This window comes from Methylobacterium currus (assembly GCF_003058325.1).
Lineage (GTDB): Bacteria > Pseudomonadota > Alphaproteobacteria > Rhizobiales > Beijerinckiaceae > Methylobacterium > Methylobacterium currus.
Genome location: NZ_CP028843.1, coordinates 4,528,700 through 4,697,500, shown reverse-complemented (window position 1 = coordinate 4,697,500; position 168,801 = coordinate 4,528,700). Strand labels below are relative to the sequence as shown.

Genomic DNA, 168,801 nt, shown 5'->3' with positions numbered 1-168,801 from the left:
GCCGAACTGGATCGCCTTGTTGCAGGCATCCGAGAATACCCCGTCGATTTCCTCGAACGTGACCGCCGCCAGGATGTTGAGGTGGCCGAGCAGGAAGTCGCGGGCGCAGACTTTCGGGACGCCGCGGCGCACGGTCTCGTCCATCGCCTCGCGCATCACCGCGAGCAGCGTGGCGCAGACGGTTTCGGACAGGCCGGGCTCGAGGAGCGCCATCTGCTCCACGGTGACGCGGTGCGAGCGCAGGATCGGCGCCCAGATCGCCTTGGCGACGCGCTCGCCGAGGGCATAGGCCTCTTCGGGCCCCTGCATCAGCGCGCTGACGATCGATTGCTTCGCGGCGATGCCGCCGAAATGGTCGCGGCGCCCTGCCTCCGTCGTCTCGTCGTTGAAGATCGGCGAGTGACAGGGATGGGTGACGAAGTAGGTCAGGTCCGGCCGCTCCGGCAGATGGCCGGCGAAGGGGGCCGCCGCGTCGAGGATCACCACCATCGTGCCCGCCTTCAGCTTCGGCGACAGGCCGTGCGAGACCCGGCCGATCAGGGTGTCGGGGACCGCCAGGATCACCACCTCGGCCTCGTCGAGGGCGGCATCCGCCTCGACGCAGTCGAGGCCGAGCTCGCTCTTGAGCCGCTGGCGCCCGGCCTCGCCGACCTCGACGGGGGCGATCCGGAATTCCGATGTCACCAGGTTGCGGGCGAGCCGCACGCCCATCTTCCCCCCGGCCCCGAACAAGGCGATTCTCTCGGTCATGGCGTAGTCTCCCCGCGAGCCGCCGCCAGCCTCCTGGGTAGCCTCTCGGGGCCCCTTGCCGGGCGGCGGCGGACCTGACAGTGGCGGCGGACCGCGCCCGCGGCAATCGATTTGTCGTCCACCGCCGCGGGCGGCGTGAAGAGGACATCAAGGATTGGGGGCGTAGCGCCCGAGGCGATCGGCGAGGAGGATCGACGAATGACGAGGCGCGCCCTGTTCCGCGCATTTCTGGCTTGCTCATGCTGGGCCGCCCTGCCGTCGCTCGGGCCTTCGGCCGCGCAAGCCCCGGCGGCAGGCGCCCCGATCGTGTGGCGGATGCCGACCGAGTACCCCGCCAGCACCATGCCCGGCGAGGGGCTCGCCACCTTCGCGCGCCTCGTGGCCGAGCGCAGCGGCGGGCGGCTCACGGTCCAGCCGAGCTTCGATGCCGCCGCGGGCCTGCGCTCCGGGGCGATGGTCGGCGCGGTCGCGGCCGGCACGGTCGAGGCGGCGGATGCCTTCACGGGGCCGCTGGCGGCGGTCGATCCGGTCTTCGGCCTCTCCTCCCTGCCCTTCCTGGCGACCTCGATCGAGGAGGCAAAGGCCCTCGCGGCCATCGCCCGGCCGGCCTATGCGCGGGCGCTGGCCGCGAAGGGCCAGCGGCTGCTCTACGTCACGCCCTGGGCGCCGTCGGGGATCTGGTCGCGCCACGCCCTCGCGGGTGCCTCCGACCTGAAGGGCCTCAAGATCCGCACCTACGACGCCACCTCGACGGCGGTGCTCGCTGCCGCCGGCGCACAGGCCGTCAACCTGTCCCAGGCCGACGCGATCCCGCAGGTGAAGGCCGGCTCCGTCGACGCGATGCTCTCCTCCGGCGATGGCGGCGTCGGGCGCCGCCTGTGGGAGCAGCTGCCGCATTTCACGGCGGTGCAATACGCGATGCCGATCTCGATCGCCGTGGTCTCAGGCTCCGCCTACGAGGCCTTGCCGGAGGTGGCGCGCCAGGCCGTCGACGCGGCCGCCGCCGAGACCGAGGCGCGGCAATGGGCAGCGATCCGCACCCGCCTCGACGAGAATTTTTCCAGGATGCGCCAGAACGGCGTCGCCATCGCCGACCCGCCCGCTGCGTCGATCACCGAGGCTCTGACCAAGGCTGGCGAGGCGGCCGTGGCGGCCTGGGAGACGGAGACCGGGCCGGAGGGCGCGCGGATCCTGGCGGCGTATCGCGGGCGCTGACGCGCCCTCACCCGGCGGCGTGAGCGGGCTCGCGCCGCGCCGCCTTCGCGGCTTCCATCCGGAATCCGGCCTCGTCCGGCGCGAGAGTCGGGGCCTGCCGGCCGATGCGCAAGGCCTCGTCGAGAATCGCCACCGCCTCGGCCCAGGCGCCGGGCCAGAACAGGGCGGCGGCCTCGGCCGCATCGGCGGCTTTGCGGGGATCGATCTCGGCGGCGAAGAGGGCGGCGCGGGCAGCGGCCGCCGCACGGGCGCCGCGCACCCAGGTGCCCTGGCGGCCGTCGGCCTCGGCGAGCGAGCCGGCCGACCAGGCGGCGTGGCGGGCCAGCGTCACCGCCGCTCCCAGATCCGGCACGGCCCGGCAGGCCTGGGCGTGCCGGGCCAGCCCGGCCCGTTCGAGCACCGGCGGCAGCAGGCGGCGCACGCCCTCGCGCACGAGATGGGCCGTGCGCTCCGCCTCCACCGCCTCCGCATCGGCGGAGCCCGCGAGACGCAGCACGAAGGCCATCAGGCGCGGGCGCTCGGCATCCGGCATGGCGTCGTTGAGGCCGAGCGCGTAGGTGGCGAGCGGGCCCGAGAAGCAGGGCGGGCAATCCGCCGAGGAGCGGATCGCCCGATAGGGCAGGCCCGCCGCCACCAGAGCCGCCTCGTTGATGCAGGTGCCGCCATCCGGGCCCGGGAAGGTGTGCGAGCCGGGCAGCAGCCGCCAGTTCAGGATGGGGTCGAAGAGGCCGGACATGGAATCTCCCGCCGGGGTTTCGCGAGCCGTCGCCGCCGAAACTGGCAGGGTTTCGGGCCGTCGGCGAGTCCCCTCTTCACCCCTGGTCGCGGGCCGGCGACGGGGCTCGCGGCGCAGGATCGCGGGCTGCGGCATCGCGCCCCCGCTCTGGCCGGGTTGCGAGTTAGGAACATATAGTGAACATTAACCCTGAGGAGCGTTGCCGCTGCGGCGAGCAACGGGGATGGGGAGAGGACCGGCATGACGCGCTACAGATTCCATTGCACCAACGGATCCGAGTGCATCCTCGATGCCGAGGGCACCCTCGTCCGCAACTCCGACGCCCTCGGCCGCCGCGCCCGCGCGGTCGCGGAAGCGGCGATGCGAAGCCTCGGCGCCGGCGACTGGACGGAATGGCGGGTGAGCGTGCACGACCTGACCGGGCGCCGCGTCTGGATCGAGCCGTTCGTGACGCAGGATCTCCCGACGCGAGAGGCGGCCTTGGCGGCGTGAGGCCGCATTCGGCCGCTCGCCCGTTCAGTCGCTCGCCAGGAAGGTGTCGTAGACGGCGCGGATCCGCGGCAAGTCCTCCGGCGCCGCCCAGGCCTCGACGATGCGGCGATAGGCCGGGCCCGGCCGCTCGGCGGCCAGCACCGCGTCGATGCGCGCCACCACCTCGCGCCCCCACGGCGTGCCGGCGCACATCACCCGGGCGAAGACCGGCTCCGGGCTCTCCGCGAAGGACAGGCCCACGAAGGCGTTCGAATCGCCGAACTGGCGGGCGTTGTAGTACTTCGCGATGCTGGAATACTCGATGAGATAATCGAGGCGGTCGTTCAGCAGCATGCGGAGCGCCTCGGCGAACTCGGAATGGGTCTGGCCCGGCGGGTATTGCCGGAACAGCGCGTCGACCGCGGGCGCCATGGCACGGTTGCGCAGCATGCTGGTGCGCAGGTCGCGGTGCTCCGTGAGCAGGGTGCGCAGGGACAGGGGCTCGAGCCCTTCGAAGCGCGCCCGCTTCGAGGCGTGCACGATGACGCGCAGGGGATGGAACATCGCGACAGGCCGTGAGAACACCGCGAAGGCCTCGCGTTCGGGGGTCTTCACGCCGCCGACGAAGCACCATGGCTCGCCGTTCCGGACCGAAGTCAGGATCCGGGGAAACGGGACCGTCAGGGTGGAATGGGTGTAGTCGGTCAGACGGGCGCTCAGCAGCCGGCGGACCTGGTCGAAGATGCCGAGATTGCTGTCCGGGCCTTCGGTCATCATGAAGGGCGCGGCGTCGTAGACCGGCCAGGTGATCTGCCTGGTGAACTCTGCGTCCCCGGCCCGGCCCGAGCCCGAGGATGCCAGGGCGAGTGCGACCGCCAGGCCGATCCGGCCGAGTCCCTTGACCATGAGCTTGTCCGCGAGGTCCTTCGACGAGTCTGCAGGATATGCCGTGGTTTCATTCAAGATCAGGTTAACCCACGTAGGGGTCATCGACGAGGGAACATCCTGGAGAAGTCCTCGGGTGAGGGCCATGACTCTGCGCGGCTTCGGGAGATTCCGGCCATCCGCCTATCCGGACTGCCCCGCCGGGGGCACGATCCACGGTACCCGGCGCCAGCGCGTCTCGCGCAAGGTGCGATCGGCATAGGTGCCGGCCACCGCCGCCCGGCCGCCCTGCGTCGCGAGGTCGAGGACGAGGGCGCTGTGGATGAAGGCGAGGTGGCTGAAGGCCTGCGGGAAGTTGCCCAGGAAGGTGCGGTCCTCCGCCACCTCCTCGGCATAGAGGCCGAGGTCGTTCTGCAGCGCCCGCAAGGCGTCGAAGCGGGTGCGCGCCTCCTCGGTCCGGCCGAGCCAGGCCAGCGCATCGACGAGCCAGAAGGCACAGATCAGGAAGGTGCCCTCGTGACCCGGCAGCCCGTCGTCGTTGCGGTAGCGGTAGACGAGCGGGCCGTGGCCGAGGCGCTCGATCACCACCTCGACCGTGCGGGAAAACACCGCCTCGTCGACCGGGAAGCCGACCATCGGGGCGATGAGCAGCGCGGCATCGGGATCGTCGCCGCCGAGATATTGCGGGTAATAGCCGTCGCGGTGAACCCCCTCGCCGTTCACCCGGGCCACGATGGCGTCCCGTGCCGCGCACCAGTGCGGCCGCTCCCCGAACAGCCGGATCGCGCGGTCGACCGCGACCCAGTTCATGATCGCGGCGTGCAGGTAATGCTCTTCGGGCTTGCGCGGCTCCCACAGGCCGGCATCGGTCTCGTGCCAGTGGGCGGCGGCGAAATCCGCCAGCCGGATCGCCTGGCGCTCCATCGTCCCGGGGATCGTGCCGCCGAGGCTCCGATAGAGGTGGAGCAGGTCGAGCACCTGCCCGTAGGCGTCGCTCTGGTGCTGCTCGGCCGCCTCGTTGCCGTAACGGACCGGGGCGCTGCCGCGCCAGCCCTCGAAATGGGCGGCCTCGTGCTCGGTCAGGTCGGTCTCGCCCGCGATGGCGTAGAGCGGGCGCAATCCGCCCTCGTCGCGCTCGGCGAGGCTGCCGACGAAGCGGAAGAACGCCTCCGCCTCCGCCACCATGCCGAATTTCTTGAGCACGTAGAAGGACAGGCAGGCGTCGCGGATCCAGCAGAACCGGTAATCCCAGTTGCGGATGCCGCCGATCTCCTCCGGCAGCGAGGTGGTGGCCGCTGCCACGATGGCGCCCGAGGGCGCGTAGGTCAGCGCCTTCAGCGTCAACGCGCTCCGCAGGAGCTGGTCGGCGAGCGGCCCGTCATAGGCGGCCCCCGCCGACCAGCCGGTCCAGGCCCGGCGCGCCGTCTCCATCAGCGCGCGGGGACGGAGGGCGCCGCGGTCCCCGGCGCCGGCGGGATAGAGCGCGAAGGCCTGCTCGCCCCCATGCGTGATGGTGAACCGCGCCACGGCTTCGGCGCCTTCGATCGCGAGGGGCAGATCGGCGATCAGGTCCGGCAGCCCCTCGGCGCCGGCGCCACCCGGGACCGGGACGAGCGCCGGAAAGGTCTCGGAGAAGCCCGCCAGCGGCCGGTAGACCGCCCGCATCGGCACCGCGCCGGACACGCCCGAAACCAGGCGCAGCAGGCAGGGCAGCACCCGGCCGGCTTCGGGCGCGAGCATGACATCGTGCACCGTCGCCGCCCCGGTGGCGCAGGTGAAGGTGGTCTCCAGGATGTTGGTGCCCGGCAGGTAGAGCCGGGCGCTCTCGAACGGCCCCTCGGGCGCGAGCGCGAAGAAGCCGCCGCGCCGGCGGTCGAGCAGGCGGGAGAAGACCGGAGGCGCGTCGAACCGCGGGAGGCAGGCCCAGTCGATCGAGCCGTCGCGGGCGACCAGGGCGCAGCCGTGGCAATTGCTGATGAGCCCGTAGGCCTCGATGGGCTGGTAGGGCCGCGCGTCCGGATCGTGCATCGAGGGGTCTCGGGCGAGAGGGGCGGGCCGGAGGCGGTGGGAGAGGGCGAGCCCCCCTCCCCTCGCGCCGCATGACCCAGAGGCACCGGGACGAATGGCCGGGCTTCGCCCATGTTCCCTCGGGAAGGTGGAAATTTTCTGCGGATGAAAGAGTGGGTAAGAACGTCGTCTCAGTGTCGTCGCGATGGGTTGCTTGACGGTGACGTCCACCCTCGGCGTCAGTCCGGGGCCGCGCGGCGGAGCCCGGAATCCAGACGCTCAGATCATCCAGAACGAGCGGAGGCTCTCCGCTCTCCGCTGAACTCTCGGCAACCCCGGATTTATACCATCGCGCTTTCGCATCGACACGTCGATGCGAAAGCGTCCGGCGCATCAGCGCCGGCGCCCGTTCGGGCTTAGCCAGCGCCTTCGAACGAGCCCGTTCGAAGGCGCTGCGGTATTAGAGCTTCCCCATGCGGTCCCACCATGAGGCAGAGAGCGAGACGACGGTCCACGCGATCGACCGCATCGATCGTCTCGAGCGGCCGTCAGCCCCCCATGACGAACCGCCCCAGCTCCTCCCGCGCCAGCACCCGGGCCAGCGAATCCTCCGCCGGGCCGTCGACCGCCATCAGGAGGCCGCCGCAGATCGTGCCGCGGCCCGAGACCGCGTAGCGCAGGGTGCAGGCGGGGTCGAGGAGGCCGGGGCGGCCGACGACGAAGCCCTGCATCGTGCCGGGCCGGTCGCTGCGGCCGATCACCGTCTCCAGCCCGGCCACCCGGCCGGCGATCGCGAAGGGTACCAGGCCGAGGCGCCGGCCGCCCTGGCGGGCCTGCACCCGGCGGGCCCCCTCGACGGCGACCAGGGTCTCGGGGGCGAGATGGGCGAGGCCCCAGAAGGTCAGGGGGCCACCCTCCGCCGGGGTGAAGCGGTCGATCACCGCGAGGCCCGACAGGTCGTGCGGCAGCACGAAGAACCGCAGGTGGCGGCATCCCGGCCCGTGCACCGTGGTCTCGATTGCGTGGGCCATGGCGCCGGGCAAGGCGAGGCTGCCGCGGTGGAGGCCGCCCCCGGCCACGGGCTCGTATCCCTCGATCACCGCGACGTTGTGGGCGCGGGCCGAGAGCAGGTAGTGGCGCGCCGCTCCGGTCTCGACCTGCTCCGAGCCGCCGGCCTCGACGATCCAGCGGGTCGCCCCTGCGGCGTAGACGTAGGAGGTGCAGTCGGCGTGGCCCTGCGGCGAGGTCTCCGCGAAGGTGCAGGCGAAATGGGCCCAGCCGCGCCCGGCGGTCTCGTGTCGGGCCGACAGGCCGCCGGGTCCCAGGGTCGAGGACGCCGATGCGGCCAGGGCGGGTCGCTGCGCCACCAGCCCGGCGCCGCCGCGCAGCCGGGCGATCCAGCCCGCATCGTCGGTGCCGGGCAGCACCTCGCCGAAGGGCGGCAGCCGCCCCCCGGGATCGAGGAGGTTGGCCAGCTCCGACAGGGCCGCCTCCGTCCGGGCGGCGACGAGGGGGCCGGGCGCGGCCTCACCGAGGGCGTCCCGCAGCGCTCGCCCCAGGGTGACGAGGTCGAGGCGGCGGTGGAGCGAGGATTCCGCGAAGCGCCCATCCTCAGGCAGAAGGGCCGGCACGCCGTCGCGCAGGCTGTCGCGGGCGAGCCCGTTCCAATGGGCCGAGAGCGGCAGGCGCGGCAGGGCGCGGGCCAGCGTCAGGAGCGCGGCGGCGGCCTGGAGCTGGTGCAGGCTCTGCCCGAAGGTGTTCTGCCCGACGATCTCCGCCAGGGCGAAGCCGTGCCGCACCGCCTCCCCGGTCAGGACCGGCGCCGCCGCCCCGGCCCCCGGAAGGGCAAGGAGCCCGATCCAGACCTCGGCCCGGGCCGGCAGCGCCCCCGGATGCAGGCTCAGGGGATCGGCCGGCTGGCCCCAGGGATTGGCCCGCGACCAGGCCTGCGCGAGGGCGAGCGCCCGGGCCGGCGCCGTCTCGGCCAGCGCCAGGAGCCAGGTCAGGGACTGGTAGGCGAGGCGCCACGAAATCGCGCGGGAGGGCGCGGCGCGAAACGGGTCCTCGCGGAAGCTCGGCGCCTCCGGCAGGGCCCAGTCCGGGCAGCCGGCGAGGCGCAGGGCCAGGCCGCCGTCGGGCCGCAGCGCCACCGGGCGCTCGGCCTCGCCCCGCAAGGACCGGGCGCGGGCGAGCGGCAGGGCGGCGGCGCCGGCTTCGCCGGGACCCAAGATCCAGGCCGCCTCGGCGCCGGGATCCTGCCCGAGCCGGGCCGAGAGGCGGGCGAGGAAGCCCGGCGCGTCGAGCAGGTCGTCGCCGCACAGGCTCTCCAGCCGGAAGCGGTCCTCGAGCGCCACTTCCGGGGGGCCGACGAGCTCCACGGTGGCGAGGGACTCGCCCTCCTCCTCCCAGGTGCAGAAGCCGAGATCGAGGGAGGTCGCGCCCGGCGGCGGCTGCAGGTCGAGGGTGAAGCGGCGCGCCTGCGGCCTGGCCGGCAGGTTGATCGCGGCGCCCAGGCTCCGATTCGCCCCTGAACCCGGCTCCCCTGAACCCGGCTCCCCACGACCCCGCTCCCCTCGACCCGGCTCCCCTTGGCCCAGCTCCCCTCGGCCCAGCTCACCCTGGCCCGGCTTCGCTCCCAGTCCCGGGACCGCGACGGTGCCCGGATAGGGCGGCGGGATCTCCGCCCCGTCGCGGTCGCGATAGACCAGGCTCACCCGCGCGGCGTGCTCGTCGGGCCGCGCGGCGTGGATCTGCCCGCGCACCACGAGGCCGAGGCCCGGGACGAGGCCGTGGCGCAGGGGCTCCGGCGAAGGGCCGAGGCGGCGGCGGCGGAACGCGCCGGCTGCCAGCGGCGTGCCGGGGCGCAGGCGCGGCTCGGCGATCGTGAAACTGTCGGTGTTGCGCCAGGAGCGGAACGTGAGCGCGAGACCGCGCGCCTGCGGCGGCACCCCGAAGGCCAGCCGCACCGGGGCCGACCGGACGAGCTCGCTGCCGGCGGGCTGGCAGGCCGGCCCGGCGATCCAGGCGCTGTGCGGATCGAGCAGGGTGCGGGCGAGGCCCGGCACGTGGTCGAGGTCGAGGCTCGACCCGTCGGCGGCCAGGAAGTCGAACCCCGCGAGGGCGAAGTCGAGGGCCTGCCCCCCCTCCTCCTCGGCCGTCCAGGCGAGGCGGGCCTCCAGGCAGCACCAAACCTCCGCCGGCAGGTGGCGGAAGGTCAGCTGCACCCGGGACCAGCGGTTGTTGGCGGTGATCGTGTGCTCGCCTTCGCGCGCGCCCGGTCCCGCCCCGCCCGCGTAGCGGGCCTGGACCGGGAGGAAGGCCGGCGCGGAGGGCAGCAGGGCCGGGAGCATGACGCGAAGGGGAGAGCCTGGGCGGGGTACCCCGCGCCAGTGCCGGGGAGTGGCCGTCCCTGTCAAGGCGCTGAGGGGCCCGCGCCATTCCCGTCCCGGAAGCTTCGGCCCGGACGGCCCTGCATCGGGCCGGCACCGGGCGAGCCCCGCCAGCGTCGCCAGCCTCGTGCAAGGTAGCGCTTCTAAATCCTCGGTTACGCGGCAGGACCCGAAGGGCGGGTCGTTTCGGCACAGGTAGGGAGCGGCGGGCATGGGGGCATTCGCGTGACGGGACTCTTCCTGTTCGATCTCGCCTCGATGCACGCCAGCTACCTGTCGGTGCGCCAGTCGACGATCGCCGGCAACGTGGCCAACGCCAACACCCAGGGCTACCAGGCCCGGGACACCGTGCCCTTCGCCCAGGTGCTGGCCCGCACCGGCTCCGACATGGCGATGACGTCGCGGGCCCATCTCCAGGCCCCCGGCCTCGGCGTACCGGTGCGGACCGACAAGACCGGCTGGGACGTGCTCGAGACCTCGAGCAGCGTCAGCCTGGAGCAGGAGATGCTGAAGGCGAGCGAGGTGTCGCGCCAGCACAACCTCGATGTCGGGGTGGTGCGCAGCTTCCACCGCATGCTGATGTCGGCCGTGAGGAGCTGATCGTGATCGATCCCCTGCAGACCGCCACGCGGCTGGCGAGCGCGGGCCTCGAGGCCCAGTCGCTGCGCATCCGGGTGGTGTCGGAGAACCTGGCCAACGTCCAGTCGACGGGCGACGCGCCGGGAGCCGACCCGTATGCGCGCAAGACCGTGACCTTCAAGGCCGAGCTCGACCGGGCGGTCGGCGCCGCCTCGGTGCGGGTGCGCGACATCGATGTCGACAAGACCCCGTTCCGGGTCGAGCACGACCCGAGCAACCCGGCGGCGGACCAGAACGGCAACGTCAAGCTGCCGAACGTGAACGCCCTGATCGAGATGGCCGACATGCGCGAGGCCAACCGTTCCTACGAAGCCAATCTGCAGGTGATCAAGCAGGCCCGCGCGATGGTGGCCAGCGTGATCGACCTCCTGAGGACATGAGCTAGCGATGATCGAGGCCCTCACTCTCTCGGCCTTCGACCTGGCCGCCGCATCCGGCCGCCCCGAGGCCGCGGCCGCCGTCCAGCGGGCGATGCTGCCCCCGGTGACCGGTGCCGGCCTGCCGGGCGCGGACGCCGCCGCTCCCGCCGATTTCGGGCAGATCATGGCGAGCTTCGCCTCGGGCGTGCGCAACGACCTGCGCGCCGGCGAGGCCGCCTCGATCGCCGGCATCCAGGGCAAGGCCTCGACGCAGCGGGTGGTCGAGGCGGTGATGTCCGCCGAGCAGAGCCTGCAGACCGCGGTGGCCATCCGCGACAAGGTCGTGGCCGCCTATCTCGAACTGAGCCGCATGGCGATCTGAGGATTCAACGCAGATGAGAGCGCTCGCCGTCGCCGCCACGGGCATGTCCGCCCAGCAGCTCAACCTCGAAGTCATCGCCAACAACATCGCCAACCTGAACACCACCGGCTTCAAGGGGGCGCGGGCCGAGTTCACCGACCTGCTCTACCAGGCCGAGCGGCAGCAGGGCGTGCCCAACCAGTCCGGCCAGGAGGCGATCCCCGAGGGCGCGATGCTGGGCCTCGGCGTGCGCGCCGCGGCGATCCGCAACCTGCATCGCCAGGGCCAGCTCACCAACACGGCCAACCAGCTCGACCTGGCCATCAACGGCCGCGGCTACTTCCAGATCACGAGCCCGAGCGGCGAGATCAACTACACCCGCGCCGGCGCCTTCAACAAGAACGCCACCGGCCAGCTCGTTACGCTCGAGGGCTACACGGTCGACCCGGCGATCCTGATCCCGAACAACGCCACCGAGATCACCATCAACCAGTCGGGCCAGGTCTACGCCAAGATCGACGGCCAGGTGGCGCAGCAGAATATCGGCCAGATCACGATCGCCAACTTCGCCAACGAGTCGGGCCTCGAGCCCCTCGGCAACGGCCTCTACCGCGAGACCCCGGCCTCGGGCGCCGCGGTGATCGGCAATCCGGGCGATGCCAGCTACGGCAAGATCCAGCAGGGCTACCTCGAAGGATCGAACGTCGATCCGGTCAAGGAGATCACCAGCCTGATCACCGCCCAGCGCTCGTTCGAGATGAATTCCAAGGTGATCCAGGCCGTCGACGAGATGGCGGGCACGATCTCCAAGGGAATTCGCTAAGTCGCGTCCGCTGAGTCGAATCCGCTAGCCCGGATCCGCTGATCCGGTCCGCGGCGGGCCCGCGATCCGGCCCGCCGCTCTCGGCGAGACTGCCACGCCGCCGCAAGGCGGCGCCACTCCTCCCGGCACGTACAACCCCCATGCCCTCCTCTTCCCGGCGCTTCCTCCTTCTCCTGGCGCTCCTCGGCCTTCCGGCCGCGCTCGGCCTCGTCCCGTCGGCTCCCGCGCGCGCGGCCGACGAGATGATGCTGCCGGTGCCGACCGTGACGATCTATCCGGGCGACACGATCAAGGAATCGATGCTGCGGCTCCAGGCCTACCCGACGACCTACCGGGCCCGGGCCGCGGTCATCGACGCGCCGCTCGCCATCGTCGGGCGGGTCGCCCGCCGGACGCTGCTGCCGGGCGAGCCGGTGCCGGTCAACGCGGTCGACGATCCGCGCCTCGTGAGCCGCGGCACGCCGACCCAGATGATCTTCGAGGAGAACGGCCTCGTCATCACGGCGGTCGGGGCGCCGCTGCAGAATGGCGGCCTCGGCGAGACCATCCGGGTGCGCAACACCGACACCAACCGCATCGTGCTGGGCACCGTGATGGCCGATGGCCGCATCAAGATCGGCGGCTTCTGATGATGCGCGCCGCCTTCCGCATCGCGCTCGCCCTGGTCGTCGCCTTGGTCGTCGCCTCGGCACCGGCCGTCCCGGCGCGCGCCGCCGCGCCGGTGATCGCCAGCGGCGGCTATACCCGGATCAAGGACATCGCGAGCCTCAAGGGCGTGCGCGACAACCAGATCGTCGGCTATGGCCTCGTCACCGGCCTCCAGGGCACCGGCGACACCCTGCGCAACGCCCAGTTCACCGAGCAGGCGCTGCAATCGATGCTCGACCGGATGGGCATCAACGTGCGCGACGCGCGCCTGCGCACCCGCAACGTCGCCGCCGTGATGGTGACCGCCGACCTGCCGCCTTACGTAGGCGCCGGTTCGCGCATCGACGTGACGGTCACCTCGCTGGGCGACGCGACCTCCCTGCGCGGCGGCACCCTCCTGATGACGCCCCTGTCGGGCGGCGACGGCAACGTCTACGCCGCCGCGCAGGGGCCGCTGGCGGTCTCGGGCTTCTCCGCCCAGGGCCAGGCCGAGCAGCTGACGCAGGGCGTGCCGACCGCCGGCCGCATCCCCAACGGCGCGCTGATCGAGCGCGAGGTGCCGGGCGCGTTCCGCGACCTGCCCGAGCTGATCTTCGAGCTGAAGAATCCCGACTTCAAGACCGCCACGATGATCGCCGACGCGATCAATGCCTACGCGGTCGGCCGCTTCCGCCACCGCATCGCCAGCCCGCGCGACCAGCGCTCGGTGGTGCTCCAGCGCCCCCGCGACATGATCCTGCCCCGCCTCGTCGCCGAGATCGGCGACCTGACGATCCAGCCCGACGTGCCGGCCCGGGTCGTGGTCGACCAGCGCACCGGCACGGTGGTGATCGGCCGCAACGTGCAGATCTCCACGGTGGCGGTCACCCACGGCAACCTCACGGTGCGGGTCACCGAGACGCCGGAAGTGTCGCAGCCCGCGCCGTTCTCCAACGGCCAGACCACGGTGGTGCCGCGCACCGAGGTGGCGGCCCGCGAGGAGCAGGGCAAGCTCGCGGTGCTCGGCGGCTCCGACCTGCAGACCCTGGTGCGCGGGCTCAACCAGGTAGGCCTGAAGCCCACCGACATCATCGCGATCCTCCAGGCGGTGAAGACCGCCGGTGCCCTCCAGGCGGAGCTCGTCGTCCAATGAGCCGGATCCTCGTGACAGCCCTCCTGCTGGCGCTCGCCGGCCCGGCGCTGGCCGCCGGCGACGGCCATGGCGGGGCGGCGAGCGATCCGGCCAAGGACGCGGCTTTGCGCGCCATCGCCGCCCGGGACGCCCCGAAGGAGCCGACCGCCCAGGATTTCGTCGCCAAGGACGTGAAGGACCCGGGCAGGACCGGCTACTGCGCCACCATCGCGGATGCGGCGGCCGATGCCCGCTTCGCCTGGCAGAAGGAGCAGCTCGCCGCGCTCGAGAAGCAGGTCGAGGAGCGCATCCGCCGCCTCGAGGAGAAGCGCGCCGAGTACGAGGCGGTGGTCCAGCGCCGCAAGGAGTTCCTGGCCAAGGCCGACGAGAGCGTGGTGGCGGTCTACGCCAAGATGAAGGCCGACGCCGCGGCGCTCCAGCTCGCCAACATGCCCGAGGACAACGCCGCGGCGATCCTGGTGAAGCTCAATGCCCGGGCGGCGAGCGCGGTGCTCGCCGAGATGGAAGCCTCCCGCGCCGCGGCCCTGGCCCGCCGCATGGCCGAGGCCGGCCGCCGCAAGGACAACGAGAGATCGTGATGACCCGCCCGAACCAGGCCACCCGCCTCCTCACCCATCGCCTGCTGTCCTTGGCCGCCGCGGGTCTCGCCACGTCGAGCCTTTTCCTGGCCGGCTGCCAGAGCAAGCTCGACGAGTTCGGCCGCCCGCCGGTCCTGACGCCGATCGGCACCGGCCTCGCCGCCCCGCGCGAGGCCCTGCCCTCGACCTTCGGCTCGCTCCAGAGCCGGCACGGCTACCACTCGACCTGGTCGCCGGCGAGCGCCGACCTGTTCCAGGATCCCCGCGCCCGCAACATCGGCGACGTGCTGACGGTCAGCATCCTGATCAACGACAAGGCCCAGTTCGACAATGCCAGCGACCGTTCGCGCAGCCAGAAGTCGAGCCTCGGCTTCGATTTCGGCTACGGCGTCTCGGGGCTGAAGGATTCGGCCACCGCCGATACCGGCATCCGCTCCGGCACCGAGACCAAGGGCCAGGGCACGATCGACCGCAAGGAGACCTTGAGCCTGTCGGTCGCCGCGGTGATCACCGAGGTCCTGCCGAACGGCAACCTTCTGATCAGCGGCTCGCAGGAGATCCGGGTCAACAACGAGGTCCGGGTGCTCAACGTCGCCGGCATCGTCCGGCCGCGCGACATCTCGCGCAAGAACACCATCGACTACGACAAGATCGCCGAGGCCCGGGTCTCCTATGGTGGCCGCGGCCGCCTGACCGACGTGCAGGGACCGACCCTCGGCCAGCAGATCTTCGAGACCGTCGCGCCGTTCTGACGGCCTTAGAACTTGAGGACCCGCGATGGCGGACAAGAAGGACGAGACGAAGAAGGGCGGGGCCAAGGCCTGGATCGGCGCGCTCGCCCTCTGCACCCTGGTGGCGGTCGGCACCGGCGCCGGGCTCGGCCTGTACCTGATGACGAGCGTCGAGAAGGCGGTCGACCAGAAGACCCGCGAGGCGCAGGAGCACGAGAAGGCCGCCAAGGTGCTGAACTACTCGGGCGAGCTGTCCCTGCGCAGCGTCGGCTCGGTGGTGACGAACCTCGCCGAGCCGGCCGATTCCTGGATCCGGCTCGAATCCTCGGTGGTGTTCAAGACCGGCAGCCTGCCGACCCCGGACATCACCGTGGCGGAGATCAAGGCCGACATCGTCGCCTATCTGCGCACGCTCTCGACGGCGCAGATCGAGGGGGCGAGCGGCCTGCAGCACCTGCGCGAGGACCTCAACGAGCGCGTGTCCTTGCGCACCAAAGGGGCGATCCGCGAGCTGATCGTCGAGGCCCTGGTGGTGCAATGACGGGTCCCGTGAGCCGGCGCACCGTTCTCGCCCTCGGGACGCTCGCGCTCCTGCTCCTGCCCGCCGGCGCTGCCCTGGCGCAGGGTGCGGCGGGCGGCAGCGGCGTCACCGGCATCCCGGGCCTCGACGCGCTCCTGCCCCCCGGCAACGGCGCCGCGAGCGGGCGCATCCTCCAGCTCGTCGCCCTGCTCACGGTGCTGTCGCTCGCGCCGGGGCTGCTCGTGATGGTGACGAGCTTCACGCGCTTTGCCGTCGCCTTCTCGTTCCTGCGCTCGGGGCTCGGCCTCCAGAGCACGCCCGCCAACCTCTTCCTCGTCAGCCTGTCGCTGTTCATGACCTTCTACGTCATGGCGCCGACCTTCGACCGGGCCTGGAACGAGGGCGTGCGGCCGCTTCAGGAGAACCGGATCAGCGAGGAGGAGGCCTTCGCCCGCATCACCGATCCGTTCCGCGAGTTCATGTCGGCCCAGGTGCGGCCGAAGGATCTCCAGACCTTCCAGGACCTCGCCACCCGCACCTTCCCGAAGGCGCAGGAGGGCGAGAAGATCGACCTGCGCATCCTGATCCCGGCCTTCATGATCTCCGAGCTGCGCCGCGGCTTCGAGATCGGCTTCCTCATCGCCCTGCCCTTCCTCGTCATCGACATGATCGTCTCCACGATCGTGATGTCGATGGGCATGATGATGCTGCCGCCGACGGTCATCTCGCTGCCGTTCAAGGTGCTGTTCTTCATCCTGATCGACGGATGGAACCTGCTGGTGAGCGGGCTGGTGCGGTCGTTCTTTTAGCGGTGGTTCGACCGCCGGACCGGTCATTGACAACCGTCCGCCACCGTCCGTCCCGGGGCCCGCCGCAGGCGAGAGCCCGGGATGATTGATGGAAGGTGTGGATTGCTGGAGAGATCTTTCGAACGAGTCTGTCATACCATCGCGCTTTCGCATCGACACGTCGATGCGAAAGCGGCCGGCGCATCAGCGCCGGCGCCCATTCGGGCTTGGCCAGCGCCTTCGAACGAGTCCTTTCGAAGGCGCTGCGGTATCGGACCTGCCCCTTCATCGCGGCGCGCCTCACGCCGCCCGCGCCTCGAAATCGATCCTGGGATCGATCCAGCTATAGGTCAGGTCGGAGATCAGGTTCACCACCAACCCTAAGAGCGAGAAGATGTAGAGGTTGGCGAACACCACCGGGTAGTCGCGGTTCACGATCGATTCGAACGACAGGAGGCCCAGCCCGTCGAGGCTGAAGATGGTCTCGATCAGGAGCGAGCCGGCGAAGAACGCCGAGATGAACGCGCCCGGGAAGCCCGCCACCACGATCAGCATCGCGTTGCGAAAAACGTGGCCGTAGAGCACCTGGCGCTCGGACAGGCCCTTCATCCGCGCGGTCAGCACGTATTGCTTGCGGATCTCGTCGAGGAACGAGTTCTTGGTCAGCAGCGTCGAGGTGGCGAAGGCGCCGATCGCCATGGCGATGATCGGCAGGGTGATGTGCCAGAGGTAGTCCGTCACCTTCTGCCAGAGCGGGAATTGCGACCAGCCCTCGCTGGTCAGGCCGCGCAGGGGAAAGATCTGCAGGAACGAGCCGCCGGCAAACAGCACGATCAAGAGGATCGCGAACAGGAAGCCGGGGATCGCGTAGCCGACGATGACGACGCCCGAGGTCCAGACGTCGAAGGGCGAGCCGTCGCGGACCGCCTTGCGGATGCCCAGCGGGATCGAGATCGCATAGGAGATCAGCGTCATCCAGAGCCCGAGGCTGATCGAGACCGGCAGCTTCTCGCGGATCAGCTGGAGCACCGAGACATCGCGAAAATAGCTCTTGCCGAAATCGAAACGGGCATAGTCCCACAGCATCTTCAGGAAGCGCTCGGGCGCCGGCTTGTCGAAGCCGAATTGCTGCTCCAGGCGCTTGATGAAGGCCGGATCGAGGCCTTGCGCGCCGCGGTAGCGGGAATTCGACTCCCCGCCTCCGCCGGTCGACGGGCCGCCGCGCCCGGCGAGGTCGCCGCCGCCGCCGGTGACCCGGGACATGGCGGTGTTCTGGCCCTGGAGCTGGGCCAGCACCCGCTCCACCGGCCCGCCGGGGGCGAATTGCACGATCGCGAAGGAGATCAGCAGGATCCCGAGGATCGTCGGGATCATCAGGAGCAGGCGGCGCAGGATATAGGCGGCCATGATGTCAGGTCCGTCCGATCTTTCGGGCCTTGTCGGCGTCGTGCCACCACAAGGCGGGCACGCCGAGGCCATATCGGGGCAAGTCGCGCGGCCGGCCGTACAGGTCCCAGAGCGCGAGGCGGTGAGTGGCGCCGTACCACATCGGCACCCAGTAGCGGCCGGCGCGCAGCACCCGGTCGAGTGCCCGGCAGGCGGTGGTGAGCGCCGGCCGGGAGGCGGCGTCGGCGATTCGGTCGAGCAGCGCGTCGGCGGCGGGGTTCTCGATGCCGGCGAGGTTCTGCGAGCCCGGAATCCTGGCGCTGCGGCTGCCATAGACCTCGCGCAGGGCCGCCCCCGGTGTGACCGAGCCGCCGAACCGGGCCGAGACCACGTCGAAGTCGAAATCCTTCAGCCGTGCCTGGTACTGCGCCGCGTCGACGAGGCGAGAGCTGGCGCGGATGCCGAGCAGGCTCAGGTTCTTGATGTAGGATTGCAGCAGCGGCTGGAAGACCGGGGAGGAATCCAGGAACTCGAAGGCGAGCGGCTGGCCGTCCGGCAGCGTCATGACGGTGCCGTCGCGGGTGCAGCCGGCCTGGCGCAGGAGCGTGTCCGCCCGGCGCAGCAGGGCCCGGTCCTGGCCCGATCCGTCCGAGCGCGGCGGCGACCACGGCTCGGTAAAGACCTCGTCGGGCACCTGGCCGCGGAACGGCTCGAGGAGCGCCAGTTCCTCAGGCGACGGCTTTCCGTCCGCCTTCAGGTCGGAATTCTCGAAGAACGAGGCGGTGCGCTTGTAGGCGCCGTACATCAGGTTCTGGTTCGACCACTCGAAGTCGAAGGCGAGCCCGATCGCCTCGCGGATGCGCGGATCGCGGAAGACCGGCCGGCGGGTATTGAGGAACCAGCCCTGCGTGCCCGAGGGCGTGGCGTCCGGCACCGTCTCGCGCCTGACCCGGCCTTCCTGGGCGGCCGGGAAGTCGTAGCCCGTGGCCCAAACCCGGGAGGTGAATTCCTCCCGCCATGTGAAGGTGCCGGCCTTGAACGCCTCGAAGGCGACGTCGCGGTCGCGAAAATACTCGTAGCGAATGTCCGAAAAGTTGTACTGGCCGATCGTCACCGGCAGGTCGGCACCCCAGTAATCCGCGACGCGCTCGAAGGCGATGAAGCGGCCGATCTCGAACCGCGCCACCCGGTAGGGTCCGGAGCCGAGCGGCGGCTCCAGGGTCGAAGCCTCGAAGTCGCGGCCGCGGTAATAGGTTTCCGAGAAGACCGGCAGGCCGGCGACGATCAGCGGCAGGTCGCGGCTGCGGCCGGAGGCGAAGCGCACCACCACCGCGTCGTCGCCCTCCGCACTCGCACTCGTCACGTCGCGCAGGACGGCGGCGATCTGCGGGTGGCCCTTCTCCTTCAGCGTCGTGATCGAGAAGGCGACGTCGCGGGCGGTGAGCCGCGAGCCGTCATGGAAGCGGGCCTGCGGGCGCAAGGCGAAGCGGTAGGACAGGCCGTCGTCGCCGACCGTCACGCTGCGGGCGACGAGGCCGTAGACCGCGTCCGGCTCGTCGAGGGCCCGGACCATCAGGCTGTCGAACGTCAGGTCCATGCCGGCGGCGCCGTCGCCCTTCAGCACGTAGATGTTGAGGGTGTTGAAGGTCTCGAAGGCCTGGTTGCCGCTCGTCGTCGAGAGCTGCGCCGAGAAGGTGCCGCCCTTCGGCGCCAGCGGGTCGACGTAGTCGAAGCGCGCGAAATTCGCCGGGTATTTCAGGTCGCCGAAGCTCGACAGGCCGTGGCGCTCGGCGCCTTGCGCGAAGGCCGGGGTGCGGGCGGCCAGCAAGGCCGCCCCGCTTCCGACCAGGAAGCTGCGCCGGCGCATCACCGCGCCGCCCCGGTCTTGGCGGCCAAGTCTTGATCGTACCACCACGTCGTCGGGAAGCCCGAGGCGCCGTATTTCGGCAGGGTCGCCGGATGGGCGAAGCGGTTCCAGCGCAGGGTCCGGGACACGTTCGAGGACCATTGCGGCACCACGTAGTCGTGGGCGAGAAGCACCCGGTCGAGTGCCCGGGTCGCCGCCACCAGCTCCTCGCGGTCGCCCGCATAGATCACCTTGTCGATCAGCGCGTCGATCCCCGGATCCTTGATGCCCGCGAGGTTGCGCGAGCCCGGCCGGTCGGCGGCGGCCGAGCCCCAGCAGTCGCGCTGCTCGTTGCCCGGCGAGAGCGATTGGGCCCAGTTGCTGAGCGCCAGCGCGTCGAAATCGAAGCTGCGGGCGAGGTTCTGGTACTGGGCCGGATCGACCACGCGCAACGTCACCTTGAGGCCGATGCGCTCCAGGGCGGCGCGATAGGGCAGCACGATCCGCTCGGCCGAGTTGTCGTAGCCGAGGAACTCCACCGTGAAGGGCTGGCCGGTCGCCTTCTCGACCATCTGGTTGCCGCGGATCTCGTAGCCCGCTTCCTGGAACAGCCGCACCGCCTCGCGCAGGTTCGCGCGCACCGCCTCGGGGGTGCCGTTGACCGGGTTCTTGTAGGGCGTGGTGAAGACGGAAGCCGGCACCTTGTCCTTGAGGCTCTCCAGGATGGACCGTTCCCGCCCCTCCGGCAGACCCGACGAGGCTAGCTCGGTGCCGAAGAAGTACGAATCGACCCGCTTGTAGAGCCCGTAGAACAGGGTGCGGTTCATCTCCTCGAAGTCGAAGGCGAGGTTGAAGGCCCGGCGCACCCGCGCGTCGGCGAATTTTTTCCGGCGCAGGTTGAGGGTGAAGGCCTGCATGATGCCCATGCCGGCCTGAGGGAACTCCTCCTTGACGATCCGCCCCTCGCGCACGGCCGGGAAGCCGTCATAGGCGGTGGCCCAGTTGCGGGCGATGTTCTCAGTGCGCCAGTCGAACTGGTCAGCCTTGAACGCCTCGATCATCACCGTCGCATCGCGAAAATACTCGGCGCGCTGGGTGTCGAAATTGTTCGCGCCGCGGTTCACGGCCAGGTCGCGGCCCCAATAATCCGGCACCCGCTCATAGGTGGCGGTGCGGCCGGCCTCGAACCGGGCGAGGCGGTAGGGCCCGGAGCCGAGCGGGATCTCCAGCGTCGTCTCGGTCGGGTTGCGGGTCTTGCCCGATGCATCCTTGCCCTCCCACCAGTGCTTGGGGAGAACCGGGAGCTGGCCGACGATCTGGGGCAATTCGCGGTTGCCCGTTTCCGAGAAGGTGAAGCGCACCTCGCGCGCGTCCACGACCTCGGCCTTCGTCACGTTGTGGTAGTAGGCGGCGTATTGCGGGCTGTTCTCCTTCAGCACCGTGAAGGAGAACACGACGTCGTCCGGCGTCACCGGTTTCCCGTCGTGCCAGCGCGCCTCCGGCCTCAGGCGGTAGACGACGCTGCCGAGATCCTCGGCCGGCCGCACGCCGTCGGCCAGCAGGCCGTAATAGGTCGAGGGCTCGTCCTGGGCCTGGGCCAGCAGGGTGTCGTAGATCAGCGGGATCTGGCTCTCGAGGTCGCCCTTCACCCCGGCGACGATGAGGTTGAAATTGTCGAACGAGCCTTGCGAGCCGAACCGCACCAGGCCGCCCTTCGGGGCGTTGGGGTCGGCATAATCGAAATGCGTGAAGCCCGCCGGGTATTTCGGCTCGCCGAGGAGCGACAGGCCGTGGCGCCAGCCCTCATCGGGGGAGGCGGCACCGCCTGAGGGAGCGCCCTGCGCGCGGATTGCGGCCGGCATGGCGGCGAGGCTCAAGGCGGCAAGGGCGGCGCGGCGAGTGAGAGGGCGTGCGATCACGCGGGGCGATCCTCCGGCTGGGACAGGTCTCCCCCCGTTCTAGGTCGCGGGGGGCACCTGCGCCAACCCGGGCGCGTCGGCGCAGGGGTCTCTCACGCAGAAAGGCCGGGCTCTCGCCCGGCCTCGCGGTGACGCGGTCCTGACAAGCCCGTCAGGGCTTCGGGAACTCGACCGGCTTCTCGGACAGGGTCTTCAGGTAGGCCAGGATGTCGGCCCGCTCGGCGCCCGAGGGCACGCCCGCGAAGGCCATGATGGTGCCCTGGACGTACTGCTTCGGGGCGGTGAGGAAGTGGTCCAGGTCCTCGTAGGTCCAGTTGCCACCCTTGGCCTTCATGGCCGCGGAGTAGCTGAAGCCCTCGTGGCTGCCCTTCGGGCGCTCCACGATGCCGTAGAGGTCGGGACCGACCTTGTTCGGGCCGCCCTTCTCGAAGCTGTGGCAGGCCATGCACTTCTTGGCCGCGGCCTGGCCCTTGGTGGCGTCGGCGCTGGCGAGGCGCACGGGCAGCGGCTCCTCCTTGGCGGCGGCCGGCGCGGCCGCGCCGGCATTCTCCTCGGCGGCCGGCAGCGCGTAGCCGCGATCACCCGCCGGCTTCGGCTTGTAGATCAGCTCGGCCAGGAACCCCGTCCCCATCGCGAGGAGCAGGGCGCCGAGCACTGCGCCGGCGATCTTGTTAAGCTCGAAGGAATCCATGTCTCGGCAGCTCCGATGCTCCGGTGAGCAGGGGCGATGCGAGGCGCGGCCCGGCGCCACGCCGCAGTGAAGGTCCGCCGGTGCTTAGCCGTTCTGCGACGCGGTTGACAATGGCTCTAAACATCGTCGGTTCGTCGCAGAGCGCGGGCGTGTGGACGGCGCCACGGTCTGGCGTGGGCGCCCTGTCATGACAAGCCCGGCCGGCGCTGCTAAGAGCCGCGGCTTGCCGGGCATCCCGTCATCTCGACGACCCGACTCCCGCACAGACCCGAACCCGCATGTCCGACCCCCTCGTCCTGATCCCCGCCCGCCTCGCCGCCACCCGCCTGCCCGAGAAGCCCCTGGCCGACATCGCCGGCACGCCGATGATCGTGCATGTCTGGCGCCGGGCGGTGGAGGCCGGCATCGGCCCGGTGGTGGTCTGCACCGACACGGCCGAGATCGTGCAGGCGGTCGAGGCGGCGGGCGGCCTCGCGGTGATGACCCGCCCCGACCACCCGTCCGGCTCCGACCGCCTGGCCGAGGCCCTGGAGGTGATCGACCCGGAGGGGCGCCACGACGTGGTGGTGAACGTGCAGGGCGACCTGCCGACCATCGATCCGGCGGCCATCGCCGCCTCGGTCGCGCCGCTCGCCGACCGTGCGGTCGACATCGCGACGCTCTGCGCCGTCATCACCCGGCCGGAGGAGCGGACGGAGCCCAGCGTGGTCAAGCTTGTCGGCTCCGAGATCGCGCCGAGGCGGCTGCGGGCGCTCTACTTCACCCGCGCCACCGCGCCGTACGGCGACGGCCCCTTGTTCCACCATATCGGCCTCTACGCCTATCGCCGCCGGGCGCTCGCCCGCTTCGTGTCCCTGCCCCCGAGCCCGCTGGAGCAGCGCGAGAAGCTGGAGCAGCTGCGCGCTCTGGAAGCCGGGATGCGGATCGACGCGGTGGTGGTCGACGACGTGCCGCTCGGCGTCGACACGCCGCACGACCTCGAGCGCGCCCGCGCCATCCTGGCCGCCCGGCGCCTCAACTGATTCCCCCGAAAGCCGTGACGATGAACCGAACGATCTCCTACCAGGGCGAGCCCGGCGCCAACTCGCACATCATCATCCAGGAGGCCTATCCGGACTGGACGCCGCTGCCCTGCGCCACCTTCGAGGACGCGCTGACGGCGGTGCAGGACGGCTCGGCATCGCTCGGCATGATCCCGATCGAGAACTCGATCGCCGGCCGCGTCGCCGACATCCACCACATGCTGCCGGCCTCCGGCCTGCACATCGTCGGCGAGCAGTTCCTGCCGATCCACTTCCAGCTCATGGCCCTGCCGGGCGTGCGGCTCGAGGAGATCCGCACCGTGCACAGCCACGTCCACGCGCTGGGCCAGTGCCGCAAGATCATCCGGCGCCTCGGCCTCAAGGCGGTCGTCGCGCCCGACACCGCCGGCGCCGCCCGCCAGGTCGCCGAAGCCGGCGACCGCTCGCGTGCCTCGCTGTCGCCGCGGCTCGCGGGCGAGATCTACGGCCTCTCCATCCTGGAGGAGGACGTCGAGGACGAGGCCCACAACACCACCCGCTTCGTCGTGCTCTCCCGCGAGCCGGTCCTGCCGCCTTCGGGCAACGGCCCGACGGTGACGAGCTTCATCTTCCGGGTGCGCAACATCCCGGCCGCGCTCTACAAGGCGCTCGGCGGCTTCGCCACGAACGGCGTCAACATGACCAAGCTCGAGAGCTACATGGTCGAGGGCCAGTTCACCGCGACCCAGTTCTACGCCGAGGTCGACGGCCACCCGGAGGAGCCGGGCTTGCGCCGGGCGCTCGACGAGCTGGCCTATTTCTCGAGCGCGTTCCGGATCATCGGCACCTATCCGGCGCATCCGTTCCGGGAGAGCGCGCGGCCGCCGGCGGAGTGACGGGCGCAAGGCAGGCCGTCAGCTCCGCCCCGTCCCGTCGGCATCCCCTCCGGTCCATCCCGGGCTCGCCGCAGGCGGGGAGACCCGGGATCCGAGGCGCAGGACGTACCGGCGAGGCGGAGGGCGGCAGGCCTCTCGGGCAGATCTTTCGCCCGGGCCGACCCTGTGCTCAGTCCACGCCGCGATCGAGCCGCCGCACCGCCTCGTAGAGCGCATCGAAGTGCTGGATCACCACGTCCGGCTCCAGCTCCTCCACCGGCACGTCGGTATAGCCGAACGGCACTGCCACCACCGGGATGCCGGCAGCCTTGGCGGTGGCGACGTCTGTGCGGGAATCGCCCACCATCACGGCCCGGGCCGGATCGCCGCCGGCCTGTGCGATCGTCTCGGTGAGATGGCGCGGATCGGGCTTGAAGTACGGGAAGGTGTCCCGGCCACAGATCGCCGCGAAACGGGCCTTCACGCCGAGCAGCTCGAGGAGCCGCACCGAGTGGTCCTCCGGCTTGTTGGTGCAGACCGCGAGGCGGTAGCCGGCCTCCTCCAGCCGGTCGAGGGAATCCACCACCCCGGGAAAGAGGTGCGACACGTTGCAGAGGTTCTCGCCGTAATGAGCGAGGAAGACCCGGAACAGCGCGTCGAGCCGGTCCGGCATCAGCTCGCGCCCGCCGGCCGCGAAGCCGCGCTGGATCAGCGCCCGTGCGCCCGCCCCGATCAGCTCCCGGGCCTGCGAGACCGCCACCGGGGGGAGCTCCTCCCGCTCCAGGATCACGTTGAGCGTGCCGATCAGGTCGCCCGCGGTCTCCGCGAGGGTGCCGTCGAGATCGAACACGACGATCGGCGGCAGGGCGTCGGGGCTGGAGGTCGGCATGGGCTCTCGCGGGTTGGGGCTGATCGCCGCCTCCCATACAGGCGAGCGTGGCGGCGCGGAACCCGCGCCGGAACCGAGATGCGCTCACGGTGGGACAAGCCCGGGACAAGCGGGTCGAGCTATAACAGCGCGAGAGAGACGATCCGGCCGCCACAGAGGCGCCGTCGTCGCGACGAGGTCGAGGAGCGGCGCGCCATGCGCGGGAGAGCGGGTTATCGGGTCCGAGTGGCCGGGATCGCGGCGGGCCTGCTGGTCGCGGGCGCGGCGCAGGCCGCGTCCTACGAGTTCGTGCCGGCGCCCCAGGCCGACCTCAACCGGGTCTACCGGGTCGACAAGGCGACCGGCGAGGTCATCTCCTGCCAGTACGGGTTGCAGGAGAACACCATCGGCACCACCCTGTGCTTCGGCCCCGGCGAGGGCGCCGGGCCGCAGGCCCCCTCCGAGTACAGCCTGGTGGCGTCGCGCCACCTGCGCGAGGCCGGCGTCTTCCGGGTCAACCAGCGCACCGGCGCGATGAGCATCTGCTACGTGCTCGACGATGCCGTGGTCTGCACGCCCCAAGGCAATGCCGGCAGCACGGCGCCGGCGCCGGCGGGCAAGCCCTGAGGCCGGCGCGCCGCCAAGCGGCAGGCGCTGCGCCCGGCGGACCGGTGGTGCGGCACCGTTCGGGCGAGGCCGGATGGCCGCTTCCGCCTCCCCCGGCCGCGTGCTAGGGGCCTCTCGATCGGTGGGGCCGGCCGTCAGGACGCCCCGCCTGCCCTCCCCGCCCCTCGGGCGACGGGAGGGCGGACGAGAGAGACGAACCGAGGCGCCATGCCGATGTCCCAGATCCGTCAATCCCACGGAGGCCGGTGGTGAGCCCCGCCGCGCTCAAGCGCGCCGCCGCTGCCCGCGCGGTCGAGCTGGTCGAGGACGGCATGCGCCTCGGCCTCGGCACCGGCTCGACGGCGACGCTCTTCGTCGAGCTTCTCGGCGAGAAGGTGCGGGCCGGGCTCTCGGTCGTCGGCGTGCCGACCTCCGAGGCGACCCGCAGCGCCGCCCAGGCCGCGGGCATCCCGCTCACCACCCTCGACGACACCCCCGAGCTCGACCTGACGATCGACGGCGCCGACGAGATCGACCCGCAGCTTCGCCTCATCAAGGGCGGCGGCGGCGCGCTCCTTCGCGAGAAGATCGTGGCGGCGGCGAGCCGGCGCATGGTGGTGATCGTCGACGGCGCCAAGCGCGTCGAGACCCTGGGCCGCTTTCCCCTGCCGATCGAGGTGGTGCCCTTCGGCCTCGGCGCCACCACCCGGGCGGTCGCGGCGGCGATCGGCGCCGCCGGCTGCGACGGCCCCCTCACCCTGCGCAGAGGCGCCGACGGCGCGCCCTTCCTGACCGATGGCGGCCACCTGATCCTCGATGCCGGCCTGGCCCGCATCCCCGATCCGGAGGCGCTGGCCCGCGCCCTCGTGGCGGTGCCGGGCGTGGTCGAGCACGGCCTGTTCATCGGGCTCGCCACCGGCGCGATCGTCGCGGAGGCGGCCGACGGCCAGCCCCGCATCGTCACCCTCGGGGCGGCCTGACGCGCCGTCCGCTTCATCCTCGTCACGGCCGCCCGTCCGGCGGGCGCCGTCTTCCGGAGCAAACCGATGTCCCCGCGCCGTTCCCGAGTTCGCCTGGCGGGCCTCCTCGCCGCGACCCTGTCCAGCCCGATCCTCGTCAGCCCCGCTCTCGCCCAGACGAAGCCCGCCGCTCCCGCCTCGCCGCAGCAGGCCGCGATCACCCCGAGCCACCTCGCGCTGGCCAAGGAGGTGATGCTCTCCTCCGGCATCGCCCGCTCCTTCGACTCGATCCTCCCGGCCTTCGGCGAGCAGATCAAGCAGGCGGCGGTCACCCGGCCCGAGCTGACCAAGGACCTCAACGAGGTCATCGAGAAGATGCAGCCCGAGCTGGAGCTGCAGAAGCAGCGGATCATCGACATCGCCTCGCGCATCTACGCCAACAAGCTCACCGAGGCCGAGCTGCGCGAGATCGCGACCTTCTTCCGCTCGCCCGCGGGCAAGCGCTACGTCGAGACCCAGCCCCAGGTGCTCGACGACATGGTGCAGGCGATGCAGACCTGGACCCAGGAGGTCTCGGAATACATGATGGTCCGGGTGCGGGCCGAGATGGGCAAGCGCGGCCACCAGCTTCAGTGACCGCCCGCACGGCCGGCGAGCGGGCCGGGACGCTCGACCGTCTCGGCGCGATCGTCATCGCCGCCCTGCCGGCCTGCATGGCGGTGGCGAACCGCTCGAGCCCGGTGGTGGTCGGCCTCGCCGGGCTCCTGCTGCTCGCTGGCAGCGTGGCGGCCCGGCGCCCGCTGCGGCCGCTCCTTCTCGCGCCGCTCGCGACGCCTCTGGGCGTGGCTGCCCTCGCCGTCCTGGCCTGGTGCGCGTCGAGCCTCGCCTGGAGCCCCCTGCCGGGCCTGTCGCTGCGCACCCTCTCCGAGTTCCTGCCGGCGCTCGCCGGCGCCTACCTGGTGGCGCGCCTCGCGCCGCCGCATCTCGCCGCCCTCGCCGGGCCGGCTGCCTGGATCCTGATTGCGACCTGCCTGTACGTGGTGGCGGACCTCGCCTCCGGCCTGACGATCCGCGAGGCCCTGGGCCAGCGCGTCGCCGCCTTCGCGTTCAACCGGCCGCTCCTGACCGCGATGCTGCTGGTCTTCCCCCTCGCGGCCTGTCTCGCGGCGACCGGCCGGCGCGGCCTGGCGGCGATCGTCTCGGCCGTCGTCGCGGTGGCGGCCTGGCGCTCGGTCAGCGGCGCGACGGTGCTGGGGCTCGCCGCCGGCGCCCTCACCTTCTGCGTGGTGCGCTGGCTGCCGGCCCGGGCCGGGATCGGCCTCACCGGGGCGGCCCTCCTCGGGGCGCTGGTCCTCGCGCCGGTCGAGGGCGATCTCCTGGCCCGGACCATGCCCGAAGCCGTGCACCAGCGGCTCGCCGCCAGCAGCACCCGGGCCCGGGTCGCCATCGCCCGCAGCTTCGGCGCGGCGGTCGCCGCCGATCCCTGGCGTGGGGCCGGCTACGGCACCTCGGGGCGCTTCCAGGACACGCCGGCGGCCGGGCGGATCGAGCCCGAGCTGCGCGTCATGCTGGCGGTCGGGCATCCGCATAACAGCTTCCTGCAGGTCTGGGCCGAGCTCGGTCTCGTCGGCGCGACGCTCTCGGGCCTCGTCCTGATCCTGACCCTGCGGGCCGTGGCGGCTTGGGGACCGCTCGCCCGCAGCGCCGCCCTGGCGCTCCTGGCGGCGGCCGGCATCGTCGCCTTCGTGGAGCACGGCGCCTGGCAGGCCTGGTGGACCGCCGGCGTCGGCGCGGCCATCGCCTGGCTGCGCGCCCTGACTTATCAGTTAGAAGCCCTAACAACAGAGCGGTGATCGCCATGACCGACACGCAGCACGAGCCTTTCGACGTCGATCTCTTCGTGATCGGCGGCGGCTCCGGCGGGGTGCGGGCGGCGCGCATCGCCGCCGGCTACGGCGCGCGGGTGCAGCTCGCCGAGGAGTACCGGGTCGGCGGCACCTGCGTGATCCGCGGCTGCGTGCCCAAGAAGCTGATGGTCTATGCCGGCCGCTTCGCGGACGAGTTCGAGGACGCCGCCGGCTTCGGCTGGGAGGTCGGCACCCCGCGCTTCGACTGGGCGACCCTGAAGGCCCGGCGCGACGCCGAGGTGACGCGGCTCGAGGGCATCTACGCCACCAACCTGATGCGGGCCGGCGTCGAGGTGGTGGCCGACCGGGCGGTGATCGAGGATCCGCACACGATACGCCTGGTCCGCTCGGGGACGCGGGTGCGCGCCCGCCACATCCTGATCGCGGTCGGCGCCCATCCGGTCAAGGAGCCGTTGATCCCTGGCGCCGAGCTCGCCATCACGTCGAACGAGGTGTTCGAGCTGGAGACCCAGCCGGAGCGCATCCTCGTCGTCGGCGGCGGCTACATCGCGGTCGAGTTCGCGGGCGTGTTCGCGTCCCTCGGCACCCGCACCACCCTGCTCCACCGGGGCGACCGGCTCCTGCGCGGCTTCGACGGCGAGATCCGCCAGGCCCTCGGCGAGGCCTATGCGAAGCGGATGGACCTGCGCCTGAACACCACCGTCCACCGCCTCGACCGGCGCGACGGCGCGATCTGCGCCACGCTGCACGACGGCAGCGAGCTTCTGGTCGACCAGGTGCTGGTGGCGACCGGACGGCGCCCCAACGTCGCCGGCCTCGGGCTTGAGACAGCCGGCATCACCCTCGACGCGGCCGGGGCGATTCCCGTCGACCGTTTCTCGCAGACCGCCGCGCCGTCGATCTACGCCGTCGGGGATGTCACCAACCGCGCGGCGCTCACGCCGATCGCGATCCGCGAGGGCCACGCCTTCGCCGACACGGTGTTCGGGGGCAAGCCGTGGGCGGTCGACCACGGCCTGATCCCGACCGCGGTGTTCTCGACGCCGGAAATCGGCGTCGTCGGCCACGGCGAGGAGGTGGCGCGCCGCCTCTGCGGCGAGATCGACGTCTACGAGGCCCGCTTCCGGCCGATGAAGGCGACCCTGTCGGGCCGCGACGAGCGGATCCTGATGAAGATCATCGTCGAGCGGGCGAGCGACCGGGTGGTCGGCGTCCACGTGCTCGGCCACGATGCCGGCGAGATCATCCAGGCGGTCGGCATCGCGGTGACGATGGGAGCGACGAAGGCCGATTTCGACCGCACCATCGCGGTCCACCCCACCGCCGGCGAGGAGCTGGTGACGATGCGCACGCCCTCGGTGGTCAAGCAGCCGGTGGCGGTGGGGTGAGGCGGCCCCGTGTCGTAGTTGCCCTGCACTTTGCAAGGGAAGGATACATATCCGACCTGCCGCGCTGAAGCGGCAGATGGCTGTTGCAGGTCAGGTCACCTTCACCTCTGCACCCGGCCGGCACGGACCATGAAACATTGAAAACGACTTTTGTCACGACATCCGGTGGGTGCGTCCGGCGCTCTTCGTGTCACCGTAATTACAAGGCCAATTTTGATTTCGCTCAAGCCTCTGAAACTTCTGGATTCCCCGCGCGATGCTCATGGCTGGAAAAGTTGCGCGGTTTTTGTTCCATTTTCGTTCTGTCGCATGGAGCATTGCCAGCGGCTAATCGCCTATAGTCGAAATAATATAATAGATAAATAGATTCGTAATTATAGATATACAACAACAAAATCAGCTGATATTGTCTTATAAAATATATTATATGGGTTTTGCGCGCAACTTATTAAAAAATTATTAAATAAAAGCCTCAATATACGATTTTTTTGCTAGTTAAACAAATTTTTAATCTTAATCGCTCAAAATATATTTGAGTAACTTGTGGTCATTATGATGCCATATCCAGAAATTGTCGGCGCGGATCGAGTGGCGCGTCCGTTCAGAATTCTCGCTGTCGCCCTCTCGATCACGGCGCTCCTAGCCGTGATGAGGATAGGGCTCTTTGCCATTAGTCCAGATGTCCTGAGCGACTCCAAGAATGTTTTATCAAATATCAAAATATTATCGTGGTCGATTCTTTTCCTTTCTTTGCATATTATTACCTAAATATTAGAAAATAAATTTCTGCGAACTTATTAGTTTTAGTGCTTGCTTTCTTCATATTGGCAGGTGTTGCTGCATTTGAGCTCCAATATGTCATTCCGTATGCCGGCGGCAATTCCGCCTGATCGATCTTGATCTCGCTGCCTGGGATGCCGCCCTGGGCTTTAATTGGCTCATCTATTTCGAATGGGTGCATCTGAACCGAGCATCAACTGGATTCTGGTGACGGCATATCGGTCGATCTGGTGGCAGCCATTCGCTCTGCTCATCGTGTTCATCGTCCAGAAGAGGGTGCGAGACTACGCTTCGCTGCAAATCGCGCTTCCTCTGTCGATACAGATCACCTGGATCGTCGCCCTGTTCCTGCCGGCACTCGGTGCCTACCAGTTCTACGGAATGACACCGGCCGGGCACGCGGGCATCGCGATCGAGTTCACGGACGCCGCGACGGCACCGCTGCTGTGGTTGCGGCAGCCGGAGCTGCCTCCGGTGATGCCAGCCTTCTCTGATCTGCGCGTCATCTCCTTCCCATCTTGGCATGCTGCGGCGGCCGTGATCTTCATGTTGGCCGCGTGGCCGGTGCCGCGCGTCCGCTGGCTCGCTCTTGCTCTCAATGGTCTGATGCTGGCCGCGACACCGGTCCATGGAAGCCACTATGCTTCGGACATGATCGTGGGTGCGGCGATCGGCGGGGCGGCCTTCGCCATGGGGACATGGGCCCTCAGTGGGAAGCCGCTGGGTTCCGGCGAGGAGCGGGCGCGCTCCAACGACCGGCCGCGTTGGAGCGTAGCGGGTCCGGCGCGAGAGTGACCTTTTGGATCGGCGGCCGAACCATCGATCAATACGGCGCTCCGAAGCACATCGTCAGCGCCCGCGGATCCCCCGTCACCCGCACCGGATTCGAGATCGTGCGGGCCTGGCCCGGATCGCGATCGAGGGCGGTCATGCGGATCAGGCTCGCCCGGGAAAGGTCGTGCTCGGTGAAGGCCGTGTCGCCCGGACCGCGGGATTGCGCCAGGCAGGCGGTGAAGGCGAGCGACCCGTAGGCGGCGAGCGGGTACGGGTGCCAGCCATCGGCATCGAGTGGGCTCGGGCGCTCGAGGATCCAGGCGGCGCTCGCCCCCGAGACGTGCCGGCCGCCCGGCGCCGTGAGGTCGAAGGCCTGGAGCATCGTGCCGGCGGTCTCGTTCTTCAGGTTGAAGCGCACAGTCACGGGGTCGAGGACCGTCAGGATCGCGCTCACGCAGTCGCCCGGCGCGACCATGAGGCCGAGTGGCTGGGGCGCGTTGTCCTCGCCCCGGGCCCACCATTGCACCCAGGTCTCGTAGCGGGCCTCGGCCCCGTCCCAGACCTGCAGGGTGCCGATCTGCGGCAGGCTGGCGTTGCGGTAGAGGCCCTGCCCGTCGAGGCCGATCCAGGCCGAGGCGCGGGCAGCACGCCCCGGCTCCCCCGTCACCGCCGGCACCTGCCAGCGCGCCATGACGCCGGCGAGGCTGCGCCCGTGGAGCGCCGTGAGTGAGGCCCCCGACCAGTTCACGCTGCGGCGCGCCGGCACGGAGGCGTGGGGGCGCGCGATCAGGAGTTGCGGCGCCGCGACCGGCCGCGGCACTTCCACGAAGCGCAAGGGCCGGTCCGGCGGCGGTGCCAGGAAGGCCCGGCGGAAGGCGCGTGCCGCCGGACCGTCCGCGGGCCGCGGCACCGGCAGGCCGAAGCCGGCGAGGAGACCCGCATCGGCCTGCCCCAGGTCCAGATCGGCCGGCGGCAGGGGAAGCGGCCGGAGGGCGAGGTGCGGGGCGGGATCGCCGGCACCGTCGTCGGAGTCCAGGGGCGTCTCGGATGTCCGGGGCCTCTCGGATGTCTGGGGCATCGCCGCCGCCCTCCCGTCACACCGTGCCCGAGGGCAGGACCAGATCCGGGACGCATTCCCGGGCGGCCGCGATCACGGCGTCGCCGAAGCGCGGCAGGGCGTAGTCCCCGCGGCTCAGGCCGTCGCCGTCATGGGCCGACAGCGTCGCGAACACCGCGTCGGCGAGCCGGCGGCCGGCGATCGAATCGCTCGGATAGTGCAGCCCGGCGATCTCGCGGTTGCGGGCGACGCGCCGGGCGAGGGCCTTCAGGGTCTCGTTGACCGGGCGGCGCTCGGCATGGGGCAGGCCGGCGACGCGAAGTACGCCGGCGACGCACCGCGCCATCAGGCGCGCCTGGGTGGCGTGGCCGCTCGGGAAGGACGAATGCCCCGGCACCGGCACCGGCGGCAGCAGGGCCGGGCAGAGGAAGGAGGGCCGCGGCCGGTCGAAGGCCTCCTTGACGCGCAGGGCCGCGAAGGAGCCGACGAGGCTGGCGATGTGCAGCACCCGGTAGGTGCGGGGGTGCGAGGCCGGATTCATCGACAGGGCCTCCATGAAGGCGGTGATGAACTCGACATCCTGGGCCAGGATCTCGCCCAGTGCCGAGGCGCGCTCGTCCCGCGCCAGCACCAGGAGCGTGTCGAGCTCGATCGCCTGACCGCTCTGGCCGTCCGTCTGGTCGCGCAGGTCGAGGAGGATCTGCGCCATCGCGTCGTGGAGGGCGTCGGTGTCCCAGCCCGTCGCGGCGAAGTCCCGCAGCACCCGGTAGGCGTACCAGCGCCCGGCCCAGGCGCGGTCCTCGAAGGCGAGCGACCGGCCGGTCGGGGCGTCCAGGCTGCGGAAGGCGATCCGCCTGCGGGCGGCGCCCGGCGGGGTCTCGTCACGGATGAAGACCGGCCGGCGCAAGCTCCCGATCTCGGCCCCCTCCTGCGTCGCCTCGAGGGAGAACGGGAAGTCCGGCCGGTCCGGCACGAACCAGCCGCCGGCATCGCCATTGATGCCGGCATTGCCGGTATTGCCCGTATTGCCGGTGTTCCCGGTATTGCCTGTGTTGCCCGTCATCGCTCCCCTCCCCGACCCGACTCCCCCCGTTCGATTGGCTCGGCGATGATGCCCGATTGCGGCCCCTTGCCGGCCGGTGCCGCGAGGGGCGCTGAGCCTCCGTTCAGTCCGGCAGCCCCGCCGCCCGCAGGTGCCCGATCCAGCGCGACCGGACCGGATCGGCGAAGGGGCAGCGCGGCGCATAAGCGCCGAGCCGGAAGCTCGGCTGGAGACGCATCATCTCCGCCGCCGCTTCGGACGCCTCGGCCAGGCGGCCGGCCGCCGCCAGGCTCGCCGCGAGGGTGCGCAGGGTGAAGCGGATCGCGCGGTTGCGCGCCACCGCGCTCAGGCTCCAGGCCAGAGCCGCATCGTAGTCGCCCGCGACGTAGTGGGCCTGGGCGAGCAGGCCCTCGTGCCAGAACGTGTACGGGTCGCTCGGCGCCAGCCGCTGGCCGATCTCCCCGTGCTCCACCGCCCGCCTGCCATGGCCGGCAAAGCCGTGGGCGGCGCTGCTCATCGTCCAGGCGATGGCGAGGCTCGGCCCCGCCTCGATCGCCCGGTCGAGGAAGAGCCGCGCCGTGCGGGCGTCGCGCAGGAGATAGGCCTGGACGTGGCCGTAGATCGCCAGCGCCAGGGGGTCGTTGCCGTCCCGCTCGATCGCCGCGCGGGCGCGGTCCGCCGCCGCCCGGGCGTCGCCGTCCGGATCGGGCGACCCCATCTCGCCGACCCGGAAGACGTGCCACCAGGCCGCGTAGGCGAAGGGCGGCGCGTAGGACGGGTCGAGGGCGATCGCCTGCTGCAGGAGGCCGCCGGCCCGGGCGAAGCTCTCGGCATCCATCCGGTGCAGCAGGTCCAGGGCCTGGAGCAGCAGGTCGTAGCTGGTCAGGCTCGCCGGATGCTTGCGCAGGGCCCGCTGCAATTCGCGCTCGCGCACATGCGGCGCGAGGTTGCGGATCAGCTTCACCGCGATGGCGTCCTGCAGGGCGAAGACCTGGCCGACGAGGCCCTCGTAATGGTCGGCGCTGACCACCGCCCCGGTGCCGCACTCGATCAGCACGGTGCAGACCCGCAAGCTGTCGCCGTGATGCTGGATCGTCCCGTCCATGACGTAGCGCACGCCGAGGCGACGGCCGAACGCCGCCGGGTCGGCGCGCCCGCGGCGATAGGCCAGGGTCGAGCCGCGGGAGATCACGAACAGGTCGCGCAGGGACGACAGTGCCCGGACGATCCAGTCGGTGAAGCCGTCGGCGAGGGCGAGCCGGTCCGGCGCGCAGGCCCGGAACGGCAGCACCGCGATCGAGGCCCGCGCCTCGATGCCCGGCAGGCATTCGCCGGCCCGAGGGCCCGGGCCCGTCCCGCAGCGCAGGGCGAAGGCCCGGACCGGCCGGGCGTGGTTGCGCAGGGGCAGCGGCCCGAGATCGGTCGCCAGCGCCCGCGCCGCCGCGCTCGCCCGGGCGAACACCGCCTCCGAGACGATCACGTCGCCGGCCTCGGCATAGGCCTGCAGCCGGGACGCCACGTTGACGCCGTCGCCGAAGACGTCGCCGTCCTCGACGATGATCTCCGCGAGGTTGACGCCCATCCGGAAGGTCAGGCGCGCCTCCGCGGGATCGCGCTCCGTCGCCTCGGTGATGCGACGCTGCAGGGCGAGGGCGCAATCCGCCGCCGGACCGGCCTCCGGGAAGGTGGCGATGAAGCCGTCGCCGGTATTCTTGACGATCCGGCCGCCGCACTCCGTGATCAACGGGTCGATGATCCCGGCGCGCAGGGTCTTCAGGCGGCGGTGGGTCTCCTCCTCGGCCATCTCGCTGAGCCGGGTGTAGCCGACCACGTCGGCGACCAGGATGGCGGCGAGGTGGCGCTCCATGGTTCGGACCTCGGGAGGGGGGATCGGGGCGCCTGCCGGCTCCGCCAGTCGCATGCTCCGCCTCATCGCCATCCGCCTCGCACGATCGATGAGCGAACAATCCGCAGCAGCGCGGTGGAGCTTATGCTTTGACAAGCATCAATCATGGCGGCACCGATCCGGGCGGAATACTGTCATGCACTGATGGAGAGGTCCAGTGCCGAGAGCCTATGCCGAATGCCGGTTCGGGCGAGCCGGAACGCGGGGCGGGGTGCCGGAGCGGCATCCCCGCCCGTTGCGAGGATCACCCCTGCGCAAGACCCCTCGCGCGGCGGGGCAAACCCCCCTATAAGCCCGGCTTCCGCGACCGACCTGACCGGTTATCGAAGAGGTGCGCGAGGAGAGGACGATGAGCGAGCGTTGGACCCCCACGAGCTGGCGGCGGCTGCCGATTCAGCAGGTCCCGGATTATCCGGATTCCGCTTCCCTCGAGGCAGTGGAGCGGCAGCTCGCGAGCTTTCCTCCGCTGGTTTTTGCAGGCGAGGCGCGCAAGCTGAAGCAGGGCCTCGCCAAGGTCGCGGCGGGCGAGGCCTTCCTGCTCCAGGGCGGCGACTGCGCCGAGAGCTTCGACGAGCATTCCGCCGACAACATCCGCGATTTCTTCCGCGTCTTCCTCCAGATGGCGCTGGTGCTGACCTTCGCGGGCGGTTCGCCGGTGGTGAAGGTCGGCCGCATCGCCGGGCAGTTCGCCAAGCCGCGCTCCTCGCCAACCGAGACCGTCGACGGCGTCACGCTGCCGAGCTACCGCGGCGACATCGTCAACGGGATCGGCTTCTCGGAGGCCGAGCGCGTGCCCGATCCGCGCCGGCAGGCCGAGGCCTACCGCCAGTCGGCCGCGACGCTCAACCTGCTGCGCGCCTTCGCGACCGGCGGCTACGCCAATCTCGAGAACGCGCATCGCTGGATGCTCGGCTTCGTCAAGGACTCGCCCCAGTCCTCGGCCTATGCCGACCTGGCGCAGCGCATGACCGAGACCCTCGACTTCATGCGGGCGATCGGCATCAACCCGGAGACGCACCAGGAGGTGCGCCAGACCGATTTCTATACCAGCCACGAGGCGCTGCTGCTCGGCTACGAGGAGGCCCTGACCCGGGTCGATTCGACCAGCGGCGACTGGTACGCCACGTCGGGCCACATGCTGTGGATCGGCGACCGCACCCGCCAGGCCGACCACGCCCATATCGAGTTCGCCCGAGGCATCAAGAACCCGATCGGCCTCAAATGCGGCCCGTCGCTGAAGGCCGACGACCTGATCCGGCTCGTGGATCTGCTCAACCCGGCGAATGAAGCCGGCCGCCTGACCCTGATCTGCCGCTTCGGCGCCGACAAGGTCGGCGACCACCTCCCCGGCCTGATCCGGGCGGTGGAGCGCGAGGGCCGCAAGGTCGTGTGGTCCTGCGACCCGATGCACGGCAACACCGTGACGGCGAGCGGCTACAAGACCCGGCCGTTCGAGCGGGTGATGAAGGAGATCCAGGGCTTCTTCGACATCCACCAGGCGGAAGGGACGCATGCCGGCGGCATCCACCTCGAGATGACGGGCAAGAACGTCACCGAGTGCACCGGCGGCGCCCGGGCGCTAACGGCCGAGGACCTGCACGACCGCTACCACACCTATTGCGACCCGCGCCTCAACGCCGAGCAGGCGCTCGAGGTGGCCTTCCTGACCGCCGACCTCGTCAAGCGCGAGCGCCGGCAGCACGAGCACCCGCGGATCGAAGCGGCCGAGTAGGTTTTTTCGCAATCTCGGCATGAGACGAGGCCCGGGAGGGGTGCGGCGCTCGCGCGGCACCCCTCCCGGGCCTTCTCGCGTCGGATGCACGCAGTACGGGGAGCGAGCGTCGGCTCGCTCTCCCTTTTCCGGGCCCGGCAAGGGACACGAAGTTTACGAAGACGGCCCCGGCTCCAGCCCTGCCGGCCTGTCCTGCGACCGGAACGGATGGACCAGCTGGTCGCCGAACCCGCGCGGAAAGGCCGGGTCGCCATTGCCGAAATCCTGCGGCAGCACCCCTTTCGGCATGTAGAAGGTGCCGAAGACGAGGTCGATCAGCGGGAAGCAGCCCGCGAAGTTGCTGTTGCCGCCCTCGTCCGGCCCGGTGTGGTGCCAGCGGTGGAAGACGGGGCTCACCAGCAGGTAGCGGAAGGGGCCGAAGGTCCAGTCGAGGTTGGCGTGCGCGAGCGCCGAGACGCCGACATTGAACGGGACGAGGGCGATCAGCACGTCCGGCGAGATGCCGAGCAGGAGCGGGACGACGTCCGAGAGGGCGCCGTGGAAGACCGCGTCGACCGGGTGGAAGCGGGCGGCCGAGGTCCACTCGATCTCCTCGGAGGAGTGATGGATGGCGTGGAAGCGCCACAGCCGCATCGTGTGGAACAGCCGATGCGTCGCGTACATCACGAGATCGGAGAGGATCAGGTAGAGCGGCGCCTGCGCCCAGAAGGGCAGGCCCGCGAGCGGGCCGATCCCCTCCCCGAACAGGCTCGGAAGCCCGAGCGTCGCCGGGACCCCGTTCAGCAGGAACAGCCCGATGACCAGGAGCCAGATCCGGGCGTAGCCGGAGACGACCGGGATCACGAACCAGTAGCACACGTCGGTGACGACGTCCGGCTTGCGCCACCAGGGCCGGCCGGGATTGCACGGCCGGGCGATCCAGCTGACGACCGTGAACAGGAGGCCCAGGATCGTCAGCAGCAGCCAGATGCTGACCGTGCTCTGGCCGAGAGCCTGGATCACGCTCCAGAGCGAGGGCGGCGTCGGAACGGTCGGCATCGTCACGATCCTTGCTTGGTGGCCGTGAACCGGCGGATCTGCGCCAGGCCCGCCTCGACCTGGAGGTCGAGCAGCGCGCGCCCGCGCTCCGCCGTGGCGCGGCGGGGATCGCCGCTGCTGCCGTCGCTGGTCAGCCCGAGCCGGGCAAGGAGGGGCGGCGTCGGCCGGGCGAAGTCGACGCGCTCGGGCGCCGCCGCCATGAGCGAGGCGTGGTCGGCGAGCCCGGCATGCCCCCCGATCGTCGCCGGCGTCTCGCCCTGCGCCTCCAGCCAGAGCGCTTGCGCCCGGTTGCCCGCGACGTAGTAGTCGTCGACGCTCAGCACCCGCACCCCCTGGGCGGCCCAGTCGCGGTCGAGCCGCGCCGCGACCTGCTGCTGGGGCGCCAAGGCCCCGCCGTGATCGGCGATGAACAGGATGGTGCGGAAGCCATGCGCCTTCAGGCTGCGGGCGATGCCTTCCAGCGTGCCCGCATAGGCCTCCTCGGAAACGCCGAGCGTGCCCGGGAAGACGAGGTTGCCGGTCGGCGGGTCGAAATTCCCCTGCGGGACGTAGGAGACGACCGGGGCGATGAGGGTGTGGCCCAAAGCCTCGGCGATGCGCTGCGCCGTCCAGGCGACGAGGCTGTCGTGCTTGCCGATGGCGAGATAGGGGCCGTTCTGCTCCAGGCCGCCGCTCGGGACGAGGGCGGTCGTGTAGCCTTGATCGAGGGCCTGCCGCACCTCGACCCAGGTCATGTCGGCCATCGCGATCCGCCGGACCAGCGGCGCCGGCCACGAATGCTGCAGCGTCAGGATCCCGAAGCCCAGGAGCGTACCGGCGGTCAGGACGGCGCGGCGCGAGCAGCGAAACGGCGTGAGGATCGGCATAGGGTTGTCGGGATCGGGATGTGCGGCGCCATCGTTCCGCGGCCACGGGTCGGGGCGGTGATAACCCGGAAGGCTTAACGAAACGGCTGCCTGCGCATCGGGCCCGGGCCCATCGGAGCCCCGGCCGGCATCACGCGCTCGCCGGCCCGAGATGGCCGATCGAGATTGCCGACTAAGAGGCTTGCGCCCGGGCCGGACCGTCGCTATACCGCCGCCATCCCGCCGGGCCAGCTCCCATCGTCTAGCGGTCCAGGACGTCGCCCTCTCACGGCGAAAACAGGGGTTCGAGTCCCCTTGGGAGCGCCACCGGCCGGATCTTCCGCATCACGCCGCTTCGCCGAGTCGCCGGGCTTTCCGCTCGTGCGGCGCTGCCGTCGTCGCGTGCCGTGCGATCGCCCTCCACCAAAGCGGTAGCGCGTGCACGCGCCCCTCGACCAAGGGATGCGCGCGTCGTCGTCGTCGCGGCTGTCCTGCCGTGGATCGGCCTGCTAAGCATCCGTTATCCCAACATTCGATGTTCGGCGAGAGATGAGATGCGATGGGTCGTCATGCGCCTGCTGGGTTCAGTAGTCTTGTGTATGATGATTGCGGCATCGGGACGCCTCTTGTTTGAGCATCTGTCTCCGCGTGTGCTGGCGTTGATGCCGATCGACGGCGCAACGGAAGTCTATCCCGATCTTCCGATGGCGATCGGCTTCTCTCGCGCGATGGTGCCGGAGACGATCGGGCCGGCGACGATCGCCTTGCGTGAGGAGAGCGGCGCGCCGGTGCCGGTCGCGATCAGCTACGATGCGGCCCAGCGCTCCGCCCGGCTGGTCCCGCAGGCGCCGTTGCGGCCGGGCGCGGCCTACCGGATCGTGGTCGGGGCCGGGATCCGGCCGGAGAGCACACTCGGGCTGTCCTTGGCCGAGCCGGCGGAGGGGCGTTTCACCGTGGCGGCGGCGCCCGAACTCGCCGCGATGCAAGGGTCGCCGGTCCTGGTCGCGGTCGGGCCGAAGAATCCCTTCGGGCCCTACTACGCCGAGATCCTGCGGGCCGAGGGGCTGAACCTGTTCTCGGTGGTCGCGACGCGGGACCTCACGCCGGAGCGCCTCGCCCGCACCGCCCTGGTGCTGATGACCGAGTCGCCGGACGACGCCTTGGCCGCGCGACTCTCCGACTGGGTGCAGGATGGCGGCAACCTGATCGCGATCCGGCCGGAGGGTGCGTGGCTGCCGCTGTTCGGCCTCGCCCCGGGCGGAGAGGCCCTGGCCGAGCGCTACATCCAGGTCGACGCGCAGGCGCCGGCCGCCCGCGGCATCGCCCGGCAGGCGATGCAGTTCCACGGGCCCGCGACCCGCTACGCGCCGGGGGACGCCACGATCCTCGCCCGCCTCTCGACCGGGAGCGAGGCCCTGCCCTGGCCGGCAGTCGCGCTGCACCGGGCCGGCCAGGGCCAGGCGGCCGCCTTCGCCTTCGACCTCGCCACCTCGGTGGTGCGCCTGCGCCAGGGCAATCCGGCCTTCGCCGGGCAGGAGCGGGACGGGCTGCCGCCCCGGCGGCCGAACGACCTGTTCTTCCCCGACTACCTCGACCTCTCGCGGGTGGCGATCCCGCAGGCCGACGAGCAGCAGCGGCTGCTCGCCAACCTGATCGTGACGATGAGCGCCGAGCGCCTGCCGCTGCCACGGGTCTGGTACCTGCCCGACGAGCGCCGCGCCGCCCTCATCATGGCCGGCGACGACCACGCCACCCGGCGCGGCACCCTGGATGCCTACAAGCGCCTCGTCGCCGAGAGCCCGCTCGATTGCCGGCCGGAGGCCTGGGACTGCGCGCGGGCGACCTCCTACGTCACGCCGGCGACGCGTCTCGCGCCGGACCAGGCGCAGGCCTATGCGGCGCTCGGCTTCGAGACGGGGATCCATGCCGATACCGGCTGCCGCGACGTCGATGCCGCCACCCTGGGACTGGCCCTGAGCCGGCAGGTCGGCGGCATCGGGCAGAAGCTCGGCCTCCCGGCGCAGGAGACCCACCGCCTGCACTGCGTCACCTGGAACGGCTGGGCCGACACCGCCAAGATCGAGCGTGCGGCGGGGATCCGCCTCGACCTCGGCTACTATTACTGGCCCGGCTCGTGGATCCGCCGCCGGCCGGGCTTCATGAACGGCTCCGGCTTCCCGATGCGCTTCGCCGACCTCGACGGGCGGGTCCTCGACATCTACCAGGCCGCAAGCCACCTGGTGAACGAGAACGGCGTCGACCAGCGCACCGGCATCACCACCCTGCTCGACCGGGCGCTCGGCCCCGAGCAGTTCTTCGGCGCCTTCGGCACCCATTACGACTACACCGACGGCTATTTCGACCATCTGGTCGCCGCTGCCCGCGAGCGCGGCGTCGCGATGATCTCGGCCGCCCAGATGCTGCGCTGGCTCGACCGCCGGGAGGCCACCCGGTTCGAAGCCCTGGCCTGGAACGGGCACGACCTGACCTTCCGGGTCGATCTCGCGGATGGGCCGGAGCGGGTGACCGGGATGCTGCCGGTCTCGGCCCTGTCCCACCGCCTCGCGGCGATCACCCGCGGCGGCCAGCGCGTGCATTTCCGGACCGAGACCATCAAGGGGATCGACTACGCCCTGTTCGACCTGGAAGCGGGGGGCTACGCCGTGCTCTACGACGAGAAGACCTCGTCGATGCCGCTCCCGGCCCGGCTGCGGTGAGGCAACGGGGATCGGGCAGGCGCGCCGGCCTGCGTCATTTGGGGGCGTCGCACCTTTCGCGGTCCCGGGCGTTGGCCGGGATCACGCCCCGCATCCTGCGGCGCGCCCCATGCCCCCCGAGGTCCGACCCCGATGGCTGCCGACCCCAACGCCCTCTCCGACCGCGCCCTATCGATCTTCGCCTTCGCGGCCTACCACCACCTGATCAGCGGCCAGCCGATCGCGTCCGTGGTGCGCCGGGACGGCAGCGGCCATCACGCGGATCCCGAGGGCGCGGCCGAGGTCGAGACGCGCGGCCTCGCCACCTTGAGCGACGACGAGATCACCTTCACCGAACCGGGCGTCGCCTTCGTCGAGAAGACGGTCGCGGCGATCCGCCAGGCCAGCGGACGCTGACACCCGGCGGACGCTGATTCGGGGCGCTTGACGGTCCAACCGCCGGGATCGAATCCTGCCATCGCGGTGACGGGCATTCGGGTCCGAGCCGCCATCGGAGACGATTCCCTAGGACGCGCCCGCCCTCGCCCGCCTGATCGACCACACGCTCCTGCGGGCCGACGCGACCTCGGCCGAGGTGCGGCGCCTGTGCGAGGAGGCGCTGGCGCACCGCTTCAAGGCGGTCTGCGTCAACCCGGTCCATGTCGGGCGCGTCGCCCGGATCCTGGCCGGCAGCGACGTCGCGCCCTGCGCCGTCGTCGGCTTCCCCCTCGGGGCGGTGCCGCCGGAGGACAAGGCGGCGGAGGCCGCGGGCGCCGTGCGACGCGGCGCGGCCGAGATCGACATGGTGATCGCGCTCGGCGCCCTGAAGGAGGGAGACCACGCCGCCGTCCGGGCCGACATCGCGGCGGTCCGGGCCGCCTGCCGGGAGCAGGTGCTGAAGGTCATCATCGAGACCTGCCTGCTCGACGACGCGCAGAAGCGCCTCGCCTGCACCCTGGCGGTCGAGGCCGGCGCCGATTTCGTCAAGACCTCGACCGGCTTCTCGACAGGCGGCGCCACCGTGGCGGATGTCGTGCTGATGCGCGCCTCGGTGGGCGATGCCGTCGGCGTCAAGGCCTCCGGCGGCGTGCGCAGTGTGGCGGCCGCCCGCGCCCTGATCGCCGCCGGGGCGACGCGGCTCGGCACGAGTTCGGGCGTGGCGTTGGTGACGGCGGGGGGCGCGGGCGGGACGTATCAAGCGCCCTCGGGCCGGTAGCGCTCAGGCCGGCCGCCATCCTCGTCGGTGAAGCCATAAGCCCGCGCGAGGTCGCCGACATGCAGCACCTGCCCGGCGAAGGCCCCGACCTCGGGATCGCCCGCCAGCGCCGCCAGCGCCCGCCCGGCGTAGAGCGGGCTCTCCCCCGCCTCCCCGTCCATCCCGGCCTCCACCACCCGCTCGGTCCGCACCAGGCCCGGCGCCAGGGCCAGGGCCGTGACGCCGTAGGGCTTCAGTTCCTCCGCCATCGCGAGGGCGAGGCGGTTGGTGGCCGCCTTGGCGAGGTCGTAGAACAGGTCGCCGAGATAGGCCTCCGTCCCGAACGAGACCAGCGCCAGGAGGCCGCCCTTGGCCGAGACCATGGCGGGCGCCACCGCCCGGGCGAGGATCAGGCCGGCGAGCGGCCCGGTCTCGAGGCTGTGGCGCAAGGGCGCGAGGCCGCGGCGCCAGAAGGCGGTGCCCCAGCTGGCGCCGTCGGGATAGCGCACGCCGTCATAGCCCTCGTTGCCGCCCCAGACGCTCGACACCGCGACGTCGATGCGGCCGAAGCGGCGCAGCACCCAGCGCACCATCGCGTCCACCTCCGGCTCGCGGGTGTGGTCGCAGAGGTAATGGTGGCCGCGCCCGCCCGCGAGGTCGACCTCCCGGGCGGTGTCCTCCAGCGCTTCCGTGCGCTGGTCGGTGCGCGGACCGGTCTCGCTGGAGCGGGCGGTGACCACCACCGTGGCGCCGGCCTCGGCCAACGCCCGGGCGATCCCGCGCCCGACCCCGCGCGAGGCGCCGGCGACGAGGCAGATCTTGCCCGAGAGGTCCGGGACGCCGGCGGGCCTCACCGGGCGCCGCGGGACAGGAAGCGCTGGAACGCGGCTTGCGCCTCGGGGGAGCGGAGCGCTGCGTCGAAGGCCGCGGCCTCCGCATCCATGGCGGCCCGCACGGCCTCGTGGTCGCCGCGGATCAGCCGGCGGGCGGCGGCGAGCGCCTGGCGGGGCTTCGCGGCGAGCTTGGCGCCTTGCGCCAGCGCGTGTTCGAGGAGCCCGTCGGCCGGCACGACTGCGTTGGCGAGGCCGAGCCGCACCGCCTCGTCGGCCCCGAAGGCCTCGCCGAGGAGCAGGAGCTCCGTCGCCTTCGGCAGGCCGACCCGGCGCGGCAGGAGGTAGCTGGAGGCGGCCTCCGGCACGAGGCCGAGATCGACGAACGGCATCCGGAAGGTCGCGGCGGGCGCCACGTAGACGAGGTCGCAATGGAGCGTGAGCGTGGTGCCGACCCCGACCGCGAGCCCGTCCACCGCCGCCACCATCGGGGTGCGGGTTACGGCGAGCTGGCGGATGAAGCGCAAGGAGGGCGCCTCGCCGAAGGATGTGTCGGCCCGGGCGACGAAGTCGGCGATGTCGTTGCCGGCGGTGAATACGCCATCAGTCCCGGCGAAGACCACCGCGCCGACGCCCGATCCGTCGCGGTCGGCCCCTTCCAGCGCCTCCCGCATGGCGTCGTACATGGCGCCGGTGAGAGCGTTCTTCTTCTCGGGCCGGACGAGCTGGATGAGGCGGACGCCGCCGGGTTCGTCGGTGATGCGGACGTGGTCGGTCATGGAAGGTTCACCAGTAGACTATTCGGGTGGACAAAGGTCTTCCCAATCAACGGAATGACATCCTCGGCATCATCCCGGGCTCCCGCCTTGGGCGAGACCCGGGATGACCCTGTCGGTGTCAGGAGCGGCTGCGCACCGCCTGGAGGCAGGCGACCTCCGGACCGCCCCTCACCCCGCGAGCGCCAGCGCCCCGTCCTGCAGGAAGCCCCCGCCCCCCGTCACCGTCTCCTCCAGCCCCCGCGCGGCGGTAGCGAGGTTCTCGGCGAAGAAGCGCGCCAAGGCGATGCGGGCCGGGTGGGCCGGGTCGCCGTCGCCGGCCTTCACGGCCGCGTTCGCCGCCAGGGCCGCCTGCGCCAGGCAGATGCCGCCCTGGGCGAGGCCGAACAGGCGCAGGTAGGGGGTGGCGCCGGCGAGTGCCTCCTCGGGCCGGTTCGAGCCCAGCGCCTTGAGGAGGTGGCCCGTCGCCCGGTCGAGGGCTTCGATCGTCTCGCGCAGGCGCGGGGCGGTGTGGCCGAAGGCCGGGCTCCCCTCCTTCAGCACCCGCTCGGCGACGAGGCGCATCGCGCCGATCTGGCCGCGCACCACCGCGCCGTCGTCCAGCGGCAGCTTGCGGGTGACGAGGTCGATCGCCTGGATGCCGTTGGTACCCTCGTAGATCGCCGCGATGCGGGCGTCGCGCAGGTGCTGGGCGGCGCCGGTCTCCTCGACGAATCCCATGCCGCCATGGACCTGGATGCCGAGCGAGGCGACCTCGATGCCGATATCGGTCGAGAAGGCCTTGGCGACCGGGGTCAGCAGCGAGGCCCGGGCCTGCGCCGCCTTGCGCGCCGCCTCGTCCGGCGCCCGGTGGGCGCGGTCGATCGCCTCGGCGGTCAGGTAGCAGATGCCCCGGGAGGCCGCCGTGAGCGCCTTCATGGTCAGGAGCATCCGCTGCACGTCGGGATGCTCGATGATCGCGCTGGCGCCCTCGCTCGCGGCGCTCGCCCGGCCCTGGCGGCGGTCGCGGGCATACAGGAGCGCCTGCTGGTAGGCGCGCTCGGCGATGGCGACGCCCTGGAGGCCGACGCCGAGGCGGGCGTTGTTCATCATCGTGAACATGCAGGCGAGGCCCCGGTTCGGCTCGCCGACGAGCCAGCCGGTGGCGCCGTCATACACCATGGTGCAGGTCGGCGAGCCGTGGATGCCGAGCTTGTGCTCGATGCCGGCGCATGTGAGCGCGTTGCGCGACCCGTCCGGCAGCACCTTCGGCACCAGGAACAGCGAGATGCCGCGGGTGCCGGCGGGCGCGTCGGGGAGCCGCGCCAGAACGAGGTGAATGATGTTGTCGGTGAGGTCGTGCTCGCCCCAGGTGATGTAGATCTTCTCGCCCGAGATCCGGTAGCGACCGTCGCCGGCCGGCTCCGCCCGGGTGCGCATCACCGAGAGGTCCGAGCCGGCCTGCGGCTCGGTGAGGTTCATGGTGGCGGTCCACTCGCCCGAGACCAGCTTCTCGAGGTAGCGGGCGCGCAGGTCCTCGCTGCCGTGCCGGCTCAGCGCCTCGACCCCGCCGGCGGTCAGCAGCGGCCCGAGGCCGAAGGCCATCGCGGCGGAGTTCCACATCTCGATGCAGGCGGCGTTGAGCAGCACCGGCAGGCCCTGGCCGCCATACTCGACCGGGCCCGGCAGGGCATTCCAGCCGCCCTCGGTCCAGGCACGGTAGGCCTCGCGGTAGCCCGGCGGCATGGTCACGACGCCGTCCTTGAGCGGGGTGCCGTGGCGGTCGCCCACCGTGTTGAGCGGCGCCACCACGTCGTTGGCGAAGCGCCCGGCCTCCTCCAGGATCGTGTCGACGAGGTCGTCCGAGAGGTCGCCGTGCAACCCCTCCGCGATGGCGCGATCGAGCCCGGCGACGTGCCGGAGGGTGAAGGCCATCTCGGCCACGGGCGCGCGATAGGTCATCGAGGGCTCCTCCCGACGGAAAGCGAGGCGGCTTCGCCGGGCGAGCCCGCCGCGCGGACCCCCGGCAACCACCCTTTGGATTTGACGTACGGATGCCGCCGACCTACGGCCGGCGGCATGGTGACGGATAGTTTAGACGTGAACGATGATCGCGGGTCAATGCCGACCCGCCGCCTCGCCGCCGATGACGCGGGCATCGAGGAGGCCGGCGCCCTTCTGCGCGCCGGCAAGCTGGTGGCGATCCCCACCGAGACCGTCTACGGCCTCGGCGCCGATGCCGGCGATCCGGCGGCGGTGGCGGGAATCTACGCCGCCAAGGAGCGGCCCCGTTTCAACCCGCTGATCGCCCACCTGCCCGACCTCGCGGCGGCCCGGCGCGAGGGCGATTTCGGCCCGGAGGCCCTGCGTCTGGCGCAGGCCTTCTGGCCCGGCCCCCTCACCCTGGTGGTGCCTCTGGCCGGCACGGCCCGCGTCTGCGACCTCGCCCGGGCCGGGCTGCCGAGCGTCGCGCTCCGGGTGCCGGGCAGTGCCCTCGCCCGGAAGGTGCTGGCGGCGGCAGGCTGCCCTGTGGCGGCGCCCTCGGCCAACCGCTCGGGGCGGGTCAGCCCGACGGAGGTGGATCACGTGCTGGGCGACCTCGACGGCCGGATCGCAGGCGTGCTCGATGGCGGGCCCTGCCCGATCGGGGTCGAGTCGACCATCGTCGCCTGCCTCGACGGCCCGCCGGTGCTGCTGCGTCCGGGCGGCGTGCCGCGCGACGCCATCGAGGCGATCCTGGGGCGGGAACTGGCCATGCCGAGCGCGCCGGACGGGGCGGCCCCGGTCTCTCCGGGGCTCCTCGCCTCGCATTATGCGCCCCGCGCCGCCGTCCGCCTCGATGCGGCGCGGATCCGGCCGGGCGAGGCCGCCCTGCTGTTCGGCCCCGTCCCGCCGGACGGGCTCGACGACGCGGCGCTCTCGCTCAATCTCAGCCCGGCCGGCGACCTCGCGGAGGCGGCCGCCCACCTCTTCGCGCATCTGCGCCGCCTCGACGCCGCCGGCCCGGCGACGATCGCGGTGACGCCGATACCGGAGCACGGGCTCGGCGAGGCGATCCGCGACCGGCTCGCGCGGGCTGCCGCGCCGCGGTGATCCGGCGGCCGAGATTGGCGATCGGCTGACGACTTTTTTTCGGATCTCGTGGAACCGACCCTGTGGGATCCGCGTTTCTCGAGCCTAGAAGGTCACCTAAGCCCCCATCGACCTTCCGCCTCAAAGGCCCAGCTGCGCTGGGCCTTTTTCTTGATCAGGGCCCGGACACCGTCCGGGCTTTTTCTTTGGCGAAAGGCCTCAGCCGGCGAGCTTCGCCGCGATGCCGGCGACGTGGCGACCCTGGAAGCGGGCGCCCTCCAGCTCGACCGCGCTCGGCTGGCGGCTGCCGTCGCCGCCCGCGATGGTGGAGGCGCCGTAGGGCGAATTGCCCATCACCTCGGCGGTGCCGAGCTGGCCCTGGAAGCTGTAGGGCAGGCCGACCACCACCATGCCCTGATGCAAGAGCACGGTGTGGAAGCTCAGGATCGTCGATTCCTGGCCGCCATGCTGGGAGGCCGTCGAGGTGAACACCGCCCCGACCTTGCCGACGAGGGCGCCCTTCGCCCACAGGCCGCCGGTCTGGTCGATGAAGTTCTTCATCTGCGAGGCCATGTTGCCGTAGCGGGTCGGCGTGCCGAAGATGATCGCGTCGTAGGAGGGCAGCTCGTCCACGGTGGCGATCGGCGCCGCCTGGTCGAGCTTGTAATGCGATTGGCGGGCGACCTCCTCCGGCACCAGCTCGGGCACCCGCTTCACCACGACCTCGGCGCCGGCCTCGCGCACGCCCTCGGCCACCGCGTAGGCCATCTGCTCGATATGGCCGTAGGTCGAGTAGTAGAGGACCAGAACCTTCGCCATCGCGTGATCTCCTGTCGGTGCGCGGTGCGGACCATCGCGGATCGCGGACCCGCGGAAAATGGCCTATGGTGCAAGCCCGCGCTTGCACGCATGCAAGGTCAGGAGCCTGACGACGTGACCGCCACCCTCGCGTGGGACGATTTCCGGCTGGTCAAGGCCATCTCCGACCAGCGCGGCCTGACCCAGGCCGCCGAGCGGCTCGGCATCAACCATTCCACCGCCTTCCGGCGTCTCGGCCAGATCGAGGCGGCCCTGCGCACGCCCCTGTTCGAGCGCCACCGCACCGGCTACGTGCCGACGCCGGCCGCCGAGGAGATGGCCCGCATTGCCGCCCGGATGGAGGAGGAGGTGCTGGCCTTCACCCGCCGGATCGAGGGCCAGGGCCTGAGCCCCGCCGGCGAGCTGCGCATCACCACCGCGGCCTCGCTCCTCAACGGCCTCCTGACCCCGATCCTCGCGGCGTTCTGCGCCCGCTGCCCGGAGGTGCGCCTCGACGTGGTGGTGTCGGAGCAGGCGCTCAACCTCGCCAAGCGCGACGCCGACGTGGCGCTGCGCGCGACTAACGACCCGCCCGACACCCTGGTGGGCCGGCGCCTCGCCACCATCGCCTGGGCGCTCTACGGCCGGGCCGACCTCGACCGGGGCAGCCCCCTCGCCGCACAACGCTGGGTCTCGCCGGCGCCCCGGCTCGGGGCGGCCTCCGCCGCGCGCTACGTGCAGGAGCGCACGAATCCCGAGCGCATCGTGCTGCGCCTCGACACCGTGCAGGGCCTGGCGGACGCGGTGGAATCCGGGATCGGCATCGGGCCCCTGCCCTGCGTCATCGGCGACCGCCGGCTGGGCCTCGTGCGGCTCTCCGACCCGGAGCCCGACCTCGCCGCCGGGCTCTGGCTCCTCACCCATCCGGACCTGCGCCGGGCCGCCCGGGTGCGGGCCTTCCTCGATTTCGTCGGCGATGCCATCGCCCGCGAACGCGACCTGATCGAGGGACGGGTTCCGCGTCAGCGGACCGAGACGATCTCCACCTCGTGACCGGCCACCTCGACGGTCTCGCCGGCCTGCTTGCCGGTGAGCGCCCGGGCGAGCGGCGCCACGTAGGCGATGGAGCCCTTGGCCGGGTCGGCCTCGTCCTCGCCGACGATGCGGAAGGTCTGCTCAGGCCCGTCCTCGCGCGCGATGGTGACGGTCGAGCCGAAATGCACGGTGTCGCCCCCAGGCTGTTCGACCACCTGGGCCGAGTTGCGCCGGGCGGTCCAGTAGCGCAGGTCGCGGTTCACCCGCGCCATGTTCGCCTTGTCGTCGGGCGACAGGCCGGCATGCTCGGCATGCAGCCGGTCCAGCTCCGCGTCGATCAGGGCGAGGCCCTCCGGCGTGACGAAGTTCGGGTGCGGGGAGACGGGACGGTCGGGAAGATCCTCGAAGGCCTCCCCGCCCTCCTTCTCGCGAACGAAGGCGATGCTCATGAAACAGGCAATGCGCGGGCCCACGCCAAGGTTCCGCGCTTTGCCCGCGCCGGCTGCGTCCAGGGATGCGCCTGAACATCGGCGGGGATGCGGTGAGACGCATTTAGCCCGGGCTATGACCTGTGCCGTGGCCTTCCGGCCGATGTCGCCTTAAGGGAGCGGCGCCGCGCCGCACCGGGCCCCTCCCGCGACGCGGCCACGACCACTTTCGGAACATCGTCATGGAACGTGCGCAAGCCGCCGCCCTCGCCAGCGCCGGGGTCGGCCTCCTGGTGCTCGCCCTCAAGTTCGGCGCCTGGTGGATCACCGGGAGCCTCGCGCTCTATTCGGACGCCCTCGAGAGCATCATCAACGTCGTGGCGGCGATGACCGCCTTCGTGGCCCTGCGCGTCGCCGCGCAGCCGGCCGACCAGAACCACCCTTACGGCCATCACAAGGCCGAGTACTTCTCGGCGGTGATCGAGGGCGCGCTGATCATCGTCGCCGCCGTGATGATCCTGCGGGACGCCTACGACGCGCTCCAGGCCCCCAAGGCCCTCGACGCGCCGCTTCTTGGCGTGGCGGTGAACGGCCTGGCGACGGTGATCAACCTGGTCTGGGGCATGATGCTGGTCAGGCGCGGTCGCGACTGGCGCTCCCCGGCCCTGGTGGCGGACGGCAAGCACGTGCTGGCCGACGTGTTCACCTCCGGCGGCGTGCTGATCGGCCTGGGGCTCGCCACCGCGACCGGCTGGATGATCCTCGATCCGGTCATCGCCGTGGTGGTGGCGCTCAACATCCTGTGGTCGGGCGGCGCCATGGTGCGCGACTCGGTCAGCGGCCTGATGGACCAAGCGGCGCCGACCGAGATGGTGACGCAGATCCGCCGGCTGATCTCCGAGCACGGCGAAGGCGCGCTGGAGGCCCACGACGTGCGCACCCGCCACGCCGGCCAGGTCACCTTCATCGACTTCCACCTCGTGGTGCCGGGGGAGATGACGGTGGCGGAGTCGCACGCGATCTGCGACCGGCTCGAGGCGGCGATCGAAGGCGCGGTGGAGGGCGCCGTGGTGACGATCCACGTCGAGCCTGCCGAGGAGGCCAAGCAGCGCGGCTTACCGGTTATCTGAGGACCGGCCCTTGCGGCAGGCGGCTCACAGCGGCGACAACGCCCACGCAACGGAGGACGAACGCGCGTGACGGCTGCCGACGACGATTACGTGTATGACGAGGCGACGGGCGAGTGGCGCCCCGCCGGCGAGATGAAGGCCGCCGCGACCCGGGAGGTGCGCGACGCCTCCGGCAACCTCCTGAGCGACGGCGATTCCGTCACCCTGATCAAGGACCTGAAGGTCAAGGGCGCCAACCAGACCCTCAAGCAGGGCACGGTGATCCGCTCGATCCGCCTCACCGACAACGACGACGAGGTCGATTGCCGCCACGACACGATCAAGGGCTTGGTGCTGCGCACGGAATTCGTGCGCAAGCGGTGAGTTGGGCCACCCTCCCCGTCATCCGGGGCCGCGCCGCGGAACCCGGGATGACGGAAGAGAGGTGCAGACGGGACGTGCTTACCGCTCGCTCAGCACCGGCACCATCCGCCGCATCGCTTCGGTGAGGTCTGCCGCGGAACGGGCGAAGCACAGCCGCAAGAATCCCTCGCCTCCGGGCCCGAAGGCCGAGCCGGGGGCGAGGCCGATAGCGGCCTCGTCGACGAGGCGCTTGGCGAGGCGGACGTCGTCCGGCTCGCCCGGCACCCTCGGGAAGGCGTAGAAGGCGCCGGGCGGCGCGGGCAGCTCGACGCCCGGCACGGCACCCAGGGCACCGCAGACGATCTCGCGGCCGGCCCGGGCCTGCGCCACCTGCTCGGCCACCAGCGCCTCGCCCTCCCGGATCGCCGTGACGGCGGCGTGCTGGAGGAAGGTGGCGACGCCGGACGTGCCGTAGAGGACGAGCCCGTCGACGATCCGCCCGATCGATTCGGGCCCCTCCAACCAGCCGACCCGCCAGCCGGTCATCGCCCAGTTCTTGGAGAAGGTCTGGACGAACAGCACCCGGTCGCGGTCCTCGGGCTGCCAGACGTCGCGGATCGACGGCGCCCGGCCTAAACCCTCGTGCGCCGGATCGAAGCAGAACCGGCCGTAGATCTCGTCGGCGACGATCCAGAGCCGATGCTGCCGGGCGATCGCCAGAACCGCCTCGAGGTCTCCCTTCGTCGCGACCCAGCCGGTCGGGTTCGCCGGGGTGTTCAGCACGATGGCGCGGGTGCGCGGGGTGATCGCCGCCGCGATCCGGGCGATGTCGAGGCTCCAGCCGGCCGCCGCATCGAACTGCATCGGCACGGGGACGGGCCGCGCACCCTGCATCGCGACCGCGCCGAAGAAGTTCGACCAGGTCGGGGTCGGCAGCACGACCTCGTCGCCGGGCTCGGCGGCGATGCGGATCGCGGTGTGGAAGGCGTGCATGCCCCCCACCGTCACGAAGAACCGCCCCGGCCCGACGGGATCGCCGTAGAGCCGCGTGACGTACTCCGCCAGGGCCTCGCGCAGGGGCGGGATGCCGAGCATCCGGGTGTAGAAGGTCGCGCCATCGCGAAGAGCCCGCTGCGCCGCCTCGCCGATGAAGGCCGGCGTCGGCCGGTCGCCCTCCCCGACCCAGAGCGGGATCAGGCCCGGCCGCTCGACGCCGTAGGCCACGAGCTCGCCGATGCCGCTCGGCAGCACCCCGGCCGCTTCGCGGCTCACCGGCGGCATCGTATCGGGCAGGGGCGGGACGGTCATGCGGAGGCCTCAACCGGAGGGATTCGAGGCGCAACGCTTCGCAAGAGGCGCGCCCCGGCGCAAGCCGGAGCGATCGAGAACCGGCGCGGCCATTCCGGGCCGTGCCGGCCATGGGGCCGTCAGCCCTGCCGCACCAGGATCAGCGTGGCGAGCGGCGGCAGCGACAGGGTCAGCGAGTGGTCCTGGCCGTGAGACGCCTCCGCCACCGCGTCGACCCCGCCGTAATTGCCGACATTGCTGCCGCCATAGCCCTCGGCGTCCGAGTTGAACGCCTCGCGGTAATGCCCGGCCATCGGCACGCCGATGCGGTAGCCGTGGCGCACCACGGGGGTGAAGTTCGAGACCACGATCGCGACCTCGCTCGGTTCGCGGCCCTTGCGGGCCCAGGCGATGACGTTGTTCTCGGCATCGTCCGACACCAGCCACTGGAAGCCCGCGGCCTCGGTGTCGCGGGCGTAGAGCGCCGGGGTCGCGGCGTAGAGGTGGTTCAGGTCGCGCACCAGCGCCTTGAGGCCGGCATGGAACGGATCCTCCAGCAGGTGCCAGTCGAGGCTCTGGTTGTGGTTCCACTCCTTCTCCTGGCCGAACTCGCCGCCCATGAACAGCAGCTTCTTGCCGGGATGGCCCCACATGAAGCCGAAATAGGCGCGCAGATTCGCGAATTTCTGCCAGCGGTCGCCCGGCATCTTGCCCAGGAGCGAGCCCTTCCCGTGCACCACCTCGTCGTGGGACAAAGGCAGGATGAAGTTCTCGGAGAAGGCGTAGAGCAGCCCGAAGGTCAGGTCGTGGTGGTGGTAGCGGCGATGCACCGGCTCCTTCGAGATGAAACGCAGGGTGTCGTGCATCCACCCCATGTTCCACTTGAAGCCGAAGCCGAGGCCGCCGGTATAGGTCGGGTGCGAGACGCCCGGCCAGGAGGTCGATTCCTCCGCCACCGTCATCGTGCCGGGGGCGTGGCTGTAGGTCGCCTCGTTGGTCTTGCGCAGGAAGTCGATCGCGTCGAGGTTCTCGTTGCCGCCGTACTGGTTCGGGATCCACTCGCCGGCCCGGCGCGAATAGTCGAGGTAGAGCATCGACGCCACCGCATCGACCCTGAGGCCGTCGAGGTGGTAATGCTCGAGCCAGAACCGGGCGTTCGAGGCGAGGAATGCCGAGACCTCGGTGCGCCCGAAATTGTAGATGTAGGTGCCCCAGTCCTGGTGGAAGCCCTGGCGCGGGTCGGCGTGCTCGTAGAGGTGGGTGCCGTCGAACTGGCCTAAGCCGTGGGCGTCGAGGGGGAAGTGGCCCGGCACCCAGTCGAGCAGGATGCCGATGCCGGCCTCGTGCGCCGCGTTGACGAATTCCGAGAAATCCTCGGGCGAGCCGAAGCGGCTGGTCGGCGCGTAGAGCGAGACCGGCTGGTAGCCCCAGGACCCGTCGAACGGGTGCTCGGTGATCGGCAGGAGCTCGATATGGGTGAAGCCCATCTCCTTGGCATACGGAATCAGGCGCCCGGCGAGCTCGCGATAGGTGAGGTAGCGGTTGCCCTCCTCCGGTACCCGCGCCCACGAGCCGAGATGGACCTCGTAGATCGAGATCGGGCCGTGGCGGTGGTCGAGGGCGTTGCGGCTCTGCATCCAGGCCTGGTCGCGCCAGACCGGCGCCGGCAGGCCTTCGAGGCGCGAGGCGGTCTCGGGCGGCTGCTGCGCCGCGAAGGCGACCGGATCGGCCTTGAGCGGCAGGAGCGCGCCGTCGGGGCCGCGGATCTCGAACTTGTAGTGGCCGCCCTTCTTCAATTCGGGGATGAACAGCTCCCAGACGCCGCCATCCTGCCACAGCCGCATCGGGTGGCGCCGGCCGTCCCAGTCGTTGAAGTCGCCGACCACCGAGACCCGGCGGGCATTCGGGGCCCAGACCGCGAAGCGGAAGCCCGGCGTGCCGCCGATCTCGATGGCCTGCGCGCCGAGCACCCGGTGCACCGCGTCGTTGCCGACGTCGCGCAAGAGGCCGATCTCCCCCTGCGTCAGGGTGGCGCCGTACTCGTAGGGATCGCGGCGGGTGCGCTCGGTGTTGTCCCAGCCCTCGACCGCGATGCGGTAATCGGGCCGCTGCCCGTGCGGGAAGCTCGCGACGAAGAAGCCGGCCGGGTGGCGCCGCTCCATCGGCACGCGGTTCTCGCCGATCACCACCGTGGCGGCGCGGGCCTCCGGCAGCACCGCGCGCACCTCCCACTGGCCGTCCCCCGTCTCGTGGGGACCCAGCACCCCGAAGGGATCGCCGTGCTCGGCGCGCATGATCGCCTCGACGGCGTCGGGATGGACCGCGTAGGCCCGGCCCGGCACCGGCGGCCGTGCCGGGCGGCCCGGCACCGGCCCGGAGACCCGGGGCGACGCCGCTGCCTGCATCGCGGCGACGCGCAGCGAAACCTGCTTGACGACACCCTTGCGGCTTGACCCGCCGGAGGATTTCTTGCCCGTCTTACCGTCCAACTCCTTGCCGGCTTTCGCCGTCACGGTCACCGGCGCCACCAGGGTGGCCTTCACCTTCGCGGCCTTGCCGGGCTTCTCGGTCTTCACGGTCTCGGTCACGCGCGTCTCGAGGCTGCGGTCGGTCTGGCGCCGGCGAGCGGCCGGCTTCCGGGCGCTGGTCTCGTCGTCCATGGGTCACGCCCCTTTCTGGTCGGCCAGGATGGCCAGCACGCCGCGGGCCGGAATCTCGATCCAGTCCGGGCGGTTGTTGGCCTCGTAATCGATCTCGTAGAGTGCCTTCTGCAGCAGGCAGAGCCGCAGCAGGCGGTCGTGGGTGGCCTCGTCGGTGACGGCGGCGCGGCTGCCCTGCACCGTTGCGGCATAGGCCTCCAGGAAGGCCCCGCTCACCATCTGGCGCCAGGCGGCGACGGCGGTCTTCGCCCGCTCGCCGGCCTCGGCGAAGCGCGAGGAGACCTCGCGGGTCACGGTCTCGCCGCCATAGGCGAACGAGCGCAGGATGCCGGCGACGTCGCGCAGGGGCGTCGACTTCGCCCGGCGCTCGTCCACCGGCCGCGACGGCTCGCCCTCGAAATCGACGATGATGAGGTCGTCCTGCGAGGCGAGCACCTGGCCGAGATGATAGTCGCCGTGGATGCGGGTGCGGTGGGCGCCTTGCGGAGCGCCCCGGCTCAGGGAGGCGATCAGCGCCTCGATCTCCGCCTTGGCGGCGACGATCGCGGCGGCCGCCTCCTGGGCGCTCTCGGGAGCCGTGAAGCCGAGCGAGGCGCAGGCCCGCAGGGCCTTCTCGGCCTGGCGCCGCGTGTCGGCGGCGAGCGCCGACAGATCCTCGCCCGTGAACGGCTCGGCCGCGAAGGCTGGGTCGTCGGTCTCGGTGGCGAGCGCCTTGTGCATCTCGGCGGTGCGCTGGCCGAGCAGCCCGGCCCAGCGCAGATGCGTGGCGAAGGTCTCTTCCGGGGAGTGCGCCTCGCTCTCGGGCACCAGCACGATCGTGTCGAGGTCGCGCCGCAGGTATTCGAGCATCAGGGTCCAGGCATCGCCCTGGTTGCGCACGAAGGCCTGGAGCAGGCCGAGCGCCGTCGCGGTGCCGTCCGGCCCGACATGCTCGACCACGCCCAGCAGCGCCGGCGTGTTCTTGAACCCGGCTTCCTCGGTGAGGAAGCGGCCGACCTCGACCTCCGGATGGCTGCCTGGCTGGAGCCGGCGCAGCAGCTTGAGCATCAGCCGCGAGCCGAAAGCGATCGAGGTGTTGCTCTGCTCCGCCGAGAGCCGGCGGATGTCGGCCGGGTCAAGGTCCAGCTCGGGGTCGAACAGCGAGGTCGCCTGGAAGCGGATGCTGCCCTTCTCGGACGCGATCTCGCGATTGTTGCGGATCGCGTCGACCATCGCGAGGGCGAAGTCGACCGAGGAGGCGGCGCCGTAGAGGAGGCCCATCCGCGGCCCGCGGCGCACCCGGGCGACCGCGTGGTCCATCAGCGACTCGTCCTCGCGGCCCTCGTCGACCGCGAGCGGCACGAAGTAGTCCTGGGTCTCACCGCTGGCCAGCGAGACCGCGATGCGCGGCAGGAGGAAGCCGCCGGTGCCGCTCAAGCTCGGCAGGATCGCGCTGTCGACCACCTCGACCCCGCGGATGCGGGTGCCCTTGGCGCCGAACCAGCGCCGCGAGCCGATGAAGCGCGGCGCCACGGTGCGCTCGAAGGCCTGGCGCTCCCGGCCCCGCATCAGGGTCTCGACGCCGCCGGTCAGCACCAGCGTGAACAGCTCCGGCGCTTCCGGGCTCGGGCCCATCGTGCCGGCATTCGCGGTCGAGAGCGAGAACCAGTAGAAGCCGTAGGCCGGCATGGTCAAAAGGTACGGCAGGTCGCCGATCGGCGGGAACGAGGTGCCGCCGGTCAGCTCGACCGGCACCGCCGTGCGCAGGTCCGACAGGTCGAGCTGCACCGCCTGCGGCGCCCGCGACAGGTTGGCGACGCAGAGCACCCGCTCGTTGTCGTGCTCGCGGATCCAGGCGAGCACCTTGCGGTTGTCCGGATAGAGGAAGCGCAGGCCCCCGCGCCCGAGCGAGACGTGGTTGTTGCGGATCGCGATCATCCGCCGGGTCCAGTTGAGCAGGCTGGTCTGGGCGCGGGTCTGCGCCTCGACGTTGACCGCGTCGAAGCCGTAGATCGGGTCCTGGATCGTCGGCAGGAACAGGCGGGCCGGGTCGGAGCGCGAGAAGCCGCCGTTGCGGTCCGGCGACCATTGCATCGGCGTGCGCACGCCGTCGCGGTCGCCGAGATAGATGTTGTCGCCCATGCCGATCTCGTCGCCATAGTACAGCACCGGGGTGCCGGGCATCGAGAGGACCAGGAACTTCATCAGCTCGATCTTGCGCCGGTCGTTCTCGAGCAGGGGCGCGAGGCGGCGGCGGATGCCGAGATTGATGCGGGCGCGCCGGTCGGCGGCGTAGAAGCTCCAGAGGTAGTCGCGCTCCTTGTCGGTCACCATCTCGAGCGTCAGCTCGTCATGGTTGCGCAGGAAGATCGCCCATTGGCAGCCCTCCGGGATCTCCGGCGTCTGCCGCATGATGTCGGTGATCGGGTGCCGGTCCTCCTGCGCGATCGCCATGTACATCCGCGGCATCAGCGGGAAGTGGAACGCCATGTGGCATTCGTCGCCCTCGCCGAAATACTGCGCGGTCTCCTCCGGCCACTGGTTGGCCTCGGCGAGCAGCATCCGGTCGGGATAGGACTCGTCGAGGGCGGCGCGGATCTTCTTGATGACCGTGTGGGTCTCAGGGAGATTCTCGCAGTTCGTGCCGTCGCGCTCGATCAGGTAGGGGATCGCGTCGAGGCGCAACCCGTCCACCCCCATGTCGAGCCAGTACCGCATCACCTCGATCACCGCCTCGAGAACCTTCGGGTTGTCGAAGTTCAGGTCGGGCTGGTGCGAGTAGAAGCGATGCCAGTAATACGCCTTGGCGACCGGATCCCAGGTCCAGTTCGAGGCCTCGGTGTCGAGAAAGATGATGCGGGTGTCGGTGTACTTCTCGTCGGTGTCCGACCAGACGTAGAAGTCGCGCCACTCCGAATCCTTCGGGGCGTTGCGGGCCTGCTGGAACCAGGGATGCTGGTCCGAGGTGTGGTTGATGACGAGCTCGGTGATGACCCGCAGGCCGCGGGCATGGGCCTCGTCCACGAAGGTGCGGAACTGGTCCATCGTGCCGTAGGACGGGTTGATGTCGCGGTAATCGGCGATGTCGTAGCCGTCGTCGCGCAAAGGCGAGGGATAGAACGGCATCAGCCAGATCGCCGTGACGCCGAGGTCGCGGATATAGTCCAGCTTCGCGGTCAGGCCGTCGAAGTCGCCGATGCCGTCGTTGTTCGCGTCGAAGAAGGACTTGACGTGCACCTGGTAGATGATGGCGTCACGGTACCATTGCGGATCGCTGCGATCGATCATCGCGTCAGAGCCTCATTCGATCGGGTCGTGGCGCCGGGTTGGCGGGTGTCGCGGGACTTGGGCTCAAGTGGCTTGGGCTCAACGCGGGGCGCCGGGGAGAGTTCGGGGGCCGAGATGTCCGGTGCGGGGGACCGCACCGGACGGACGAAACTAGGCGCCCCCGTGCTGCCACGCGCCGCCGGTCGCCGCAAGGCGGTCGGGACGGCGAAGGCGCCAGATCACCACCGACCGCTCGGCCGGGTCGAGGGCGATGCGGTGGGTCTTGCCGCGCAGCTCGAACGTGAAGCCCTGCAACAGGTCCTCGACCTCGACCGCGCCGTCGTCGGGCAGCCCGAACTGCCAGAGCGGCACCTCGTAGGTGCATTCCTGGCGGCTGCGCGGATCGAGATTGACCATGCAGAACACCGCGTTGTCGCCCGACGGCGTCATCCGCAGGTAGGCCAGGATCTGGTCGTTCCAGGCCGGGGTGAAGACGACGTTGCGGAAATCCCAGAGGGCCGGGTTCTCGCGGCGGATGCGGTTCAGCGCGATGATGTGGTCGCGGATGTTGCCGGGCCGGTAATAATCCCAGGCCTTCAGCTCGTACTTCTCGGAGTCGAGATATTCTTCCTTGCCGGGCACCGGGGCGGCGTCGCACAGCTCGAAGCCGTTATAGATGCCGTAGACGCTGGACAGGGTGGCGGCGAGCGTGCCGCGGATGATGAAGCCCGGCCGGCCGCTGGTCTGGAGGAAGACCGGGTTGATGTCCGGCGTGTTGGCGAAGAAGTTCGGGCGGTAATACTCGCCCATCTCACCCGCGAGTTCCGTCGCGTAGGCCGCCAGCTCCTCCTTGGTGTTGCGCCAGGTGAAGTAGGTGTAGCTCTGCTGAAAGCCGGCTTTGGCGAGCTTCTTCATCATCTTCGGCCGGGTGAAGGCCTCGGCGAGGAAGAGCACGTCCGGATAGCGGTCGTTGACGTCGCGGATCATCCAGTCCCAGAACGGGATCGGCTTGGTGTGCGGGTTGTCGACCCGGAAGATCTTCACGCCCAGCTCGACCCAGCCGACGATGATGTCGCGCAGCTCGATCCACAGCGATGGGAAGGCGCCCTCGCGGTAGAAGTCGACGTTGACGATGTCCTCGTATTTCTTCGGCGGGTTCTCGGCGAACTTGATCGTTCCGTCTGGGCGCCAGTCGAACCATTCTGGATGCTGCTTGATCCAGGGATGGTCCGGCGAGCACTGGATGGCGAAGTCCAGCGCCACCTCCATGCCGTGGGCGTGGCTCGCGGCGACGAGGCGACGGAAGTCGTCGAGGGTGCCGAGGTCGGGGTGCACCGCCTCGTGGCCGCCCTCCTCGGCGCCGACGGCGTAGACCGAGCCGACATCGCCCTCACCGGCCTTCAGCGAGTTGTTCTTGCCCTTGCGGTTGGTGCGGCCGATCGGGTGGATCGGCGTGAAGTAGAGCACGTCGAAGCCGAGTTCCCGGATCTCGGGCAGCCGGGCGATGACGTCGTCGAAGGTGCCGTGGCGGTTCGGATCGCCCGATTGCGAGCGCGGAAAGATCTCGTACCAGGCCGAGAACCGGGCCGCGAGCCGGTCGGCGAAAACCTCCAGCACCACCGGATAGCGCGAGAGGTTCACCCTCTCCGAGTTGCGGTGGATCAGCGCCGTCTGCTCCAGCAGGCGGTGGAGCTGCGCCGCCGATCCGGGCTCGTCGGCCTCGAGCGCCGCCACGAGCGCGTTCAGCGCGGCGGCGTCGCTGCCCTCGGCGAGGGCGGCGGCGCGCCTGACGAGGCCGACGCCTTCCTGCGTCTCGAGCCGCACGTCGATGCCGGCGTTGCGCTTCTTCTCCAGGCCGCGCAGCCAGGACGAGAAGTCGTCGCGCCACGCCTCGACCGTATACTCGTAGCGGGCGTTGCGGGTGAGCGGGAAATGGCCGTGCCAGCGGTCGTTGTCGACGAACAGCATCGGGTCGCGGCGCCACTCGGACTCGCCGGCCAGCCGCGACAGGACCGCGGCGTTGATGACGTCGTGCCCGTCGGTGAAGATGTCGGCCTCGACATGGACCTGGTCGCCGACGACCCGCTTGATCGCCGAGCGGCCGCCATCGATCTCCGGGCTCACCGCCTCGATGATCACCCGCCCCTCCCCGCTCGGGGTGGTGCGGCGCGGCCGCCGCATGGCGCCGATGCGGCGGGCGGCGAGGATGCGCACCGCGCGGGGCTCCAGGCCGATCGACTGGTCGGCGCGGAAGACCAGCGGCGCGGCCTCGGGCGTCAGGTCCTGGAACGGGCCGAATTCCCCGCCGGAGCCGGCGATCAAGGGTGCGGGGTCGACCGCGACGGGGCGGTCGGTCGGGTTGTGCAGCACGATCACGGCGTTCTCGGCCGAGCCGGGATGGCCGGTATCGATCCGGATCAACGCCACGTAGGACGCGTCGGGGGCCGAGAGGCGCCATTGCGCGCCCTCGACATTCGCCGCCGGCAGGTCGGCGCGCAGGCGGTTGATCGCCGCGACGAAGCCCGAGATGTCGATGCCGGTCTGGTGCTCGCGGCTCTCCGGAGTCGTCTCGACGACGTGGAGCGGCTTCGCGTAGCCCCACTCGTAGCCGATCGGCATCAGCACGCCGGCCGAGAAGAAGGCGGCGAGCGCGTAGCGGCTCTTGAGGTCCGCCGCCACCGCCTCGCGCCCGCCCTCCAGCGAGGCCGCCAGCCGCGGCATGTCGTGGTTCTCCGGGAAGGCGATCGAGGGCGCCAGGATGCGCAGGCGCTCGTACTGCTCCAGGGCCCAGGGCGCCTTCAGGTCCCACCAGGCGAAGGAGTTGAACAGGTAGTCGAACCCGGCCTCCGCCGTGGCCCGCGCCTCCTCGAAGGTGCACCCTAAGGTCTCGGCGGCGAAGAGCGCCGCGTGGTCGCGGCCCTTGGCGGCGGCGATCAGGCTGCGCCACACGTCCGGAGGGACCTTGTAGGCGGCATCGCAGCGGAAGCCCGCGACGCCCAAGGACTGAAGCCGGGCGATGTAGCCGTTCCACAATTCCGTCAGCGCCGTGCGCGGGCCGGCGGCGACGTAGTCGAACTCGGCGAGGTCGCCCCAGACCGTGATCTTCGTCGGATCGTCGGGATCGACCGCGTGCGGGCTCACCGGCGCGCCGGAGGCGTCGCGCACGAACAGGTCCGGGCGTTCGTGGGCGAGCTTCCCGTCATTGGCGGCGTGGTTCACCACCAGGTCGGTCATGATCTTCAGGCCGTGCCCGGCGGCGGCCTCGCAGAAGCGGCGGATCTGCTCGTCGTCCGGGGTGCCGTCGAGGTCGCGCAGGCGCTCGTCGAGCCGGTCCGGGTCGGCGACGGCGTAGAGCGAGCGCGAGCCGCCGGTCTGGTGGAAGGGATTGAGGTAGACCCAGTCGAAGCCGAGTTCCGCGATGCGGGGCAGTTCGGCGGTCCAGGCCGAGACCCGGCCGACCAGGAGGGGGAACAGGTTGTAGATTCGCGGTCCGGCCGCCAGCGGCGCCAGGGTCGCCGGCAGCGGCGTCACCTCGCGGGTGCGCTTCGCCGGCTTGGTGCTGGTGCGGGGTACGTTCATCGGCCCGATCCTGCCTGCTCGTTCTCGATCGTGTCACGGGGGCGTGTCGTGGGTGCGGGGCCCGAGGGCCCCGCACCGGGGTCTCAACTGGCGGAGAGACGCAGAACCGCCAGGGGGAGGCGCGCGAAGAGTCGCTCGACGCTCAGGCGCCCGCCCTCGGCGCGGACCTCGTCGCCCGTCACCAGGTCGCGCCAGACGCTGCCCTCCGGCACCGGCAGGCTCGTTCCGGCGAAGGCGCCCGCGAGGTTGAGGGCGTCCTCGGCGGCGACCCGGCGGGGCACCGCCACCAGGAGGTCGCCGGCTTCGGAGCCCACGGTCGCGTCCTGGCGCAGGAAGGCGACGACGCGCTCCGCCCCCTGCCCCTCCGCCGCGACCGGGGCGTAGTCGGCCTCGGCGTAGAAGCCGGGATGAGCGGCGCGGTCGGCCAGCAGACGGGCCAGGACCGCCTGCTTGATCCGCCCGTCCGGCCAGGCGGCAAGCAGGGCTTCGAGCGCCACGTCCTGCCCGAGCGCCGCCTCGCGCTCGGCATAGTCGACCGGGCGGCGGTTGTCGGGATCGACGAACGAGAAGTCCCAGAACTCCGTGCCCTGGTAGATGTCGGGCAGGCCCGGCAGGGTGCATTTGAGTGCCGACCGGGCGAGGCCCGTCACCATGCCGACCCGCGCCAGCCTTTCGGCGAAGGGCCGGAAGTCCTTGAGGAAGTCCGATCCTGGCGCCACCAGGGCGTCGAACAGCCTGGAGACCGCGCCCTCATAGGCCTCGTCGACATTGACCCAGCTCGACCGCCGCTTGCCCTCGCGCATCGCCTTCTCGGCATAGGCGCCGAGCCGCTTGCGGAAATCCTCGACGTCCTTCGGATTCGGAGAGTCCGTCAGCAGCTCCAGCGGCCAGGCGCCGAGGATGGCCTGCAGGAACATCCACTGGTCGTTGGCGTCGGGCGCCGCCTCGCCCTCGACCTCGGAGAGGTGGGGCGCCACCAGCCGGCCCCACACGTCCCAGGCTTGCGCCCATTCCTGCGGGATCTCGGAGAGCGCCAGCAGCCGGGTGCGGGCATCCTCGCCGCGCTTGGTGTCGTGGGTGGCCGTGGTGATCATCGCGTTCGGCCAGTCCCGGGCACGGGCGGCCTGGAGCGCGTGGAAATGCTCCGCCGTCAGCCCGTACTCGCCCGGATCGCCCCCGACCTCGTTGAGCGCCAGAAGCTCGACGAAGCGGTAGAACAGCGTGTCCTCCAGGCTCTTGGCCATCACCGGGCCGGTGAGCTGCTGGAACCGGCGGCGGAAGCGGCGCACCACCTCGGGGTCGGGACGGCCCGGCCCCTCGGTGTCGAGGCGCCCCAGCAACACCCGCTCGGCAAAGTCGTGCACCGAGCGGTCGGGCAGGCTGGAGCGGCGCTTGGCCTTGCGGACCGTGTCGCCGATCAGCTTCAGGTCTTCCGGCTCGATCTCGTTCTCGTCCAGATCCTGGGACAGGTAGCTGCGATAGACCGGGAAGCGGGCGATGATCTCCGACAGGGCCTGACGCAGGGCGTTGACCGAGAAGTCCCGGGTGCGCCGGTCGGCGTCGGCCACCTGCTTCAGGTCCGAGGTCAGGACTTCCAGCTCGCTGGCGAAGCTGGTCTCCAGGATCTCGCCCTTCACGTTGCGCAGGAGCCACGGATAGGGCTCGTCCATGCCGGTCGCCCCGGCATAGAGCCCTGCCACCGCCTCGCGCTTCCCCTGGTCGACGAACAGCCCGTCGATCTGGTTGAGCACGTCGTAGCCGGTGGTACCGGCGATCGGCCAGGGCCGCAGCTTCTCGCCGGGCTCCAGGATTTTTTCCACCACGATGTAGAAGCCGGGGCCGAGAGCCACCTGGAGCGCGCGGGCGTAGCCGGCCGGATCGGCGAGGCCGTCGATGTGGTCGATGCGCAATCCGTCGATCCGTCCCTCGCGGATCTGGCGAAAGAGCATCGCGTGGGCGCCCTCGAACACCCGCCTGTCCTCGACCTTGAGGCCGGCGAGCGAGTTCACGTCGAAGAAGCGGCGGTAGTTGATGTCGCTCGCCGCGACCCGCCAATGGGCCAACCGGTAGGCCTGCGCCTCCAGGATGCGGTGCAGCGCCCCGAAGCTGTCGGGATGGCCCTTGAAGCCGTTGACGAGGGTCACCGCCCGGTCGACCGCCGCCTTCAGGTCGGACGAGGCCGCGACGGCATGGGCGAGGCGCCGCTTCAGGCCCTCCGCCTCCTCCGGGAAGGCGGCCTGGCGCTCGGGGCTGGTCTCGTCGCCCATCCGGCGCAGGCGCTCGGAGATCGACAGGACCTCGGCCGAGTACTCGTCGCCGACCACCGGCAGGGCGGCGAGCGCCCGGTCGAGGATGATCGGGTAGCTCAGCGGGTTGACGGGGAAGCGGTGCTCGAAGTGCCAGACGCTGAAGCCGCCCTCCTCCGGGTCGAAGGCGAGCTTGAGGTCGCCCTTCTCCAGGGCTTCGCCGTAGCGGTCGCCGAGGAACGGCACGACGAGCTTGTTGCGGGCGCCGAGCCGGCCCCAGTCGATGTCGAAGGCGTCGGCCGCCGAGGACAGGGCACCCCATTCGAGCACCGAGAGCCACCACGGGTTGTCGGCACCGCCGACGCCCATGTGGTTGGGCACGATGTCGAGCAGGAACTTGAGGCCGTGCGCCTTCAGGGTGTCGCTGAAGCGGACGAACGCCTCCTCGCCGCCGAGCTCCGGGTTGATCTCGCGGTGGTCGACGATGTCGTAGCCGTGCATCGAGCCCGGCCGCGCCTTGTGGATCGGCGAGGCGTAGACGTGGCTGATGCCGAGCTTGGCCAGATAGGGGACGATCTTCGCCGCGTGGTCGAAGGTGAAGTCCTTGTGGAATTGCAGCCGGTAGGTCGCCCGCGGCGGCGGCGAGGCGAGGCGCGCGGCCCCCGAGCGCGGCCCGCGCTCCTCGGCGGCGAGCGACGAGGCGAGCTTGGCCAGCGGCCCGCCCGGGGCCGCGATCGCGTCGAGGTCGCGGTCGAGCTTGCGGCGCCAGTTCGGGTAGCCCTCGGTGACGCCCGGCATGTTGGCCTGGCTCACCTCGCCGAGGATGTCCTCGTACTGCACCGCCGTCAGCACCGACGGCGCCCGGGCGAGGAAGCGCACCGCCGCTTCGAAGGGCGGCTCGGCCGGCACCTCGCTCGTCGGGATCAGGCCCTCCTGGTTGAGCGCCTCGGCGAGGCGCCGGCGCTCGTGCACCCGCTCCTCGCGCTCGGCCCCGGCCCGCTCGGCGTCGTAGAGGCCGAGCGACTGGCGCAGCTCGGTGTCGACGCCGCGCCACCAGCCGACGAAGGTCGGGAGGTCGTGGGTGGTGATGGCGCAGAGCGCGTCGCGCGGGTACTCGGCCGGGCGCTTGAACGCGCCGCCCTCGCCCCGCTCGAAGGACAGGATGCGGTAGCTCAGGATCCCGGCCTGCATCAGCGCGTCGGAGAAGCCGGCCGGCGCGGTGCCGAGGTCCTCGGCGATGACGAGGCACTTCGCCCGGTGGCTCTCGAGGCGCAGGACCGCCAGCATCGCCTCGAACGGCATCGCCACGTAGGCGCCGCCCTTCGCCCCTCCTCCGACCGGGATCAGGAACAGCCGGGCGAGCTGGAAGGCGTGGTCGATGCGGATCGCGCCGGCATGGCGCATGTTGGCCTGGACGAGGGCCCGGAAGGCCGCGAGGCCGTCGCGCTCCAGCTCCAGGGGATCGAAGGGCGGCAGGCCCCAATCCTGGCCGTTCGGGGCCAGGATGTCCGGCGGCGCGCCGATCGACAGCCCGGCGGCGAAGCGCTCCGGATGCGACCAGATCTCCGAGCCGCCCCGATCCGCCCCGACCGCGAGGTCGCGGTAGAGCCCGAGCCGCATGCCCGAGGCGAGGCCCTGCGCTGCCGCACGGGCGAGCTGCCGGTCGGCGAGGAATTGCAGCCAGGCGTGATAGGCGACCCGCTCCTGGTGCTCGTCCGCGAAGGCCATGACCTCCGGGGTGCCGTTGCGGCGGTAGGCCTCCGGCCAGTCGCCGAGCCAGTGGGCGCCTTCCTTGGAAAAATGCTCCGCCAGGGCCTCGAAGGTGGCGTGGGCCTCCAGGGTCTCACCACCCGCGGCCCGGAAGGTGAGGAACTCGGTGTCCCGCCCGGCCCGGGCCGGCGAGTCCTGCCACAGGGCTTCGAGCACCGGGCTCAACACCTGCCAGACGCCCGCATGGTCGACGAGCGAGGCGTCGCGCAGGCGCGCGATCTCGGGCGCGGCGTCTTTCAGGAGGCGCTCGGCCCGGCTGCCGGCGAGGCCCGGCAGGGAGGCCGGGTCGATATAGAGGGTTTCGAGGAACAGCCGCGAGGACGGCGAGTAGGGCGAGACCTTCTGCCGGTCGGTCGAGAAGAGGGCGTGGACCGGGCTCAACCCCAGGAAGGCCGCGCCCCGCGCCCCGGCATCCGCCGCGGCCCGGCCGGCATCGGCGTAGGTGCCGATGCCGAGATTGTCCTGCGAGCGCAGGCCGTAGAGCTGGGCCGCCAAGCCCCAGTCCCGGGCGCCCTCGTCGCCGAGCGCCCGCGGGCGCCAGCAGCGCTGCGGGGCGGCGATCACCGTCGCCTCGGCGCGCTGGTCGCCCAAGCTCACGGTGAGGCGATGGTAGCCGGGGGTGAGCGGCGGCAGCTCGATCGCGTCGGTCTCCGCCGTCAGGGCCACGCGCCCGTCGCGGGCCGTGCCGCGCTCGTCGGTGACACGCCAGCTCACCGTGCCGGACGCTCCTCCCGGCCGGACCGGCACCCGTGCGCCGCGCCGCGCCTCGACCGGCACCAGGGGGGGCACCAGGCCGTGGCGCAAGGAGCGGATGCGGTCCAGGCTCGCCTGCGCCTCCGCGTCGGTCCCGGCCGGGAGGCCGAGGGCGGCGAGCAGCCCCTGGCGCACCGCGAGCGGGGTCTCGACGCGCCGGCCGAAGGCGTCGGTGTAGTCGGCGGCGATGCCCGCCTCATCGGCGAGCCGCGCGACGACATCCTCGGTCACGGCCATCTCAACGCACCTCTTTCACGAACACGCCCGACCAGGCGGGCAGGACCAGGGCGCCGTCCTCGTCCTGCGAGACGGACGGCGAGCGCCAGATGACGCGGCCGGGCAGCGGCCCCGGCTCGTACGGCTCACCGCCGAACACCCCGACGAAGCGCAGCGTCCCGCCGGCGAAGGACCAGGTTACGTCGATCACGTCGGGCCGGGGCAGCGCGAAAGCACCGCCCTGCCAGGCGGTCTTGGTCAGCGGCACCACCTCGCGCTGGCGCAGGGCCAGGAGCGCCGTCGTATCGGACAGGATCTCGCGATGCGGTGAGCGGTCGCGCTCCGCCCAGTCGAGCTTCGAGCGCCGGAACGTCGCTTCCGCCGTCGGATCGGGGATCGTCTTCGCCTTCTCCTCGTCGGCGAAGGCCGCGAAGCTCTTGAACTCGCGCCGGCGGCCGTCCCGCACCGCCTTGTTCAGCTCCTCGTCGGGGGCGAAGTCGACGAAGAACAGGAACGGCGTCGAGGCCGACCATTCCTCGCCCATCCACAGCATCGGGATCTGCGGGCTCAAGAGCAGACCGGCCCGGGCGAGCGCCAGCCTGTCGGCATCGGCAAGGTGGCTCAGGCGCTCGCCGAGCGCCCGGTTGCCGACCTGGTCGTGGTTCTGCAGGAAGGTGACGAAGGCGGACGGCGGCAGGTGCCCCGAAGGCTCGCCGCGGGGGTGATTATCGAGCGTCCTGAACGGCTCGCCCTGGTAGGCGAAGCCCTCCGCGAGGCTGCGGGCGAGATGGGCGGCCGGCTTGTCGGAAAAACTCTCGTAGTAGCCGGAATCCTCGCCCGTCAGCAGGATGTGCCAGCCGTGATGGGTGTCGTCGGCCCACTGCGCGCTGTGGAAGCGCGGCTGGCCCGTTCCGTCCCGCTCCAGCCACGAGGCCTGGTTGGCCTCGTTCTCCAGCATCAGGTGGATCGGCCGCTCGGGAACGGCGCTGCGGATCCGCTCGGCCAGCTCGCCGAGGAAGTGTTTTTCGGAATCGTCCAGGATCGCGTGGACGGCGTCGAAGCGCAGGCCGTCGATGTGGAACTCCTCGATCCAGTACAGCGAATTATGGACGAAGTAGTCCCGCACCACCTCGCCGCTGGTCTTGCCGTCGAAGTTGATGCCCGCGCCCCATGGCGTCTGATGGCGCTCGGTGAAGAACGACTTGGCGTAGGCGTGGAGATAGTTACCGGCGGGGCCGAAATGGTTGTAAACGACGTCGAGGAAGACCATCAGGCCAAGGGAATGGGCCCGGTCGACGAGGCGGCGCAGGTCGTCGGGCGTGCCGTAAGCGGAATCCGGCGCGTAGGGCAGCACGCCGTCATAGCCCCAGTTGCGGCTGCCCTTGAAGTCGGCGAGCGGGAGCAGTTCGAGCGCCGTGACGCCGAGGTCGCGCAAGGAGTCGAGCTTGTCGGTCAGCGCCGCGTAGGTCCCCTCCGGCGTCGCGGTGCCGACATGGCACTCGTAGATCACCGTCTCCTCGAACGGGCGCCCGGCCCAGGCGCCGTCGGTCCACGCGAAGGAAGCGGGGTCGACCACCTCGCTCAAGGACGAGACGTCCTCCGGCTGGAAGCGCGAGGCCGGATCGGGCACCACGAGGTCGCCGTCGATCCGGTAGCCGTAGCGGGCGCCGGCGCGCACGCCCGGCACCGTCAGGCGGCGCCAGCCTTCGCCCTGGTCGTCGAGCGGATGCTCCTCCCCGTCGAGCACCAGGGCGACGTTCGTCGCGGTCGGTGCCCAGAGGGCGAAGCGCACGCCCTCCGGTCCGATCTGCGCACCGAATGGCATGCTGTGGGCGCGCCGCATCGGGCCACCATCCTTTGAAAGCAAGAGTGTGCGAACGGCGTGGGGCGCCGCTCAGGAAATTCGGTGGATTCGGGCCGGTTCCGCGAGCCAGTTCCGCGCTGCGAAAGCCGCGCTGCGAAGCGGGAGCTAAGGCGGCCCTCGCCCGCGGCAATGGCCGGATCCGGCGGTCGCTGGGGATGGCCGCGCGCGGGGTCTTCAGAACGCCCAGGCGAGGGTCGCGGCGAAGGCCGCCGCGACGGCTGCGCCGGTCGCCGTCATCGTGACGCGCCCGAACCCGAGGGCGGCTGCGGCGACGCCCTCCTCGGCGAAGCCGAAGGCCTGGCCGGCCGCCTGCTCGGCGCGGGCGAGGGAGAGATGGCGGGCGTGGCGGGTGACGGCTTTCATCGTCGGAACGCTCCTGCGGCACGGTCCTCCCGTCCGGCGTCGGGAGCGGCCATCCGGACAACGGGCGGTCACAGTCGAGGTTCCGGGGGGTAGCGCGCGCGTCACCAGGCTTTAAGGGAATTTGTTTACGTCTCGGTGACTCTGGTACGGGTTCTGCTGCGCGGCGATTCCGCGCCGCCCGCCCATGCCCGTTCGCCACACCCCGAAGCCGCGCAAAGGCTCTTTTTGTTCCGCGTTTGTTCCGGTATAGGGAAAGGATGACCTCGAATGCTGCCAGAGCCCTTCCCCCACCGCGAGGCCGTCGCGTGAGCGAGGCCGCACGAGACCTGTTCGGTCCGGGGGGCAAGACCCCCGGGACCCCGTCGCCCGGCGCCAAGCCGCCGGCCAAGCCGTCGGCCGAGCCGAAGCGGCTGAAGCCCGTCGCCGTGCCCGCGTCCGCGGAAGCGGCGGAGGCCGGCTACGACGCCTCGGCGATCGAGGTGCTGGAGGGGCTGGAGCCGGTGCGGCGCCGGCCCGGCATGTATATCGGCGGCACCGACGAGAAGGCGTTGCACCACCTCTTCGCCGAGGTGATCGACAATTCCATGGACGAGGCGGTGGCGGGACATGCCAGCTTCATCGAGGTGGAGCTGGAGGAGGGCGGCTGCCTCGCGGTGACCGACAATGGTCGCGGCATCCCGATCGACCCGCACCCGAAATTCCCCGGCAAGTCGGCGCTCGAGGTCATCATGACCACGCTGCATGCCGGCGGCAAGTTCGACTCGAAGGTCTACGAGACCTCCGGCGGCCTGCACGGCGTCGGCATCTCGGTGGTGAACGCCCTCTCGGACGTGCTCGAGGTCGAGGTCGCCCGCAACCAGACCCTCTACCGGCAGACCTTCTCCCGCGGCCACGCGCAGGGGCCGATCGAGACGGTCGGGCGGGTGCAGAACCGGCGCGGCACCAAGGTGCGCTTCCATCCGGACGCGGAGATCTTCGGCGAGCACAAGTTCGATCCGCGCCGCCTGTTCAAGATGGCGCGCTCGAAGGCCTACCTGTTCGGCGGCGTCGAGATCCGCTGGCGCTGCGCCCCTGCCCTGCTGGACGGCATCGACAACGTGCCGGCCGAGGCCGTGCACCGCTTCCCGGCCGGCCTGAAGGACTATCTCGCCCGCGAGATCGACGGCAAGGAGCTGGTCGCCGACAACGTCTTCGCCGGCAAGGTCACCAAGCCCGGCAGCCACGGCTCCCTCGAATGGGCGGTGGCGTGGCTGTCCAACGACGACGGCTTCTCGTCGTCCTACTGCAACACGATCCCGACGCCGGAGGGCGGCACCCACGAGAGCGGGATGCGGGTGGCCCTGCTGCGGGGGTTGCGCGACCACGCCGAGCGGGTCGGCCAGGTCAAGCGGATGGCCTCGGTCACCGCCGAGGACGTGATGGCGACCTGCGCGGCGATGCTGTCGGTCTTCATCCGCGAGCCCGAGTTCCAGGGCCAGACCAAGGACAAGCTCGCGACGCTGGAGGCCTCCCGCATCGTCGAGGCGGCAATCCGCGACGCCTTCGACCACTGGCTCGCCGCCTCGCCGACCCAGGCCAACAAGCTCCTCGACTGGGTGATCGACCGGGCCGAGGAGCGCCTGCGCCGGCGCCAGGAGAAGGAGGTCGCCCGCAAGACCGCGACCCGCAAGCTGCGCCTGCCGGGCAAGCTCGCCGATTGCTCGAAGGCCGGGGCCGCGGGCTCCGAGATCTTCATCGTCGAGGGCGATTCGGCCGGCGGCTCGGCCAAACAGGCGAGAGACCGCGCCACCCAGGCGATCCTGCCCCTGCGCGGCAAGATCCTCAACGTCGCCTCGGCGAGCCGGGACAAGCTCGGGGCGAACCAGCTCCTCTCCGACCTGATCCAGGCGCTAGGCTGCGGCATCGGCAACCAGTACCGGCACGACGACCTTCGCTACGAGAAGGTCATCATCATGACGGACGCCGACGTCGACGGCGCCCATATCGCCTCGCTCCTGATCACCTTCTTCTACCGGCAGATGCCGAAGCTGATCGAGGGCGGCCACCTCTACCTGGCGGTGCCGCCCCTCTACCGGCTGACGCAAGGCGCCAAGAGCGCCTATGCGCGCGACGATCGCCACAAGGAGCAGCTGCTCAAGACCACCTTCAAGTCGGGCAAGGTCGAGATCGGGCGCTTCAAGGGCCTCGGCGAGATGATGCCCGGCCAGCTCAAGGAGACGACGATGGACCCCAAGAAGCGCACGCTCCTGCGGGTCGAGGTGGTGGAGGAGGCACGCGATGCCACCGGCGACACGGTCGAGCGGCTGATGGGCAACAAGCCCGAGGCCCGCTTCGCCTTCATCTCCGAGCGCGCGGTCTTCGCCGACGAGATCGAGCTCGACATCTGATACCGCAGCGCCTTCGAACGGACCCGTTCGAAGGCGCTGGCTAAGCCCGAACGGGCGTCGGCGCCGATGCGCCGGACGCCTTGGCATCGACGTGTCGATGCCAAGGCGCGAGGGTATGAGATCCGCCGGGGACGGCGCGGCCGTTCCCGCAGCGAGCACGACGTGACGAAAGCCCGTCCGCACCAGCGGCCGGGCTTTCGTCGTTGCAGGTCGGCGCGTCCGAGACGGAGCTTCCCGCGATAGGGAGCGCTTCTGGAACGCGAAAAGCCCGGCCGTGAGGCCGGGCTCCGCTCCGTCGGGCGACGGAGTGCGACGACTAGAAGCCGTTGAACTTGTAGTTCAGGCCGGCGCGGACGACCGCGAACTCGGTGTCGCGACGGGTCTGGCCCGGGTTGACGACGACCACGCCCGGCGACGAGGTGGTGATCACCGTGCCGGCGTTGTTCACCGCGAAGGCGCCGTTGTTGCGGTTGCCCTGATCCAGGTTCACGTACAGGCCTTCGACCTTCAGGGTCACGGCCGACGAGCGGAAGAAGTTCAGGAACGAGTCGGTGGGCAGAGCGTACTCGACGCCGCCGCCGACGACCCAGCCGGTCTGGAACTCGTCGCGCGAGCTGTTCGGCAGGCCGAAGTCGCGACCGCCGCCCGAGCCGTAGGCGAAGCCGCCGGTGGCGTAGACGAGGGTGCGGTCCCAGGCGTAGCCGAGACGGCCGCGCACGGTGCCGAAGTAGTCGAGGCCCGACAGGCCGTTCGGGTTGAACACCTGCTGCGCGGCGAGCGGCGAGGTCGAGACGAAGCGGTTCCGGTCACGACCGAAATCGACGTACTGGGCGTCGGCCTCGATGCCGACGACCACGCCCGAGCCCGGGGTGAACTGGTAGTTGTAGCCGATCTGGCCACCGCCGACGAAGCCGTCGGTGCTGTTGCGGCCGCCGAAGGCGATGACCGCGGTGCCCGGGACGCCGCCCGGACCAGCGCCGATCAGGCCGGTGCGGTTGTCGATCCCGACGACGGGACCAGCGCGGCGGTCGTCAGTGCCGAAGCCGTAACCGGCGTTGAAACCGGCGTAGAAGCCCGTCCAAGTGAAGACCGGCACCGGCGTGAAGACCGGCGGGGGAGCCGCGCGGCGCGGCAGGTCGGCAGCCGAGGCAGCCGCGGACAGGCCGACGAGGGCCACGGAGGCGAGGAGGATCTTCTTCATTCTCTGACTGGTCCTGATTGGCGAGAGCCGGCGCGCTTCTATCCCCGGTCGGTCACCCGGTCTGTCGCATTCCTGCAACGAGGCCAGGGTTTACCCGGCCACCCGTCAACGAAACGTGAATCGGCGGCGACTGCTGATCCAAAAAATCGAATGAGCGCGGTCACTTAGCGTTAACCATGAGGCACCATCGTATGATCGAGCACTTCCGCTGAGGAACCGACATGGACGCTTCCGGGCACCAGAGCGCGCCGCCTTCCCTGCTCCGGCGCACCTGGAGGATCGCCTTGCTCGCCGTCGCCGCCTCGCTGGCGGCCACTCACTTCCTGGCGGCGCGCATGGCCCCCGGACCCGGCCGGGAGGCGGTCGCGACCCTGCGCGGCGTCGTCGAGCCCGAGACCACCGGATCGATCGCCGGGCCTGCGGCGCGGACGCGGCTCGATCCTTGCGGTGTGCCGTCGCGCCCGTGACGGCGGGCGGCGCGCAGGGCCGGCGGCGCGCTTCTGTTCACCGAACAAATCCCGGTCAGCACTTGACAAAAGGGCTCGCATCGGGCGTGTCCTGCGGGCGGTCGCGTGCCCGACGCGACGGAGCAATGGCGTGAACGTCCCGCCCCGGCGCAGCCGGCGCGAACAGGCTGCGAAACGACTTTGCCTCCCGGCCGTTGCCGCGACGGTGTCTTACGCGCCGGCCTGATCCGCCCGCGCGCAACGGTTCTCTTCAGAATGTCATTCGCCGAACTGGGTTTAAGCGAGAAGGTCCAGCAGGCCGTCGAGGCCGCGGGCTACACCACGCCGACCCCGATCCAAGCCCAAGCCATTCCGCATGTCCTCGCGCGGCGCGACGTCCTGGGCGTCGCCCAGACCGGCACCGGCAAGACGGCGGCGTTCACGCTGCCGATGCTCACCCTGCTGGAGCAGGGGCGGGCCCGGGCCCGGATGCCGCGCACGCTCATCCTTGAGCCGACGCGCGAGCTCGCCGCGCAGGTCGTGGAGAATTTCGAGCGCTACGGCACGAACCACAAGCTCAACGTCGCGCTGCTGATCGGCGGCGTCTCGTTCGCCGACCAGGACCTGAAGATCACCCGCGGCGTCGACGTGCTGATCGCGACGCCCGGGCGGCTGCTCGACCATTTCGAGCGCGGCAAGCTGCTGCTCACCGGTGTCGAGCTGCTCGTCATCGACGAGGCCGACCGGATGCTCGACATGGGGTTCATCCCCGACATCGAGCGGATCGTGAAGATGGTGCCGTTCACGCGCCAGACCCTGTTCTTCTCCGCGACGATGCCGCCGGAGATCCAGCGCCTCGCCGACGACTTCCTGCACAATCCGGTCCGCATCGAGGTGGCGCGCCCCGCCTCCACCGCCGCCACCATCACCCAGCGGCTTGTCGCGACGGGCGCCGAGGGGCACCAGAAGCGCAAGACGCTGCGCAAGCTGATCCGCACGGCGGAAGATCTGAACAACGGCATCGTCTTCTGCAACCGCAAGCGCGACGTCGCGCAGCTGCAGAAGTCGCTGGCGAACCACGGCTTCAACGTCGCGGCCCTGCACGGCGACATGGACCAGCGGGCCCGCATGGCGGCGCTCGACGCGTTCCGCTCCGGCGAGGTGCCGCTGCTCGTCGCCAGTGACGTGGCGGCCCGCGGCCTCGACATCCCGGCGGTGAGCCACGTTTTCAATTTCGACGTGCCGCATCACGCCGAGGACTACGTCCACCGGATCGGCCGCACCGGCCGGGCGGGCCGCCCCGGCGCCGCCTTCACCCTGGTCGGCCGCGGCGACGAGAAGTCGCTCGCGGCGATCGAGGCGCTGATCGGCCAGCCGATCGCCTGGGCAGAGGGTGACCTCGCCAGCCTGCCCGAGGACGAGGCCTCCGAGCCGGGCGAGCGGCGTGGCCGGGGCGGCCGCAGCCGCCGCGACGAGGGCCGCAGCGAGGGCCGTCGCGACGAAGCCCGCCGGGGCGACGAGGGACGCCGGGACGAGACCCGCCGGCGGCGCGCCCGCGGCAACCGTCCTGAGGAGGTGGAGGCGCCGGCGCCGGCTCCGGCCCCGCGCCGCAACGGCGAGGCACCGCGGCCGGCGGCCGAGCGGCGGGTTCCGAACGAGCGCCGCGTTCCGGAGGACCGCCATCGCGCCGACGAGCGCTCCGCCGGCCGGCGCAACGACCGCGGCCGTCACCGGGACGACGACGCGATGCCGGAGGCCGAGATCGGCATGGGCGCTCACATCCCGGCCTTCCTGCTCCGGCCAGTTGTCCTGAAGAAGCGGACAGAGGGCGAGTAGACCGCAGTTTTCTCGCGTGCCGGGCGTAAATTCCTTCGCGCTTTAACTGCTTCTCCACGGACCGGCTGTACAGGTCGGGAAGAGGCGCACCGGCACGAAGCCGACGCCCAGCGCGGAGACGTTCGATGCCTGACCTGAGCAGCGCCGAGCTTGATCGGAGCTTCTTGTTCGGTCAGCGTGCCTTGGAGCTGATGAAGGCGTATCGGTCCTCGGCGACGCCGCGCAGCTACACGGTCTGGTACACGTATGTGGCCGGCCTGAACGGGCAGCTTATCGAGGCCGTCAAGCGGATCACCGCCGAGCACGGCATCCTGGCCGACGCCCATGTCGACCAGCTCTTCGAGACCTACCTCGACGGCCGCAAGCTCTCGACCGAGACCGAACGGGCCAGCACCGGGGTGCTGGCCGAGATCGAGCAGATCATGGAGATGCTGGACGCGGCGCTCGGCTCGACGGCGCGTTACGGCGCCTCGCTGCAAGCCTTCAGCCAGGACCTTGCCGCGCCGGCGGTGAACCGCGCCCGGGTGCGGGAGATCGTCTCGTCGCTCGTCGTCACCACCCGGGACGTGGCCGCCAATAACCGCACCCTCGAGGCGCGGATGCGCGAGAGCCGCAACGAGATCGAGACCCTGCGTGAGACCCTGGAGGCGGTGCGCGTCGAATCGCTGACCGATCCCCTCACCGGCATCGGCAACCGCAAGCATTTCGAGGAGATGCTGCACAAGGCCGTCGACCATGCCGCGGTCCAGGGCCAGCCGGTCTGCCTCGTCGTGCTCGACATCGACCACTTCAAGCGCTTCAACGACCTCTACGGCCATCTCACCGGCGACCAGGTGCTGCGGCTGGTGGCGATGACCATGCGCGAATCCGCGGAGCCCCGTACCACCATCGCGCGGTTCGGCGGCGAGGAATTCGGCATCATCCTGCCGGGCAGCGACCGGGACGAGGCGCGGGAGGTGGCCGAGAAGGTCCGCACCAGCGTGATGGGCCGCGAGCTGGTCAAGCGCTCCACCGGCGAGAGCCTCGGGCGGATCACCATCTCGGTCGGCGTCGCGGCCTACCGGCGCGGCGACACGGCGGTGTCACTGCTCGAGCGCGCCGACCATTGCATGTTCACCGCCAAGCGGGCGGGCCGCAACCAGGTGATCGACGACGCCGCGCCGGCCGAGACCATGGACGACGTCGCCTGATCGCCGGCTCGGCCCTCCCCCCGCGAGCGGCGCCCGGAAGCGCCGTCGGGGATCGGATGACGCGGGTCAGGCGTGGGCGGCGGTCAGTGCCTTCGGGTCGGCGGGCGTGATCGCGACCGACTCGCCGCAGCCGCAGGCCGAGGTCTGATTGGGATTGTTGAACACGAACTGCGACGCCAGCTTCGTGGTCTGGAAATCCATCTCGGTGCCGAGCAGGAACAGCACCGCCTTCGGGTCGATGAAGACGCGCACGCCCTTGTCCTCGACGACGTCCTCGCCGGCTTTTCGCTCCTCGGCATATTCCATCGTGTAGCTCATCCCGGCGCAGCCGCCGTTCTTGACGCCGACGCGCAGGCCCGCGATGGGGCGCTCGGCGTCGGCCATGATGCCCTTGATCCGCTCGGCGGCGGCTTCGGTCAGCGACATCACCTTGAAGCTCGGTGCCATTGTGAAAACTCTCTCCGACGGCCGGGTTCAAGGCCCGGGCGGTTGAGGCGTGACGTTACAGCCACAAGATAAGCATCCCGGTCGCCGGGGTCCACCGCGCGGTGTGCTAGGATGGGACGTGACGGAGGCGGCGATGGCGGACGCGGCGCCGGCGGCGGATGACGCCGGAAGAATTCTTTGTCTGGCAGGGGCAGGACGAGCCGTTCGAACTCGTCGGCGGCGTTCCCGTGCCGAAGCGCCGGATGATGACTGGGGCCAGCATCCAGCACGGCCGTGTGACAGTGAACGTCATCATCAGCCTAGGCAACCAGCTCCGCGGCTCACGCTGCCGGCCGACGACCGATGACGTCTCGCTGCGGACCAGCATCACCACGATCCGGCGGCCCGACGTCACGGTCGCGTGCGGCGAGATGGTCTACGACACGCACGAGGCCCGCGAGACGCGTCTCGTCGTCGAGATCGCCTCCCCTTCGACCACCACCGTCGATCGGACCGTGAAGCTTGAGGAGCACAAGCGCCATCCGACGCTTCGTTGCATCCTGGTCCGCGAAACCGTCGCACCGGTCGCCCTGCTCTACCACCGCGAGGCCGAAGGCTGGCGACCGGAGCTGTTCGAGGGACTGGAGGCAGTGATCGACCTGCCGGAGATCGGCGCGAGCCTCGCCCTCGCCGACATCTACGACGATCTCACCTTCGCAGCCCGCATCACAGACGCGATGCGCTGACCGCCCTCACCACATGTCGAGCGCGATGCGGGCCTCGTCGGACATCCGGCTCTGGTCCCACGGCGGGTCGAACACCATGGTGACGCTGCACCCGGCGACGCCCGGCACCGCCGAGACGGCGTTCTCGACCCAGCCCGGCATCTCGCCGGCCACCGGGCAGCCCGGCGCCGTCAGGGTCATGTCGATGGCGACGTTGCGGTCGTCGGCAATGTCGACACGGTAGATCAGGCCAAGCTCGTAGATGTCGGCCGGGATCTCCGGGTCGTAGACGGATTTGAGCGCCGCCACGATGCCGTCGGTCAGCCGGTCCATCTCCTCCGGCGGGATCGCCGGGGCATTCACTTGGGCGTTCAGCTGCGGCGTATTCGCGCCGCCCGCGGCTGGGGTGTCGGTCATGGGGTCCTCACGCGAACATCCGCTCGGCCCGGGTCAGGGCCGAGACGAGAGCGTCGATCTCCGCCGTCGTATTATACAGGCCGAACGAGGCGCGACAGGTCGACGTGGTGCCGAAGCGCTTCAAGAGCGGCATGGCGCAATGGGTGCCGGCCCGCACCGCGACGCCCTGGCGGTCGATGACGGTCGCGACGTCGTGGGCATGCGCGCCCTTCATCTCGAAGGAGATCACCGCGCCCTTGGCCTTCGCGGTGCCGATGATCCTGAGGCTGTTCATGCCCCGCAGCCGCTCCTGTGCGTAGGCGAGGAGATGCGCCTCGTGGGCGGCGATGCGCTCGCGGCCGAGCGACATCATGAATTCGAGGGCGGCGCCGAGCCCGATCGCCTCGATGATCGCCGGGGTGCCGGCCTCGAAGCGGTGCGGGGGCGCGTTGTAGGTGATGCGCTCCTCCTCGACGATCTCGATCATCTCGCCGCCGCCCTGGTAGGGCGGCAGGCGCTCCAGCCACTCCTTCTTGCCGTAGAGCACGCCGATGCCGGTCGGGCCGTAGACCTTATGGCCGGTGAAGACGAAGAAGTCGCAATCGAGGGCCTGGACGTCGATCGCCTGGTGCACCGCGCTCTGGGCCCCGTCGAGCAGCACCGGCACGCCGTGGGCGTGGGCGATGCGGACGATCTCCTCGGCCGGCGTGATGGTGCCGAGAACGTTCGACATGTGGCTGATCGCCACCATCTTGGTCTTCGGCGTGAAGAGCTTCTCGTACTCCTCGACCAGGAAATTGCCCTCGTCGTCGACGGGGGCGAATTTCAGCACGGCGCCGCGGCGCTCGCGCAGGAAGTGCCAGGGCACGATGTTGGAATGGTGCTCCATGATCGACAGGATGATCTCGTCACCCTCGCCGATCAGCCCGGCCCAGCCCATGCAGGTCGCCACGAGATTGTAGGCCTCGGTGGCGTTGCGGGTGAAGATGATCTCGTCGGTGGAACGGGCGTTGAGGAACTGCCGCGTCGTCTCGCGGGCGCCCTCGAACCCCTCCGTGGCGGCGTTCGCCATGAAGTGCAGGCCGCGATGCACGTTGGCGTAGGCCGTCTCCATCGCCCCCGACATGGCGTCGATCACCGCCCGCGGCTTCTGCGCCGAGGCGGCATTGTCGAGGTAGACGAGCGGTTTGCCGTAGACCTGCTGCGACAGGATCGGGAATTGCGCCCGGATCGCCTCGACGTCGTAGGGGGTCTGGAGAACGGGTGCGTTCATGTCGGGCTCTCGTGCAGGGGCGTGAGAGGGGCCGGCTCCGGAGAGCCGGCCCGGTCGTGCTTAGCCGCGGCGGGACAGCCAGGCCTCGATCTCGGCGATCATCGCCTCGCGGGCTCCCTCGTGGGTGACCGCCTCGATCGCCTCGCCGAGGAAGGCCTGGACCAGCAGGCTCTCCGCCTGGGCGCGCGGCAGGCCGCGGGCCATCAGGTAGAACAAGAGGTCGTCGTCCGGCGCGCCGCAGGTGGCGCCGTGGCCGCAGGCCACGTCGTCGGCGAAGATCTCCAGCTCCGGCTTGTTCATCATCTGCCCCTCGTCGCTGAGGAGGAGGCAGTCGGACTTCATCTTGCCGTCGGTCTTCTGGGCGACCTGGCGGACGATGATCTTGCCCTGGAACACGCCGGTGGCGTCGCCGTCGATCACCGTCTTGAACTGCTCGCGGCTGATACCGCCGAGGGCGGCGTGGTCGGCGAGCAGCGTCGAGTCGGCCAGCTGGCCGTCGCGGATCATCGCGGCGCCGTTGACGGTGGCGGTCGCGTCGTCCCCTGCAAAGTGCAGGTAGAGCTGGTGGCGCGACAGCACCGCCCCGGTCACTACGTTGACGGTCTCGATATGCGAGCCGGCACCGAGGCGGGCCGAGACGGTCGAGAGCGCGATGGCGGCGTTGCCCTCGAGGTTGAGGCGGCTGTGCAGCACGCGGGCGCGGTCGCCGACCACGACATCGAGGACGTCGTTGGGCTGGTAGGCGATCCTGTCCGGGCCCTCGTGGCTCTCGAGCAGCGTGACCTCGGATTCCGCGCCGGCGACGACCAGCACGCGGGTCGCGGTCGAGAACGGCGACGTCCCGGTGCCGATGAAGCGCAGGTGCAGGGCCCGCTCGATCCTGGCGCCGTCGGCGACCCGGATCACCGCCCCGTCCGCCATGAAGGCGGCGTTGAGCTGGTAGATCGGGTTCTCGCGGGTCTGCTCGACCGGGGCGAGATGGTCGAGGAGCGGGTGCCCCTCGGCCATGGCCTTCGCGAAGGGCACCACCTCCAGGCCTTCGGGAAGGCCGGCGAGGTCGGAGAGCGCCGCGACCAGATGGCCGTTGACGAAGGTGAGGCGCGCGGCCTCGATCCCGGCGAAGCCCCGCGCCGTCTTGACGGCGTTGCGGGCGGTCTCGGCATCCGGCGCATCGGCCGGCGGCGCCGCCTCGCGGACGGCGGCGCGCAGGTCGGTGTACTTGAACGCCTCGACGCGGCGATGCGGCAGGCCCGCCGCCTCGAAATAGCGAAACGCTTCCTCGCGGGCGATGGCCGCCCCCGGGAGCTTGAGCCGCTGGACCTCGAACAGCTTCGAGAGGCCCGTCTCGGCGGCGGTGCGGAGGGTGGTGACGTCGGCCATGGTCACGCGGCCTCGTTCGACCGGTACTCGGCGTAGCCCGAGGCCTCGAGCTCGAGGGCGAGCTCCTTGCCGCCGGACTTCACCACCCGGCCCTGCGCCATCACGTGCACGGTGTCGGGCACGATGTGGTTGAGCAGGCGCTGGTAGTGGGTGATGACCAGGAAGCTGCGGTCCTTGGCGCGGAGCGCGTTCACGCCCTCCGAGACGATCCGCAGGGCGTCGATGTCGAGGCCGGAATCGGTCTCGTCGAGGACGCAGAAGCGCGGCGACAGGAGCGCCATCTGCAGGATCTCCATGCGCTTCTTCTCGCCGCCGGAGAACCCGACATTGAGCGCGCGCTTGAGCATCTCGCGGTTGATCTCGAGCTTGTCGGCCGCCGCGAAGACCTGGCGCATGAAGTCGGGCGTGGTCAGCTCCTCCTCGCCGCGGGTCTTGCGCTGGGCGTTCATCGCCGCCTTGAGGAAGGTCATCGTGCCGACGCCCGGGATCTCCAGCGGGTACTGGAAGGCCAGGAAGATGCCGGCGGCGGCGCGGGCATCCGCCTCCATCTCCAGGATGTTCTCGCCGTCGAGCAGGATCTCGCCGTCGAGGACCTCGTAATCCTCCTTGCCGGCGATGACGTAGGACAGGGTCGACTTGCCGGAGCCGTTCGGCCCCATGATGGCGGCGACCTCGCCGTCATTGACGGTCAGGCTGAGGCCGTTGAGGATGCGCTTGTCCTCGATGTTGACGACCAGGTTCTTGATCTCGAGCATTTTCGTCAAATTCCCTTAAAGCCAGTGCCGGTGCATCGCCTGCAGGAAAACCCGGCTCCCGGCTGGAAAGCCCGACAGGTCGCCGATGACCGCATCAATGCCGCAATGGGGACAGAGGGCCGTGGCTTCTCCGGCGATCCAATCCGTGATTTCGTTCGGTGCGAATACGTTGAGCCAGGAGAAGCATCCGCATTGAACGCTGCTCCTGACCTCGTCGGCATGCCGGGCGCTGTGCCGGTGCGCAGCGCGCAGCATGCCGTCGTCGAAGGTGTCGTTCAGATCAGCCCACCGAGCCTTCCAGGCTGATCGAGATCAGCTTCTGGGCCTCGACGGCGAACTCCATCGGCAGCTGCTGCAGCACGTCGCGGACGAAGCCATTGACGATCAGCGCGGTCGCCTCCTCCTCGGAGAGGCCGCGCTGCTGACAGTAGAACTTCTGGTCCTCGGAGATCTTCGAGGTGGTGGCCTCGTGTTCGAACACCGCCGAGGCGTTCTTCGACTCGATGTAGGGCACGGTATGCGCGCCGCACTGGTCACCGATCAGCAGCGAGTCGCAATTGGTGAAGTTGCGCGCGCCCTTCGCCTTCTTGTGCGCCGAGACGAGACCCCGGTAGGTGTTTTGCGAGCGGCCGGCCGAGATGCCCTTCGAGATGATCCGGCTCGTCGTGTTCTTGCCGAGATGGATCATCTTGGTGCCGGAATCGACCTGCTGCATGCCGTTCGACACCGCGATCGAGTAGAACTCGCCACGGGAATTGTCGCCGCGCAGGATGCAGGACGGGTACTTCCAGGTGATCGCCGAGCCGGTCTCGACCTGCGTCCACGAGATCTTCGAGTTCGCGCCGCGGCAATCGCCGCGCTTGGTCACGAAGTTGTAGATGCCGCCGCGGCCCTCGGAATCGCCCGGGTACCAGTTCTGCACCGTCGAGTACTTGATCTCGGCGTCGTCGAGGGCGACGAGCTCGACCACCGCGGCGTGGAGCTGGTTGTCGTCGCGCCGCGGGGCGGTGCAGCCCTCGAGATACGAGACGTAGGAGCCCTTGTCGGCGATGATCAGCGTGCGCTCGAACTGGCCGGTGTCACGCTCGTTGATGCGGAAATAGGTCGACAGCTCCATCGGGCAGCGCACGCCCGGCGGAATGTAGACGAACGAGCCGTCGGAGAAGACCGCCGAGTTCAGCGTCGCGAAGAAGTTGTCGGTCACCGGCACGACCGAGCCGAGGTACTTCTTCACCAGATCGGGATACTCGCGCACGGCCTCCGAGATCGGCATGAAGATGACGCCGGCCTTGGCCAGCTCGGCCTTGAAGGTGGTGGCGACCGAGACCGAATCGAACACCGCATCGACCGCGACGCGGCGCTCGGGGGCGATGCCCTCCAGCAGCTCGACCTCGCGCAGCGGGATGCCGAGTTTCTCGTAGGTCTTCAGGATTTCGGGATCGATCTCGTCGAGCGACTGCGCCGCCTTGCGCTTCGGCGCGGCGTAATAGTACAGCTCGTCATACTTGATCTTGTCGTACTCGACCCGCGCCCAGTTCGGCTCCTTCATGGTGAGCCAGCGGCGATAGGCGTCGAGGCGCCATTCGAGCATCCATCCCGGCTCGTCCTTCTTGGCCGAGATGAAACGGATCACGTCCTCGGAGAGGCCCTTCTCGGACTTCTCCATCTCGATCGTGGTCTCGAACCCGTACTTGTACTGATCGACATCGATGGCGCGGACGCGATCGACCGTCTCCTGCACTGCAGGCATACCCGTCTCCTACCGCTGACGGCTTCAAGGGCCGCGAGGTGATGACACGGCCGGAATGGGCAGCACGCTCATGCGGCCCGTTCCCGGCGCTTATATAGGGACGAAACCAGCCGATCGAAGGCCGCGAGGAACCTTTCCCCGTCCTCTTGCCGGCTGTTCCACCCCAAACTGACGCGCAACGCTCCCGCGGACAGGGCCGGATCGACCCCCATCGCCGCGAGCACGCCGGAGCGCGACACCTTGCCCGAGGCGCAGGCCGCCCCGGACGAGACTGCCACCCCGTCGAGGTCGAGGGCGATCAGGGCCGTCTCGGCCTTGAGCCCCGGCACCGCGAAGCACGAGGTGTTGGATAGGCGCTCGGCTCCCGTTCCGAACACGACCGCGTCCGGCGCGCGCGCCCGCATGCCGGCCTCGATCGCGTCGCGCAAAGCCGCGAGGCGGACGGCCTCCGCCGGCATGGCCGCCAGCGCCAGCTCCGCCGCGACACCGAATCCGATGATGCCCGGAACGTTCTCGGTCCCGGCCCGCAGGCGGGCCTCCTGCCCGCCGCCGCGGAGGAAGCCCGGTTCCAGGGTCGCGCCCTCCCCGAGCACGATCGCGCCGACGCCCTTCGGCGCGCCGAGCTTGTGCCCCGACAGGGTCAGGGCATCGGCGCTGAATATATTGCGTGCAACCGATATCCGTCCAGCGGCCTGGACCGCGTCGCTGTGGAGCAGGGCGCCGTGCTGGCATGCCAGCGCCGCAACCCTCGCCAGGGGCTGGACCGTTCCGGTCTCGTTGTTGGCGGTCTGGACCGAGACCAGGGCGGTGACGCCCTCTGCGGCGAGCGCCGAGAGCCGCGCCTCCAGCGCACCGAGGTGCACCGTGCCGTCGGCGTCAACCGGCACGATCTCGGTCCGGTCGTCCGGGAAGCGATGCCCCTGGAGACAGCAGGGATGCTCGGTCGCGCCGATGAGCAGCCGGGTCGGCGCCGGCAGGCCGCGCCGGCGCAGGGAGCCCGACAGGACCGCGTTGGCCGCCTCGGTGCCGCCGCTGGTGAACACCACCTGCGATGGCGCCGCCCCGACGAGGGCCGCGACCCTGGCCCGTGCCGCCTCGATGGCCGAGCGGGCGGCTCTCCCCTCGCGGTGGACCGAGGACGGGTTGCCGGGCAGCTCCATGAGCGCGCGCGCGACCGCCTCCGCCACCTCGGGCCGCAGGGCTGAGGTGGCGTTATGGTCGAGATAGGCGCGCGAGCGCTCCATGCGCTGAATTCCTTTGCCTTTCCCCCGGGGGGCCGTGCTAAGGCCCGCTCCGGACACGCGTAATCAGATGGTGCGTGCTCACCGGCGCGAAGCGCGAGACTGCGGCACCTGCTTTTTAGAATGATTCTAGTCATCTAGAACCGTTCTAAGGGTGCTTTTATGGGAGACGGACCCCGAGTCAAGCTGCGGGACCGGGCTCGCCATCCGGTTCCGCGCGGCGCTCACGCACCCTTGAAGCTCGAGAAGAGGTCGTTCATGCCCGAGGTCATCTTCGCCGGTCCCGCCGGTCGGCTGGAGGGGCGCTACCAGGCGCCGAAGCAGAAGGGTGCCCCGATCGCCATCGTGCTGCATCCGCACCCGCAATTCGGCGGCACGATGAACAACCAGATCGTCTACAACCTGTTCTACACGTTCGCGAATCGCGGCTTCGCGGCCCTGCGCTTCAATTTCCGCGGCGTCGGGCGCAGCCAGGGCGCGTTCGACCACGGCGTCGGCGAGCTGTCGGATGCGGCGGCGGCCCTCGACTGGGTGCAGGCGGTCAACCCGGAGGCCCGGGCCTGCTGGATCGCCGGCGTGTCGTTCGGCTCCTGGATCGGCATGCAGCTCCTGATGCGCCGCCCGGAGATCGAGGGCTTCATCTCGATCGCCGCGATGGCCAACCGCTTCGACTTCAGCTTCCTGGCCCCCTGCCCGTCCTCGGGCCTGTTCGTGCACGGCTCCGAGGACCGGGTGGCGCCGGCCCGCGAGGTGATGCCGGTGATCGAGAAGGTGAAGACCCAGAAGGGCGTCATCATCGAGCACCAGATCGTCGAGGGCGCCAACCACTTCTTCGACGGCAAGGTCGACGAGCTGACCCAGACGGTGGACACCTACCTCGACAAGCGCCTCGGCAAGCGGGACGAGGCGGCGTAACGGCGGTCGCCTTCGGAGTGAGTATCCAGTCCCACCCCCAGCATCATCCTGAGGTCGCGGGTGGGATGAAGCGCCCGACGCGGTCGGGCGATCCCGTCAATCCGGCACCGTGATCCCGGTGAGATCCGCCTTCGGCTCCGGGTAGCGCGGGTCCATCGCCTCCAGCGTGCCGGCGATCAGCCGGGCAACCGCGAGGTTGCGGAACCACTTGCGGTTCGCCGGCACCACGTGCCAGGGCGCGAGCCGCGTGCCGCAGAGCGTCAGCGCGTCCTGGAACGCCGCCTGGTAGGCGTCCCAGGCCTGCCTCTCGACGATGTCGGCGGGGTCGAACTTCCAGGTCTTGGTCGGATCGGCGAGCCGGCTCTCCAGCCGCTCCTTCTGCTCCGCCTTCGAGATGTGCAGGAAGATCTTGAGCACCGTGGTGCCCGAGAGGGTGAGCAGGCGCTCGAAATCGTTGATGAGGTCGTAGCGCGGCCGCCACATCGTCTCGGGCACCAGCTCCTTCACCCGGACGATCAGCACGTCCTCGTAATGGCTGCGGTTGAACACCCCGATCATGCCGCGGGTCGGCACCTCGCGGTGGTAGCGCCACAGGAAATCGTGGTCGAGCTCCTCCGGGCTCGGGGTCTTGAACGACGAGACCCGGCACCCTTGCGGGTTCACGCCCTCGAAGACGTGGCGGATCGTGCCGTCCTTGCCACCGGTATCGATCGCCTGCAGCACGACCAGCAGGCTGCGCTTGCGCTCGGCGTAGAGCCGCTCCTGGAGCGCCTGGATGCGGGCGCGCACCGTCAGCAGCTCCGCCTCGGCGGCCGCCTTGCCGTCGGAGGAGCCCGGCGCGTCGGGGTCGATCTCGGCGAGCCGGCACGGCGCCTCGGGCCGGCACTGCACCACCCCTGGCGGCGGCACCGGAATGGTCGCGCCGTGCTCGGCGAGGAAGCCCAGGCTCGCCGCCGCCAGCGATCCGGCCTCGCTCGCCCAGGCGGCGGAGGACGGGCGCGGATGGCCGGGCAGCGAAACCGGCTTGTCTTTCGGGTTCTTCTTCGACATCGGGAGGCTGACGGCTCCGGCGGGGACAGCGGCGTGCGACGAATCGTAGACGGAATAACGGCGGCCAAGCGGGGCCGTTCCGAGAGGACGGCCGAGAGGACCCGCCGGTGAGCCGCGCGCCGCTCTACTTCGTGCGCCACGGCGAGACCGATTGGAACGCCGAAGGCCGCCTCCAGGGCCAGCGCGACACGCCGCTCAACCGCAAGGGCGTGGGCCAGGCCGCGGAGGCCGGCGAACGCTTGGCGCGCCTGCTCGGCGACGGCGTCGGCGCCCTTCCCTTCATCGCGAGCCCGATGGAGCGCACACGCCACACGATGGAGGGCCTGCGGGCGGCGCTCGGCCTCGATCCCTCCGGCTACACGATCGATCCCCGCCTGCGCGAGATCGGCTTCGGCGCCTGGGAGGGTCTGACCTGGAAGGACGTCCGCCGCACCGATCCCGCCCGGTCCCAGGCCCGCGACCGCGACCGCTGGGGCTTCTGCCCGCCGGGCGAGGGGGCGGAGAGCTACGCCATGGTGGCCGAGCGGGTGCGCCCGCTCCTCGACGCCCTCGACCGGCCGACGATCATCGTGGCGCATGGCGGCGTCGCCCGGGCCGTCATGGTGACGCTGGGAACGGCCTCGGCGGAGGAAGCGCCCCATCTCGAGATCCTCCAGGGCCGGATCCTGGTCTTCGAAGGCGGCGGACGGCGCTGGGCCTGACGCCGCGTTTTATACCTGGCCATTTATACCTGGCCATGCCTTGAACCGGCCCCGGTTCTCGTCCACCTCCCGCCTGCCCGAGATCGGGATGAACGCTGCACGAGAGCCCGGAATCGGGCCCATGCCTCGAGGTCAACGGCCCGCCCGGGCCAGCGGAGTCGCTTGATGAACCACACCGCCGGGACCGTCCGCACGCCCAGCCCCGGGACGGGCCAGCCGGCCGTCCCGCCCGCCGGCGCGGCGGTGCTCCGCGGCCCCGCGCGGCCGGACCTCATCCGCGACGAGGTGCTGGCCGAGATTTTTCGCGATACGGCTCAGGCGAGGCCCGATCATCCCGCGCTCATCGATGCGGCGAGCGGCCTCGATTCGGCGTCGCGCACCCGCCTGTCCTATGCCGAGGTCGACCGGCGCTCCGACGCGATCGCGGCGGGCCTCGCGGCCCGCGGGATCAGGCCCGGCGACGTGGTCGGCCTGTGGATGGCCCGCGCGCCGGACCTCCTGGTGGCGCAGATCGGCATCACCAAGGCCGGCGCGGCCTGGCTGCCCTTCGACGCCGAGGCGCCCTCCGACCGCGTCGCGGTCTGCCTGAACGACGCCGACGCGAAGGCGCTGGTGGTCTCCGCGGCGCTGAAGGACAAGGCGCCGGCCGATGCCTGCCCGGCCCTCACCCCGGACGAGGTCGCAGCAGCGGCGAGCGGCCCGGCGCCGGACCTGCGCGCCGCCGGCCTCACCCCCGAGCACCCGGCCTACCTGATCTACACCTCGGGCTCGACCGGCGTGCCGAAGGGCATCGTCATCAGCCACCGCAACATCTGCCACTTCCTGCGCTCGGCCAACGCCCTCTACGGCGTCACCGGCGACGACGTGGTGTTCCAGGGCGCCTCGGTCGCCTTCGATCTCTCGATGGAGGAGATCTGGGTTCCGTATCTGGCCGGCGCGACCCTGTTCGTGGCGAGCCCGGCCCAGATGGGCGACGCCGAGGCCCTGCCCGACATCCTGATCGAGGCCGGCATCACCGTCCTCGACACGGTGCCGACGTTGCTCGGGCTGATGACCAAGGACGTGCCGCGCCTGCGGCTGATCCTGCTCGGCGGCGAGGCCCTGCCCGAGCCGCTGATCGCCCGCTGGGCGACCCCCTCGCGAAAGCTGTTCAACACTTACGGGCCGACCGAGGCGACGGTGGTGGCGACCGCCGCCGAGATGAAGCCGGGCGACCCCGTCACCATCGGCACGCCGATCGCCAACTACACCGCCTACATCGCCGACGAGGCGCTGAACCTCGTCGGGCCCGGCGTGCAGGGCGAGCTGCTGATCGGCGGCCCCGGCATCGCCAAGGGCTACCTCGCCCGGCCGGAGCTGACGGCCGAGAAGTTCGTCGCCAACCCGTATGGCGGCGACGGCGCGGATCCGGTGCTCTACCGCTCCGGCGACGCGGTCTCGCTGGATCATGCCGGCCGCATCGCCTTCCACGGCCGCATCGACGACCAGGTGAAGGTCCGCGGCTTCCGGGTCGAGCTCGGCGAGATCGAGGCCCGCATCCGGGCGCAAGCCGGCATCGCCTCGGCGGCGGTGGTCCTGCGCCAGGACGACGGGGTGGATCGGCTGGTCGCCTTCGTGGTTCCGGAGCGCGGTGCCGAGTTCGACCGGGGCCGGCTGCGGTCGGCTTTGGCCGAGACGATGCCGCCCTACATGATCCCGGCGCATTTCGAGGTGGTGGAGAGCCTCCCCGTCCTCGCCGCCTCCGGCAAGGTCGACCGCAAGGCCCTGCGCGCGCGCCCGCTCGCGGTCGTCGAGCCCTCGGGCGAGCAGGAGGAGCCCCGCGACGAGACGGAAGCCGCTTTGCTCGCGGCGGCCCACAAGGTGTTCGGCAACCAGCCGATCCCGTTCGACGCCGATTTCTTCGGCGATCTCGGCGGCCACTCGTTGCTGGCCGCCCGCTTCGTCTCGGCGGTGCGCGAGGTGCCGGCGCTCGCCGCCATCACGCTCCAGGACGTCTATAACGGCCGGACCCTGCGGGCGATGGCCGAGACCCTGATCGCGCGCACCGGCGGGGCGGGGGCCGCGGCCGTGACCCACGACCTGTCCTTCGTGCCGCCGCCGCTCATGCGCCGCTTCCTGTGCGGCCTCGCGCAGGCGATCGTGCTGCCCTTCGTGATCGCGCTCGCCACCGCGCAGTGGCTCGGCATCTTCGTCACCTACCTGCTCATCACCGGCGGCGGGCTCGGCTTCTTCGCCGAGATGGCGGTGCTGCTGCTGGTCTATATCGGCCTCAACGCCGCGACCGCGCTCATCGCCATCGCGGTGAAGTGGCTGGTGCTCGGACGCACCAGGCCCGGCCGCTACCCCCTGTGGGGCACCTACTATTTCCGCTGGTGGCTGACCCAGCGCCTGACGCCCCTGGTCCACGTCAAGTGGCTCCAGGGCTCGCCGATGATCCGCATCTACCTGCGGCTGCTCGGCGCCAAGGTCGGCGAGGACGCGCTCATCTCCGACATCGAGATCGGTGCGCCGGACCTCGTGAGCATCGGCCGCGGCGCCTCGCTCGGCGGCCGGCTGACGCTGGCCAATGCCGAGGTGGTCGGCAACGAACTGATCATCGGCCGGGTCTCGATCGGCGACGACGTCGCCATCGGCACCTCCTGCGTCGTCGGCTACGACACCCGGATCGAGGACCACGCGGAACTCTCCGACCTGACGACCGTGCCCTCCGGCACCGTGGTCGGCCGCGCCGAGGCCTGGGACGGCTCGCCCGGCCGCAAGGTCGGCATGGCCGACCTCTCGGAGCATCACCCGTCGCCGGAGGTCTCGCGCGAGCGCCGGGCCGTGTTCTTCGTGATCTACGCCCTGCTGCTGGCGGCGATCCCGGCGGTCGGCCTGCTGCCGATCTTCCCGGCCTTCTACATCTTCGACCAGATCAGCGACTCGCTCGCGACGATGACCGACGTGGATTACCACGTCTACCTGCCGCTCCTGACCTGGCCGACCGCGATGCTGATGACCGCCGGCACGGTCGGGCTGATCGCCGGCATCCGCTGGGCGGTGCTGCCGCGCCTGCGCGAGGGCAGCTACTCGATCCATAGCGGCACCTACTTGCGCAAATGGGCGGTGGCGCTCGCCGCCGAGGTGACGCTGGAGACCCTCTCCTCCCTCTTCGCCACGGTCTACATGCGGGCCTGGTACCGGCTGATGGGCGCCGGGATGGGCCAGGGCGCCGAGATCTCGACCAACCTCGCCGGCCGCTACGACCTCGCGGAAGTGGGCCCGCGCAACTTCATCGCCGACGAGGTCGTCTACGGCGAGGAGGAGGTGCGCCGCGGCATGATGGAACTGGCGCCGGTGCGCACCGGCGCCCGGGTCTTCGTCGGCAACGACGCGGTGGTTCCGCCCGGCGCCGTCATCCCCGACGACGTGCTGATCGGCATCAAGTCGAAGCCGCCGGCCAACGACCGCATGGCGCCCGGCGAGACCTGGTTCGGCTCCCCGCCGATCAAGCTGCCGGTCCGCCAGAAGGTCGATCTCGGCCAGGCCCAGACCTTCGAGCCCGGCCTCTGGCCGCGGCTGCGGCGCGGCATCTTCGAGGCGTTCACCTCCTCATTCTCGCCGATGCTGTTCATCACCTTCGCCATCCTGGCGATCGACTTCGTGTTCTACCCGGCGATCCTGGCCGGCGACTGGGCGGGCCTCGCCATCAGCTTCGTCGCCACCAGCGTGGTGATCGCGGTGCTGCAGACGCTCGTGGTCATCGCCGTCAAGTGGCTGCTGATGGGCCGCTACGAGCCCGGCATGCACCCGATGTGGTCGTGGTGGGCGATGCGCACCGAGGCGGTGGCGGTGATGTACTGGGGCCTCGCCGGCAAGGTGCTGCTCGAGCACCTGATGGGCACGCCGTTCCTGCCCTGGGTGCTGCGGCTGTTCGGCACCCGCACCGGCGAGGGCGTCTGCCTGCTCGCCACCGACATCACCGAGTTCGACTGCGTCACCATCGGCGACTTCGCCTCGGTCAACCGGATGTCGGCGCTGCAGACCCACCTCTACGAGGACCGGGTGATGAAGGTCGGCCGGGTCGAGGTCGGCCGCGGCGTCAGCGTCGGCGCCTTCGCGACGGTGCTCTACGACACCAAGGTCGGCGACTACGCCCAGCTGCGTCCGCTCACCATCGTGATGAAGGGCGAGACGATCCCCGCCAATTCCCGCTGGGAGGGCGCGCCGGCGGTGCCGGTGGTGCACCAGGCGGTGGCGGCGGAGTAGCGGCGCGCTCCGGCGGGGCGATGCCCCGCGGCCCGTGGAACCCCTCATGTCATCGCGCCCTCGCATCGACGTGTCGATGCGAGGGCGTCGGGCGCATCGGCGTCCGTTCGGGCTCAGCCAGCGCCTTCGAACGAGTCCGTTCGAAGGCGCTGCGGGATCAGACGTCGGAGCTCAGTCCCAGGGCCGCCAGCCCCTCGTCGAGCAGGTCGCCGACATTCGGGATCCCGAGCAGGTAGTCGGCGGTGCGGGTGCCGGCGGCCTCGCGCTCGCGGGCGAGGCGGACCGCATCGGGAAATTCCTCCGGCTCCATGTCGCCGCGGCCGACGAACAGGATCGCCACCAGCTCGGCCCGCTCGTCGTCGTTGAGGCCGGCGATCATCTCGCGCAGCTCCTCCTCGGTCGCGTCGTCGGTGCCGTCGACCAGCACGTCGCGGGCGCCGTCGTCGATCGGGTTCGAGCCGGAATCGGGATCGCTCAAGCCCTCCTTCACGTCGAGGGCCCGGGCCCGCAGGATGAACTCACTGACCTTCTCAACGGCGATGTCCATCGGTCGAACCTCCAGCTCAGCACACGCGACGTTTGGTGCTGCCTCAACCCGCGAAGCGTGGCGCGGTTCGCCTCTGGACGGCGAGGCCGTTCGGCATCAAGTGAGCGGTGCGTCCACCCCCGAGGTCCCGATGCTCATCAACGCCGCCTTCGCGGCCCTGCGGCAGGTCTTCTCCCGTCCGCTGCGTGCGATCCTGTGGAAGTCGCTCGGCCTCACGGTCGGGCTCCTGGCCCTGGTGTGGTTCGCCCTCACCAAGGGGATCGCGGCCCTGCTCGTCGCCCACCCGATCTCGACCGACTACGCGATGGTCAACGCCGTGGCGTCGTTCCTCGCCGGGGCCGGGCTGTTCGTCGGCCTCGCCTATATCCTGCCGCCGGTCTCGATCCTGGTGGCGGGCTACTTCCTCGATGATGCCGCTGCAATCGTCGAGCGCACCGACTTTCCGGACGAGGTCCCGGGCCAGGCGATGCCGCTCGGCCGAGCGATGCTCTACACAATCCGCTTCGCGGCGCTCGCGCTCGCCGTCAACCTCGCGGCCCTGGCGCTGCTGCTGGTGCCGGGCATCAACGTCGCGGCGTTCTTCCTCGCCAACACCTACCTCCTTGGCCGCGAGTATTTCGAGCTCGCCGCCGCCCGGTTCAGGCCCCTTTCCGAGGCCGGTGCCATGCGGCGCACCCACACCGCGACCGTGATGCTCGCCGGCGCCCTGCTCGCCGGACTGATGCTGGTGCCGATCGTCAACCTCATCACGCCGCTCTTCGGCATCGCCCTGATGGTCCACGTCCACAAGGGCCTGAGCCGCGACCGGCTGCTGAAGGCCCCGTCCACCCGTCCGCCGGTGGCGATGGACCGCGACCGGCTCGGCGCGGGTCCGCGCTGACCGGGTTGCGGATCGCCCGCGGCCGGCGCACCCTCGGGCCATGACGCACGAGGTCCTGAAGACGCACGAGGTCCTGAACCAGAGCCCGCCCTTCGGCGACGCGAACCTGTTCGCCGCCGATGCCCCGCTGCGGGGGGCGCTCGCGGCCTTCGGCGGGCCCGCCGACCTCGACGGGCTCGACGGTTTCGGCGCGCGGTGGGGCTCGGCGGAGCGGATCGATCTCGGCCGCCTCGCCAACGCGCATTCCCCCGTCTTGCGCACCCACGACGCGCGGGGATACCGGGCCGACCGGGTCGAGTTCCACCCGGCCTATCACGCCCTGATGGCGGCGAGCGTCGCGGACGGCCTGCACGCCTCGTTCTGGGACGGGGCGGATCCGGGCAAGCCGCAGGCACGCGGGCATCTCGCCCGGGCGGCGCGCCAATTCATGGTCGCCGGCGTCGAGAGCGGGCATCTCTGCCCGATGACCATGACGAGCGCGGCCGTCGCGGCGCTGTCCGCCGCCCCCGACCACCTCGCCGCCTGGCTGCCGCGGATCGCGAGCCGGACCTATGATCCGAGCTTCAGGCCCTGGTTCGAGAAAGCCGGCGTCACCCTCGGCATGGGGATGACCGAGAAGCAGGGCGGCACGGATGTCCGCGCCAACACCACGCGGGCGGAGCCCACCGGCGGCGACACCTACGCGCTCACCGGCCACAAGTGGTTCTTCTCCGCCCCGATGTCCGACGGATTCCTGGTGCTGGCTCAGGCACCCGGCGGTCTGACCTGCCTCCTGGTACCGCGCCACCGGCCCGACGGCAGCATGAACGCCCTCCACCTGCAACGCCTGAAGGACAAGCTCGGCAACCGTTCGAACGCCTCCGCCGAGGTCGAGTTCGAGGGGGCGCTCGGCTGGCGCATCGGCGAGGAGGGCCGCGGCGTCCCGACCATCCTGGCGATGGTGCAACTGACCCGGCTCGATTGCGCGGTCGCGTCGGCGGGTCTCGCGCGCATGGCCCTGGTGCTGGCGCTCCACCACGCCCGCCACCGCCGGGTGTTCGAGACGCCCCTCGTCGACCAGCCGGCGATGCGCCGGGTGCTGGCCGACCTCGCCCTCGAGAGCGAGGCGCAGACCGCGCTCGTGTGCCGCCTCGCCGCCGCCTTCGACCGGGGCGAGGCGGCGCGCACCCGTCTCCTCACCCCGGCGGTGAAGTACGCGGTGTGCAAGGCCGCGCCCGGCTTCGTCTACGAGGCGATGGAGTGCTTGGGCGGCAACGGCTATGTCGAGGAGAGCCCCCTGCCCCGGCTCTACCGCGAGGCACCGGTCAACGCGATCTGGGAAGGCTCCGGCACCGTCATGGCCCTCGACGTGCTGCGCGCCGCCGCGCGCGCCCCGGAGGAGGTCGTCGGCCTCGTGGCCGACCTCGCCGAGGAGGCGGAAGGTCTGCCGGGCGTGCGCGCGGCCGCCGCCGACATCGTCGCGGCCCTCCAGGCTCCCGACGCCGAGGCCCGCACCCGCTTCGCCACCGGCCGCCTCGCGACCCTCGCCGCTGCTGCATCGCTGGCCGCCTGCGCGCCGCCGGCCGTCGCCGAGGCCTATGCGGCGACCCGGCTCGCGCGGGAGCGGGCGATGTACGGGGCGAACGGGGTCGGCGCGGTGGCGGAGATGCTGCTGGAGCGGGCGCTGCCTTGAGGCGTCCGGATGTGATCGCCGGTCCTGACGCCGAGGGTGTCGGTTCTGTGGGGGCCATCGAACAGGCCCCGAGACCTCGCCCGAACACGAGGGCCCCATGATCCGCCCCGGCAGCAGGGTGAACAGTCCGGTGATCACCAGCGCCCCGAGATGGAGCCCGGTCATCGTCCAGCGATGGGCCGCGACGGCACCCCGACGCGCGGAGATCACCGTGCGGACCAGGGCGGCGCGCGTGAACACCGACAGGAGGTGGATCCAGCTGAACGGCCCGACCTGGCGCAGGCCGCAGGTGCCGAACGCGCTCGGCGCCAGCCTGCCTCCGTTGAGAGCAAATCTAAGCAGGATCATTCGCCTCCGAATGAGGCAGCCTAAAATTTAGGCATTTTCGCTGGCCGGAAGCTGGGCGTCCGAGCGCGCATGAATTGGCAGGGCTCTTGCAGCCCATCCCCCCGTCACTCACCAACGGGGATGTTTCACGATGCCGCTGCCCACCCGCCTGCCCCTGCGCCCGCTCGGGCGGACCCTGTCCGGGCTCGCCCTCGCCCTCGCGCTGGTGGGGCCTGCGAGCGCGCAGGGCGTGCTGCGCATCGGCATGACCGCCTCCGACATCCCGCTTACCACCGGCCAGGCGGACAATGGCGGCGAGGGCATGCGCTTCACCGGCTACACGGTGTACGACGCCCTCATCAACTGGGACCTCAGCCGCGCCGACAAGGCTTCCGACCTGACGCCCGGCCTCGCCACCGCCTGGAAGGTGGATCCGGCCGACAAGACCCGCTGGATCTTCTCGCTCCGGCCCGGCGTCACCTTCCACGACGGCTCCGCCTTCGACGCCGACGCGGTGGTGTGGAACCTCGACAAGCTCCTGAAGTCGGACAGCCCGCAATTCGATCCGCGCCAGTCGGCGCAGGGACGTACACGCATCCCGGCCGTCGCCTCCTACAAGGCGATCGATCCGCTGACGCTGGAGATCGTCACCAAGACCCCGGACGCGACCTTCCCCTACCAGATCGCCTGGATCCTGATGTCGTCGCCCGCCAACTGGGAGAAGCAGGGCAAGAGCTGGGACGCGGTCGCCAAGGCGCCCTCCGGCACCGGTCCGTGGAAGGTGACGGGCTTCGTGCCGCGCGAGCGCCTGGAGCTGGTGCCGAACAAGGCGTACTGGGACAAGGCACGGGTACCGAAGCTCGATCGCATGGTGCTGGTGCCCCTGCCCGAGGCCAATGCCCGGGTGGCCGCCCTGCGGTCGGGCCAGGTCGACTGGATCGAGGCGCCGGCGCCGGACGCGGTCGCCTCGCTGAAATCGGCGGGCTTCGCGCTGGTCACCAATCTCTACCCGCATAACTGGACCTGGCACCTGTCGCGGGCCGAGGGCTCGCCGTGGAACGACGTGCGAGTGCGCAAGGCTGCCAACCTCGCCATCGACCGCGAGGGCCTGAAGGAGTTCTTGGGCGGCCTCGCCACCCCGGCCGAGGGCTTCCTGACCCCTGGCCATCCGTGGTTCGGCAAGCCCACCTTCAAGGTCGGTTATGACCCGGAAGCGGCCAGGAAGCTCTTGAAGGAGGCGGGCTACGGCCCGAACAAACCGCTCACCACCAAGGTGCTGATCTCGGCGTCGGGCTCGGGCCAGATGCAGCCCCTGCCGATGAACGAGTTCCTCCAGCAGAACCTCGCCGAGGTCGGCATCAAGGTCGACTACGAGGTCGTCGAGTGGAACACGCTGATCAACATCTGGCGCGCGGGTTCCAAGTCCGACAGCGCCCGCGGCGGCACCGCGATGAACTACTCCTACCTGATCCAGGACCCGTTCACCGCCTTCATCCGCCACGCCCAGTGCAACCTGGCGCCGCCGAACGGCACCAACTGGGGCTATTACTGCGACCCGGCGATGGACAAGCTGTTCGACGAGGTCCGCGCGACCTTCGAGCCGAAGGATCAGGTCGCGGTCCTGCAGAAGATTCACGAGAAGTTCGTGGACGACGCGCTGTTCCTGATGGTCACCCACGACGTCAACCCGCGGGCGATGAGCAAGAAGGTGCAGGGCTTCGTCCAGGCCCAGAGCTGGTTCCAGGATTTCTCGCCGATCACGATGGCCAAGTGATCACCTCCTGATGATCGCCTCCTGGTGATCGCCTCCGGGTGATCGCCAGGGCGAAGTGATCGCCTGACCCGACCCCCCCCGCCCGGTCTCGAGCCGGGCGGGGCCACGACACCGCGAACGGCGCCGCCCCATGATCCTCTTCATCCTCAAGCGCATCGGCTACGCCGCCCCGGTCGCCCTGGGCGTCAGCCTGGTGTGCTTCCTCCTCGTCCACCTCGCCCCCGGCGATCCCCTGAGCGCGATCCTGCCGGTCGATGCCACCGCCGAGATGCAGGCGCAGATGCGCGCGGCCTACGGCTTCGACAAGCCGCTGCCGGTGCAGTACGGCCTCTGGCTCTGGAAGGTGCTGCAGGGCGACCTCGGCACCTCGATCGCCACCGGCCGCCCGGTCCTGGCGGAGGTCGGCCGCGCCGTCGGCAACAGCCTGATCCTCGCCTCCGTGGCGACGCTGATCGGCTTCACCTTCGGCACCTTCTTCGGCTTCGTCGCCGGCTATGCCCGCGATTCCTGGCTCGACCGGGTGGCCTCGTCGATCGCGGTGTTCGGGGTCAGCGTGCCGCATTACTGGCTCGGCATCGTGATGGTGATCGTGTTCTCGGCCACCCTCGGCTGGCTGCCGCCGACCGGTGCGGGGCCGCAGGGCTCGGGCAACTGGTTCCCGGACCTCGAGCATCTGCGCTACATCCTGCTTCCGGCCATCACCATGTCGGTGATCCCGATGGGGGTGATCTCCCGCACCGTCCGGGCGCTCGTCGGCGACATCCTGCATCAGGACTTCGTCCAGGCGCTGCGCGCCAAGGGCCTGTCGGAATTCGGCGTCTTCCGCCACGTGGTCAAGAACGCGGCGCCCACCGCCATCGCCATCATGGGGCTGCAGCTCGGCTACCTGCTCGGCGGCTCGATCCTGATCGAGACCGTGTTCGCCTGGCCCGGCACCGGCTTCCTCCTCAACGCCGCGATCTTCCAGCGCGACCTGCCGCTGCTCCAGGGCACGATCCTGGTCCTGGCGATGTTCTTCGTCACCCTCAACCTCCTGGTCGACGTGGTGCAGACCGCCCTCGACCCCCGCATCGAGAGGGCCTGACCCGATGTCGATCCAGACGTCCCTCACGGGCGATCCCGTCGCTTCGGTCGCCGCCCCGGAGATCCCGGCGGTCGCGTCGCGCGGCTACTGGGGCAGCGTGCTGCGGCGGCTTTCCCGCGATCCCGTCGCCATGGCGGCGGCCTGCGTCATCCTCGCCATCGTGCTCGCGGCGATCTTCGCGCCGCTGATCGCCCCGATGGACCCGTTCAAGGGCTCGATGGTCCGGCGCCTGCGCCATGTGGGCGACGCGACCTACTGGCTCGGCTCGGACGAGCTCGGCCGCGATATGCTCACGCGCCTCCTCTATGCCGGCCGCCTGTCGCTGTTCATGGGCGTCTTGCCGGTCGTCATCGCGTTCTTCGTCGGCTCGGGGCTAGGGATCCTCGCGGGCTATGCCGGCGGCTGGGTCAACACGCTGATCATGCGCGTGGTCGACGTGTTCTTCGCCTTCCCGTCGGTGCTGCTCGCCATCGCGCTCTCGGGCGCCCTCGGGGCCGGCATCCTGAATTCCATCGTGTCGCTGACGGTCGTGTTCGTGCCCCAGATCACCCGCGTCGCCGAGAGCGTGACGGTGCAGATCCGCAACCGCGACTATGTCGAGGCCGCCCGGGTCTCCGGCGCCAACCCGTTCACGGTGGTGCGGGTGCAGGTGCTCGGCAACGTGCTGGGTCCCGTCTTCGTCTATGCCACCAGCCTGATCTCGGTCTCGATGATCCTGGCCTCGGGGCTCTCCTTCCTCGGCCTCGGCGTGAAGCCGCCGGAGCCGGAATGGGGCCTGATGCTCAACACCCTGCGCACCGCGATCTACGTCAACCCGGTCGTGGCGGCCTTGCCCGGCATGATGATCTTCCTGACCTCGATCTCCTTCAACCTGTTGTCGGACGGCCTGCGCTCGGCCATGGAGGTGCGCCAGTGACCGATCTCGATCCCCGCGACCGCGGCGGCCCCGCGCAGCCGCTGCTGACCGTCGACGGCCTGGTGAAGCACTTTCCCGGCAAGGGCGGCCTCTTCGGCAAGGGGCCGGCGGTGCGCGCCGTCGACGGCGTCGATTTTTCCGTCATGAAGGGCGAGACCCTCGGCGTCGTCGGCGAGTCGGGCTGCGGCAAGTCGACGACGGCGCGCCTGCTGATGCAGATCAGCAAACAAGACAAGGGCGACATCGTCTTCGACGGCGAGCTGCTCGGCTCTCGCGCCCTCGACCTGAAGGCCTATCGCCGCCAGGTGCAGATGGTCTTCCAGGATTCCTATGCCTCGCTCAACCCGCGGCTCACGGTCGAGGAATCGGTCGCCTTCGGCCCGCGGGCGCACGGGCTCTCGGCGGCCGCGGCCCTGTCGCGCGCCCACGACCTCCTGCGCCGGGTCGGCCTGGAGCCGCGGCGCTTCGGCGGGCGCTATCCGCACGAGGTGTCGGGCGGCCAGCGCCAGCGGGTCAACATCGCCCGGGCGCTGGCCCTCGAGCCGCGGCTCCTGATCCTCGACGAGGCGGTCTCGGCCCTCGACAAGTCGGTGGAGGCGCAGGTGCTGAACCTCCTCACCGACCTCAAGCGCGAGTTCGGCCTGACCTACATCTTCATCTCGCACGACCTCAACGTCGTGCGCTTCATGTCCGACCGGGTGATGGTGATGTATCTCGGCCGCGTCGCCGAGATCGGCCCGGCCGATGCGATCCTGAAGGCGCCGCGCCACCCCTACACGGCGGCGCTCCTCGCCTCCCAGCCCTCGACCGACCCGGAGGCCCGTCTGGAGGAAGCGCCGCTCTCCGGCGATCCGCCCAACCCCATCAACCCGCCCCCGGGCTGCCGCTTCCACACCCGCTGCCAGTTTGCGGCGGAGGTCTGCCGCACCCGCGAGCCCGGCCTCGATCCGGTCGCGCCGGCCCATCTCGCCGCCTGCCACATGGCGGTGGCGGGCTCCGGCCACCCGAAGGCTCCCGCCATTCCGCTGGCGGCGTGAGGCAGAGATGAACGCACCCCTGCGCCAACCCGACACCGTGACCTCCGACGCCCTGATCGAGGTCCGCGACCTGACGGTCGATTTCCTGGGCGGCCGAAAAGCCGTCCGGGCCGTCGGCGGAGTCGACTTCACCATCCGCGCCGGCGAGGCCCTGGCGCTGCTCGGCGAATCCGGCTCCGGCAAGTCCGTGACCCTGCGGGCCCTGATGCGGCTCCTGCCGGAAACCCGCACCCGCATCGGCGGGCATCTCAGGGTCGACGGTCACGACGTGCTCAAGCTGAGGCCCAAGGCGCTCTCGGCCTATCGCGGCGGCACCGTCGCGATGATCTTCCAGGATCCGGGCCTCGCCCTCGATCCGGTCTACCGCATCGGCGACCAGATCGCGGAAGCCGTGATGCGGCACGAGGGCGTGTCGCGCGCCGCCGGCCGGGCCCGCGCCCTGGAGCTGTTCGAGCGCGTCCACATCCCCTCGCCGGCGCGCCGGCTCGACGCCTACCCGCACGAATTGTCAGGCGGCATGCGCCAGCGGGCGATGATCGCCCTGGCGCTGGCCTGCCGGCCGAAGGTGCTGCTCGCCGACGAGCCGACCACGGCGCTGGACGCCACGGTGCAGATCCAGATCCTGCTCCTGTTGCGCGAGTTGCAGCGCGACCTCGGCCTCGCGGTGATCTTCGTCACCCACGATGTCGGCGTGGCGGTGCAGGTCGCCGACCGGGTCGCGGTGATGTATGGCGGCCACCTCGTCGAGGTGGGCTCGAGCGGCGCGGTGATCGGCACGCCGGCCCATCCCTATACGCAGGGCCTGCTCGCCTCCCGGATCACCCCCGATTCGCCGCGCGGCCTGCGGCTGCCCACCATCCCGGGCTCGCCCCCCGACCTCGCCGACCCGCCGCCGGGCTGCCCCTTCGAGCCCCGCTGCGGCCTCGTGGTCCCGGCCTGCCGGGACGGCCTGCCGGCGCGGGTGCCGGTGGGGCCGGGCCATGCGGCGCGCTGCGTGCGCCTCGGGGAGGCGGCGCCGTAGACCCGACACCCGGTAGGCCCGGCGCCAAGAAGATCTGAGGCCAAGCAGGCCCGACGCCACGTCATGCCGCGTTGCACCCGCTCCGGCCGGCGGTTAACTCCAGCCCGTATTCGGTGACGGAACGGGAGACCAGGACGCGGTGAGCAAGGCGCCGATGACGAAACGCGGGCCCGCCAAGGCGGCGACCGCTCCTTTCGCCGAGATCGTGATGGTGTGCGCCAAGTGCGCCAAGCGGCAGGGGGTGGGCGCCAAGGCGGTCCGGGGCGGGTTGAAGCGCGCCCTCAAGGCGGATCGCCGCGGCCGCAAGGTGCGGGTGGTCGAGACCGGCTGCCTCGGCCTGTGCCCCAAGCGCAGCCTGACGCTCGCCACTGCCGGCTCCCTCGGCGAGGGCCGCCTCCTGGTGCTCGATCCGTCCCTCGATCCCGCGGCAATGCTGGACGCCCTTCTGCCGGCTCAGAATCCGGGCGACGCACCGTGACGACGGCCGGAACCGGCGCAGCGCGGGCCGGCACGCGCCCGAGCCTCGGCCGCCGCCTGCTGCGGCGGGTGCCGCTCCTCGGCGCCGCGATCGGCGTGGTGCTGGCGCTCTGGCTCGTCGCTGCCAACGACGTCGGCGCCGTGGCGGACGCCTTCGGGCGGGTCGGCCTCCTCGGCATCGTCGCGGTGGTGCTGGTGCGCGTCGCGATCATCGGGCTGTGCGGGATTGCCTGGGCCCGGACCGTGACGGGCCTCGCTGCGGTCGCCGCCGGGCCGTTCGTCCTGCTGCGCTTCGTGCGCGAGGGCGTCAACGTGCTCCTGCCCGTCGCCTCGGTCGGCGGCGAGGTCCTGGGCGCGCGCCTCCTCACCTTCTGGGGCGTCACCGGGGCGGCGAGCGCCGCCGGCATCCTGGTCGACATGTTCTTCCAGGTGGTCACCCAGGCCCTGTTCGCGCTGACCGGGGTCGTCCTCCTGTCGCAGCTCGAGGGCGAGCAGGCCGCGACTCTGACGGCGTGGTGCGCCAAGGGACTGGTCCTGAGCGGAATCGTGCTCGCCGCCTTCTTCGCGGTGCAGCGCTACGGCGGCGCCGCCTACATCGAGCGCCAGGTAACGGTGCTCGCCCGCCGCTTCGCCGCGGAGGGCGGGACGGTGCCGGCCGGCGGCGGCGTGCAGGCGGCCCTCGACGCGGTCTGGGATCTCCGGCGCTGGCTGCCCCTCGCCCAAGGCTTCCTGCTCCACCTCGCGGCCTGGTTCCTCGGCGCCCTGGAGATCTGGATCGCGCTTCGCTGCATCGGCATCGAGGGCGTCACCTTCGCCGAGGCGGTGGTGCTCGAGTCGCTCAGCCAGGCGATCAAGTCCGCCGCCTTCCCGGTCCCGAGCGGGCTCGGCGTGCAGGAGGGCGGCTTCGTGCTCCTCGGCAGCCTGTTCGGCATCGATCCGCACACCGCGCTCGCCCTCTCGCTGGTCAAGCGGGTGCCGGACGTGGTGCTGGGCGTGCCGGCGCTGATGGCCTGGCAGACGATCGAGGCCCGCCGCGGGCTGATGGTGAAGGCGCCGCCGGCGATCTAGCCCGGCCGGCCCGCGGCGACTGCCCGAACCAGCAACTCCGGCGTATCGGGCGCGTTCATGGCGCGGGCGGCGCTCTCGGCGGTGTGGCCGCTCGCGTCCTGGCGGGCCGGGTCGGCGCCGCGGGCGAGCAGCGTCTCCACCATCTCGACGCGGTTGAACATCGCGGCCGTCATCAGGGCGGTGCGCCCGTCCGGTCCAGCCCCGTCGATGGCGGCCCCGCCGTCGAGGAGGGCCAGCACCACCGGCATCGCACCCTTGAACGCCGCGGCCGCGAGGGGGGTCTGGCCGCGGTCGTTGGCGATCTCCGGGTCGGCCTCGTGCGCCATCAGCACGCCGACGGTCTCGGCGTGGCCGTGATAGGCCGCCAGCATCAGGAGCGTGTCGCCCTTGTCGTTGCGCAGGTTGGGCGGCAGGCCCATGCCCAACAGCTCGCCCAGCTCCGCGTGGTGGCCGAGGCGGGCATACTGAAAAACCTTTCCGGCGAAGGCGATCGTGTCCTCGTCCAGAATCGGCCGCGCCGGGGCGCCGGGCTCCTCGTTCTGCATCGCGCTCGCGTCCGTGTCTCGTCGAGGGCGGATATCGTGCGGGGGGGGCCGGGTGCCAAGGGGGAGCGGCCAAAGGGGAGCAGCCGAGGGGAGCCGCCAGAGGACAGCCGCCAAGGCGCGAGCGCGCATGGCGACCACCCGTGTTAGGACGGAATTCACTACGCGCCCGAGAAGCGTCGGTTGCGGCCAGGCAATAACAGAGATCTTCACCAAAGCCCGCGCACTTGGGATGCCACAAAGAGTTAGAGCGCGAGACGAACGTCGTGGCTACCCTCTACGATTGTATTGCCGGATATCACGACCTCAAGTTGGTTATGCTCGCAGCGGTTGTGTGCAACCTTGCGGCGGCGACAAGCCTGACGCTCCTCGACCATGCCCGCGTCAATGCCGGCCGGGAGCGCCGGCTGTGGCTCGCCACCGCCGCCCTGGCGGGCGGGACCGGGATCTGGGCGACGCATTTCATCGCCATGCTGGCCTTCTCGCCCGGCATTCCCTCCGCCTACGATCTCGGCCTGACCGGGCTGTCCCTGCTGATCGCGATCGGCATGGCGGCGGCCGGCTTCTGGATCGCCCTGTGGCCGGGCCTGCCCGCCGCGGCCTGGATCGGCGGCGCGCAGATCGGCCTCGGCGTCGGCGCGATGCACTTCACCGGCATGGCGGCCTTCGAGGTGGCGGGCCGGGTCACCTGGGACAAGGGCCTCGTCCTCGCGGCCCTCGCGGCGGGCGCCGGGCTCGGGAGCCTGGCGCTCGCCACGACCCTGCGGGCCAGCTCGGTCCGGGCGAAGCTGGCCGGCGCCGGCCTGATGGTGGCGGGCATCTGCGGCCTGCACTTCACCGCGATGAGCGCCGCCATGATCGCGCCGGACCCGTCGGTCGCCCTGTCGGGCACGGCGGTGCCGGCGGAGATCCTCGCGGTGGCGGTGGCGCTCGCCAGCATCACGATCCTGCTCCTGGCCTTCGCGGGCCTGTGGCTGCACCTGCGCGACGAGCGCCGCTCGGCACTCGAGGGCGACCGGATGCGGGGGCTCGCCAACGCCGCCGTCGAGGGGCTGGTGGTCTGCGACGGCGACCGGATCGTCACCGTGAACGACAGCTTCGCCGACCTCGTCGGCCTGAGGCCCGAGGCGCTGACCGGGGTGGCCCTCTCGGGCCTCCTCGCCGAGCCGGCCTCCACCGGTGCCGCGGAGACGCCCGAGGCGCAGCTGCGCCGGCATGACGGCAGCCAGGTGCCGGTCGAGGTGATCCGCCGGGTGATCGACTTCGCCGGCCGCCCGCACGCCGCCCTGGCGGTGCGCGACCTGCGGGCGCGCAAGCGCGCCGAGGCGCGGATCGCCTATCTGGCCCACCACGATGCCCTCACGGGTGCGCCGAACCGCACCCGCTTCAACGCCCGGCTCGCGCAGGAACTCGCGCTCGCCCAGGCCGCCGACCGGCCGCTGGCGGTGCTCTGCGCCGATCTCGACCGCTTCAAGGAGGTCAACGACCTGTTCGGCCACGCCGCCGGCGACGGCTTGCTGCGCGCCGTCTGCGCGACGATCACCGCCGTGCTCGGTCCCGGCCAGATGCTGGCACGGCTCGGCGGCGACGAATTCGCCGTGCTGGCGCCGAACCTCGACGCGGCCGGTGCCGAGGCGCTCGGCGAGGCGATCCTGGCGGCGCTCCGGCAGGCCGAGACCGGGCCGGCCGGCGCGATCGCGGCGGCGAGCCTCGGCATCGCGCTCTTCCCGCATGACGGCGTCGAGGCCGAGACCCTGATGATCCAGGCCGACACCGCCCTCTACCGCGCCAAGCAGGAGGGCCGCGGCCGCCTGCGCTTCTACGAGGCGCGGATGGGGGTGCAGGTCCGCGAGCGGCGCTCCCTCGAGCACGACCTGCGCCACGCCGTCGAGCGCGGCGAGCTGAGGGTCGTCTACCAGCCCCAGACCCGCATCGACACCGGCGAGGCGGTGGGCTTCGAGGCGTTGCTGCGCTGGCACCATCCGGAGCGCGGCACCGTCCCGCCCGACCTGTTCATCCCGATCGCCGAGGAGACCGGCAGCATCTTACAGATCGGCGAGTGGGTGCTGCGCGAGACCTGCCGCGAGGCCGCCTCCTGGCAGAGACCCCTGCGCATCGCCGTCAACGTCTCGGCGGTCCAGCTCCACGCCCCGGGCTTCTCGGAGCTGGTGCACGAGGTGCTGTTCACCACCGGCCTCGCGCCCGCCCGCCTGGAGCTCGAGATCACCGAGACGGCGCTGATCCGCGACCTGCCGCGGGCGCTCGCCACGCTGCGCCGGATCAAGGCGCTCGGGGTGCGGATCGCGATGGACGATTTCGGCACCGGCTATTCGTCGCTGTCGAACCTGCGCGCCTTCCCGTTCGACAAGATCAAGATCGATTCCTCCTTCACCCGCTCGGTCGATACCAGCGAGCAGGCTGCCACGATCGTGCGCACGGTGCTCGGCCTCGGGCGCGGCCTCGGGCTGCCGGTCCTGGCCGAGGGCGTCGAGACCTCGGCCGAGCTGGCTTTCCTCGGTGCGGAGGCCTGTCAGGAGGCGCAAGGCTACCTGTTCGGCCGCCCGGCCCCGATCGCGACCTTCCGCCACCTGACTGAGGGCCGGCCGCCGGCCGACGAGGACGCCGCGTGAGGGAGAGGGGGGTGAATCCGGCCGTGCGGGCTGGCCGGCGGCGGTGGGAGGCGGCATAAGCCAGGGTCAGGGGCCGGCCGGCAACGGTCCGGCCGACCTTGCGCCTCCACCGAGACGAGACCCCATGACCGTCAAGGCCGTCCCCACGCAGCCCTTTCCCGACCAGAAGCCCGGCACCTCGGGCCTGCGCAAGAAGGTGCCGGTCTTCCGCCAGCCTGGTTACGTGGAGAACTTCATCCAGGCGATCGTCGACTGCCTGCCCGACCGGGCCGGCACGACCCTGGTGGTCGGCGGCGACGGGCGCTTCCTCAACCGCGAGGTGGTGCAGACGACCCTGAAGATCGCGGCGGCCAACGGCTTTTCGCGCATCCTGGTCGGCCGCGGCGGCCTGCTCTCGACCCCGGCCGCCTCCTGCGTGATCCGGAAATACGGCGCGATCGGCGGCGTGGTGCTCTCGGCGAGCCACAACCCGGGCGGGCCCGAGGGTGATTTCGGCATCAAGTTCAACGCCCGCAACGGCGGTCCCGCGCCAGAGCCGGTGACCGAGGCGATCTTCGCCCGCACCAAGGCGATCACCGAGTACCGCATCGTCGAGGCGGCCGATCTCGACCTCGACACGCTCGGCGACGTGGCTCTCGGCGACGCGACCGTCACGGTGATCGACCCGGTGGCGGATTACGCGGCGCTGATGGAGACGCTGATCGATTTCCCCGCCATCGCGGCATTGTTCCGCTCCGGCTTCCGGATGCGGTTCGACGCGATGAGCGCGGTGACGGGCCCCTACGCGAAAGAAATCCTGGAGCGGCGCCTCGGCGCCCCGGCGGGCACGGTGGTGAATGCCGAGCCGCTGCCCGATTTCGGCGGCCACCACCCCGACCCGAACCCGGTCCACGCCCACGAGCTGATGGCGCTGATGACCGGCCCGGACGCGCCAGATTTCGGCGCCGCCTCCGACGGCGACGGCGACCGCAACATGATCGTCGCTCCCGGCCTCTTCGTCACGCCGAGCGACAGCCTGGCGATCCTGGCCGCCCACGCCCACCTGGCGCCGGGCTATCGTGGCGGGCTGGCGGGCATCGCCCGCTCGATGCCGACGAGCCGCGCCGCCGACCGGGTCGCGGCCGCCCTCGGCATCCCGGCCTTCGAGACCCCGACCGGCTGGAAGTTCTTCGGCAACCTGCTCGATGCCGGGCGGATCACGCTGTGCGGCGAGGAGAGCGCGGGCACCGGCTCGAACCACGTGCGCGAGAAGGACGGCTTGTGGGCGGTGCTGCTCTGGCTCAACCTGCTCGCCGCGACGGGCAAGCGCGCCGACCAGGTGGTGCGCGACCACTGGGCGACCTACGGCCGCGACTACTACGCCCGCCACGACTACGAGGAGGTGGAGAGCGCCGCCGCCGAGGGGCTGATGAGCGCGCTCCGTGACAAGCTCGCCGGGCTGCCGGGGCAGCGCATCGGCGAGCTGACCGTCGCGGCGGCGGACGACTTCGCCTATACCGACCCGGTCGACGGCTCGGTGACCGCGCGCCAGGGCGTGCGGATCCTCTTCCGCGAGGATGCCCGGGTGGTCTTCCGCCTGTCGGGCACCGGGACGGTCGGGGCGACCTTGCGGGTCTATCTCGAGCGCTTCTCGCAGGACCGGCTCGATGCGCCGACCGCCGAGATGCTGGCCCCGGTCGTGGCCGCCGCCGAGGCGATCGCGGGAATCGCGCAGCAGACCGGGCGCACGGAGCCGTCGGTCGTGACGTAGGGGGTTTCGAGCCCCGCGGGCGTGATCCGCGGGGCTGCCACCGTCACTCCGGCAGGCGCGGCAGCTTCGTGCCGTCCTTCGGCAGCGCGTAGCGGGCGACGTTCAGCTCCATCGCCAGGAAGGTGTAGTACCCGCTGACCGCCGTGAGATCGACGATTCCCGGCTTGCCGAACAGCTTTTCCGCCCGCGCGAAGGTCGCGTCCGAGACGCGCTTGTTCTGCAACAGCTCGCTGGTGAAGTCGTAGGCTGTCTCCTGATCGTCCGGCAGGCCGGTCGGACGGCGGCCGTCGCGGATCGCCGCGATCGTCTCGGGCGCGATGCCGACCTTCTGGGCGATCGGCGCGTGGACGTACCACTCGTAATCCTGCGTCCAGTGGCGGGCATTGACCAGGATCACCAGCTCCGACAGCGTGGTGCCGATCTTCGGCTTGTAGCGCAGGTAGTCGCCCATCGAGCGCGCCAGCGACATCACCTCGGGCGAGTGCATCAGCGGCTCGAACGGCCCGAAGACCGGCACCTTGCGGGCGGCCTCGAACGCCTCCGCCGCCTGCTTCTGCTCAGGGCTGTACTGGGCCGGCGGGATCGTCGGCAGGCGGTCCTCGGCAGACGCCGCGCGCGGCAGAAGAGCTGCGCCAGGCAGAAGGGCGACGAGAAGGGCGGGCAGCAGGCGCGGCAAGTGATATCGGCGGGGCATGGGGCTTTCCTTCGGGATGGGCGATCGCTCGCCCGTCAGTCCTTACCCCAAAGGCGATGCGCGTGACGGCCGCGCTCCCGCAATCCCGCCTCAATCCCACGGTTAACAGACCCTTGTCCGAGCACGAGGGGAATGCGGGGTGGCACACACCCGGCACGACCCCGGAAACAAGGGAATGCGGGACGATGACTGCACTGCCGTCGAAGACGGGTTCGCGGTCCGTGACGGGCGCGGCACTCCTCGTTGCGCTCGCCGCCACAATGCTGACGGGAGCGGCGCTGACCGGCCCCGCGCAGGCGCAGGGCTACCGGGTCGTCATCGAGGACGACGTGATCCTGCCGCCGCGGGCGGTGCTCGTCCGCCTCGGCCGGGCCGGCTTCACCGGCATGAGCCACCCGCGCTTCGACGGCGAGACCTACCAGGTCGAGGCCGACAGCCCGTGGGGCAACCGGGTGCAGCTCGTCGTCGATGCCCGCACCGGCCGCATCCTCGACCGCGAGCGCCTGGAGGCGCCGCTGATTCCTCCCGGCACCATCCCGGGCGGCCGCCGCCCCGGCTACGGTTGGACCGAGACCGAGGCGCGCCGACCCTGGCCGCGCGAGGAAGCCTTTCGCGAGCGCACGCCCCGTGATGGCGGCTGGCGCGACGGCGAAACCTACGCTCCCGTCCCGCTCTCGCGCGGCGAGCCGCTGCCGCCGGTGGCCGGGCGCCCGGAGGAGCGCCGCGTCGCCGCCCGCCCGGCGCAGCCCGCCCCCCAGCCGGGAGTCCCCCCCTACGAGGCGCCCGTCCGGACCGCGCCGGCGCCGCGCGCCGCCGGGCCGAATCCCCTCGGGATGAATCCCGATAGCGCGGCGGCCCGCACCGGTGGCGCCGCACGCCGCGAGACCGCGCCAGAGGGCGCGAAACCCGAGGCGCCGCGCCGGACGGCGGCCCGCACCAAGCCGGCCGAGACCGAGACGCCCGCCGCCCTCGTCCCGCCCCTGGCACCCAAGGCCGAGCCCGTGAAGGCGGCTCCGCCCGCCAGGACCGCGGCCGAGGCCGCGCCGCCCAAGGCGCCGGAGGCCAAGGACGGCGGCTGGAAGACCCCGCCCGACGGCAACCGCCCGGTGCGGGTGATCGGCGGCATCACGCAGGTCCCGGCCAAGGACGAGCCGGCGAAGGAGTGAGGCGGCGGGGCAGCCCCCTCGCACGACCGGCGATGCGGTCCGGCCGAGCGTCGCCGGATTGCATGGATTCTCCTCGCAGGCCGGAAACGACGGTGACCTCCTCGGGGCACGGCGACGACCGGACGCGCCCTGCATCCGGAGCCACGTTGTCCATCGATGCTCCCTCTCCTCGTCCCTTCGGGCCTGCTGCGATCCGGGCCAGGGAGCGCCGCCCGCTCGTCGCACGCGGGGACGAGACACCCACGCCGGATCACGACCGAAACCGCTAGCCAGGCCGTCCGCGCGATCCTGCGTGAGGAGGCGTCCCGGGGTTGCTGTCTGCCCGGTGATACTCTTTGCCCCTTGTCCGTGACCCCGGCCCTCATGGTGGCGGCTGCCTCGTGACCGAACCGGCATTCGACGCCGCGTCGCGGTTCACGGCGGTGGTGGCCGATGCCGCGTCTCCCTGATGGCGTGCCGATGCCAGCGAGGCGGCGGCTCGTCTCCCGGCCCCTCCATCCCGCACCGGCGCCGGATTCGACTTCGCAGGCCGTGCGCGCTTTGCGGCCCGAATGAATATCGTCGGTCTATCTTTTATAATACATTCAATTTTTAATTAATTTTATGAAAAATCATTCGCACCAGCCAAGACGAAAAAAATTCTAAGTTGACTCTTGATTTACTTTACGTAATATCCACCGCCGTACATCGGACATTCTTCAAACGGGAGTCGCGCCATGACGCAATCATCCGCCACTCGCATAAAAATAGTTTCATCTTGTTGTTATTTAATTGTTTCAACATTAGGTCCGTCGATCTGGCTGAATGCCGCAAATGCTGAAGAAATCTGGCCAAAGTGGTCTAAAGGTCAATTAAAACCCTCAGTCGATCCGCCAGGTCGAGCCACGTTCAAAAAAGGCGAAATTTTCGATTTGCCATGGCATGGCCATTTTTTTACGAGGCGATCCGATTTGGAGGTCTTTATTCACTGCCCCACCCGAAGGCATTTCTTGTCACCGTGTGAGAGTGAAGAATTTTTGGATCTTATAAGATCTGACAAAGTAAAAATTATACAAAAAGGCATAAAATTATTAGCTCTTGAGGATATAACGGGGAAATCGGGGAGAGTTCATCATGAGGATCTTGGAGATGGCTACGTAGATTTCGCTGCGGGCCTCTAGAGAATTTACGCCATAAGAACCTCTGGCAACTTGGAGCTATAAGTATGACAATCATTTCTCAAAAAATGGACCTCAACGTAGATATTTATAATCCAGATGGAACTATTGCAACATTAATGGATGGAACGCCAGCTATTAGCATTGAAGGACCTCCCGGGATAAGGTGGCCTTGGAGTACTTGCATTGCCCTGGGGAATGGCTATTTCCTGACAGCGTCCCATAATTTCAATCACTGGGAGAGGAGCGAGCGCGCAAAACAGGAGAAAGATGAAAGCAAGCTGCCATCCTATGATCGCCACTTCGTCACGAAAGAGGTATATATTGGCAGCGCGAAGGCAAAAGACACTTGGAAGGATATTAGAAATTGGAATCCCTACGAAGCATTCAAATCGACGTATTTGCCGGATGGCCAATCTCAGAAATATCCTATTAATGATCTCGCTGTTTTTAAAATCGACTACAAGATCTCGAATGCAAATTAATCGAATTTCGCAGTTTTTGCTAATATCGATAGCATCAATAAGCAACTAAAGAATAAGTCTGTCACGCAATACGGTCAAACAAGTACCTCGTCTGGAACCTTCGAAGAGACGAGTGTCGACGGTCAGTTTCGCGCGTCAGTGGCTACTAATGGCGGTGATAGCGGCGGGCCGGCAGCCTGCCAGATTGGTAAGCAAGAATTTGTTACAGGAATTACTTCGCTAGGGTCGAGCACAAGTACGTGCTTCAGCTATCTCAAGCCAGTAGAATTTTATAACTTGATGAGTTTCGCGACGCGCGGCGACGATAACGTATTTAAGAGCCTCCCTCCTGATCTCATCTATGATTCCTCGAAGGGAAAGCAGAAATATTTTCGCGGCACAAAAAGAAATGCAGAATTCCTCATCAACGACAGCGACAGCACCATCCTGCTGGGTCAGGGCAGCGATCTGGTCAATACCGGGTCAGGAACCAACAACTTGATCATTGCGCAGGACGCGATCGGGTTCTCCGGCACGGGATTCACTTATGTCGTGAGCCCGGGTTACGACACGATCGTCGGAGGGTCGAGCAATGACCGCCTCGTCATACTAGCTGATCGATTGTGGTCGCAAGGCGATAAGGCGCCAGAATTAGAGTCTTTGAGTGAAAAATCAGATTTTATGACTCTAAAAGGTGCGATGGGCACAGGAGCTATGACAGACGTACGTTGGTACGGGGACCCGCCTTATGTCATGTTGAACGATTATCGCGATGGCTATATTATGTATCATATGGATTATTCAGCCGGACGCAACGATCTTTTGATAGAAATTGAGGCTCGTGATCACACCAGTCATTATTCACATGATGTGACCATGTTGTGGGAAAGAATAATACGTATCGTAAATTATCATGCGGGAGATTTTGGGCTAGAATTTGTCGATGTGCCAAATGATGGCACCGGACCTAGCGAAATATACAAAGATAAATCTGCTCGTGTCTCACCGAAGGCAGAGAGTAACGTCATCAACGACGATACTACAGACGAGTGGAATGGTACTTCTTCTGAGTTATTTGACTCTCCCCACGACAAATACGCCATCTCCGGTGCGGAAATCGCGCAGAGACTGGCGAACCTGCGCGCCATCTACAAGGACGACCCGACACTCGATCTGAGCAGCCAGCACGAGAACGAGCTCACCGCCGCAGTCGACGAGACCGGCTCCGCCGACGAGAACGAGCACAAGGCGTTCGGCGTCCTCGCCAACGACAGGGATCCCGACCCGGGCGACACCCTCTCCCTCACCTCGGTCAGGCTGCGCTCGGCGACCTGGAGCAGCAACGCGCCGGCGCTCTCCGACATCGAGAAGGCGTCCTCGATCCAGAACCAGCAGGTCTCGTTCGATCCGACGACGCAGTTCGATTACCTCGATCCGGGCGAGAGTTGCACGGTCGTTCTCGATTACGTCATCGAGGATCCGGCTCACGCCTGGGCGACCGGCCACCTCACCCTGGTCGTCAACGGGGAGGCGGAGGCGCCCATCCGGGGAACCGAGGGGGATGACACGCTGACGGGCAACGACGGCAGCGACGACATCAGCGGTCTCGCCGGCAACGACCGGCTCGACGGCGGACGCGGGAACGACACCCTCGACGGCGGCCTCGGCGTGGACACCATGACGGGCGGCATCGGGAACGACGTCTACATCGTCGACGACGTCTCCGACGTGGTCGTGGAGGATGACAGCCTCGGCACGGACGAGGTCCGCACCGGGCTCGCGGCCTACACGCTCGGGGATAATGTCGAGAATCTCACCTATACCGGCGCGTCCGACTTCTCCGGGACCGGGAACGACCTCGACAACGTCCTCACCGGCGGCAGCGGCAACGACACGCTGCGCGGCGGGGATGGCCGGGACTGGCTCATCGGCGGCGCGGGCGCCGACCTCCTCGACGGGGGCTACGGTTTCAACACCGCCGACTACCTGTCGTCGACCCGGGGGATCGCGCTCGATCTCGCGAACCCGGCCGACAGCACGGGCGACGCGGCCGGCGACGTGCTGGTCTCGATCGACCGGTTTAATCTCACGAACTACGACGACAGGTTCGTCGGAACCGCGGGGAGCGACATCGTCTACGGCTATGCCGGGAACGACACGCTGCTGGGCGGGGACGGTGACGACCGGCTCGTCGGCGGCGTCGGTGCGGACGTGCTCGACGGAGGTTCCGGCGTCGACATCGCCGATTTCGGCGGCGCGACCGCCTCCGTGGTGATCGACCTCCTGCATCCGGACGACAGCGCCGGCGAGGCGGCCGGTGACGCGTTCATCAGCATCGAGACATACGTCTTGAGCCAGCATGACGACCGCTTCGTCGGCTCGTCGGCCAACGAGACCATCGACGGGCAGGCCGGCGACGACACCCTCTTCGGCGGGGACGGCGACGACTGGCTCATCGGTGGCGACGGCCCCGACAGCCTCGACGGCGGAGCCGGATACGACACCGCGAGCTACGATTCCTCGCCCGTGCCCGTGATGATCGACCGGCTGAATCCCGAAAACAACACATGGGAGGCCGAGGGCGATACCTTTGCGAACATCGAGGCCTTCCAGCTCACCTCCTTCGACGACGTGTTCCGGGGCGGCAGCGACGCGGAGGCCGTCTCCGGCGGCAGCGGCAACGACACCCTCGGCGGAGGGGGCGGGGACGACCGCCTCGACGGAGGGTGGGATGACGACGTCCTCACCGGAGGCGCGGGCAGCGATACCTTCGCCTTCGCCGGGCGGCGCTTCGGGCACGACGTCGTGACGGACTTCACGGCCGGCGACGTGATCGAGGTCTCGACATCCGCCTTCGCCAGCTTCGCCGACGTCCAGGCGCAGATGAGCCAGACGGGTTCCGACACGCTCATCCAGCTCGACAGCATCAACGCGGTCACGCTGGCGGGCGTGACCGCCTCCAACCTGACGAGCGCGGATTTCCGCTTCGTCTGACGACGGTCGAGGCCGTCGAACCCGCAGGTCCCGGGCAAGAACGAGCCGGCGACGGATCAGGGCGCCCCGGGCTCTCCCGCCCGGTGCTCATTCCGCCAGCCCGGTGACCTTGCGCAGGAAGAGGCGGTCTTTCCGGCGGATGAACCCTTCGGCCTGGGCGAAGCGAAAGGTCTCCCGGCCGAGCGGATCGTCGCGCAGGCGCGCCCGATAACGCTCGTAGGCGGCCAGGTCGGGAAGGCTGTAGGGCCGTAGGCCGTGGTGGCCGAGCCCTCATGCGGCGCGAAACAGCCGATCAGGTCGGCGCCGCAGCGGGGGATTGCGGTGTTCCAGCAGCGCGCATAATGCTCGAAAGCGTCGACGCGCGTCGGTTCGATCCGGTCGTGGATGAAGCAGGTGATCATCGGGTCTCGTCTCCATAGACGCCCCGATGATGACGGCAGGCCCGCAGCAATGCTTCGGCGGTCTCCGTCGCGTCGCCTCGTGCGGGCCGACGATCGCGGTTTCTAGATCGAAAGACGCGCTCGACAAGCGCTGCCAATCTCGGTTCTATCCGGCACCCCGATCCGCGGCCGCCGAGGCCGGGACGGCAAGAAACGTCCCCGGAGGAATCCAGATGCGCTCATCCCTGACCGCGCTCGCGGCGGCCCTCGCCTGTGCGACCGCCTTCGCGGCCCCGGCCCTGGCGGCCGACCCGATCAAAATCGGGGTGACCGGCCCCTATACGGGCGGCTCGTCCTCGATGGGCGTGTCGATGCGCGACGGCGTGCGGCTCGCCGCCGAGGAGATCAACAAGAACGGTGGCGTGCTCGGGCGCCAGCTCCAGCTCGTCGAACGCGACGACGAGGCCAAGAACGAGGTCGGCGCCCAGGTCGCCCAGGAGCTGATCAACAAGGAGAAGGTGGTCGCCACCCTTGGCTTCATCAACACCGGCGTGGCTCTGGCCGCCCAGCGCTTCTACCAGGAAGCCGAGATCCCGGTGATCAACAACGTCGCCACAGGCACGATCATCACCAACCAGTTCAACCCGCCCGACTACGACAACAACTACGTCTTCCGCACCTCGGCCTACGACGTGCTGCAGGCCGGCATGATGGCCGACGAGGCGATCGCGCAGGGCTTCAAGAAGATCGCGATCCTGGCCGATTCGACCAATTACGGCCAGCTCGGCCGCGAGGATCTGGAGAAGTACCTCAAGGCCAAGGGCGTGAAGCCGGTCGCGGTCGAGAAGTTCAACATCAAGGACGTCGACATGACGCCCCAGCTGCTGAAGTCGCAAGCGGCGGGTGCGGACGTGATCCTGGCTTACGGCATCGGCCCGGAGCTGGCCCAGATCACCAACGGCATGGCCAAGCTCGGCTGGAAGGTGCCGATGATCACCTCGTGGCCGGCCTCGATGCAGAGCTTCATCGATATCGCCGGGGCCAACGGCAACGGCGTGATCATGCCGCAGACCTTCATCGAGGATAAGACGCTCCCGAAGCGCAAGTCGTTCCTCGACGGCTACTACGCGACCTTCAAGGTCAACAAGATCCCGACCCCGGTGGCGGGCGCGCAAGGATACGACTCGGTCTACCTGCTGGCCGCCGCGATCAAGCAGGCCGGCTCCACCGACGGGGCCAAGGTGCGCGCGGCGCTCGAGGACCTGAACACCAAGGTCGAGGGCGTGGTCACCACCTACGACAAGCCGTTCACGCCCAAGGACCACAACGCCATCACCCGCAACATGGTGGTGTTCGGCAAGGTCCAGGACGGCAAGATCGTCTACGCCAAGGACGAGGACGCCAAGAATGCCGGCGTCGTCCGCGTCAAGGAAAAGGCCTCGAACTGAGCGCCCGAGACCTGAGCGCCTGAGAACGGGGCCCCGCCACCGCGCGGGGCCCGCCCGACGAGACGAGCCTTCCCCGAGCCTCACCCATGCAGATCTTCCTTCAGCTCGTGGCGAGCGGCGTCGCCGTCGGCATGATCTACGCCGCGATCGCGTTCGGCTACCAGCTCACCTTCGCGACCTCGAAGACCCTGAATTTCGGCCAGGGCGAGGCCCTGATGCTGGGCGCCCTGTTCGGCCTGACGCTGGTGCCGTTCACCGGCTACTGGCTGATGCTGCCGCTCGTCCTGGTCTTCGGCTTCGCGCTCGGCGCCGTCGTCGAGCGGCTCGGCGTGCGCCCGGCGGTCAAGATCAAGTCCGAGTACGGGTGGATCATGGCGACCATCGCGCTCGGCATCATCTTCAAGAACGTCGCCGAGAACGTCTGGGGCCGCGACGACCTCAAGTTCCCCTCGCCTCTCCCTGAGACCGCCCTGACCTTCGGCGGCGTCCGGGTGCTGCCGATGGAGCTGATGATCGTCGCCGGCGCGCTGCTGATGATGCTCGCGGTCGAGGTGTTCAACCGCCGCTCGATCTGGGGCAAGGCGGTGGTGGCGACCTCGAACGACATCGACGCCGCCGGCCTGATGGGCATCAACACCCGCAAGGTCATCACCCTGTCCTACTCGATCAGCGCCATGACGGCGGCCTTCGCGGGCGTGCTCGTCGCCCCCGTGACCCTCACGGGCGCCACGATGGGCTCGGTGCTGGCGCTCAAGGCCTTCGCGGTCGCGATCATCGGCGGCCTCGAATCGGGCCTCGGCGTGATCGTCGGCGGGCTGATCCTCGGCGTCGCCGAGACCCTGACCGGCTTCTACATCTCGACCGGCTACAAGGACGTGCCCGGCCTGATCCTGCTGCTCGCCGTGCTGGCGGTGCGCCCGGTCGGCCTGTTCGGCAAGGCCGTGATCAAGAAAGTCTGATTGTTTTCCCGCCGCGCCGCTCCCGGCTCGCGGGAGGGGCCTCAGTCGCTCCCGTCTCGTTCAGGGTTTTTCACGATCATGGCGCAGTCCGCCCCCGCGCCGGCGCTGGCCCGGCAAACCGCCCCGCCCGTTCCGCAAGCCGGGCTCGGCCGCTTCGTCGGCCTCCTCGGCGCCGTGTGCCTCGTCGTCTTCCTGGCGGCCTTCCCGCACGTCGTCACCAGCCAGTACTACATCCACCTGCTGATCGTGATCGCCATCTACGCGATCCTGATCCTCGGGCTCGACATCGTGGTCGGCTATACCGGCCAGGTCTCGCTGGGCCATGCCGGCCTGTTCGGCGTCGGCGCCTACGCGGCGGCCGTCCTGTTCCTCAAGTTCAAGCTCGGGCTCTGGGTGGGCCTGCTCGCCGGCATCGGCGTCACCGCGGCCTTCGGGTTGCTGCTGGCGATCCCGGCTCTGCGGGTGAGCGGTCCCTACCTCGCCATGGTGACGCTGGCCTTCGGCACCATCATCCAGATCTTCATCAACGAGATGACGGATCTGACCAATGGTCCCCTCGGCATCACCCTGCCGCCGGCCCGCGTCCTCGACTTCTCGCTGATCGGCATGCAGGCCCCCTGGGGCGCGGCCGGGAGGAAGCTCGAATTCTACTACCTCGTCTGCGCCTGCCTGCTGCTCACCATCCTGGTGGTCAACCGGGTGGTGCGCTCGCCCTTCGGCCGCGCCTTCGAGGCCCTGCGCGACTCGCCGATCGCCTGCGACTGCATGGGCGTCAGCGTCTACCGCTACAAGGTCTACGCCTTCGTGATCTCGGCGGCGCTCGCAGGGCTGGCCGGCGCGCTCTTCGCCTGGTCGGAACGCTACGTCGCGCCGAACTCCTACGGCTTCGAATTGACGGTGCTCTTCCTGCTCGCCGTCACCATGGGCGGGCGCAAGTCGCGGTCCGGGCCGCTGATCGGCGCCGCCATCATCGTGATGATGCCGAACATCCTGGCCGATATCGGCCTCGTCCGGATCATGGCCGGCCTCATCGCGGCGGTCGCGGTGGTCGTGGTCGGCCTCGCCTTCCTGCGCAAGCAGGACAACCGCATGACGCTGCTCATCCCCGGCGCGCTCTGCCTCGCCTTCTTCCCGGCGACCCTGGCGATGGAATCGGTGACGGATTTCCGCCTCACCGTCTTCGGCCTGATGATCCTGTTCGTGGTCTATTACCTGCCCGAGGGCATCGTCGGCTTCCTGCGGGAGAAACTGCCCTTCCTGCGCCCGGCCCATACCGGGGCGACCCAGGCGCTCGCCGCCTCCGGCGAGGCGCTGATCCGCCAGGGCGGCCGCTCCGGTGCCGACCCGCTGCTCAAGGTCGAGCGGGCGGTGATGCAGTTCGGCGGCCTCAAGGCCCTCAACGAGGTCGACCTCGCGGTACGGCCGGGCACGATCCACGGGCTGATCGGCCCGAACGGCTCGGGCAAGAGCACGATGATGAACGTGCTCACCGGCATCTACCGGCCGACCTCCGGCGGGGTCTCGCTCGCCACCGGCACCGACGCGGCGAAGCGCCTCGACGGCCGCACCCCCTCCGAGATCGCCCTGTCCGGCGTCGCCCGCACCTTCCAGAACGTCCAGCTCTTCCGCGAGATGACGGCCTTGGAGAACGTGCTGGTCGGCCTGCATCACAGCTTCCACGGCACGCTGTTCGACGCGATCCTGGGCACGCCGCGGCGCCGGCGCGAGGAGCGGGAGGCGCGGGCCCGCGCCATGGCGATCCTCGACTTCGTGGGCCTCGGCGCCCTCGCCCAGGTCGAGGCGCGCAACCTGCCCTACGGCAAGCAGCGCCTCCTCGAGATCGGCCGGGCGCTGGCGCTCGATCCGGTCCTGCTCCTCCTCGACGAGCCGGCGGCCGGCCTCACCGCCCCCGACATCGCCGAGCTGACCCTCATCATCCGCAAGATCCGCGACGCCGGCATCACGGTGATCCTGATCGAGCACCACATGGACGTGGTGATGGGCCTGTGCGACCGCGTCAGCGTGCTCGATTTCGGCCACAAGATCGCGGAGGGCGGCGCCCGCGAGGTCCAGTCCGACCCCAAGGTCATCGAAGCCTATCTCGGCAGCCCGGTTGCCGACGCCGCGGAGTAGAGAGATGCTCGACGTCAGCGGCCTGTCGGCCGGCTACGGCCAGATCGAGGTCCTGCACGGCCTCACCTTCACGGTGCCCAAGGGCCAGGTCGTCACCCTGATCGGCTCCAACGGCGCCGGCAAGACCACGACCATGCGGGCGCTCTCCGGCATGATCCGGCCGCGCGCCGGCTCGATCAAGCTCAACGGGCGCGAGATCGGCGGCCTCGACAGCCACGATGTCGCCCGCACCGGGCTTGCCCACTCGCCCGAGGGGCGGCGGGTCTTCCCGACCCTCTCGGTCGAGGACAACCTGACGCTCGGCGCCTTCCCGCGCCTCACCGGCTCGCGGCCGAAGGGCGACGTCAATGCCGACCGGGAGCGGGCCTACACCCTCTTCCCGCGGCTCAAGGAGCGCCGGACCCAGCTCGCCGGCACGCTGTCGGGCGGCGAGCAGCAGATGCTCGCCATGGGCCGGGCCCTGATGCTGCGCCCGGAGATCCTGCTCCTCGACGAGCCGTCGATGGGGCTCGCCCCGAAGCTGGTCGAGGAGGTGTTTCGCATCATCCGCCGGCTGAAGGAGGAGCAGGTGACGATGCTCCTCGTCGAGCAGTTCGCCATGGCGGCCCTCGGGGTGGCGGACCACGCCTACGTGCTGGAGAACGGCCGCATCCGCTTCCAGGGCCCGGCGGCGCAACTGCGCAACGACTCGCAGGTGCGGGCGGCGTATCTGGGTGGGGGGCATTAGCCCCCTTCCTCTACGCGTCCCAGCTCGGCCGTCACCCCGTGGATTGCCCATCTCAGCGCCTCCACAAAGGCGTGGAAGTTTCGGCAATTGTTGCGCTCCAGATCAAGATGCGCGCCGAGCAGATGAGCGGTGCGGATCTGGCCGATCGGCTGCCCGACGATTTTTCTGAACTCTGCCTTAGCACCGGTTAGGGTGCATAGGTCGCGGAACTTCGCCTGCGCGGTGATGCGCTGCGCTGCGGCGGGCGTGATGACGCCGGCAGCGACGAGCGCTGCGGGATCGCCCAGGTACCAGGATTCGAGTTCCGGGACGATCACCCGGACCTTCGTGCGTCCGAGGGCGTGCGGGGGCACAAGCGCCAGCAGACGAGTCCGCAGGGCTTGACGCTCGGACGCGTCGAGATCCCGTGAGACGATGAAGTACGGTAAGACCGGGCTGCGCCATCCGTTGATCTTTCGGGCAATGGATCGCTCCAGATCCGATTTGCCTTCGTGCTCCAAGATCCTGACGAGATCACTTGCGCCGAGCTTGCCGCAGATCGCCTCGATGACGATGCGGATCGACGGCTCCTCGACCAGAACCACGACGGGTGCCGTCAAGGATCGATGCCCTCAATCACGCGCTGGCGCCACAGCGCCCCGGGCCGGTCGCCCTGCTCCACCAAGCTGCGCAGGTTCTCGTCATCCGCCGCACGCCGGACGCTCGTATAGCCATCCTTTTTCGAGAGCAGGAAGATGCTCTCCAGCGGAACCATATTCAAGAAGTCGGGGGAATGCGTTGAGACGAAGACTTGCCCCCCACGCGTCGCGTATTCCTCGAACTCTTCGCTCAGTTCGGATAGAAGCGTCGGATATAGCTGATTCTCGGGCTCCTCGACACAGAGCAGAGGATGCGGTTTAGGGTCGTGAAGCAGCATCAAATACGCGAACATCTTGATCGTTCCGTCGGACACAACCCGAGCCGAGAATGGATCCTTGAATGCGCCGTCGCTGAAGCGCAGCACAACCCGTCCGTCGAGAGTCTGCTCGGCTTGAACCTTCTTGATGCCAGGAACGCGTTGGGCCATTTTTTCTAGAACGCCATCAAATATCTTTGGATGCCGCTCGTAGAGATACTGCGTGACCAGAGATAGATTCTCGCCCTGTGTCGAGAGATGCTCGGCGTATCCCGCCTCGGGACTGGCACTGGCGGCATGGATACGGAAATCCGAGACGTGCCAACTCTCGATCAGACTCCGGAACGCGCTGGCGGCCTCGAAGCGCTGGAATTGGCCAAGGCCTTTGATCGCCAGGATGTCGGGCTCGTCGAGCTTCTGATGATCGCGGTGGACCGAGGCCTCGTCCCGGGTCAGTTCGGCCTCGTTAGTGATGGCATCGCCTTCGCCAAAACTGAATCTTAGGAAATCGTACGGTTTTCCACCGCCGTAGCGCGTGTATCGCAAGCTCTCTCGCGCCACGATCGGCCTGCCATCGCGCTCGCCGACTTCGAGCGCGTAGGTCACGACGCGCGAACCGATTGCCAAAGGCATTCGGATCTTCAGTTCGATGCCAATGGTGGCTGCTGGATCGGCCACCGCACCACGCGAGATCAGGTCGCGAAAGCCGCCACGCCGGGCCACGGCAGCCCGCACGTTGTCCTTGAGACAATCGCGCAGAAAACCGAAGACATCGAAGAGCGACGATTTTCCAACACCATTCGCACCGACGAAAACCGTGTAAGCAGCAATGTTTTTAAGTTCTACGTTATTGAACACCTTGAAATTGGTGAGCTTCATGCTCTCGATACGCATCGTGTCCGGCTCGGCTCTGGGTCTCTGCACCGCCTCCGTAAACTGCACGAAGCGCCGGCCAGGTTCATGGATCCGTAGCGATTTCGGACGGAGGAGACGGCGTACCGTCGAAAGCGCTACGACCGTGACGCTAGCCGATCACGCATCCTCGCGGAAGGCGCAGCGTTGCAGGAGCGGCCACGCGACCGCTCCCGCCTCGTCTTCGTCTCGGGTCAGCGGGCCTTCAGGAACTCCCCCACCTCCAAGAGCACGAACTCGTTGTCGTCCACATTGTGCGGGTCGCGGCTCGCCGAGAACGGCAGGTTGTTGTCGTTGCCGACGATGATGTGGGTGTCGTCCACCTTGTCGACGTTCTCGATGGTGAAGAACGGGAAGGCGAGCGCGCCGTCGGTGAGCGGCTTGCGGGCCTTCTTGGCCGGGTCGGCGATGCGCATCAGGTCGATGGAGCCGATCTTGCGCACCGGACCGCCCTGGTTGGCGTCGGTCAGTTCGATCTTGTAGACGCGCTTGAACTTCGCCGGGACCGAGAAGCAATCCGGTCCCTTCTGACCTGCCGGGCAGGCCCGGTCGGCGGTGCCCTCGCCGTCGTCGCGCTCGATGATCAGGCCGGTGGTCGCGTCGATCAGGTTGAAGTCGCCGATGGCGTTGCCGGCCTGCTCCAGGGGATAGAACCAGAAGCGGCCGGTCCAGGTCTGCGCCTTGGTGTCGAATTCGAGGATGCGTAAGGTTTCGCGGCCGTCGCGGGTCTCGAAAGCCTTGGCGTCGGCGTCCCAGAGCGGACCTTCGAGCAGGGCGTAGAGCCGGCTGCCGTCGGGCGAGGCCGCCATGCCCTCGAAGCCCTTGGAGCGGCGGGCGTTGAACGCCACCGCGCCGCCCGGCACCGCCGGCGTCGTCACCGCCGGGTGGTCGGGGGAGCGGACGGGCTTGCCCGAAGCCAGGGTCTCGACCACCGCCTCGACCTTGCCGCTGCGGTCGGCCTTGATCAGGAACGGGCCGAATTCCTCGCCGATCCAGATCGAATCGCCGACGAACTGGAAGCTCTCGGGGTCGAAGTCGCTGCCGGTGAGGTAGCGGCTCTCGGTCGCCTCGTTGGCGATGCGGAACGGCACCTTCTTGTCCGGGTCGCGCAGGAAGATCGTCTCCAGGCGCTCGACGCCGCCCTTGTCGAAGTCGATCCGGTAGTGGTTGAGGTAGAGCATCGCGTCGGGCGAGTTCGCCTTCGAGCCGAAGCCGTTGTCGGTCAGCACCCAGTAGGTGCCGTCGGGCCTATGCTTGATGCCCGAATGGCCCTGGAGCGGCTGGCCGCGCAGGGGCAGCTTCATGCTGGTGGCGCGGCCCATCGACTGGGCCTCGACCGTGCCGACCGCTTCGACCCGGCGGCCGGTGGTGAACTTGCCGGGCGTCGCGAGATCCTTGGGCGCATCCGCCGGCAGCGGCGCGACGCTGTCGGCCGGCAGCACGGCGTGGCCGGCCAGGGTGGCCGGGAAGGTCTGCGGTGCTGGTGGCGTCTGCGACGTTTGGGGCGTCTGGGCGAAGGCGGCGGGGGCGGCCGACAGCAGGAGCGTGAGGGCGAACAGGGAACGGCGCGGCATGGGGATCCTCGCGAGATCGAGCGCGGCCGTTCTTGCGCGAGGTGCATGTCATCGAGGTGACGACACGCCGTCGTGGCGGGACGAGGCCGCGCCGCGAGCCGGCTCAGCCGTGATGCGGCTCTCCCGGGGCCGGCATCTTTCGGGCGCCGCGGTCGAGGGCGGCGCGGACCCGGTCGGCGAGCTCGGCCTTGCGGTAGGGCTTGCCGAGCACGTCCATGGTCGGGGTCGCGGGCCCCTCCGCCACCAGGTCCTCGTTGTAGCCGGTGGTCAGCAGCACCGGCAGGTCCGGCCGCATCGTTTGAGCCCGGTCGGCCAGGATCAGGCCGTTGACGCTGCCCGGCATCACGATGTCGGAGAACAGGAGGTCGATCCGCTCCTCCCGCTTCAGAATCTCCAAAGCCTCCCCGCCGTCGCGGGCGGTCAGCACCTGGTAGCCGAGGCTCTCGAGGTATTCGCGGGCCAGCGCCCGCACGTCGTCGCTGTCCTCGACCACCAGCACGGTCTCGTCGCCGCGCCGCAGCGCCGGCCGGCGCTCGGTGGGCTCCTCCTCCGCCACGGCGCCCGGGCCGGCCGGAAACAGCATCGTGATGGTGGTGCCATTCTTGGGACGGCTCTCGATCTCGAGGCGGCCGCGGGATTGCTGCACGAAGCCGTGCGCCATGGCCAGCCCGAGGCCGGTGCCCTTGCCGGGGCCCTTGGTCGAGAAGAACGGCTCGGTCGCCCGCTCGGCGACGTGGGGCGCCATCCCCTCCCCCTCGTCGCGCACCCGCAACGCCACGTAGTCGCCGGGTGGCAGGCCGCGGGCACGGCCGTCGCCGTTGAGAAGGACCGTTCCGGTCGAGATCGTCACCGTGCCGCCCGCCGGCATCGCGTCGCGGGCGTTGATGAGCACGTTGAGGAGCGCCATCTCCAGGTTGGTGCGGTCGAGGGTGACCGCCGGCAGCCGCGGCGTGAGGTCGAGGCGCACCGAGACGGTGCTGCCGAGCGTGCTCTCCGCCACCTCGGCGAAGGCGAGCACCAGGGCGTTGAGGTTGAGCGAGCGCGGCTCCAGCCGCGCCTTGCGGGCGAAGGACAGGAGCTGCTTCGTCAGCTTCGCGCCCCGCTCCGCCGCGCCGGCGGCGTTGGCGAGCTGGCGCTGGGCCCGCTCGCCGGCGACGGAGCCTCGGGCCAGCTCCAGGTTGCCGCTGACGACCTGGAGCAGGTTGTTGAAGTCGTGGGCGAGGCCGGCGGTGAGCTGGCCGATCGCCTCCATCTTCTGGGCCTGGCGGAAGGCCTGCTCCGACACGCGCCGCCGCGTCACGTCGAGCTGCGAGGCGAAGAAGTAGACGATCTCCCCAGCCTCGTCGAAGACCGGGCCGATGAAGATGCCGTTCCAGAACGGCGAGCCGTCGCGCTTGTAGTTGAGGATCTCGGTCGCGACCGACCGGCTCGCCTCGACCGCCTCGCGCAGCTCGCGCACGGTCTCGCGGTTCGTCTCTGGACCCTGCAGGAAGCGGCAGTTGCGGCCGACCAGCTCCGCCTGCGTGTAGCCGGTGAGGTCCTGGAACGCCCGGTTGGCGAACACGATCGGATTGTCGGGCTGCCGCGGATCGGTCAGGATCATCGGCATCCGGGTCATCTCGATCGCCGCGAAGAACACGCTGCCGCGATCGTCGAGACCGGGCTCGCGGATCGTCGCGGATTTCAGATGCGCCAGGGACGGCGCCTCCGCAGAGTGGCTGGCTCCCGGCTCCGGCACCCCGACCTGGTCGTCTTCGCTCACGCAGCCACCCGGCTCGCCATACGCCACCCCGCCGGTGTCGACTGTCCTGACGACGGGACAATGGGGGGCGGGAGCGAATCGCGCAAGGTCTTCCCGTCCCTCATCCCTCGCCCTTCCCTCTGCCTCCTTGCCCTCGATCCTGGCCCTCACCGGCGAGCGCCGCCGCGGCCCGCACCATGCCGGCTCAAGAAACTCGGCCATCGCGCATGAACGGCCTTGCGGCGCCCGGATGCCCTCGCTATAAGCCCGGTCGTCGGCCACGGCCGGCCGTTCGGAGTGTAGCGCAGTCTGGTAGCGCACCACGTTCGGGACGTGGGGGTCGCAGGTTCAAATCCTGCCACTCCGACCAGCGCTCTTACGAGCCTGAGTCTTCCCGAGATGGTCAAACATCTGCACAAGATGTTTTGATTGTATGATACCCGTGCCCTCGGGCGCGTCGGAGTGTAGCGCAGTCTGGTAGCGCACCACGTTCGGGACGTGGGGGTCGCAGGTTCAAATCCTGCCACTCCGACCATTCATCCGCCGCCGGGCGGATCCTCCTCAAGACCTAATCCTCATCTCATCCCTGCCGCATGCGACGGTGCGGGATCGCCCCTGCACCGCGTCCGACGGCCGCGTGGCGGCCCGGTGGGGCGCTCTCCTACATCGAAGAGCGTAGCCCAATTCATAAACATAAGTTAGTCAGCGTTCATCCCAAATGATCGATCAAGACTGGTTACGTCCACAGGATTAACCTCGACAAACGTGCAGTCTGTTTGACGTTTGGTCGTTGTCATGCATTCTTTATCGCGAATGCAGACGGGGTGGGGCGATGAATGTCGAGGAGAATGGCTCTGGTGACCGCGTCGTTGATCTTTGCGCCGCGATCATCACGGCTTACGTATCGAACAATGCGGTGCCGCCGAACGAGTTGCCGCCTATGATCGGCGCCATCCATACGACCCTGACCCAGCTGATGGCGCCGCCCGCGCCAGAGCCGCCGAAGCCCGAGCCGCCGATCCCGATCCGCCGGACGGTGACGCCGGATCACATCATCAGCCTCGAGGACGGCAAGCCCTACAAGACGCTCAAGCGCCACCTCGCCGGCCGCGGCCTCACGCCGGACCAGTACCGCGAGAAATGGGGCTTGCCGCGCGACTACCCGATGGTGGCGGCCAACTACGCCTCGCAGCGCTCGGAACTCGCCAAGAACAGCGGTCTCGGCCGGCGGCGCTTGCGCGGGGCCGAGGGCGGCGGCGACGCGGCGCCCGCCCCCACCGGGGGGCGGCGCGGCCGGCCGCGGAAGTCGAGCTGACGCGATCCCGCTTGTCCCCTGGCCCGCGCAGGCTGTACTTCTGTCCGGACGATGGGACGACGGGGGCTTGCGCCGATGCCTGAGCCGATCACCCAGACGGAGTACTGGAACGGCGATGTCGGCACGCGCTGGGCCGACATGCAGGCGGAGCTCGACCGCGTCTTCGCGCCCCTGACCGCGTCCCTGCTCGACGGCGCCGGCCTCCGGCCCGGCGAGCGGGTGCTCGATATCGGCTGCGGCTGCGGCGAGACCGCCCTGCTGGCGGCGGCCCGCACGGGGCCGGGCGGCGGCGTCACGGCTCTGGACGTGTCCCGGCCGATGCTGGCCCGGGCCCGCACCCGGCCGGCCGCCGGCGCGCCGATCGCCTGGATCGAGGCCGACGCACAGACCCATCCCTTCGCACCGGAGCACGACGTCGCGCTGTCGCGGTTCGGGGTGATGTTCTTCGAGGAGTCGCGCGCGGCCTTCGCCAATATCCGGCGGGCCCTGCGGCCGGGGGGCCGGCTCGTCGTCCTGTGCTGGCGGGCGCTCGCCGAGAATCCGTGGGTGAGCGTGCCGCGCGCCGCGGTGCTGAGCGTGGTGCCCGAGCCGCCGCCGTCGCCTCCGGGCGGGCCGGGGCCGTTCCGGTTCGCGGAGGGCGGGGCGCTGGTCGATCTCCTGGGGCAGGCCGGCTTCGCGGATGCCGCGGTCGCACCCGTCGACCACCCGGTGGAGATCGGCGCCGACGCGGAGGCGGCCGCGCGCTTCTCCGCCACCGTCGGGCCCATCGCCGGGCTCCTGCGCGAGATCGAGGATCCGGCCTTGCGCGAGCGGGCCCTGGCGGCATTGCGGGAGGCGATGCCTCCGACGGGTCCGGTGCGCCTCGGCGCCGCCTGCTGGCTCGCGACGGCGATCAACCCGGGGTGACCGGAGCCGCCGCGCGGCCCCGGTCGTGGATCGATCGGTGAGCGGGAGTCAGAGGGTACCGGCGAGCACCGCCACGCCCGCCACCGCCACCGCGGCCCCGGCGAAGGGCAGCGCGCGGCCCTGAGCGACGCGGCCGGCGGCGAGCCCGAGGCCGATGCCGGCGAGGTGCAGGAGCCCGCTGGCGGCCAGGAAGCCGATACCGTAGGTCAGGCCGGAGGCGGTCTCGGGCATCTCGGCGCCGTGGGCGTAGCCGTGGAACACCGCGAAGGCCCCGACCAGGGCGAGCGCCGCGGCGAGCGGCAGGCCGGCGCCCAGAGCCGCCGCGAGGCCGAAGGCCACCACCGACAGGCCGATCCCGGCCTCGACGAAGGGCAGCGCGATGCCGGCGGCGCCGAGCGCCCCGCCGACCGCCATCATGCCCAGGAAGGCCAGCGGCACCGCCCAGAGCGCCCGCCCGCCCCGCGCCGCCGCCAGCAGGCCGACCGCCACCATGGCGAGCAGGTGGTCCGCCCCGCTCAGGGGATGGGCGAAGCCGTGGACGAGCCCGCCGGCGTCGCCGTGGCCCGGATGCGCGAAGGCGGCTTGCGAGGAGAGGAGCAGCAGGGCGGCAGCGAGGCCGGCGTGACGACGCGTCATGGAAAACTCCCGGAAAGGGTCGGCGGAACCGTAGTGCAAGACGGGCCGCGGGGGAAACCGCCGGCTCGCGGGAAACGTGGCAGGACGCAGAGTGCGTGCTCCCGCCCGAAGGTGGTCCGGGCGGCGGCGGCGGCCATGCGGCAAAATCGAGCGTCGGGGCGGGATCGGGCACCCCCGGGAGCGGGTCCGGCGCCTCAATCCTGACATGCTGGCGCCGGAGAGACAGCCTCGACCTGAGGGCCGCACGCACCGTGCGGCCGCTTGGGGATGCGCTTCCCGCCCGCCGTTGATTTCCCTGCCCGGGCCACGCATGGTCATGGCGCTGCGGAAGCGGATCCGGAAGCGTCCTTCCGCCGTCGTGGCACGTCCGCGGCGGCACCGGAACGGATGAGCGAAGGAGAGACGGTGAAGCGCGCGCGGCTCGACCCGGTCGGATCCCAGCAGGCGCCCCGCGGACGGTCCGCCGATCCGGGCCGGGAGCCGCCGCTCGACCTCTCGGGCGCCGCCTCCCCCCGGGCCGACCGCCGCGACGTCAACCTGCGCTGGCTCACCGCCTGCGTGCTCACCGGCATGACCGGCGCCTGCCTGATCGGATCGGCGATCTGGGTCTCGCTGCAGGGTGAGATCACCTTCGCGGAGCTGCCGCAGGCGGTGACGGTGGCGCCCCGCCCGGTCGCCAGCGAGGGCGGCACCAACCTCGCCCGCAAGGGCGACCGGCTGGTGCGCAACCCGATGGTGGCGCTCGCCAAGCAGAGCTTCAAGGCGCCGGTGACCCTCCGGGCGGGCGAGCGCGAGATCATCAAGGTCCGGCCCTTCGTGCGGATCGCCACCGCGCTCTCGGCCACCGCCGGGCTGGCGGCGACCGACATCCCGCCCTTCGATCCGATGCGGTTCTTCACCGATCCGGGCACCGACCGGGCCCCGGAGGCGCAAAGTCCCGCCGAGGCGCCGGACGCCGAGGTGTCGGTGGTCAAGCGCGACCTCGGCGACCTCGCGGTGCCGGCCGGCGCCCCCGCCCTGTCGGACGAGGACGTGGCGGCCCAGATCGAGGAGGAGCGGCGGCTCGCCGCCGAGGCCGGGCGGCGCGCCGCGCTGCCCATCGCCCCGCAGCTGATGCTCTCGCGCACGCTGCGCAGCATGACCGCCCTGCCCGGCCTCGACGGCGGCGGCGATTTCGGCGGTTCGTCCGGCCCGTTCAAGTCGATCGAGGTCCGGGTGATGCGCGAGAACGTCACCGATCTCGCCAAGATCGAGCGCGAGCGGGACGCGCCGCTGGTCGAGGAGCGCGACGTCGCGATCAAGCGCGGCGAGACCCTCGAGGGCGTGCTCAAGGCCAATGGCGGCCTCGACGAGCAGATCCGCCCGATCCTGGCGGCCCTCGGCACGCGGGTGCGGTCCGGCGCAGTCGGCGAGGGCCAGCAGATGCGGCTCCAGGTCGGCCCCGGCCCCCGGGCCGGCGACCCGCGCCAGCTCACCCGGGTCATCCTCTACGGCGAGTCCGGCGTCGAGGCGATCGCCGCGATGAACGACCGCGGCGCCTTCGTGTCGGTGGCCCCGCCGGTGCCGGAGGGCGCCGCCCAGAAGCCGGCTGCGAAGCCGGACGCCGACGACGACGAGGAGGGCACGGGCGCGCGCCTCTATGCCAGCCTCTATGAGACCGCGGCGCGCCACGACCTGCCGCGCTCGACGGTCGAGGACCTGGTGCGGATCTTCGGCTACGACGTCGATTTCGAGCGCCGCGTCGCCACCGGCGACGGCATGGAGCTGTTCTACACCTACGACGAGGAATCCGGCGGCTCGTCCGAGCGGCCCGACATCCTGTTCGCGGCCCTCAACCTCGGCGGCGAATCGCGGCGGATCTACCGTTTCCAGTCGCCCGACGACGGCAGCGTCGACTATCTCGACGAGGCCGGCCGCTCGCTGAAAAAATTCCTGCTGCGCAAGCCCGTCGCCGACGGCAACATGAGTTCAGGCTTCGGCTATCGCCGCCACCCGGTGCTCGGCTACGCCAAGCTCCATACCGGCGTCGACTGGTCGATCCGCATCGGCACGCCGATCTTCGCCGCCGGCAACGGCACGATCATCAAGGCGGAGTGGGATTCGGGCTATGGCCGCCGGGTCGAGATCCAGCACGCCAACGGCTACGTCACCACCTACAACCACATGTCCCGGTTCGGCCGCGGCGTCAGCGCCGGCGCCAAGGCACGCCAGGGCCAGGTCATCGGCTATGTCGGCTCCACCGGCCTCTCGACCGGGGCGCACCTGCATTACGAGGTGATCATCAACGGCCACTTCGTCGACCCGATGAAGATCCGCGTGCCCCGCGGCCGCGAGCTCGACGGCCGGCTGCTCGCCGAGTTCCGCCGCCAGCGCGACCAGATCGACGGGCTGATCCAGAAGTCGGGCGCGCCGACGACGCTGGCGCAGCGCGAGGCGATGCGCTGACGGGCCGCCGACCGGCCTGCCCGCCGGGGTCCGGTCTCCGGGTTCAGGCCCCGACCAGGAGCCCCTGCCCCAGGACGCCGCCCGGCTCCGGCACGCCCGGCAGGGCATAGAAGTACCCGCCGCCGACGGGCTTGATGTATTCCTCCAGCGGCTCGCCGTTGAGCCGGTTCTGCACTGCCACGAAGCCGGCCTCGAGGTCGGCTTGGTAGCAGACGAAGAGCAGGCCCATGTCGAGCTGGCCCGACGGGGTTATTCCGGCCGAGTAGTTGTAGCCCCGGCGCAGGATCAGGCTCGCCGCCGTCCCGGGCGTGCGCGGATTGGCGAGCCGGATATGCGCGTCCATCGGCGTGCGCGTGCCGGCCGGGTCCGAGGCGTAGTCCGGCAGGGCGTGCTCGTCGGTCTCGCCGAGCGGCGCGCCGCTGTCCTTGTGGCGGCCGAAGATCCGCTCCTGCTCGCGCAAAGGGGTGCGGTCCCACCGCTCGACGAAGTTCCGGATGATCCGCACCACCTGGTAGGAGCCGCCCGACGCCCAGGCCGGCTCCCCGCTGCCCGGCTGCACCCAGACCTGGCGGCGCATCAGGGCGTCGTCGCGGGTGTCGAGGTTGGCTGTGCCGTCCTTGAAGCCCAGGAAATTGCGCACCGTGTCCTGGCCCTGGCGCTTGACCACGTGGGGCGGCAGCATGCCTTCGAGCTTCCAGCGCAAGGACACGAGGCCCGGCGTGTGGCGGATCACGTCGCGCAGGGCGTGCAGGGTGGTCTCGGCGGTGTTGGCGCAGAATTGCAGCAGCAGGTCGCCGTGGCAGAGCTTCCCGTCGAGGGAATCGTTCGGGAAGCGATCCATCGGCCGCAGGTGGCGGGGCTTGACGCCCTCGAGGCCATAGCGGTCGTCGAACAGGCTCGCGCCGACGCTGAGCGTGGCGGTGAGGTTGTCGGGCAGCACCTGTGGCCCGAGGATGCCGGAATCGGCCGGCGGCAGCCGCGGGTCGAGGGGCGGCACCGGCCCGCCGGCGGTCAGGAAGGCGAAGCGCTCGGTCAGGATCCGAAGGAGCTTGGCGAGGTCGCCGCGATCCTCGGCCAGCACGTCGAGGGCGACGACCAGGGCGGCGGCCGGCTGCGGCGTGACGATGCCGGCCTGGTGCGGGCCGTGGAACGGCTGGCGGTCGAGGGTGCCGTCGCTGGAGGCCGTGGGCGTCGCGTCGGCGGCGCGGGCCTGCGGAGCTCCGAGTGCGGCGGCGCCGGTGCCGGCGGCGAGCCCGCGCAGCAGGGCGCGGCGGGAGGTCGAGAACGGGCAGGAGGCCATGGCAGGAGCCTCAATCCAGGCCGAGCTTGCCGCGCAGGGTCGAGAGATCCTCGGCCAGCACCGTGATCGGACCTTTGAGGGCGTTGCGGTCGCGGTCGCTCAAGGCGTCAAAGGGCGTGAAGCCGCCATCCTCGGTCCGGTATTTCCCGAGCAGCGCGTCGACCCGCGAAAAATTCTTCTCAGTGCGGGCGACGAAGTCGGGGTCGCGGGCGGCCACCAGGGGCCGCAGGAGGTCGAAGATCTTGCGCGCGCCCTCGACATTGGCGTGGAAGTCCCACAGGTCGGTGCGGCTGTACCGGTCCTCCTCGCCGGAGATCTTGGTCGCGGCGACCTCCTCGATCAGGCCGGCGGCACCGCCGACCATCTTGGCCGGCGGGATGGTGAGGTCGGTGATCCGCCGCTTCAGCTCGGTGGCGTCGGCGAGGAGCCGGTCGGCGTAGGCGCCCAGCCCCTCGGTGCTGGCGTCGGCCCACAGACCCTTCTCGAGGCGGTGGAAGCCGGTGAAGCCCGGATCGGCCTCCTTCCTCTCGAAGTCGTCGGCCCGCACGTCCATGCTCTTGTCGAGGTCGTTGAACAGGGACGCCACCGGCTCGATGCGCTCGTAGTGCCGCCGCGCCACCGGGTAGAGGGCCTTGGCCTCGCCGATCCGGCCCGCTTTCACCGCCTCGACGAAGGCGGCGGTCTGCTTGTGGAAGGCCTCGACCTCGCCCATCACGTAGAGCTTGTAGGCGGCGAGCGGGCCGACCAGGGCCATCGGGTCGGGGGCGCCCGGGGCCGCCGCCGCGGCCGCCGTGACCGTCAGGGTGCCCTTCGGGTTGCTGAGCAGCCCGCAGGTCATTTCGTAGCGGCCGGGCTGGAGCGTCGCCGAAAGCGACTGCACGAAGCCCGGGATGATGTTCTCCCGCTCCTCGACGATCATCGTGCCCTGGAGGATCTCCCATTCCAGCACCCGGCGGCTCTTGTTGCTGATCCTGAACACCGACTTGCCGGCCGGCACCGTGAGGGCGGCGGGCTCGCAGCCCTTGTCGGTCACCGTGACGGCGACGGGCTCGGGGGCCTCCGCCAGAGCGGGGCCGGCGGAGAGGAGGAGAACGGCGAGGGCGGCCGGCCGGCGGGCGGTCATCGTGGATGTCCTCGGAGGGTCAGGCGTGGCGGGGCTGCGCGGCGGGAGTCGGCCGGGCACCGGCGAGGAAGGCCCACAGCGCCGGGATCAGGAAGCCGAGATAGACCAGCACCTCGCCCCAGGCCGGGGCCTCCTGGTAGCCGAAGATCCCGGTGAGCAGGGTTCCGAGCACGGTATCGGCCGGCAGGACGTGGCCGAGGTCGAAGGCGGTGGCCTGGAGGTGGTTCCACAGGCCGGCCTCGTGGAAGGCCTTGAGCGCGCTGGCGAGCAGGCCCGCGGTGACGAACAGGATGAACACCCCGGTCCAGCGGAAGAAGCGGCGCAGGTCGAGGCGCACGGCGCCCTTGGCGAGCGCGACGCCGACCAGCACCGAGAGCGCGATGCCGAGCAAGGCCCCCACCGGCACGCCCCAGCCGACATCCTGCTGCACCGTGGCGAGGAGGAAGAACACCGATTCGAGCCCCTCGCGGCCCACCGCCAGGAACGCCATCACGGCGAGGGCGAACCCGCCTCTCGCCTTGCCATGGCGACCGAGCGCCTGGTCGACGGCGCCGTGCAGCTCGGCCCGCACCGAGCGGGCGGCCTTTCGCATCCAGAACACCATCGTGCACAACATGCCGGCGGCGAGCAGCGCGATGACGCCCTCGGCCAGCTCCTGCTGCTTCTGCGGGAATTCGGCGCCGATCGCCTGCAACCCGAGGCCTAGGCCCAAGCAGAGCAGGGCGGCCAGCACGACGCCGCCCCACACGGCCGGCATCCAGGCCCGCCGCCCGGTCTGGGCAAGGTAGCCGGCGATGATGCCGACGATCAGGGCCGCCTCGATCCCCTCGCGCAGCATGATCAGGAACGCAATCAGCACGGCCGTCTTTCCGGAAACGATACGAGAGAGGCCGCTGTTTAATCCAAAAGCCCGCCGGCTCATAGCGCCGCGTCAAGTTTCTTCTTTATAATAACTTGAAACTGGCTCCGCATCATCCGGGCCCCGCGCAGGCGTGGAGCGCGCCCGGCAGAGGGGCGGCTTCTCAGATTCGCCGCTTTTTCCGCCTACCCCCCAAGCCTGCCGGCCACTGCGGCCGGTCTCGTTAACCGTGCGGATGCCGGGTCGGCGCATGATCGGGGAGGTCCGCGAGGCCGCCGGTCGCGTGCCGGCAGGCGGCCGCACCCCTTTCGAGCGTGTCTTTTCCGCCCATGATCCGCCTCGACAACGTCACCAAGATCTACAAGACGGACGGGTACCGCCGCACCATCCTCGACCAGGCGTCGCTGACCCTGAAGCCCGGGGTGAGCTACGGCATCCTGGGCATCAACGGCGCCGGCAAGTCGACGACCCTGCGGCTGCTGGCCGGCTGCGAGTTGCCGACGAAGGGCCGCGTGATCCGCACCACCCGGATTTCCTGGCCGCTCGGCTTCGCGGGCGGCTTCCACTCGATGATGACGGGCCGCGAGAACGTGATCTTCGTCGCCCGCATCTACGGCGAGGATCCGCGCCGGGTCCTGGCCTTCGTGGAGGATTTCGCCGAGCTTGGCGACTACATGAACGTGCCGATCCGCAACTACTCCTCGGGCATGGGCGCGCGGCTCGCCTTCGGCATGAGCATGGCGATCCCCTTCGATTGCTACATCGTCGACGAGATCACCGGCGTCGGCGATGCCCGCTTCGCCAAGCGCTGCGAGGAGGTGTGGAGCCAGCGCCGGGCGAATGCCGACATCATCATGTGCTCGCACTCGATGGACACGATCCGGGACTATGCCCAGCAGGGGATCGTGCTGGCGAACGGCCGCGCCGTGATCTATTCCGACATCAACGACGCGATCGAAGTCTACCAGCGCCTGAACCAGTGAGGGCGACGCTCCCGGTTGTCCCTCGCCTCCGCTCTTCCCGTCTTCCCGGCCGGCCGGTGCCTCCCGCGCCCCGGCCCCGCCCCAGCCGGAATCCCCTGCCATGACGATCGACGCCCGCAATCCGGAAGGTAAGGCGCTCAGCCCCGCCGACCGCTCCCGGATGATCGGCGAGGCCCTGCGGCAGGCGGCCCGGGTGTCGCGCTTCTCGAACCCGAACAAGTCCACCATCCGGACGATCCGGACGCAACGGCGCCGGGACATCGTCACCCCGCTCCTGTTCCTGTTCCTGTTCGTGCTCCCGTCCCTGGCGAGCGCCGTGTTCTTCGGCCTCTACCTCTCGGACCGCTACGTGACCGAGGCGCGTTTCGCCCTGCGGCCGGCGATCGGTGGGGCCGAAAAGGCGACGCCGGATTCGGTCGGCACCACCTCGAGCATCCCGGCCCAGATGATCGCCCAGGATTCGATGATCGTTGGCGAGTACATCAAGAGCCGGACGATGGTCGAGACGCTCGAGCGTACCGTGCCGTTGCGGAAGATGTTCTCGCGCGACGACATCGATCACTATTCGCGCTTCGATCCCGAGAAGCCGATCGAGAAGCTCGTCCGCTACTGGACCGAGCGGGTGAAGGTCAGCGTCGAATCGTCCGGCCTGATCGAGGTTGCGGTCAATGCCTTCGATCCCGACGATTCCCTGACGCTGAGCCGGGCCGTGCTGGCCGAGAGCGAGCGGCTGGTGAACCAGCTCACCGAGCGGGCCCGCACCGACGCCCTGGCGGAGAGCGAGCGCGAGATGAAGCGCGCTGAGGCGCGGCTGACCAAGCTCCACGTCGCGGTGCGCGACCTGCGCAACCGGGACGGCGTGCTCGACGCCCAGAAGGCCAACGACACCAACTTGAAGATGGTCGCCGAGATCCGTTCCCAGCGGATCGGCCTCGCCGTCAAGCTCAGCCTGCTCCAGCGCGACCTGCGCGACGACAGCCGCAGCATCCAGGATCTCAAGGCCCAGATCGCCCAGCTCGACGAGACCATCGCCCGCATCGAGCGCGAGGCGGCCAACCAGGATCCGGAGCAGCGCCGGGTTCTCTCGGCGACCCTGACGAAGTTCGAGGAGCTCGACGCCGAGCGCAAGACCGCCGAGAAGTATTACGCCGCGACGATCGCCGCGCGGGAGCGCTCGCGGATGATCGCCGACCGGCAGATCGAGTTCTTCAGCATGATCGTCGAGCCAGTGAAGGCGGAATCGGCCCAGCAGCCGCGGCGCACGCTCTTCATCGCGATCTCGATCGCCGTCTCGGCCCTGGCCTTCGGCCTCTCGGTCCTGATCCGCAAGGCCCTGACCTGATCCCCTCCCGCGGCCCGTCCCGGGGCGGGTGCGCCGACCTCGCATCCCCGCCGCCCGGGCGGGGCACGGACCGACCATGCTCTCCCCCGCCCCGTCCGGCTGGACGCTCTTTCGCAACCGCGACTTCCGGCTCTTCGGCGGCGCCCGTTTCCTCACCGGCCTCGCCTACCAGATGCAGGCGGTGGCGGTGGGCTGGTTCGTCTACGACCTGACCCGCAGCGCGCTCGCGCTCGGCTTTGTCGGCCTCGCGAGCTTCGCCCCCGCGATGCTCGGTGCCCTGGTCACCGGCCACGTCGCCGACACGTTCGACCGGCGCCGGATCGCGGCGCTCTCCTACGGGCTCCTGGCGCTCGCCGGCCTCGGCCTGATGGGGCTGGCCCTCTCCCACTCCACCCCTGTATGGCCGGTCTACGCCCTGATGGTGCTCGTCGGCACCGCGCGGGCCTTCGCCAACCCGGCGAGCCAGGCGCTCCTGCCGACTCTGGTGCCGCGGGAGCAGTTCGGCAGTGCCATCGCGCTCAACTCCTCGCTGTGGCAGAGCGCCTCCGTGACCGGGCCGGCGCTCGGCGGCCTCCTCTACGCGCTCGGACCCGCCGTGGTGTTCGGCCTCGCCGCCGCCTGCTTCGCCTTCGCGGCGGTCAGCATCATCGGCATCCGGCCGCTTCCCGCCGCAATTACGGCCCGTCCGGCCCTGACCTGGGCGACCCTGCTCGCCGGGCTGACCTATATCCGCTCGCAGCCGGTGGTGCTCGGCGCCATCACCCTCGACCTCGTGGCGGTCCTGCTCGGCGGCGCCACGGCGCTCCTGCCGATCTTCGCCCAGGAGGTGCTCTTCGTCGGGCCCCTCGGCCTCGGGCTCCTGCGCAGCATGCCGGCCCTCGGCTCGGTCGCGACCGCGATCCTCCTCGCCCACCGCCCGCTGACCCGCCGGGTCGGCCCGCGGCTGCTGATCGCGGTCGGGGTCTTCGGCCTCGCCACGATCGGCTTCGGCCTCTCGACCTCGCTCCCCCTGTCGATGGCCTGCCTGTTCGTGACGGGGGCGGCCGACATGGTCAGCGTCTACGTGCGCCAGAGCCTGGTCCAGGGCGAGACGCCGGACGCGATGCGCGGCCGGGTCGCGGCGGTCAATACCGTGTTCATCGGCGCCTCCAACGAACTCGGCGAGTTCGAATCCGGCACGCTCGCGGCCCTGGTCGGGGCGGTGCCGGCGGTGGTGGTCGGTGGGGTCGCGACGGTGGCGGTGGCGGCCCTGTGGGGGCGGTTGTTTCCGGCCCTTCGGCGGCGGGACCAGCTCATCACCTGAGAGCGCACGCTGGCGCTGGCGTCGAATCCAAGTCTCCAGCTGGTCGAGCGGCGGCTATCGACCCATTGCAGAAGCCCGGAACGTCCGTTCGCAGGCTGCATGGTGAGGCGGCGACCTACTGCCGGGACGGCTGGTTTCGCGACGATCCGCTTCGGGGCTGAAACCATTATACCATCGCGCTTTCGCATCGACACGTCGATGCGAAAGCGTCCGGCGCATCAGCGCCGACGCCCTTTCGGGCTTAGTGCACCTCACAAAACTCCCGCTACACCGGCGCCGCCACAGCGAGCGACAAAAGGGACCGGGAGTTTTGTGAGAGACACTTAAGCCAGCGCCTTCGAACGACTCCGTTCGAAGGCGCGGCGGTATTATCGGTCAGCTAGACTTGGCGCATCCCGCCATCGACGCACAGTTCGGCTCCCGCGACAAAACTCGCCTCGTCGCTCAGCAGGAACAGCGTGGCCGCCGCGACCTCCTCCGGACGCGCCATGCGGCCGAGCGGGATCGGCGCGATCAGCGCGGCCCGCCCCTCCTCCGGCACGCTCGCCATCATGGCGGTGTCGGTCGGGCCGGGGGCCACCACGTTCACGCGGATGCCCTGCGGGGCTAGTTCCGCCGTCCATGTGCGCGCGTAGGACCGCAGCGCCGCCTTCGTCGCGGCATAGGTCCCGTAGGGCGTGATGCCCGCGGCGTCGGCGATCGATCCCATCAGCACGACGGACCCACCCCGCCCCATTGCGCCCAGGGCCGCCTGCAACCCGAAGACGGCGCCACGGACGTTGACCGCGAAGTGCCGGTCGAAATGCTCGGGCGTCTCGTCGCGCAGGGTCGCCGGTTCCGAGATGCCCGCGTTGAGGACCAGCGCGTCGATCCGGCCATGCGTCTCCCGCACCGTCGCCACGACGCGGTGCAGATCTTCTCGTCGGGCTGCGTCTGCGACGAGACCCCGCGCACCGCGCCCGATCCTCGCAGCGGCTGCCTCGACCTCGTCGGCGCGCCGCCCGGTGAAGACGACCGAAGCGCCCTCGATTACCAGCCGCTCGGCGACCGCGAGGCCGATGCCCTTCGCCCCGCCGACCACGAGAGCAACCTTGTCCACCATGCGAGCCATCGCGGCATCCCTTCATCTGCGATGGCGCAAGAGATACAGATCGTATATCTGCTATCAAGAACGCACTTAGGTTAGCCTAGATATGGTCGATGATACCGATCTCGATGCCGCGTCCGCGTGCGCGCTCGCCGACATGGCGCGGGTCCGCCCGGTGCTGGACAAGATCGCCGATAAGTGGACGATCCTGATCCTCACGGTGCTCTGCCCGCGGCCGTCGCGGTTCAACGCGATCAAGCGGCGGCTCGATGGCATCACGCACAAGGCTCTGGCGGACGCGCTGAAGCGACTGGAGCGTAACGGTCTGGTCACCCGGACGGTGCTGCCGACCTCACCGATCGGCGTCGAGTACGCGATTACTCCGCTTGGTCATTCGCTGCGCCAGCCGTTCGAGGCGCTCTGCTCGTGGGCACTCAATAATGGTGCGGCGATTGAGGCGGCCAACTACGAGCATGACAGCAACAAAGCGAGGTCGTGAGAGCGCGCCTGCTTTCGATTCGCCAGATGTTGAGCCGCTTTGTCTTGTCAGGGTCGATGGCGGACCGTCCGCTCACGGGCCGAGCGTTGAAGCCCGCACCCCACCCTCGGCAGCCCTCCGCCAGGTCAAGCTCCGCTCGCCGGATGCAGCGACAGCACCCGCCCGGCCCGCTCCCGCAAGGGCGCCCCATCCCGCCGGCAATCCGCCACCGCCGCCCGGGCCGCGTCGACCGCCAGGATCAGCGCGCTCATCGTGCGGATGTCGGTCGAATGGGCGCGGGCGTGGCGCACCACGTCGATGACGAGCCCGTCGATCTCGACCGCCAGGGCATCGAGGGCGGCCGGGTCCTGCGTCGTCCGCGCCTCGATCAGGATGGCGAGCAGCCGGTCGAGGACGGCGTCGATGCGGGCGCGCTGCTCGCGGGCGAGGCGCTGGCCGATCCAGGCCACCGCCGAGCCGAGGCCGCCGCCGAAGAACGCCACCAGGTAGACCCAGTCCTCGTAGCGTTGCAGGAACGTCTGCTGCTCGCGCTCGTAGTAGTCGACCGCGCCGGGATGGATCGGCAGGCGGGCGCTCGTCGCCTCGGCGGCGCTGTCGAAGTCGGGCGCCTTCATCAGGTTGGCGGTCGGCACCATCGCGGCGAGGCGGGAGCGCAATTCGAACAGGTGCTGGGTCACGCTCGCGGCGGTGTCGCGGCTCAACGAGGCGCGGGCCATCAGCCGGTAGGAGGCGCCGACGGTCTTCACCTCGTCGTCCGGGCGTTTCGGCCGGCCCCCGAAGGTGCCGGCCGCGATGGTCACGGCCTGCAATTCGGGCAGGCGCTGCACGATCGCCTCGCCGTCCGGGATCGCCACGATCGTGGCGCCGTGACTGGGCGACGCGGCCTCCACCGCCTGCACCACCTGGGCGGCGGATTTCGCCGAGGGCGCGGCGATCACCGCGGCGGCGTCGATCCGGTGCTCGGCGAGGGCCGCCGCCACCTCGGAGGCCCGCAGGGGCACCAGGGCGACGCTGCCGGCGGCGGCCGGCAGCGCGCCGCCCGGATCGGCAGGGGCCGGCGCGGCCCCGGCCGGCGCCGGCGTCAGGGCGTAATAGGCGAGCAGGCTCGCCACCAGGGGCTGGTCGGCGCCGTGATGGGCGACGAGGCCGAGCCTCTTGCCGGCCAGATCCGAGAAGGCCTGGATGCCGGAATCCGGGGGTGCGGCCACCACCAGGGCCTCGTCGTGCAGGACGGCCAGCGTCAGGCCGTTCTCGGGCAGGCGCACGTCGGGCCGCACGACCGCGAGGTCGGCCCGGCCGCTCTGGAGCGCCGCGGCGCTGTCGCGCACGTCGTCGTAAGGAACGACCTCGAGGCGTATATCCTCGCGGGCGCGGGCGAGCGCGTCGGCATAGGACTGGATCAGGTGCGTCTCGACCCGGTCCCGCGGGCCGACTGCGACCCGCAAGGTGGTCGGCCGCGACAGGTAGAGCACCACGCCGGCCACCGCCCCGAGGGCGAGGGCGGCCAGGAGGAAGAAGGATTCACGCTTGTGCAGAAACGCCGGCATCACCCCTCGCGCGGGCCCGGGGCGGACGCCCCCGCCGGGACGGAGGCGATCCGGGACGGGGCCGATGAACCCGGCCGCGATGGCGGTTTGAGGGCGGCGCGGCCGATCACGCCGGCCTATCTCGAACGGGCGGCCCTCTACTATCTGGAGCGCTACGGCGCCTCCGCCGAGATGCTGCGCCGGGTGCTGAGGCGCCGGGTCGAGACCCGCTGCCGCCTGCGCGGCGAGGAGCCGGACGGTTTTGCGGAGATGGTCGAGACGGTGGTGGGCCGGGCGCTGGGCGCCGGCCTCGTCGACGACGCCGCCTTCGCGGCCGCCAAGGTGCGCTCCTTGCGGCGCCGCGGCGGCTCGGCCCGGGCGATCGGCGCCAAGCTCGCGGCCAAGGGGGTCGATCGCGAGATCGTCGGCGCGGCACTCGCGGAAGAGGAGGATGGCGGCGAGGACGAGGCCGCCTTCGCCTACGCGAAGCGCCGGCGCCTCGGGCCCTTCCGGCAGCCGGCGACCCGGACGGCCGCGCGCGAGCGCGACCTCGCCGCCATGGCGCGGGCCGGATTCTCGCTGACGCTCGCCCGCCGGGTGATCGATGCCGATCCGGAGGATGACCTCGGGATGCGCTGACCTACCTGTGGGCATGAGCGGGCGCCGGAGCGGCCCCGCCGGGTTCGAGGCCGCCACCGCGCGGCCTCCTCTACCTACGTCACGGGAGACGCGCATGAACCGCAAGGCGAACGCTGTTTGGCAGGGCAGCGGCAAGGACGGCAAGGGTCAGCTGACCACCCAGTCGGGGGTGCTGTCGAGCAATCCCTACGGCTTCAACACCCGCTTCGAGAACGAGCCGGGCACCAACCCCGAGGAACTCATCGCCGCGGCGCATGCGGGCTGCTTCACCATGGCGCTCGCCTTCCAGCTCCAGGGCGCCGGCTTCACCGCCGACGAGCTGCGCACCGAGGCGGTGGTGAGCCTGGAGAAGGACGGCGACGGCTTCACCATCACGCAATCGGCCCTGACCCTGACCGCCAGGATCCCGGGCATCGATCAGGCGAAATTCGACGAACTCGCCGGCATCGCCGAGAAGAACTGCCCGGTCTCGAAGGTGCTCAACGCCAAGATCAGCCTGAAGGCGACGCTCTCGGCCTGAGAGGCGTGACGGATGCGCCCGGCTTGAAGGAGCCGGGCGCATCCGCATCACAGCATGCTGGGCAGGATGCGGTCCGGCGGCCGGTGGCCGTCGAGGAAGGTCTTGATGTTGATGATGACCTTCTCGCCCATGTCGACGCGGCTCTCATGGGTGGCCGAGCCCATATGGGGCAGAAGCACCACCTTGCCGGCCTTCGCGAGCTTGACGAGGCGCGGGCTCACCGCCGGCTCCTGCTCGAACACGTCGAGGCCCGCGCCCGCGATGTCGCCGACCTCGATCAGGCGGGCGAGCGCGGTCTCGTCGATCACCTCGCCGCGCGCGGTGTTGACCACGACGGCCTCGGGCTTCAGCAGCTTCAGGCGCCGGGCCGAGAGCAGGTGGTAGGTCGCCGGGGTGTGCGGGCAGTTGACCGACACGATGTCGACCCGCGCCAGCATCTGGTCGAGGGATTCCCAGTAGGTCGCCTCGAGCTCGCTCTCGATCCGGGCGCCGACCCGGCGGCGGTTGTGGTAGTGGATCGAGAGGCCGAACGCCTTGGCGCGGCGGGCCAGAGCCTGGCCGATGCGGCCCATGCCGACGATGCCGAGGCGCTTGCCGGTGATGCGCCGGCCGAGCATCCAGGTCGGCGACCAGCCGCCGGACCAGGCATCCTCCGGGATGATCCGGGCACCCTCGGTGACCCGGCGCGCCACCGACAGGATCAGCGCCATGGTCATGTCGGCGGTGTCCTCGGTCAGCACGCCCGGCGTGTTGGTGACCGTGATGCCGCGCTGGAGCGCCACCCCGACGTCGATGTGGTCGACGCCGTTGCCGAAATTGGCGATCAGGCGCAGGTTCGGTCCGGCCTGCGCGAGGAGCGAGGCGTCGATCTCGTCCGTGACCGTCGGCACCAGCACGTCGGCCTCCTGGAGGGCCTGCGCCAGGGCGCCGCCGGTGAGCGGCGTGTCCTCGTGGTTGAGGCGCGCGTCGAACAATTCGCGCATCCGCGTCTCCACGACGTCCGGCAGGCGCCGGGTGACCACCACGAGCGGCTTGCGCTTCAACGACATGATCCCTCCCCTGCCCCGGGCGGGCCTCCCGGCCTGCCCGTGCGGCCCCGACACGCGATACGGGCGCCCGCGCGCCCACGAAGATTAAGCGACGCGACGGCCCGGCGAAAAGCCCCGCCTTGGTGCGGGCCACAGGCGTCGTTACGACCCGTTAACCCTGATCCGGCGATAGGGGCCTTCACGCCCCTCGATCCGGCCGGGGCTCGACGCCCGGCGGCCTCTCTAGCAGAGGCCACCCGGAAGACAATCCGCGCCGCTTCCCTGAAGGGAGACCGACCGCCGATGCTCCACCCGCGCCCCCTCGTGGCTCTGCTGCTCGCCGCCCTGTCAGTGCCGGCCTTGGCAGCGCCCGCTGCGGCCGCGCCGCCGTCGCCGGCCGCCAATCCCGCCCCCGGCGAGATCGGCGTCACCATCGGCCCGGCGACGAAGCTGCCGCTGCCGCGCTACGTCAGCCTGAAGACCGACCGGGTGAACCTGCGCGAGGGACCGTCCAAGGACCACCGCACCCTGTGGGTGTTCCAGCGCGCCGGCCTGCCGGTGGAGATCATCGCGGAATTCGAGACCTGGCGCCGCATCCGCGACTCGGAGGGCACCGAGGGCTGGGTGCTGCACTCGCTGCTCTCCGGCCGGCGCACCGCGGTGGTGCTGACCCGCGGCGCCGACAAGGGCGCACCGGTGCCCCTCTACGACCGGGCCGATACGGGAAGCGGCGTGGTGGCGCAGCTCCAGGCCGGGGTGATCGGCAGCGTCAAGACGTGCGACGGCACCTGGTGCCGCCTCGTCGTTGCCCTGCCGCAGAAGCGCGGCGACGTCGACGGCTACATGCGCCAGGACCGGCTCTGGGGCGTCTACCCGAACGAGAAGGTGGACTGACGCCCGCTGCATTCTCGCTCCGTCATCCCACGATGACGACGCCGGCGGGGCCGAGGACGCGCGAAGGCGCGCCCGCCGGGCGGATCGAGCCGCCGGACGAACGCGCCGAAGAGGCTGAAACCGTCGGGTCCGGCTCAGCGGGCGTGGTGGTGACGGTGCATGCGGCGATGCTTCATCATGCGCTTCTTGCTGCGCATGGTCGGCTGCATGGTGGCGCGGGGGGCGGCACCCATGGCCGGCGCGCCGCCGGGGGCGCCCATCTCGCGCTGCACGCCGCCGAGCGGGCCGCCGGCCTGCGAGCCCGAATTGTTGTAGGGCGAGCCGCCTTGGGCGAAGGCCGGAACGGCGGCGGCGGTGAGGACGGCCGCGACCAGGGCGGAAGTGAGGATCTTCATCGGGCACCTCGAGAGGTAAGGCCAGCCCGTCAGTCGGGCCGTGCAGAGAAGACGCGCACGGCCGCGTTTGGTTTCACGGCCCCGCTTCATTCCGTCTCATCCCTGTGGATAAGGTGCGGCGCGAGGCTGCCGCACCCTCCCCGGGCCTTACCAGCTGGTGAGCACCGCGCCGCCGAACTTGCCCTCGATGAAGGCCTTCACCTCCGGCGAGCGATAGGACTCGACGAGCGCCGCGACCCAGGGCTTGTCCTTATCGGCGCTGCGCACCGCGATCACGTTGACGTAGGGCCCCTTCGGCTCCTCCTTCAGGATCGCGTCGGAGGGCTTGAGGCCCGCGGCAGTGGCGTAGTTGGTATTGACAGCCGCCGCGTCGACGTCGTCGAGCGAGCGCGGGGTCTGGGCCGCGTCGACCTCGATGATGCGCAGGCGCTTCGGGTTCTCGGTGATGTCGGCGACGCTCGGCTTAAAGCCGACATTGGCCTTCAGCTTGAGGAGCCCCTTGTCCTGCAGGAGCAGCAGGGCGCGGCCGCCATTGGTCGGATCGTTCGGGATCGCCAGCGTGCCGCCCGCCGGCACCGCGTCGATGCTCTTGTGGCGCTTCGAGTAGACGCCCATCGGAAAGTTCACCGTCTGGGCGACGCTCTCGATCCTGTAGCCGCGATCGGCCTTCTGGTTGTCGAGGTAGGGCTGGTGCTGAAACGAGTTGGCCTCCAGCTCGCCCGAGGACAGAGCCTCGTTCGGCACGACGTAGTCCGAGAACTCGACCACCTGCAGGTCGAGGCCCTTCTTGGCGGCGATCGGCTTCACCGCCTCGAGGATCTGGGCGTGCGGGCCCGGCGTGGCGCCGACGCGCACGCGCTGGCCTTGAGCGAGGGCGGGCAGGCTGGCGGCGGCGAGAAGGGCGGCCAGGGTGAGGGTACGCAGCATCGGGTTCACGCTCCGAGGGATCAGGGGAGAAGGGGTCAGCCGTGGCGCAGGCGCTTGTTCATGCGCCGTGCCAGCCGGTCGCCGAGGGTCTGGACCAGCTGCACCAGGACGATCAGCACCACCACCACGGCGAGCATCATCTCGGGCATGAAGCGCTGGTAGCCGTACCGGATGCCGAGATCGCCCAGGCCCCCGCCGCCGACGGCGCCGACCATCGCGGAGAAGCCGATCAGGGACACGACCGCCAGGGTGAGGCCGAGCACGATGCCGGGCAGGGCCTCGGGGATCAGCACCTTGAGGACGATCTGTAGCGGGCTCGCACCGAAGGCCCGGGCCGCCTCGACGAGGCCGCCATCGACCTCGCGGATTGCCCCCTCGACGAGGCGGGCGATGAACGGGGTCGCGGCGACCGTCAGCGGCACGGTGGCCGCGGTGGTGCCGATCGAGGTGCCGGCGATCAGCCGGGTGAACGGGATGATCGCCACCACCAGGATGATGAACGGTGTCGAGCGGGTGGCGTTGACGACGAGGCCGAGCACCCGGTTGAGCCAGGGCGCGGCCAGCAATTCGCCGCGACCGCTGGTGGCCAGGAAGACGCCGAGCGGCAGGCCGATCAGCGTGCCGAGGGAGGCCGCCACCGCCACCATCTGCAGCGTGTCGAGGGTAGCCTGGACGAGGAGGCGAAGGAGTTCAGGCGACATGGTGCGGATCCGTGAGGCCGGGAGCGGCGGTCCGCTGCCAGCCGGCGAGGTCGAGGGTGCCGAGCATCTCCACGTCGAGGCCGCGGGCGGCGAGGAAGGTCCGGGCGCGCTCCACCGTCCCGGGATCGGCCGCGATGCCGACCACCAGGGTGCCGAAGGGGCGGCCGGCGATCTCGTCCACCGTCCCCGAGAGGATGCCCGCCGGGATGCCGGCATCGCGGGTGAGCTGGGCCAGCACCGGATCGGTGGCGTGCGGCCCCCGGAAGGTGATCCGCAGCACCGCCTGCCGGCCCTCCCCGGCCTGTAGCCCGGGGCTGAGGCGGGCGGCGAGCGACGGCGGCAGGGCGCGGCCGGTCTCCTCGTCGAGGAAGGTGCGGGTGATCGCGGCCCTCGGCCGGGTGAAGACCTCGAACACGTCGCCCGACTCGGCGATGCGGCCGCCCTCGAGCACCGCGACCTCGTGGGCGATCGCCCGGATCACCGCCATCTCGTGGGTGATGAGCAGGATCGTCAGGCCGAGCTCCCGGTTGATCCGGCCGAGCAGGTCGAGGATCGAGCGGGTCGTCTCCGGGTCGAGGGCCGAGGTCGCCTCGTCGGAGAGCAGCACCTTCGGGTTGGTGGCGAGCGCCCGGGCGATGCCGATGCGCTGCTTCTGCCCGCCCGACAGCTCGGCCGGGTAGCGGTCGGCCTGCGGCCCGAGCCCGACGAGGTCGAGGAGCTCCGCCACCCGCTTGCGGATCGCGGCCTTGTCGGTGCCGGCCACTTCGAGCGGCAGCGCGACGTTGCCGGCGGCGGTGCGGGCCGAGAGCAGGTTGAAGTGCTGGAAGATCATGCCGATGCCACGGCGCTCGGCTCGCAGGGCGGATTCCGACAGGCTCGAGATCTCGGCGCGGTCGACGATCACCCGGCCGCGGCTCGGCCGCTCCAGCCCGTTGACCAGGCGGATCAGCGTCGACTTGCCGGCGCCGGAGCGGCCGATCACGCCGAGCACCTGGCCGCGCGCCACCGAGAGGTCGATATCCTCCAGGGCCGTCACGGCGCCGGCACCGCGGCGCGCCGTGTAGGTCTTGGCTACGCTCTCGAGCCTGACGAGCGCGTCGGGTTGGCCGAGCCGGTCGCTCAGATCCCCCGGCACCGGCACGCGGACGGGGGCCGTCACGGCGCGCGGGTCCGGGCGGGCGGGGAAACGGGAGCGGTCATCGGGGTCCTTCAACGCATGATCTCATGCCGGATGGCGGGCCGGCACAGAAACCCGGAAGCGGACTTTCTGTCAACCGGAATGTTCTTTTTGAAGAACGCCTGTGGGGAGAAGAGCCTTTTTCATCCCGGGGTCTCGGCGCCTGACCGCGACGGAGCGCAGAAAACCGTGCATTCTCCGGGATCTGCCCTTGCCCTCCGCGTGCCCCGCGGCCCAGGACGGCACAGATCGCAGGAGCGCGCGATGCGACGGCAACCCTTCGGACGCACCGGGCCCGCGGTGCCGGTGATCGGGCAGGGAACCTGGTACCTCGACGAGGGCGAGCCCACCGTGGCGGCGGCCGCCCTGCGGCGGGGCCTCGACGTGGGGATGAGCCACGTCGACACCGCCGAGATGTATGGCGAGGCCGAACCCCTGATCGCCGAGGCGATCGGCGACCGCCGCGACGAGGCATTTCTGGTCTCCAAGGTGCTGCCCGGGAACGCCTCGCGCCGGGGCACGATCCAGGCCTGCGAGCGCTCGCTCAAGCGCCTGCGCACCGACCGGCTCGACTGCTACCTCCTGCACTGGCGCGGCCCCCACCCGCTGGAGGAGACCTTCGCGGCCTTCGAGGAGCTGATCCGGGCGGGCAAGATCCTGTCCTGGGGCGTGAGCAACTTCGACGCCGACGACCTCGACGAGGCCTTGGAGATCGCAGGCCCCGACCGCATCGCCTGCAACCAGGTGCTCTACCACCTGGAGGAGCGGGCGATCGAGCATGCGGTCCTGCCCTGGTGCCGGCGCCACGGCGTCGCGGTGGTGGCCTACAGCCCCTTCGGTCATGACAGCTTCCCGGGTCCCGCGACCCCGGGCGGCCGCGTGCTGGCCGAGATCGCGCAAGCGCACGACGCCACGCCGCGGCAGGTGGCGCTGGCCGCGCTCACCCGGGGGGACGGCGTGCTGGCGATCCCGAAGGCGTCGAGTCCGGCCCATGCCGCCGAGAATGCCGGCGGCGGCAGCCTGACCCTGAGCGAGGCCGAGCTCGCCCGGATCGACGCCGCCTTCCCCCGCGGACCGAAGCCGCGGCACTTGCCGATGCTCTGACGACCCCTCAGGCTGCCCCGCGGTCCGGCGCCGCCGAGGCGTGCAGGCTGTCGCGCAGGGCCAGGATCTCGTCGCGCAGGGCCACCAGCCGCTCCGCCGGCCGCCCGGAGGCGCAGACGATCTCGTTCGGGAACGGCGTCGCCTTCTCGCGCAAGGACGCACCGGCCTCGGTCAGGGTGATGCGCATCAGCCGCTCGTCCCGGGCGTCGCGTGTCCGGATCACCAGCCCTGCACTCTCCAGGCGCTTGAGCAGCGGCGTCAGGGTGCCGGAATCGAGGTAGAGGCGCTGCCCGAGGGTCTTCATCGTCTGCCCGTCCTGCTCCCAGAGCAGGAGGAGCACCAGGTATTGCGGGTAGGTCAGGCCGATCCGGTCGAGGAGGGGCTTGTAGATCCGGTTGAAGGCATGCGCCGCCGAGTAGACCGCGAAGCAAATCTGGTTGGAGAGGTGCAGGTCGTCGGCCGGGTCGGGGTCCTGGCCGGAATTCTGGCCCTTGTCCTGGTCGGCGTTCTGGCCGTGCGCATCGATCTCTGACATGTCCCGCTCCTCAAAGGGGCTCCGTCGGGGCCCCGTCGAGCGGGGCCTGACCGTGGCCCCCGGAACGATCTGCGCTCGAGGCCGCTTCGATCATAGCGATGACGGCGCACAAAAACAAATTGCGCGCAATCAAATTTCGATCTATGACCATGCCGCGGCGCGCGCCACGGCGCGGTGAGGCCGCCCCTACTCCAGGAGAGCCCCGATGTCCGTCGACGTGAAGTACACCACCCAGGCCACGGCGAATGGCGGTCGCGACGGTCGCGCCCAGACCCAGGACGGCAGCCTCGACGTCAAGCTGTCGACCCCCAAGGAGCTCGGCGGCGCCGGCGGCGCCGGCAACAATCCCGAGCAGCTCTTCGCGGCCGGCTACGCCGCCTGCTTCCTCGGCGCGATGAAGTTCGTCGGCGGCCAGGAGAAGATCGCCGTCCCGGCCGACACCACCGTGACCGCCAAGGTCGGCATCGGCCCGCGCTCCGAGGGCGGCTTCGGCATCACCGCCGACCTGACCATCTCGCTGCCGGGCCTCGACAAGGCGACCGCCGAGACGCTGGTCGAGAAGGCCCACCAGGTGTGCCCGTACTCGAACGCCACCCGCGGCAACGTCGATGTCGGCCTGACCGTCGCGTAACCTCACGGGATCCGGGAGGGGCGGCTCCGCCGTCCCTTCTTCCGAGGTGATGAAGGCGCCCCGAAGCGGGCGCCTCTTCTCGTTCAGCCCGGCCGGCGCAGGCATGCGGCGGCGAGCGCCAGGAAGGCCCGGGCCCGGTGCGACAGGGCCTCCCCCCTCGCCCAGTCGATGCCGTGCTTCTCCTCGGCGCTCAGCTCGCCGAAGGTGAGCGGGCTCTCGTCCGGCTTGAACATCGGGTCGTAGCCGAAGCCCTTGTCGCCGCGGGGGGGCCAGACCAGCTCGCCGAAGACCCGTCCCTCGAACAGCTCCTCGTGCCCGTCCGGCCAGGTCAGGACCAGGGCCGAGACGAAATGCGCCCGCCGGTCCGTGGCGCCGCGGCTGGCGAGCTCGCGCTCGATGCGCGCCATCGCGCCGGAAAAGTCCTTCGAGCCGCCGGACCAGCGGGCCGAGAACAGGCCGGGCGCCCCGTCGAGCGCGTTGGCGCAGAGCCCCGAATCGTCGGCGAAGGCGGGCAGGCCGGTGGCCCTCGTCGCCGCCCGCGCCTTGATGGCGGCATTCTCGGCAAACATCGTGCCGGTCTCCTCCGGCTCGGGCAGGTTCAGCTCGCCGGCCGAGACCGCCTCGACGCCGAAGGGGGCCAGCAACTCGCGCATCTCGCGCAGCTTGCCGGCATTGTGGGTCGCGATCACGACCCGCCCGGTGAGGAGGCGGGCCATCAGCCGATCGCCTGCTTCTGGAGCGCCACCAGCTCGGCCACGCCCGCCTTGGCGAGGCGCAGGAGGCCCAAGAACTCCTCCTCCGAGAACGGCTTCACCTCGGCGGTGCCCTGCACCTCGACGATGCCGCCGCTGCCGGTGATGACGAAGTTGGCATCGGTCTCGGCGCCGGAATCCTCGTCGTAGTCGAGGTCGAGGACGGGGGTGCCCTTGTGGATGCCGCAGGAGATCGCCGCGACGTGGTCGCGCATCGGGTCAACCGAGATGATCGAGCGACCGCGCATCCAGGTGAAGCACTCGTGCAGCGCGACCCAGGCGCCGGTGATCGCCGCCGTGCGGGTGCCGCCATCGGCCTGGAGCACGTCGCAATCGACCACGATCTGGCGCTCGCCCACCGCCGGCAGATTCACCACGGCGCGCAAGGACCGGCCGATCAGCCGCTGGATCTCCTGGGTGCGGCCGGAGGGCTTGCCGGCATTGACCTCGCGCCGGTTGCGGTCGTGGGTCGCCCGCGGCAGCATGCTGTATTCGGCGGTGACCCAGCCCTTGCCGGAGCCGCGCAGCCAGGACGGCCCGCGCTCCTCGAGCGAGGCGGTGCACAGAACCTTGGTCTCCCCGAAGGTGACGAGGCACGAGCCCTCGGCGTAGCGCGAGACGCCCCGCTCCAGCGTGACCTTGCGCAGCTCGTCGGGGGCGCGCTTCGAGGGGCGCATGGGCACAACTCCTGTCCAGGGCGCCGCGCGACAGGGGCGCGGCGCACAGATCCGCGGGGGCCGCGCGCTCTTAGGCGCTGGCGCCGGGGGCGGCAAGGGGATCGCGATGCCCAGACACGGCGAAGGACCCGGGCGCCTGGCGCCCGGGCCCCGCCCTCCCGGCCGATCGTCAGTAGAAGCCGTGGCCTCGGTGATGGGGCCGGCCGTGATGATGACCCCCGTGCCGATGGTGATGATGGCCCCAATGCCCGTGGTGATGGCGATGGTGCCCCCAGCCCCCGTGATGGCGATGACCCCAGCCATCATGGTGGCGACGGTGGCCCCAGCCATGATGATGGCCGTACTGCACCTGCACTACCTCCGCCGCCGGCGTCGTCCCCGCACCGGGCGCGAAGGGCGCCGCCTCGGCGGTCCTCGCCGCGAGGAGACCGCCCGCCACCAGGGCGGCCACCGCCAGCAGCCGCTTGCCGGCCGTCATCGGGTTGCGCATCGTCCGCATGTTCGCCTCCGGTTCGTCTCGCCGCATCCTCGTGCGGCCATGGAGGGAAGACTGGCGCCGGAGTGCTGAACGCGGTCTGAGACGGCGAGTCGGCTTCCGTTCAAGTGACGACATACGCCCCGGGCGAAGACGGAGATTCCGCCCCGCGCGGCGTCGCGTCCGCTTGCGCCGGACGCCGCGGCCCCTCACAGTAAGGAGTCGTTTGGCTCCCGTAGGGTTGATGAACACACGCGACCTTCCACCCCTGCCCGGCGGCTCCGGACAGGCCCGTGCCATTGCCGAGCTCAACGAGCGCTCGCGGGAAATCTTTCGCCAGATCGTCGAGAGCTATCTCGCCACGGGAGAGCCGGTGGGGTCGCGCAACCTCGCCCGCATCCTGCCGATGGCGCTCTCGCCGGCCTCGATCCGCAACGTGATGTCGGATCTGGAGCAGGCGGGGCTGATCTACGCCCCTCATACCAGCGCCGGCCGGCTCCCCACCGAGCACGGCCTGCGCTTCTTCGTCGACGCGCTGCTCGAACTCGGCGATGTCGGCCAGGAGGAGAAGGGAAGGATCGAGGCGCAGATGCGCGCCGCCGCCTCGCGCCACACCTTCGAGAGCGCGCTCACCGAGGCCTCGATGCTGCTCTCGGGCATCTCGCGCGGCGCCGGCGTCGTCGTCACCGCCAAGCAGAACCCGCGGCTGCGGCACATCGAGTTCGTGCGGCTCGATCCCGGCCGCGCCCTGGTGGTGCTGGTCTCCGACGACGGCTCGGTGGAGAACCGCCTGCTCGACCTGCCGCACGGCCTGCCCGCGGGCGCGCTGCAGGAGGCCTCGAACTTCCTCAACGCGCGCATCCGCGGCCGCACCCTCGGTGAGGTGCGGGTCGAGATCGAGACCGCCCGGGCGGCGATGAAGCAGGAGCTCGACGAGCTGACCGGACGGCTGGTCGATGCCGGCCTCGCCCGCTCGGTCGGCCCGAGCGAGGAGCGCCAGCTGATCGTGCGCGGCCAGGCCAACCTCCTCGACGACCTGCGGGCGGCCGAGGACCTGGAGCGCATCCGCCTGCTCTTCAACGACCTGGAGAGCCAGAAGGACGTGATCGACCTTCTCTCGCGCGCCGAGGGCGGCGAGGGCGTGCGGATCTTCATCGGCTCGGAGAACAAGCTCTTCTCGCTCTCCGGCTCGTCGATGATCGCCGCTCCCTTCCGGGACGGCAGCCAGACCATCGTGGGCGTCGTCGGGGTGATCGGGCCGACCCGGCTCAACTACGCCCGCATCGTCCCGATGGTCGATTTCACCGCCAGGGTGGTGTCGCGGATGCTGGAGCGCGGGCGAGGCTGACCACGCGCGCCGGCGCAACCGGTTTCTGATGTGGGGAACGCGGAAATCCTGCTTGTCCCCCGGATTCACAAGGCGGGCGGGCTCCGGCATGGTCCGGTGATGGTTCGCGATTCCTTCCGGCCTTGAGCGCCCCGTCCCGCCCCCTGCGCAGCCACCAGCGCAGCCTGTTCGAGCTCGTGGCCTCGCTCGCCCGCGGCGAGGCCACGGGCATCACCGACATCCTGGCGGCGGTGACGCCCGGCGGCGGCAAGTCGCTCCTGCCGGTCATCGCGGCCTCCCGGCTGATCGCGGCGGGCGTCGTCGACCGGGTGGTCTGGGTCGTGCCGCGGGATTCCCTGCGCCTCCAGGCCGAGGAAGCCTTCGCCGATCCGGCCTGGCGCTCGGCGCTGGGCCATGCCCTGTCGGTGCGGGCCGCCGACAATTCCCCCGATCCGAGCCGGGGCCTGGCCGGCTACGTCACCACCTACCAGGCGGTCGCGGCGGCCCCCGCCCTGCACCTCGCCGAGATGCGGCGCCACCGCACCCTCCTCGTCGTCGACGAGGTGCACCACCTGCCGGCCCTCGCCGATGGCGAGACCGGGAGCGAGGCCGCGGCCTGGAGCAACGCATTGCTGCCGCTGTTCCGCGAGGCGCGATTGCGGCTGCTCCTCTCCGGCACGCTGGAGCGGGCCGACGGCCGGCGCATCCTGTGGCTGCCCTATCGGACGGAGAACGGCGCGCCGGTGCCGGACATCGAGGCGCCGGGCTGGGCGGTGATCGGCTATTCCCGCGCCGAGGCCCTGGCCGAGAAGGCGGTGCTGCCGGTCAATTTCGGGGCGTTGGACGGCGAGGCGAGCTGGCTCGAGGGCGGGCGCACCAGCGGCCAGGCCCGGGTCGGCCCGCACCGGCTCTCGGGCTCGGGCCCGAGCGCGACGACGCGGCCGGCGCTGTTCACGGCGCTCCGCACCGGTTTCGCCCGCGACCTCCTGCGCGAGGCGTTCTTCGCCACCCGCCGGCTGCGGGCCGAGCGCCGGCGCAAGCGCGGCCTCCACGCGACGGAGGCGGTCCGGGGCCTCGGCAAGCTCCTGGTCGTCGCGCCGGACCAGGCGAGCGCGCAGAGCTACCACGCGATGATCCAGGCCTGGATGCCGGAGGAGCAGGCGCGGCGCGACGTGCGCATCGCGACCTCGGCGGAGGCCGACGCCCACGCGGCCCTCGCCGCCTTCCGGCTGACTCCGGAGCCCGCCGTGCTGGTGACGGTGGCGATGGCCTATGAGGGGCTCGACGCCCCGGAGGTCGCGGTGGTGGCGGCGCTGACCCATATCCGCTCGCGCCCCTGGCTCGAGCAGATGATCGCCCGGGCGACCCGGGTCGATCCCCATGCGGGCGACTATGCCGACCAGCACGCCCTGGTCTTCCACCCCGACGACCCGCTCTTCGCGCAGTTCCGTGCCCGGATCGAGACCGAGCAGGCGACCGCGACCCGGCCGCGCAAGCGCCCGACCGGCGCCGCCTCGCCCGAGCCGCGGCCGCTGGCCCGGGAGACCGACGAGGGCATCGTGCCGCTGGAGAGCAACGCGCTCGGCCTGCGCTACGCCATGCTGCGGCCCGGCCCCTCCGTGGCAATGGCACGGCCCGAAGCGGCCGAGGCGCCGCCGGTCCCACCCTCGCGGGTCGAGCGGGCCCTGCGGGCCCGGGTTGCCGCCATGGTGACGGCGCAGGCGGTGGAGGACGAGGCCGAGCTGCGGCTGCCCCGCGGCGCGTCCCTGGCCCACCGCTACAATGCGGTGCTCAAGCGCCTCTTCAACAACAAGAGCCGCGCCGCGATGACCGTCGAGGAACTGGAGGCGGCCCTCGCCTGGCTGGAGCGCAACCGGTTGCAGGACCACCTGCACCTGCTCGACGGCGATGCGCGCTATGCCTGGAGCGTGCGGCGGCGCTGGGCCGGGGCGGAACGGCGGCCGGGATGATGGTGTCCGCCTGATATTCCCTAATACCAGGATGTCGCGGGATCCCCTCTCCCGTGTGGGAGAGGGGCAGGGGTGAGGGTGGCGCACTTCAGGGTTAAGCTCAGATTGTCGTGCTGGCAGCTCGATGTTCAGTGCTTGATTCTGAGCCCGCGCCATTCTCACCCCTGACCCCTCTCCCAACGGGAGCGGGGAACGCGCTCTACTGAGATGTGGCGAGGGAATTTTCGGCATCTCAGCCGCCCCCCTGCCCTTGCGGGACCGCCCCGTCACCCCAATCTCGTCGGCTCGTGCCGGAGGGAGCCCCGATGTTCGACGCCAAGCGCCTGCTCGACCAGTTCCTCGGCGGCGCGCCGAGGGGAGGATCCTTCGGCGGCCATCCCGGCCAGACGCCCTACAACCAAGGCCAGTACGGCCACGCGCCCTCCCCCCTCGAACAGGTCGCCCGCTCCCTCGGCGGTGGGGGCGGCAAGGCGGCGGTCCTCGGCGGGCTCGCCTCCCTGGTCCTCGGGGGGCGGCGCGGTCATGGCGGGTTCGGATCGGGCTTCGGCGCCCCGGGCATGGGGTCCGGGATGGGGTCCGCCGGACGGCTCGGCGGCCTCGCCCTCATCGGCACCCTCGCCTACCAGGCCTATCAGAGCTGGCAGGCGAATCAGGGCCAGCCGAACCGAGGCCAGCATGCGCCCGCGCCCGCCCGTGCAGGCGGCTTCATCCCCTCCGCCGACGAGGCGGCCCGGATGCTCGGCGGCACGCGCTTCGCGCCCGCCTCGCCGGCCGAGGAGCAGGACCAGGCCCGGGCGCTGCTGATCGCGATGATCACCGCCGCCAAGGCCGACGGCCACATCGATGCGGAGGAGCAACGCCGCATCTTCGGCGAGATGGACCGTCACGCCCTGGAGGCCGACGACAAGGCTTTCCTGATGGATGCCCTGCGCGCACCCGTCGATGTCGAGGCGGTGGCGCGTCTCGCCCGCAGCCCTGAACAGGCGAGCGAGCTCTACGCCGCCTCCCTGATGGCGGTCACCATCGATTCGCCGCAGGAACGGGCATATCTCGACGATCTCGCCCGGCAACTCGGGCTCGATCCGGGCTTCGCGCGCCACATCGAAGCCACGCTCACCGCCGCGTCATCGCAAAGGTGAACACTTCGTTACGGTCGTTAACCATTCGCTAACCATCGGACGCGCCTGATGGGCTGGTAACGAGTCGTAAAGACGTGACCAGCCAGACCCAAACCCGCCCGCCGATCCGCTTCCGTGGCCGCTCGTTCCTGGCGGTCGTGTTAGCTCCCGAGGCGCCGATCGAGGATTGGCTCGCCGACCTCGATGCCCTTGCCAAGCGCTCTCCGGCGTTCTTCGCCGGCCGCGCCGTGATCCTCGACGTGACCGCGCTCGCGCCGAGCCGGGACGCGCTTCACGACCTGGTGGCCGCCCTCAATCAGCGCGAGATCCCCATTATGGGGATCGAGGGCGCCGGGGCCGGCTCGCTCGGGCCCGGGATGCCGCCGCCCCTCAATGGCGGCCGGCCCTCCGGCGAGGTGGCGATGCCCGGCGAGGCGCCGGCCGCCGCCCCGGTCGAGCGGGTGACGGGCGCGAAGTCGCTGATGCTGGAGAGCCCCGTGCGCTCCGGCCAGGCGATCCTCTTCCCCGAGGGCGACGTGACCGTGATGGGCTCGGTGGCCTCGGGCGCCGAGGTCATCGCCGGCGGCTCGATCCACATCTACGGGGCGCTGCGGGGCCGCGCCATTGCGGGAGCCGCGGGGTCGCCGGGGGCCCGCATCTTCTGCCGCAAGTTCGAGCCCGAGCTGCTCGCGATCGACGGCCTCTACCGCATCGCCGACGACATCGACCCGAGCTTGCGCGGCCGCGCCGTCCAGGTCTGGCTCGACGGCGACACGATGCGCACCGCCGCCCTCGACTAACCTCGCCACACGTCTTCGCCGCCCTGGGGGCCCCGCGGCAACGATCCGCGGACGGGGCGAGATCCAAGAAAACACACGCAGCGGCCACGCCGGCCGCGACTTCGTGATCGATCGCTCAAGGGGGACCAATGGCCAAAGTCATCGTGGTGACGTCCGGCAAGGGAGGGGTGGGCAAGACCACCACGACGGCGGCTTTGGGCGCGGCCCTGGCCCGGACCGGACAGAAAGTCTGCGTGGTCGATTTCGATGTCGGCCTGCGCAACCTCGACCTCATCATGGGCGCCGAGCGCCGGGTCGTCTACGACCTCATCAACGTCGTCCAGGGCGACGCCAAGCTCACCCAGGCGCTCATCCGCGACAAGCGCCTCGACACCCTGTCGCTGCTGCCCGCCTCGCAGACCCGCGACAAGGACGCGCTGACCGACGAGGGCGTCGCCCGCGTGATCGGGGAGCTTCGCGAGAAGTTCGACTGGGTGATCTGCGACAGCCCGGCCGGCATCGAGCGCGGCGCGACGCTGGCGATGCGCCACGCCGACATCGCCGTGGTGGTGACGAATCCCGAGGTCTCCTCGGTGCGCGACTCCGACCGCATCATCGGGCTCCTCGATTCCAAGACCGAGCGGGCCGAGAAGGGCGAGCGGCTGGAGAAGCACCTGATCCTGACCCGCTACGACCCCGGTCGGGCCGAGCGCGGCGAGATGCTGAAGATCGACGACGTGCTGGAGATCCTGTCGATCCCGCTGCTCGCCGTGATCCCGGAGAGCGAGGAGGTGCTGAAGGCCTCGAACCTCGGCAGCCCGGTGACGCTCAACGCGCCCCAGAGCGCCCCGGCCCGCGCCTATGCCGACGCAGTCAGGCGCCTGAAGGGCGAGACCGTGGCGATGACCGTACCGGTCGAGAAGCGCTCGCTGCTCGGCAAGCTTTTCCCCCGGAGGGCGGCATGAACCTGCTGAGCTTCCTGTCGCGGCGCGGGACGGCGCCGGTAGCGCGCGAGCGGCTTCAGATCCTGCTGGCGCACGAGCGCACCGCGTTCGGCCGCTCGGACCTGGTGGCGGTGCTGCGCGAGGAGATCCTGGCGGTGATCGCCAAGCACGTCGCCATCGACCAGGAGAAGGTGAAGGTGACGATGGAGCGGGGCGACGCCGTCTCGACCCTCGGCGTCGACATCGAACTCCCGGACAACAAGGTCGCCCGGCTCGCCAGCGCCTGACGCAGCTCCGGTCCGATCGTGGCCGTCCCGGGAAGGAACGGGCCGGCCCAGGCGGGCGGGGGGCGGCGCCCCCCGCCGACGTTTCGCGTTCGCCGGCCCATGACGCGACAACCGGAGGTGATCGTCCGGATGCTCATGAAGGCGGGCCCGCCCGTGCGGTGATTCATGCCGGCCCGTCCTCCGGTTGCACCGGGATCGGAGTCCGCGCGATCCTGCGGCCCATCTCCGGCACGCCGCCCTCATGGTCGCCAGCATGATGCTCACCTGGCAGGTCTCCCTGCTCGGGAGACGTCAGGCGGAGTGGCACGGGGCAAGACTGCATAGCTGCTTGTTTTTGCATCATTTTCGTCGCCGAACCGGCCACCGCTGCGGCGAAGGATGCCTCGCCGCGGGAGCCTCCTCGCGATCGGCGTTCGGCGGCGGCTCGCACCGCATCGGGCGGGACGGTGCACCGGCATGGTATGAGGGTCACCGGACCGACCCGTGTCCGGCACGCGAGACTGGGGCCATGGACGCCACGCCGCCGACCGAATGGATGCGCCTCCAGGACAAGGCCGGCGACGCGGCGCGCCTTCTTCGCCTCCTCGCCAACGAGAAGCGCCTGCTCATCCTGTGCCTGCTGGCCGCCCAGGGCGAGAGGGACGTCACGAGCCTCGCCGAAGCGGTCGGGCTCAGCCAATCGGCCCTGTCCCAGCACCTCGCCCGGCTGCGGGAGGACGGGCTGGTCGCGTTCCGGCGGGAGAGCCAGACGCTGTATTACCGGCTGGAGGACCCCCGGGCCGCGCAGCTGCTCGCCACCCTGAAGGACATCTTCTGCCCGGACCTCGCCTGACCTCACGCGACCTCCGGGGATCGGTCCCGCTGCGGCCCTCCCGCAAGGAGCGGCGGTCTCGTGCGGGAGCGGGATTGCGGAATGGGCGTCGGCGACATCGAGACGGTCGGGAAGCGGCGGTTCAGGTCGGGGGACTGGCGGTGCCGGGCTCCCTTGTCAGAAACATTAGAGATATCTAAATAAGCATTATCTAATGTAAATGCGCGATCGCGAAGCCGCGGTGCAAGCTCCCCCGAGGGACCGCACCGGCCTCGCGGACCGGAACAGGGATCCGACGGCGATGGACACCTTCACGCCACTCACGGCCACCCTCGGCGGGATCATGATCGGAACCTCCGCGGCCCTGTTCCTGCTCCTCAACGGGCGCATCGCCGGAATCAGCGGCATCCTGGGCGGCCTGCTCGCCCCGAAGCCGGGCGAGAGCGGCTGGCGGGTCGCCTTCCTGGCCGGCCTGGTCCTGGCGCCGACCGCCTATGCCGTCCTCGGCGGCATCCTGCCGCCGGTGACGGTCGAGGGGTCGCTCCCGCGCCTGATCCTCGCGGGCCTGCTGGTCGGAATCGGCGCGCGTCTCGGGTCCGGCTGCACCAGCGGCCACGGCGTCTGCGGCATCGGCCGGGGCTCGCCCCGCTCCCTCGTCGCCACCGGCACCTTCATGGCGGTCGCGATCCTGACCGTCTTCGTCGTCCGCCACGTGCTCGGAGCCTGAGCCATGGCCAGAACCGCCTCCGCCTTCGCCGCCGGCTTGCTGTTCGGCCTCGGCCTGATCGTGTCCGGCATGGCCGATCCGGCCAAGGTCCTGGCCTTCCTGGACGTGGCCGGCCGCTGGGATCCGAGTCTCGCCTTCGTCATGGCGGGCGCCGTCTCGGTCTTCGCCATCGGCTACCGCATCGCGACGCGCCGCGGCCGGCCCTTGCTCGCCGCCCGGCTCGACATCCCGACCCGGCGCGACCTCGACCCGCGCCTGGTCGCCGGCGCCGCGATCTTCGGCGTCGGCTGGGGGCTCGCCGGCCTCTGCCCCGGGCCGGCCCTGACCCTGCTCACGGTCGCCTCGGCTCCCGCCGCGATCTTCGTGGCCGCGATGGTCGTCGGCATGGTGCTCGTCACCCTCCTGCCCTCGCCGGCCTCGACGCCAACCGCCTTGCAGGGCGACGACGCATGATGCCCGGCCTGCCGACATCCGGTCTCGTCATGGCCTCCGGCGGGGTCGCCGGCCTCGTCATGCTGGCCGGCCTCTCTCTCGTCGCCCGCGGAGCCCTGCCGCCCCTCGCTGCTGAATCCGCAATGGAGCAGATCCATGCCCGACCGGACTACCGCGCCCCTGGGCGGACCGCCGATCGTCGCCGGCTTCCATGACGAGCCGACCGGCAGCGTCCAGTACGTCGTCGCCGATCCCGAGACGAAGCGTTGCGCCATCATCGACCCGGTCCTCGACTTCGACCCGAAATCCGGCGCGACCGCCACCCGCTCCGCCGACGCCCTCCTCGCCCATCTCGAACGTGAGGGATACGCGCTGGCGTGGATCCTCGACACGCACCCGCATGCCGACCATTTCTCGGCCGCCGGCTACCTGCATGACCGGACGGGCGCCCCGACCGCCATCGGCGAGAAGGTGGTCGCGGTGCAGACGCTCTGGAAGGGGCTCTACAACCTGCCCGACACGGTCCGGACCGACGGCTCGCAGTGGAGCCGGCTCTTCGCCGATGGCGAGCGCTTCCGGATCGGCAACCTGGAGGCCGAGGTGATGTTCACGCCGGGCCACACCCTGGCCTCCATCGCCTACCGGATCGGAGACGCCGCCTTCATCCACGACACCTTGTTCATGCCCGATAGCGGCACGGCCCGGGCCGACTTCCCGGGCGGCGACGCCCACGCGCTCTGGCGCAGCATCCAGCGCATCCTGGCGCTGCCGGACGGGACGCGGCTGTTCACCGGGCATGATTACCGCCCGGGCGGGCGCGCCGCGGCCTGGGAGAGCACGGTCGCGCAACAGCGGGCGGAGAACCTTCACCTGGTCGACACCCCGGGCGAGGAGGCGTTCGTGCGGATGCGCGAGGCCCGCGACCGCGGACTGCCGATGCCGAGGCTCATCCTGCACGCCTTGCAGGTGAACATCCGCGGCGGGCGCCTGCCCGAGCCCGAGGCGAACGGACGGCGTTACCTGAAGATCCCGCTCGACGCCCTCGCCGGCGCGGCATGGGGCGAGTGACGGGGCGAATGACGGAGGCGAGCATGACAGGCAAGAGCGCGAAGGACCTGGTGGCCGAGGCGAACCGCGAGGTGCGGACCCTGTCGGCCGAGGAGGCGCTGCGCGGCCTCGGCCAGCCCGGCACGGTGCTCGTGGATGTGCGCGAGGGCGAGGAGCTGGCCAGGACCGGCCGGATCGCCGGTGCGATCCACGTGCCGCGCGGCGTGCTGGAGTTCCAGGCCGATCCGGCGAGCCCGAGCCACAAGGCCGAGCTCGGGGGCGGCCGGAGGCTGATCCTCTATTGTGCCTCGGGCAACCGCTCGGCCCTGGCCGCCAAGGCGCTCCAGGAGATGGGCCTGGGTCCGGTCGCTCACGTGGCCGGGGGCTTCGCCGCGCTGGAGAAAGCTGGCGGACCCGTCGAGCCGGCGTGAGGCGCGCGACGCCCCGGCCCGCCCGATCCTGGCCCGGGATCCTGACACGACATCATCCGGACGCGGATTCGCGAGCCTTCCGGACCTAACCCGGCCGACTCCCTGGTCCAAGCTCGACCGTCGGGTGGACCGCTCGCGCAAAGCCGGGCAGAAACGGCGACAGGTGCCGGGCGACCGGTGCCGGGAACGGGACACCGAAGGGGAGGCGCGATGATGCGGCGGGCGATGCTGTCCGCGGTGCTGGCGGCGTGCGTTTGCGGCGTCACGAGCGAGCCGGCGCGGAGCCAGGGACAGCCTCGCGTATCGCGGGTGGCCGGCCGCGTGGCCGTGCGGCTGACGGAGGAGGAGCGGGCCCGCATCGGCGTCGTGACGGCGCACCTCGTGCCGCAGCCGCACCGGATCGAGATCCTGGCCTATGGCAGCGTCCTCGACCTCGCCCGCATCACCGACCTGACCAACAGCTACGCGGGGGCGGTCGCCGCCCTGCGCACCGCCAAGGCCCGGGCGGAGGTGTCCGCCGGCGCCCTGCGTCGGGCCCGGAGCCTCGGCCCGACGCTCGTCGCCGGCGCCCAGCTGGAGACGGTCGAGGGCACCGCCCAGACCGACGAGGCGGCGGTCGCCGCCGCCGAGTCGCAGGTGCGGACCCTCGCCGCCACCGCGCAGCAGGAATGGGGTCCGGTGCTCGGCCGGGCGATCGTCGAGCGGGCCCCCCTCGTCACCCGCCTGATCGAGCGGGCGGACCTCTTGGTGCAGGTGACGCTGCCCTCCGGCGAGGCGATGAGGGCGCCCCCGGCCACGGCCTTCGCCGAGGTGCCGCCGCAGAGCGAGCGCGTGACCATGCGCTTCGTCTCGCCGGCGACGCGGACCGACCAGCGCATCCAGGGCGTGAGCTACTACTACCTCGTGGCCGGCGACGGCGGCCTCCTGCCGGGCATGAGCGTGCAGGCCTTCCTCACCTCGCCGCGGGAGAGCGTGGGGATCGCGGTGCCTGAGAGCGCCGTGATCCACTGGCAGGGAAGCGCCTGGATCTACCGGGGCATCGGCGCCGACACCTTCGCCCGGCACCCGCTCAAGCCCGATGCCGCGATGTCCGCGGACCGCTACGTGATCGACGACCTCGGCGGGGATGCGGACATCGTCGTGACCGGGCCGCAGGCGGTGCTCAGCGAGGAGCTGAAGGGCCAGACCCAGGCCTCCGGCGACACGGATGACGACTGAGCGCCAGACGACGACCGAGCGCCCTATGAAGGCCGAGCACCAGGCGTGACCCCGACGAACCCGCCGCCGGCCGACGGGCCGCCCCTTGCCGGGCAACCGCCGACGCCCCCCGCATCGGGCCTCCAGGCGGCCCTGGTCCGCGCCGCCGTGCGCCGGCCGGGGATCGTCGTCGCCCTCGCCCTGGCGCTCGTCGTCTACGGCCTCGTTGCCCTGGGCTCGGCCCAGTACGACGTCTTCCCGGAATTCGCTCCCCCCACCGTGACGGTGCAGACCGAGGCGCCCGGCCTCAACCCGGAACAGGTCGAGGTGCTCGTGACGCAGGCCGTCGAGGGGGCGGTCAGCGGCCTGCCCGGCCTCGCGACCTTGCGGTCGAACTCGATCCAGGGGGTCTCGGTGGTGACCGCGACCTTCCGCGCCGGCAGCGACATCGACCGGGCGCGCCAGCGCGTCGGCGAGCGGCTGGCCGGGATCGCGGGCCGGCTGCCCCAGGGCGTGGCGCCCCCCACCATGACGGCGCTGACCTCGTCGACGAGCGCGGTCCTGCTCGTCGGCCTGACCTCGGACACGCGCTCGCTCATGGACCTGCGGACGGTGGCGGATTGGCGGGTGCGCCTGCGCCTCCTCGCGGCCCCGGGGGTGGGCGAGGTGCTGGTCTATGGCGGCGACATCCGCTCGATCCGCATCCAGGTGCGGCCGCAGGATCTCATCCGCTTCCGCATCGGCCTCGCCGACGTGCTCGCCGCCGGCCGCAAGGCGACCGGACTGCGCGGGGCCGGCTTCATCGACACGGTCAACCAGCGCATCACCCTCCAGACCGAGGGGCAGTCGGTGACCCCGGCGGCGGTCGCCCGCACGGTGCTGGTCAACGAGGGCGGCGCGAGCGTGGTGCTGGGCGACGTCGCCGACGTGGTCGCCGGTCCGGAACCGGCGATCAGCGCCGCCCTGGTCGACGGGCAGCCGGGCGTCCTGATGATGATCGGCGCGCAGTACGGGGCCAACACCGTCGCGGTCGCGGACGGGGTCGAGGCGGCGCTCGCCGAGCTGCAACCGGGTCTCGCCGGGGACGGGATCACCCTGCGCACCGACCTCTTCCGCCCGGCCGGCTTCGTCGCGCAGGCCACCGGCCACGTCCTGCAGGCCCTGGCGCTCGGCGGCCTCCTCGTCGTGGCGGTCCTGCTCATCTTCCTGTTCGACTGGCGCACGGCGCTGATCAGCGCCGCGGCGATCCCGCTCTCGCTCATCGGCGCGGTCCTGGTGCTCGGGGCGTTCGGCCTGAGCCTCAACACCATGACGCTCGGCGGCCTCGCCATCGCCATCGGCGAGGTGGTCGACGACGCGGTGATCGGCGTCGAGAACGCGGTGCGCCGCCTGCGGGAGAACCGGCGCCTGCCGGACCCGCTGCCGGAGGCCCGGGTGGTGCTGGCCGCCATCCTGGAGGTCCGGGTCTCGGTCGCCTACGCGACCTTCGCGGTGCTGCTGGTCTTCCTGCCGGTGCTGGCGCTCTCCGGCGTGCCCGGCCGCCTGTTCGGCCCCCTGGCGCTCGCCTACATCCTGGCGGTGCTGGCCTCCCTGGTCGTGGCCCTTACCGTCACGCCGGCCCTCGCGCGCCTGCTGCTCACCGGGCGCGAACGCCTGGCCGCCCGGGAGCCGCCGGTCATCCGGGCGGTGCGCGGCGCCTATGTCCGCCTCCTCGGAACCCTCTCGCGGCACCCCGTCCTCGTGGGGGCGGCGGGCCTGCTTGCCATCCTGGCGGGCGCCGTCCCGGTCCCGTCCTTCGGCGGCGCCTTCCTCCCCGACCTCAAGGAGGGGCATTTCATCCTTCACATGGCCACGGCCCCCGGCACGTCGTTGCAGGAGACCCTGCGGCTCGGGGGCCACGTCACGGCGGGCCTCAAGGCGGTGCCGGGGGTGCGGGCCGTCGCCCAGCAGGTCGGCCGGGCCGAGGCGGGCTACGATCTCGGCGGGACCCACGAGAGCGAGATCCACATCGATCTCACGCCGGGGCTCGACGGCGCGGCCCAGGACCGGGCCGAGGCCGGGATCCGGGCGCTGATGGCGGCCACGCCCGGGGTGACCGTCTCGCTGAAGACCTTCCTCACGGAGCGTATCGAGGAGGTCGTCTCGGGCTTCACCGCCCCGGTGGTGGTCAGCGTCTACGGGGCGGATCTCGACCGGATCGAGGCGGCCGCCCGGGACGTGGCCCGGGAGCTCGCCGAAATCCGGGGCGCCGCCGGCATCCAGCTCAGGTCGCCGGCGGGCCTGCCGCAGATCAACCTCTCCTTGCGCCCCAACGACCTGCGCCACTGGGGCCTCGACGCGATCGAGGTGCTGGAGCTCGCCCGCACGGCCTTCCAGGGCGACACGGTCGGCCAGTCCTACGAGGGCAATGCGGTGTTCAACGTCGTGGTCGTCCTCGATCCGGCCGCTCGCTCCCGGCTGGCGAGCCTCGGCGACCTGCCCCTGCGGACCCCCGGCGGCAGCCATATCCGCCTGTCGCAGGTCGCGGACATCTACGAGACGGTGGGGCGCTATGCCGTCGCGCATCACGGGGCGCAGCGGGTGCGGGTGGTCACGGCGAATGTCGAGGGCCGGGACATCGGCTCCTTCACCGAGGCCGTCAAACGCAAGATCGCCCGGGAGGTGAAGCCGCCTCCCGGCGTCTTCATCAGCGTCGGAGGCGCGGCCGAGGCCCAGGCCAGGGCCCGCCGCGACCTGGCGCTCTATGCCGGGCTCGCCGGGCTCGGGATCGTGCTCCTGCTGGCCGTCGTCACCGGCTCCTTCGCCAACCTCGTGCTGATCCTCGTCAACACCCCCTTCGCCTTCGTCGGCGGGGTCATGGCCGTTTCCGCGACCGGCGGCCTCGTCTCCCTCGGCGTCATCGTCGGCTTCGTGACGCTGTTCGGCATCTCGCTGCGCAACACGATCATGATGATCGCCCATTACGAGCACCTCGTGCTCGTCGAGGGACGGCCATGGACGCGAGCCACGGCGATCGAGGGGGCCGCCGACCGCCTGGTGCCGATCCTGATGACCTCCCTGGTCACCGGCCTCGGTCTCTTGCCCCTGGCGCTCGGCGCCGGCGAGCCGGGCCGCGAGATCGAGGGGCCGATGGCGATCGTGATCCTGGGCGGGCTCGCCAGCTCGACGCTCCTGAACCTCTCCGTGCTGCCGGTCCTGGCGGAGCGCTTCGCGCGGTTCCGCCGACAGGATCGGGAGTGAGGGCCATGCCGGTGCCGGGGCGCCCCGGCACGCTCGACGGCCTGCTGCGGATCGGCTGGTCTGCCCCCTCACCGACCTTGCGCTGGATCAAGGCCACGGCCCCCCGCGGCGCCGATGATCCCGCATCCGGAAGACGGAGAGGGGCATGCTGTTCGTGACCGACCACGAGGTCGTCCCGGACGATGCCGGCCACGACCGCCGCCGCCTCCACCAGGAGGCCGTGGTCGCCGTGCCCGGTCTCGGCCACGGACAGGGCCGGGCCCCGCTTCTGCGAGACCGTCGGCATCGTCGGCTGGGGCCTGCGGGCGGACAGACGCGGGGCCGTGGTCCCGACCGAACGCCCTGCATGAGGAGGCTGCGATGAGCCACGACCTTGGCGAGCCCGTTCACTGGCAGGGGCGGCAATGGGCCGTGACGGCGTACGGGATCGAGGCGCTCGACGGAATGTACCATGTTCCGTTCTCCGAGATTCCAGGGGCGGATGACGGACCCGCGCCCTGGCTGGAGGCGCTGCGCCGCCGCTACGGGACGGATCGCGACGACCTCGACGCCGCCCTGAAGGTGGCCCGCGGAATCCTGTCCGCCGCCGCCCCCACGGTCGCGGAGGGCTGAGACGGGGCGGCCGCGGACCCGCGATGCGACGCCGGCCTCATCGATCGCGCAGCCCTTGATCCAGCGCAACGCGAGCCCCTCCCATCCTCCCATCCTGGGCCCGATCGCGAGTGCTCAAGGAATGGGGTTCAGGGGAGGCAAGGCGATGCAGACGACGACACCCGCGCCGGTCGTGCTGGTGGCCGAGCCGCAGGCCCTGCCGGGCCTGTGGCTGGAGGACGTGCTGGCCGATGCCGGCTGCACGGTCAGCGGTCCTTACGGCACCTGCACGGAGGCTCTCGCGAGCCTGGATGCGGCGCCCCCTGCCTTCGCCGTGGTCAGCACGGACCTGAACCGGGGCTCGGGCTTCCCGCTCGCCTGCGCGCTGCGGCGGCGCGGCATCCCCTTCGCCCTGATCGCCGGGCCGGCGCCGATCCCGCGTGCCTTCGTCGACGTGCCCCGGCTCGACCGGCTCTTCGGGGCGGCCGAGATGATCGGGACCGTCGCCGCCGGCCATGCGGGGCCGGGCGAGCGCCGGGGACGCTGGACCTGCCCCATGGCGGATCGCCTGTCGGCCGGCGGCGCCCTTGCGCTGGATCAATGTCCGACCGCCTGCCGGGCCTAGCCTCATCTTCGCCCTCGGCCGGGTCTCGGTCGGCCCCGCCCCGGACGGGATCAAGGAGCCATCCAAGGAGGCACTCATGAGTGACAGGATGATCCGCCAGAACGTCATCGACGAGCTCGAATTCGATCCGAGCATCGACGCCGCCCATATCGGCGTCGCGGTCGAGGACGGCATCGTCACGCTCACCGGGCACGTCGCGAGCTACACCGAGCGCGTGGCCGCCGAGAAGGCCACCCGGAAGGTCCGCGGCGTGCGCGGCGTCGTCGAGGAGATCACGGTGCGCTTTGCCGGCGACGCGCCGCCGCGCGACGAGGACCTGGCCCACCGGGCGGTGCAGATGCTCGACTGGGCGGTGACCGTGCCGAAGAACGCCGTGCAGGTGAAGGTGCAGGACGGCTGGGTGACGCTGACCGGCCAGGTCGAGTGGCAGTACCAGCGGGAGGAGGCGCGCGCCGCGCTCAAGCGGCTGACCGGCGTCGCCGGCATCGTCAACATGATCGACGTGACCCCGCGGGCGGACGCGGCCGACGTGCGCAGGAAGATCGAGGCGGCGCTCAAGCGCAGCGCCGAGGTCGAGGCGGACGCGATCCGGGTGACGGTCGAGGACGCGCAAGTGACGCTCGAGGGCAAGGTGCATGCCTGGCACGAGCTCAGGCTGGCCGAGACCGCGGCCTGGTCCGCCCCCGGCGTCCGGGCCGTCGTCGACCGGCTCACCGTCGCCTGAACCGCGGCGCGGGGCGCGGGCTCGTCTCCATCCCCGTGCGCGGACACGAGGCCCGCCCGGACCGACCGCAGGGCCCGCATGACAGGCGCCGGCATCCCGGGCGCCGTCGCTCCCGCGCCGGAGGTCCGCCGAGCGCCTGCGCCGGGTGGGCCGGCGTGCCGACGATGTCGGGCCGGCCTGATCGTGGCGGGTGCCTTCGGCCCGACGCGCCTGCGCGGGCGGGCCTTCGGGGTCACCTGTGACCTGTCACCTGTGACCTGTCACCCGGGACCTGTCACCCGGGACCTGCCGGCCGGCAGCCCGGTCTGCTGCCTGATGAGCCATCGACCGGAAGGGCGGGAGCGACCTGATGACCGCGAAGCCTCCTCTGCTGATCCCGCATCACGGATGCGTCCTCGTCGCCGACGGCCGGAAGGCCCTCGTGCTGCGCAACGAGGGATACCCGCTCAACCCGAACCTCCAGATCCAGCAGGTGACCGAAGCACCGCCCAACCCGGCGACCCACGAGCAGGGCACCGACCGGCCGACCCGCGTCCGGGTCGACGAGCGCCGCAGCGCCATCGCGCAGACGGACTGGCACGAGCAGGCCGAGCAGCGTTTCGCGGCCGAGATCGCGGAAGGGCTCGCCCGCCTCGCCGGTCCGATCTCGGCTCTGGTCATCGTCGCCGCGCCGCGCACCCTCGCCGTCCTGCGCCTCGCCCTGCCCGAGCGGCTCCGGCGCATCGTCGTGGCGGAGGTCGACCAGGATCTGACGAAGAACACCGTGAGCGAGATCCAGGAACATCTCTGCGCCCGATGACCCGGCGCGACAATCCGATGCGACGATCCAAGGCGGCGACCCGGGGTCGTCGCTTCCGGCGAGCCGTCTCTGCACGCCGTCTCTGCCGGCGGCGACGGAGCCTCGGGACCGGCCTGCCCGCGGTCTCGATCACGTCCGGGCGACGGGACGCGGCGCCTCCAGGTGGCCGTCCCGGGCGACGCCTCCCGCGTCGGGCGCAGGCCCGCAGCGAGCGTTGATCCACCTCAAGGCCGACCGACGGCCTTGCCGGCACGGTCGCCCGCGATCCGCCGAAATGGGCGAAAAGCCGGGAGGCCGAGATGGAAGCGACCACGGGCGCAACGCAGCCGCCGCGCCGCATCGGAGCCGAACGACGCGAGGAGCACGATCTGCCCTTCGTGCCGGGCCCGCTCGGACCGCAGGCCCTGCGCGAGATCGACGCCTATTGGCGTGCCGCCAACTACCTGTCGGTCGGGCAGATCTACCTGATGGACAACCCGCTGCTGCGCCAGCCCCTGGGGCCCCAGCACGTCAAGCCGCGCCTTCTCGGGCATTGGGGCACCACGCCGGGGTTGAACTTCATCTACGCGCACCTGAACCGGGTGATCCGCCAGCGCGACCTCGACATGATGGCGGTCTGGGGACCCGGCCACGGCGCCCCCGGCCTCGTCGCCAATGCCTGGCTCGAAGGGACCTATGGCGAGCTCTACCCGGACGTGTCGCGCGACGCCGACGGGATGGCGCGCCTGTTCCGGCAATTCTCGTTCCCGGGCGGCATTCCGAGCCACGCCTCGCCGGACCTGCCGGGCTCGATCCACGAGGGCGGCGAGCTCGGCTACGCGCTGGCCCACGCCTTCGGCGCCGCCCTCGACAATCCGGGCCTGACCGTCGCCTGCGTGATCGGCGACGGCGAGGCGGAGACGGGACCGCTCGCCGCCTCCTGGCACTCGAACAAGTTCCTGGATCCGCTGCGCGACGGCACGGTGCTGCCGATCCTGCACCTCAACGGCTACAAGATCGCCAATCCGGCCCTCCTCGCCCGCCTGGAGCGGAACGAGCTGGAGAGCCTGCTCGTCGGCTACGGCTACGCCCCCGTCTTCGTCGAGGGTCACGAGCCCGGCCCGATGCACCAGGCGATGGCGGTCGCCCTCGACGCGGCCTTCGACGCCATCGCGGCGATCCGGGACCAGGCGCGGCGTGGGGCGACCGGGCGCCCGCGCTGGCCGATGATCGTGCTGCGCAGCCCGAAGGGCTGGACCGGGCCGAGGACGGTCGACGGCAAGCCGGTCGAGGGGACGTGGCGGTCGCATCAGGTCCCGGTCGCGTCCGTGCGCGAGAACCCGGAGCACCTCGCGATCCTGGAGCGCTGGATGCGCTCCTACCACCCGGAGGAGCTGTTCACGGCCGACGGCGCGCCCGCGTCGGATCTCGCGGCCCTGGCGCCGACGGGGCCGCGGCGCCTCTCGGCGAACCCTCACGCCAACGGGCACGGGTCGAGGCCCCTGCGCCTGCCGGAGCTGGCGCCCCTCGCGGTCGAGGTGCCGGCACCGGGCCGCGTCACCGCGGAGGCGACAAGAGAACTCGGCCGCTACCTGCGCGAGACCCTGGTCCTGAACCGGGAGGCCCGCAACTTCCGCATCATGGGGCCCGACGAGACCGCCTCGAACCGCCTCGACGCGGTGTTCGACGTCACGATCCGCGCCTGGCAGGGCCCGATCCTGCCGGGCGACGATCATCTCGGCCGGGACGGTCGCGTGATGGAGGTCTTGAGCGAGCATCTCTGCGAGGGCTGGCTCGAGGGCTACGTGCTGACCGGCCGCCACGGCCTGTTCGCGACCTACGAGGCCTTCGTGCACGTGGTCGACTCGATGGTGAACCAGCACGCCAAGTGGCTCAAGGGGTCCCGCGCCCTGCCCTGGCGCCGGCCGGTGCCCTCGCTCAACATCCTCTTGTCGTCCCACGTCTGGCGCCAGGACCATAACGGCTTCAGCCACCAGGATCCGGGCTTCATCGACTTCCTCGCCAACAAGCGTGGCGACACGGCCCGCATCTACCTGCCGCCGGACGCCAACACCCTGCTCTGCGTCATGGACCACTGCCTGCGCACCCACGACCGCATCAACGTGGTGGTGGCCGGCAAGCAGATGGCTCCGCAATGGCTCGATCTCGACGCGGCGGCGGCGCATTGCGCGGCGGGCGCCGGGATCTGGGGGTGGGCCTCGAACGA

Annotated in this window: 144 protein-coding genes, 3 tRNA genes and 2 pseudogenes (2 of these 149 only partly in view); 89 read left to right on the top strand and 60 right to left on the bottom strand. The window is 70.6% G+C overall.

Features of this window, described 5'->3' with window-relative positions; translation table 11 throughout:
• Positions 1–750, bottom strand: the 5' portion of a protein-coding gene (locus tag DA075_RS21765) for a phosphogluconate dehydrogenase C-terminal domain-containing protein (RefSeq protein ID WP_099955006.1). 81 nt of this gene lie to the left of the window's left edge; only the first 750 of its 831 coding nucleotides appear in the window; its start codon is at positions 748–750; its stop codon lies beyond the left edge, outside the window.
• Between the two features lie 198 nt (positions 751–948).
• On the opposite strand from DA075_RS21765, the gene DA075_RS21760 reads away from it, so the two are divergent.
• Entirely contained in the window at positions 949–1,965 is a 1,017-nt protein-coding gene (locus DA075_RS21760) for a TRAP transporter substrate-binding protein (RefSeq protein ID WP_099955005.1), read from the top strand.
• Between the two features lie 7 nt (positions 1,966–1,972).
• Here DA075_RS21760 and DA075_RS21755 read toward each other — a convergent pair whose 3' ends face one another.
• Positions 1,973–2,701, bottom strand: coding sequence for a hypothetical protein (locus tag DA075_RS21755; protein WP_099955004.1), 729 nt, complete (start codon positions 2,699–2,701; stop codon positions 1,973–1,975).
• A gap of 240 nt (positions 2,702–2,941) precedes the next feature.
• Between DA075_RS21755 and DA075_RS21750 the strand changes: the two genes are divergently transcribed.
• Positions 2,942–3,193: a DUF6894 family protein gene (locus DA075_RS21750; RefSeq protein WP_099955003.1), complete on the top strand. Its 252-nt coding sequence runs from the start codon at positions 2,942–2,944 to the stop codon at positions 3,191–3,193.
• 24 nt (positions 3,194–3,217) lie between these two features.
• On the opposite strand, the gene DA075_RS21745 is transcribed toward DA075_RS21750, so the two are convergent.
• The 3 genes from DA075_RS21745 to DA075_RS21735 all read right to left on the bottom strand — a co-directional run bounded on the left by DA075_RS21745 (position 3,218) and on the right by DA075_RS21735 (position 9,414).
• Entirely contained in the window at positions 3,218–4,078 is an 861-nt protein-coding gene (locus tag DA075_RS21745; protein WP_099955002.1) for a TIGR02285 family protein, read from the bottom strand.
• A 162-nt stretch (positions 4,079–4,240) separates the two neighbouring features.
• Entirely contained in the window at positions 4,241–6,085 is a 1,845-nt protein-coding gene (locus tag DA075_RS21740; protein ID WP_099955001.1) for a glycoside hydrolase family 15 protein, read from the bottom strand.
• A gap of 527 nt (positions 6,086–6,612) precedes the next feature.
• Positions 6,613–9,414, bottom strand: coding sequence for a heparinase II/III domain-containing protein (locus DA075_RS21735; RefSeq protein WP_099955000.1), 2,802 nt, complete (start codon positions 9,412–9,414; stop codon positions 6,613–6,615).
• A 264-nt stretch (positions 9,415–9,678) separates the two neighbouring features.
• Between DA075_RS21735 and DA075_RS21730 the strand changes: the two genes are divergently transcribed.
• The 10 genes from DA075_RS21730 to fliP all read left to right on the top strand — a co-directional run bounded on the left by DA075_RS21730 (position 9,679) and on the right by fliP (position 16,053).
• A complete protein-coding gene (locus DA075_RS21730) occupies positions 9,679–10,053 on the top strand; it encodes a flagellar basal body protein (protein WP_232387535.1) in 375 nt (124 codons plus the stop codon).
• Positions 10,054–10,055: 2 nt separating this feature from the next.
• A complete protein-coding gene (flgC, locus tag DA075_RS21725; protein WP_099954999.1) occupies positions 10,056–10,472 on the top strand; it encodes a flagellar basal body rod protein FlgC in 417 nt (138 codons plus the stop codon).
• A 7-nt stretch (positions 10,473–10,479) separates the two neighbouring features.
• Positions 10,480–10,833, top strand: a complete 354-nt coding sequence (gene fliE / locus DA075_RS21720) for a flagellar hook-basal body complex protein FliE (RefSeq protein WP_099954998.1) — start codon at positions 10,480–10,482, stop codon at positions 10,831–10,833.
• A 13-nt stretch (positions 10,834–10,846) separates the two neighbouring features.
• Positions 10,847–11,635: a flagellar basal-body rod protein FlgG gene (flgG, locus tag DA075_RS21715; RefSeq protein ID WP_099954997.1), complete on the top strand. Its 789-nt coding sequence runs from the start codon at positions 10,847–10,849 to the stop codon at positions 11,633–11,635.
• Positions 11,636–11,775: 140 nt separating this feature from the next.
• The gene (gene flgA / locus DA075_RS21710; RefSeq protein WP_099954996.1) at positions 11,776–12,264 is read left to right on the top strand and encodes a flagellar basal body P-ring formation chaperone FlgA; all 489 of its coding nucleotides are present in this window, start codon (positions 11,776–11,778) and stop codon (positions 12,262–12,264) included.
• Positions 12,264–13,415, top strand: coding sequence for a flagellar basal body P-ring protein FlgI (flgI, locus tag DA075_RS21705; protein WP_099954995.1), 1,152 nt, complete (start codon positions 12,264–12,266; stop codon positions 13,413–13,415). Before flgA ends, flgI begins: the two co-directional genes overlap by 1 nt.
• Positions 13,412–13,993, top strand: a complete 582-nt coding sequence (locus tag DA075_RS21700; RefSeq protein ID WP_099954994.1) for a MotE family protein — start codon at positions 13,412–13,414, stop codon at positions 13,991–13,993. The genes flgI and DA075_RS21700 overlap by 4 nt, the downstream gene beginning before the upstream one ends.
• Entirely contained in the window at positions 13,993–14,745 is a 753-nt protein-coding gene (flgH, locus tag DA075_RS21695; RefSeq protein WP_099954993.1) for a flagellar basal body L-ring protein FlgH, read from the top strand. Before DA075_RS21700 ends, flgH begins: the two co-directional genes overlap by 1 nt.
• A 25-nt stretch (positions 14,746–14,770) precedes the next feature.
• Positions 14,771–15,265: a flagellar basal body-associated FliL family protein gene (locus DA075_RS21690; RefSeq protein ID WP_099954992.1), complete on the top strand. Its 495-nt coding sequence runs from the start codon at positions 14,771–14,773 to the stop codon at positions 15,263–15,265.
• A gap of 8 nt (positions 15,266–15,273) precedes the next feature.
• Entirely contained in the window at positions 15,274–16,053 is a 780-nt protein-coding gene (gene fliP / locus DA075_RS21685; protein WP_232387534.1) for a flagellar type III secretion system pore protein FliP, read from the top strand.
• A 279-nt stretch (positions 16,054–16,332) separates the two neighbouring features.
• On the opposite strand, the gene DA075_RS21680 is transcribed toward fliP, so the two are convergent.
• From DA075_RS21680 to DA075_RS21665, 4 genes are all read right to left on the bottom strand, one after another.
• A complete protein-coding gene (locus tag DA075_RS21680) occupies positions 16,333–17,439 on the bottom strand; it encodes a microcin C ABC transporter permease YejB (protein WP_099954990.1) in 1,107 nt (368 codons plus the stop codon).
• Positions 17,440–17,443: 4 nt separating this feature from the next.
• Positions 17,444–19,285, bottom strand: a complete 1,842-nt coding sequence (locus tag DA075_RS21675) for an extracellular solute-binding protein (protein ID WP_099954989.1) — start codon at positions 19,283–19,285, stop codon at positions 17,444–17,446.
• Positions 19,285–21,126, bottom strand: coding sequence for an extracellular solute-binding protein (locus DA075_RS21670; protein WP_099956725.1), 1,842 nt, complete (start codon positions 21,124–21,126; stop codon positions 19,285–19,287). Before DA075_RS21670 ends, DA075_RS21675 begins: the two co-directional genes overlap by 1 nt.
• A 208-nt stretch (positions 21,127–21,334) precedes the next feature.
• Positions 21,335–21,874, bottom strand: coding sequence for a c-type cytochrome (locus tag DA075_RS21665; RefSeq protein ID WP_099954988.1), 540 nt, complete (start codon positions 21,872–21,874; stop codon positions 21,335–21,337).
• 278 nt (positions 21,875–22,152) lie between these two features.
• On the opposite strand from DA075_RS21665, the gene DA075_RS21660 reads away from it, so the two are divergent.
• Positions 22,153–22,896, top strand: a complete 744-nt coding sequence (locus DA075_RS21660) for a 3-deoxy-manno-octulosonate cytidylyltransferase (RefSeq protein WP_099954987.1) — start codon at positions 22,153–22,155, stop codon at positions 22,894–22,896.
• Between the two features lie 20 nt (positions 22,897–22,916).
• Positions 22,917–23,771: a prephenate dehydratase gene (locus DA075_RS21655; protein ID WP_099954986.1), complete on the top strand. Its 855-nt coding sequence runs from the start codon at positions 22,917–22,919 to the stop codon at positions 23,769–23,771.
• Between the two features lie 169 nt (positions 23,772–23,940).
• Here DA075_RS21655 and gph read toward each other — a convergent pair whose 3' ends face one another.
• Positions 23,941–24,639 carry a phosphoglycolate phosphatase gene (gene gph / locus DA075_RS21650; protein ID WP_099954985.1) on the bottom strand — a complete coding sequence of 233 codons (699 nt, stop codon included), beginning with the start codon at positions 24,637–24,639 and terminating at the stop codon, positions 23,941–23,943.
• Positions 24,640–24,834: 195 nt separating this feature from the next.
• On the opposite strand from gph, the gene DA075_RS21645 reads away from it, so the two are divergent.
• The 6 genes from DA075_RS21645 (at position 24,835) to DA075_RS21620 (ending at position 31,014) form a co-directional block, all read left to right on the top strand.
• Positions 24,835–25,245: a hypothetical protein gene (locus tag DA075_RS21645; protein ID WP_099954984.1), complete on the top strand. Its 411-nt coding sequence runs from the start codon at positions 24,835–24,837 to the stop codon at positions 25,243–25,245.
• Between the two features lie 248 nt (positions 25,246–25,493).
• Complete coding sequence (gene rpiA / locus DA075_RS21640) at positions 25,494–26,204, top strand: ribose-5-phosphate isomerase RpiA (RefSeq protein ID WP_099954983.1); 711 nt, start codon at positions 25,494–25,496, stop codon at positions 26,202–26,204.
• Positions 26,205–26,270: 66 nt separating this feature from the next.
• Positions 26,271–26,819, top strand: coding sequence for a DUF2059 domain-containing protein (locus DA075_RS21635; RefSeq protein ID WP_099954982.1), 549 nt, complete (start codon positions 26,271–26,273; stop codon positions 26,817–26,819).
• A complete protein-coding gene (locus DA075_RS21630) occupies positions 26,816–28,036 on the top strand; it encodes an O-antigen ligase family protein (RefSeq protein ID WP_232387531.1) in 1,221 nt (406 codons plus the stop codon). Before DA075_RS21635 ends, DA075_RS21630 begins: the two co-directional genes overlap by 4 nt.
• Positions 28,037–28,041: 5 nt before the next feature.
• Positions 28,042–29,439 carry a glutathione-disulfide reductase gene (gor, locus tag DA075_RS21625; protein WP_099956723.1) on the top strand — a complete coding sequence of 466 codons (1,398 nt, stop codon included), beginning with the start codon at positions 28,042–28,044 and terminating at the stop codon, positions 29,437–29,439.
• Positions 29,440–30,390: 951 nt separating this feature from the next.
• Positions 30,391–31,014: a phosphatase PAP2 family protein gene (locus DA075_RS21620; RefSeq protein WP_099954981.1), complete on the top strand. Its 624-nt coding sequence runs from the start codon at positions 30,391–30,393 to the stop codon at positions 31,012–31,014.
• 28 nt (positions 31,015–31,042) lie between these two features.
• Here DA075_RS21620 and DA075_RS21615 read toward each other — a convergent pair whose 3' ends face one another.
• From DA075_RS21615 to DA075_RS21605, 3 genes are all read right to left on the bottom strand, one after another.
• Positions 31,043–32,071, bottom strand: coding sequence for a G1 family glutamic endopeptidase (locus tag DA075_RS21615; protein ID WP_099954980.1), 1,029 nt, complete (start codon positions 32,069–32,071; stop codon positions 31,043–31,045).
• Between the two features lie 16 nt (positions 32,072–32,087).
• On the bottom strand, positions 32,088–33,113 hold the full coding sequence (locus tag DA075_RS21610) for a phosphatase PAP2 family protein (RefSeq protein WP_099954979.1): 1,026 nt from the start codon (positions 33,111–33,113) through the stop codon (positions 32,088–32,090).
• Positions 33,114–33,216: 103 nt separating this feature from the next.
• The gene (locus DA075_RS21605) at positions 33,217–34,959 is read right to left on the bottom strand and encodes an adenylate/guanylate cyclase domain-containing protein (RefSeq protein ID WP_164712432.1); all 1,743 of its coding nucleotides are present in this window, start codon (positions 34,957–34,959) and stop codon (positions 33,217–33,219) included.
• 388 nt (positions 34,960–35,347) lie between these two features.
• Here DA075_RS21605 and DA075_RS21600 point away from each other — a divergent pair, with 388 nt between their 5' ends.
• Positions 35,348–36,730: a class II 3-deoxy-7-phosphoheptulonate synthase gene (locus tag DA075_RS21600; protein ID WP_099954977.1), complete on the top strand. Its 1,383-nt coding sequence runs from the start codon at positions 35,348–35,350 to the stop codon at positions 36,728–36,730.
• Positions 36,731–36,883: 153 nt separating this feature from the next.
• Here DA075_RS21600 and DA075_RS21595 read toward each other — a convergent pair whose 3' ends face one another.
• Both DA075_RS21595 and DA075_RS21590 read right to left on the bottom strand, forming a co-directional pair.
• The gene (locus DA075_RS21595; RefSeq protein WP_099954976.1) at positions 36,884–37,768 is read right to left on the bottom strand and encodes a sterol desaturase family protein; all 885 of its coding nucleotides are present in this window, start codon (positions 37,766–37,768) and stop codon (positions 36,884–36,886) included.
• 2 nt (positions 37,769–37,770) lie between these two features.
• Complete coding sequence (locus DA075_RS21590; RefSeq protein ID WP_099954975.1) at positions 37,771–38,634, bottom strand: creatininase family protein; 864 nt, start codon at positions 38,632–38,634, stop codon at positions 37,771–37,773.
• Between the two features lie 230 nt (positions 38,635–38,864).
• On the opposite strand from DA075_RS21590, the gene DA075_RS21585 reads away from it, so the two are divergent.
• The 4 genes from DA075_RS21585 to deoC all read left to right on the top strand — a co-directional run bounded on the left by DA075_RS21585 (position 38,865) and on the right by deoC (position 42,525).
• Positions 38,865–38,940 (top strand) — tRNA-Glu (locus tag DA075_RS21585).
• A gap of 227 nt (positions 38,941–39,167) precedes the next feature.
• Positions 39,168–41,330: an Ig-like domain-containing domain gene (locus tag DA075_RS21580; protein ID WP_099954974.1), complete on the top strand. Its 2,163-nt coding sequence runs from the start codon at positions 39,168–39,170 to the stop codon at positions 41,328–41,330.
• 132 nt (positions 41,331–41,462) lie between these two features.
• Positions 41,463–41,726 carry a hypothetical protein gene (locus tag DA075_RS21575; RefSeq protein ID WP_099954973.1) on the top strand — a complete coding sequence of 88 codons (264 nt, stop codon included), beginning with the start codon at positions 41,463–41,465 and terminating at the stop codon, positions 41,724–41,726.
• Between the two features lie 133 nt (positions 41,727–41,859).
• Positions 41,860–42,525: a deoxyribose-phosphate aldolase gene (gene deoC / locus DA075_RS21570; RefSeq protein ID WP_099954972.1), complete on the top strand. Its 666-nt coding sequence runs from the start codon at positions 41,860–41,862 to the stop codon at positions 42,523–42,525.
• On the opposite strand, the gene DA075_RS21565 is transcribed toward deoC, so the two are convergent.
• The 3 genes from DA075_RS21565 to DA075_RS21555 all read right to left on the bottom strand — a co-directional run bounded on the left by DA075_RS21565 (position 42,504) and on the right by DA075_RS21555 (position 46,051).
• Complete coding sequence (locus tag DA075_RS21565; RefSeq protein ID WP_099954971.1) at positions 42,504–43,358, bottom strand: SDR family NAD(P)-dependent oxidoreductase; 855 nt, start codon at positions 43,356–43,358, stop codon at positions 42,504–42,506. The genes deoC and DA075_RS21565 overlap by 22 nt on opposite strands.
• On the bottom strand, positions 43,355–44,113 hold the full coding sequence (locus tag DA075_RS21560) for an enoyl-CoA hydratase-related protein (RefSeq protein ID WP_099954970.1): 759 nt from the start codon (positions 44,111–44,113) through the stop codon (positions 43,355–43,357). The genes DA075_RS21565 and DA075_RS21560 overlap by 4 nt, the downstream gene beginning before the upstream one ends.
• A gap of 168 nt (positions 44,114–44,281) precedes the next feature.
• On the bottom strand, positions 44,282–46,051 hold the full coding sequence (locus DA075_RS21555) for an acyl-CoA dehydrogenase family protein (RefSeq protein ID WP_099954969.1): 1,770 nt from the start codon (positions 46,049–46,051) through the stop codon (positions 44,282–44,284).
• 159 nt (positions 46,052–46,210) lie between these two features.
• Here DA075_RS21555 and DA075_RS21550 point away from each other — a divergent pair, with 159 nt between their 5' ends.
• On the top strand, positions 46,211–47,182 hold the full coding sequence (locus tag DA075_RS21550) for an L-threonylcarbamoyladenylate synthase (protein WP_244936271.1): 972 nt from the start codon (positions 46,211–46,213) through the stop codon (positions 47,180–47,182).
• A 198-nt stretch (positions 47,183–47,380) separates the two neighbouring features.
• Here the strand turns inward: DA075_RS21550 and wrbA are convergent, their stop codons facing one another.
• A complete protein-coding gene (wrbA, locus tag DA075_RS21545; RefSeq protein WP_099954967.1) occupies positions 47,381–47,980 on the bottom strand; it encodes an NAD(P)H:quinone oxidoreductase in 600 nt (199 codons plus the stop codon).
• Positions 47,981–48,094: 114 nt separating this feature from the next.
• Between wrbA and DA075_RS21540 the strand changes: the two genes are divergently transcribed.
• Positions 48,095–49,012 (top strand): LysR family transcriptional regulator, encoded by a 918-nt coding sequence (locus tag DA075_RS21540; RefSeq protein ID WP_210206996.1) that lies wholly within the window; start codon positions 48,095–48,097, stop codon positions 49,010–49,012.
• Here the strand turns inward: DA075_RS21540 and greA are convergent.
• Entirely contained in the window at positions 48,982–49,443 is a 462-nt protein-coding gene (gene greA / locus DA075_RS21535; protein WP_099954965.1) for a transcription elongation factor GreA, read from the bottom strand. The genes DA075_RS21540 and greA overlap by 31 nt on opposite strands.
• Positions 49,444–49,664: 221 nt before the next feature.
• Here greA and DA075_RS21530 point away from each other — a divergent pair, with 221 nt between their 5' ends.
• Together DA075_RS21530 and DA075_RS21525 are read left to right on the top strand one after the other, a co-directional pair.
• Positions 49,665–50,552, top strand: a complete 888-nt coding sequence (locus tag DA075_RS21530) for a cation diffusion facilitator family transporter (RefSeq protein WP_099954964.1) — start codon at positions 49,665–49,667, stop codon at positions 50,550–50,552.
• A 132-nt stretch (positions 50,553–50,684) separates the two neighbouring features.
• Positions 50,685–50,915 carry an alkylphosphonate utilization protein gene (locus DA075_RS21525; protein WP_414468156.1) on the top strand — a complete coding sequence of 77 codons (231 nt, stop codon included), beginning with the start codon at positions 50,685–50,687 and terminating at the stop codon, positions 50,913–50,915.
• 78 nt (positions 50,916–50,993) lie between these two features.
• Here DA075_RS21525 and DA075_RS21520 read toward each other — a convergent pair whose 3' ends face one another.
• The 7 genes from DA075_RS21520 to DA075_RS21490 form a co-directional block, all read right to left on the bottom strand.
• The gene (locus DA075_RS21520) at positions 50,994–52,202 is read right to left on the bottom strand and encodes a pyridoxal phosphate-dependent aminotransferase (RefSeq protein WP_099954962.1); all 1,209 of its coding nucleotides are present in this window, start codon (positions 52,200–52,202) and stop codon (positions 50,994–50,996) included.
• Between the two features lie 119 nt (positions 52,203–52,321).
• Entirely contained in the window at positions 52,322–54,586 is a 2,265-nt protein-coding gene (gene glgB, locus DA075_RS21515; protein ID WP_099956722.1) for a 1,4-alpha-glucan branching protein GlgB, read from the bottom strand.
• Positions 54,587–54,844: 258 nt separating this feature from the next.
• Positions 54,845–58,108, bottom strand: coding sequence for a maltose alpha-D-glucosyltransferase (gene treS, locus DA075_RS21510; protein ID WP_099954961.1), 3,264 nt, complete (start codon positions 58,106–58,108; stop codon positions 54,845–54,847).
• A 150-nt stretch (positions 58,109–58,258) separates the two neighbouring features.
• Complete coding sequence (locus tag DA075_RS21505) at positions 58,259–61,666, bottom strand: maltotransferase domain-containing protein (RefSeq protein ID WP_099954960.1); 3,408 nt, start codon at positions 61,664–61,666, stop codon at positions 58,259–58,261.
• Between the two features lie 83 nt (positions 61,667–61,749).
• On the bottom strand, positions 61,750–66,672 hold the full coding sequence (locus DA075_RS21500) for a malto-oligosyltrehalose synthase (protein WP_099954959.1): 4,923 nt from the start codon (positions 66,670–66,672) through the stop codon (positions 61,750–61,752).
• A 1-nt stretch (position 66,673) separates the two neighbouring features.
• Complete coding sequence (gene treZ, locus DA075_RS21495; protein WP_099954958.1) at positions 66,674–68,494, bottom strand: malto-oligosyltrehalose trehalohydrolase; 1,821 nt, start codon at positions 68,492–68,494, stop codon at positions 66,674–66,676.
• 195 nt (positions 68,495–68,689) lie between these two features.
• Complete coding sequence (locus DA075_RS21490; RefSeq protein WP_099954957.1) at positions 68,690–68,878, bottom strand: hypothetical protein; 189 nt, start codon at positions 68,876–68,878, stop codon at positions 68,690–68,692.
• A gap of 305 nt (positions 68,879–69,183) precedes the next feature.
• Between DA075_RS21490 and parE the strand changes: the two genes are divergently transcribed.
• The gene (gene parE / locus DA075_RS21485; RefSeq protein WP_099954956.1) at positions 69,184–71,265 is read left to right on the top strand and encodes a DNA topoisomerase IV subunit B; all 2,082 of its coding nucleotides are present in this window, start codon (positions 69,184–69,186) and stop codon (positions 71,263–71,265) included.
• 316 nt (positions 71,266–71,581) lie between these two features.
• On the opposite strand, the gene DA075_RS21480 is transcribed toward parE, so the two are convergent.
• Positions 71,582–72,466 (bottom strand): outer membrane protein, encoded by an 885-nt coding sequence (locus DA075_RS21480; RefSeq protein ID WP_099954955.1) that lies wholly within the window; start codon positions 72,464–72,466, stop codon positions 71,582–71,584.
• Between the two features lie 221 nt (positions 72,467–72,687).
• On the opposite strand from DA075_RS21480, the gene DA075_RS21475 reads away from it, so the two are divergent.
• The 3 genes from DA075_RS21475 to DA075_RS21465 all read left to right on the top strand — a co-directional run bounded on the left by DA075_RS21475 (position 72,688) and on the right by DA075_RS21465 (position 75,938).
• Entirely contained in the window at positions 72,688–72,933 is a 246-nt protein-coding gene (locus DA075_RS21475) for a hypothetical protein (protein ID WP_099954954.1), read from the top strand.
• Between the two features lie 255 nt (positions 72,934–73,188).
• Positions 73,189–74,748, top strand: a complete 1,560-nt coding sequence (locus tag DA075_RS21470; protein WP_099954953.1) for a DEAD/DEAH box helicase — start codon at positions 73,189–73,191, stop codon at positions 74,746–74,748.
• 125 nt (positions 74,749–74,873) lie between these two features.
• Entirely contained in the window at positions 74,874–75,938 is a 1,065-nt protein-coding gene (locus DA075_RS21465; RefSeq protein WP_099954952.1) for a GGDEF domain-containing protein, read from the top strand.
• A 66-nt stretch (positions 75,939–76,004) separates the two neighbouring features.
• Here DA075_RS21465 and sufA read toward each other — a convergent pair whose 3' ends face one another.
• Positions 76,005–76,385, bottom strand: coding sequence for a Fe-S cluster assembly scaffold SufA (gene sufA, locus DA075_RS21460; protein ID WP_099954951.1), 381 nt, complete (start codon positions 76,383–76,385; stop codon positions 76,005–76,007).
• A 158-nt stretch (positions 76,386–76,543) separates the two neighbouring features.
• Here sufA and DA075_RS21455 point away from each other — a divergent pair, with 158 nt between their 5' ends.
• Positions 76,544–77,110 carry a Uma2 family endonuclease gene (locus DA075_RS21455; protein ID WP_099954950.1) on the top strand — a complete coding sequence of 189 codons (567 nt, stop codon included), beginning with the start codon at positions 76,544–76,546 and terminating at the stop codon, positions 77,108–77,110.
• Positions 77,111–77,116: 6 nt separating this feature from the next.
• Here DA075_RS21455 and DA075_RS21450 read toward each other — a convergent pair whose 3' ends face one another.
• From DA075_RS21450 to DA075_RS21420, 7 genes are all read right to left on the bottom strand, one after another.
• Positions 77,117–77,506, bottom strand: coding sequence for an SUF system Fe-S cluster assembly protein (locus DA075_RS21450; protein ID WP_099954949.1), 390 nt, complete (start codon positions 77,504–77,506; stop codon positions 77,117–77,119).
• A gap of 7 nt (positions 77,507–77,513) precedes the next feature.
• The gene (locus tag DA075_RS21445) at positions 77,514–78,758 is read right to left on the bottom strand and encodes a cysteine desulfurase (protein ID WP_099954948.1); all 1,245 of its coding nucleotides are present in this window, start codon (positions 78,756–78,758) and stop codon (positions 77,514–77,516) included.
• A 60-nt stretch (positions 78,759–78,818) separates the two neighbouring features.
• Positions 78,819–80,138, bottom strand: a complete 1,320-nt coding sequence (gene sufD / locus DA075_RS21440; protein WP_099954947.1) for a Fe-S cluster assembly protein SufD — start codon at positions 80,136–80,138, stop codon at positions 78,819–78,821.
• A gap of 2 nt (positions 80,139–80,140) precedes the next feature.
• Entirely contained in the window at positions 80,141–80,893 is a 753-nt protein-coding gene (gene sufC, locus DA075_RS21435) for a Fe-S cluster assembly ATPase SufC (RefSeq protein ID WP_099954946.1), read from the bottom strand.
• A gap of 15 nt (positions 80,894–80,908) precedes the next feature.
• On the bottom strand, positions 80,909–81,148 hold the full coding sequence (locus tag DA075_RS21430; RefSeq protein ID WP_099954945.1) for a cytoplasmic protein: 240 nt from the start codon (positions 81,146–81,148) through the stop codon (positions 80,909–80,911).
• Between the two features lie 25 nt (positions 81,149–81,173).
• On the bottom strand, positions 81,174–82,643 hold the full coding sequence (sufB, locus tag DA075_RS21425; protein ID WP_099954944.1) for a Fe-S cluster assembly protein SufB: 1,470 nt from the start codon (positions 82,641–82,643) through the stop codon (positions 81,174–81,176).
• A gap of 68 nt (positions 82,644–82,711) precedes the next feature.
• On the bottom strand, positions 82,712–83,887 hold the full coding sequence (locus DA075_RS21420) for a cysteine desulfurase family protein (protein ID WP_099954943.1): 1,176 nt from the start codon (positions 83,885–83,887) through the stop codon (positions 82,712–82,714).
• A 255-nt stretch (positions 83,888–84,142) separates the two neighbouring features.
• Here DA075_RS21420 and DA075_RS21415 point away from each other — a divergent pair, with 255 nt between their 5' ends.
• A complete protein-coding gene (locus DA075_RS21415; RefSeq protein WP_099954942.1) occupies positions 84,143–84,799 on the top strand; it encodes an alpha/beta hydrolase in 657 nt (218 codons plus the stop codon).
• 96 nt (positions 84,800–84,895) lie between these two features.
• Here the strand turns inward: DA075_RS21415 and DA075_RS21410 are convergent, their stop codons facing one another.
• Positions 84,896–85,849 (bottom strand): polyphosphate kinase 2 family protein, encoded by a 954-nt coding sequence (locus tag DA075_RS21410; RefSeq protein ID WP_099954941.1) that lies wholly within the window; start codon positions 85,847–85,849, stop codon positions 84,896–84,898.
• Between the two features lie 107 nt (positions 85,850–85,956).
• Here DA075_RS21410 and DA075_RS21405 point away from each other — a divergent pair, with 107 nt between their 5' ends.
• Entirely contained in the window at positions 85,957–86,550 is a 594-nt protein-coding gene (locus DA075_RS21405; RefSeq protein ID WP_099954940.1) for a histidine phosphatase family protein, read from the top strand.
• Positions 86,551–86,715: 165 nt separating this feature from the next.
• Positions 86,716–90,798 carry a Pls/PosA family non-ribosomal peptide synthetase gene (locus tag DA075_RS21400; protein ID WP_099954939.1) on the top strand — a complete coding sequence of 1,361 codons (4,083 nt, stop codon included), beginning with the start codon at positions 86,716–86,718 and terminating at the stop codon, positions 90,796–90,798.
• Positions 90,799–90,955: 157 nt separating this feature from the next.
• Here DA075_RS21400 and DA075_RS21395 read toward each other — a convergent pair whose 3' ends face one another.
• The gene (locus DA075_RS21395) at positions 90,956–91,345 is read right to left on the bottom strand and encodes a DUF3775 domain-containing protein (RefSeq protein ID WP_099954938.1); all 390 of its coding nucleotides are present in this window, start codon (positions 91,343–91,345) and stop codon (positions 90,956–90,958) included.
• Between the two features lie 130 nt (positions 91,346–91,475).
• Here DA075_RS21395 and DA075_RS21390 point away from each other — a divergent pair, with 130 nt between their 5' ends.
• The 9 genes from DA075_RS21390 to DA075_RS21350 all read left to right on the top strand — a co-directional run bounded on the left by DA075_RS21390 (position 91,476) and on the right by DA075_RS21350 (position 101,601).
• Entirely contained in the window at positions 91,476–92,225 is a 750-nt protein-coding gene (locus tag DA075_RS21390) for a sulfate transporter family protein (protein WP_099954937.1), read from the top strand.
• A 40-nt stretch (positions 92,226–92,265) separates the two neighbouring features.
• On the top strand, positions 92,266–93,897 hold the full coding sequence (locus DA075_RS21385; RefSeq protein WP_099954936.1) for an acyl-CoA dehydrogenase family protein: 1,632 nt from the start codon (positions 92,266–92,268) through the stop codon (positions 93,895–93,897).
• A gap of 478 nt (positions 93,898–94,375) precedes the next feature.
• A complete protein-coding gene (locus DA075_RS21380; RefSeq protein WP_099954935.1) occupies positions 94,376–95,998 on the top strand; it encodes an ABC transporter substrate-binding protein in 1,623 nt (540 codons plus the stop codon).
• A gap of 130 nt (positions 95,999–96,128) precedes the next feature.
• On the top strand, positions 96,129–97,082 hold the full coding sequence (locus DA075_RS21375; protein ID WP_099954934.1) for an ABC transporter permease: 954 nt from the start codon (positions 96,129–96,131) through the stop codon (positions 97,080–97,082).
• Between the two features lie 4 nt (positions 97,083–97,086).
• Positions 97,087–97,998, top strand: a complete 912-nt coding sequence (locus DA075_RS21370) for an ABC transporter permease (protein WP_099954933.1) — start codon at positions 97,087–97,089, stop codon at positions 97,996–97,998.
• On the top strand, positions 97,995–99,035 hold the full coding sequence (locus DA075_RS21365) for an ABC transporter ATP-binding protein (protein ID WP_167456059.1): 1,041 nt from the start codon (positions 97,995–97,997) through the stop codon (positions 99,033–99,035). Before DA075_RS21370 ends, DA075_RS21365 begins: the two co-directional genes overlap by 4 nt.
• A 7-nt stretch (positions 99,036–99,042) precedes the next feature.
• Complete coding sequence (locus DA075_RS21360) at positions 99,043–100,056, top strand: ABC transporter ATP-binding protein (RefSeq protein ID WP_099954931.1); 1,014 nt, start codon at positions 99,043–99,045, stop codon at positions 100,054–100,056.
• A gap of 139 nt (positions 100,057–100,195) precedes the next feature.
• Positions 100,196–100,534, top strand: a complete 339-nt coding sequence (locus DA075_RS21355) for a (2Fe-2S) ferredoxin domain-containing protein (protein ID WP_244936269.1) — start codon at positions 100,196–100,198, stop codon at positions 100,532–100,534.
• Positions 100,531–101,601: a lysylphosphatidylglycerol synthase domain-containing protein gene (locus tag DA075_RS21350; RefSeq protein WP_244936268.1), complete on the top strand. Its 1,071-nt coding sequence runs from the start codon at positions 100,531–100,533 to the stop codon at positions 101,599–101,601. The genes DA075_RS21355 and DA075_RS21350 overlap by 4 nt, the downstream gene beginning before the upstream one ends.
• Here DA075_RS21350 and DA075_RS21345 read toward each other — a convergent pair.
• A complete protein-coding gene (locus DA075_RS21345; RefSeq protein ID WP_099954930.1) occupies positions 101,598–102,146 on the bottom strand; it encodes an ankyrin repeat domain-containing protein in 549 nt (182 codons plus the stop codon). The genes DA075_RS21350 and DA075_RS21345 overlap by 4 nt on opposite strands.
• Before the next feature lie 263 nt (positions 102,147–102,409).
• Between DA075_RS21345 and DA075_RS21340 the strand changes: the two genes are divergently transcribed.
• The gene (locus DA075_RS21340; RefSeq protein WP_099954929.1) at positions 102,410–104,773 is read left to right on the top strand and encodes a sensor domain-containing diguanylate cyclase; all 2,364 of its coding nucleotides are present in this window, start codon (positions 102,410–102,412) and stop codon (positions 104,771–104,773) included.
• A gap of 124 nt (positions 104,774–104,897) precedes the next feature.
• Positions 104,898–106,523: an alpha-D-glucose phosphate-specific phosphoglucomutase gene (locus tag DA075_RS21335; RefSeq protein ID WP_099954928.1), complete on the top strand. Its 1,626-nt coding sequence runs from the start codon at positions 104,898–104,900 to the stop codon at positions 106,521–106,523.
• A gap of 43 nt (positions 106,524–106,566) precedes the next feature.
• Here DA075_RS21335 and DA075_RS21330 read toward each other — a convergent pair whose 3' ends face one another.
• Positions 106,567–107,217: a carboxymuconolactone decarboxylase family protein gene (locus tag DA075_RS21330; RefSeq protein ID WP_420813065.1), complete on the bottom strand. Its 651-nt coding sequence runs from the start codon at positions 107,215–107,217 to the stop codon at positions 106,567–106,569.
• Positions 107,218–107,402: 185 nt separating this feature from the next.
• Here DA075_RS21330 and DA075_RS21325 point away from each other — a divergent pair, with 185 nt between their 5' ends.
• From DA075_RS21325 to DA075_RS38185, 5 genes and pseudogenes are all read left to right on the top strand, one after another.
• The gene (locus DA075_RS21325; RefSeq protein WP_244936265.1) at positions 107,403–108,383 is read left to right on the top strand and encodes a hypothetical protein; all 981 of its coding nucleotides are present in this window, start codon (positions 107,403–107,405) and stop codon (positions 108,381–108,383) included.
• A 716-nt stretch (positions 108,384–109,099) separates the two neighbouring features.
• Entirely contained in the window at positions 109,100–109,543 is a 444-nt protein-coding gene (locus DA075_RS36065; RefSeq protein ID WP_123834383.1) for a hypothetical protein, read from the top strand.
• 44 nt (positions 109,544–109,587) lie between these two features.
• Complete coding sequence (locus DA075_RS36060) at positions 109,588–110,025, top strand: hypothetical protein (protein WP_123834381.1); 438 nt, start codon at positions 109,588–109,590, stop codon at positions 110,023–110,025.
• Positions 110,026–110,049: 24 nt separating this feature from the next.
• A pseudogene (locus DA075_RS38605) lies at positions 110,050–110,250 on the top strand (trypsin-like serine protease); the annotation flags it as partial.
• Between the two features lie 54 nt (positions 110,251–110,304).
• The gene (locus DA075_RS38185) at positions 110,305–112,998 is read left to right on the top strand and encodes a calcium-binding protein (protein WP_123834379.1); all 2,694 of its coding nucleotides are present in this window, start codon (positions 110,305–110,307) and stop codon (positions 112,996–112,998) included.
• 87 nt (positions 112,999–113,085) lie between these two features.
• On the opposite strand, the pseudogene DA075_RS21315 reads toward DA075_RS38185, so the two are convergent.
• Positions 113,086–113,399: pseudogene (locus DA075_RS21315) on the bottom strand (NIPSNAP family protein).
• A 212-nt stretch (positions 113,400–113,611) separates the two neighbouring features.
• Between DA075_RS21315 and DA075_RS21310 the strand changes: the two are divergent.
• From DA075_RS21310 to DA075_RS21295, 4 genes are all read left to right on the top strand, one after another.
• The gene (locus DA075_RS21310; RefSeq protein WP_099954923.1) at positions 113,612–114,826 is read left to right on the top strand and encodes an ABC transporter substrate-binding protein; all 1,215 of its coding nucleotides are present in this window, start codon (positions 113,612–113,614) and stop codon (positions 114,824–114,826) included.
• Between the two features lie 86 nt (positions 114,827–114,912).
• Complete coding sequence (locus tag DA075_RS21305; RefSeq protein ID WP_099954922.1) at positions 114,913–115,785, top strand: branched-chain amino acid ABC transporter permease; 873 nt, start codon at positions 114,913–114,915, stop codon at positions 115,783–115,785.
• Positions 115,786–115,863: 78 nt separating this feature from the next.
• Positions 115,864–117,918 carry a branched-chain amino acid ABC transporter ATP-binding protein/permease gene (locus DA075_RS21300; protein WP_099954921.1) on the top strand — a complete coding sequence of 685 codons (2,055 nt, stop codon included), beginning with the start codon at positions 115,864–115,866 and terminating at the stop codon, positions 117,916–117,918.
• A gap of 4 nt (positions 117,919–117,922) precedes the next feature.
• Positions 117,923–118,645, top strand: a complete 723-nt coding sequence (locus DA075_RS21295; protein WP_099954920.1) for an ABC transporter ATP-binding protein — start codon at positions 117,923–117,925, stop codon at positions 118,643–118,645.
• Here the strand turns inward: DA075_RS21295 and DA075_RS21290 are convergent.
• The 4 genes from DA075_RS21290 to DA075_RS21275 all read right to left on the bottom strand — a co-directional run bounded on the left by DA075_RS21290 (position 118,642) and on the right by DA075_RS21275 (position 123,788).
• Positions 118,642–119,244 carry a hypothetical protein gene (locus DA075_RS21290; RefSeq protein ID WP_123834377.1) on the bottom strand — a complete coding sequence of 201 codons (603 nt, stop codon included), beginning with the start codon at positions 119,242–119,244 and terminating at the stop codon, positions 118,642–118,644. The genes DA075_RS21295 and DA075_RS21290 overlap by 4 nt on opposite strands.
• The gene (locus DA075_RS21285; RefSeq protein WP_099956718.1) at positions 119,241–120,434 is read right to left on the bottom strand and encodes an AAA family ATPase; all 1,194 of its coding nucleotides are present in this window, start codon (positions 120,432–120,434) and stop codon (positions 119,241–119,243) included. Before DA075_RS21285 ends, DA075_RS21290 begins: the two co-directional genes overlap by 4 nt.
• A gap of 212 nt (positions 120,435–120,646) precedes the next feature.
• Positions 120,647–122,026, bottom strand: coding sequence for an esterase-like activity of phytase family protein (locus DA075_RS21280; protein WP_099954918.1), 1,380 nt, complete (start codon positions 122,024–122,026; stop codon positions 120,647–120,649).
• 103 nt (positions 122,027–122,129) lie between these two features.
• Positions 122,130–123,788, bottom strand: a complete 1,659-nt coding sequence (locus DA075_RS21275; protein ID WP_244936264.1) for a histidine kinase famiy protein — start codon at positions 123,786–123,788, stop codon at positions 122,130–122,132.
• A 272-nt stretch (positions 123,789–124,060) separates the two neighbouring features.
• Between DA075_RS21275 and DA075_RS21270 the strand changes: the two genes are divergently transcribed.
• From DA075_RS21270 to DA075_RS21255, 4 genes are all read left to right on the top strand, one after another.
• A tRNA-Pro gene (locus tag DA075_RS21270) sits at positions 124,061–124,137 on the top strand.
• A gap of 88 nt (positions 124,138–124,225) precedes the next feature.
• A tRNA-Pro gene (locus DA075_RS21265) sits at positions 124,226–124,302 on the top strand.
• A gap of 297 nt (positions 124,303–124,599) precedes the next feature.
• Positions 124,600–125,082 carry a Ros/MucR family transcriptional regulator gene (locus tag DA075_RS21260; protein ID WP_099954916.1) on the top strand — a complete coding sequence of 161 codons (483 nt, stop codon included), beginning with the start codon at positions 124,600–124,602 and terminating at the stop codon, positions 125,080–125,082.
• Between the two features lie 75 nt (positions 125,083–125,157).
• Positions 125,158–125,988 (top strand): class I SAM-dependent methyltransferase, encoded by an 831-nt coding sequence (locus tag DA075_RS21255; protein WP_099954915.1) that lies wholly within the window; start codon positions 125,158–125,160, stop codon positions 125,986–125,988.
• A 48-nt stretch (positions 125,989–126,036) separates the two neighbouring features.
• On the opposite strand, the gene DA075_RS21250 is transcribed toward DA075_RS21255, so the two are convergent.
• Positions 126,037–126,624 (bottom strand): HupE/UreJ family protein, encoded by a 588-nt coding sequence (locus tag DA075_RS21250; RefSeq protein ID WP_099954914.1) that lies wholly within the window; start codon positions 126,622–126,624, stop codon positions 126,037–126,039.
• A gap of 387 nt (positions 126,625–127,011) precedes the next feature.
• Between DA075_RS21250 and DA075_RS21245 the strand changes: the two genes are divergently transcribed.
• Positions 127,012–129,069 carry a M23 family metallopeptidase gene (locus DA075_RS21245; protein ID WP_099954913.1) on the top strand — a complete coding sequence of 686 codons (2,058 nt, stop codon included), beginning with the start codon at positions 127,012–127,014 and terminating at the stop codon, positions 129,067–129,069.
• Positions 129,070–129,112: 43 nt separating this feature from the next.
• On the opposite strand, the gene efeB is transcribed toward DA075_RS21245, so the two are convergent.
• From efeB to efeU, 3 genes are read right to left on the bottom strand one after another with little or no spacing between them, the layout of a single operon-like run.
• Entirely contained in the window at positions 129,113–130,369 is a 1,257-nt protein-coding gene (gene efeB / locus DA075_RS21240) for an iron uptake transporter deferrochelatase/peroxidase subunit (protein WP_099954912.1), read from the bottom strand.
• A gap of 10 nt (positions 130,370–130,379) precedes the next feature.
• On the bottom strand, positions 130,380–131,492 hold the full coding sequence (gene efeO, locus DA075_RS21235) for an iron uptake system protein EfeO (protein ID WP_099954911.1): 1,113 nt from the start codon (positions 131,490–131,492) through the stop codon (positions 130,380–130,382).
• A 19-nt stretch (positions 131,493–131,511) separates the two neighbouring features.
• On the bottom strand, positions 131,512–132,351 hold the full coding sequence (gene efeU, locus DA075_RS21230; protein WP_099954910.1) for an iron uptake transporter permease EfeU: 840 nt from the start codon (positions 132,349–132,351) through the stop codon (positions 131,512–131,514).
• A gap of 329 nt (positions 132,352–132,680) precedes the next feature.
• On the opposite strand from efeU, the gene DA075_RS21225 reads away from it, so the two are divergent.
• The 3 genes from DA075_RS21225 (at position 132,681) to DA075_RS21215 (ending at position 135,979) form a co-directional block, all read left to right on the top strand.
• A complete protein-coding gene (locus DA075_RS21225; RefSeq protein WP_099954909.1) occupies positions 132,681–133,334 on the top strand; it encodes an ABC transporter ATP-binding protein in 654 nt (217 codons plus the stop codon).
• A 100-nt stretch (positions 133,335–133,434) separates the two neighbouring features.
• Entirely contained in the window at positions 133,435–134,676 is a 1,242-nt protein-coding gene (locus tag DA075_RS21220; RefSeq protein WP_099954908.1) for a KpsE/RkpR family capsule polysaccharide export protein, read from the top strand.
• Positions 134,677–134,752: 76 nt separating this feature from the next.
• Positions 134,753–135,979 (top strand): MFS transporter, encoded by a 1,227-nt coding sequence (locus DA075_RS21215; protein WP_099954907.1) that lies wholly within the window; start codon positions 134,753–134,755, stop codon positions 135,977–135,979.
• A gap of 379 nt (positions 135,980–136,358) precedes the next feature.
• Here DA075_RS21215 and DA075_RS21210 read toward each other — a convergent pair whose 3' ends face one another.
• Positions 136,359–137,090, bottom strand: a complete 732-nt coding sequence (locus DA075_RS21210; RefSeq protein ID WP_099954906.1) for an SDR family NAD(P)-dependent oxidoreductase — start codon at positions 137,088–137,090, stop codon at positions 136,359–136,361.
• Between the two features lie 82 nt (positions 137,091–137,172).
• Here DA075_RS21210 and DA075_RS21205 point away from each other — a divergent pair, with 82 nt between their 5' ends.
• A complete protein-coding gene (locus DA075_RS21205) occupies positions 137,173–137,565 on the top strand; it encodes a winged helix-turn-helix transcriptional regulator (RefSeq protein WP_099954905.1) in 393 nt (130 codons plus the stop codon).
• Positions 137,566–137,690: 125 nt separating this feature from the next.
• On the opposite strand, the gene DA075_RS21200 is transcribed toward DA075_RS21205, so the two are convergent.
• Positions 137,691–139,112 carry a TAXI family TRAP transporter solute-binding subunit gene (locus DA075_RS21200; protein WP_099954904.1) on the bottom strand — a complete coding sequence of 474 codons (1,422 nt, stop codon included), beginning with the start codon at positions 139,110–139,112 and terminating at the stop codon, positions 137,691–137,693.
• Between the two features lie 48 nt (positions 139,113–139,160).
• Between DA075_RS21200 and DA075_RS21195 the strand changes: the two genes are divergently transcribed.
• Both DA075_RS21195 and DA075_RS21190 read left to right on the top strand, forming a co-directional pair.
• Positions 139,161–139,730 carry a regulatory protein RecX gene (locus tag DA075_RS21195; RefSeq protein ID WP_232388545.1) on the top strand — a complete coding sequence of 190 codons (570 nt, stop codon included), beginning with the start codon at positions 139,161–139,163 and terminating at the stop codon, positions 139,728–139,730.
• Between the two features lie 94 nt (positions 139,731–139,824).
• Positions 139,825–140,250: an OsmC family protein gene (locus DA075_RS21190; RefSeq protein ID WP_099954903.1), complete on the top strand. Its 426-nt coding sequence runs from the start codon at positions 139,825–139,827 to the stop codon at positions 140,248–140,250.
• Positions 140,251–140,297: 47 nt separating this feature from the next.
• On the opposite strand, the gene DA075_RS21185 is transcribed toward DA075_RS21190, so the two are convergent.
• Positions 140,298–141,302 (bottom strand): 2-hydroxyacid dehydrogenase, encoded by a 1,005-nt coding sequence (locus DA075_RS21185; RefSeq protein WP_414468154.1) that lies wholly within the window; start codon positions 141,300–141,302, stop codon positions 140,298–140,300.
• A gap of 279 nt (positions 141,303–141,581) precedes the next feature.
• On the opposite strand from DA075_RS21185, the gene DA075_RS21180 reads away from it, so the two are divergent.
• Complete coding sequence (locus DA075_RS21180) at positions 141,582–142,172, top strand: SH3 domain-containing protein (protein WP_099954901.1); 591 nt, start codon at positions 141,582–141,584, stop codon at positions 142,170–142,172.
• 134 nt (positions 142,173–142,306) lie between these two features.
• Here the strand turns inward: DA075_RS21180 and DA075_RS21175 are convergent, their stop codons facing one another.
• The 4 genes from DA075_RS21175 to DA075_RS21160 all read right to left on the bottom strand — a co-directional run bounded on the left by DA075_RS21175 (position 142,307) and on the right by DA075_RS21160 (position 145,354).
• The gene (locus tag DA075_RS21175) at positions 142,307–142,567 is read right to left on the bottom strand and encodes a hypothetical protein (RefSeq protein WP_099954900.1); all 261 of its coding nucleotides are present in this window, start codon (positions 142,565–142,567) and stop codon (positions 142,307–142,309) included.
• A gap of 147 nt (positions 142,568–142,714) precedes the next feature.
• The gene (locus tag DA075_RS21170; protein WP_099954899.1) at positions 142,715–143,494 is read right to left on the bottom strand and encodes a MetQ/NlpA family ABC transporter substrate-binding protein; all 780 of its coding nucleotides are present in this window, start codon (positions 143,492–143,494) and stop codon (positions 142,715–142,717) included.
• Positions 143,495–143,529: 35 nt separating this feature from the next.
• A complete protein-coding gene (locus DA075_RS21165) occupies positions 143,530–144,195 on the bottom strand; it encodes a methionine ABC transporter permease (RefSeq protein ID WP_099954898.1) in 666 nt (221 codons plus the stop codon).
• Entirely contained in the window at positions 144,185–145,354 is a 1,170-nt protein-coding gene (locus DA075_RS21160) for a methionine ABC transporter ATP-binding protein (RefSeq protein ID WP_099956716.1), read from the bottom strand. The genes DA075_RS21165 and DA075_RS21160 overlap by 11 nt, the downstream gene beginning before the upstream one ends.
• 282 nt (positions 145,355–145,636) lie before the next feature.
• On the opposite strand from DA075_RS21160, the gene DA075_RS21155 reads away from it, so the two are divergent.
• Positions 145,637–146,476: an aldo/keto reductase gene (locus tag DA075_RS21155; RefSeq protein WP_099954897.1), complete on the top strand. Its 840-nt coding sequence runs from the start codon at positions 145,637–145,639 to the stop codon at positions 146,474–146,476.
• A gap of 7 nt (positions 146,477–146,483) precedes the next feature.
• Here DA075_RS21155 and DA075_RS21150 read toward each other — a convergent pair whose 3' ends face one another.
• The gene (locus DA075_RS21150) at positions 146,484–147,011 is read right to left on the bottom strand and encodes a MarR family winged helix-turn-helix transcriptional regulator (protein ID WP_099954896.1); all 528 of its coding nucleotides are present in this window, start codon (positions 147,009–147,011) and stop codon (positions 146,484–146,486) included.
• Positions 147,012–147,216: 205 nt separating this feature from the next.
• Between DA075_RS21150 and DA075_RS21145 the strand changes: the two genes are divergently transcribed.
• Positions 147,217–147,642 (top strand): organic hydroperoxide resistance protein, encoded by a 426-nt coding sequence (locus DA075_RS21145; protein WP_099954895.1) that lies wholly within the window; start codon positions 147,217–147,219, stop codon positions 147,640–147,642.
• An 83-nt stretch (positions 147,643–147,725) separates the two neighbouring features.
• Here DA075_RS21145 and rdgB read toward each other — a convergent pair whose 3' ends face one another.
• The 3 genes from rdgB to DA075_RS21130 all read right to left on the bottom strand — a co-directional run bounded on the left by rdgB (position 147,726) and on the right by DA075_RS21130 (position 149,570).
• Positions 147,726–148,358 (bottom strand): RdgB/HAM1 family non-canonical purine NTP pyrophosphatase, encoded by a 633-nt coding sequence (gene rdgB, locus DA075_RS21140; RefSeq protein WP_099954894.1) that lies wholly within the window; start codon positions 148,356–148,358, stop codon positions 147,726–147,728.
• On the bottom strand, positions 148,358–149,071 hold the full coding sequence (gene rph, locus DA075_RS21135; RefSeq protein ID WP_099954893.1) for a ribonuclease PH: 714 nt from the start codon (positions 149,069–149,071) through the stop codon (positions 148,358–148,360). The genes rdgB and rph overlap by 1 nt, the downstream gene beginning before the upstream one ends.
• 169 nt (positions 149,072–149,240) lie before the next feature.
• Positions 149,241–149,570: a hypothetical protein gene (locus DA075_RS21130; RefSeq protein ID WP_244936262.1), complete on the bottom strand. Its 330-nt coding sequence runs from the start codon at positions 149,568–149,570 to the stop codon at positions 149,241–149,243.
• Between the two features lie 220 nt (positions 149,571–149,790).
• Between DA075_RS21130 and hrcA the strand changes: the two genes are divergently transcribed.
• The 18 genes from hrcA to DA075_RS21040 all read left to right on the top strand — a co-directional run.
• Positions 149,791–150,894: a heat-inducible transcriptional repressor HrcA gene (hrcA, locus tag DA075_RS21125; RefSeq protein WP_099954892.1), complete on the top strand. Its 1,104-nt coding sequence runs from the start codon at positions 149,791–149,793 to the stop codon at positions 150,892–150,894.
• Between the two features lie 122 nt (positions 150,895–151,016).
• Entirely contained in the window at positions 151,017–152,843 is a 1,827-nt protein-coding gene (locus DA075_RS21120) for a DEAD/DEAH box helicase (RefSeq protein WP_099954891.1), read from the top strand.
• A gap of 305 nt (positions 152,844–153,148) precedes the next feature.
• Positions 153,149–153,982 carry a tellurite resistance TerB family protein gene (locus DA075_RS21115; protein WP_099954890.1) on the top strand — a complete coding sequence of 278 codons (834 nt, stop codon included), beginning with the start codon at positions 153,149–153,151 and terminating at the stop codon, positions 153,980–153,982.
• A gap of 74 nt (positions 153,983–154,056) precedes the next feature.
• Entirely contained in the window at positions 154,057–154,761 is a 705-nt protein-coding gene (minC, locus tag DA075_RS21110) for a septum site-determining protein MinC (RefSeq protein ID WP_099954889.1), read from the top strand.
• A gap of 128 nt (positions 154,762–154,889) precedes the next feature.
• Entirely contained in the window at positions 154,890–155,705 is an 816-nt protein-coding gene (gene minD, locus DA075_RS21105; protein WP_099954888.1) for a septum site-determining protein MinD, read from the top strand.
• A complete protein-coding gene (gene minE, locus DA075_RS21100) occupies positions 155,702–155,971 on the top strand; it encodes a cell division topological specificity factor MinE (RefSeq protein ID WP_048446263.1) in 270 nt (89 codons plus the stop codon). Before minD ends, minE begins: the two co-directional genes overlap by 4 nt.
• Before the next feature lie 508 nt (positions 155,972–156,479).
• Complete coding sequence (locus DA075_RS21095; RefSeq protein WP_099954887.1) at positions 156,480–156,803, top strand: ArsR/SmtB family transcription factor; 324 nt, start codon at positions 156,480–156,482, stop codon at positions 156,801–156,803.
• A 280-nt stretch (positions 156,804–157,083) separates the two neighbouring features.
• Positions 157,084–157,509, top strand: coding sequence for a YeeE/YedE family protein (locus tag DA075_RS21090; RefSeq protein ID WP_099954886.1), 426 nt, complete (start codon positions 157,084–157,086; stop codon positions 157,507–157,509).
• A gap of 3 nt (positions 157,510–157,512) precedes the next feature.
• Positions 157,513–157,962 (top strand): YeeE/YedE family protein, encoded by a 450-nt coding sequence (locus DA075_RS21085; RefSeq protein WP_099954885.1) that lies wholly within the window; start codon positions 157,513–157,515, stop codon positions 157,960–157,962.
• Between the two features lie 135 nt (positions 157,963–158,097).
• On the top strand, positions 158,098–159,009 hold the full coding sequence (locus DA075_RS21080) for an MBL fold metallo-hydrolase (protein WP_099954884.1): 912 nt from the start codon (positions 158,098–158,100) through the stop codon (positions 159,007–159,009).
• 23 nt (positions 159,010–159,032) lie between these two features.
• Positions 159,033–159,419, top strand: a complete 387-nt coding sequence (locus tag DA075_RS21075) for a rhodanese-like domain-containing protein (RefSeq protein ID WP_099956714.1) — start codon at positions 159,033–159,035, stop codon at positions 159,417–159,419.
• Between the two features lie 213 nt (positions 159,420–159,632).
• Positions 159,633–160,637, top strand: a complete 1,005-nt coding sequence (locus DA075_RS21070; RefSeq protein ID WP_420813157.1) for an efflux RND transporter periplasmic adaptor subunit — start codon at positions 159,633–159,635, stop codon at positions 160,635–160,637.
• A gap of 45 nt (positions 160,638–160,682) precedes the next feature.
• Positions 160,683–163,856: an efflux RND transporter permease subunit gene (locus DA075_RS21065; protein WP_099954883.1), complete on the top strand. Its 3,174-nt coding sequence runs from the start codon at positions 160,683–160,685 to the stop codon at positions 163,854–163,856.
• A gap of 360 nt (positions 163,857–164,216) precedes the next feature.
• Positions 164,217–164,468: a hypothetical protein gene (locus DA075_RS21060; RefSeq protein ID WP_099954882.1), complete on the top strand. Its 252-nt coding sequence runs from the start codon at positions 164,217–164,219 to the stop codon at positions 164,466–164,468.
• A gap of 145 nt (positions 164,469–164,613) precedes the next feature.
• Positions 164,614–165,072 carry a response regulator gene (locus tag DA075_RS21055; protein WP_099954881.1) on the top strand — a complete coding sequence of 153 codons (459 nt, stop codon included), beginning with the start codon at positions 164,614–164,616 and terminating at the stop codon, positions 165,070–165,072.
• Positions 165,073–165,148: 76 nt separating this feature from the next.
• A complete protein-coding gene (locus DA075_RS21050; protein ID WP_099954880.1) occupies positions 165,149–165,796 on the top strand; it encodes a BON domain-containing protein in 648 nt (215 codons plus the stop codon).
• 349 nt (positions 165,797–166,145) lie between these two features.
• Positions 166,146–166,595 carry a host attachment protein gene (locus tag DA075_RS21045; RefSeq protein ID WP_099954879.1) on the top strand — a complete coding sequence of 150 codons (450 nt, stop codon included), beginning with the start codon at positions 166,146–166,148 and terminating at the stop codon, positions 166,593–166,595.
• Between the two features lie 299 nt (positions 166,596–166,894).
• Positions 166,895–168,801, top strand: the 5' portion of a protein-coding gene (locus DA075_RS21040) for a phosphoketolase family protein (RefSeq protein ID WP_099954878.1). The gene runs 688 nt beyond the window's last position; 1,907 of the gene's 2,595 nt are visible here — the first part of the coding sequence; the start codon lies at positions 166,895–166,897; the stop codon falls past the right edge of the window.

Excerpts from the sequence above, each read along its gene's own strand:
- minD (WP_099954888.1), top strand. The coding sequence starts at position 154,890 with ATGGCCAAAGTCATCGTGGTGACGTCCGGCAAGGGAGGGGTGGGCAAG.
- DA075_RS21285 (WP_099956718.1), bottom strand. The coding sequence starts at position 120,434 with ATGCGTATCGAGAGCATGAAGCTCACCAATTTCAAGGTGTTCAATAAC.
- flgI (WP_099954995.1), top strand. The coding sequence starts at position 12,264 with ATGATGCGCGCCGCCTTCCGCATCGCGCTCGCCCTGGTCGTCGCCTTG.
- DA075_RS21250 (WP_099954914.1), bottom strand. The coding sequence starts at position 126,624 with ATGACGCGTCGTCACGCCGGCCTCGCTGCCGCCCTGCTGCTCCTCTCC.
- DA075_RS21045 (WP_099954879.1), top strand. The coding sequence starts at position 166,146 with ATGACCGCGAAGCCTCCTCTGCTGATCCCGCATCACGGATGCGTCCTC.
- DA075_RS21465 (WP_099954952.1), top strand. The coding sequence starts at position 74,874 with ATGCCTGACCTGAGCAGCGCCGAGCTTGATCGGAGCTTCTTGTTCGGT.
- DA075_RS21095 (WP_099954887.1), top strand. The coding sequence starts at position 156,480 with ATGGACGCCACGCCGCCGACCGAATGGATGCGCCTCCAGGACAAGGCC.
- DA075_RS21520 (WP_099954962.1), bottom strand. The coding sequence starts at position 52,202 with ATGACCGTCCCGCCCCTGCCCGATACGATGCCGCCGGTGAGCCGCGAA.
- minE (WP_048446263.1), top strand. The coding sequence starts at position 155,702 with ATGAACCTGCTGAGCTTCCTGTCGCGGCGCGGGACGGCGCCGGTAGCG.
- DA075_RS21675 (WP_099954989.1), bottom strand. The coding sequence starts at position 19,285 with ATGCGCCGGCGCAGCTTCCTGGTCGGAAGCGGGGCGGCCTTGCTGGCC.
- DA075_RS21170 (WP_099954899.1), bottom strand. The coding sequence starts at position 143,494 with ATGCTGCGTACCCTCACCCTGGCCGCCCTTCTCGCCGCCGCCAGCCTG.
- DA075_RS21455 (WP_099954950.1), top strand. The coding sequence starts at position 76,544 with ATGACGCCGGAAGAATTCTTTGTCTGGCAGGGGCAGGACGAGCCGTTC.
- DA075_RS21415 (WP_099954942.1), top strand. The coding sequence starts at position 84,143 with ATGCCCGAGGTCATCTTCGCCGGTCCCGCCGGTCGGCTGGAGGGGCGC.
- DA075_RS21295 (WP_099954920.1), top strand. The coding sequence starts at position 117,923 with ATGCTCGACGTCAGCGGCCTGTCGGCCGGCTACGGCCAGATCGAGGTC.
- flgG (WP_099954997.1), top strand. The coding sequence starts at position 10,847 with ATGAGAGCGCTCGCCGTCGCCGCCACGGGCATGTCCGCCCAGCAGCTC.
- DA075_RS21505 (WP_099954960.1), bottom strand. The coding sequence starts at position 61,666 with ATGAACGTACCCCGCACCAGCACCAAGCCGGCGAAGCGCACCCGCGAG.
- DA075_RS21205 (WP_099954905.1), top strand. The coding sequence starts at position 137,173 with ATGGTCGATGATACCGATCTCGATGCCGCGTCCGCGTGCGCGCTCGCC.
- DA075_RS21560 (WP_099954970.1), bottom strand. The coding sequence starts at position 44,113 with ATGACCGACCACGTCCGCATCACCGACGAACCCGGCGGCGTCCGCCTC.
- DA075_RS21260 (WP_099954916.1), top strand. The coding sequence starts at position 124,600 with ATGAATGTCGAGGAGAATGGCTCTGGTGACCGCGTCGTTGATCTTTGC.
- DA075_RS21610 (WP_099954979.1), bottom strand. The coding sequence starts at position 33,113 with ATGACGGGCAACACAGGCAATACCGGGAACACCGGCAATACGGGCAAT.
- treZ (WP_099954958.1), bottom strand. The coding sequence starts at position 68,494 with ATGCGGCGCGCCCACAGCATGCCATTCGGTGCGCAGATCGGACCGGAG.
- DA075_RS21525 (WP_414468156.1), top strand. The coding sequence starts at position 50,685 with ATGAAGGCCGCCGCGACCCGGGAGGTGCGCGACGCCTCCGGCAACCTC.
- DA075_RS21655 (WP_099954986.1), top strand. The coding sequence starts at position 22,917 with ATGAACCGAACGATCTCCTACCAGGGCGAGCCCGGCGCCAACTCGCAC.
- DA075_RS21180 (WP_099954901.1), top strand. The coding sequence starts at position 141,582 with ATGCTCCACCCGCGCCCCCTCGTGGCTCTGCTGCTCGCCGCCCTGTCA.
- DA075_RS21370 (WP_099954933.1), top strand. The coding sequence starts at position 97,087 with ATGTCGATCCAGACGTCCCTCACGGGCGATCCCGTCGCTTCGGTCGCC.
- fliE (WP_099954998.1), top strand. The coding sequence starts at position 10,480 with ATGATCGAGGCCCTCACTCTCTCGGCCTTCGACCTGGCCGCCGCATCC.
- efeB (WP_099954912.1), bottom strand. The coding sequence starts at position 130,369 with ATGGCCTCCTGCCCGTTCTCGACCTCCCGCCGCGCCCTGCTGCGCGGG.
- DA075_RS21060 (WP_099954882.1), top strand. The coding sequence starts at position 164,217 with ATGAGCCACGACCTTGGCGAGCCCGTTCACTGGCAGGGGCGGCAATGG.
- DA075_RS21075 (WP_099956714.1), top strand. The coding sequence starts at position 159,033 with ATGACAGGCAAGAGCGCGAAGGACCTGGTGGCCGAGGCGAACCGCGAG.
- DA075_RS21410 (WP_099954941.1), bottom strand. The coding sequence starts at position 85,849 with ATGTCGAAGAAGAACCCGAAAGACAAGCCGGTTTCGCTGCCCGGCCAT.
- DA075_RS21330 (WP_420813065.1), bottom strand. The coding sequence starts at position 107,217 with ATGCCCCGCCGATATCACTTGCCGCGCCTGCTGCCCGCCCTTCTCGTC.
- DA075_RS21325 (WP_244936265.1), top strand. The coding sequence starts at position 107,403 with ATGACTGCACTGCCGTCGAAGACGGGTTCGCGGTCCGTGACGGGCGCG.
- DA075_RS21345 (WP_099954930.1), bottom strand. The coding sequence starts at position 102,146 with ATGCAGAACGAGGAGCCCGGCGCCCCGGCGCGGCCGATTCTGGACGAG.
- DA075_RS36060 (WP_123834381.1), top strand. The coding sequence starts at position 109,588 with ATGACAATCATTTCTCAAAAAATGGACCTCAACGTAGATATTTATAAT.
- DA075_RS21300 (WP_099954921.1), top strand. The coding sequence starts at position 115,864 with ATGGCGCAGTCCGCCCCCGCGCCGGCGCTGGCCCGGCAAACCGCCCCG.
- flgA (WP_099954996.1), top strand. The coding sequence starts at position 11,776 with ATGCCCTCCTCTTCCCGGCGCTTCCTCCTTCTCCTGGCGCTCCTCGGC.
- DA075_RS21590 (WP_099954975.1), bottom strand. The coding sequence starts at position 38,634 with ATGCCGATCCTCACGCCGTTTCGCTGCTCGCGCCGCGCCGTCCTGACC.
- DA075_RS21575 (WP_099954973.1), top strand. The coding sequence starts at position 41,463 with ATGGCTGCCGACCCCAACGCCCTCTCCGACCGCGCCCTATCGATCTTC.
- gor (WP_099956723.1), top strand. The coding sequence starts at position 28,042 with ATGACCGACACGCAGCACGAGCCTTTCGACGTCGATCTCTTCGTGATC.
- DA075_RS21220 (WP_099954908.1), top strand. The coding sequence starts at position 133,435 with ATGACGATCGACGCCCGCAATCCGGAAGGTAAGGCGCTCAGCCCCGCC.
- DA075_RS21660 (WP_099954987.1), top strand. The coding sequence starts at position 22,153 with ATGTCCGACCCCCTCGTCCTGATCCCCGCCCGCCTCGCCGCCACCCGC.
- DA075_RS21085 (WP_099954885.1), top strand. The coding sequence starts at position 157,513 with ATGGCCAGAACCGCCTCCGCCTTCGCCGCCGGCTTGCTGTTCGGCCTC.
- DA075_RS21700 (WP_099954994.1), top strand. The coding sequence starts at position 13,412 with ATGAGCCGGATCCTCGTGACAGCCCTCCTGCTGGCGCTCGCCGGCCCG.
- DA075_RS21750 (WP_099955003.1), top strand. The coding sequence starts at position 2,942 with ATGACGCGCTACAGATTCCATTGCACCAACGGATCCGAGTGCATCCTC.
- DA075_RS21165 (WP_099954898.1), bottom strand. The coding sequence starts at position 144,195 with ATGTCGCCTGAACTCCTTCGCCTCCTCGTCCAGGCTACCCTCGACACG.
- DA075_RS21595 (WP_099954976.1), bottom strand. The coding sequence starts at position 37,768 with ATGCCGACCGTTCCGACGCCGCCCTCGCTCTGGAGCGTGATCCAGGCT.
- DA075_RS21680 (WP_099954990.1), bottom strand. The coding sequence starts at position 17,439 with ATGGCCGCCTATATCCTGCGCCGCCTGCTCCTGATGATCCCGACGATC.
- DA075_RS21360 (WP_099954931.1), top strand. The coding sequence starts at position 99,043 with ATGAACGCACCCCTGCGCCAACCCGACACCGTGACCTCCGACGCCCTG.
- DA075_RS21115 (WP_099954890.1), top strand. The coding sequence starts at position 153,149 with ATGTTCGACGCCAAGCGCCTGCTCGACCAGTTCCTCGGCGGCGCGCCG.
- DA075_RS21580 (WP_099954974.1), top strand. The coding sequence starts at position 39,168 with ATGCGATGGGTCGTCATGCGCCTGCTGGGTTCAGTAGTCTTGTGTATG.
- DA075_RS21385 (WP_099954936.1), top strand. The coding sequence starts at position 92,266 with ATGACGCACGAGGTCCTGAAGACGCACGAGGTCCTGAACCAGAGCCCG.
- DA075_RS21190 (WP_099954903.1), top strand. The coding sequence starts at position 139,825 with ATGAACCGCAAGGCGAACGCTGTTTGGCAGGGCAGCGGCAAGGACGGC.
- DA075_RS21305 (WP_099954922.1), top strand. The coding sequence starts at position 114,913 with ATGCAGATCTTCCTTCAGCTCGTGGCGAGCGGCGTCGCCGTCGGCATG.
- DA075_RS21550 (WP_244936271.1), top strand. The coding sequence starts at position 46,211 with ATGCCGACCCGCCGCCTCGCCGCCGATGACGCGGGCATCGAGGAGGCC.
- DA075_RS21255 (WP_099954915.1), top strand. The coding sequence starts at position 125,158 with ATGCCTGAGCCGATCACCCAGACGGAGTACTGGAACGGCGATGTCGGC.
- DA075_RS21430 (WP_099954945.1), bottom strand. The coding sequence starts at position 81,148 with ATGCTGCGCGCTGCGCACCGGCACAGCGCCCGGCATGCCGACGAGGTC.
- rph (WP_099954893.1), bottom strand. The coding sequence starts at position 149,071 with ATGCGCCCCTCGAAGCGCGCCCCCGACGAGCTGCGCAAGGTCACGCTG.
- DA075_RS21635 (WP_099954982.1), top strand. The coding sequence starts at position 26,271 with ATGTCCCCGCGCCGTTCCCGAGTTCGCCTGGCGGGCCTCCTCGCCGCG.
- DA075_RS21380 (WP_099954935.1), top strand. The coding sequence starts at position 94,376 with ATGCCGCTGCCCACCCGCCTGCCCCTGCGCCCGCTCGGGCGGACCCTG.
- DA075_RS21760 (WP_099955005.1), top strand. The coding sequence starts at position 949 with ATGACGAGGCGCGCCCTGTTCCGCGCATTTCTGGCTTGCTCATGCTGG.
- DA075_RS21600 (WP_099954977.1), top strand. The coding sequence starts at position 35,348 with ATGAGCGAGCGTTGGACCCCCACGAGCTGGCGGCGGCTGCCGATTCAG.
- efeO (WP_099954911.1), bottom strand. The coding sequence starts at position 131,492 with ATGACCGCCCGCCGGCCGGCCGCCCTCGCCGTTCTCCTCCTCTCCGCC.
- DA075_RS21450 (WP_099954949.1), bottom strand. The coding sequence starts at position 77,506 with ATGACCGACACCCCAGCCGCGGGCGGCGCGAATACGCCGCAGCTGAAC.
- sufB (WP_099954944.1), bottom strand. The coding sequence starts at position 82,643 with ATGCCTGCAGTGCAGGAGACGGTCGATCGCGTCCGCGCCATCGATGTC.
- DA075_RS21070 (WP_420813157.1), top strand. The coding sequence starts at position 159,633 with ATGCGGCGGGCGATGCTGTCCGCGGTGCTGGCGGCGTGCGTTTGCGGC.
- DA075_RS21755 (WP_099955004.1), bottom strand. The coding sequence starts at position 2,701 with ATGTCCGGCCTCTTCGACCCCATCCTGAACTGGCGGCTGCTGCCCGGC.
- greA (WP_099954965.1), bottom strand. The coding sequence starts at position 49,443 with ATGAGCATCGCCTTCGTTCGCGAGAAGGAGGGCGGGGAGGCCTTCGAG.
- DA075_RS21490 (WP_099954957.1), bottom strand. The coding sequence starts at position 68,878 with ATGAAAGCCGTCACCCGCCACGCCCGCCATCTCTCCCTCGCCCGCGCC.
- DA075_RS21620 (WP_099954981.1), top strand. The coding sequence starts at position 30,391 with ATGGGTGCATCTGAACCGAGCATCAACTGGATTCTGGTGACGGCATAT.
- flgH (WP_099954993.1), top strand. The coding sequence starts at position 13,993 with ATGACCCGCCCGAACCAGGCCACCCGCCTCCTCACCCATCGCCTGCTG.
- sufD (WP_099954947.1), bottom strand. The coding sequence starts at position 80,138 with ATGGCCGACGTCACCACCCTCCGCACCGCCGCCGAGACGGGCCTCTCG.
- DA075_RS21530 (WP_099954964.1), top strand. The coding sequence starts at position 49,665 with ATGGAACGTGCGCAAGCCGCCGCCCTCGCCAGCGCCGGGGTCGGCCTC.
- DA075_RS21200 (WP_099954904.1), bottom strand. The coding sequence starts at position 139,112 with ATGCCGGCGTTTCTGCACAAGCGTGAATCCTTCTTCCTCCTGGCCGCC.
- DA075_RS21500 (WP_099954959.1), bottom strand. The coding sequence starts at position 66,672 with ATGGCCGTGACCGAGGATGTCGTCGCGCGGCTCGCCGATGAGGCGGGC.
- DA075_RS21555 (WP_099954969.1), bottom strand. The coding sequence starts at position 46,051 with ATGACCTATCGCGCGCCCGTGGCCGAGATGGCCTTCACCCTCCGGCAC.
- DA075_RS21375 (WP_099954934.1), top strand. The coding sequence starts at position 96,129 with ATGATCCTCTTCATCCTCAAGCGCATCGGCTACGCCGCCCCGGTCGCC.
- DA075_RS21745 (WP_099955002.1), bottom strand. The coding sequence starts at position 4,078 with ATGGTCAAGGGACTCGGCCGGATCGGCCTGGCGGTCGCACTCGCCCTG.
- DA075_RS38185 (WP_123834379.1), top strand. The coding sequence starts at position 110,305 with ATGAGTTTCGCGACGCGCGGCGACGATAACGTATTTAAGAGCCTCCCT.
- DA075_RS21605 (WP_164712432.1), bottom strand. The coding sequence starts at position 34,959 with ATGGAGCGCCACCTCGCCGCCATCCTGGTCGCCGACGTGGTCGGCTAC.
- DA075_RS21225 (WP_099954909.1), top strand. The coding sequence starts at position 132,681 with ATGATCCGCCTCGACAACGTCACCAAGATCTACAAGACGGACGGGTAC.
- DA075_RS21310 (WP_099954923.1), top strand. The coding sequence starts at position 113,612 with ATGCGCTCATCCCTGACCGCGCTCGCGGCGGCCCTCGCCTGTGCGACC.
- glgB (WP_099956722.1), bottom strand. The coding sequence starts at position 54,586 with ATGCAGGCAGCGGCGTCGCCCCGGGTCTCCGGGCCGGTGCCGGGCCGC.
- DA075_RS21210 (WP_099954906.1), bottom strand. The coding sequence starts at position 137,090 with ATGGCTCGCATGGTGGACAAGGTTGCTCTCGTGGTCGGCGGGGCGAAG.
- DA075_RS21155 (WP_099954897.1), top strand. The coding sequence starts at position 145,637 with ATGCGACGGCAACCCTTCGGACGCACCGGGCCCGCGGTGCCGGTGATC.
- wrbA (WP_099954967.1), bottom strand. The coding sequence starts at position 47,980 with ATGGCGAAGGTTCTGGTCCTCTACTACTCGACCTACGGCCATATCGAG.
- DA075_RS21335 (WP_099954928.1), top strand. The coding sequence starts at position 104,898 with ATGACCGTCAAGGCCGTCCCCACGCAGCCCTTTCCCGACCAGAAGCCC.
- rdgB (WP_099954894.1), bottom strand. The coding sequence starts at position 148,358 with ATGGCCCGCCTCCTCACCGGGCGGGTCGTGATCGCGACCCACAATGCC.
- DA075_RS21390 (WP_099954937.1), top strand. The coding sequence starts at position 91,476 with ATGCTCATCAACGCCGCCTTCGCGGCCCTGCGGCAGGTCTTCTCCCGT.
- gph (WP_099954985.1), bottom strand. The coding sequence starts at position 24,639 with ATGCCGACCTCCAGCCCCGACGCCCTGCCGCCGATCGTCGTGTTCGAT.
- DA075_RS21215 (WP_099954907.1), top strand. The coding sequence starts at position 134,753 with ATGCTCTCCCCCGCCCCGTCCGGCTGGACGCTCTTTCGCAACCGCGAC.
- DA075_RS21090 (WP_099954886.1), top strand. The coding sequence starts at position 157,084 with ATGGACACCTTCACGCCACTCACGGCCACCCTCGGCGGGATCATGATC.
- DA075_RS21645 (WP_099954984.1), top strand. The coding sequence starts at position 24,835 with ATGCGCGGGAGAGCGGGTTATCGGGTCCGAGTGGCCGGGATCGCGGCG.
- DA075_RS21470 (WP_099954953.1), top strand. The coding sequence starts at position 73,189 with ATGTCATTCGCCGAACTGGGTTTAAGCGAGAAGGTCCAGCAGGCCGTC.
- DA075_RS21480 (WP_099954955.1), bottom strand. The coding sequence starts at position 72,466 with ATGAAGAAGATCCTCCTCGCCTCCGTGGCCCTCGTCGGCCTGTCCGCG.
- DA075_RS21665 (WP_099954988.1), bottom strand. The coding sequence starts at position 21,874 with ATGGATTCCTTCGAGCTTAACAAGATCGCCGGCGCAGTGCTCGGCGCC.
- DA075_RS21735 (WP_099955000.1), bottom strand. The coding sequence starts at position 9,414 with ATGCTCCCGGCCCTGCTGCCCTCCGCGCCGGCCTTCCTCCCGGTCCAG.
- DA075_RS21280 (WP_099954918.1), bottom strand. The coding sequence starts at position 122,026 with ATGCCGCGCCGTTCCCTGTTCGCCCTCACGCTCCTGCTGTCGGCCGCC.
- DA075_RS21420 (WP_099954943.1), bottom strand. The coding sequence starts at position 83,887 with ATGGAGCGCTCGCGCGCCTATCTCGACCATAACGCCACCTCAGCCCTG.
- DA075_RS21080 (WP_099954884.1), top strand. The coding sequence starts at position 158,098 with ATGCCCGACCGGACTACCGCGCCCCTGGGCGGACCGCCGATCGTCGCC.
- DA075_RS21055 (WP_099954881.1), top strand. The coding sequence starts at position 164,614 with ATGCAGACGACGACACCCGCGCCGGTCGTGCTGGTGGCCGAGCCGCAG.
- sufA (WP_099954951.1), bottom strand. The coding sequence starts at position 76,385 with ATGGCACCGAGCTTCAAGGTGATGTCGCTGACCGAAGCCGCCGCCGAG.
- hrcA (WP_099954892.1), top strand. The coding sequence starts at position 149,791 with ATGAACACACGCGACCTTCCACCCCTGCCCGGCGGCTCCGGACAGGCC.
- DA075_RS21690 (WP_099954992.1), top strand. The coding sequence starts at position 14,771 with ATGGCGGACAAGAAGGACGAGACGAAGAAGGGCGGGGCCAAGGCCTGG.
- DA075_RS21445 (WP_099954948.1), bottom strand. The coding sequence starts at position 78,758 with ATGAACGCACCCGTTCTCCAGACCCCCTACGACGTCGAGGCGATCCGG.
- DA075_RS21175 (WP_099954900.1), bottom strand. The coding sequence starts at position 142,567 with ATGAAGATCCTCACTTCCGCCCTGGTCGCGGCCGTCCTCACCGCCGCC.
- DA075_RS21475 (WP_099954954.1), top strand. The coding sequence starts at position 72,688 with ATGGACGCTTCCGGGCACCAGAGCGCGCCGCCTTCCCTGCTCCGGCGC.
- DA075_RS21740 (WP_099955001.1), bottom strand. The coding sequence starts at position 6,085 with ATGCACGATCCGGACGCGCGGCCCTACCAGCCCATCGAGGCCTACGGG.
- DA075_RS21130 (WP_244936262.1), bottom strand. The coding sequence starts at position 149,570 with ATGCGGACGATGCGCAACCCGATGACGGCCGGCAAGCGGCTGCTGGCG.
- sufC (WP_099954946.1), bottom strand. The coding sequence starts at position 80,893 with ATGCTCGAGATCAAGAACCTGGTCGTCAACATCGAGGACAAGCGCATC.
- DA075_RS21400 (WP_099954939.1), top strand. The coding sequence starts at position 86,716 with ATGAACCACACCGCCGGGACCGTCCGCACGCCCAGCCCCGGGACGGGC.
- DA075_RS21615 (WP_099954980.1), bottom strand. The coding sequence starts at position 32,071 with ATGCCCCAGACATCCGAGAGGCCCCGGACATCCGAGACGCCCCTGGAC.
- DA075_RS21670 (WP_099956725.1), bottom strand. The coding sequence starts at position 21,126 with ATGCCGGCCGCAATCCGCGCGCAGGGCGCTCCCTCAGGCGGTGCCGCC.
- DA075_RS21395 (WP_099954938.1), bottom strand. The coding sequence starts at position 91,345 with ATGGACATCGCCGTTGAGAAGGTCAGTGAGTTCATCCTGCGGGCCCGG.
- treS (WP_099954961.1), bottom strand. The coding sequence starts at position 58,108 with ATGATCGATCGCAGCGATCCGCAATGGTACCGTGACGCCATCATCTAC.
- DA075_RS21245 (WP_099954913.1), top strand. The coding sequence starts at position 127,012 with ATGAGCGAAGGAGAGACGGTGAAGCGCGCGCGGCTCGACCCGGTCGGA.
- DA075_RS21050 (WP_099954880.1), top strand. The coding sequence starts at position 165,149 with ATGAGTGACAGGATGATCCGCCAGAACGTCATCGACGAGCTCGAATTC.
- DA075_RS36065 (WP_123834383.1), top strand. The coding sequence starts at position 109,100 with ATGACGCAATCATCCGCCACTCGCATAAAAATAGTTTCATCTTGTTGT.
- DA075_RS21150 (WP_099954896.1), bottom strand. The coding sequence starts at position 147,011 with ATGTCAGAGATCGATGCGCACGGCCAGAACGCCGACCAGGACAAGGGC.
- DA075_RS21145 (WP_099954895.1), top strand. The coding sequence starts at position 147,217 with ATGTCCGTCGACGTGAAGTACACCACCCAGGCCACGGCGAATGGCGGT.